This window comes from Erwinia aeris, assembly GCF_041224955.1.
GTDB classification, from domain to species: Bacteria; Pseudomonadota; Gammaproteobacteria; order Enterobacterales; family Enterobacteriaceae; genus Erwinia; species Erwinia aeris.
On record NZ_JBGFFX010000004.1, the window covers coordinates 57,672 to 288,357 of the forward strand.

The following is a 230,686-nucleotide window of genomic DNA, read 5'->3' on the forward strand; positions in this document are numbered from 1 at the left end:
TACAGGCGTTTTCTATGTTGCCCTTATTCTAAGGTAATCGCTTTTTTGATGTTATTGACCTGAAACTGCAAATCTGTGCCGGGGATTTTAGACCCGACAGCAAACGGATTAACATAGTTTCTCAACGCCGAATAGGGCGCTGTTGACATAGCGGTTCTGACAATTTTAAAGGGAACGGAAAGTTCAACCTCCGTATAGGTACCCACTGTGCCGCCGCTGGTATAGGCATAGGTAGAAACTTTTTTCCCCGTAGGGATATTAACGGGGGCTGCTCCCGGCTCGGTATCGCCGTAGCCAACATAAATGGTCAGCCCATACCCCAACTCGCCTGCAGCATTACGTTTGAAGTAGACTTCCGCGTCTTGCCCATACTGCTTAAGCTGATCTAACGCACAATTAAATTTTACGCCCATTTTTCCGCTATAGATTACGGTGTCGACAGGCGTATCTGCCGATAATTTCAAGCCTAATGTTTTTAAATTAAGCGCTGTTATCGTACTCGAATTTTTACAATTTAGCGTCGTGTCATCAGCTGCACAGGCCGTCATAGTAACAGAGCAAAAAAATAGTGCGGCCAGGCCATTAATGAAAGTTTTTTTCATGAGGATTGTCCTTAATATATCATATGGAAAATTTATCTTTATTTGTAAGGTGTTTTTAACTTATTCTTCCCTATAAAATACAGCCTCCTTTCTTTATAAGTATTCTATGTAATTCATTGTTTTTATTGTATAAATACAATAAAAATATTAATTTCTTTCTTTATGTTAATAAATTATCCCGGCGGTATCTCACCGCTTTGTCTGGCCTGAATGCATAAGTGAAGCTGATGCAATAATAATTACTTTAACGCTAAAAAATTGCGACATTCGTCTGAGTAATGGTAAAAAATTATTCTGTCTTAATGAGTGAAAGTAAAAAGATATAAGTTCATGTGGGAGTGAAATATAAATAAAAACGGTGCCCACAGCAGGAGCACCATTTTAAATGATTATTTACCAATACAAAAACTGGAGAAAATCCGTCCCAGCAGATCGTCGGAGGTGAACTCGCCGGTGATCTCGCTTAACGCCTGCTGCGCGACGCGCAGCTCTTCCGCCAGCAGCTCGCCCGCTTTGGCGCCCAGCAGCTGCTCTTTGCCCTGAAGTAAGTGAACGGCCGCTAACTCCAGCGCCTGAAGATGGCGACGGCGCGCCAGGAAGCCGCCTTCGGTATTGCCTGCAAAGCCCATCGTTTCCTTCAGATGCTCGCGTAGCACCTCAACGCCTTCACCCGTACGCGCGGAGAGACGAATAAGTGAGTGATCGTTTACTTGCGTCAGCCCCAGCGTTTCGCCTGTAACATCCGCTTTGTTGCGCACCACGGTAATTGGCAGGCTGGCGGGCAGACGGGCGATAAAGTCCGGCCAGATTTCCGCCGGTTCGGTCGCGCCGGTGGTGGTGCCGTCAACCATAAACAGCACGCGGTCGGCCTGCTCAATTTCATGCCAGGCGCGCTCAATACCGATCCTTTCTACCTCGTCACTGGCTTCGCGCAGCCCGGCGGTATCGATAATATGCAGCGGCATCCCGTCGATATGGATATGCTCACGCAGCACGTCACGCGTGGTACCGGCAATGTCGGTAACGATGGCCGCTTCACGGCCCGCCAGCGCGTTGAGCAGACTGGATTTCCCGGCGTTGGGGCGGCCTGCAATCACCACCTTCATGCCTTCGCGCAGCAGGCTGCCCTGACGCGCTTCGGCACGCACGCTGTCCAGATCGGCTATCACCTGATTCAGCTGGGCTTCGATTTTGCCGTCCGAGAGGAAATCAATCTCCTCGTCGGGAAAATCAATCGCCGCTTCCACGTAGATGCGCAGGTGAGTAAGTGCTTCCACCAGCGTATTGACGCGTAGCGAAAAAGCGCCCTGAAGCGAGTTCAGCGCCGAGCGTGCCGCCTGCTCCGAACTGGCGTCAATCAGATCGGCAATAGCCTCCGCCTGCGCCAGATCGAGCTTGTCGTTAAGGAAGGCGCGCTCGGAGAACTCGCCGGGACGAGCGATACGCACGCCGGGAATAGCCACAATGCGCTTCAGCAGCAGATCCAGAATTACCGGCCCGCCGTGGCCCTGCAGCTCCAGCACGTCTTCGCCGGTAAAGGAATTCGGGCCGGGGAACCAGAGCGCAATTCCCTGATCCAGCGTGGTGCTATCGGCGTCGCGGAAGGGCAGATAGTCGGCGTAGCGGGGCTTCGGCAGCTTGCCCAGCAGCGCCTGGGCCACCTCGGCGGCTTTGGGGCCGGAAACGCGCAGAATACCCACGCCACCGCGGCCTGGCGGCGTCGCCTGGGCGACGATAGTCTCGCTATGACTCATGTTCGACTCTCTTTTTAAGGCAAAAAAATAAGGCGGTCAGTTGACCGCCTTATGATAACCCTTGTCCGCGCCGTTGGCGACGGGATGTCGGTTAAGCTTTTTTCTTGTCGCGGCTGTGCAGACCGCGTTTTTCCAGCCCGCGGTAGATCAGCTGCTGCTGCAGAATGGTCACCAGGTTGCTGACGATGTAGTACAGCACCAGACCAGACGGGAACCACAGGAAGAACACGGTGAAGATAACCGGCATAAAGGTCATGATCTTCTGCTGCATCGGGTCGGTCACGGTGGTCGGCGACATCTTCTGAATGAAGAACATCGTCACGCCCATCAGGATCGGCAGGATGTAGTACGGGTCCTGAGCAGAAAGGTCATGGATCCACAGCGCGAACGGCGCATGACGCAGCTCGATAGAGCCCATCAGCATGTAGTACAGCGCAAGGAAGATCGGCATCTGGATAACCAGCGGCAGACAGCCGCCCAGCGGATTCACCTTCTCTGCTTTATACAGCGCCATCATTTCCTGGCTCATGCGCTGCTTGTCGTCGCCTAAGCGCTCGCGCATCGCCTGAATCTTCGGCTGCAGCATACGCATCTTAGCCATCGAGGTGTACTGCGCTTTGGTCAGCGGGTACATGATGCCGCGCACGATAAAGGTGATGACGATAATGGAGAAGCCCCAGTTACCGATAAAGCTGTGCAGGAACTTCAGCAGCTTAAACAGCGGCTGAGAGATAAACCACAGCCAGCCGTAGTCCACGGTCAGATCCAGGTGTGGGGCGATAGCCGCCATTTTATCCTGAATTTCCGGGCCAACCCACAGCGTGGCGTTGAGGTTCTGCTGCGCGCCTGCCGCAACGGAAACCGGCGTAGACTTGTAGCCTACCGCAGCGATGCCGTTACCCAGATTGCTGGTGTACAGCGTGTTGGCGCCGTTGGTGCGCGGCACCCAGGCGGTAGCGAAGTACTGCTGCAGCATCGCCACCCAACCGTTGTTGGTATTGACGCTCAGGTTTTCGTTATCGCTGATTTTATCGAACTTGTACTTCTCGTAGTTGGTCTCACTGCTGGAGTAAGCCGCGCCACGGAAGGTGTGCAACGCAAAGTTATTGCTGCCGGTATCGCGATGCTTAGGCAGATCGATAGTCTGCTTCAGCTGGCCGAACATCGCCACTTCCAGCGGCTGCTGGGTAGTGTTGTTGATCTGGTAATCGACGTCGATGGCAAACTCGCCGCGCTTCAGCACGAAGGTTTTGGTATAGGTCGCGCCGTTTTCCGCCGTAAAGGTCATTGGAATACGCAGCTCGCTCGCGCCGTCAGCCAGCTCAAAGCTGTCCTGGGTCGTGGTGTAAAGCGGGCGGGCGCCGTTGGCCGGGTTATCCGGGCCGTTGCGTCCGGTCAGGCCGCTTTGTGCCTGATAGAGAAAGCCTGGCGAGGTTTCCAGCAGCTGGAAAGGCTGTGAAGAACCCAGTTTGTCCGGGTAAGTCAGCAGCTGCGCCTGCTCAATATCGCCACCGCGAGTATTGATCTGTAAAGACAGGACGTCAGTCTTAACGGTGATCGTTTTGCCCTGGCCGCTGGCGGGTACACCCTGGTTTGCGGCATCACCGGCTGCTGTCGTGTTTTGCGTGGTCTGGGTTTGCTGCGGCTGCGGAGCATGGTCCGTCTGCCAGGTCTGCCAGATCATAAAAGACACGAACAGAAAAGCGATGAGAAAAAGATTGCGTTGCGAATCCATCGTTAATGTTCTCAGTTATCGTCGGTTTTTGGCGGCACCGGATCGTCACCACCCGGGTTCAAAGGGTGGCATTTTAATACGCGTTTCATCGTCAACCAACTGCCTTTTACCACACCAAACCTGCGCAATGCCTCAATACCGTATTGCGAACAGGTTGGGTGGAAACGACAGTGGGGTCCTAAAAGCGGGCTGATCGCGCGTTGATAAACGCGGATCAGCGCAATCAGGAGCCGCGAGCCAGGCGACAGTGACGACGCCACATCTTCTCCAACGCTTCCATCAGCGCACGGTTATCCAGATCGGCCACGCCTTTTTTCGCCACCACTACAAAATCCATAGCGGGCAGGTCGTGCTGACGCAGACGAAAGCTTTCGCGGGTCAATCGCTTGATCCGGTTGCGTTCATGTGCGCGCTTAACATGTTTTTTGGCGACGGTAAGACCGATGCGGGGATGCCCCAGCGAGTTAAGGCGGCCGAGGATGGTGATTTGCGGCGTACCGGCTCTTTGTGGCTGCTGGAAGACGAAAGTGAAATGAGTGGGAGTTAACAAACGTAACTCCCTGGGAAATGCGAGCTTAACCACTCAGCGGTTAGCTTTTATTACTTAGAAACGGTCAGACGTGAACGGCCTTTAGCACGACGACGTGCCAGAACCTGACGACCATTTTTTGTTGCCATACGAGCACGGAAACCATGTGAACGGTTGCGCTTCAGTACGGACGGTTGAAAAGTGCGTTTCATGGCGATTTCTACCTAAACTTGGAAAATTTCACTTAGTGACGCGCTTGAAAGGTCCGAAAACCAACCGACGCCTCAGTGTATCTTTAATAAAGAGGCGGGATTGTAATAATTGTACAGTCCGGAGTCAATTTACTTCGCTTTTAAAGGCGCGTCTGGATATCCCGTTCGACCGCAAAACCAGCCGGTACGGGCCAGAGCGCAACACGCCGGGGCACGAATTATACGGCCTCTGTCGTAAAGCGCAAGGATCGTTCAGGATCTTCCGCCGATCTTATTGCAAGCGCGTTGCGTAAATAACGTGACGGCGCCTTAAATTTTCATCTTATGCGCAGGATCCTGAATGTCTTTTGAGCGCGAACGAGTAAACTTGTCCCTGCGCGCTTTGCCCTGTGGATAAATTGGAACAAAACTGTGTAGAAAGTGAAGATCTCTGCTGCGCTTTGCGCTATGATCCGCCCTTCCGTTAGCGATCCTTCGGGTCAGTCAGCGGCGGAGAAACCGCGGACAGCGGTTCGTATGTGCGTCATCTGCATGCGTCAACAATGATGAATTTATCGCTTCAGCGCCTTTTTTCTTATCGAATATTTTCGAGTGGAGTCCGCCGTGTCACTTACGCTTTGGCAACAGTGTCTTGCCCGTTTGCAGGATGAACTACCTGCCACCGAATTCAGCATGTGGATACGTCCGCTCCAGGCTGAATTGAACGACAACACCCTGGCCCTGTATGCACCAAACCGCTTTGTGCTCGACTGGGTTCGTGACAAATACCTTAACAATATCAATGCGCTGCTTAATGACTTTTGCGGCGCCGATGTGCCGCTGCTGCGCTTTGAAGTCGGCAGCAAGCCGGTAACGCGTCCGGTCAGCCAGCCGGTGATGAGCAGCGCCAGCGCGCCGCCGCCGATGAACCGACCGGCACCGGTACGTCCAAGCTGGGACAGCATGCCTGCGCCTGCGGAACTGTCGTATCGTTCAAACGTGAACACCAAGCATAACTTCGATAACTTCGTTGAAGGTAAATCGAACCAGCTGGCGCGTGCGGCCGCTCGTCAGGTCGCCGACAACCCCGGCGGCGCCTATAACCCTCTGTTCCTCTATGGCGGCACTGGCCTGGGGAAAACTCACCTGCTGCATGCTGTGGGTAACGGCATTATGGCGCGCAAGCCCAACGCCAAAGTGGTCTATATGCACTCGGAACGTTTTGTGCAGGACATGGTGAAGGCGCTGCAAAACAACGCCATTGAAGAATTTAAGCGCTACTACCGTTCGGTAGACGCGCTGCTGATCGATGATATTCAGTTTTTCGCCAACAAGGAGCGCTCGCAGGAGGAGTTTTTCCACACCTTCAACGCGCTGCTGGAAGGCAATCAGCAGATCATCCTGACGTCGGATCGCTATCCTAAAGAGATCAACGGCGTCGAAGATCGTCTGAAATCCCGCTTTGGCTGGGGCCTGACGGTGGCGATCGAGCCGCCAGAGCTGGAAACCCGCGTGGCTATCCTGATGAAAAAGGCGGATGAAAACGATATTCGCCTGCCGGGCGAGGTCGCCTTCTTTATTGCCAAGCGCCTGCGGTCCAACGTGCGTGAGCTGGAAGGCGCGCTGAACCGCGTGATCGCCAACGCCAACTTTACCGGCCGCGCCATCACCATCGACTTTGTGCGTGAAGCGCTGCGCGATCTGCTGGCGCTGCAGGAAAAGCTGGTCACCATCGATAATATCCAGAAGACGGTGGCGGAATATTACAAGATTAAGGTAGCCGACCTGCTTTCCAAGCGGCGTTCGCGCTCCGTCGCGCGTCCTCGCCAGATGGCGATGGCGATGGCGAAAGAGCTGACCAACCACAGCTTGCCGGAAATCGGCGACGCTTTCGGGGGTCGTGACCATACTACGGTGCTGCACGCCTGTCGCAAGATCGAGCAGCTGCGTGAAGAGAGTCACGATATTAAAGAAGATTTCTCAAATCTAATCAGAACATTATCTTCCTGACGCTATGAAATTTATTGTTGAACGTGAGCAGTTACTTAAACCTTTACAGCAGGTCAGCAGCCCGCTGGGCGGCCGGCCGACGCTGCCGATCCTCGGCAACCTGCTTTTACAGGTTAACGACGGCAGCCTGCTGCTGACGGGAACGGACTTAGAGATGGAAATGGTGGCCCGCGTCGCGCTGACGCAGGATCACGAGCCGGGCGCGACCACCGTGCCCGCGCGTAAATTTTTCGATATCTGCCGCGGTCTGCCTGAAGGCGCAGAGATCACGGTGATCCTGGATGGCGAAAGAATGCTGGTGCGCTCCGGCCGCAGCCGCTTCTCGCTTTCCACGCTGCCGGCCAGCGACTTCCCGAACCTGGACGACTGGCAAAGCGAGGTGGAATTCACGCTGCCGCAGGCCACGATGAAGCGCCTGATCGAAGCCACCCAGTTTTCTATGGCCCATCAGGACGTACGCTACTACCTGAACGGGATGCTGTTTGAAACGGAAGGCGAAGAGCTGCGCACCGTCGCCACCGACGGCCACCGTCTGGCGGTTTGCTCGATGCCGGTAGGCCAGTCGCTGCCCAATCATTCGGTGATCGTGCCGCGTAAGGGCGTGATTGAGCTGGTGCGCCTGCTGGACGGCGGCGAGACGCCGTTACAGGTGCAGATCGGCAGCAACAATATTCGCGCGCACGTCGGCGACTTTATCTTCACCTCCAAGCTGGTGGATGGCCGCTTCCCGGACTATCGTCGCGTGCTGCCGAAAAACCCGGACAAAACGCTGGATGCCGGCTGCGATCTGCTGAAGCAGGCTTTTTCGCGCGCGGCAATCCTCTCTAACGAGAAGTTCCGTGGCGTTCGCCTGTATATCAGCGAAAATCAGCTGAAAATTACCGCCAACAACCCGGAACAGGAAGAAGCGGAAGAGATCCTGGACGTCACTTATGGCGGCACCGATCTCGAAATCGGCTTTAACGTCAGCTACGTGCTGGACGTGCTTAACGCGCTGAAGTGCGAAAACGTACGTCTGCTGCTGACCGACTCCGTTTCCAGCGTGCAGATTGAAGACGCGGCCAGCCAGTCGGCGGCCTATGTCGTCATGCCAATGCGTTTGTAGTAAAATTATCGGGCTGACTTGGTCCGGCGCCCGCCGCCCTCGCGTGCTTTCACGCGGCGGCGGCTCGCCCGCACCGTAACGCTCTGGCCTTGTATAACAGCACGTGCCGTTTTATCCGATCTACTGCCCGCGGAATGACTCCACTTATGGCTTTAACCCGCCTGCTTATCAAAGATTTTCGCAACATTGAAAATGCCGATCTGGCGCTGGCGCCCGGCTTCAACTTTCTGGTCGGCGCTAACGGCAGCGGCAAAACCAGCGTGCTGGAAGCTATCTATACGCTGGGCCACGGCCGCGCTTTCCGCAGTTTGCAGGCAGGCAGAGTGATCCGCCACGAGCAGGACGCTTTTATTCTGCACGGCCGCATTGAAGGGGCCGAGCGTGAAACCACCGTCGGCCTGACCAAAAATCGTGCGGGCGACAGCAAGGTGCGGGTTGACGGCACCGATGGTCATAAAGTGGCCGAGCTGGCGCAGATGCTGCCGATGCAGCTGATTACGCCGGAAGGCTTTACGCTGCTTAACGGCGGCCCGAAGTACCGGCGCGCCTATATCGACTGGGGTTGTTTTCATAACGAACCGGGCTTTTTCACCGCCTGGAGCAACCTGCGGCGGCTGCTGAAGCAGCGCAACGCGGCGCTGCGCCAGGTCACGCGCTACCAGCAGATCCGCGCCTGGGATCAGGAGCTGGCGCCGCTGGCGGAGCAGATAAGCCAGTGGCGCGCCGCCTACAGCGAAGCCATTGCTGAGGATATCACCGCCACCTGCGCGCAGTTTCTGCCTGAGTTTGCGCTGAATTTCTCTTTCCAGCGTGGCTGGGATAAAGAAACGGACTATCGCGATCTGCTGGAGCGTCAGTTTGAGCGCGATCGCGCCTTAACCTACACGGCCAGCGGCCCGCACAAAGCGGACTTCCGCATTCGCGCCGACGGCACGCCGGTGGAGGATCTGCTGTCGCGCGGCCAGTTAAAGCTGTTGATGTGCGCCCTGAGGCTGGCGCAGGGTGAGTTTCTCACCCGACAGAACGGGCGACGCTGCCTGTATCTGATAGATGATTTTGCCTCCGAGCTGGATGAGACGCGGCGCCACCTGTTGGCATCGCGCTTAAAGGCCACTCGGGCCCAGGTTTTTGTCAGCGCTATTAGTGCCGATCATGTGTTCGATATGGCTGACGAAAAGGGCAAGATGTTCCACGTGGAACAGGGTAAAATAGCGGTTCAACCTGAAGATTAAACGAGCGAGAAACGTTGATGTCGAATTCTTATGACTCCTCAAGTATCAAAGTTCTGAAAGGGCTGGATGCGGTACGCAAGCGCCCGGGTATGTATATCGGCGATACGGATGACGGCACCGGTCTGCACCATATGGTATTCGAGGTTGTGGACAACGCCATCGACGAAGCCCTCGCAGGTCACTGTAAAGACATTCTGGTCACCATCCATGCCGATAACTCCGTTTCCGTGCAGGATGACGGTCGTGGTATTCCAACCGGCATTCACGAAGAAGAAGGCGTTTCCGCTGCGGAAGTGATCATGACCGTGCTGCACGCAGGCGGTAAATTTGATGATAACTCCTATAAAGTGTCCGGCGGCCTGCATGGCGTAGGCGTGTCGGTGGTTAACGCCCTGTCTGAAAAGCTGGAGCTGACCATCCGTCGCGAAGGCAAAGTTCACCAGCAGATCTACGTTCACGGCGTGCCTCAGGCCCCACTGCAGGTAACCGGCGAAACCGACCTGACCGGGACGCGCGTGCGTTTCTGGCCAAGCCACGAAACCTTTACCAACGTCACCGATTTCGAGTACGAGATCCTGGCGAAGCGTCTGCGCGAGCTGTCGTTCCTTAACTCCGGCGTCTCTATCAAGCTGGAAGACAAGCGCGACGGCAAGAACGATCACTACCACTATGAAGGCGGCATCAAGGCGTTTGTGGAGTACCTGAACCGCAACAAAACGCCTATCCACCCTAACGCGTTCTATTTCTCTACCGAGAAAGACGGCATCGGCGTGGAAGTGGCGCTGCAGTGGAACGACGGCTTCCAGGAAAACATCTACTGCTTTACCAACAACATCCCACAGCGCGACGGCGGCACGCACCTGGCCGGCTTCCGCGCGGCGATGACGCGTACCCTGAACGCCTACATGGATAAAGAAGGCTACAGCAAAAAAGCCAAGGTCAGCGCCACCGGCGACGACGCGCGCGAAGGCCTGATTGCCGTGGTTTCCGTTAAGGTACCGGATCCGAAGTTCTCTTCGCAGACCAAGGACAAGCTGGTCTCTTCCGAGGTGAAATCAGCCGTTGAGCAGCAGATGAACGAGCTGCTGGCAGAGTACCTGCTGGAAAATCCGGGCGATGCCAAAATCGTCGTGGGTAAAATCATCGATGCAGCCCGCGCGCGTGAAGCAGCGCGTCGCGCTCGCGAAATGACCCGTCGTAAAGGCGCGCTGGATCTGGCCGGCCTGCCGGGCAAGCTGGCAGACTGCCAGGAGCGCGATCCGGCGCTGTCAGAAATCTATCTGGTGGAAGGGGACTCTGCGGGCGGCTCCGCCAAGCAGGGCCGTAACCGTAAAAACCAGGCTATCCTGCCGCTGAAGGGAAAAATCCTGAACGTGGAAAAAGCGCGCTTCGATAAGATGCTCGCTTCGCAGGAAGTGGCGACGCTGATCACCGCGCTGGGCTGCGGCATTGGCCGTGACGAATATAACCCGGACAAGCTGCGCTACCACAGCATCATCATCATGACCGATGCGGACGTGGATGGCTCGCACATCCGTACGCTGCTGCTGACCTTCTTCTATCGTCAGATGCCGGAAATTATCGAGCGCGGCCACGTGTATATCGCGCAGCCGCCGCTGTACAAGGTGAAAAAAGGCAAGCAGGAGCAGTACATCAAGGATGACGAGGCGATGGATCAGTATCAGATCGCCATCGCGCTGGACGGCGCGACGCTGCACACCAACGCCGATGCGCCTGCGCTGGGCGGCGAGCCGCTGGAAAACCTGGTGGCCGAGTTCAACAGCACCCGCAAGATGATCAAGCGTATGGAGCGCCGCTATCCGCTGGCGTTGCTGAACGCGCTGATCTATCACCCGACGCTGAGCGATATCTCCGCAGAGGCGCCGGTTCAGCAGTGGATCGACGAGCTGGTGACGCGCCTGAACGAGAACGAGCAGCACGGCAGCACCTATGCCAGCCATGTGCGCCAGAACCGCGAGCAGCATATCTTTGAACCGGTAGTGCGTATCCGTACGCACGGCGTTGATACTGATTATCCGCTGGACAGCGAATTTATCTCGGGCGGCGAATACCGCAAGATCTGTACGCTGGGCGAGAAGCTGCGCGGCCTGATTGAGGAAGATGCCTTTATCGAACGCGGCGAGCGTCGTCAGCCGATCGCTAACTTCGAGCAGGCGATGGACTGGCTGGTGAAAGAGTCGCGTCGCGGCCTGTCGGTACAGCGTTATAAAGGACTGGGCGAGATGAACCCGGAGCAGCTGTGGGAAACCACGATGGATCCGGACAGCCGCCGTATGCTGCGCGTTACGGTGAAGGATGCGATTGCCGCTGACCAGCTGTTCACCACGCTGATGGGCGATGCGGTGGAGCCGCGCCGCGCCTTTATCGAAGAGAACGCGCTGAAAGCCGCCAATATCGATATCTGATAAAGCAGGACGCAGGCCCTCCGGCCATGCAACAGCGTTTGAAAGGCAGATCGTTCGATCTGCCTTTTTTTTCAGCTTTTCTGCTGTGCCGGATCGCCAAACGCGCGCTGATAAAACTGACCATTATTTTCATTTCCGGCCTGCGCGCTTATGGGCAGGAGGGTTTTACTGCTACTTTTCAGGGCTTAGCTGACAAGCCCGTTTCCCGCTTTTTTCACCCAAAGGCCGTAAGCGCGAGCACATTTACCGGAAGATTTACCAAATCGAACTTAAAATTACCGGGCGTGATTCGTCTGGTCATGGCTGGCTGAATCGCGTTAGCATGAAAGAAACCGTGAAGCTCAAGAGGAAGTTATGGCGATAAAACTGATTGCGATTGATATAGACGGCACGCTGCTTAATCCTCAGCATGAGGTGACGCCTGGCGTTAAGCGGGCCATTCAGGCAGCCCGTGATAAAGGAATAGCGATTGTACTGGCGAGCGGCCGGCCGTTTATCGGCGTGGAGCGTTATCTGATGGAGCTGGATTTACAACGGGAAGGGCAGTATTGCATTACCAATAACGGCGCGCTGGTGCAGAAAGCGGAATCGGGCGAGTGCGTGGCGGAAGTTACGCTGAACTTTGACGACTACCTGTATGTGGAAAAGCTGGCGCGCGAGCTGGGCGTACATTTTCAGGCGCTGACGAAATCGCTGCTGTTTACGCCCAACAAGGACATCAGCGAATACACCGTCCACGAAGCTTCGCTGACCGGGATGCCGCTGCGCTACCGCGCGGTGGAAGAGATGGATAAAACCGCCACTTTCCCTAAAGTCATGATGATCGATACGCCAGAAACGCTGGATGAGGCCATTACCCGCATTCCGCAGGAAGCTTACGATCGCTATACCATTATGAAAAGCTCGCCTTATTTCCTGGAAATCCTTAATAAGAAAGTCGATAAGGGCGCGGGCGTCAAAGCGCTGGCCGAGCGTTTAGGGCTTTCCCGCGATGAAGTGATGGCTATCGGCGATCAGGAAAACGATCTGGCGATGTTGACCTTCGCCGGCACGGGCGTGGCGATGGGCAACGGTATCGACAAGGTAAAAAACATTGCGCAGTTCGTTACCAAAACCAATATGGAAGACGGCGTGGCGCACGCTATCGAAAAATTCGCGCTCTGACAGGGCGGCGGTATCACGCTTTAAGCGCCAGTACCGCAAAAGCGCGTAATGCATTACCCTTAGCAGCAAACCTCGCTAAGGGTAAGCATGATGACGGAAAAACAGCTCACTTTTGCTCAGCGCAATCACCAGCTCACCAATATCAACGTCTGGACGGCCGACAGCCACTGGCTGGTCTACGACGTTCGCAGCAATGCCTCCACCTTCAACAGCTTAACCGTCGAGCGCGTTAACCTCAGCGGCCAGACGGAAATCCTTTACCAGGCGCAGGCGGGCGCGCACGTTGGCGTGATCACCGTCAGCCCGGATTTGCCGCCGCGCTACGTTTGCATTCACGGCCCGGAACATCCTGACAGCCAGTGGCGCTATGACTTTCATCATCGTCGTGGCGTTATTATTCAGAACGGCCTGGTGGAAAATATGGACGCCTGCGATATTACGCCGCCCTTTACGCCCGGCGCGCTGCGCGGCGGCTCGCACGTACACGTGTTCAGCCCCGACGGCACCAGGCTGAGTTTTACCTATAACGATCATGTGATGCACGAGCTGGACGTGAAACAAGATTTGCGCAACGTCGGCGTGGCCGTGCCGCTACATGCGGTTTGTCCGCCGTTGCAGCATCCCCGAGAGTATGCAGGCAGCCATTTCTGCGTGCTGGTCAGCGCCACCACCGCCACGCCGACGCCCGGCAGCGATGAGATCAATCGAGCCTATGAAGAGGGTTGGATCGGCGAAGAGGGCTACCTGAAAAGCGACGGCCACCGGCAGCGTTGGGCGCTGGCGTTTATCGGCGATACGCTCAGCGAAAAAGGCGAGAAGGTACCGGAAGTGTTTATTGTCGATCTGCCGGAAAAGATGGCCGACTATGCGCTGGAAGGCGACGCTCCGCTGGCTGGCACCGCCGCCACGCTGCCCGCTCCGCCGCTGGGCGTCAGGCAGCGTCGGCTGACTTTTACGCACGATCGCCCCTTTCCGGGCCTGGCGACCTCGCCGCGTCACTGGCTGCGTAGCTCACCCGACGGTCGCGCCATCGCCTTTTTAATGAAGGACGACGAAGGCGTGGTGCAGCTGTGGACCATCGCGCCCGGCGGCGGCAAGCCTCGTCAGATCACCCACGCCGCCAGCGATATTCAGTCCGCCTTCAGCTGGCATCCCGACGGCAAGTCGGTGGCTTTTATTAACGATAACAGCGTGGTGTTATGCGATACGGGCAGCGGTAAAATGCGGAGGCTGACGGCCCGCACCGCCGAAGCGCCTTCGCCGGAAGCGGTCGTCTGCTCGCCGGACGGGCTTTATGTGGCCTATTTGCGTAACGTGGCGGGCTTTCAGCAGATTTTTATTGCTGATGTCGAGGCGACGTATTGATCACCAGCGGCGCGGCCTGCGAAAGGCTGTCGCTGGTATGATTCTGCTGCTCGCTGCGCAACACGCGTTCACGCGGTGAATCGCCGGTTTTATCGCGGCCTGAGCGGTAGTAGTCAAACGGCAGCAGCAGCGTATCCAGCACGGCGGAGAAAGGCAGGTCGATAGCCGCCAGCGGGCGCATGACCCAGCCGCTGTCGCTGTCGCTAACAATTTTTGCGCTGGCGCGCGTACCGGGATAATAGCCCTGATCGGGGCCGGAATGGGACATAAAGCTGGAGCAGCCACCCGTGCCGGCCAGTGACAGACAGGCCAGCAGGCCAGCGAAACGACTTTTTTTTAGTACCATCATATTCTTTATCCCTTCAGCAGCGGCAAAACCGCTCTGCTTATCATGATCAGCATGTGCCCGCTGCTTTAACGCTCCGATTAATCTCTTTCTGAGTGTATGACATTCGCACCGGATTGGCCGAAAAATTTCCTGAACGGGCCCTTGAAAGCGATCTTAATGTCACCATTTTATGTTCAGGGTCACAAAACGTATGCCGACAGGATACCGCTTGTAGCCCGACGATCTGTCCATAGTGGAAGGTCGCATTACACCCTCGCTGATAATCAGGAGCTATACCATGCGTAATTTCGATCTCGCCCCGCTGTACCGTTCTTCTATTGGTTTCGACCGTCTGATCAACCTGCTGGAATCCAACCAGGGTCAGAGCAACGGCGGCTACCCTCCTTATAACGTGGAGCTGGTGGCGGAAAACCAGTACCGAATCACCATTGCCGTGGCAGGGTTCGCGCAGAGCGAACTGGAGATCACCTCTCACGACAATATGCTGACCGTGCGCGGCGCCCATCCTGAAGAGCAGCAGGAAAAAACCTATCTCTATCAGGGTATTGCGGAACGCAACTTCGAGCGTAAATTCCAGCTGGCCGAGCACGTTAACGTGCGTGATGCACGCCTGGAAAACGGCCTGCTCTATATCGATCTGGAGCGCATCGTGCCGGAAGTCAACAAACCGCGCCGCATTGAAATTCTGAAATAAGACCGCGCGTAAAATTAAGGCCGCACTTTGTGCGGCCTTTTTCGTTTGCATCAGCAGAGGGCTCTGCCGCCCGATTCGCTGTGCGCCCGCTCAATCTCTTCCGCCAGAATGGCGATCCCTTTCTCAATTTTGTCGCTGTCCGGCACATAGTTCATGCGCATGCACTGGTGCGTGTGCGGCCATTCATGCTCCAGTCCCGGAAAGAAAAAGTGGCCCGGCACCATCAATACGCCGCGCGCTTTTAAACGCTGATAGAGGATTTCCGTAGAGATGGGCAGATCTTTAAACCAGAGCCAGAGGAAAATAGCGCCTTCCGGCTTGTGGATAAGGCAGCGTTCTTCGGGTAAATAGCGCCGGATAACGGCGATAGTCTGCTTAACCCTTTCCTGATAAAACGGCCTGATCACCTCTTCCGACAGGCGCAGCAAATCACCACGCTGGATCATCTCATGCGCGATGGCCGGGCCGATACTGCCCGGCGCCAGGCTGATAATGCCGTTCATATTGCCGATGGCGGTAATCACTTTTTCATCAGCAACAATGATGCCGCAGCGTGAGCCGGGCAGGCCCAGCTTGGAAAGGCTCATGCACAGAATAATATTCGGGTTCCACAGCGGGCGAACGTCGCTAAAGATGATGCCGGGAAAAGGCACGCCGTAGGCGTTATCAATCAGCAGCGGTACCTCATGCTGCTGCGCCAGCGCATCCAGCTTCATCAGCTCTTCGTCGGTAATCACGTTGCCGGTTGGATTGGTCGGCCGGGAAACGCAAATCAGCCCGGTATCTTCGGTAATATGCAGCTGCTCAAAATTAACGTGATATTTGAACTGGCCTTCAGGCAGCATTTCGATATCGGGACGGGCGGAAACAAACAGCTCTTCGTCCAGCCCGGCGTCAGCGTAACCCAGATATTCGGGAGCCAGTGGAAACAATACGCGCTTTTTGCGCCCGTCTGCGCGGCGGCCCGCGTAAAGATTAAACAAATAGAAAAAGGCGCTCTGGCTGCCGTTGGTCAGGGCGATATTCTGCGGCCCTACCTGCCAGCCCAGCTCGTCGCGCAGCAGCGTGGAAAGCGATTCCAGCAGCGTGCTTTTTCCTCTTGGGCCGTCGTAGTTGCAAAGCGCATCGGCCAGCTTGCCCTCGTCATGCATCTGCTGCAGCAGCTGCTGAAAATAGTCGTTCATCGCCGGGATCTGGGCCGGATTACCGCCGCCCAGCATCACCGAACCGGGCGTGCGCAGCCCTTCGCCCATATCTTCCATCAGGCGGGTGATCCCTGAGGCGCGTGTGAATTTGTTACCGAAAGCGGAAAAGCTCATAACGTATTAACTGCTTATCGTAGGCAAGTGAAAGCTAACCTTAACGCCACGCCAGGCGTGATGCAACGTCAGCGGGCAGCCGTGTCGGCCAGCAACAGCAGGCGGTGGTCAGGCAGGCAGCGAAGGTTAAAGGTGAATCGTTTCAACTGATTAGCTTTTTTTCGCCGTTAGCCCCGCCGCTTTTTTCCGTCAGCCGGCTATTTCAGTTAATAATTTGTGATGAACTGCACGACTTATTGATAAAAATTTCTTAAAAATCCGTGCGGTGACGCCAGTCACAGTCCTGATACCGCATGCTTTGTAGGCTGGCTGCTCTTCAGCTTAATCATTTCAGCAAGGACAACAAAATGCATAAGACTCTTCTGGCGGGCGCGGTGATAGCAATGTTCAGCGGGCAGGCGGCGGCGCAAAGCTGGGTGTTAACCGATACGCAGGGCACGGAAAAAGGCGACTGGCGGATCGACAGCAGACAGCTCAAGCTGAGCGGCGAACCCTTTACGCTGGAACAGCAGGTGCTGCACGGCGGCAAGCAGGAAGGCTCGAAGGTGCTGACGTTGACCAGCAAAAACGGCCTGACTATCGCGCTCAGCCCGACGCGCGGTATGGATCTGCTGCACGTTAACGGTCACGGCGTGCGGCTGGGCTGGGATTCGCCGGTTGATGAGGTGGTGAACCCGGCCTATATCAATCTGGAAAGCCGTAACGGCCTGGGCTGGCTGGAAGGATTTAACGAGATGATGGTGCGCTGCGGCTTTGAGTGGACCGGCCATCCGGTCACCAAAGACGGGCGTATTTACACGCTGCACGGTAAAGCGGGCAATACACCAGCGTCGAAAGTGGAAGTGATCGTGGATGACCAGGCGCCGCATGAAATCCGTATTCGCGGCCTGCTGAAAGAAAACACCTTTAAAAAAGCGCGTCTGGAAACCTGGACCGAGCTGCGCTACGTGCCGGGCGCGGACTCCTTTACCCTCCACGACGTGCTGACCAACCAGGCTGACTACCCGCACGACTATGAAATTATCTATCACAGCAACTTCAGCACGCCGATCCTGGAAGAAAACGCCCGTTTCCTGGCGCCGGTAAAATCCGTTTCGCCATTTAATGACTATGCGAAAAAAGGGCTGGAAAACTGGCAGACCTATGGCGCGCCAACCAAAGATTTCGATGAAATGGTGTTTAACCTGCAGCCCATTGCCGACAGCAATGGCAAAACCGTGGCGGCCGTGGTTAACAGCAAAGGCGACAAGGGCGCGGCTATCGAATTCGATACGCGGCAGCTGCCGGTGCTGACGATGTGGAAAAACACCGATACGCTGAAGCAGGGCTACGTGACGGGGATCGAGCCCGGCACCAACTATGCCTATCCGGTAACGATTGAAAAAGAGCAGGGCAGGGTTAAACAGCTGCAGCCGGGCCAGAGCGCGGAGTTTACGCTGACCTATTCGCTGCTGAAGGATGCCAGCGCGGTACAAAAAGTCGAAGAGCGTATCAAAACGCTTCAGGGCGAGACCAAAATCAACGTGGAGCAAACGCCGATAGCCGTAGAATAAGCCAGCCAGGGCGGACGCCGTTTCGCCCTTTAAAATGAAACATTGTTTTATTTTTTATAAATAGCGATTTCATTATCCCCCTTTTCCTGATTTCGATCACGGCGTGCGTGCTTTTCCCTCCGCTATAGTGTGCGCTCGAAAACCGGGCAGGGCTGCCCTGTCTCGGATAACAGGCCACTTTCCCGGCTTCTGACACGCAGTCCGCCCTCTGGCTTACAGGAGCAGTTATGATTTTGAATGCATTTGATTTAAAAGGCCGCGTGGCGATGGTCACGGGATGCGATACGGGACTGGGTCAGGGCATGGCGCTGGGGCTGGCGGAAGCGGGATGCGATATCGTTGGCGTGAATATTGTCGAGCCGAAAGAAACCATTGAGCGCGTCACCGCGCTGGGCCGCCGTTTTTTCAGCCTGACCGCCGATCTGGGCAAAACCGAATGTATTGAAGGCGTTGTGGCAAAAGCCGTGGCGGAATACGGCAAAATCGATATCCTGGTCAACAACGCCGGTATCATTCGTCGTGAAGATGCGATCGACTTCTCAGAAAAAGACTGGGACGACGTGATGAACCTGAATATTAAATCCGTGTTCTTTATGTCGCAGGCGGTAGCGCGTCAGTTTATCAAACAGGGCAAGGGCGGGAAAATCATCAATATTGCCTCCATGCTCTCTTTCCAGGGCGGCATTCGCGTGCCTTCTTATACGGCATCAAAAAGCGCCGTGATGGGCGTGACGCGTCTGTTGGCCAATGAATGGGCGAAGCACGGTATTAACGTTAATGCCATCGCGCCGGGCTATATGGCGACCAACAATACCGCACAGCTGCGTGCCGATGAAAAGCGCAACGCCGATATTCTGGAGCGTATCCCGGCAGGCCGTTGGGGACTGCCGGCCGATCTGATGGGGCCAGCGGTATTCCTGGCCTCTCCGGCTGCCGACTATATTAACGGCTACACCATTGCCGTAGACGGCGGCTGGCTGGCTCGTTAAAAGTGAAAACCGCCCCGGGTAGCTGTCAGGGACGGTTTTATTGGTCTGCGGCGCTACCCGCGCCAGCCGGTCAGTTGAAAGGCCCCGTTTTTGGCGTACGCGCTCAAAATGGGGCCTTTCCGATCTTACCCTGGCAACATTACCGGGCCGGAGGCGTAAAAGTTACGTTAATCGGCATCACGCCACGGCGAAGCATCAAATTAACCGCAATCTTTCCGCTCATCGCTTTAGTTGAGGTCAGCTGAGCGGTATAGACGTTACCACTGACCTTAACCGCGCTGATATGGCAGCCAGGCAGGCCGCTGGTATCAAAGTTAATTAAGTTCGGCAGCGTTTTCACCGCGTTATTGCGCATATCCCGGGCGACGAGGGTAAGCGTGATGGCGCTGACGCCGTCAGCCGGCACGCTCGTGGCGCTTACGGTGAAAGAAGAGTTATTGACGGTTGGATAGCCCGCGTAAAAATAGACAATCACCGAGCCTTTGAGGCCATCAATAGTTCCTTCTACTTTCCAGCCGCCATCGTGATTGCTGGAGGTCGGGAAACGCGCCGCGCCATATTTATCTAAAGTAACTTCAGAAGGAATGTTGACGCGGTCGTCAGTGGCCGTAATGGCGACTTTTCTGTTGGTGACGGGATTGCCGTTGCTATCTTTTACAAAGATCTCAACCACGCTGGTATCTGTACCATCCGCAACGGCGCGGCCCGTGACCCGATGCATGTAAACCGATGCCGCCTTGCCTGCCACAAAATTCACTTCGGCTTCTTTACGGGCGGAGCCCATCTGCGCGACAACCTTACTCTGACCGGTTTTGGTATCGCTAACGGGAACGGACGCTTCGCCGCGTGCGTCAGTCATCGCGCTTTGTGTAATGACGGCGCTATTATCAGCGCTGAAGGTCACGGTTTGTCCGGCCAGCGGATTGCCCTGTGCATCCGTTACCAGCGCTGTAACCCGATCGGCTGCTTTACCGTCGGCTACCGCATCGTTGCTGACCACGGTCAGGCTTGCCAGCCGTGCGCTTGCGTTATCCGCCGCGATAGTTACCGTTGCACCAGGAAAAGTCATATTGCGGGCAACAGGCGTAATGGTCAGCGTTTCCGGATGCGTGCCCGCCGTCACCACGGCGGTATAACGGCCCGCGCTCTGACGAGTAAAGGCAGACACTTTGGTATCGTCGGCGGCCTGCGCGCTTTTGGTCACGCTAATCTCTTTTTCATTGATATCAACCGGATTGCCCAGGCTGTCTTTTACCGTCAGGGTCAGCGTCTGCTGAGCGTGGCCGTCTGATACCAGCGTGCTGCTGACCGGCAGCAGTGAACTGCTGTTAACGTTAATAGCGGCTTCGGTGACGGTAATTTGCGTTTCCGTACGCTTTGAGGCGTTACCTTTTTTATCGATCGCCACGCCGCTGAGGGTGTAGCTGTTGGTACCGGTGGCGTCGGCATGATAGGCCGGCAGCACCACGCTGAAATCGGTAGGGCCGTTAGCGATAATTTTCCCGCCGTTAGCCAGCAGCGACGACGCGGACCAGTTGATGCGATCCAGGCCGTATTTGCTGTTGACCGAAACGTTCAGCGTTTTTTGCTCGCCGGCCGTGCCGCTGATGAGCTTCGCAGTGCTCAGCCTGATCGTCTCTTCTTTACGGTACTCAAGCACGATGTTGTTATTACGGTTCACCAGATCGTAGCGGTTGCCGGCCAGGCTACGCATCGCCGCTACCGCATCGCTGTCCAGCTGTTTGCGCCACGGCATCCCGAGCTGATAATTGAGCGTCAGGCCCAGCCGCGTATCGTGTTCTCCGGCTTTGCCCTGGCGCTGTTCCGCTTCCAGCGACAGCAGCGGGAAGGGCGTAAAGGTGACGCCTGCGGTAATGGCGTGCGGATTTTTCTGGCGGTTGTCCTTATCAAACAGCGCCACGTCGTTACCGTAATATTGTTCGTAGTTAAACTTCGCGCCCAGCTGAGGCAGGGCAGGCAGGAAGGCTTCCGTACGGATATCCCAGCCGTTGGCCGGACGCTCTTCGTAGCCGGAAAAATCTTTAGAGTCTTTCCAGCTGGTGAGCCGCACATAGCCGTTTGCCGCCACTTTGATAAAGTTGCGCCAGTACTCGACGCCCATGCCGGAACGGGCATGTTGACGGGAAAGATCGTAATCAAAGAAGGCATTAGCGCCGGTCATAAAGTCATGGCCGAAATGACGCATCCCGAGACCAAGATTCGCCTGGTTGCGATCGTCGGTGCGGTGGAAGCTTCCCTGAGTGAAGATCAGGCGGTCGCTACGATCGCTTAAAGGCAGCAGCAGGTCGAACTGCGAGTTTTTCAGCGAGAAGTTTTTATCCGCGTCCAGCTGCACGCGCGCGGTACCGAAACGGCCCAGCCACTGCTGCGCCTGCGCGCCCGCTTCGCCTGCGGCCATGCTGGCGGCGGCAGAGGCGGCGCCGTTGCCGTTGCGGCTGTCGAGCGAGGAACCCGCCTGCGTAGCAAGACCGGCGGCTTTCATCTCCAGGCCGTTGTCGGCGTTGTGCCAGTGCACTTTTGGCAAAGGAGAAAGCGGCACGTCCAGCTCGTCGCCCGGCTGTAGCCGATCAAAGCCGTGAGCGAAAGTGCGCAGCTGGTTCAGCTTGCGCAGCGCTTCCACGCTCATATTGTATTTTTGCGCCACGCCCGCTGCCGTTTCCGCCTGGCCCAGGGTATAAACCTGCGTTCGGATAGCGACGGCATCCGCCGACTGCGTCAAAAAATGCTGGCGGGCAACGGCCAGCGCGGGCGTAAACGCACAGGCAATCGGGAAAGCGCCCTGAATCGCTACGGTCAGCCAGGTTAAACGGTGCCGCCACGGCGACTTATTTTCTTTATTAAGGTCAGGTTTATTTTTCATGGTTTCTTTATATTAAATAAAAGATAATTTCAGCCAGCGTGAGCGTGCTGTATTAATTCAGGGGAGCCCATGAATAATAAACCTGTCACTCGTGATTGCTGGCGCTACGGATAATTAAACATCTTTAAGTCGTTGAAGATTCTTCCCTTATTAATGTGGTGCTTATTACGGGCAAAATAATACCCTCGGCATAATTTATGCCGATAAGCGAGTTTCCGAATGAGCGTAGTTATATCACAATATTAAGTTGGCACAATGCCCGCCCCTAAGGGGGAAGAAAGGCCAGGTAACAAAAAGGGATCTTTACATTTCTATTGCTTTCTTTATGTTGAGCATTTAATTAACAATATGACCGCTTTTTTTTAATTAAAAAGCCGCAGGATCTCATTTTATATCATCTTAATTAAATAATGATTTAGCTTATGGTTACCTGAGTGGATCAACTAAATAACAACAGGGCACTGACGCGTTCAGGAACGAACAGGCTATTTGTTTAGCGCCTGTTTAGGCTAAGAAGGGAATTTTTGCGGGATAAAGAGGTCGGCAGGGCGCTGAAAAACGTGCCGACACGCAAAGCGCATCGGCACAGAAAATTATTTTGCTACTTCAGGATTAACGCAGTTCTTGTCCACTTTACCGTTCAGGGCGGCAATCAGATTTTCCACCGCGTCTTTTGCCATGCCGTAACGGGTTTCATGCGTCGCAGAGCCAATATGCGGCAGCGCCACCACGTTAGGCAGCGTCAGCAAAGGCGAATCCTTTGGCAGCGGCTCTTTCTCAAACACGTCCAGACCGGCGGCGTGGATAGTGCCCTCTTGCAGCGCGGCGATCAGCGCTTCTTCATCGATAACCGGGCCGCGTCCGGCATTGATCAGCACGGCGGAAGGCTTCATTTTCGCCAGCTCCTCGCGGCCGATCAGGTGGTGCGTCTGTTCAGTCAGCGGCAGGCTGATGCACAGGAAATCGGACTCTTTCAGCAGCGTATCCAGATCGCAGTATTGCGCGTCGAAACGCTGCTCCGCCTCTTCGTGGTGCTTACGAGCGTTGTAAAGGATCGGCATGCTGAAGCCCAGGTGCGCGCGCTGCGCCAGCGCCAGTCCGATACGACCCATGCCCAGGATGCCCATTTTTTTATGGTGCACGTCAATGCCGAACCAGTCCGCGCCGATGCTGCCCTGCCACTCACCTTTTTTCACGCGCTCGGCGGATTCCACCACGCGACGCGCGCTGGTCAGCACCAGCGCCATCATGGTATCGGCGACGGTTTCCGTCAGTACGGTCGGGGTGTGCATCAACAGCACGCCGCGTTCGCTCAGCGCGGGAATATCAAAGTTGTCCACGCCCACGGAAACGGAAGAGGCGACGCGCAGCTTCGGCGCTTTTTTCAGGAACTCAGCGTCCACTTTGCCGCCGGAGCCTAAAATACCTTCGGCCTGCTGAAAGACCTCCGCGTGTTGGCTAAGGGTTTCCGGGGTCAGGCCGTTGATTTCGGTAACGTTAAAATGCTCGTCGAGCTGCGAACGCAGATCCTGCGGCAGCTTCTTATACAGCACCACGGATGGTTTCATGCTTGTCTCCCTGTTTCTTTAAGGCACGGGCCAGGCGGCCCGCACCGTTAAGCGTGTTTAGCGCCATGCGGCATCGGGGGTTGCTTATTGGCTGCTGGCTTTACGATCAGCGTCAGCCAGACCGAGATAAGCAGCGATACCCCCATAAAGATATACGAAGCGGAAGGGCTGCCCGTCGCGCCGTTCAAATAACCCACGACCCAGGAGCCCAGGAAAGAGCCTAGCGCGCCCATCGCGTTAATCAGCGCCATTGCGCCGCCCGCCACGTTACGCGGCAGCATTTCCGGGATAATGGCGAAGAACGGGCCATAAGGCGCGTACATCGCGGCACCGGCCACCACCAGCAGGCTGAACGACAGCCAGAAATTATTCGCCCCTACAAGATATGAACCTAAAAACGCCAGCGCGCCAATTAACAGCAGCGGCCAGACAAAGAGTTTACGGTTTTGCAGCTTGTCGGAAGCCCAGGAAGCCAGGATCATCGCCACGGTGGCGGCCAGGTAAGGCACCGCAGAGAGCCAGCCCGCTTCCACCATGCCCATCTGCATCCCGTTGCGCAGGATAGAAGGCAGCCACAGCACAAAGCCATAGACGCCGATGCTCCAGGTAAAATACTGAATGCAAAGGATAATGACATTGCGCGAGCGGAACGCCTCGCTGTAATTGCGCACCGCCTTGATGTTTTCCTGCTCTTTTTGCAGCTGTGCCGCCAGCGCCGCTTTTTCCTCTTCGCTCAGCCATTTCGCCTGAGCGGGCTTATCCTGCACCATAAACCACCAGGCCACGGCCCAGATCACCGCCGGAATGCCCTCAAAAATAAACATTTCGCGCCAGCCGAAGGCATTGATCAGATAGCCGGAAACCACGGACATCCACAGCACCGTGACCGGGTTGCCCAGGATCAGGAAGGTATTGGCGCGGGAGCGCTCCGATTTGGTAAACCAGTTGCTGATATAGATCAGCATGGCCGGCATCACGGCCGCTTCCACCACGCCCAGCACAAAGCGGATAGCCGCCAGCATCGGGATATTACTGACCATGCCGGTCAGCGAGGCGCAAATGCCCCACAGCACCAGGCAGACGAAAACCAGTTTTTTTACGCTGCGGCGTTCGGCGTACACCGCGCCGGGGATCTGGAAAAAGAAATAGCCAAGAAAGAACAGGGCGCCCAGCAGCGACGACATGCCGTGCGTGATGCCCAGATCTTCATTGATGCCGGCGGCCGAGGCAAAGCTGAAATTGGCCCTGTCGAGATACGCCAGGCTGTAGGTGATAAACACGATGGGCATGATGTACCACCAGCGTTTAGGCGCGATTGTCTGCTTATTCATCGTCTGCTTCCTCTGTTGGAGGTGGCCGCACTCTGCATTGTAGGGTGGGTGCGGCTCATTATGGTTCGGTTAGAAGCCTGGTCCGGTTCGTGTCGCCCGCTGTTTAAAAATCGCCGAGCGTTTCGCGCGTGGGCAAGCCTTCGCTGTCGCCGCTGACCTGGATAGCCAGCGAGCCGATGCGGTTGCCGCGCTTAATCGCCTGCGGCAGGGTTTTCCCTTCCAGCAGCGCGCTGATGACGCCAACGGCAAAGCCGTCGCCCGCGCCAACGGTATCCACCACGTTAGCGGTTCTGATCGCGTCGACCTGGCCTTTTTCGCCCTCGGCGGTTTTATACCAGGCGCCTTCGCAGCCCGTTTTAATGATGACCGCTTTGACGCCCATCGCCAGATAAAAATCGGCGATCGCTTCCGGCTGGTCGTAGCCGGTCAGGATTTTGCCTTCGCTGATGCCCGGTAAAACCCAGTCGGCAAAGCCCGCCAGCGCGTTGAGCTGGGTAGCCATTTCGCGCTCGCTTGACCACAGCACGGGACGCAGGTTCGGATCGAAGGAGATGGTTTTGCCCATCCGCTTCATCTCCTGCGCCGCATGCTTTGACAGCGCCAGCGAACTGTCGGAGATGGCCGCCGCCACGCCGCTCAGATGCAGGTGGCGCGCTGCGCCAAAATAGTCGCGGTTGAAATCCTCAACCGACAGATGGCTGGCCGCAGAGCCTTTACGGAAATATTCCACCAGCGGATCGGAGCCGTCTTCCACGCGGGATTTCAGCTGGAAACCAGTAGGATAGCGAGCATCGGTGGTCACCTGACGGCTGTCGACGCCCTCTTTTTCCAGCTGCTGGCGCGTAAAGCGGCCAAAGGAATCATCGCCGACGCGGCTGACCCAGCCTACCTTCAGGCCCAGGCGAGCCAGGCCGATAGCGACGTTCAGCTCGGCCCCGGCGATACGTTTGGTAAAATGCTCCGCCGCCGCCAGATCGCCGGTGTCGCTGGCGATAAACATCGCCATCGCTTCGCCGATGGTCACCGCATCCAGCGTGCCGTTTTCATGAAGGGTCATGATTTATACCTCTCGCAGCAAATCTACATAGTGACGGGTGACGGCCACCAGGTCGCCGCCTTCCAGCGGGAACTCAATACCGCGCGGCACGTCGGAGGGCAGCAGCGCCAGCGTTTCCCGCCACAGATTATCAGCCTCGTCCAGCGCGATGGCGCGCCAGCCGTCAGCGGTCGGCGCAGCGGCTTTGACGTGCACGTAGCTGACGAAAGACGCCAGCTTTCCCGCTGCCCGGATGGGGTCGTCGCCCACCCATAGCCAGTTGCCCATATCAAACGTCATCCCAACAGGCGCGTTGTCAGAAAAATAGCCGTTGAGGGCGGCAAGCGTGCCGCAGTCGGTCTGATCGTTTTCCACCACCAGCGTTAACGGCAGCCCGTCGCGCAGCGGCGAGTCGTCCGAACCGGGCTGATAATGGCCTAATGAATATTTTATCAGGCGGGCGTTTAACTGCTGCGCCTCGTTGAGGTGGCTTGCCAGCCGAGGATTCAGCGCACCCTCTTCAGTATAAAGCGCTTCCGGGACCGAGTAGAACGCCGTCAGCCCGGCATCACTGATTGCCTTGCCCAACGCGGGCAGCTGCTGGATTTCCGCTTCGCTGCACAGCTCGCGGCGGATCTCAATGCCGTCTGCGCCGGCGGCGGCGACAATCGGCACCACGGCCTGCTGACCGCCGAGTTCGCCGATCCGATCGCGGCCATAGGCGGCGGTCACTACAATAATTTCAGGTTTCATCTTTTCCTCCGGGCGGTGGCCCTGACGTTACAAAAACGTTAACTGGAACCGGTTCCAACCGAAAGGGGCGGAGCGCGGTTTTATGATCGCGCTCACGATGTGGACAATTATTTGGAAATTTACTGGAAAAGCGTCAGAACGACGCGGGTCAGGCCGACCGCTGCGTTAATACGGTGAAAAGAAGAGAAATCAGGCGAACTTCGTGGAACTGCGGATAATCAACTCACCGGAGTAGAGCTGCTCGCACGGCGGCGCTTCGTCACCTTCAATACGGCGGATAACCTGCTCCAGCGCCGCGTAGCCAATCTGCCACGTAGGCTGTTTCAGCGTAGTGATGCCGCCGCCCGCCAGTTCCGACCAGACCAGCTCGTCAAAGCCCAGCAGCCCTAAATCTTCGCCCCAGCGCAGATCCAGGCGTTTGAAGCTGCGCGCGATTTGCAGCGTCAGCGCGCCATTAACGGCCAATACGGCGCAGCGCTGGTGGCGATGGCGCTGATAAAAATCTTGCAGGATGCCATCCAGTCGCGCGCTGTCGTTTAAGGCGACCTCAGCCTGTTCGGCCTCGCGCTGCGGATGCTGCGCCATCGTTTCCCGGAACGCCTTGAGGCGCTCGTGGCGGGTATTGACGGTGCCCAATGGCTCGGTAACAAACAGAATGGCGTCAAAGGCTTCTTCAAGCAGATGCGTTGTGACCTGCGCGGCGGCCTCGTGGTTATTCAGCCCTACCACGTCGCAGGCGAAATCAGGGATCTTACGGTCAATCAGCACCATCGGCAGCAGCGACTGCTGGAGATGGCTCAGCGCTTCCTCGCGCATCCCCACGGCGTTAACCACGATCCCTTCCACCTGATAGCTGCTGAGCAGATTCAGATAGTGCTGCTCCTGGTCCACCTCGTTATTGGTGTTGCACATCAGCAGCGTAAAGCCCTGCGCGCGGCAGGCCGCCTCAATGCCGCACATCACATCAACGGAGTAAGGATTGGTAATATCCGCGATAATCAGGCCGATTAAGCGGGTGCGCCCGCGCTTCAGGCCACGCGCCATCTGGCTGGGTCGATAGTTAAGTTCGGCAATGGCGGTTTCAATCCGCTGCTTTAAATCGGCGGACAGAAGGTGCTGCTCGCCGTTGAGATAGCGAGAAACGCTGGTTTTGCCCGTATGGGCTTTTCTGGCAACGTCGCTGATTGTCGCGCGTGCGGCCTTGCGGTTCATAGCGATCCTTGAACGAGTAAAAATGAAAGCAGCCATCACGGGCTTAAATCTTAAGATAGCGGGTAATGGCGGAAAGCGGATCCGGCCATCATAAAGCATAAGGGCGGTCTCGCCCACAGTCAGGCGGTTGGGCAGGGAAACAGCCGGACAAAGATTGTCCGGCTGGCGGGATTACTGCAGCGGGCTGAGGGTGATTTCCACGCGACGGTTCTGCGCTTTACCTGCGGCCGTGCTGTTGGTCGCGACCGGGTTGTCCGGCCCCATGCCGCCGGTGCGAATGCGATTGGTCGCCACGCCCTGGGTAATCAGCGAGCTGGCTACGCTGTCGGCACGCTGCTGCGACAGGTTCATGTTCAGCTGGCGGCTGCCGGTGCTGTCGGTATAGCCGACGATGTTAACGGCGGTTTTTGGATACTCTTTCAGCACCATTGCCACGCCGGTCAGCGTGTTGGCACCCGCAGGCTTCAGCGAGCTGCTGCTGCTGTCGAAGGTGACGCTGTTCGGCATGTTCAGCACGATATTATTGCCTTCACGCGTCACGCTGACGCCGGTGCCGCGCATTTTTTCACGCAGCTTGGTTTCCTGCACGTCCATATAGTAGCCCGCGCCGCCGCCCAGCGCCGCGCCTGCCGCTGCGCCAATCAGCGCGCCTTTGCCGCGATCTTTTTTGGAAGAGGAGAGCACGCCGACGCCTGCGCCCAGCGCGGCGCCCAGGCCCGCGCCGATACCGGCTTTACCCGCCTGGCGTTCGCCGGTGTAAGGATTCGTGGTGCAGCCCGACAGGGCGATGGTACCGCTCAAAACAAGAGCAAGAGTAACAAAACGTTTTTTCATGGATAGCGTTTCCTGAACAGCGACTGGCGAAAATAGCCTGAAAAGAAGCGATTATGCCGACCCCGCGCCGAAAAAAAACCGTGTTGTCTTCCTAAATTTGTAAAGAGACGCTACCTGAGGTTATCCGGATGACAGAAACAGCTGGTCGTGTGGTCGCTAATCAGCCCGCAGGCCTGCATAAACGAATAACAGGTAGTGGTGCCGACAAATTTAAAGCCGCGCTTTTTTAGCGCTTTAGAAAGGGCATCGGAAACGGTGCTGAAGGTTGGCGCAGCGCGATAGTCGCTGTAGCGGTGGATTTGCGGCTGGCGATCAACAAACTGCCAGATAAACTCAGCAAAGGCCTCGCCCTGCGCCGCCATCGCCAGCAGCGCGCGCGCGTTGGCGACAATAGCGGAAAGCTTGCCGCGATGGCGGATCAGCCCGCTGTCCAGCATCAGCCAATCGAGGTCGCTTTCCGTCATCAACGCCACCTGCTCAGGATCGAAACCGCAGAACGCCCGCCGGTAGTTTTCCCGCTTTTTTAAGACGGTCAGCCAGGAAAGGCCGGCCATCTGACCTTCCAGGCACAGCATTTCAAACAGCGCCTGCGCGTCGGTAATCGGCACGCCCCATTCCGTATCATGATAGGCCAGATAGATCGGATCCTGAGTCACCCAACCGCAACGCTGCATAAGTAAAGTTCCTTATCTGAATCGGTTAAAAAATACACTTAAAAGGCTTGACGCAATGCCCGGAAAGGCAATAGTTATCTGACAGGTTGACGATGATAGCAACAAAATAACCGGCGTCATGCCGCCGCTTTCAGGCTCTTTCTGGAGTCACGCCATGCTAAAAAAATATTCGCGCCTGCGCGCTGCCGGAAGCGCGTGGCTCTTTTATGCCGTCTCGACTTTTCCGGCGCTGGCCTGGGATAGCTACACCGTCTTTGGCGACAGCCTGAGCGATGGCGGTAATAACGGCCGCTATACCTGGGACAGCAGCCGACATCCGCTCTATGACGAAATTCTGGCCGCAAAAATCGACCAGTCGCTCCAGCCTTCCAATAACGGCGGCAGCAACTATGCCGCGGGCGAAGCGGTGGCGCTGCCGCTGCTGAATGCCGACAACAATACGTCTAACCAGCTCGCCGCTTATCTGGCGGCCAGGGGCGGCCAGGCGGATGCCGACGGCCTCTATATTCACTGGATCGGCGGCAACGATCTGGCGGCGGCCGCGCTGAATCCGCAGCAGGCGGCAGGGCTGGTCAGCAACAGTGCTTTTGCCGCCGCAGGCCAGGTACAGCAGCTGCTGGCTGCCGGAGCCGGAACGGTTATCGTGCCGACCGTGCCCAATATCGGTGCGGCGCCGGTGCTGCTGGAGGCGGTCATCCAGACCGGCCTGGCGCCCGTTGCCGGTACGGCGCTGGCTGCGGCCTTCGCTTCCCTGAACGGCCAGACGACGCCGGATCTGAACAGCCGCAATCAGGCGATTTACCAGGCGCTGTACGCCGCCGCCGGTGAGGCCAGCAGCGTGACCGCCGTGCGGCAGGCTATCGCCGATCGGCTGTTTGCCGCCTGGCAAAGCCTTAGCGAGCAGGGCAGCGCGCTAACCAACCGCTATAACCAGCTGGAAGACGATCGGCTGGCGCAGCTGGGCGGCAACATTGTGCGCGTGGATATCAACGGTCTTTTCAGCGAGATCCTCAGTGACCCGGCGCGCTATGGCTTAAGCAATACGGCCGGCATGGCCTGCCCGCCCGGCGTTTCAGCGGCGGTCTGCACTTCGGCTACGCCCGGTTTTTCCGACGAGCAGGCTTTGCTGTTTGCCGATCGTCTGCATCCCGGCCCCGCTACGCACCAGCTGATCGCCGATTATATTGAGGCCGTGCTGAACGCGCCCGCGCAGGTGGTGGCGCTGGATCAGGCGATGCTGGCGCTCTCTCGCGATGCGCGCGCCACGCTCGACAGCCGCTTGCAGCAGCAGCGCCACAGCGACAATCCGCAGGGATCGCTTAACGTGTTCGGCGGCTACGCCGGTCAACATTACGACTATGCCGCCAATCTGGCGGCGGGCGACGGCAACGCCACCACCCATAACCTGACGCTGGGCGTGGACTATAAGCTGACCGATTCACTGCTGGTGGGCGCGCTGGTTTCCGGCTCGGACGACACGCAGCATCCTTCATCTCGCTTCGATTACAAGCTGCGCGGCTGGCTATTTTCGGCCTGGAGCGAGCTCGCTTTTCTGGACAACGGCTGGATAAATACGGATGTGTACTACGCTTTTGCCCGCTATGACGATATCCAGCGGCATTTTGCCATCGGCCCGGCGACGCGGACGGAAAAGGGCGATACCGACGGTAAACAGCTCGGCGCGCGTATTACCACCGGCTGGGATTTTCCGTTGGGCGCTTCGCTTACCACCGGCCCGACGGCACAGTACGCGCTGGATTACAGTTCGGTAGAGGGCTACAGCGAGCGGGGCGAGAGCAGCACCGCCATGCGCTTCGCCGATCAGAACTACCATTCGCAGATTGGCGCGCTGGGCTGGCGGCTGGATGCCACGCTGGGCGGGATCAATCCCTGGGCGGCGGTCAGCTATAACCACCAGTTTGGCGATAACGTCTGGCGCGCCGGCGGCGGGCTGAAGTCAACGCAGACCCGCTTCACGCGCGATACCGCCCGCCAGGACAGCAACTGGGCGGACGTGACCGTCGGCGCAAACTTGCCGCTGGGCGACAGCGCGGCGGCCTTCGCCTCGGTGTCGCAAACCGGCGGCCTCAGCACCGGCGAGCAGTTTATCTATAACCTGGGCGTCAGCGCGCGTTTCTGATCGGCTGGCGTGCGCTTTCCGGCACGGCATGAGCGGTATTGGGCGGCGGCGCGCCCGTAAATTTCTCCACCTCCAGCTGCGCCATCTGCCCGCAGTTGCCCTGCGCCAGCCGTGAGGTGCCGATATCGAAGGTCAGGCAGTTTACGTTGCCGTTCCTGCACAGCGTTTTCGGTTCGGCAGGCTCGGCGGGATCGTACCAGGCGCCTTCGCTGATGCGCACTACGCCGGGACGGATCGCTTCCGTTACCAGCGCGCCGACCAGGATCTGACCCCGATCGTTAAACGCCCTGACCAGATCGCCGGACTGGATCCCTCGGGTGACGGCATCCTGCGGATGGATCAGGATCGCTTCGCGATCGCTGACGGCATATTTTTGCCGCAGCGGCGTGTTGTCCAGCTGGGAATGCAGACGATGGGCAGGATGCGCGGTATTCAGCGACAGGGGATAGCGCAGCGCCTGCGCACTGCCGTGCCACTCCTGCGGCGGCTGCCAGCCCGGCAGGCCCGCGCAGTCGTCGTAGTGCATCGCCGCGATAGTTTTAGAGAAGATTTCAATTTTCCCGCTGGGCGTGCCGAGCGGATTCAACAGCGGATCGGCGCGATAGTCAGCAAAGCGCACCCACTTTTTATTCTCTTCCGGTACCGGAAAGCGAATGTAGTTATTGGACTGCCAGAACAGATCGAACGGCGGCAGCGGGACGCCGGCGTTTCTGGCCTGCTGCTTCATATCGTCATACAGCTTTTTCAGCCACAGCATTTCATCGCGGCCTTCGGTAAAAGCCTGTTCGACGCCGAGCCTGGTCGCAATGGCCTGAAAAATGGCGAAATCGCTGCGCGCCTGGTGCTGCGGCGGCACGCACTGGCGCATCGGGAACAGATAGCGCTGCGAATAGTCGCCGCCCATATCCATATCGTTGCGCTCATAGCTGGTGGTGCAGGGCAGCACGATATCGGCGTGTCTGGCGGTGGCCGTCCAGTAAGGATCCTGCACCACAATGGTTTCCGGGCGTTGCCAGGCCAGCAGCAAATTGTTGGTGTCCTGATGGTGGTGGAAAGGATTGCCCCCCGCGACGTAGACCATTTTGACGTCGGGATAAGTCACCTCTTTGCCATTAAAAGCGATAGTTTTGCCGGGATTGGCAAGGCAGTCGGCAATGCGCGCTACCGGGATCGGCGGCGGCGAACCGGCAGGCGCGACGCCCGCGCTGATGCCCGACAGGATCCCGCCTCGCGCCGTTGGGCTGCCGCCGGAAGAGTAGTGGTAGCTGAAGCCGAAACCGCCGCCCGGCAGGCCGATTTGCCCGAGCATGGCGGCCAGCGTTACCAGCAGCCAGTGCGGCTGCTCGCCGCGGTGCTGGCGCTGAATGCCCCAGCCGGCCATGAGCATGGTGCGCTGACCCGCCATCCTTCTTGCCAGCTGGCGCAGCTGCTCCGGCGCGATGCCGCAGATCTCGCTGGCCCATTCCGCGCTTTTGACAAGGCCGTCGCTTTCGCCCAGCAGGTAGGCGCGAAACTTTTCAAAACCCGTGGTATAGCGGGCAAGAAAAGCCTCGTCATGGTGCTTTTCTGCCAGCAGCGTATGCGCCAGGCCCAAAATCATCGCGGCGTCGGTATAGGCTTTCGGCGCGATCCATTCCGCATTCAGCGCTTTGGCGCTGTCGCTAAATACGGGATCGATGCAGATAACCGGCGTGCCTTTGGCGGCCAGCGCCGCAAATCCTTCCAGCCCGACGTGATCCGGCACGTTCCAGCTGTTTTTCAGCGTTACCAGCGGATTGCAGCCCCACAGCACCACCAGCTCGCTGCTTTCCACCACCACCGGCCAGCTGGTTTGCTGCTCGTAAACCTCCATGGAACCGACCACGTGCGACATAATCACCTGCGCCGCGCCGGTAGAGTAATCGCCGCTGTAGCCCAGAAAGCCACCCGCCAGGTTCATCAGGCGGTGCAGCAGCGCGCGGGAGTTGTGCAGCATCCCGGTGCTTTTCCAGCCGTAGGATCCGGCGTAAATAGCGGACGGGCCGTGCTCGCGCTGTAGCCTGCGGATGTCGTTGGCGACCAGCTCGGTGGCCTTTTCCCAGCTGACGCTGACCCACTTATCGCGGCCGCGCAGCGCCGTATTGCTGCCCGGCCCGTGCTCCAGCCAGCTTTGCCGCACCATCGGCGCGGTGATGCGGTTGGCAGCGTGAACCTGATAAGGCGCCATGGTGATCAGCTCGTTGGGCGCGGGATCGTCCTCCACGGGCTGTACGCCGACCATTTTTCCGTTCTCTACCAGCGCTTCAAAAGCGCCCCAGTGGGCGGCGGTCAGGATGCCTTTTCTGGCGGGCCTGAGCGCAGTAAACAGCGGCATTGCCTGGCTGATGGCCTGAGCCAGCGCGGAGCGGGCGTATAGCAGATCCAGCGAGCCGGCGGCCAGCAGCGTGCCGCCTGCGGCGAGAAACTGGCGGCGGCTGAGGCCGAAACGATTATTTTTCATGGGGTTCTCCCTGTGCGGTCGACTTCATGTCGCTGGCGTACTGCTGTGCGTAGCGCGTCAGCAGGCGCAGCTGCTCCGTATCCAGCGAAGTGCGCGAGGCCATGCCTTTTATCACCCCCGTCCACTGGTTCGCCGTGTAGTGGTCGGGCGCGGTGAGTCCGTGGCAGCCCGTGCAGTTGGCGGTCATCAGGCTGGCGGCCTGCTGCCAGAGCTTGTCCCGATCGGCGATCAGCGCGTCGCTGGCGACCGCTATATCGAGCGAAACGCGGTGCCAGCTTGTTTCCGTCTGGCTGTCTTCCTCCGTGGCGAGGATTTTTATCTGCGGCGCGGCTTCCAGCGCGACGATGGCGCTGATAATGCGTTTGCCTTTGGCCGCGTAGATCGCGCCGGTCGAGCCATCCTGCTGCCAGCCTTTCAGCTGTGCTTCAGTACGGCCATTTTTATGCCGGTACGGCAGCAGCTCCGCCGCCGGAAACAGCGTGCCTGCGGCAGGCCCGTCATGGGATGCCAGGGTGAAAGGCTGCGTGCTGATGGGATACAGAGGACGGTTATCGGTTTTGGCTGCGGCGGCCAGCGCGGTTAGCTGAGCGGCGCCGGAAGCGTTGCTGGCGCGCATATCGGGCAGGATATGCGCCACGCCACGATGGCAGTCGATGCAGGTTTCGCCGCTTTTCAGCGCGACAGGGTGCGCTTTCCTGGCTTCCGGCCGCTGGCCCAGCATATCCATCGCGGCAAAACTGTGGCAGCTGCGGCAGGTCGCAGAATCGCTGGCCTTCATCTTTTGCCATACCGACTCCGCCATCGCCAGCTTGTGGGCATTGTACTGCTCTTCGCTGTCCAGCTTGCCGGTCAGTTCGCCCAGCAGATCCTTGCTCGCGCCCAGCTTGGTCGCCATCCAGGCCAGCGGCTCGTTGGGAACGTGGCAGTCGGCGCATTCCGCGCGGATGCCGGCATGGTTCTGGAAGTGAATGCTGCCCTGATATTCCGCCAGCGGCCTCGACATGCTGTGGCAGGAAACGCAAAAAGCGGTGTCGCTGGTTTTGTGCAGCACTACCGCGCTGCCGGCGACGACCAGCAGCGTGGCGATAGCAATCAGCGCGATAAACGGCCAGCGGCGCTTACTGAAAATTTTCATATAAGCTCAAATCCCTTTGTTTAAAAAACAGGCTTATTTATCCCACAAAATCAGCGGGCTAAATTTGTGTCGCATCAATAAGGGAAGCGTTAGGGAAAAAGGAGGATTAGGGGAACATGCTGTCGTCGCGCAGCAGATGATCGCTGCCCTGACGATGGGTAAAGCCGCTGTGGTCGAAAAATTCCAGGATCTGCACCGCCAGCTTGCGGCCCATAGCGAAAAGGCGGCGAAAGTCCGCCGCGCGGGTGGCAAGCCCCTGCTGATGCCGCTGGCGAATGGTGTCGGCAAACCGTTCAATCAGCGCGCGGGAGTAGTAGCGATCGTGAACAATCGCCGCAATTTCGCCACTGCTGGCGGCTTTTTGCAGCGTCAGACGCATCAGCGCCTCGTCGGCGTTCAGGCAGGCTGCCATATCGCGCACCCACCCGCTATCCTGCGCCAGCAGCGGTTTGGCCTGCTGCCACAGCGCCTGCTCTTCTGGCGTAAAGCTGACGGAGAAAGCAGGCAGACGCAGCCAGCCATAGCGAAACGCCAGCGCGCCGTCGGCCAGCAATAAGTCGATAACCGCCAGCCCGATTGCTTCCGGCAGGCCGGGCAGCGCCATCCTTCTGAGGCGGCTTCGCCCCAGCCCCGGCCTGTCTTCGTGCTTGCGATGGTAGCCCGCCAGCGTATCCAGCACCTGCCGCCGCCATCCTGCGGTAACCTCTGCCAGCAGCAGATAGTCGCCCGCTTCAACCGGCGCAATGGCGCTGAGCGCAGCGGAAAAGCCTTCGGCGGTCAGCTGGCGTGCCCAGGCCAGCTGCGTTTTGCGCCAGGGGCGGGCCTGAAGCAAAAGCCGCAGCGTTGCCTCATCGTCCTGCGCATTGGCCAGCTGCTGTAGCCAGCGCGTCGCGTCGGGCTGTGGCGTACAGCCTTTTTTCTGCATCAACAGCACCACGCGAGCGCCCGCCAGCGTTTGCCGGGCCGTGATATCGCGCAGGATCAGCCGATCGTTATCCGCCAGCCACAGCGGTTTATCCAGCGTCAGCTCGGCCAGGTTATCCTGCATCGGCGTCACGCTGCCGGTGATATGGCTGGCGGCATGATGAATATGCAGCCGCTGCGCCTGTTTTAACGGCTGAAGCGGCTGGAGCGCCACCACCACCCGGCTGGAAAGCACGGCGGGCGGCTCTTGCAGCAGCCAGTCGCCGCGGGACAGCTCGCTTTTTTCGACGCCGCCAACAAGGTTAAGCGCCAGCCGCTGGCCGCCGCAGGCGACGCTGGCAGGCTGGTTTTGCGCCCGCAGACCCTGCACGCGGACGCTTTTATTCATGCCGGTCAGCCAGAGCCTGTCACCGACGCGAACCTCGCCGCCCAGCGCGGTGCCCGTGACCACAGTGCCCGTACCCGGCACGCTGAAGGCGCGATCGATAGCCAGGCGAAAGCGTTTACAGGGCGCGATCGCGCGCGGTGGCAGCTGGCTGATATGGTCGGCAAGGGCGCTGATGCCGGTGGCGTTCAGCGCGCTGGTGACAAACAGCGTGACGTCCGGCCAGCCCATCAGCGCGGCCAGCGTACGGATTTCCCGCTCGGTGTCGCTGATGCGTGCGGCGTTGGCCAGGTCGGCTTTGGTAATTGCGATGGTCAGCGGCGGCTGCCCGCTCAGTTGCAGGATCGCCAGATGTTCGCGGGTTTGCGGCATGATGCCGTCATCGGCCGCCACGGCGAGCAGCGCGTGATCCGGGCCGGTGACGCCGCTGAGCATATTAGCGAGGTGCTTTTGATGGCCCGGCACGTCGATAAAACTGAAGATCCGTCCATCCGGCCTCGGCCACCAGGCGTAGTTGAGATCGACCGTGCTGTCCTGAGGCTTTTCACCCGGCAGCCGATCGAGCGCCGCGCCGGTCAGCGCCTGCAGCAGCGTAGTTTTACCGTGTGCGGCATGACCTGCGCTGACGATGACCATCAGCTTGCCCCGGCGCTAAGGCGCCGCGGCGGAGGCGCCGTTATCCGGGCGGCGGTAAACGGGTTCACCATCAGGCCGATGGCGGCACCGTGCGGGCGAAGCTTTCCCGCTGGAACATTTTTTCCGCCAGTTTGACCAGCGCAGGCCGTTCCACGCACCAGTTAGGGATCACGCGGCGAAAATTCAGGAAGCCTATCAGGCAGGCGACGGCTATATCCGCCACGTTGATGGCCTCGCCGTTGATCGTGGTGCCTTTGGCCGCCTCTTGTTCCAGCGCGTCGAGACCGCGCGCGATTTTTTCGCGCTGGCGCAGCAGCTGGCTCTCCATCTGTAGCTCCGGCGGCCTCATCTGTTCGCGCAGCAGGATCACCGCCGCATCGCCGATCCCATCCGCCAGCGCTTCCAGCTGCTGTACCTTCAGCGCCGCCAGCCGATCATGCGGCATCAGCGCCGGGGCGATATCCAGCTGCTCCAGGTAAGCGGCGATGATAGGCGAGTCGTACCAGGTATCTTCCCCAGCCACCAGCGCCGGGACTTTACCCAGCGGATTGTAGTGCGGAACGTGGCTCTCGTCGGTCCAGGGCGATTCGTTGATAAATTCAAAGGTGATGCCTTTTTCCAACAGAATGACCGAAATTTTCCGTACAAAAGGACTGGTATAGCTGCCGATTAATTTCATTACGCGAATTCCCCTTCAAAACCGAATGGCCTGTTTATCATGTTATTCTCCCGGAAACAGGAATGGATTCAGGCTGCTGCGTGAAAAGCCCTCCTGTTCCATTCGCGCATCCAGCACCAGCGAGGCGAGATCGTCGGCAACCGCTTCTACGGCCGGATCTTTTGCCTGATAGAGCAGTTTCATATAGGTGCCGCAGTCGCCGCAGCTTTCGGCCTTAATGGACGCGAGATTGCCTTCCAGCGACCAGGCGTGCAGGTCCTGCGTTTGCTCACAGTTGCTGCATCGCGCGCGCGCCACGTGCCATTCGCTTTCGCACAGATTGCAGTGCAGATAGCGCAGGCCGTCCTCCTGCTGGTCCATATGCACTACGCCGGAAACCGGCACGCTGCCGCACACCGGACAAAACTGCCGCTGTTCGCCATATTCGGCGCGCGCGCGGCCGGGGATCAGCGCCGCCATCTGCGCCCAGTACAGCGAGAGCGCCGCCCAGACAAAAGGCGATTTGTCGCTGGCTATTTGTGAAAAGTCATTGGCGAACAGCGCGTTAGCCATGGCTTCCAGCTCCGGCGCAGAGGCTTTTTCCAGATTCTCCAGTACCGCCAGCGCCTGACCGGACATTTCCGGCTTCATTTCAGCGATCAGCGAATGGAGCAGACGCTGCCAGTGCGGATCGCGGGGCAGCGTGTTGATATCCAGCGGCGGTTTGCCGATGCGTGCGGCTTCCGCCAGGCGCGCCTGCAAATCCAGCCGCAGCGGATGATCGTAAAGCACTATCTCCTGCGCGCTGGCGATAACGGCCGCAAAGCGCAAATAGTCGCCCAACGGATTTTTCTCTGCCAGCTGACGCAGTCTCGCGGCGCGGCGGGCATACAAATTTTTCAGCCTGGGGAAAAGTAACGGCGGGATCGTCTCCGCCATTTTTGTTTCGCTTTTCTCCAGCGGATCCTGCGGGATTATGCGAATAGTCATCAGGAATTCCTGTTATCTGGCGCGCTAATATCGTCGGCGGAACGCGCATTAGCCGCACTTTTTGCCCGGTAGTCGGGCACCCGGTCTTCAAATAGTCTGTTTCGCCTCTAAAGCGGCGTAAACCCGCATGGCGCGCGGTGGTCAATCTCCTGTCACGCTCAACTTACCGGTAAAGCAGGGCCGCCGCATCGCGTATTGCGCGCCTGCGGCGGCCTGAAAAATGCGCTTATGGCTAAAATTATAGCGTCCGCTCTCGTCAACTTCCTTGTTAAGCGTAATTTAAGGGATGTTTTTTAACCACGGCGGTTTGCTGCACGCAGCAAAAAAGCCTCTACGGCATGTCCGTGTTCCGGTCTGCGACCGTCGCTGTCCACCAGGCCGGTTGCAACCCGAGGCCCTGGCAGCGATTGGTTATCCGTTTCTTTTTGTGCTTTTTGCCGCCGGAAAACACCGTTGCGCGGATTATTGTTTTGCGGTCGTTCTCTTGCGGGTTCAAAATTACAGGCGAAAAAATTAGCGGCGCGGCTTGAGTGACGGGAAAGACAGGTGAGTGAAATGAGCAAGGCGGGTGAACAGAGCATGGCCGGCGTCAGTCAGATTGAGGTCTGGCAGCGCGGTACGCTGGAGACGGCACAGGAGGACTGGCTGGCCGATGAGGTGCCGGTGGCGCTGGTGTATAACGGCATTTCGCATGTGGTGATGATGGCAACGCCGAAAGATCTCGAGGCATTCGCCATCGGTTTTTCCCTCTCCGAAGGGATTATCAGCTCGCCCGGCGATATTTACGGCATTGATATTCAGCCTTCCTGCGGCGGGCTTGAGGTGCAGATAGAGCTGTCCAGCCGCCGTTTTATGGGGCTGAAAGCGCAGCGCCGGGCAATGGCGGGCCGCACGGGCTGCGGCGTCTGCGGCGTGGAGCAGCTGGCGGAAATCGGCAAGCCCGTGCAGCCGCTGCCTTTCAGCCAAACCTTTTCGCTGGATCGGCTGGACGGCGCGCTGTCGCAGCTGAAAAGCTACCAGCCCGTCGGGCAGCTGACCGGCTGCACGCACGCGGCGGCCTGGATAGCGCCAGACGGCAATCTGGCGGGCGGCTGTGAAGACGTAGGTCGCCACGTGGCGCTGGATAAGCTGCTCGGCCTGCGCAGTCAGCAGGCCAGCTGGCAGCAGGGCGCGGTGCTGGTTTCCAGCCGCGCCAGCTACGAGATGGTGCAGAAATCCGCCATGTGCGGCGTGGAAATTCTCTTTGCGGTTTCCGCCGCGACCAAACTGGCGGTTGAGGTGGCGCAGCGCAGCAATCTGACGCTGGTCGGCTTCAGCAAGCCGGGCCGCGCCACGGTTTATACCCATCCGCAGCGGCTGATTTGACCGCCTGATCTCTCAGCGCAGGCGACCGTTACGCCATCACCACCTGCGGCAGTGCCGTTTCCAGCGAGGCGAAAGCCTGAACGCCCGCCGCGCCGCTGTCGGTGACCAGCAACGCGATCTGTTCAGGCCGGGCATACTGCATCCGGCTGCTCACGCCCAGCTTGCTGTGATCGGCCAGCAGGATCGATCGCGCCGCCTGATGCACCATCGCGCGCGCGATGGCCGCTTCGTAAGGATGAAAGCTGCTGGCACCGTTTTTGCTGTCGACGCCGGTCGGCGACAGCATCGCCACGTCGGCGCGGTAGCGATAAATTTCCGCCACCGTCAGCTCGCCGCGCGTTTCCTGCGCACCGGCCAGCATCGCACCACCCAGCAGAATAATGCTGTTGTTCAGCTGCTCGCCCTCTTCGGCAGCGGAAAGTTTTAGCGCCGCCTGCAGGCTGTTGGTGATGATGGTCAGACCGGACATGGTGCGCAGCTCTTCCGCCAGCATGGTGGTGGTGCTGCCAGCGTCGATAAACAGCGTCTGGCCCGGCGTTAACAGCCGCGCGGCGGCACGCGCAATAGCGCGTTTTTCTCTGGCGCGGACTTCGCTGCGCACCATCAGCGGCGGTTCCGGCTCCGCCGTCAGCGACATCAGCCCGCCGTGTACGCGACGGGCCGCGCCCAGCGCCTCCAGCTCGATAATGTCTCTTCTGGCGGTTTCGCGTGAAACGCCTAACTCTTTGATAATGCGCTCGGTGCTGACATGACCCAGCGTAGCCAGCAGCGCGCGAATGCGATGCAGACGCGATTCCTGAAGCATGATTGCGTTCCTTAACCGGACAAGGGCACCAGCCTAACCGACAAACGATCGCCGTGCATGTGTATTTTATTGCATATGTGTATTTTGTTGCATTAAAACAAAAAAGAGTCATTATAAAAAGACGGCTGCACGCCTTCATCCTTTCGCAACGGGAGTTATCATGGCTACACGTTCGACCATCATGGATACCAACAGTTTTCGCGCAGAGCACGCCGCCGGTCTGGACGACGACGTGCGGAAACTTACCGATAAACGCAGCCGGGTGCTGGGCGAATCCTACCGGCTGTTTTACCGCAAGCCGGTGCATCTGGTGCGGGGCGAAGGGCAATATCTATGGGATGCCGCCGGAGAAAAATATCTGGATGCCTATAACAACGTGGCGAGCATCGGCCACTGCCATCCTGCGGTCATTGATGCGGTATATCAGCAAATGCAGCAGCTTAATACCCATACTCGCTATCTGCATGAGCGCATTCTCGACTATTCGGAAGCGCTGCTGTCGACGCTGCCCGGCGAAATCGATCGGGCGATGTATATGTGCACCGGTTCGGAGGCGAACGACCTGGCTATCCGCGTGGCGCGGGCCTTCAGCGGCGGCACGGGCATTATCGTCAGCCAGGAGGCCTATCACGGCACCAGCGATCTGACCTCCGGCGTTTCGCCTGCTTTAGGCTCCGGCCAGCCGCTGGCCACCACCACCCGCCTGGTTTCGCCGCCCGATCGCTATCGCGTCACCTCGCCGGATTTGGGCGACTGGTTCGCCAACGAAATCCAGCGGCAGATCGACGATATGGCCGCACACGGTATTAAATTCGCCGGCTTCCTTGCCGACTCGATTTTCTCCTCCGATGGCGTGCTGCCCGGCCCGAAAGGCTTTTTGCAAAAGGCAATTGAAGTGGTGCACAACAACGGCGGCATCTTTATCGCCGACGAAGTGCAGCCCGGCTTTGCCCGTACCGGTGAGGCATTCTGGGGCTTTGCGCGGCACGGCGTCGTGCCGGATATCGTTACCACCGGCAAGCCGATGGGCAACGGCATTCCGGTATCCGGACTGCTGGCGAAAAGCGACGTATTGGCCGCTTTCAGCGACGATATTCCCTATTTCAATACGTTTGGCGGCAATCCGGTGGCGATGGCGGCGGCGCAGGCGGTGTTACAGGTGATTAAAGAAGAACAGCTGCAGGAACACAGCCGCGTCGTGGGCGAAAAACTGCTGAAAGAGTTGCTGACGCTGAAAGAGAAGTACGAATGCGTAGGCGACGTGCGCGGCGCGGGGCTGTTTATCGGCTTTGAGCTGGTCAAAGACAAGAGCAGCAAAACGCCGGACAAACAGCTGGCGCTGGATGTCACCGAAAAGCTGCGTGAAAACCGCGTGCTGACCTCGGTGGCCGGGCCTTACGGCAACGTGTTGAAGCTGCGTCCGCCTTTGGCTTTTCAGGAAAGCGATATCGACTGGCTGGTTGGCGCGCTGGATAACTCCCTGCGGGCCGTGCTGCGCTAACCACAGCGGCGGCCCGCGCGCCGTCTGCTGGCCAGAAAGCTTACTCATGGACTGAACAGCTCACTCAGGCGGCAGTCAAGCTCCTTCAGGCAGCCGGAAAGCTTGCTCAGGCAGCGGCGATCTGCTGAGAAAAGTTAGCTTCCATCCGCGCCCAGGCGTCGTTCATATCGTCCGCCAGGCTGAACAGTCCGGAGGTGCCGACGATAAACACCTCGACGCCGGAAGCTGCAATCTGCCCGAAGGTGGCCGCATTGCAGGAGCCGTCGATTTCCGTGAGGTAGCGCCAGCCATGCTGTTCGCGAAGCCGGATCAGCTGACGAATTTTATCCAGCGTTTGCGGAATAAATTGCTGCCCGGCAAAGCCCGGATCCACTGACATTACCGTAACTTTATCCAGCAGATGCGCATATTCCATAATGGCTGCCGCGGGCGTGGCCGGATTAAGCACCACGCCGCAGCGTTTACCCGCTTCTTTAATCTGCATCAGCAGGCGGAATATTTTGTTATTCGCCGTTTCGGGATGAAAACTGATAATGTCCGCGCCCGCCTCCAGGCACATTGGAATAATATCTTCCGGATGATTAACCATCAGATGCACATCAATCGGCACATCGGTTATTTTGCGCAGGTTCTCGATAAAGAACGGCGACAGCGTAATATTTTTTACGTAACTGCCGTCCATAATATCGACATGATAAAAAGCGGCTTTATCATTCATTGCCTCTATTTGCTCACGGAACCGGGTTAAATCCATACACATTAAAGAAGGTGAAAATTTCGCGTTCATGGAAGTTGTCCTGTTATGCGGCCTTAATGGAACAGAGCGATAAGCTTGCCGAGGATAATGCCGATTACGCCGAAATCCGCATCGCCAAAGGTGGTGGAAGCGAAGCCAAGCTCGCCCATCAGCGGCAGCAGGATGGCCGGCAGGAAAGAGATCAGCAGGCCCTGCACGAAAGCGCCAATCATCGCGCCACGGCGACCGCCGGTAATGTTGCCATAGACGCCGGCCGTTGCGCCGCAGAAGAAATGCGGCACCAGGCCCGGTACGATCACGCTCAGGCCGAACAGCGGGCAGAGGAACATGCTGATCAAACCGGCGGCGAAACTACACAGAAAACCGATAATTACCGCATTGGGCGCGAAGGGGAACACCGTCGGGCAGTCCAGCGCCGGTTTAGCGTCCTTCACCAGCTTGTCGGCGATGCCTTTAAAAGCCGGCACGATTTCCGCTATGACCATCCGCACGCCCGCCAGGATGATATAAACGCCTGCGGCAAAGGTAATGGACTGGATAACGGCAAAAACCAGGAAGTTCTGACCGCCGCTGACCTGGCTTTCGGTAAAGGTTTTGCCGGCCACCAGCACCAGCGCCACAAACAGGATCATCATGGTAAGCGAAATCGCCACCGATGAGTCGCGCAGGAAATTCAGCGTTTTCGGCACCTTCAGCTCTTCTGTGGAAGGACTGCCTTTGCCCACCACCTTGCCGACCAGCGCCGCCAGCAGGTAGCCGGTCGAGCCAAAGTGGCCCAGCGCCAAATCATCGGAACGCGTAATCTTGCGGGTAAAGGGCTGCAGGATAGCCGGACTGATCACCATCATCGCGCCTAAAATCAGCGAGCCGGTTGCCACCAGCCAGAAACCGCTGAAGCCGCCGACCGACAGGATCACCGCCAGCATCGCAGACATATAAAGCGTATGGTGGCCGGTTAAAAAGATATATTTCAGCGGCGTAATGCGTGCCAGCAGAATATTAATCAGCATCCCAAACACCATAATCATCGCCGTAGCCGTGCCGTAGCTTTTCTGCGCCAGCGCGGCCATTGCATCGGTGTTGGGCACCACGCCCTGAATATTAAAAGAGTGCTCAAACAGCTGGCTGAATATCGTCAGCGTTGTCGCAATCAGGTTAGCGCCGGCAATCAGAATTAAAAATCCCATGATGGTTTTCAGCGTGCCGGAAATGACTTCTGAAAAAGCTTTCTTTTGCAGCAATAAGCCGATCAGGGAAAAAAGGCCGACCAAAATCGCTGGCGTTCCGAGAACGTCATTAATAATAAACTGAAGCATAAACGACTCCGTACGTTTGAGTTGCCGCGTTTTTATAAGTGCTCGGCCAGGATCTCTTTAATTCTGGCGTTATCGAGCAGGTTGCTCAGGCCAAATACCTGCGCCTCGTGATCGGCAAGCCGATCGGCGATATCCTGGGCGCTTAAAATTAAATCTGCCGGTTCCGAGCGCGCGGTCGTTAAATCCGTATGGCTGACCTCCGCCGTCTTTCCCAGTTCCGCCAGGATTTTTTTCACGTTCATTTCGACAATAAAGCTGCTGCCCAAACCATTGCCACACACAATCAGCACTTTTTTCATGAGGTTTTCTCCAGAGAGGGATCGCTAACGGCGGCCGTAAGGGCCGACAGCGTGGTCGCCGACAGCAGCTGCTGTAGACGGAAGTCGTCGCTGAACAAACCGGCCAGTTCGCCGATCATTCTGATGTGCTCTTCGCCGGAGACGGCGCTCAGCAGGATCACCACGTATACGGGATCGTTTTCAGCACTGTCGAAGCTGACTCCCTGATTAATACGCAGCAGAGAAAGCCCGTTTTTCAGCGCACCTTCTTCGGGGCGCGCATGAGGCATGGCGAGGCCGGGCGCCAGCACGTAGTAAGGGCCAAGCTGAGCATGAGAGCGGAAAATCGCCTCCAGGTAGTCCGGTGTAATAGCCTGCTGCGCCAGCAGCGGCGCGGCAGCCTGGCGGATTGCTTCCTGCCAGTGGCCGACGCTTTCGGTCAGCTGAATATTTTCAGGTTGAAGCCAGTTCGACAGCATGTTCGCTCTCCGGTAAGGGTCTGCCTGCACTTTAGGCGGTTTTCTGTACGCTTTTCCGTGATTGTTGTCGCAAAAGTTAGCGCTAACATCAGCAATGTTAAAATATGTGTTATCGCTAACATTTCTGCTGCACACGAAGCATGATCAACGGCGCTTTATGCCGCCTGGCCCGGAGGGAAATAAGGATGAGCGCCGCCTGCAACCTTTCTGCGCCGCCTCGCATAACAAGGTGAAGGATCGCTTTTAACGTGGCGCGACCGGGCTTTTGGTTTTAAGCTGCGTCCAGTTGAAACAGCTGGCTGCAGGAGAATGCATGGCAGAAAAACGGCGGCGCAGTACCGGGAAAAGTACGCTGGCCGATGTCGCCCGTCTGGTTGGCGTCAGTACGATGACCGCATCACGCGCGCTGCGGATGCCGGAAAAAGTCTCTTCCGATATTCGTGAAAGGATTGAGGCGGCGATAGCCGAACTGGGCTACGTACCTAACGTGCAGGCGCGCAATCTGGCGTCGGCTTCCTCAAAGCTAATCACGATGGTGGTGCCTTCTTTCGTTACGCCAGGCTGCGCGGCGGTGTCGGAAGCGTTACAGGCGATACTGCGGCCTGAGGGATACAACGTCATGCTGGCAGAGGCCAACCATTCTGCGGCGGGCGAGAACGAGCTGATAGAAATGTTGCTCTCTTACAATCCTGCGGCGATGGTGCATTTTAACTTTGATAACGTGGAGGCGGCGCATCGGCTGCTGAGCAACTCCGGCCTGCCGGTTATCGACATAGGCGGCGTGCATCATGATTCGGCGGGCATCAGCGTGGGCGTCGACTATGCCAAAGCGGTACGGCTGCTGGTACAGGCGCTGGTGGAGAAGGGGTTTCGTCATCCCGGTCTGCTCTGCACGCAAACCAGCAACACGCTGTTCAGCCAGCTGCTGAACGGCTGGCACAGCGGGATGCTGGCGCATAATTTGTCGCCGCATCGCGTCGTAACTTCGCCTTTGCCGCCCGGCTTTGCCGCTGGCCACGCGCTGCTGGCGGATATTCAGCTTACCTGGCCCGAAATCGACGTGCTGATCTGCACGGCGGAAGAGGTAGCCTGTGGTGCGATGATGGCCTGCCACGCGGCGGGGATTGCGGTGCCCAGCCAGCTGGCGATAGCCAGTATCGGCGGCGGACAGCTTTCCGCCGTCTGCTCGCCACCGCTAACCACGGTGACGCTGCCCTACGGCGAAATGGGCAAGCTGGCCGGTAAACGCCTGCTGGCTGCGCTACAGGGAGAAGATCCGCCGGTCTGGAACGAGCTGCCGGTAACGCTACAGTTTCGTGCCAGCACGGAGAAAATATAAAGCCCGGCTTGGGGTGCGGTGGAAAAGCGAAACGAACATTTTTCCTGCTCAAAATCAGGTAAAAATGCCGTGGGCGAGGCTGAAGATTAACAGCGCCAGCAGCAGCCCGCCTGACATCAGTAACGCAAACTGGAAAGCGACAACGCTTATCCCAAAGAGTATTGCGGCGCCTGCGGCGTGCCTGTTTTCTCTTAACCAAATTTGACCAACGCATCAAATCTGGTTAATCTTTATGCGTAGTACTTTGGTACTGCAAAGGATGCAGCAGACTGGTTAGCCCAGACATCCCGCTACCCCAATAAGGATGGTTCCGAACCATTTTTAACAGGGTCAGGCCAGGTCCGGTAAAGGCGATTCTGAATACCAGAAGAAATTCTGGCGAAACCCACCTTAAGGTGGGTTTTGTTATTTCAGGGGTGGGGTAAAGGTTTGTTGAGAAAAGAGAGATCCCACACTGTTCCTTCAGAATCAACGAAGGGATGCCATTTTGATACCTCACCGATCTTCACTTTTGCAAAACTCCCTGTCCTGAAAAAAGTTATGTGGAAAGTTATCCTGTCTTATCAATGCCACAGACGATAGCCGCAGCAGTCGGCTCTGTTTTGTCAGGCGTAAACGGCTTAGACCATTTTGCTCTGTAGGTCATCAATAAGGTTCTGATGCCCTTCACCGGCGTGCTGTCTATAATAACCTTATAAAGACCGGGGCATTGATAACCCTTTTCCAGATCATTAATTTAACTATAATGATCCGACTGCTTACGCGGCACTCCATCGGGACGTGCTGCCAAAAAAACCAATGGAGATGATGAACATGAGTTATTCACTGCCATCCCTGCCTTACGCATACGACGCACTGGAACCGCATTTCGACAAGCAGACGATGGAGATCCATCATACTAAACATCACCAGACTTACGTGAACAACGCGAACGCCGCGCTGGAAGGCACCGAGTTCGCTGACCTGCCGGTAGAAGAGCTGATCACCAAACTGGATCAGGTGCCTGCCGATAAGAAAACCGTACTGCGTAACAACGCGGGCGGCCACGCTAACCACAGCTTTTTCTGGAAAGGTCTGAAAACCGGCACCACGCTGGGCGGCGAGCTGAAAGCGGCTATCGAAAAAGATTTCGGCAGCGTTGATGCCTTCAAAGAAGCGTTTGAAAAAGCGGCCGCTACCCGTTTCGGCTCCGGCTGGGCGTGGCTGGTTAAGAAAGACGGCAAGCTGGCTGTAGTCTCTACCGCTAACCAGGACAACCCGCTGATGGGCGAAGCGATCGCTGGCGCTTCCGGTACCCCAATCGTGGGCCTGGACGTGTGGGAACACGCTTACTACCTGAAATATCAGAACAAACGTCCTGACTACATCAAAGCGTTTTGGGAAGTGGTTAACTGGGACGTGGCGGCAGAGAATTTCGCTGCGGCTAAATAAGCCCGTTCCGGACGAAAACGACAGGCGTTTGTAGGCTAAGCGTCTGATAAATACCCTGCTGGCGCTAAGTTAGCGGGGTATTTTTTTGCCGTAAAAATCCCCCGCCAGCCTTTCTTGCCTGACTGCTTTCTAATTTTTTATTAAGAGCGGCGTTAATTTGATCCTGAAGCGCCATTATTAATCGTCCTTTTTTTGTGACAGGAACTTTTTTTAAGGAGGTTTTAATCTGCTGTTGTTAAGACGATATTAAAAATTAAGCTTTTGTAACTGGCATTCGTCCCTTATCTCGTTAAAAAAGGGACGGCTGTATGAAAATGGCTGATGCGTTGCAATATCATAATTTTTATCGGCATAAAAGCTATGCATTTACCAGATGGTACGTAAGATTAACGCCTGTTAAAATAAATGGTTGTTAAGGAATTTAATCTGTTAACACAGAAATTAGCCTATACGGAGCGTACATTCAACTGCTACAAACAATAGCTTCCTGCACCATCTCGATTTTTCATTTTTTACAGTAAGTCCGCCACTTTATAAGAACATTGTTCGGTGCCCTTTTGACAGATATAAAATAATAATATAAGTAAGGCGCTGTTATTAAAGAAGAATAAAGGTGATCTGGATTTTATCAACCGAGCATAAAGCCCTTCGCCTCATTGTGGTATCAGGCAAGTGTTTAGACACTGTTCATACTTATTATGCTAATAATTTTATTGATTTTAGGTACTTTAAACTCTGGAGGAAATATGAAATTAGTAAAATTATTGTTACTCGGTGCATGTCTGTCTTTTGGGGTATCAACCTTGTCATATGCCACGGTGTCTTCATCTCAAACGCAATATAAAGCTGGTCAGTGTGGTACTGATGGTATTTATGTCCCCGGATATGGTTGCGTTTATCCTGGCGATTCCGGATCTCGCCCCTGATAACTTAAGACACCACAAGTCCTGAAGCTATAGAGAGGCCGCGGTTATCCAAAGTTATGTAAATAATCCTGGATAACTGCGGCCATATTCAAGGCGGAATTAATACGCCTTGTTAAGTAACCAGTGGATATAGCCTGGCTGCTATTTGCCCGAAATTACTCGCCGTTTTCTGAAAAACGAACGCGCGGCTATATGAAAACCATCATTAAAATTCTTTTACTGTTAACGGTGCGTCCATACTGCGGTTGCCACAATGACTGGCGAATGTACGCCAGCGACGGCTGATGGGGCGACCTGCGTCTGTTTCCCCGATCCTGTTGGATGCTGGCGGTCTTTTGTTTTCACCTTTTTCTTTTCTGTACTTTTCCTCGCCGTCCTGACCGAGCGAAACCCTGCTTAATCTTCTGATTACCTCTGTTCATGCTGCGTAACGGGATGCCGCTGGTTTTAACCGCTTAAATGGCTGGGCGTCTGGATGGCTAATAACATTTCGTGTTAGCTTATCTCCTTTCGTTCGTTGCCTGTCGTGATAATCCATTAAAAAATAAGGCAGCTTACCCTTCAGAGAGCGCTCGCTATGACCGCAGTGAACCATCTTGAAATGCGGCAGATCGCCATCGCTTTTGGCGGTTTTGCCGCGCTGACCGACGTCGACTTTCGCCTTGACGGCCACAGTGTTCATGCGCTGACCGGCGCTAACGGCGCAGGAAAATCAACGCTGATGGCCGTGCTGTCGGGTGCCCATGAGCATTACAGCGGCGATATCCTGCTGGATGGCGAGCCGGTATCGATTCGTTCTCCGCGTGATGCAAAGAAGCTGGGCATTCATCTGGTGCAGCAGGAAGTTGATGTGGCGCTGGTTTCCACGCTCAGCGTGGCGGAAAACATCATGCTGGATCGCCTGGCCGAAGGCGGACAAATTTATCGCTGGCGTGCTATCCGTCGCCAGGCTCGCGCGCTGCTGGCACAGCTGGAGGTGGATATTGACGTCAATCGCCGCGTCGATCGCTGCACGCTGGCGGAGAAACAGCAAATCCTGCTGGCCCGTGCGCTCTCCCATCACTGCCGCTTTTTGATCCTGGATGAACCCACTGCGCCGCTGGATCGGCATGAAAGCGAACGCCTGTTTGCGGTGGTTCGCCGCCTGCAAAAAAGCGGTATCGGCGTAGTGTTTATCTCCCACCGTATCCACGAACTGCGCGCGATTTGCGATCGGCTTACGGTGCTGCGCGACGGGCGCCTGATTGAAACCGTGCCGATGAGCGCGCTGAGCGGCGAACAAATCGTGGAAAAGATGCTGGGTCACCAGCTGGCGGATATCTATCCGCCGCGTCGTCCGGCCAGCAACGGCGCAACGCTGCTGCATGTCGAGGCGCTGCACGACGACGCGCTGCTGCACAATATCTCTTTAACGCTGCGCAAGGGAGAGATCCTGGGTATCGCCGGCCTGGCGGGCGCGGGAAAAACGGAGCTGTGCAAAGCGCTGTTCGGCGCCAGCAAAAGCCGCATCGGCCGGGGCGAGCTGCATGGCAAACCGTGGCGGCCCACTTCGCCTTCCGCTGCGGTAGCGAACGGCATGGCGCTGATCCCGGAGGAGCGCCGCAAAGAGGGCATTTTTATCGACGAGTCGGTGGCAATGAACCTTAGCATCAGCGCGGACACCAGCTTTTCCCGCTGGGGGCTTTTCGGTCACCGGCAGGCCTGGCGCTGGGCCGAAGAGATTATTCAACAGCTGGGCGTGCGCACTCTCGGCCCGGAACAATCCCTGCGCCGTCTTTCCGGCGGTAATCAGCAGAAAGTGGCCATCGGCAAATGGCTGCGCAACGACGCTGACGTCCTGATTTTTGATGAGCCAACCAAGGGCGTTGATATCAAGGCCAAAACCGATCTCTTCACGCTAATCGACGCGCTGGCCCGCCAGGGAAAAGGGGTTATTTACGCCTCGGGCGAGTTTGCCGAACTGGTAGGGCTATGCGACCGCATCTGCGTGCTGTGGGACGGTAAAATCGTGGCGGAGATGGATGCGCGTCAGGCTGATGAAGAAACGCTTTTACTTTATTCCACCGGAGGAACCCCTGCGTGAGCAGCAAAGAACTTTCCCTGAAGGCGACGCCTGGGCTGCGTCACCAGCTGTTTGAATTCCTTTATAAATGGGGAATGTTGTTAACGGTGGTGGCGCTGATCGCCGCCTTCGGCCTGGCTTCGGACAGCTTTCTGGAGCCAGCCAATATCATCAATATTCTGCGCGCCATCGCCATTGTGACGGTGATTGCCGTAGGCGTCTCGATCTCGTTGACCATCGGCGGCTTCGATCTCTCCGTGGGATCTACTGCATCGTTGGCAAACTCGCTGGTGATCTCGCTGTTTGTCTGGTACGGCTTTGGCCCGACAGCCGCGATAACGCTGACGCTGCTGCTCTGCACGCTGGTCGGGCTGTTTAACGCCTTTCTGATCGTAGTGCTGAAAATTCCCGATATGCTGGCCACGCTGGCAAGCCTGTTTATCGTGCAGGGCGTGGCGATGACCTGGAGCTTCGGCGGCTCTGTCACGGAGAATATGGTGATGCCAAGCGGCGAGATGGCCGAAGGGATCGTGCCGCCGGACTTTTCGCTACTGGGCCAGGTGCCAACCATCGTTATCATTATGCTGGTGGTTACCGTGGTGGCGCAGCTTGGCCTGTCGCTGACAAAGCATGGCCGCCGCATGTATGCCATCGGCGGCAACCCGGAAGCGGCGCGGTTTTCCGGCATTCGCACGAATCGCTATCGCGTACTGGCTTACGTGCTCGCCTCGCTGCTGGCGGGACTAGGCGGCATTCTGCTGGCTTCGCGCATTGGTTCGTCGCAGGTGAATGCCGGCGGCGGCTATCTGATGGATGCCGTTGCGGCGGCGTGGATCGGCCTGTCGCTGGCCGGCTCCGGCAAGCCGAATGCGCTGGGCACGCTGCTGGGCGCGGTGATCCTCGGCGTGCTGCAAAACGGTCTGGTCATGCTTTCCGTGCCTTATTACGCCATGGATATTATCAAAGGTCTGGTGCTGGCCGCTGCGCTGGCAATCACTTACATTCAGCGCCGCCAGGCGTAGGGATAACGATGAAAAAATTAACGCTTTCACTGCTGGCCGTCAGCCTGCTGGCCAGCACTACCGCCTTTGCCGATACGGCTGCGGTGCCTGCCGCTATCGCCAGCCATAACGGCCCCGTTCGCGTGGCGGTGATCCGCAATCTGGGATCTGACGACAACACCACCCAGTTTGTCGCGGGCGCTATCCAGCAGGGCCGCCAGCTGGGCTTTAAGGTCAGCGCCTTTCTGAGCAACGGCGACGACGCCCGCTTTCAGGATTTTGTGGAGCAGGCCATCAGCCAGAAGTATGACGGCATCATTCTGTCGCACGGCAAAGATCCCTACGCAACGGCGCTGGTAAAGCGTATTGCCGATGCGGGCATTAAAGTGTCGGTGTTCGACACGCCGGTTAATCAGCCGATAGCGGGCGTAACCGTGACCGCGCAGGATGACGCGTCGCTGGCGCAGCTTTCGCTCGATCGCCTGGTGAAAGACAGCGGCGGTAAAGCCAATATCGTCAAGCTGTGGGTCGCGGGCTTTCCGGCCATGGAGCGCCGTCAGGTGGTCTATGAAAAAGTGCTGCAGGCCAATCCGGGCATCCATCAGCTGGAATCTATCGGCGCGGTCTCTTCTGACGTGCAGGGCGATACCGCGAACAAGGTGGGCGCGATCCTGGCTAAATACCCTAAAGGCAAAATTGACGCGATTTGGGGGGCCTGGGACGCTTTTGCCCAGGGCGCTTATAAAGCGCTCCAGGAAAACGGCCGGACCGAGATCAAACTCTACAGCATCGATGCCTCTAACCAGGATCTCCAGCTGATGCGAGAGAAAAACAGCCCCTGGAAGCAGACGGTCGCGGTGGACAGCAAACTGATTGGCGCGGTCAATATGCGGCTGATAGCGAACAAGCTGGCAGGCGAAGCAACGCCCGCGACTTATCAGTTCAAGGCATCGGCTATCACGCAGGAGCAGCTGGCCGGACAGGCGGTGAATGTCGCCACGCTGAATAAGCTTATTCCTGGCTGGGGTGAATCAACCGATTTCGTCGCACCGTGGTTTACCACGCTGGCGGCACAGCAGGCGAAAAAATAAAGACGATAAAAGCCCGCCCGTGCGGGTTTTTTTACGATAAAAATTGCCAGGAGTTTTCCTGGTAATGACGTTAATCTCCTTTCTTTTTCTTATCTTATCTTTTTTCTCCGAAAATAAACGCCGTAAAAGCGCGCTTTTCTTTCCGCCCTGTTTTGGTATAAAGATACTCTGTTAAAATAAAGTTTCCTCTGTGATAGGCGGATGTCTTTAATTTGTTTTGTTTCAGGGTGATTATATCGCGCATATCAGGAAATTATCTTTCTTTTATATAAGGATAAGAGTGGGGGTTTATGAATAGTATTTACGCTTAATTTGTAGCGTTAAAACAATCGAATGAAACATTCTGGCCGGTAGCAAGCGGGTGGGAAGCGGTATGTGCGTCAACACATACCGCGCGTCGTTTCATTCATTTTATTTTCTGATGGAAAATGAGCAATCATGAAAACGACAAAATCGATATTATCAGGTGTCGCGGCTTCGTTCATCCTTTTGCTGCTTCCTGAGGTATCCGTGGCGTTTACGGAAAACGTCGCCGCTGGCGTGCTGGTGGAGGGCGAAATCATCGGCAGTGCCGATGGGGAAAGCACGCAGCAGGTATACGGGACCACTATGCATACCACTATCGATGCCGGAGGCGTGCAGATAATCAACGCTGGCGGCGTTACTGACAGTACCGTGGTGAACAACGGTGGGAAGTTACAAAACAACGGCGGTAAGGATAGCGCGACGACGGTAAAATCGGGCGGCGCCTTTTTGCTGGCAGGCCAGGCGAACAGCTACGCCCTGTCGAATAACGCGCTGATTGAAAGCGCTGCGCTTGTTGTTATTAATAATTATGTGCAGACGGAGGGCTGGACGATTAATGCCGGTAAGCTGGACCATATTTATATGGAAGGTTCCAGTTCGGTAATGAAAAACACCACTGTTAATGCCGGACGTTTCTGGATGGAGACCGGGAAAACGCTAAATACAACGCTAAACAGCGGCTATTTCGTCAATGTTGAAGGCAGCGATATCGATACCGTTATCAATGGCGGGACGTACTTTCTGGGCGGCACCCGGCAGGCCTACTCGGAAAATTTAACCATAAACAGCAATGGATATGGAAATCTGAACTCCGGGACTATTAATAATGCCACCATAAATGGCTCGCTGATTGTTACGCCTAATAATATCAATCCTGAAGTTTTGTCCTCATTACAGGGGAATATTACGGTAAATGACGCAGGGCGCCTTATTATCGTTACCGGCGCCGATACGGATAAGGCGAGCTATCACGTGTCCGGCTCGGTCTACCTTTCCAGCAACGCTTCCTTTAGCGGCGAGTATTATTTTGCCCTGGGCGATGTCGCCCTGGCAGGCGGCACGGTTATTTACGATCCCAAAGGCTATTCCACGCTGACCCTGAAAACGCTGTCCGGCAGCGGCACGTTTCTGATGGATACGAAAATTTCCGCCTTGCAGGGCGATTTTTTGACGGTGACGGGCCGCGCGACCGGTGATTTCGCGCTTTATGTGATCGACAACGGCGTCAGCCCAACCCATAGCGACAGCCTTCAGGTTATCCAGATTGGCGATGGCGACGCGACGTTTGCGCTGGCGAACAGCGGTGAGGTCGTGGATCTGGGTACTTATCAATATTATCTGATTGCTGACGGCCAGGGCGGCTGGTCGCTGACGCCGCATAAAGCGGAGGCCGAAGACGATCCAGATCCAGATTCGGATGAGGAGGCGGAAAAACCTTCCCCGGCTGACGACGCGCAAACGGACGCGCCGACAGAGGATGAAGACGCGCCGGATAATCAGGCGGACGTTTTACCTGATAACCAGCCGGATGTGACGCCAGACGAGCAGGACGGGACGTCCGGAGAGGAGGCGGCCGTAGAGCCGTCGCCGCCCGCTGACTATGTCATTACGCCTGCCGCAGCGGCGGTGCTGTCGGTAGCGACCGTCGATCCGCTGATATTCCGTCAGGAGCTGGAAACGCTCAGCGAGCGCCTTGCCAATAGCGACTTCCCTGAACATGACCATAACGTCTGGGGCACGGTGCGCAACGGTCGACTGAACGTCAGCAACGAGGCGGGCGCGGATTATCGGCTCAGCCTCAACTCGTTGACTATCGGCATCGATCGGGCGCAGCAGGGAGCGGAAAGCGCGGCGTGGCAGGGTGTATTCTTCAGCTATGGTCACAGCGATATGCGTTTTCGCGGCAAAGGGATTGGCAAGGCGGATATCGACAGCTGGTCCGGCGGGTTTTACGGCAGCTGGCAGCATGATGCCGGTTACTGGCTGTATGGCGTTCTCAAGCTCAACCGCTTTACGCACGAGGTGCGCGCGCGCATGACCAGCGGCGGCGCGGCCAACGGCAGCTTTAACACCACGGGCATCGGCACCGGCATCAAGGCGGGCAAACACTTTCTGGTCGGGGCGGCGAAAGTGACGCCGTGGATCGGCGTAACCGGTTTTACGAGCAACAGCAGCACGCTGTCGTTGAATAACGGCATGAAGGCGCGCATCGGGCCGCAGCGGTCGCTGACGGGCGCTGTCGGCGTCAGCACGGAGTATGCGATACAGGTCAGGGAAACGCTGCTGCATCCCTGGGCCAGCATCGGCCTGGAAAGGGAAACGGTGACTAAAAATCGCGTCAGGATAAACGGCGAGTCTTTCAAAAACGAGTTGAGCGGCAGCCGGGGCGTTTATCAGGCAGGGGTCAGAGCGGCGCTGTCATCAACGCTTTCGCTGCACGTTAGCGCAGGTTATATGCAGGGACGTCATATTGAATCGCCGTGGAGCGCGACGGCTGGCGTTAACTGGCGGTTTTAAGAAAGCGGGCGCGGCTGGCGCCCGCCTGAGGATTAAAAAGCGGCTTTCGCGAAGCCGGTTACCTCGGTCAGTCCCATTTCGCGGCCCAGCGCGGTCATCGGGTGCACCACGATCAGGCCGCGTACGCTTTTCTTCAGCGCGCCCATATTGGCCTGCTCTTTTTTGGTGATGGCACGGTTAAAAGGCAGCTGTTTCAGCTTCTGCGCCTCTTTGCTCAGCTTCTCTTCGCGTGCGCCGCGCAGGCGTTCCAGCTCGATAACCAGCTTCTCTTTTTCTTTCAGCAGCTCGCCGAGTTTTTCCGCATCGCCGGATTCCAGCAGCAGCGGCTCCTTACGCGTCAGGGCATCCAGCTTGTCGCTGAGCATTTTAATTTCTGCCTGGATTTGTTCTTTCATTATCATTAACCGTAGAGTGGATCATGGGGCAAGGATACACGAAAGCGCAGGGAAGAGCAGGAAGCGCGGGTTACTTTTTGAAAGCCTGACGGGTGCCGATAGGGGAAATCAGCGCCGTCAGCGACAGCACCAGCGTCGAGCGTACCATCTGCTGGTAGCGCTGTTGCAGCATGGCGCGCAGTTCGGCATCGGCGCTGCTGAAATCGGGGCGGGGCGGCAGCGCGTCAACGCAGTGCAGCTCGCCAACCGGGCCAAGCAGCTCGTCGTCGGTAAAGCGGTAGTCGGTGCCGTCGTCGTTCAGCGCCTCACGCAGCGCCAGCAGCAGCTCGGCATCTTCGTACTCATGTCGGCCGATTACGCCCAGACCATATACCAGCTTCAGCCGAACCGACAGCTCGCCCAGCGGGCCGTTGCCCAACAGCAGCGGCTCTACCGCGTACTTTACGGCATAGTCATCCTTGCGGAACACCTGTACCACCAACAGATCGATCGCTTCGCCCAACAGCTCGACGGCCGCCGCGAAAAAGCTTTTGACCGTGCGGCCGGCGTTCAGGCGTTCCAGCACCCGATTTTCAAAAGCCTGGGGTTTTTCCATCAGAGCCTGCATCATTTTATCCGTAAAACCGTACTCAACGTGGCGGGAAAAGCCGGGCCGCCTACTGGCCCGGCCTGCCGTTACGCCATCTCGTTCCAGGCCGCGACCGCCGCCTTCACCACTTCGCTTTCGGCCTCCAGGCCGGAAACCTGCGCCAGCGTGGCCTGCACGCCCTGACGGTTAATCAGCTCGGCCAGCTCCTGCGCCTGCGGATCCTGATCGCTGCGGTAGTGCAGGGCGGCGGCGATCCCTTTCACCAGATTGTCGTGCGGCAGCTGATACTCCAGCGTGCCCAGCGTCGGCTTGATCAGGCGATCGCCCGCGCTCAGCTTGCGCAGCGGCTGACGTCCCACTCGCTCCACATCATCCTGCAAATAAGGATTCTCGAAACGGCCTAAAATTTTCTGGATATAGGCGGCATGTTTTGCCGCTTCAAAGCCATAGCGCTTAATCAGTACCGCGCCGCTCTCTTCCATCGCGCCCTGAACGATGGCGCGCACCTTCTTGTCCAGAATGGCATCGCGAATGGTTGCGTGGCCTGCCAGCTGGCCCAGATAGGCGGTAATCGCATGGCCGGTATTCAGCGTGAAAAGCTTACGCTCGACAAATGCCATCAGGTTATCGGTCAGCTCCATGCCTGCAATGGTAGGCGGTTCGCCTTTAAACTGGGTTTTATCGACGATCCATTCGCTGAAGGTTTCTACCGTGACTTCCAGCGGATCGGTGGTGCCGGCGGCGGACGGCGGGACGATACGATCCACGGCCGAGTCGACAAAGCCGACGTTCGCTTCCACCCAGGCGTGATGCTGTTCCGGCAGCGCTTTCAGCACGTGGTCTTTCAGCTGGCTGGTGCCGCGCACCATATTTTCACAGGCGATAATATTCAGCGGGCGCGCGTTGCCGCTTTCATGACGCTGCACCAGCCCTTTGGCGACGCCGCCCGCGATGCGTTCCAGAATTTGCGGGCCGACCGCCGTGGTCAGCAGATCCACTTCCGCAATCAGTGGAATAATCTCGTCGCTGGCGCTGTTGACCGCGTTGACGCCCTTAACGATTTCTACCTGCGCCTGCTCGCCTACCACGTGCACCGGGTATTCGTGACGGGCGTTCAGCGCATCCAGCACCACCTGGTTAACGTCGGCAAAAGTGAGCTGTACGCCCGCGTCTGCCAGCAGCTTGCCGATAAAACCACGACCGATATTACCGGCGCCAAAATGAAGAGCTTTCATAATTTTTCCCATATTAATGAAAGGCCGGACAGGCCCGACCCGAAAAAGAGCCGGGCATGCCCGGCCCTGGGGTAATATCCGGTGCGCTTACGCTGACGGCTTGCCTGACAGCAGATCCAGCACTTCCTGCACGTCATTGGTGGTCGCCAGGCGGGCGATGACGCTGTCGTCATCCAGCGCGTTGGTCAGGCTGGTAATCACCTGAATATGCTCATTATTACGGGCCGCGATGCCGATAACCAGCTTAGCGATATCCTCTTCGTCCTCGCCGAAGCGCACGCCCTGCGGATACTGGCAGAACACGATGCCCGTTTTCAGCACGCGATCTTTCGCTTCGATGGTGCCGTGCGGCACGGCGATGGACTCGCCCAGATAGGTTGGCGTGAGCTTCTCGCGATCCAGCATCGCATTAACATATTCCGGCTCCACGTAGCCGCCCTTCACCAGCTGCTCGCCCGCAAAGCGGATCGCCTGCTCTTTATCGGTAGCGTGATTGCCGAGGAAGATGTTGCCTGCGCCCAATTTGAAAAGATGCTGCTCGCCGTCGTCGTAGCTGTCGCTCAGCGCGGCGGTCACTTTTTCACGGTGGCCCTCGCTGCGGTTTGCCTGCACCAGACGCGAAGTCAGGTCGGTATACAGGCCGCTGTCCAGGAAGTTGGTCAGCGAGATATGCTGCGCGTGCGGCGCCTGGCGTATCGCGCGCTCGGTCAGATCGCGGTGGGTAATCACCAGATCCACATCGCCCGGCAGGTTGTTGATAGCGGTATTGGTCACGGAAATATTGCTCAGTCCGGCATCGTTAACCTTTTTACGCAGCACGCCTGCGCCCATGGCGCTGGAGCCCATACCGGCATCGCAGGCAACAATGATTTTACGCACGTGGCTCAGGTCGCCGTTCATGGCATCGGTGGCCGTGGCGGTGGACACGGTCTGGCCTTTGGACTGCGCCTTCATTTCAGTGACGCGACGTGCTGCCGCTTCAATATCATCCTCTTCCTTCACCTTGCTGGTTTTCAGCAGGATAGCGGAAACCACGAAAGAGACGGCAAAAGCCGCTACGATCGCAGCAATGTTCGCAAAGTACGCGCCTTTTGGCGTCATCGCCAGCACCGCCAGGATAGAACCCGGAGAGGCCGGAGAAACCAGGCCGCCGTTCAGCAGCGTCAGCGTAAAGACGCCGGTCATGCCGCCCAGGATTACGGCGATAATCAGGCGCGGGTTCATCAGCACATAAGGGAAGTAGATTTCGTGGATACCGCCCAGGAAGTGGATGATAGCCGCGCCGCCAGCGGACTGTTTAGCATTGCCGCGACCGAAGAACATATAGGCCATCAGCACGCCCATGCCGGGGCCTGGGTTAGCTTCAATCAGGAAGAAGATAGATTTGCCGGCTTCGCTGGCCTGCTGAATGCCCAGCGGCGAGAAGATGCCGTGGTTGATAGCATTGTTCAGGAACAGGATTTTCGCTGGTTCAACAAAGATGGAAGTCAGCGGCAGCAGGTTATTCTGCACCATCAGATTCACGCCAGCGGCGAGAATATGCGACAGGCCTTGCACCAGCGGGCCGATAGCCAGGAAGGCCAGGATCGCCAGCAGCATCCCGATAATACCGGCAGAGAAGTTGTTGACCAGCATCTCGAAGCCGCTTTTGATTTTGCCGTCAACGATGCGGTCGAACTTCTTGATCGCCCAGCCGCCCAGCGGCCCGGCAATCATGGAGCCGAGGAACATCGGCATATCCGCGCCGACGATCACGCCCATGGTGGTGATGGCACCTACTACGCCGCCGCGATCGCCGCCGACCAGGCGTCCGCCCGTGTAGCCAATCAGCAGCGGCAGCAGATAAGTGATCATTGGGCCAACCAGCTTGGCCATAGTTTCGTTTGGCAGCCAGCCGGTTGGAATAAACAGCGCCGTGATAATACCCCAGGCGATAAAGGCGCCGATGTTTGGCATTACCATATTGCTCAGAAAGCGACCAAAGTTCTGCACTTTAATCTTGATATCTGATGAGGACATACAAGCACACCCCTTATTGGTACGCGCCGACAAGAGAGCGCGCTGATTTTTGTTTAAAACGTTGCCCTGTGCAGGCGGACTCTAGCACGCGTCCGCAGCGCTGCGTAGCCACCGGGTAAAGTGTGATCTCTATCACCACATAGCGCGGTGAACAGGGGGTTTTTACGTGAAGCCGATCACATAAAGGACAAAAAACAGGCTGGTGCTGTTTATTAAATGGGCTTGCCTGGGAGTGTTATGTGATTGATATCACACTTTGTTTTCGGGACTTTATGCCTGATACGTGATGTGGTTCACAATTTATTTACAGCGGCTGGGCAACCGCTAATATTGTCTGTGGCTGAGAAGGTTTGATGAGCCGAAATGGTCTGTGGCTGATACGGGCTGTTGAGCCGAAATGGTCTGTGGCTGAGAAGGGCTGTTGAGCGGAAATGGTCTGTGGCTGTGAAGGGCTGATGAGCCGAAATGGTCTGTGGCTGAAAAGGGCTGTTGAGCGAAACTTGTCTGTGACTGATAAGGGCTGTTGAGCGGAAGAAGAGGCGGGCCGTTTAAAGCGAGCGGCCCGCAGCAAAATGTTACTGGCCCTGCAGCGCGATTTGCGCCTGACCAAGCGCATGCGCATTGGCAGAAATATTGCTCATCAGCGTGTTGTACTGGGTCGCCTGTTGCTGGGTCGGGAACTGTATGGTCTGACCGTTAAAGGTCACCTGCGAACCCTGCTGCTGCAGGAAATCGCCCGTCTGCACCGCGTCCTGGCTTAGCTTCTGTAATGCAGGCAGCAGCGGCAGCAGCGTATCGGCTGGCTGCGTGACGACCTTGTTATAAAGGTTGTCATACACCGTTTTCAGCTCCGCTGGCTGTTTCAGCCCGGCTTTGCTGCTGTCGGCCTGCGTTTTCGCCGTCTGGATCTGTTGTGCCAGCACCTCCAGCGAACCGCTGGCCTGACGCAGAGAATCGCGACGGGTCAGGTAGTCCTGCGGCGCACGGATAGCAGACAATTCATCCACTACCGGCTTCAGACCGTTATCCACCGCGCGGTTAACCTGCTGGGAGAAGCCATAAACAATAGCGTAGTCGCTGGCGTAATTACCGACACGCTGTTTCTGATCTTCACTAAGGGCGGGCAGATGTTCGCCGCTGCGCATCGCCGTATTTTGCAGAAAATCGATAAAGGCTTTGCGCTGATCCGCTTCTTTATCGCCACAACCCGTTAGCTGAAACACCAGCATCAGCGCCATAAAAGGCGCCAGCAGACGCGTCCAGCCGCGAATGGTTCCTGTCGTCATCGGAAGTAACTCCTGTAATAGAAATGCTACAAGCAAAAGGCGACCTGTGTCGCCTCTGAAGAATAGTTCAACTCGACTGACGAGGATACGGAAATCGGTTGCTTATACGTGAAGAAAATTTAATTTTCGGTTGGAAAGCACTCAGATTTCTGCCTGTGCGGTCGCTTTTCCACAGGTTGTGTAGCCTTGTCGCTTATGTCTTCTTACATGCGGGAAGGCCAGCCTGATTTTGCCTGACTTCATGAAGAGGACGGGCTGCCTTTTTCACAAATTTTGTGGGGTTCGCGCCAGCAATGTTGGGCCTGGATTACGGCATCCGAATAAATCCATAGCCTGTGTATCTCTCTTTTCTCTGCTCGAGCTGCCGGGCGTTTCTGGGCCCCGAAAAAATAATCCTGTGATTCTGTATAGCCTTTCATATGCCAAATATAACGCTCCCAGCCAGCGTTATTCCTCCTATACCGGTTTGTTGATCTTTCCTGTAATCGCTAATTTGTAAACGGCATAGGCACAGAAATCCTACCTGCCAGCGGGAATAGACCCGTTTTATGCAGAAGCAAATTTTCAGCTTCTGGTTAAGCGCCGTAGCTTTGTGCCTGGCATTACCGCTGTGGTATACATTGCTGGCACTGATAACAAGGAATCGTTATGGATAACTATCTGGATAAGAATCGCTTTAAAAAAGTTTACCGCATACAGGCAATGGGTAAGGCGGATGCGCTCAGAGACATGGCCAGACAGGCTGGAATACGGCATATCAAAAGCCTGATATTACGCGAAAATTTTAATCGTGAAATGGGCAGTTTTATAGAAGAACAGCTGAAATCGATTAACAGAGCCAGTAGTGAACGAGAATGCAAGTTCTTCCTGGATAATCTACATCAGGAAAAAGCGTTTATTAGTGAACAGAGCCTTTCTCTTAATATTAAAAATGCCAGGGTTGTGGTGTCAGCAGAGCTGACCAATAGTCTCGGAACATGGGGGTATTTTATTAACGGTGTGGGTGTGATTATAGGGACCGGACAAATAGTGGCCGGAGCAGGTATAGTGGTGACTTCTATACTCACCGGTAATGTAATAGGTGTTATTGCAGGAGCAACTATAGTTTTGCATGGAGCAAATAATGTATACGAAAGTTTTCAAAATATAAAAATTAATCAGAATGATACACAAGGATTCTTGCGTAGTGGTTATGTGAAAACTGCCAAATTCCTCGGTTTCAGCGCGACTACAGGCCGTGTAGCATATAGTGTGGCTGACATATCTCTTTCAGGATATGGTTTAGCAAGAATGATTCTTAAACCAGATTCCTGGCGACTTTACCGTTATCTGCCATCAGATTTTATCAGAAATGTAAAAGTTGTTGGAGCGCCTTCATTAGCTTTGGAGGCGCTGGGAGATAGCATTACTCTTAAAAGCATTTACGACCAACGCTAAGAATTATATTAACTTATAATAAATTATCTTGGCTCCCAATTTTACGGGGGCCATAAAATAAAAAACCACAAGGACAATAAAGTAAACAAAAAGGTAAGAGTAAAAGCTACCATTATCAGACCTGATAAACTCAACAACACCAATAGCTGTAATAATAAAGACCATGAGTAAGACAACTTTAAAAACTCTGAGCAGGCGCCTTAAGGTTTCATGTATTGTCCAGCCCTCACCTTCTGACATACGTTCAACGTAAATCCTTTCCTTTTCGCTAAGTTTGCTTAAATCCACATTATCCATCGCACCTTTCCTTTATTTGCAAATCCATTATGAGCAATTTTAACCCGAATCTATTATGCAATATAGTATTTTGTGGGTTGGAAAACCTTCGGGAGGCATATTATAGCCGCCCGAAAGATTTTAAGAGAAAAGCAGAATTATGAACGGGCCACTTTCTGAAAAGGTGATCTACATGGCCTTTGCTGTTTCGCATTTAGCTACCAGCTTTTCGAAAAAGGGCGGCCAGTTCCGGCACCAGGATGACTGGATCATTTCTGGCACTGATATAGCCCGCCTGTACGCCGATCCGCCGCTTGCCCATCTGCCGGCCATGCCCGTTGCAGTACGGGCAATCCGAAACTGTGGCTGCTCAAAGGCAGAGCATAAGCCTCAAAATACCAGTGCCTGGCCGTCCTTGCGGCTTTCGGTGGCGGCTATCCAGAATCCCTGCGGATCGCGAACTATCGCCTGCGCGCCGCCGAAGCTGTAGGTCTGCAGCGGATCTTCCACCACGATGTGATGGCCCATCGCTCGTAAGGCGGCAATGACGTTGCGATCTAACGCCGGTTCGACAATCACTTCCCGGCCCGCCACCACGCGCCAGCGCGGCGCGTCAATGGCCGCCTGAGGATTCTGCTTATGCAGCATAATGCGCAGCGCCATTTGTAAATGCCCCTGCGCCTGCATCGGGCCGCCCATTACGCCAAACGACATCAGCGGCTGGCCGTCGCCGTCGAGTGCGAAAGCGGGGATAATGGTATGGAAAGCGCGCTTGCCGGCCGCCACCACGTTGGGATGCGTTTCCTCCAGCACAAAGCCTGCGCCGCGATTTTGCAGGCTGATGCCGGTATCGGGCACCACGACACCGGAGCCGAAGCCCATATAATTTGACTGAATAAACGACACCATCATGCCGTTAGCATCGGCGGTAGAAAGGTAAACCGTTCCGCTCTGCTTCGGCGCGCCAAAGGTAAAATCGCCGGCCTGATGGGGATCGATCAGCGCGGCGCGTTCCCGCAGATAGTCGTCGCTCAGCAGCAGTTCAGCAGGAAACTCCATATGCTCTTCGTCGGCGATATAACGTTCCAGATCCACCAGCGCCAGCTTCATCGCTTCAATAGAGAGATGCAGCCACTGCGCCGAATCCGGCTCGTAACGCTCAATATCCCACTGTTCCAGAATGCCCAACGCCATCAGCGTGGCGATGCCCTGACCGTTCGGTGGCAGCTCCTGCACCGAACCGCCGGCAAAAGGGCGGGAAAGCATCGTCACCCAGTCGGCGCGGTGGTTGTGCAAATCCTCCAGCGTCAGCGCCGCGCCGTGCTCTTTGGCGAAAGCGGCGATTTTTTCCGCCAGCTCGCCGCGGTAGAAAGCTTCGCCGTTGGTGGCGGCGATTTTCTCCAGGGTTTCCGCCTGGCGAGGATTGCGGAACAGCTCGCCGACGCGCGGCGGACGGCCTTCGGGCGCAAAGCAGGCGCTAAAGCCTGGCTGATCGCGCAGCTTCTGGTAGCCGCGTTCCCACAGGTGCCCTATCAGCGGCGACACCGGAAAGCCGTTACGCGCATAGTCGATGGCCGGCTGGGCCAGCGTGGTTAACGGCAGCGTACCGAAACGCTCCGCCAGCTCAACCCAGGCGGACACCGCGCCCGGCACGGTTACCGAATCCCAGCCAATCTCCGGCATCGCCTGCAAATGGGCGAAGGTTTCGCGTGACCAGGCGGCGGGTGCGCGGCCTGAAGCATTCAGCGCATGAAGTTCGTTGCCGTCCCAGACGATAGCGAAGGCATCGCTGCCAATGCCGTTGCCGGTCGGCTCCACCACGGTCAGGGCGATAGCTGTCGCAATCGCCGCGTCCACCGCATTACCGCCAAGCTGGAGCATTTTGATCCCGGCCTGTGCCGCCAGCGGCTGCGAGGCGGCGACGGCGTTGCGGCCCATCATCGGCACGCGATAAGACGGATAGCCCACGTTAAAATCACTGATTCCACTCATAGCGGTTCCTTAAAGTTAATCGTTGCGCGGATCGAGCGCGTCGCGCAGTCCGTCGCCCAGCAAATTAAAGCCCTGCACAATCAAAAAAATGGCAAGGCCGGGAAAAATGGACATCCACGGTGCCTGTTCAAGAAAGCCTTTGGCGGTGTTGAGCATCGCGCCCCAGGAAGGATTGGGCGGCTGCTGGCCCAGGCCCAGAAACGACAGGCTCGCCTCGGTAATAATGGCGGAAGCGACGGCCAGCGTGGCCTGCACCAGGATCGGCGACAGCACGTTGGGCAGCACATAGCGCAGCACGATCCAGCGATCGGGCAGGCCGATAGCGCGCGCGCCGTCGATATACTCTTCGTTACGGATAGCAATCACCTGGCCACGCGTCAGGCGGGCGAAGATGGGCATGGCCGACAGGCCGATAGCGATCATCGCATTACCCAGGCTGGGGCCAAGAAAAGCGCCCAGCGCAATCGCCAGGATCAAAAAAGGACAGGCCAGCAGCGCTTCGATAAAGCGTGAAATCACGCCGTCCCACAGGCCCTGTCGGTAACCGGCAATCAGCCCCAGCGGGACGCCAATCAGAATGGCGATCGCCACGGAAATACAGCCTGCCAGCAGCGAAGTGCGCGCTCCCCAAATCATCCGCGACAGAATATCGCGCCCCAGTTCATCGGTGCCGAGCCAGTGCATAGCGGAAGGCGCTTTGCGCACGGCCAGGAAATCGGCTTTGATCGGATCGAAAGGGGCCAGCCAGGGCGCGAGAAGCGCCATCGCCACAAACAGCGCCACAATCACCGCGCCGATCATCGCGCTTTTATTGCCGAGAAATTTTTTCAGCACCCGGTTAGTGGGCTTGCGCAGGGCCACCGCGCCGCCAGCCGTCAGAACTTCACTCATGGTCAGCCTCGCATTTTCGGGTTAATCAGCACGTAAAGCACATCGGCCAGCAGGTTCAGCAGCAGAAAGCCGATAGCCACCACCAGTACCACGCCCTGCACCACGGCATAATCGCGGTTAAACACCGCATCGACGATCATCTTGCCGAAGCCGGGCAGGGTAAAAACCTGCTCGGTCAACACCGCGCCGCCCAGCAGTTCGCCAAACAACAGGGTGGTCAGCGTGATCACCGGCACCAGCGCGTTGCGGAAAGCGTGCTTCAGGATCACCTTTTTCGGCAGCAGCCCTTTGGCTCTGGCGGTGCGGATATAATCCGCCTTCAGCACGGCAATCATCGAAGCGCGCGTATGGCGCATCAGCGTCGCGGCCAGGCCCGTTCCCAGCACCAGCGCGGGCAGCAGCAGCGTTTTCACATTTTGCGACACGCTCTCGCTCAGGCTGACGTAGCCGGAAGCGGGCAGCCACTGAAGATGCACGGAAAAGAGCAGGATCAGCAGAATGCCCAGCCAGAAATGCGGCACGGAGATACCGGAAAGCGCCACGAAATTGGTGGCGTGATCGACCCAGCTGTTTTTCCGCACCGCCGCGACGATGCCCATGCTGATGCCAACCAGCAGCGCCACTAGCATCGCCAGCAGCGACAGTTCCAGCGTCACCGGCAGCTTGCTGCTAATCAGCGCGGTCACCGGTTCCTGAGTACGAATAGAAGTGCCGAGATCGCCCTTCAGCGCGTTGCCCAGCCAGTAAAAGTACTGCGAAGGCAGCGGATCGTTCAGGTGATAATGCTCTCTTAGCTGCGCAATTACCGCCGGGTCGCGCTCTTCGCCCGCCATCGCGAGGATCGGATCGCCCGGCAGCAGCTTTTGCAGCGAGAAGACCATTATGCTCACCAGAAACAGCGTCGGGATCGCCAGCAGCACGCGTTTACAGATCAGTTCCAGCATGGTCGCTCCTGCGCCTTACGGCGTCATCGTTACGCCAGCCAGGCGCACCAGCCCGTCCGGCCAGGCCTTAAAGCCCTGGAGTTTTTTGGTCATGCCAAAAATACGCGGTTCAAAATAGAGGTAAGCGATCGGCATATCGCTTTGTAGCTGCTGCACCACCTTGTTATACAACGCCTGACGGGCGGCTATATCGTTGGTCTGGCGGGCTTCGGTCAGCCAGCTATCCACCTGTGGATTGCCGTAGCGGCCATCGTTCAGGGTGCCTTTGCTGTTGATAAACGCGAAGATGCTGCCGTCAGGATCGGGACGGCCTGACCAGCCGGAAAGGCTGAGCTGAAAGTCGCCGCGCTGCTGGCGATCCAGCAAGGTAGCAAACTCGCTCATTTGCAGGTTCACGTTAAAGCCCGCCTCGCTGATCATCGCCTGGATCACCTGGCCTACCTGCTGCGAGGTGGGATTGTTGGTGACCAGCAGCGTTACGTTGAGCGGCGTTTTCACGCCGGCGGCGGCAAGCAGCGCTTTGGCTTTTTCCACGTCGCGCGCGGGAACGGGCAGCTTAACGTGGTAAGGGCTGACGGGGGAGAAAGCCTGATTAGCCGGCGTGTACTGGCCTTCAAACGCCACCTGATTCAGCGCGTCGCGATCGATAGCCAGCGAAAAAGCCTCACGCACGCGGGCATCTTTTGCAAACGGGCTGTCCGGCGCGGTTTTGCCATTAGCGATATTAAACGTGATGCCCTGATAGCCCAGTCCGGTGACTTTGACCAGGCTCAGGCGGCTGTCGGCGGTAACGGTTTTGACATCGCTGGCGGCAATGCCTTCGGTCAGATCGAGATCGCCGGAACGCAGATTAGCCAGGCGCACCGAGGCATCGGGAATGGGCAAAAAAACCACCTTATCAAAATGATAGGCCGACTTATTCCAGTAGTGGTCAAAGCGTTTCAGGACGATGCGATCCTGCTGCACCCGGCTGGCAAACTGATAAGGGCCGGAACAGACCGGATGCATGGCAAAATCAGGCTTTACGGCGGCTTTCGGCGCCAGCATTGTGCCAGCGCGATCGGTCAGCTGGCTGAGCAGCGCCGCGTCGGCATTTTTCAGATGCAGAATAACCTGAGAAGGCGAAGCCACCTCCACCGACTCAACGGAAGAAAGCTCGCTTTTACGCAGCGAGCCGGGCAGCGTCATGGCACGATCGAGATTGAATTTTACCGCAGCAGCATCAAACTTTTCGCCGTCCTGAAAAGTCACGCCCTGGCGCAGGTTCATGGTTAACGTTTTGCCGTCCTCGCTCCATTTCCAGTCGGTCGCGAGGCCCGGTACCACCTGTAGCTTTTCATCAATATCCACCAGACGATCGCAGAGCGCGGCAAAGACAAAGCGGCCATAGTAGGTGCGGGCAAGGTGCGGGTCGAGCATATCCGGATCGGCGCCCAGGCCGATCCGCAGCGTGCTTTCCGCCTGCGCCGGTAAACTGCCCAGCAGCAGCAGGCCACTAAGGGCGGCGAGTGAAGTATGGCGTAGATTCATGGCGTTATCTCTCCCAAAGAGGTTAAAGCGCGGTGTTTTACCGCCCGATCGAATAGCGCGCGACGGCGCAGAAAAGCGTCTGAAGGCGGCGTAACGGTAATCACGCTGCGGTCACGGTTGATCTCCTGCCAGCGGTGGCAGGCCACCTGGCGGCCACCGGCAATCACCTGTTGAATAGGTTCCAGCACGCGGCATTCGTCGCTGACGTAAGGGCAGCGGGTATGAAAACGACAGCCCTTTGGCGGCGCGGCGGGATTGGGCAAGTCGCCCTGCAAAACGGGAATTTGGCGAGCGGCGCCCGGCTGCAACCGGGGAGCCGAAGCGATCAGCGCCTGGGTATAGGGATGCAGCGGCGCATCGAAAATTTCCTCTACCGTCGCCAGCTCTACAATCTGTCCCAGATACATCACCGCGACGCGATCGCTCATATGGCGGATCACGCCCAGCCCGTGCGCCACCACGATCATGGTCAGGCCAAACTGTTGCTTCAGGCTTTCCAGCAGATTCACTACCTGTGCCTGTACCGACACGTCCAGCGCGGAAACCGGCTCATCGCCCAGCAGCAGCTTCGGGCCGGAAGCCAGCGCGCGGGCAATACCGATACGCTGGCGCTGGCCGCCGGAAAACTCATGCGGATAGCGCCGTGCCCAGACGGCGGGAAGGCCAACCGTTTGCAGCAGTTCGGCGACTTTTTCCTGCCGTTGGCTGCCGGATAGCGACTCGTGCAGCCATAAGGGTTCGCCGACGATATGTTCCACGGTCATGCGCGGGTTAAGCGAGGCGAAGGGATCCTGAAAAATAATCTGTAGTTCACGACGCAGCTGATTCAGACGTGCGCCGCTGGCTTTGGTGATCTCTTCGCCCTGATAAAAAACCTGCCCCTGAGAAGGGGCCAGCAGCCGCAGCAGCAGCCGACCCAGCGTCGATTTGCCACTGCCGGATTCCCCGACAATGGCCAGCGTTTCGCCCGGCATCACCTGCAGCGAAATGCGATCAACCGCCGTGACGTGAGGGTTGCGCTTAAATAGCCGCGTCGGGCCAGGAAAGGTTTTTGTTAAATCGCTACATTCAAGGATGGGTAAGGTCATGCGCATTCTCCAGACGTCACGTGCTCTTCCAGCGGGGCGCGAAAACAGGCGACCTGATGGCGGACGCCGATAGCTTGCAGGGCGGGTTTATGCTGGTGGCAGCGTTTTTCGGCAAACGGACAGCGGGTGGCGAAGCGGCAGCCCTGGGGCATCTGTTCCGGCAGCGGCACGGCGCCAGGAATGGTGGCCAGCGTAGTGGTGCGGGTAGCGGCGCCGGGAATGGAACCCATCAGGCCAATCGTGTAGGGATGCTGCGGATCGCGGAAAATTTCCGCGACGTCGCCGGTTTCGACCACCTGTCCGGCATACATCACCGCCACGCGCTGCGCCACTTCGGCAACCACGCCCAGGTCATGCGTAATCATCAGCACCGCCGTGCCGGTTTCCTTCTGCAAGCTGTTAAGCAGCGCCAGGATCTGCGCCTGGATGGTAACGTCCAGCGCGGTGGTAGGCTCGTCGGCAATCAACAGCTTTGGCCGGTTGATGAGCGCCATCGCGATCATCACGCGCTGGCGCATCCCGCCGGAAAGCTGGTGTGGATAGGCTTTCAGCCGCATTTCCGCCGCCGGGATCTGCACCTTTTCTAATATTGCCAGCGCTACGGCCATCGCTTCACGGCGGTTTACCGCATGATGACGCATCACGGCTTCGCTCAGCTGATCGCCCAGCGTGAAAGCGGGATTGAGCGAGGTCATCGGCTCCTGAAAAATCATCGCCAGCTCGTTGCCGCGCAGATCGGCATAGTCGCGTGCGTTCAGGGTTTGTAGCGGCCGATTGAGAAAAGTGATTTCGCCCTGAACGATCTCCGCGCTGTCGGGCAGCAGGCCCATCAGCGCCAGCGAGGTGATGCTTTTACCGCAGCCGGATTCGCCGACCAGCGCCAGCGTTTCGCCAGCTTCGACCTGAAGCGAAATATCGTCCAGCATGCTGACGGGACTGCCTTTAAAACGAACGTTGAGCTGGCGCAGAGCCAGCACCGGCGTTGTGGCCTTCATGGCAGCTCCTCTTTATCACCGCTGAGCGCTTCGATGAGCGCCTGTTGCAGCGCCAGTAAATGTTCACGCATGGCCGCGGCGGCCTCCTGCGGCTGCCGCTCCGCGATATGTTGCACCAGCCGCTGGTGATGGTCGTCGTAGCTGTGCAGCCGATCCGTCGTTCGCGCCAGCACGCGCAGGTGCTGCCAGCCCGGATCCCGGCGAACCGCGTCGACCGCGTCGAACAACCCCAGCATCAGACGGTTGCCTGCAGCTTCGGCGATAGCCCGGTGAAACGCGCTGTCCCACAGTTCGTGCCGATCGCTGTCGTCCGGGGCGATGCTCTGCATCCTCTCCATCAGCCGCTGCATCAGCGCAACCTGCTCGCCGCTGGCCCGCAGGGCGGCCAGACGAGCCAGCCCCGGCTCCAGCTGAATACGGGCCTCCATCACTTCCAGCAGATTTGAGCGCTGCGGCAAATCGTGCAGCGCCAGCGGCTGAACCGGCGCGGCCGGGCCGACAAACGTGCCTTTACCCTGCTTGCGCCAGATGCGGCCTTCTTCTTCCAGCACGTCCAGCGCCCGGCGGATCTCACGACGGCCCACGCAAAACCGTTCGGCCAGCTCCCGTTCAGTAGGCAGCGGGTTAGCCGGTTGGGCTTCCTGCTGCTGGATCAGCTGGCGCAGCTTTTCCAGCGCGGAATGGGAACTGGTGGAATTTGTTGTATCAGTCATGATTGGTTCGCTTCTTCAGCCCCTGAAATAGTGCGACGGCAGCGGTAATCGAACGGCCAGCCACGGAGATAACAGAGGCAAAAAGCGAACCAATATTGAATTGGTACGGCAGAGCGGCGCGGTTATTTACGTAAGCGTTTGAATTTAAATATTATAAATTTTACCTGTTCAGCCGGGTGGGAAACGGCAGGCAGTAAGATGCCGCTTTTTGGTGCAGATGTGGGCAGACATAAAGCGCCACTGGCGTGCAGATTAATGGCGGGGCATAGCAAATTGACCAGATAGCTTTTTCCGTAGCAGTAAAGGAGAGGCGCCAAATAATCAATCTGCCGGATTGTTAGTAATGGCATTTTTAATAATTAATCGGCCAGATTGTTATTAACAGGATTTTTAGCGCCGCCGAATAATCCATCTGTCGGATTGTTATTAATAGAATTTTTAGCGGCGCGGAATACTCACCCTGCCAGATTGTGAATAATCAAACGCTTAACCGGGCCGAATGTGGCGCAGGAACGCTCTGTTCTACGCCAGCGGCAAAGAGCAAAACCGCCACGCTGACGACTACGCTTAATCTGCCCTAATGCGCCGCTTTATTTTTTCTGTCAGCAGCAAAGTTATCCATGTGTTAGGAATTTTCTGATAACTACCGTTCTGCTTACTCTCTGTCCAGTTTCCTGTAATCGTTACCACCTCAGGCCCCGTATGGCGTAGCCTGAAGCCGTCTGTCGGGATGTAAAGATTTTTGGCGTTCAGGTTTAAAAAATAGTCAAAAATTTGAGCGCAAAAGTTTGAGTTTGCGCCCATACTAAAAATCCTGGCGTTAACCTGCGCTGTCTCGATGAGCTCCTCAGGCTGTTGTTCGCCAGCATTCGGGATCTGGGCCTCAGATCCTCCCTCTGGTTGTTCACATTCGTGATTTTTATGAGGAGTGCTCTATGGAAGTTAAAGACCCAATGGGTGAGTTGTTGTCCAGCCTTGAGCACATTGTGCTTACGCGTGAAGTTATCCAGGCCGCTCCCGCATTAAAGGGTGAAGTGTTAATGCCCGAACCAAAACGCATACGGGAAATTACCGGCATGGAAGTTGATGAGTTTGCCCTGGCAATGGGCGTTAGTGTTTCCTCGGTTAAGAGCTGGGAAGCGAAGCGCAGTAAACCTTCGCGCAGTGCTCAAAAATTAATGCTGTTGATCCAATCAAATCCTTGTCTCAGCCGTGAGCTGCTGGGATAGTAAAAAACGGTCTTTTGCTGTGCCAGTAATTGAAAAACCCGCCCGATGGCGGGTTTTGTGTTTTAAGATTTTGTCTTAGCTGCCGCAGCTGGCATGAGTGAAATCAATCAATATCACCTTATCTTTTCTGTACATCATATAATCCTGATTCTGCGCAACAGGTTTTCCGTGACAAAGGTATTGGGCGGTATCCGTCGTGACGCCACTGTCTGGCGCAGGCCACAGCGCTGAAAACCCATTATTTTTCATATAAGGGAAAGGCCAGTACCAGTTAGCGAAATAATCAGGAACCATTACTGAAAGCATCGGATAGTTTTTCAATGAGTTAGTATAAACAGGCGATCGCGGCGCCTGTCCGTTAAAGAACAAATAAAAACTTTCAGACGGTAGCTCCCGCATATCCCATTTTATTTCCTGAACCAGGCTCTGATTAAATTTATCCTGCTGGCGCAGCGCGTTGCCGTAAGCGTAATAAGCCGTCATGCCGTATACAACAGGGATCAGCAGCAGCCAGTTAGCCTGTTGTAGGCGGGGCGTCAGGGCATAATTAATGACTAAAGCGGCAAGAAGCATGAAGCCACTGACAGCGATCAACGAGCGAGCGGAGAGCAATGGATTTTGCAACAGCAGCAGGCTGCCAGGGATCATTAACAGGGCAATAAAAGGCGTAATCAATGCGATAACGGCAACGGCAGCGGCCATGACGTCGCGCTGACGGCGTAAAAAAAGCAGGCTTAACGCCAGAGCCGATAGCCACATAGCGATCGTTATGCCAAGCAGGTAGTGCATTCCGCCATGATTTTTAACCAGCGTATCGGCAATAAACTGGCTGTAGGCTTCACTATTCTCTGTCCATGTTTTCCACAGGTTGCCAACCGCCAGCGCCGGGTGATTGGCCTCGTTTTTTCCGGAGAAAGTGACCGTCAGAATAAGCTTCAGATAGATTACCGTAGCAAGCAGCACTTCAACGACGCGATGCAAGAGCGTGGTGAGGATTGCCTTCGCCGTATCCTGTCTGGCCATTTGCTGATAAAGCCCTGCCATTACCAGCAGAACCGCAATATTGATCGCCGTCTGGTACAGACAATAAATAGCAATCAACATCATCGTGCCTGTCACAAACCTTAGCCAGCGATTGTGTGAAGGAAGGCAAAAGTAAAGCAGGCTGAGACTGATGGCTGCCGTAAGCGTAAGAACATCAAATCGGTAGGAAAAGACTTCTGCCAGATAGGGGTTGGCAAAAAAAGTCAGCGGGATTAATACAAGGCCCGGTAACTGCCAGCCTGTAAGCGCTTTTTTCGTGACTTGATGCAGACTGAATGCCAGCATAAAAATGCTCAGCAGCAAAGGCAGGGGAAATATATCGGTCATATGCGAGCTGAGAAAAAGCAGCTTCATCACTATATCAGCAAGAGGACGTCCATCTGCCCCCCAGTTGGTATAGCCCAGGGTCGAGCGGCCAATATCGTCAATATAATAGTTGTTAGCGATAAGCAGCGGAAAAGCGAAGAGTGCAGTGCAACACAAAAGGTAACGAAAAGCGGGTTTCATACCATTGTACCTAAAGCGTTGATTGTATATTAATTAACTAAAGCCTTTCCACTCTCATTTACAATTCCGGCTTGCCCCGGCCCGCGCATTTCTCTACTCTACGCGGCTTTGCCCAACAGGGGACAGCCACATGCAGGTTAAAGGTCTGGCAGCAAAATCTGCCACTACTTCTCTTGAACCATTCGAATTTCAGCGCCGCGAACTGCAAGCCGGCGATGTGCATATTGATATCCACTACTGCGGCGTTTGCCACTCCGATCTGCATATGGCGCGCAACGAATGGGGCGTCAGCACGTTTCCGCTGGTGCCCGGCCATGAAATTGTAGGCCGCGTGATTGCTACCGGCAGCGACGTTAGCACCTTCAAAGCGGGCGACCTGGTCGGTGTCGGCGTGATGGTCGACTCCTGCGGCCACTGCTCGCAGTGCAGTCAGGGCGAAGAGCAATATTGCGAAGCGGGCTTTACCGCTACCTATAACGGCGAAGAGAAAACGATCGGTGGTAAAACCTTCGGCGGCTATTCCGACAGCATCGTCGTAGACAGCAAGTTCGTGGTTAACGTGCCGGAAAACCTGACGCTGAGCGCGGTCGCGCCGCTGCTGTGCGCGGGCGTAACCACCTGGTCGCCGCTTAAACACTGGAATATTCAGCCCGGCCAGCGCGTGGGCGTTATTGGCCTGGGCGGTTTAGGGCATATGGCCGTCAAGCTGGCCAGCGCGCTGGGCGCGGAAGTGGTGCTGTTTACCACTTCGCCGGCCAAAGGCGAAGATGCGCTGCGCCTGGGTGCCAGCAGCGTGGTGGTGTCTAAAGATGCAGAGCAGATTGCGGCGCAGGCCAACAGCCTCGACTTTATTCTGGACTGCGTGGCCGCACCGCACGATCTCGATCCTTATCTCAACGCGCTGAAAACCAACGGTCATCTGGTGCTGGTCGGCATCCCGGATGCGCCGCACAAGTCGCCAAACGTGACGCCGGTCGTCTTTAAGCGTCTGAGCATTTCCGGCACCTCTATCGGCAGCATTGCGGAAACGCAGCAGATGCTGGATTTCTGTGGCGAGCACAACATTGTGTCAGACGTGGAAGTTATCCGTCTGGAAGACGTAGAAATGGCGTTTGAGCGGATGCTGAAAGGCGACGTGAAGTACCGCTTTGTGATTGATATGAAAGCGAAAGGCTAAAAAAAACCCGCCGTTATGGCGGGTTTGTTACCGTCAGCTTTAAACCCCTTCCCTCAGGTGGGAGGAGGATTTACTGCAGCAGAGAAATATCCGCAACTTCCAGGAACAGCTGGCGGAGTTTGGTCAGCAGGGTTAAACGGTTGATGCGCACTTCACGATCTTCCGCGTTCACCATGACTTTCTCAAAGAAGTTATCCACGGCGGCGCGCAGCTGCGCCAGCTCGATCAGCGCATCCTGATAGCGGCCTTCCGCGAAGTAAGGCGCCAGCTTGCTGCTTAAGGCAGACACGTAGGTCGCCAGCTGGATCTCTTCGTTCTCTTTCAGCAGCGAGGCCTGCACGCTGTCGTTCAGCGTTTCGCTGGATTTCGCCAGAATGTTGGAGACACGCTTGTTAGCCGCCGCCAGCGCAGCCGCCTCTTCCAGGGTGCGGAAGTGGGACACGGCTTTCATACGCGCGTTGAAATCCGCCGGACGAGTAGGGCGACGAGCCAGCACGGCCTGGATGGTGTCGATGCTGTGGCCTTCTTCCTGATACCAGGTGCGGAAGCGACCCAGCATAAAGTCGATCACGTCATCGACCACTTTCGCGTTGCTCAGCTTGCTGCCATACAGGCGCACCGCTTCTTCGGTCAGCGTTTGCAGATCCAGCGGCAGATTCTTCTCGACGATAATACGCAGCACGCCCAGCGCGGCACGACGCAGCGCGAACGGATCTTTATCGCCTTTTGGATGCTGGCCGATGCCGAAAATACCCGCCAGCGTGTCCATCTTGTCGGCAATCGCCAGCGCGCAGGCGACCGGGTTGGACGGCAGTTCATCACCGGCAAAGCGCGGCTGATACTGCTCGTTCAGCGCCACGGCAACGTCTTCCGCTTCGCCATCATGACGGGCGTAGTGCATGCCCATCACGCCCTGCGTGTCGGTGAACTCGAACACCATATTGGTCATCAGGTCGCATTTGGACAGCAGACCGGCGCGGGTCGCATGATTGACGTCAGCGCCAGTCTGTGCGGCAATCCAGCCAGCCAGCGCCTGAATGCGGTCGGTTTTATCGCGCAGCGTGCCCAGCTCTTTCTGGAACAGAACGGTTTCCAGACGCGGCAGATTGTCTTCCAGACGCTGTTTGCGATCGGTATTAAAGAAGAATTCCGCATCGGCCAGACGAGGACGCACCACTTTTTCATTACCGGCGATAATCTGCGACGGATCTTTCGACTCGATGTTGGTCACAAAGATAAAGTGCGGCAGCAGCTTGCCCGCATCGTCGTAAACCGGGAAATACTTCTGGTCGCCTTTCATGGTGTAAACCAGCGCTTCGGCCGGCACCGCGAGGAACTTCTCTTCGAATTTTGCCGTCAGCACTACCGGCCACTCTACCAGCGAGGCGACCTCTTCCAGCAGGCTGTCGCTCAGATCGGCATGGCCGCCAATCTCTTTCGCTGCGGCTTCGGCATCGGCTTTGATCTGCGCTTTACGCGCCTCGAAGTCGGCCTGCACCTTGCCGCGCTCCAGCAGGATCTGCGGGTATTGATCGGCATTATCGAGAGTGAATTCCGGCTCGCCCATAAAGCGGTGGCCGCGAATAGTGCGGGCGGAGTCGATACCCAGAATGGTGGCCGGAATGCTCTCTTCGCCCAGCAGCAGCGTCACGGTGTGTACCGGACGCACAAACTGCACGTCGGAATCGCCCCAGCGCATCAGTTTAGGAATAGGCAGCTTCGCCAGCGAGGTGGCAACCATCGCAGGCAGCAGCGACTGCGCGCTTTCGCCTTTCATATGGGCGCGATACAGCAGCCATTCGCCTTTGTCGGTGCTCAGACGCTCGGCCTGATCGACGGTGATACCGCAGCCGCGCGCCCAGCCTTCCGCCGCTTTGGTGGCGACGCCGTTGGCATCAAAAGCCGCGGCGATGGCCGGGCCGCGCTTTTCCACTTCGCGATCGGGCTGCGCAGCGCTTAAGTCTGCGACCTTCAGCGCCAGACGACGAGGCGCGGCATACCAGTTTACTTCGCCGTGCGTCAGGCCGGCGGCATCCAGTTCGGCGGTAAAATTCGCGGCAAAGGCTTCGGCAAGATTGCGCAGCGCCTTCGGTGGCAGCTCTTCGGTGCCGATCTCCACCAGAAATGTTTTTTCAGTCATGGCTGCCTCTTATTTTTTATTGCACATCGGGAAGCCCAGCGCCTCGCGAGACGCATAGTAAGCTTCAGCCACGGCTTTGGTCAGGGTGCGGATGCGCAGAATATAGCGCTGGCGCTCGGTCACGGAGATAGCTTTACGCGCGTCCAGCAGGTTAAAGGTATGACCTGCCTTCAGGATGCGTTCGTAGGCCGGCAGCGGCAGCGGTTTTTCCAGCTCCAGCAGGCTTTTTGCTTCTTTTTCGTACTGCTCGAAGCAGGTAAAGAGGAAGTCGACGTCGGCATACTCAAAGTTATAGGTAGACTGCTCCACCTCGTTCTGATGGAACACGTCGCCGTAGGTGGTTTTCCCCAGCGGGCCGTCGCTCCAGACCAGATCGTAAACGCTGTCCACGCCCTGGATATACATCGCCAGACGCTCCAGGCCATAGGTGATTTCGCCGGTCACCGGCTTGCACTCCAGGCCGCCGACCTGCTGGAAGTAGGTGAACTGCGTCACTTCCATGCCGTTCAGCCAGACTTCCCAGCCCAGGCCCCACGCGCCCAGCGTTGGGTTTTCCCAGTTATCTTCCACGAAGCGGATATCGTGGACAGTCGGATCCATACCCAGCTCTTTCAGCGAGCCGAGGTAGAGTTCCTGAATATTGTCCGGTGACGGCTTGATGATCACCTGGAACTGATAATAGTGCTGTAAGCGGTTCGGGTTTTCGCCGTAGCGGCCGTCGGTAGGACGGCGGGAAGGCTGCACGTAGGCCGCGGCAATCGGCTCCGGCCCCAGCGCGCGCAGACAGGTCATCGGGTGAGAGGTGCCCGCGCCGACTTCCATATCCAGCGGCTGCACGATGGTGCAGCCCTGGCGTGCCCAGTAATCCTGTAAGGTCAGGATCAGACCCTGAAATGTCTTGGTATCAAACTTTTGCATGTTGTTTTCGCACGCGAGACGGTTTTAAAAGTGGGCGTCAGTATACCCTTTGACCGTCGGTTAGTCAGCCCGATGTTGGCCGAAGAGGCGCGGATGCCGCCGCAAAGCCTCTTTGGCTGTTCTCTGTTCCGTCTGCGTGCCTGCCTGAAAACACTTATAGCGGGTAAGCAACTCGCTTACCCGACGGGAGTTTGACATCAATAGAAAGTTCTCCGCCCAGCGCGGCCACGTAGCGTTTAAGCGTGGACAGGCGCGGATCGTTATCAACACGCTCCATACGGGCGACGGCGGGTTGTTTAACGCCAAGCGTTGCGGCGAGTTCAGTTTGTGAAATTTGCAGCTCTTCACGCATCTGCGCCAGCGTGATTTCGCGCACCATTTCTTCGGCCCGCTCCTCGATTTTAGCGCGGCGTGCGGGGCTTACTTCGTTCATCAGTTCGTCTAACGTTGCCATTACCGGGCCTCCAGTTTCGCCAGATGAGCTTTGTACTCAGCCTCAGCGAGAGTGATATATTTTTTATAGAACCTACGGTCGCCTGTTTTGTCGCCAGCACAAAGGAAAATAGCCTGACGAACAGGATCAAAAGCAAATAACGCCCTTATCGGCCTGGCTTTGAATGACAGACGTAGCTCCTTCATATTCGGATAGATTGAGTCATTCAGGGTATCGACCAATGGCCGTCCAGTATGGGGGCCTTCTTTTCTCAACACGAGAAACGCCGCTAAGATTTCGTCCTGCAAATCTTCGGGTTGCGCAAAAAACCAGGCATCAAACCGTTTTGTTGTTATGATTTTCCACATGATCGTCCCTGATCTGTAATTATAACGTTTAAGTTATAATCAAATTTATAATGAATTCATTATAATTTCAAGAGAGGTAAAGGTTGCAGGACGACGGGCTGGTGTTAAAAAAGCTAACCAATTAAAAAAACATCATGGCGTGGAAAGATGCAGGCCTGCTCCTGTCTGATATTCCCCTGGCGCAGGTTGTTGAAAACTTGCCGCCTGGCTACCCTCTGATACGCATTGGTGCCAGCAGAGGAAAACATGAAGGACAAGATAGCCTGGATAGATAACCTGCGGGCGGTGGCCTGCCTGATGGTGATTATGATCCACACCACCACCTGGTACGTGACCAACGCGCCAAAAGTAGGCGAACATACGTGGGATCTCTCCAATCTGCTGAACTCCGCTTCCAGAGTCTGCGTGCCGCTCTTTTTTATGATTTCCGGCTTTCTGTTCTTTGGCGAGCGCAGCGCGCAGGGCCGTCATTTTCTGCGCATCGTGCTCTGCCTGGCGTTTTACAGCGCGGTGGCGCTGGCCTATATCACGTGGCTGACGCCTATCAGCCAGGGGATTTCCATCCGGCTGCTTTTGCAGAAGCCGGTGTTCTATCACCTGTGGTTTTTCTTCGCGATTATCGCTATCTACCTGCTTTCGCCCCTTATTCAGGTCAAAAACGTGCGGGCGGGCTATCTGGCGGCGGTGACGCTGGTGCTGGCGGTGCTGGCGAATCCCAACACGGTGGATCAGTCGGTCGGGCATTTTCACTGGCTGCCGCTTAATCTTTATATCAACGGCGACAGCTTCTACTACGTGCTCTACGCGCTGTTTGGCCGCGCTATCGGCACGATGAATACCGGCGGACGCGCCGTCAGCTGGCTGGCCGGCACGGTTTTTATCGCCTGCGTGGCGGCTATCGCGCTGGGCACTAAAAAGCAGATGGCGATTAACGGCGCCTTTGCCGATACCTGGTATCTCTACTGCGGCCCGGCGGTCTTTATCGCGGCGGTCAGCCTGCTGGTGCTGTTTAAAAACGTGCTGAACGCGCGAATTTTACCGATCTTAGGCGTTATTTCCCGTAATTCCCTGCCAATTTATGGTTTCCACGCGCTGTTTATCCACTTTATGCGGACGCATCATCTTGATCATACCGATCGGCCGCTGCTGGATATCCCGCTGGTGTTTACGCTGACGCTGCTGGGCAGTTTGCTGTTGGCGCTGGCGCTGAGAAAACTGGATAAGCGGCATTTTGTCAGTTAAGGCTGACAGGTCACCGCCGTATCCGGGGTGCCGTAGCCCATCACTTCCAGCAGCTGTCGGGCGTGCTGTACCGCATCCTGACGGTGCGCAATGCCCATCTTCTGATAAAGATTACGGATATGGGTTTTGATAGTCGTCGCCGCGACGTCCAGCTCTCCCGCGATCTGCTCGTTGCTGTAGCCCGAATAGATCAGCCCCAGCACCTGCCATTCCCGCTGGGTTAACGGGCTGGTGCGGATCAGCTCCGGCACCTGCGGATGGCTCAGCAGTTTACTGACAAAGCTTTCGTCAAAATGGGCAAACTTATGCCGATGGTGCTGATTAAGTTCACGCAGGATCTGCTGCGCCCTGCGTTGTTCCAGCTCCGGCAGCAGGTTCAGCTGCAGCAGCTGCCGGAGCTGCTGCGCCATCATTTCGCCTTCAATCACGAAATGGCTGATAAAACCGGTGCGGTTTGCCAGGCTCAGCGCTTCGATCAGCACGCGCTGCGCGTCGCTTTTTCTGCCCGTTCGCCAGTATAAGAGGTTGCTTAACAGTAGGTTACGGTTTAAATCGCTGGTGAGGCGCAGCTGGCGCGCGTTGCTGTTCAGCTCGTCCAGCACCACCTCCGCCTCGCTGAACTGCTCCAGCAGGATCTGTACGCGCGCAATCGAGCGCCACTGGCCCTGCTGAAAATGATTATCCGCGCCGCCCGGTTTACCGGCCTGCTGGAGCCAGCGCTGCGCGGCGGTTTTATTGCCGGTCAGCTGCCAGTAAATCACCCGGCTTTTATCGGTATTGGTCACCCAGTCGCTATGATACTGACCGGTTTTGATCAGGTTCTCGCAGCGCTGCAAATAGTGCTGCGCGTTATCAAGCTGACCACGAGCCAGCGCGCATTTCGCCAGCATCGCCAGACACTGAAGCTGCTGCTGCGGCTGGAAATTGCTTAATACTTCCAGCCCCTGGCGAGCAGCCTGTTCGGCGTCGTCCAGCCTTGACCATGACCACAGCACCTGAGAGCGCAGGCGCAGCAGGAATTCGTGCATCGGCAGCTGTTCAAGGTGCTGTTCATGCACCAGCTCAAAGGCGCGATCCTGCATCTCGAAGGCGGCCTGTAAAAATCCCTGCGCAATTAAAATTTCACTTTGCTGGAGCAAGGCCCAAAGCGCGTAATGGTACACCTGAAAGCGTCTGGCTATCTGTTCGGTCTGCTGCATCAGCGGCAGCGCGCGCGCCAGATCGCCTTTGCAGTGCTGGATTTCGCCGGTGACCGAGGTCGCCACTATGCGGCTGTAATAGCTGTTATGCGGCAAAAAGCGCAGCGCTTCCGTCGCCAGCCGGGCGGCTTCTTCCTCACGACCATCGTTGATCGCCACCTGAGCGCGCAGGGCGTTAAATTCAGCGGCAAGTTCCTGCGTCATGGAGATATTCCTGCGCTGCATCTCGCTTTCCGCACGGGAAAGCAGCGCGTCGACTTCAACATAGCGGTGCTGGCTTTGGATCAGCCAGGCCTGGAGCAGCACCAGCTTAGGATTGACGATCAGCTGGTCATAGCGCAGGGCGTTCAGGCACTCTTCCAGCAGGGCCAGCTCGCTTTGGTTAAACAGCGCCCACGCGTGCTGTAGCAGGATATCGCGCAGCAGCCCGGTATCTTCCGCGCTCAGCGCGTGATGGATAGCTTCGGCCGGAAAACCCTGCGCCAGCCAGCCTTGTGCAGCGGCGCGATGGATTTCCGGCAGCTCTGCGGCCAGCTCCCACTGGCAGCGCTGCCGCAAAAAAGAGGCGAACAGCGGATGGAAGTTAAACCACTCGCCGGTGCCGTCCATGCGGTGAAGAAACAGACCCTGGCTTTCCAGATTTTCCAGCCGCTGCTGCCCGTTATCGCTGCCGGTCAGACGGACGATCAGCGCGTCGTTCATCGAGCGCAACAAAGAGCAGCGCAGCAGAAAATCGCGGGTGGGCGTATCGACCCGATCCAGCACTTCCTCGACCAGATATTGCGATAAATGGCTGGCGTTCAGGCCGGTCAGCTTGCGCGCGGAATGCTGGGTAGACTGTAAAGCCGGCGTAGAGGACTGGCTGGCCGACAGCGCAATCAGCTGTAGCGCCGTGGCCCAACCGGCAACGTTGTCGCAAAAGCGATTGCTGTCCGCCTGTTCAATGGGCTCTTTCAGGCGGCAGTCAAAAAACTGCTGGGTTTCGCTGTGGGTAAAGGCCAGTTCGGAGACGATAAGCTCCAGCAGCTGGCCGCGCACGCGTAAATTGGCGATGCCCAGCGGCGGCAAGGTGCGCGACAGGATCACCAGTGAGAAATTATCGGGCTGATGGCGCAGAAAAAAGCGCATCCCTTCATGAATATCCGCATTGGTAATCAGATGATAGTCATCGATTACCAGCATCACCGGCTGCTGCCAGTCGGCAAGCTCGACGAACAGCTGGGCGAACAGCGCGTTCAGGCTGGCGTACTGGTGCTTTTGACTTAAGGCTTCGCTCTTCACGCAGTGGCCGCCGGTGGCCTGCTGCACCGCCGCAATCAAATAACTGGCAAAACGTTCCGGCTTATTGTCGCTTTCATCCAGCGAATACCAGCCCAGCGCGTTTTTTCCTGCCGCCCAGTGCGCCATCAGCGTTGTTTTGCCGTAGCCGGCCGGGCTGGTAACCAGCGTCAGACGATAGTCCGGGACGACCGCCAGCCGGGCCAGTAAACGTTCGCGTACCACCGTATCTTGCAGCCGCATCGGGCGGCTCAGTTTTGAAGGGATAAGCATAATTTTGGATTCTTATAGGAAGCGTCAGCGGGGCGGCTAATTATTTCAAAGCCCGTAATTAATCATTTTTTCTAAAGTCCGCCTCCAATCCGTTGATTGCAAGCAGGATAAGCTTTTATGTTGCATTTAGTCGTACTTCGTCACATTTTTTTAATCACGCTTTTCGCTGTGCTATTCGCCTTAGTCGCGCCTTCCCCTACGCCCTGCTGCTCCTCCCTTTCTAATCGCCGTTGGGAGGATGATCCGCACGCTGCAAATCGGCAGCATGAGGGAAATTCAGGGATTATGAGGACAGGTCATGCAGGCAATATTCAGTAAAACCACGTTTATGGCGGCGCTGACGCGCCAGTGCGCGCCGTATCAGCCGCAGGCGATGACGCAGCACCAGTGGTGGCAGGCGGTCAGCGCCGCACTGGCCGAACAGCTGCTCGCCAGCCCGCCAACGCCGCCGTCAGGGCAGCAGCGGCACGTTAACTATATTTCGATGGAATTTTTGATCGGCCGCCTGACCGCCAATAATCTGATCAATCTTGGCTGGCTGGATGATGTCAGCGAAGTGCTGAAAAAACAGGGCGTTAACCTGACCGACGTGCTGGAGCAGGAAGTCGATCCGGCGCTGGGCAACGGCGGACTGGGGCGCCTGGCGGCCTGCTTTCTGGACTCGATGGCAACCGTGGGCCAGCCTGCGGTGGGTTATGGTCTTAATTATCAGTACGGGCTGTTTCGGCAGTCCTTTTACGACGGCGCACAGCAGGAAGCGCCGGACAGCTGGCATCGCGAAACCTACCCCTGGTTTCGGCGCAACGGCTCGCTTGCCGTGAGCGTCGGCTTCGGCGGCAAGCTCAGCAAAGACGCGCAGGGCCGGGAGCAGTGGCAGCCCGCTTTTTCGTTGATGGGCGAGGCGAGCGATCTGCCGGTGGTCGGCTATCAAAACGGCATCACCCAGCCGCTGCGCCTGTGGCAGGCCGTCGCGATGCAGCCTTTCGATCTGGGCCTGTTTAACGACGGCAAATATCTGGAGGCGGAGCGGCAGGGCGTAGAGGCGGAAAAGCTGACGAAAGTCCTCTACCCGAACGATAATCACCAGGCGGGCAAGCGGCTGCGCCTGATGCAGCAATATTTTCAGTGCGCCTGTTCGGTAGCGGATATCCTGCGTCGTCATCACGCGGCGGGTCGAAAAATCGCAGATCTGCCGCAGTACGAGGTGATCCAGCTGAACGATACCCATCCGACCATCGCCATCCCGGAGCTGCTGCGCATTTTGCTGGATGAGCACCAGCTCGACTGGGATGCGGCCTGGTCCATCGTCAGCCGTACCTTTGCCTATACCAACCACACGCTGATGCCGGAAGCGCTGGAATGCTGGAATGAAAGGCTGGTGCGCAGCCTGCTGCCGCGTCATTTTTCGCTGATTAAGCAGATCAATGCGCGCTTTAAAGTGCTGGTGCAGCAGCGCTGGCCGGACGATGCCGACGTTTGGGAGCGGGTGGCTATCCACCATAACCGCCAGGTGCGGATGGCGAATCTTTGCGTGGTCAGCGGCTTTGCGGTCAACGGCGTCGCCGCGCTGCATTCCGAGCTGGTGGTCAAAGATCTGTTTCCGCATTATCACCAGCTGTGGCCGGAGAAATTTCATAACGTCACCAACGGCATCACGCCGCGTCGCTGGCTCAGGCAGTGTAATCCTGCGCTCTCCGCGCTGATCGACAGCAAGCTGAACGCCGAATGGGTGACGGATCTGGATGCGTTAAAAGGGCTGGAGGCTTTTGCCGACGACCAAAACTTCCACCAGCGCTATCGGCAAATCAAGCAGGAAAACAAACACAGGCTGGCGGCCTGGGTGCAGCATACGATGGGGATTACGCTCAACCCGGCGGCGATCTTCGATGTGCAGATCAAGCGCCTGCACGAGTACAAGCGCCAGCACCTGAATTTGCTGCATATCCTCTCGCTTTACCGCCAGCTGCGTGATAATCCGCAGCTGGACATGGTGCCGCGCGTGTTCCTGTTCGGTGCCAAGGCCGCGCCGGGCTACTATCTGGCCAAAAATATTATCTACGCCATCAACAAGGTAGCGGAAAAAATCAACAACGATCCGCTGGTCGGCGATCGCCTGAAAGTCGTGTTTATTCCTGACTATAAAGTGTCGGTGGCGGAGCTGATGATCCCGGCGGCCGATGTGTCAGAGCAAATCTCCACCGCCGGCAAAGAGGCCTCCGGCACCGGCAATATGAAGCTGGCGCTGAACGGCGCTATCACCGTCGGCACGCTTGATGGTGCCAATGTGGAAATTGCTGAACAGGTCGGCAGCGAGCATATCTTTATTTTCGGTCATACCGTCGATGAGGTAAAAGCGCTGCTGCGCAAAGGCTATAACCCGCTGAGCGTGCGTAAAAAGGATAAGCATCTTAATAAGCTGCTGACCGAACTGGAAAACGGCTTCTTCAGCGACGGTGACAAAGAGGCGTTCAGGCCAATGCTGGATAGCCTGCTTGCAGGCGGCGATCCTTATTTAGTGCTGGCGGATTTCGCGGAATACTGCGCCGCACAGCGGCAGGTTGAAGCGCTGTACCGCGACACGCAGCAGTGGACGCGCAGCACCATCCTGAACACCGCCAGAGTCGGCATGTTCAGTTCGGATCGCGCCATCCGTGACTATCAGCAGCGCATTTGGCAGGCGAAACGCTAAGGAGCGCAGATGGAAAAGAAGATGCTGGAGCAGGCGGCGACGGAGGCGGGTATCGCTTCCGGTTTTATTAACGCTCACGGGAAAACCCAGACCATCTCGGCAGCAACCCGGCGCGAGCTGCTGCAGGCGATGGGCTGGCGCGCGGGACGGCAGCTGCCGCTAAGACCGGTGCCAACGGTAAAGGTTTTTACCAGCGGCGAACGCTTTGCGCTTTCCGTAGAGGGCGAAGGCGAATACCACTGGCACTTTTGCCCGGAAGAGGGCGCGAGCCTGACGGGCAGAGTCCACGGCAGCATGACGCTGGCCCTGCCGGAAAACCTTGCCACGGGCTATCACCTGCTGACGCTGAGCCGTCCCGGCCAGCGCTGGGAATGCCGGATCATCGTGGCGCCCAGGCGCTGCCACGAGCCGGAGGCGCTGCTGGCCGGTAAAAAGCTGTGGGGCGCCTGCGTGCAGCTTTACACCTTGCGTTCTGAGCGCAACTGGGGCATCGGCGATTTTGGCGATCTGACCGTAATGATCGACAACATTGCTGCGCGGGGCGGCGCCTTTGTGGGTCTGAACCCTATCCACGCGCTTTTTCCCGGCAACCCGGAAGCGGCCAGCCCTTACAGCCCTTCGTCCCGCCGCTGGCTGAACGTTATCTATATCGACGTCAGCGCGGTGGCTGACTTTCGCCTGAGCGAAGCCGCACAGCGCTGGTGGCATTCTGCGGCTACGCAGCAGGCGTTACAGGCGGCGCGGGCTGCGGAGTGGGTGGATTACGCGCAGGTTATGGCGCTGAAGCTGGCGGGACTGCGGCTGGCCTGGCAGCATTTTCTCGGCCGTGACCCGCAGGAAGCTGAACGGCAGGCCTTTACCCGCTTTACCGAACAGGGCGGAGAAAGCCTCTGGTTTCAGGCCGCCTTTGATGCGTTATATCAACACTTTCAGGCGGAAAGCGGCGAGGCGCGGGGCTGGGATCGCTGGCCGGAAGCGTACCGCAACGCGCGGGGGCCAGAGGTCAGAGCCTTTTGCCAACAGCATGCGCAGGAGGTGGCGTTTTACCTCTGGCTGCAATGGCTGGCCGAAACGCAGCTGGCGCGGTGCTATCAAACCAGCCGGAAAATGCCGACGGGGTTATATCGCGATCTGGCAGTCGGCGTGGTGGCCGACGGCGCGGAAACCTGGAGCGATGGCGATCTCTACTGCCTGAAGGCTTCCGTAGGCGCGCCGCCGGATATTCTGGGGCCAAAAGGACAGAACTGGGATTTACGACCGATGGATCCCCGCACGATGATCGACCGTGCCTACCAGCCTTTTATCGACCTGCTGCGATCGAACATGATCCACTGCGGCGCTTTGCGGATCGATCATGTCATGGCGCTGCTGCGCCTGTGGTGGATCCCGGCAGGCGAAACGGCGGATAAAGGCGCCTATGTCCACTATCCGGTTGACGATTTGCTGGCGGTGCTGGCGCTGGAAAGCCAGCGGCATCGCTGCATGGTGATCGGCGAGGATTTGGGAACGGTGCCGGTAGAAATCGTCACTAAGCTGCGGGAAAGAGGCGTTTATTCCTACAAGGTGCTGTGGTTTGAGCGGGATGCGCAGAACGGCTTTCGCGCGCCGCAGTCCTGGCCGCTCCAGGCGATGGCTACCCTGACGACGCACGATTTACCGACGCTGCGCGGCTACTGGCAAAGCGACGATCTGACGCTGGGCGAAAAGCTGGGCCTCTACCCGGATAAAATGGTGCTACAGGGGCTTTGTGCCGATCGGCAAAGGGCGCGCCAGAGCCTGCTCGCCAGCCTGGAGCATTATGGCTGTCTTCCGCAGGGAAGCGTCAGCGCGGGCGCCACGCTGACGCCTGCCATCCGCCGGGGCCTGCAACGCTATGTGGCCGACAGCGCCAGCGCGCTGCTGGGTCTGCAGCCGGAAGACTGGCTGGATATGGCGACGCCGGTCAATATTCCCGGCACCAGCAGCGAATATCCCAACTGGCGGCGCAAGCTCAGCCATACGCTGGAGGCGATGTTTGCCGACCCGGAGGTGAATGCGTTAATCAGGGATGTCGATCGGCGGCGGCGTAAGGTGTCGGTGGATTAAAAAAGCGGCCTGAGGGCCGCTTTGCCGTGTCATCATGGCCGCAGAAACTGTTTTACTGTCGGATTTATTCATTAAAAGCTTCAAACGGTAATTTAAACCGCGCCGCCAGACGCGCCTTGTGCTTATCGGTGAGCGCGCGCTCACCGCGCAGAATACGACTCACGTAAGAGCGTTGGCCGATTTCTTCCACAAAGGAGGATTGCGTCAGCTTGTGCTGATCCATCAACACCCGCAGTAAGGCAACGCCGCGAGGCAGCCTTGCAATGCGTGCATTGAACTCAGCGAATTCAGGCGCGTTATCTTCATAGCGGGCGACTTTATCAGCCAGCATATCCACTAATGGGCTATCAGGATCGTGTTCGATAAGATACTCCACCAGTTCAAGCGCCTGCTCGTAATCTTTTTTGCTGGTGCTGCCGCCTAAAAAAGGGACAATTTTAACCAGGTCATTGGTTGCCTGAATGGCTTCGGTAATCATTCTTTACTCTCCCGATACTTCTTAACCAGCTTGTCGTAGTCAGCATGGGTAACGATATGCTTGATAAAAATCTTGCCCCGCTCAAAGTCTGCAAAAAACAGCATCCTCAGGTTATTGCCGCCGACATCAATCACCCACCATTTGTTCCTGTATTTCATTCGGTCGAGGCTGGGAAACTGTGCCTTTAACGCATCCGGATTGGCAAAAACACCGCTTTTTAAAACCAGCCAGGTCGCATCCAATGCGGCTGCATCGTTTGGGAATTTTTCTGCCGCTTCCCTGAACGGCTCCCTTGAAATAACGTGCATGCTTCCCTCAGCCACGTTCCAACGTGGAAACATGATAGCGCAACCTTGTGATGTTTCCAACATGGAAACATCACAAGGTTGTGGTGGATAAAGCAGGTCCTTACACAACGGCAGAAGGCGCAGCGGTAATAAACATCGGCAAAAATGAGGAAAAGTATATTGAGCAATAACGGTACAGGTACCGCTATTTTCAGTGCTAATCCTGTAGCAGCGTGCAATAACGCATAACTTCCGGGCAGCCTGGCGCTACCCGGAACTGCCTTATCCTTTCACCCCGCCAGCGGTCAGGCCGCCCACCAGCCAGCGCTGAGCAATCAGGAACACGGCGGTGATAGGGATAGCGGAAAGAATGGCCGCCGCCGCAAAATCGCCCCACAGATAGTTTTGCGGGTTCAGATATTGCTGCATTCCCACCGCCAGCGTATAGCTGTTGACGTCACGCAGCAGCAGGGAAGCCACCGGCACCTCGGTAATAGCGGCAATAAACGACAGGATAAACACCACCGCCAGGATCGGCACCGAAAGCGGCAGCAGCACCAGCCGGAACGCCTGCCACGGCGTGGCGCCATCCAGCGCCGCCGCCTCTTCCAGAGAGTTATCGATAGACTCGAAATAGCCTTTGATCGTCCAGACATGCAGCGCAATGCCGCCCATATAGGCGAAGATCACCCCGCCGTGCGTATTCAGCCCCAGAAAAGGAATATAGAGGCCCAGACGATCGAACAGGGCGTAGAGCGCCACCAGCGACAGCACGGCCGGAAACATCTGGAAAATCAGCATCCCTTTCAGCAGCGGGCTTTTGCCGCGAAACTTCATGCGGGCAAAGGCGTAGGCGCAGGTTGTGGAGAGCGCCACGATGCCGACGGCGGTAATCAGGGCGATTTTCACAGAGTTCCACAGCCACAGCATCACCGGAAACGGCGGCGGCGTCACCGTGCCGTTCTCGTTGGTGACCGCTATCCCCAGCGCCAGCTTCCAGTGGTCCCACGAAATGGTGTCGGGGATCAGGCTGCCGGTCGCAAAATTGCCGGGCCGCAGCGAAATGGCGAACACCATCAGCAGCGGGAACAGGATCAGGGCGATAAAGCCCAGCAGGAAAAGGTGCGTCGCCAGCAGCCTGAGGCGCTGCGACTTCGGTTTTACCATCGCCATAATGCTTCCTTAATCAAATTTCATGCGGGAGGCTTTCAGGTTGATCACCGCCAGCACGCCCACCAGCAGGAAAATCAGCGTGGCGATAGCGGCGGCCAGGCCAAAATCCTGTCCGCCGCCGCCCTCAAAGGCGATACGCCAGGTGTAGCTGACCAGCAAATCGGTGTGCCCGGCCGGCGTGGTGGTGCCAATCCGGTCGGGGCCGCCGTTGGTCAGCAGCTGAACCAGCACAAAGTTATTAAAATTAAAGGCAAAGCTGGCGATCATCAGTGGCGTCAGCGGCTTGATCAGCAGGGGCAGCGTAATCAGGAAAAAGTTCTGGATCGGCGAAGCGCCATCCATTGCCGAGGCCTCGTAAAGATCGTCAGGAATGGCTTTCAGCAGCCCCATGCACAAAATCATCATATAGGGATAGCCGAGCCAGGTATTAACGATAATCAGCATGGTTTTGGCGGTCAGGGGATCGCTGAACCACGCGGGCTTGATGCCGAACAGATTGCCCAGCAGCAGGTTGATTTCGCCAAAGCTTTGATTGAATAACCCTTTGAAAATCAAAATAGAAATAAAAGCGGGTACCGCGTAAGGCAGGATCAGCAGCATGCGATAAACCGCCTTGCCTTTCAGCTGATCCCACTGCACCACGCACGCCAGCACCATGCCGACCGCCGTGGTCAGCAGCACCGTCAGCAGCGAGAACAGCACCGTCCAGAGAAAGATCGACAGAAAGGGCTTCTGGATACCGGCATCCTGAAACACGCGCAGGAAGTTTTTCCAGCCGATGCCGACGGTAAAGCCCGGACTGAGGACGTCCGCATCCGCCGACTGGTAAAAGCCCGTGCTCATATCAGGAGAGTAAACTTTCCCGTTCTGGATATTGGTCAGCTGTTTGCCGTCCTCTCCCAGCTGATAAAGCGGCCGGGTGCCGGAAAACTGCCGTAGCGAACTCATCCGCAGCAGCGTGCCGTCGGGCAGTCTGGCGGCCAGCTGGCCCAGCGCCTGACGATTTTGCGTAATGACCCGCAGCCCGGCTTTGTTGCCGGTCGGTGCGGCCTGCGGGGTCATCGTCAGCGTTTGCGGCGCGGAAGGCGTAAAGGCAAAGGGCGCAGAAACCAGCACGTCGCCGTTATCGGGCGAGGTCAGCGTCAGCCGCCATTTGTCGTCCACCGGCCAGAGAGCGAAATCCCAGGCTTTATCGGCGCGGAACTGCTGTTGCAGCAGCACGCCCTGCGCGCGCTCAAAGGTAAGCTGATGCAGGCTGCTGTAGTTGGTAAAAGCGATGGTAATGGTGCATGCCAGTGGGAACAGCACGAACAGCGCCATTCCGGCCAGGCCGGGATAAATATAACGCCAGCTGTAAGCGCGGCGGTTGCCGTAGATAAACAGCCCCAGGCCGGAAAGCACCAGCGTCAGCATGGCAAAAAGGTATTCTCCCCGTGCGTACATCAGCACGATCAAATAGCCTGCCAGCAGGGCAAAGAAGATAAGGGTAAACCAGCCGGGCACGCGGCTTAGCGGCGATCTTCTGTCAGAGCGGCGAATGTGAGCCAGAGACATGGAGCTATCCTTTTCGACGCGGGGCCGCCAGCGGCCGCCCCTTGTTCAGCAGTGGCTATCGGGTGATGCGGGTTTCAACGTCTTTCAGCGCCTGCGGCACGGTCTGACGGCCGTTGACGGCGTTAATAATCGCGCTGCGTTCGGCGTACCAGAAGCCGCTCATTTGCGGGATGTTCGGCATGATTTCGCCGTTTTTCGCGTTAGCCATGGTGGCGGCGATACGCGGATCCTGCTCCAGCTTCGCCTGGTAGGATTTCAGCGCGACGGCGCCCAGCGGCTTATCTTTGTTGACCATCGCCAGGCCGTCATCGGTGATCAGGTAGTTTTCCAGAAACTCTTTCGCCAGCTCTTTGTTCGGGCTGGCGGCGTTGATGCCGGCGGTCAGCACGCCGACAAACGGTCGGGAAGGCTTGCCGTGGAAGGTCGGTAGCGGGGCGACGCCGTAGTTGATTTTGCTTTTATCCAGGTTGGCCCAGGCCCAGGGGCCGTCGATGGTCAGCGCCGTCTGGCCCTTGTTAAAGGCCGCTTCGGCAATCGAATAGTCGGTATCCGGGCTGATATGCTTGTTTTTGACTAAATCGACGATGAACTGCAGGCCGGCCTGCGAGCCGGTATTGTTCACGCCGGTGTTTTTGATGTCGTATTTGCCGTCGACATATTTATAGGCGTAGCCGCCGTCGGCCGCGATAACCGGCCAGGTGAAATAGGGTTCCTGAAGGTTCCACATAATGGCGCTTTTGCCTTTGGCGCGCAGGGTCTTATCCAGCGCCGGGATCTCTTCCCAGGTTTTGGGCGCTTCCTTCACCAAATCTTTGTTATAAATCAGCGATAGCGACTCTACCGCGATAGGGTAGCCGATCTGCTTGCCGTTAAAGGTCACGGCATCCCAGGTAAACGGAAACAGCTTATCCTTAAAAGCCTGGTCCGGGCTGACTTCCGCCACCAGACCGGACTGCGCGTAGCCGCCGAAACGGTCGTGCGCCCAAAAAATAATGTCGGGGCCGTCGCCCGTCGCGGCCACCTGCGGATACTTCTCTTCCAGCTTGTCAGGATGCTCAACCGTCACCTTGATGCCCGTATCCTGTTCAAACTTTTTCCCCACTTCCGCCAGGCCGTTGTAGCCCTTGTCGCCGTTGATCCAGATCACCAGCTTTCCCTCTTCGATTTTGGCGAAGGCGGCGGAAGAGAGCGCCAGCGTAGCCAGCGCTGACAGGGCGGCGGTGTGCTTAACAATGTTCTTGATACTGAGCATGATCGAGTCCTTATAGCGGTAAGCCCCAGGTTTCTTCACGTTGCAGACAGCGAAGAGCGTACCGGTCAGTGTGCAATCAAGCGGTAGCGGCTTCATCCTCCCCCGCTCTACGCCCCCACCGCCCAAACTGTGACTCCGCCTGCACGGCTGTCGTTAATGAGGCCTTATGCAGCCCATCAGAGGTTGTTTTTTGCAATGCAGATCACGTATTTCCCCTTTCGCCACCGGCGCTGAGCGTGGGTCTTCGCTTTTTATCCTCCTGGCCTCTCCGCCAGCAAAAACCGCGCGACGGCTGATTACTCCTGGCAGGCGGCGCGTCATGCTGCGGCGTAATCGGTTTACTGACGGATGAAGAGGAAGAGAGGATGGCGAACGTTTCCCTTAGCGGCGTATATAAAGTCTTTGGCGAAACCGCAATTTCCAGCGATATCAATCTGGAGATTGAACAGGGCGAGTTTGTGGTGTTCGTCGGGCCATCCGGCTGCGGGAAATCGACTCTGCTGCGTATGATTGCCGGGCTGGAGGAAATTACGTCCGGCGAGCTAAAAATCGGTGGGAAGCGGATGAACGAGGTGCCGCCCGCCGAGCGCGGCATCGGCATGGTGTTTCAGTCCTACGCCCTCTATCCGCATCTGACGGTGGCCGAAAATATGTCGTTTGGCCTGAAGCTGGCACGAACGAAAAAAGAGGAAACCGAGCGGCGGGTTAATCAGGTGTCGGAAATCCTCCAGCTCGCGCCGTTGCTGGATCGTCGTCCCAAAGCGCTCTCCGGCGGGCAGCGGCAGCGCGTCGCGATTGGCCGCACGCTGGTGGCGGAACCCACGGTGTTCCTGCTGGATGAACCGCTTTCCAATCTGGACGCCGCGCTGCGCGTGCAGATGCGCATTGAAATCTCCCGCCTGCACAAGCGGCTGAAGCGCACGATGATTTACGTCACTCACGATCAGGTTGAAGCGATGACGCTGGCCGACAAAATCGTGGTGCTGAACGCCGGACGCATTGTGCAGGTCGGCCGTCCGCTGGCGCTCTATCACTATCCCGCCAACCGTTTCGTCGCCGGTTTTATCGGCTCGCCCAGGATGAACTTTCTGCCGGTGAAAATCCTTGCCGCCGAGCCGGAACGCGTGCAGGTCGAACTGCCCAACGGGCAGGCGGTCTGGCTGGAAGTCGAAGGCAACGGCGTCGTGCCGGGCAGCAACCTGTCGCTGGGCATCCGGCCCGAGCATCTTCTGCCGGGTGAGAACGCAGAGGTAAAGCTCACGGGCGAAGTGCAGGTCGTCGAGCAGCTGGGCAATGAAACGCAGATCCATATTCAGATCCCGGCCATCCGTCAGAACCTGGTCTCCCGCCAGAATGACGTAGTGCTGGTAGAAGAAGGTACCACTTTCGCCATTGGTTTGCCGCCGCACCGCTGTCATCTGTTCCGTGAAGACGGGACGGCCTGCCGTCGGTTACATCCCGAGCCTGGCGTTTAAGCAACAGTCCCCTACAGGAGAAGATGATGATAACAATACGTAATTCCTCTCTGGCGCTGGCCGTGGCCGGCGCGCTTTCCACCCAGGCGATGGCGGTAGATTTTACCGGCTATGCCCGTTCCGGCATTGGCTGGTCCGGCAGCGGCGGCGAGCAGCAGTGTTTTAAGGCCACCGGCGCGGAAAGCAAATATCGCCTCGGCAACGAATGCGAAACTTATGCGGAGCTGAAACTGGGTCAGGAAGTGTGGAAAGAAGGGGATAAAAGTTTCTATTTTGATACTAACGTCGCCTATTCCGTATCGCAGCAGAACGACTGGGAATCGACCGATCCGGCCTTCCGCGAAGCCAACGTTAAGGGCAAAAACCTGATTGAATGGCTGCCTGGCGCCACGATGTGGGCCGGTAAGCGCTTCTACCAGCGCCACGACGTGCATATGATCGACTTCTACTACTGGGATATCTCCGGGCCGGGTGCCGGTCTGGAAGATATCGACGTCGGCTTCGGCAAGCTCTCTTTTGCCGCCACGCGCAACACCGAAAGCGGCGGCTCCTTTGGCTATATCGCCGATCAACGCGACGAGCTGCCTACCTCGAATGACGTCTTCGACGTGCGCCTGGCCGGGCTGCAAACCAACCCCGGCGGCGTGTTAGAGCTGGGCGTGGATTACGGCCGCGCCAACGCGCGCGACGGCTATTCGCTGGCCGATGACGCCACCAAAGACGGCTGGCTGCTGACGGCGGAACATACGCAGAGCATCTATAACGGCTACAACAAGCTGGTGCTGCAATACGCCGCCGACGCCATGACGGCGGAAAGTACCGGCACGGCTAACGGCCATTCGACCGGCGCCGCCATCAACAATAACGGCAGCATGGTGCGCGTACTCGACCACGGCGCGCTGGATTTCAACGACAAATGGGGTCTGATGTACGTAGCGATGTATCAGGATACCGATCGCGATAACAATAACGGCACGACCTGGTATACCGTGGGCGTGCGGCCAATGTATAAATGGACGCCGATCATGAGCACGCTGCTGGAAGCGGGCTATGACAACGTGAAATCCCAGCGTACCGGCGACCGCAACGGCCAGTACAAAGTGACGCTGGCGCAGCAGTGGCAGGCTGGCGACAGCATCTGGTCACGTCCGGCCATCCGCGTCTTTGCCACCTACGCCAACTGGGATGAAAAATGGGGCTACGACACCGACAGCGGCGTCGATAACGGCCTGGCGATGAACGACACCACCGCGCGCACCTTCAGCCGTGGCAACGACGACGAAGTGACTTTCGGTGCGCAGATGGAAGTCTGGTGGTAATGCAAACAAGGAAACTCTGATGAAAAAGACGCTGCTCTCTCTTTGTCTGTCGCTCAGCCTGATCGCTGGCGCGCAGGCGGCTCAGCAGGATGCCTCCGCCGCCCCGAAAATTTCTGCCCAAACCTTGCGTAGCCTCGCCTGGACGCCGCTGGTGCCGCCCGTCACGCAGGATGTGACGCTCGGCAGCACTGCAACGAAGATTAATCAGGGCGAAATTCAGGGCGCCGCTGCGGCCTTCTCACTGCCTGCCGATCGCGGCTCGCTGGAGATCGTTTTGACCAGCCTGGTGACGGGCAAAACGGTATATGCGCCAAACGTGCTGGTGCTTGACGAACAGATGCGGCCAGCAGCGTTTTATCCTGCCAGCTATTTTCCTTATCAAAAGCCGGGCCTGGTCTCCAGCGACAGGCTGGAGGGCACGCTGAAGCTGACCCCGGCGCTGGGCCAGAAGCAGATTTACCTGCTGGTTTACACCACGCAACAAAACCTTCAGTCGACCACGCAAATGGTCAATCCTGCCAAAGCCTATGCGGCGGGCGTGGGCAATGCGGTGCCGGATATTCCCGATCCCATCGCCACGCACACGCCAACGGGCAAGATCAGCCTGAAGGTCACCGCCGAGCAGAAAGCCGGTAACGTTATGATCGGCCAGCTGTTCCCATCTTCCGAGCCTGCGCCTGCCGCGCCGGCGGTTATCGGTCATTCTGCACGGGCGGAGCCTGCTCCGGCAGCGAAACCGGCGGAACCGATGCTGGCCGAGTCGGATCGCTACTTTAACGAGGCGATTAAAAAGGCCGTGAAGGCCGGAGACGTGGATAAAGCGTTGAAACTGTTGAACGAGGCCGAACGGCTGGGTTCCACAACGGCCCGCCAGACCTTTATCGACAGCGTAAAGCATTAAAAACAGCGCGTCGGCACAGGATTATCGCCGACGCTCTTTTTTATTCCTGCCAGCGCTGAAGCGCCCGCCTGAGCTGCCGTGAAGAAGAAAATCCTGCCGCCAGCGCCGCTTTTTCCGTGCCTTCGCCCTGCTGTAATCGCTGTCGGGCCAGCGCCAGCCTCAGCTGTTCATGATAATCCCGTACGCTAATCCCCAAATGCTGCCTGAACAGGCGCGTCAGATGACGGGCGCTGACGTGCACGCGCCCGGCGATCTCCTCCAGCGACCAGTCCCGCTCCGGCCGGGCAATCAGCAAATCCTGCGTACGATGAATGGCCGGATTGAGATGGTTGCGATAGCGCAGCCAGGGTGAAAGCTGCGGATCGTCACCCGAACGGCGGAACCAAATCACCATTTCCCGCGCCACCGCCAGCGCCGTCTGCGGGCCGCACAGGCGATGGATAAGATGCAGCGCCAGATCGATACCTGCGGTGATGCCTGCGCTGGTGCAAATGCCGCGATCTTCCACAAAAATGCGGTTTTCTTTGATGATAGCGGTAGGTTCAGCGCTTTTCAGCCGATGGATGACTTCGTGATGGGTCGTGCAATGTATGCCGCGCAACAGGCCGCTGCGCGCCGCCAGAATGGCGCCGGAACAGATACAAACCAGCGTAATTTGCCTGGCATAAATGGCTGGTTGCAGGCGCATCAGCCAGTGCTGCGCGGCAATAGCCTGCGGCGTATCGAAAGCGACGCTGGAATCCGCCACGCCCGGCACCACCAGTAGGCTGCCGTCAGGCAGGTTTTCCGGCAGCGGTGCCAGCTGGCCTATGGTCATGCCGGTCGAGGTCGGCACGCTCTCCTGCGGGCCGATATAGCGCAGGCTAAAGGCATCGCCGGCCAGCTGCAGCGTCTCCGCCGGGCCGGTGATATCCAGCGTCATCACGCCGGGCAGCGTTAAAAACCAGACCGGGACCGCCATACTTTTTCTCCAGTGCAGCTGACGCGTTACGCCAGCGCCAGCAAACATTCTTCCACGGTAGCGACAGCGGCAAAACGGTTGATCAGCACGCTTTCGGTGCGGTGCCGCAGATCCGCGATGCTGAGCGTAATGCCCTGATGCGTAATCGGGAAAGTCAGGGTCGCCTCGGTAACGAAGGTAACTTTATAGCCCAAATCGGATGCGACGCGGGCAGTGGTTTCGCAGCACTGCTCGGTACGCAGGCCGCTGATAATTAAATGTTTAACCTGATGTTGACGCAGCCAGTCTGCCAGCCCGGAATCGGTCAGCGCGTTATGCACTGTTTTCTGCACGGTAGCGACGGCGTGATGCTGCAAAAAAGGCAGGCGCTTCACCAGGCCGGACGCCAGCGAAAACGGGCCGTCCGCCTCGACGTGGAACACATCCACCACCGGGATTTCCCTGGCCTGGCAGCCGGCAATCAGCTCGCTGAGCTTTTGCTCAAAAGCGGGCGTTTCTGACGTTTCGCGGTAGCCACGATGATAGAAAGATTCCTGCGCGTCAATCACTAACAGTACGGTAGCGGTCATTTTGGGACTCCGTTGAGTAGGGCTGAGACGTCAATAATGACGAGGAATGACGCCGCGCAGAAGACCATAAACGGACAGGATCGCGTGTGGGAAGGACAACAGTATGTCGGCTCAACGCAAAACGAAAAAAGTTTGCCTGAGACTGCCTCCTGCCAGCGCAACATAATGATAAAAAGACTTGTTAACAGGTCTTGAGCCGCTCTACAATAAGACTGCTTAACAGGTCTTTCAGGAAGGTAATATGGCTAGCATTATTCTCAGTGATACAAGCGCAAGCGTCAGCGAACTGAAAAAGAACCCTATGGCTACGGTAGAAGCCGGTGCCGGCCTTCCGGTAGCCATTCTTAACCGTAATCAGCCGGCGTTCTATTGTATTCCGGCGCAGCTTTACGAACAGATGCTTGAAATTATTGACGATCGGGAACTGGCCGCCCTGGTTAAGGCAAGGGAAAGCCAACCTTTACTCGATCTGGATTTGGACTGACCGCCATGAGCTATACGGTAAAAATCAGGGAAGAGGCGCTGAAGGAATGGAATGGGCTGGACAGCAGCGTGCGTGAGCAATTTAAAAACAAGCTCAAAAAGCTGCGCGAAAACCCACACATACCTTCAGCAAAATTATCCGGAATGCCAGACTGCTATAAAATTCAACTCAGGGGCTCCGGTTTTCGCCTTGTTTACCAGGTGCTGGATAATGTACTCATTATTGCCGTGGTAGCAGTAGGTAAACGAGAACGCAGCCAGGCCTATAAACTGGCGAGCGAAAGATTGCGTTAATCAACGGAGAATGGCTTAGCCTGCTCCTTAACGGCGGGAAGCCCGCAGGGCAGGAAAATCGCCGAAAAGAAAAGGCTTACGGTGCCCCGCAAGCCTTGACCGTTAGCGCCCGACGCGCGCCTGTAGCGCAGCCGGATAACGTTCGCCGACGATTTTTATCGTCTCCAGCGCCTGATTGATTTTATGCAGATCGCTTTGATCGAGCTGGATCGCGACCGAGGCCAGGTTTTCCTCCAGACGATGTAGCTTAGTGGTGCCGGGAATCGGTGCTATCCACGGTTTTTGCGCCAGGAGCCAGGCCAGAGCAATTTGCGCGGAAGTGGCATTTTTCTCTGCGGCCAGCTGCGCCAGTAAAGTAACCAGCTTTTCATTGGCTTCCAGCGCCTCGGCGGCAAAACGCGGCACCTTGCTGCGGAAGTCATCTTCGCCGAAAGCGGTGCCCGCTTTGATCGCGCCCGTAAGGAACCCTTTGCCTAACGGGCTGAAGGGCACAAAGCCGATGCCCAGCTCTTCCAGCACCGGTAGAATTTCCTGCTCCGGCTCGCGCCACCACATCGAATATTCACTTTGCAGCGCGGCTACCGGCTGGATCGCATGTGCACGACGAACGGTTTTTGCGCCCGCTTCAGACAGGCCAAAGTGTTTTACTTTGCCTTCGGCAATCAGATCCTTCACCGTTCCCGCCACATCTTCAATCGGCACCTCAGGATCGACGCGGTGCTGATAAAGCAGATCGATCACGTCGGTTTTCAGGCGGCGCAGCGATCCTTCAACCGCCTCGCGAATATGCTCCGGGCGGCTGTTTAAGATCTGCTGCTTATTGTCTTCACCAAAGGTAAAACCGAACTTAGTGGCAATGACCACGCGATCGCGGAAAGGCTTCAGCGCTTCTCCCACCACTTCTTCATTTAAATAAGGCCCGTAGACTTCGGCCGTATCAAAAAAAGTCACGCCGCGCTCGACGGCGGCGCGGATTAATTCCACGGCCTGTTTCGTCCCGGTTGCCGGGCCATAACCGAAGCTTAACCCCATACAGCCCAGTCCCAGCGCCGACACTTCCAGCCCGGATTGACCAAGAATACGTTTTTGCATTGTTGAACCCCTTGCGATTGAACAGAGAGCCTGATTAGCGAACGGCATCAGACGTCGAGTTTGCGTTTAGTGAGCCACTCCACCATGGCCGGATCGCGATGCGAGAAGAAGGCGCTGGTGGCCGTATCCAGCGCGGCGATTTGCATCATTTCCGCGTCGGTCAGCGTAAAGTCGAGAATATTGATGTTTTCTGCCATCCGCTCTTTACGGACGGATTTCGCCAGCGACACGATGCCGCGTTGGAAAAGCCAGCGTAAAACCACCTGGCCCACGCTTTTGCCCTGTTTTTCACCGATAGCGCTCAGAACCGGATGCTGGAACAGGCCGTTCCTGCCTTCGGCAAAAGGCGCCCAGGCTTCCGGCTGGATGCCACGGCTCTGCATCCACGGTGCCGCGTGCAGCTGTTGGTTAAACGGATTCACCTCCACCTGATTCACGGCAGGCGGCACAGTGTTGAAAGCCATCAGATCGGCCAGCCGATCCGGCTGGAAATTACTGACGCCAATCGCGCGGATTTTGCCAGACTGATGCAGCTCTTCCATCGCGCGCCACGCGCCGTGTACGTCGCCATAGGGCTGGTGGATCAGGTAGAGATCGACATAGTCCAGCTGTAGGCGGTTCAGCGAGCGCTCGAACTGCGCTTTTGCCCCCTCGTAGCTGGCGTCCTGTAACCATAATTTAGTGGTGATAAACAGCTCGTCGCGCGCAATGCCGCTCTGCTTCAGCGCGTTACCGACCTGGGTTTCATTCTGATAAGACGCGGCGGTGTCTATTAAGCGGTAGCCGGTTGCCAGAGCATCGATAACCGCGCGTTCGCATTCTGCCGCATCCGTCATCTGAAAAACGCCAAAGCCCAGCAGGGGCATGGCAATTCCGTTGTTTAGCGTGACTGTTTGCATGACGTTGCCTTTTGTTTACGAGTCCAAAAAGCATACGGCAGAAAGATTTATTCGATTAGAGGGGATAATGCGCAAGAGCTTATTAGCCATGCTCATAACTGAAGCCAGCGGCGGCAGGCTTGTAGCGAGTGCTGACCTATCCTGTCGGCAGCTGACCGGCTAATTCCCCGGCCGCGTGGTCAGCGCTATCATCGCGCTGGCGACCGTAAAGAGCGCGATAATCCAGGCCATGGTCCAGGGCGTGCCGTCACTGAACCCTGCCAGCAACAGGGAAGAGACGATGCCGCTGCTGTACTGTAGCGAACCAACCAATGCCGAGGCGGAACCGGCCATATGCGGCACGCTATCCAGCGCGGCGGCCGTCGACGTGGCGGCGACAATGCCGTTCATGGCGAAAAAAATAAAAATCGGCAGCGCAATCAGTACGGCACCGCCGATAGCCAGTTTTGCAGCCAGCGCCAGCACCAGGGTGGCGACGGCCGCAACGACCACGGCGAATTTCAGCAGGGTTTCAAGCGGATAGCGATGCACCAGGCGCCGGTTAACCAGGCTGACGCTCATCACGCCAACAATATTCAGCGCAAACAGCCAGCCGTAATACTGCGGGTCGATGCCGAAATAAGTAATGTAGACAAAAGGCGAGCCGGTAATAAACGCGTAGGCGGCCACGTAATAGAAGGTTACGCAGAGCGTATAGCGCATAAACTGGCTGTTTTTCAGCAGCAGAGCATAGTTATGAAAGGCGCTGGTTAAAGACGCCCTGACGCGTTTCTCTGCGGGCAGCGTTTCCGGCAGCCAGGCTAACAGTATCAGCATTAGCACGCCAATCACGGCCAGCAGCCAGAAAATAGCATGCCAGGAGGCGACCTTAATCATTTGTCCGCCCAGCAGCGGGCCGATAATCGGCGCAATCGCCATAATAACCATCAGCGTAGAGAGCATCTGTGCTGCGCGGGTACGGCTGTACAGATCGCGGATCATCGCGCGCGCCAGCATCGGGCCGGTACAGGCACCCAAAGCCTGAAATACGCGCCAGAAAACAATCTGCGTCAGGGTCGTGGAAAGCGCGCAGCCCGCCGAGCCGATAATAAACAGCGCCATGCCGATAAACAGCGGTAGCCGACGGCCAAAATGGTCGCTCAACGGCCCCCAAATCAGCTGGGCCAGGCAAAAGCCAATCAAAAAACCGGTAATGGTTAATTCCACATTGCCCTGTAATTCTTTTGCCATTATGGGCATGGCGGGCAGATAGATATCGGTGGATAACGAGGTAAAGGCCATTAATGCGCTAAGAATAGCGACAAAAAGAAAGCCGGAGGTTTTGCGAGTCGCCATCAGCGCGCCAGCCTGAGAAGGAGTCATAAATGATTATCTGAAGGAAAGGTCTTCCTATCTTACTGAAATAACCGCGACTGATAATGGCTTATCGAAAAACGACAATATGAGCGGTGCTCATTAATGTTTATCTTCTAAAAACAAAGCGCTACCGGTTTGTCTGATAAAGGAGGAGAAAGCCGCCATGAGAGCCGCATATCCAGGCCGGCAGATTGACGGAAGTCCTGACCGATTACGCCACCGTCACTAAACCCGTATCCATTCTGTACCCCGATCGGCGTTACCTTTCACCTAAAGTCCGGGTATTTATAGACTGGTTCGCCGAAGTCTTTGCAAAGCAATACCCGCTTTAAAAAGAATATAAGTTATTAATAATTAATACGATTTTAAATGGATGTAGGGGGAGGGAACCTGTCATACCGGTTCCGCGCCCGACACACTGGCTGGACAACAGGCTGACGCCCGGACAATCGTGACGGTCAGCAAGGATTTACAGCAGTATTTATCCTCCTTATTGTTGTTTATTGACCTACAGACAGCAAAATCTTTACGCACCAGGATAAACCCAATTTTATAGGTAACCCTTTGATTTAATTTATATAAAAATAACTCAGGTTCGTTCCTGATTGTTTTTATCAGAATTAAATTCTGAATTTGTCAGGAAGTTAAAATAATCCGTTAAGTAAAAAACGACGTCACGACAGGGAGAATTCTGGGATGTTGTTATACGGATGTTATTATTAACAGCTTGTGAATAAACTGATTAGGATTTTATGCTGCTTTTATTTTATTGTATAGATGTATCTGTTTATCTTTACCATTCTTAACAAAGCGCTTAAATTATTAATTTAAACATGTAATATTAATGCAATAAGATTTCCGTAAGCGTCTTATATCGGAGGCACCGTTGGGGAGAATTATTGCAGGCTATTACATTGGACAATACGTCCAGTTTGATCTGAGCCATCGTAGAATTTCCAATTTCGATAAGAGAAACCACAGCGCTATCAAAGAATATCGGCTGCGGGAGACCATGCTGCGTCTGCTTCTTTTCCTGTTACAGAACGCCAACGACAATGCCGTACTGTTCAAAGATATTCTCTATCACGTTTGGGATCGTCATGGACTGCAATCTTCTAATCAACGGCTGTGGCAGGTGATGCAGCTGTTGCAGTTTCGTCTGCTTTCGCTGCATGTACCTCATGATTTTATTACCTTTTGCCAGATGACGGGCGGAAAAGGGGTTTACCTTAAAGGCGATATGATCAGGCCTTATTATTTCCAGAAAAAAACAAGCGCAGCCGACGCTGTTTAATGCACGGTCGTGATAATAAAAAAATGAGTAAATACGACAGAATATTATTGACTCTGCTTTAATTTTTTAAGCTATTTTTTTGGCGCTTATCCTTTCAATAAAAAGATGCCCGTTTCTGAACAGGCCGTAATGATTTGTTTTTTCAAACCGGGGTAGTGATTTTCTGAAAGCTATTCATATATTTTAAATATATTATCGGTGAAAAAATGAACCTACAATTAATCATCAAAGATGTCAGCGGTAAAGTTATTGCCAGACACGACTTAATTCCACAACAGCCTCTTTCTCTGACGCCGCCTGCAAACGCCTCTACCTTTGAAGTGCACAGTAATGATGGTAACCTTCCCGCGCAAATCAAAGCCACCAAAAGCAATAGCGGCCTCAGGCTGACATGGGCAGACGAAGCCACCGGCGAAAATTATGAGGTATTGCTGGATAATTACGCACCTGACGTGCCGCCAGCCGTGACCGCCTCCGATCCGGACGGCGTCGTGTATGCCTTTGACTATGATCCGGCTTCTGCCGTGTATGAGCTCACCGATACTTCCGCTGAACTTCTGACCGTGGGGGACAATAGCGTCATGCTGGCTGCGGGAGGGGGGATTGGCGCAGCCGCGCTGCTGATCGGCATCGGCGTCTCGAATCATTCCAGCGGCGGCGGCTCTTCATCCGACGATAACGCCGCGTCCACGGTCAGCCCATCCATAGTTTTAACCGACGCCAGCGGCAATATCCTCAACAGCGGCGATACCATCAGCGACAGCACGCTTACGTTAAGCGGAGAAGGCATGGCGCCGGGATCCACCGTAGTAATCAGCGATGGAGGAGCCGTCATTGGCGAAACCACCGTGGATGAAAACGGGCGCTGGAGCTTTACGCCGAACGAGGCGCTGGCGGATGGCGGTCACACTATCGTTGTGGATGGCACAGATATAAACGGCAACGGCGTCAGCGACAGCGTGGACGTAGTGGTGGACGCTCAGAGCAATACCGAAACCGAAAACGGTGGCGAAGATGGCGTAATCGATCCAGAAAATATTCTGGACGAGGATATCCCCGCGCCTGAAGGCATAGTGCCTGTCGTAGTGATTGCTGATGACAGCGGCAACATTATCAACAGCGGCGAGGCGACCCGCGACAGCACGCCGATGTTCAGCGGCAGCAATTATCAGCCGGGCGGCACGGTGACGATCGCTAACGGTGATGCGCTGCTGGGCGAAACGGTAGTCGAGGCAAACGGCAGCTGGACGTTTACGCCGGAAGCATTACCGGAAGGTGCCCACACTATCACGGTTATTGGCCCCGATATAAACGGCGTCAGCAGTAGCAACAGTGTTGATTTGGTGATTGATGTCACTGCGCCGGAAGGGGTGGATACTGCCGGCGTAGTGATTACGGATGAAGCGGGCAACGCCATCGATCCGGGCAGCGCGTCCTCTGATCCTACGCCGACCTTCAGCGGCGACGGCGCGGAGCCGGGCGCGACCGTGGTGGTCAGCGACGGTGGCGAGGTCGTTGGCGAAACCACGGTAAACGAAGACGGCAGCTGGTCGTACACGCCGGACGAGCCGCTGGAGGAGGGCGACCACGATATCTCCTTCGAAATAATCGACGAGGCGGGCAACGGCAGCGGCCCTTCAGACTCCATTGATTACACCGTTGATACCACCGCGCCGGATGTGCCGGACGCCTCAGCTGTTGTTATCACCGATCCCGACGGCACCGCCATCGATCCGTCTGGCGCCACCAGCGCCACCACGCCGACCTTCAGCGGCGGCGGCGCGGAGCCGGGCAGCACGGTGGTGGTCAGCGACGGTGAAACGGCCATCGGCGAAGCGACCGTGGCGGAGGACGGCAGCTGGTCGTTCACGCCGGACGAGCCGCTGGCGGAGGGCGATCACGATATCTCCTTCGAAATAATCGACGAGGCGGGCAACGGCAGCGGGCCGTCTGACTCTGTCGACTACACCGTTGATACCACCGCGCCGGACATGCCGGACGCCTCAGCCGTTGTTATCACCGATCCCGACGGCACCGCCATCGATCCGTCCGGCGCCACATCCGCCACTACGCCAACCTTCAGCGGCGACGGCGCGGAGCCGGGCGCGACCGTCATCATCAGCGACGGTGATGTGGCGCTCGGTGAAACCACGGTAAACGAAGACGGCAGCTGGTCGTACACGCCGGACGAGCCGCTGGCGGAGGGCGATCACGATATTTCCTTCGAAATAATCGACGAGGCGGGCAACGGCAGCGGCCCTTCTGACTCTGTCGACTATACCGTTGATACCACCGCGCCGGACGTGCCGGACGCCTCAGCCGTTGTTATCACCGATCCCGACGGCACCGCCATCGATCCGTCCGGCGCCACATCCGCCACCACGCCGACCTTCAGCGGCGACGGCGCGGAGCCGGGTGCGACCGTGGTGGTCAGCGATGGCGACGAGATCATTGGCGAGACGGTTGTGGAGGAAGACGGCAGCTGGTCGTACACGCCGGACGAGCCGCTGGCGGAGGGCGATCACGATATCTCCTTTGCAGTGGTGGATGAAGCAGGCAACAGCAGCGGCCCTTCAGACTCCATTGATTACACCGTTGATACCACCGCGCCGGACGTGCCGGACGCCTCGGCCGTTGTTATCACCGATCCCGACGGCAACGCCATCGTTCCGCCCGGCGCCACATCCGCCACCACGCCGACCTTCAGCGGCGACGGCGCGGAGCCGGGTGCGACCGTGGTGGTCAGCGACGGTGATGTGGCGCTCGGCGAAACCACGGTAAACGAAGACGGCAGCTGGTCGTACACGCCGGACGAGCCGCTGGCGGAGGGCGAACACAGCTTCTCGTTTGAAGCGGTGGACGAGGCGGGCAATACCAGCGGCGCGTCAGCGGCGATTGACTACACCGTCGACACCATCGCGCCGGAAGGCATCGATCCCGCCTCCATCGTGATTACGGATGAAGCCGGTATCGTCGTAGACCGCACAGAGACGCTGACCGACAGCAAAGCCACCTTCAGCGGCAGCGCGGAGCCGGGCGCAACCGTCACGCTTTACGACAAAGGTGAAAAAGTGGGAGAGGCCACCGTAGCCGAAGACGGCAGCTGGCAGTTTACCGATGAAGACGGATTATACGATGGCAGCCACGAGCTGACGTTTACGGTGACGGATGGGGCGGGCAACAGCAGCGCGCCGTCCGCCACGCTCAACCTGGATGTGCAGGCCGTTATCCTGACGGCAATGGACAATATCAGCGCGGAGGCCGCAGTCGGCTTTACCTATCCGGTCAGCGTAGAGGACGATCTGGGCACCTTGATCAGCGACAGCGGCCTGATTGCGATTAATAACACCATCGTCAGCGATGCGATCGTGGTGGCGGACGGCACCTTTATCGATCTTAACGTAACGGCTACCTCGTCCGCCTTCCTGAACGTTGCCAGCAACTCCACGCTGATCCTGCAAAAGTACCACTCTGCCACCGGCGAATGGGTAGATGTTTCGCAGGGAGGCAGCAGCAATCTGTTCGGCCTGTTTGGTTCAGGAGCCAATACTGCCACGCTGACGCTGTCCGGTCTGACCGCCGGAACCTATCAGCTGGTTTATACCACGGCGGGCATTAACATCGGCGCCAGCTTCGATCTCGAAGCGCGGGAGACGGTTTATACCCTGGCCGAAGAGGCCACCACCACCAATTACACCACGGCGGCAGGCAACGTAATGAGCGATGCGGACGGGATCTACGGCCCGGACACAATCCCGCACGGCGCCTCGACCCTGGTTTCTTCCGTCAGCGTTACCAATAGCGATGGCAACGTGACTAAAGTGACGCTGGGCGCCATCACCAAAACCACGCTGGTCGGCCAGTACGGCATGCTGATGATCGGCGGCGACGGCAGCTATGAATATATCCCTGCCGTCTCGATGAACAGTATCGGCAAGGTCGAAGTCTTTACCTATACCCTGACCGATTCCGCCACCGGCAAGACGTCTTCAGCGCAGCTCTATATCCAGATCGGCAGCACCAACGATGCGCTGACGCTCAGCTGGGATGCTACCGATCCCGGCGCCGACGCCGTCACGGATATTGCTTCCGCCAATGCTGCCGACGCCAGCGTAGCCGTAAGCTGGCGCACCACCGAAGCCAGCGATACGGATGTGGTGCTGACAACGGGCGGCACGGTGAACTATACCAGCGCCTTTACGCTGGTCTCCGCCGACGATCGGGTGTCCGGCACGCTGACGCTGAAAACCGAGCAGGGGCTGTTCGGCAACGATTTTGCCACCGAGAAAAACATCGCTTATGAACTTCAGCAGCTGGGCAGCGACGGCAGCTGGACAACGGTAACGACCGATAATCTTGTGGTGCCGGCGGGCGATCACAACGGCGAGGTGCTGCTGACGCTGGATATATCGACGCTGGTTGAGGAGGCCGGTACCTGGCGCCTCGCCATCGTCACCACGGGCGCGGACAACGACGTGATACTGGATATGGCTGTCTCCGTAACCAGCACCACGGACTATGAGATCACCGCCAGCCAGGCCGCTTCAGGCAACCTGCTGACCGACGAGGGCATCGACGGCGCCATCGACAAGCTCAGCTCCATTTATACCCGGCTTTACGCCAAAGCGGGCGACGGCAGTGCCGATACCGACGTCGACAGCAGCTACGTTGCCGTAACCGAAAGCGGCATCACCCTGGTCGGCGAATATGGCACGCTGCTGCTCTATAGCGACGGCACCTATCTCTATACGCCGGATGCCACCACGCTGCCGTCAGGCTCTCAGGATATCTTTACCTACGCGCTGCAAGGGGTGAACGGCAAGGTGGTTACGGCCACGCTTACCGTCAACCTGGGCGTGGAGGTTGACGGCAGCAATGGCGGCGCGCTGGTATTCCAGGGCACGGAGGCGAATGACGTTTTCGCGGTTTACGATACGGATTTTGCGCAGATGGACGGCGCGGACGGCAGCGATACCCTGGCCTGGTACGGCAAGGCCGAACTGGTGCTGAGCGATGTCGCCGCCAGAGTCAGCAATATCGAAACCCTGGCGCTCGCGGCAGAAAGCAGCGGCAGCGTGGTGGTCACTGCTCAGGACGTGGTCGATATCACCAACGACGTGAATACGCTCACCGTTACCGGCGCAGCGGGCGACACCGTTACGCTGGTGGGAAGCTGGATCAACAGCGGCACCACGGTGATAAACAGCATTTTGTACACGCATTACACAGGCACGACCGGGGCGGGCGTCGCTGTCGATCTCAACGTGCAGCAGTCGGTTGCGCTTTCGGCGGCGAGCTACCAGGACAGCTCGTCAGGCAGTGAATATGACGTGGTCGCCGCAGAAGCGATTACGGGCACGGACGGCAACGATCTTTTTAACGTTGACGGCAGCGACTTCGCCAGTATCGATGGCGGCGCCGGGCTGGATACGCTGGTCTGGCGCGCCAGCACGCTGACGGTCAGTGAGATCGCGGACAAAGTCAGCAATATTGAAGAGATCGAGCTGGCCGCCGACGCGGGCAATTTGCTGATTTCCGCGCAAAACGTGGCGGATATTACCGATGACGACAACACGCTTTATGTGAAAGGCGAGGCTGGCGATACGCTGACGCTGGGCGGCAGCTGGCAGTGGATCGGCAGCGAGGTGCTTAACAACGCCAGCTACGACCGCTACGTCAGCACCGCGGCCGACGGGCAAAGCGTTACCCTGCTGGTCGACAGCGAAATAGCCTTCAGCGCCACGGAAACCGCAGCGGAAAACAATGCCGCCGACGTCACCGGCCAGGTGACACTGCTCAGCGACAGCGTGGCGCAGACGGTTACCGTGGAGGAGGAAAGCAACAGTTTTATCAGCGACAGCTTCGTCATCGCCAGCAGTAGCGACCAACAGGCGATCGGCTTCAGCGTCTCCGGCGCCTCGATCGATGCCGATAACAGCGTGTCGGCCACGTGGTCATTGCAGCGCTACAACGGGCAGACCTTCGCCTGGGAAACCGTCACCGGCGGCTCACAGGCGCTGACCAGCAGCAGCGCGCTGAACGTGACGCTTTCTGACCAGCCGGTCGGCACTTATCGTCTGACCATCGACACCACGCAGAGCGGCCACACCAGCCTGCTGTTGCTCACGGTTTATGACGAACAGGCGATCGAGGTGGCGGTCAATATCGTCAGCACCACCGACTATCAGGTTACCGCCGATGCCAGCAGCGCCGGATCCGTCTTTACCAGCGATAACGGCCTGATAGTGAAATCTATTGCGGCAGGCATCGTCACCGGCGCGGCCAGCTACACGCTGGTAGCGGCGGCGGGTACGACGATCGTTGGCGAATATGGCTCGCTGACCATTCACAGCGACGGCAGCTACACCTATACGCTGGCCAGCGGCTCGACGATCCCGCTTGCCAGCAGCGAAGATGCCTTTACGTATCTGCTGAGCGACGGCACCACGCAAACGCTGACGGTGACGCCGGGCGTGGCGGTGGATGGCCTGGGCGGCGGCGCGCTGACCTTCGCGGGCACGGTCGGCGACGACAGCTTTGCGATTTACGACACGCAGCTGACCGTGCTGGACGGCAAGGCCGGTCACGATACGCTGGTCTGGCGCGGCGAGGGCGAGCTGCGGCTGAGCGATCTTGCCGGTAAGGTCAGCAATATCGAGGCGATAGATCTTCAGGATAACGGTGCGGCGGCGGTGCTGACGCTGAACGTTGATGATATCGCCAGCGTCACCGGCGACGGCAACGCGCTTTACGTACGCGGCGGCAGCGAGGATTCGCTTTCTCTGGCGGGCGAGTGGCTGGTCAGCGGCGTGGAAACGCTGAATAACATCGTTTATACGCTTTACACCAGCGCCACGCTCAATGGCACGGCTATTAAGCTTTACGTACAGGAAGGCATAACCTTTAACGAAGTAACCGCCGGGATTGAAGGCTCGTTGAGCGCCGAAGAAATGCAGGATCTGACGCTCGTCTCCGTCAGCCAGAATGGCGAAACCGCCGTGGTCGACGGCGAGGCCGCGAGTCTGCAAGGCTACTGGGGTACGCTGGCTATCGACGGCGCGGGCCACTACCGCTACGTGCCGGATGAGGCGGCCGCGCAAAGCGGCCATACCGATACCTTCACCTACACCTTATCGGACGGCAGCAGCGCGTCGCTGAGCGTCAGCTTAGGGGTGACGGTGGACGGCAGCGCGGGCGGCGCGCTCACCTTTAGCGGCTCCGGCGGCAGCGATATATTCCAGCTTTACGATACCGACTTCACCTCGATAAACGGCGCGGACGGCAGTGATACCCTGGCCTGGCACGGCAGCGGCTCGCTGGATCTGAGCGCTATCTCCGCCCGAGTCAGCAATATCGAAGCCGTAGATATGCTGGACGACAGCGTTAACGACAGCCTGACCGTCAGCGCGGAAAGCCTGTTCAATATCACCGACGACAATAACACGCTCTACGTCAGGGGCGCGGAAGGCGATACGGTGACGCTAAACGGCAGCTGGACGCAATCGACGGCCCTGCTGGCGGACGGCATCAGCTACGAGCACTACACCAGCACGGCCGCCGACGGCTCGCTGGTGCAGCTCTATATCGAAGACGATATCGTTATTGGCTGAGCAAGCGCCGGGCGACGCGCCTGCCGCCCGGCCTGGCCAGGGATTTTCAGGATGAAGCTATGGAAAGACGTTTTACCGCCTTTTGCTGCCTGCTGGCGCTGCCTTGTGTCAGCCTTGCGCAGCCGTCGCCGCCGAAAGAAGCGCCTGATGGATTCTGGGGGCTTTTTTCCGGCGCGCCGGACACCCTGCCTGAGGCCGCCGCAGACCAGACCGATATGCTGCCGACGGGCGACGGCAAAACGCTGCCCGTCGACTGGCACGCCGCGATCCTGCTGGCGGTGCAGCACCATCCGGCCATCAGCAGCAGCATCGCCTCGCTGGAGTCGGCGGGCTTTAGCATCGATAACGCCAGCGCGGGCTATCTTCCCGCGATTAAAGCGGGGGTTACCTCGGGCAGACAGCAGGACGAAGGCAGCGGGCAAATCGCCACGCTGGGGCTGTCGCAAATGCTTTATGACTTTGGCAAAACCGGCGGCGCGGTGGATCGGGCAACGGCCGGCTATCTGCGGCAGGAGGCCGCTTTGCTGGCGCAGGTCGATACCGTGATTGAACAAACGGCGCTGGCGCTGAACGAGGTCTGTCGCTATACGCAGCAGCTCGATAACGCTCGCAAACAGGTCAGGGCGCTGCGGGATATTTTACGGCTTACGCAGCTGCGCGCGACGGCGGGTGCCAGCACGCGCGTCGATCCCGTACAGGCGCAGGCGCGCGTCGAAGCGGCCGAGGCGCAGCAGCAGGAGAGCGAGATCAAACTTCGCCAGGCGAAGTACCACCTTCAGGCGCTGCTGGGTCAGCCGATGGCGGACAGGCCGATCGCCACGCCGCTGGATCTACAACCGCTGATCCGCAAACTGGGCACCACGCTCGATCTGAACAGAAACCCCACCATCCTTATCGCACAGGCCGACGTCGCCATCGCCAGCGCCGATCTGCGCAGCAGCAAAGCGCAGCGTTATCCCACGCTGTCGCTGGAGGCCAGCAGCAACAAATATATCGGCGATATCGCCCGCTATCAGAGCCGTAGCCAGTATCAAAACGTCTATCTCTCCCTGAACAGCACGCTCTATCAGGGCGGCGCGCTGGCGGCGCAGGAAAACGCCAGCGCCCGCGCGCTGGTCGCGGCCAGAGAAACCATCAGCAGCCAGAAGCTGGAGCTGACCGACCGGCAGCGCAGCGCGTTTCAGAGCATGACTGGTCTGCAAAACAACATCAGCATCCTCGCCCGGCGGCTGCGCACCATTACCGAGACGCGCTCGCTTTACCGCGAGCAATATCTGGCGCTGGGCAACAGGAACGTGCTTGATTTGCTCAACGCCGAACAGGAAATCAGCCGTGCGGAGCTGGATCTGATCAACGCCCGCCGCGACCTTTGGGCCGCCGAAGTAACTTATCTTGCGCTGGCCGGTGTGGCCAGAGACGCCTTCAGCATCGATATTTCGGGCGTCCAGGCGCAGCGGCAAACAGTGAAAAATGAGCCTTATGAACAACCCTTTCTCAGATAACAACGCCACCGATCTTCCTGAAAAAAGCCGCTACCTGCCGTGGCTGGAAGCCCTGCTGCTGATCGCCAGGCATTATCGCCTTGAGGCTTCGCCAGAGCGGGTAAAAGGCGAGGCGGAGTGGCAGCTGCGACAGCTGCCGCAGGACAAGCTGATTGAAAACATGGCGCGCCAGCTCGGTCTGCTGGTGCTGTTTGACGACTTCCATCCCGACTGGCTGGACGCCTGGCGGCTGCCGCTGGTGGTGGATTTCGGCGCGCGCGGCGTCGGCGTGGTCACGTCGCTGAGCGCCGAAGGCCAGGCGAGCGTGATGCTGACCGGCGAAAAACAGCTGCAAAGCGTGCTCAGCGTGGACGAGCTGGGCCGCTATGCGCAGCGCGTGCTGCTTGCCCGCCCTGAAACCGCCGTGCCCGACGCCAGAGTCGACGACTATATTCAGCCTTACCGCGCCAGCTGGCTGTGGCAGACGCTGCTGCGGGAGTGGCCGAGCTGGATCAACATCATGTTCGCCTCGCTGATGATCAACGTGCTGGGCCTGGCGGCGATGCTGTTTACCATGCAGGTGTACGACCGCATTATTCCTTCGCAGTCCGTGCCGTCACTGTGGGTACTGTTTGGCGGCGTTATGATTGCGCTGACTTTTATCTTTATCCTGCGCATGGCCCGCACTTATATTTCCGACTGGGCGGGCAAGCGCGCCGATTTGCGTATTTCCGACAAGGTCTTCGGCCACGCCTTGCGCATCCGTAGCGACGCGCGGCCAAAATCAACCGGATCTTTTATCGCGCAGATCCGCGAGCTGGAGCAGCTGCGCGAGCTGATCGCCTCCACCACTATCTCCGCCGTGGCCGATCTGCCGTTTCTGATCCTCTTTCTGATCGTGCTCTGGCTGCTGGGCGGCTGGCTGGTGCTGGTGCCGCTGGTGGCGATCCCGCTGATTGTGCTGCCGGGACTGCTGGCGCAGCGGCCGCTGGCGAAGCTTTCCAGAGCCACCATGCGCGAGTCGGCCCTGCGTAACGCCATGCTGGTGGAGTCGGTGCAGGGCGCGGACGATATCAAGCTGCTGCGCGGCGAGCCTTACTTTCAGAACCAGTGGAACCACCTGAACGAAACGATCGGTAAGGCGACGGTCAGGCAGCGTTTTATCAGCGGGCTGCTGGCCAGCTGGACCAGCGAGGTACAGACGCTGGCCTATGTCAGCGTGGTGCTGGTGGGGGCGTTGCTGGCGATGGACGGCGATATCTCCACCGGCGTGCTGATTGGCTGCTCGATGCTGGCCTCGCGCATGATGGCGCCGCTGGGCCAGCTGGCGATGATTTTTAGCCGCTGGCAGCAGGCGAAAGTCGCCAGAGAAGGGCTGGCAAGCCTGCTAAACAGCGAGGTAGACCAGCCCGAGCGCGGGGCGCAGGTGCATCGCGCAAAACTGTACGGCGACTACAGCCTGGACGGTATTGTCTATCGCTACAGCCCTGAAGCCGCCCAGGCGGCGCTGGCGCTCGATAAGCTGACCATCAAGCCCGGCGAAAAAATCGCTCTGCTGGGCCGCAACGGATCTGGCAAATCCACGCTGCTGCAAATGCTGGCCGGGCTGCTGCGGCCTACGCAGGGCGCGCTGCTGCTGGATGGCGTCCGGCTCGACACGCTCGATCCGCTGGATGTCCGGCGCGACGTCAGCCTGGTCAGCCAGTCCTCGTCGCTGTTTTTCGGCACCATCCGCCAGAATTTGCGCCTGGGAATGCCGCTGGCTACGGAGGAGGAGATGCAGGAAGCGCTGGCTATCGCTGGCGCTATGACCTTTATCCGCCAGCTGCCGGAAGGCCTGGACTATCTGCTTCACGAGGGCGGCAAAGGCTTGTCCGGCGGGCAGCGCCAGCTGCTGCTGCTGGCCCGCGCACTGTTGCGCCAGCCCGCCGTGCTGCTGCTGGATGAGCCGACGGCCTGGCTGGACGACGCCGCCGAAAGCCGCCTGATCGAAAAGCTTAAGGCCTGGTCGGGCGAGAAAACGCTGATTATCGCCACGCACCGACCGGCAGTGATGCAGCTGGTGGATCGTATTTTACTGTTGGATAACGGCAAAATCGTGCGTGACGGGACGAAGGAGCAGCTGCTGGTTAAACCGGCCGCGCCGCGCCGCAAAACGGAGGCGTCATCATGAGCGGACGCTTCAGAGGCCGCAAAAAAACGGCCGGGCGCGGCAGCGCGCTGATCGTCTGGTCGCTGCTGACGATGCTGCTGCTGTTTTTTCTCTGGGCCAGCCTGTTTGAACTGGATGAGGTCACGGTCGGCGTCGGCAAAGTCATCCCCAGCAGCCACGCGCAGATCGTGCAGTCGCTGGAGGGCGGCATTCTGCAAACGCTGAAAGTGCGTGAAGGCGACGTGGTGGAGGCGGGTCAGGTGCTGGCGTTGCTGGATCCCACGCAGCTGGATTCCGGGCTACAGGAGAGCACGGCAAGAATGCGGGCGGCGCTGGCGACGGCGGCCCGTTTGCAGGCGGAAACGGCGGGCAGCGAGCTGCATTTTCCGCCCGAGGTGCTGGAGGACGGCGATCTGGTGGCGGCCGAGACGGCGCTGTATCGCTCGCGCAGGGAGAACCTGGACAAAACGCTGAGCGGCCTGCGTGAAGCGCTGACGTTGATCAATCGCGAGCTTAAGCTGACCGCTTCGCTGGTGGCGCAGGGCGCGGCCAGCGACGTGGAAGTGCTGCGGCTGAAAAGACAGGCTAACGATCTGCAAAGCAAGCTGAACGACGCGCAAAATCAGTACATTGTGCACGCGCGGGAGGACCTGGCGAAAGCCAATGCCGAGGCCGCTTCGCAGCGGTCGGTCATCATCGGACGCGCCGATGCGCTGAAGCGCACGACGATAGTCGCGCCGGTCAGGGGTATCGTCAAAGCGATCGAGGTCAACACGGTGGGCGGCGTGATCCCGCAGCGCGGTAACCTGATGGAGCTGGTGCCGCTGGATGAACAGCTGCTGATTGAAGCGCAGATTTCGCCGCGCGACGTGGCTTTTATCACGCCGGGCCAGCGCGCCGTGGTCAAGCTGACCGCCTATGATTTTAATATCTATGGCGGCCTTGAGGGCAAAGTGGCTTCCATATCGCCGGATACCCTCCAGGACGAGGTGCATCGGGACAACTACTACTATCGCGTCTATGTGCGTACCGAAAAAGATTATCTGCTTAATAAAAAAGGGAAAAAATTCCCGGTGCATCCGGGGATGATCGCGATGGCGGAAATCCATACCGGCAGCAAAACCATTATGGCTTACCTGTTGAAACCGCTGAACCGGGCGAAAGAGGCGCTACGCGAAAGATAACGCTGGGCGAAAAGGGCAGACCACGCTTTTTCCTGCTTCCCTTGCCTGAAAAGAAACGATAATGTGCGCGTGACGAAGTGGCGCTTCCTCGCTGACCGGTGCCACCTGATAATTTCATTTTCAGCGGAGAAACTCATGAGTAAGTCGACGTCCATTCTCTTTTCTGCTTTTTTACTGGCTGCCACGCCGTTAGTGTCTACGGCTTTTGCAGAAGATGTTCAGACGCAGCAGGATCCTGCCGCCGCCGCGCCAGCCACGGATGCCCCAGCTGCGAATACGCCAGCCACGGATGCGCCAGCTACGGATGCGCCAGCTACGGATGCCCCATCCGCCGCGCCGATCGCGCCGGAAGCACAAACGCCTTCTCAGGCGCAGACGCCTTCAGGCGAAACGGCCGCGCCGCAGCGCGATCCGGCCCATCCTTATGAAATTCAGTACTTTTTTGCCGATTTCCAGCGTTTCACTATCGGCAGCGTGGTGCCTGACCGCTACCGCACTAAAAAATATGAAATTGTGGACTGGAAAACCCGCAACCTGCCTGCGCCTGAGCAGGGCACCAGCTGGACCTATATGGGCGGCAACTACGTGCAGATTTCTAAAGAAGATGGCCGCATCCTGAAAGTGGAATCCGGCGACATTTTTTACAAGCAATAAGCTATAAAAAAGCCCGGCGTTAAACGTCGGGCTTTACGAGTATTGGCAAGGCGGCGTTTTTTATTCCGCCTTTGCCCGATCGCCATACAGATACCCCAGCGAAGCCAGCAGGCACAGGCTATAGCCCAGCAGTTCGCAGCCTTCCTCCGCCATGTTTTTCACCGTATGGTTATAGCCATCCAGCATCAGGTGCTGCCACAGGTCGCGCATACCGAACAGGCGAGCAAACACCAGAATGGTCAGCAAACCCGCGCACAACATGCCCCAGGCAGGATGACGCAGCAGATCGGCCAGGCCTTTCACGGCGCGCTTTGGCTGAAGCACGGCAATAACGACGCACGCGGCGGCAGTGGCCAGCGCGAACCACACCCAGCTGCCGTGTGACAGCTCGTCGAACAGGAAATCCAGCTCGCGGATCAGCATACAGGTGAAGAAGCCGCCGATTAATATCAGCGTCGGCCTGATGGCAGGCTGTCGATATGCGCCATGAAAATAGAGCAGCGCGATAGCCAGCAGCATCAGTTCCTGAGCGATTTCAGTAAATGAGGTTTCGTGTACGCCATCGTTCATCCAGCGAACATCGATAAAAACCATTCCCATCATGGCGGCCAGAAACAGCGCGCAGCCAATAAAAGCCAACGCCTTGCGGCGGATAAAAAGTAAATCAGATTGCATAACGCCCCTTATTTTTTCGAGGCGATTATAGGCACTGAGTTGACGCAGGCTTACCAATTAATGCCGCCGGCCTGCGGCAGCGGCGCCGATTTGAGTTAATTAATGCAGAAAAGCGCCGAAAATCCCGGTTAAGGATTAATTCGGCAGCTGATATCTTTGCTGCTGGCGGGTGAACCAGGCAAGCGGCACGTAATAGGGCGCCTGCGTCAGCTGCTCAATGCCGCTTTCGATAATAGTGGAAGCCTGCCGCCACAGCGCTTCATTTCCGTCTTTCAGCAAGGCGATCTGCACGCGTTTTTCTGTCAGATAAACGCGGGCAAAATGCGGATCGTAATGAATAATCGAGCGGGTGTTATCAATGATATCGGCCAGCTTGATGGTCTGGGCGTCGCCCGAGGCCTGTGCCGTATGGCGAAAATGGGCCACTTTACGCGCTGCGCGATTTTTTGCGTCGGGCTGCTTGCTGTCGGTCAGCATCGCCACCAGCGAGGCGACCTCCGCGCCAAAATGGCTCTTGATATCCGCCAGCGTGTTGGACGTATCCTCGACCGTATCGTGCAGCCATGCGGCGGCCAGCATGATTTCGTTATCGGTTACGCTGCGCACCAGCTCCACTACCGCAGCCGGATGTACGATATAAGGCTCATCGGTATATTTGCGACGCTGACCCGTGTCAGCATGAGCCTTGCTGGCGTAGCGTCGGGCCTTTTCTTCCAGTGAATACATCGGTTTTCTCCCCTGAACATTAAGATTCGCTTGCAATTATATAGCGCACTATTTATATTTTTTGCCATGATCACAGATAAAGATGACAAAAAAGCGGAAGCCTCGCCACTGTTGCTTGATCAACAGCTTTGCTTCGCGCTCTATTCCACCAACCTGGCGCTGCACAAGCTTTACCGCCAGCTGCTGGCACCGCTCGATATCACCTATCCGCAATATCTGGTGATGCTGGTGCTGTGGGAGCGCGATGACGTGACGGTTTCCGAAATCGGCGAACGGCTGTTTCTGGACTCCGCCACGCTGACGCCGCTGCTGAAAAGGCTGGAGGCGGCGGGTCTGTTGGATCGTCAGCGCTCGCGCAAAGACGAGCGCCAGGTCGTGGTAACGCTGACCGAACAGGGTCGCGAGCTGCGCCATAAAGCGGTCGATTTACCTCAGGCCGTCAGCTGCGCCGCCGCCTGTGATGCGGAAAAAATGCGCGTGCTGAAAGCCGAACTGGAAAGCCTGCGCGACAGCCTCAACGGCTAGACCGTAGTCTCGCTCCGGAAAGTCTATACTGATTACAGACGCCTCATTAAGTCGCTCGCGATTTAATAGCGCATATAAAACCCAATGAAAGGAGTTGCCTGATGTCTTTAGAAAAAGTCGTTTACCGTGCCAAAGCAAAAGCCACCGGTGGTCGTGACGGTCGTGCTACCTCTTCAGACGGCGTGCTGGACGTAAAGCTGGGCGTACCGAAAGAAATGGGCGGCGCGGGCGGCGAAGCCACCAACCCTGAACAGCTGTTTGCCGCTGGCTACTCGGCCTGCTTCCTGGGCGCGATGAAGTTTGTCGCCAACCGCGACAAAATCACTATGCCAAAAGAAGCCTTTATCGAAGGGGAAGTGGGCATCGGGCCGCTGCCGACCGGTTTTGGTATCGAAGCTAAATTGAATATCCATCTGGAAGGAATGGACGCGGCGGAAGCGAAAAAGCTGGTGGACGCGGCCCATATCGTCTGCCCTTACTCTAACGCAACCCGCGACAATATCGACGTAACGCTGAATATCATCAACTGATAACGGCGCTGGCCGGAGTCGCTATGGCGCTCCGGCTGTCTGTAACCCTGCGACCCGCCGCGTTTCTCTGCTTATTCCCGCGATTGAACTGATAAATCCCCGATAATGTGGTTAACTACGCCGCTTGCGCGTGGAGGTGAATTTTTTCCCTTCAGAATCGTCCGGGGAAAGTTTCTCAGGGTGATAATCGACCCTATAACCGAACTCTGGCGAAACGGTATGGTCTGATTAGCGTTTACTCTAAAGCTACGCCGGGATAAAGGTTGCATGAATTACATTAAAACACTGACGCAGCAAAAGCTCTCGTTTTTGCTAGCGTTTTACATCGGTATCTTTCTGAATATTCCCGTTTTTTATCGTCGTTTCGATCCCTTTCTGGCCCACTTCAGCGTGGCGGAATGGCTTTCCGCCGTGGCGGAAGTCGTCGCCATCGTTCTGCTGACCTTTTTCCTGATGCGGCTGCTGTCGCTGGGCGGCAAAATTTTCTGGCGCGTGACCGCTACCGCGCTGGTGCTGATTTCGGTAGCCGCCAGCTACTACATGAGTTTCTTTAACGTGGTGATCGGCTACGGCATCGTCGCGTCGGTGATGACCACGGATACCGATTTGTCGAAAGAGGTGATTGGCTACCATTTTGTGCTGTGGATGGTGCTGGTCAGCGCGCTGCCGCTGCTGCTGATCTGGCGCAACTCGCTGCGCCTGACGCTGATTGAGCAGCTGAAAACGCCGGGACAGCGCCTGAAGCCGCTGGGCGTGCTGCTGCTGGCCGTGGCGCTGGTCTGGCTGCCTATCCGCTATTTCGACAAGCAGCAGAACATCAACGAGAAGCTGACCAATGTCGATCTGCCGAGCTATGGCGGCGTGGTGGCGCACTCTTATCTGCCTTCCAACTGGCTGTCGGCGCTGGGGCTGTTTGCCTACACCAGCTACGACGAGACGATGGACGGTAAAGACCTGTTCGATCCGGCAAAGCAGTTTACCTATAACGCACCGGCCGGGCTGGACGACACCTATGTGGTATTCGTGATTGGCGAAACCACCCGCTGGGATCATATGGGCCTGCTGGGCTATAACCGCGATACCACGCCAAAGCTTTCCCACGAGAAAAACCTGGTGGCGTTCCGGGGGGAATCCTGCGACACCGCAACCAAGCTTTCGCTGCGCTGTATGTTCGTGCGTGAAGGCGGCACCGATGAAGGGCCAGGCCGCACGCTGAAAGAACAGAACGTTTTTGCGGTGATGAAGTCGCTGGGCTTTAGCTCGGAGCTTTTCGCTATGCAAAGTGAAGTCTGGTTCTATAACAATACCGATGCGGATAACTTCGCGTTCCGCGAGCAGATTGGTTCGGAAAAGCAGAACCAGGGCAAGTCGGTGGACGATATGCTGCTGGTGCCGGAGTTGAAAAAGTCGCTCGATCGCCATCCTGAAGGCAAGCATCTGGTGGTGCTGCATACCAAAGGCTCGCACTACCTTTACTCGCAGCGCTATCCGCGCGAGTTTGCCCGTTATCAGCCTGAATGTATGGGCGTGGACGATAAATGCAGCAAAGCGATGCTGATCAACGCCTTTGATAACTCGGTGCTTTATACGGATACGGTGCTGGAAAGCGTGTTCGATCAGCTGCGCGATAAGAAAGCGATTGTCTTCTACGCGGCCGACCACGGCGAATCGATCAGCGATAACATGCACCTGCACGGCACGCCGCGTCATATGGCGCCGCCGGAGCAGTTCCGCGTGCCGATGATCGTGTGGGCTTCCGATAAGTATCTGGCAGACCCGGCTAACCAGAGCCGCTTTGAACGCCTGCAGGCGCAGCAGCGCGTGGGCGCGACGCATCGTCACGTTGAGCTGTTCGACTCGGTGCTGGGCTGCCTGGGCTACACCTCTCCGGATGGCGGCATCAAAGAGACGAACGACTGGTGTGCGGATCCGACAAAGCGTAAAGCTTCTGGCGGCAAAATCTGACGCGCCGCGTCACACCCCAGCCCCCGGAGCCGTAGCGGCCGGGGGTTTTTTATTGCCTGCCGTTAAGGCCGTATTAAGGTTGGCGCAGAGAGTCATGCGTGGGATCAAAAAAACCGGGGCAGATTCTTGCAAGATAAGCCGCGGAAGCGCTGTGCGCTTCTTCCTCTAACTGAACGGATAACCCAGGAGAACGGTCATAATGATGTATCTCATTTTATTTATCGCCATTGTGGCGGAAGTGATTGGTACCACCTTGCTGAAAACGTCGGAAGGTTTTACGCGGCTGTGGCCAACTCTGGGTACCGTATTTTGCTACGGCATCGCTTTTTACTGTCTGTCCCTGACGCTGCAGCATCTGCCGACCGGCATCGCCTATGCCATTTGGTCGGGCGTGGGTATCGTGTTGATCTCGCTGGTCGCCTGGCTGTGGCACGGCCAGCGGCTGGATCTGCCCGCGCTAATCGGCATGGCATTTATCATCGTCGGCGTGGTTATTATCAACACGCTTTCCCGCGCCGTTTCGCACTGATTATCCGTTATCGGCGGCCCTTAAGCGCCGCCGACACCGGCAGCCGATCGTGCTGTGGTGTAAAAATACCCGTCTCGCTTTATGCCCTTACTATCCGTAAAAAAGCCTTTCTCGCCCGCTGCCGCCGCGTTAATTCGCGCTGCGCTGTACCTGACCAAAAAAACGCGTTATTGGCCGTTTTTTATCCTGCCGTTGCAGAATTTTTGCCTGGAATGGCAGGTATAAGCAAAGCGTATTGTTAAAAAAATGGGATACAGGCGACTATTTTCAAGGGTTTTTTTGCAACGCGTTTCACTGGCTGCTGATTTTCTGGCGCTATTTTAAGCGGCATTAAAAGTTAACGGCGCATTATATGCGCTGGAAAAGGTCGCTTTTGGTTATTTTTTATATTTGTCTGTCGCCTCTCATCCTCTGTGTAAATAGCCAACGGCCGTATTGACGTTTTCTGCAACTGTTGACAAATTGATCGCTCAGAAGAGAAAGGATAAGGATTTGTCTGATGGCATCAGCCTCGCCGCGTCTTCTACCCAAACCTTCTGATACGTACGGGCCACTATAAAAAAATACAGGCCTGACGAACTGCCTAATACAACATCACAACTGGAGCAGAAGCATGCGTAATTCCCTGGCTAAAAACAGGATGCTGAAGGTCGGTTTGAGCCTGGTCGCCCTGACCGTGGCCGCCAGCGTCCAGGCCAAAACCCTCGTTTATTGTTCCGAAGGATCGCCTGAAGGCTTTAACCCACAGCTTTTCACTTCCGGCACCACTTACGATGCCAGCTCCGTACCGATCTATAACCGCCTGGTGGAGTTCAAAGTCGGCACCACCGAGCTACAGCCCGGCCTGGCGGAAAAGTGGGACGTGAGCGAAGACGGCAAAACCTATACTTTCCACCTGCGTAAAGGCGTGAAGTGGCAAACCACTAAAGATTTCAAACCTACGCGTGACTTTAATGCCGACGACGTGGTGTTCTCCTTCGAGCGTCAGCTGGATAAAAACAACAAGTATCATGGCGTTTCCGGCGGCAGCTACGAATACTTTGAAGGCATGGACATGCCGAAGCTCATCAGCAAAATTGAGAAGGTGGACGACCACACGGTACGCTTTGTGCTGACCCGTGCGGAAGCGCCGTTCATGGCCGATCTGGGGATGGATTTCGCGTCTATTCTCTCTGCGGAATATGCCGACAAGATGCTGCAAGCGGGCACGCCGGAAAAAGTCGATCTGAATCCGGTCGGCACCGGCCCGTTCCAGCTGCTGCAATATCAGAAAGATTCCCGCATTCTCTATAAAGCCTTTGACCAGTTCTGGGGCACCAAACCGAAAATCGATCGCCTGGTCTTCTCCATCACGCCGGATGCCTCGGTGCGCTACGCCAAGTTGCAGAAGGGCGAGTGCCAGATCATGCCTTATCCGAATCCGGCCGATCTCGCGCGGATGAAGGAAGACAAGAATATCAACCTGATGCAGATGCCGGGCCTGAACGTCGGCTATCTCTCCTATAACACCGAGAAAAAGCCGCTGGATAACGTCAAGGTTCGCCAGGCGCTGACCATGGCGGTGAACAAGAAAGCGATTATCGACGCGGTTTACCAGGGCGCGGGCCAGGCGGCGAAAAACCTGATCCCGCCGACCATGTGGAGCTACAACGACGCGGTGCAGGATGACGCCTACGATCCGGCCAAAGCCAAAGCGCTGCTGAAGGAAGCGGGCATGGCGGACGGCTTCGTTATCGATCTGTGGGCGATGCCGGTACAGCGTCCTTATAACCCGAACGCTCGCCGTATGGCAGAGATGATCCAGGCCGACTGGGCGAAAATTGGCGTGAAGGCCAAAATCGTCACCTACGAGTGGGGCGAATACCTGAAACGCGCGAAAGCTGGCGAGCACCAGACCGTGATGATGGGCTGGACGGGCGACAATGGCGACCCGGATAACTTCTTCGCCACGCTGTTCAGCTGCACCGCGGCGAAGGATGGCTCTAACTACTCTCGCTGGTGCTACAAGCCATTCGAGGATCTGATCCAGCCTGCGCGCGGTGAAGCCGACCACAACAAGCGTATCGAGTACTACAAGCAGGCTCAGGTCATGATGCACGACCAGGCGCCTGCGCTGATTATCGCTCACTCCACCGTGTTTGAGCCGGTCAGCAAAAAAGTCTCCGGCTACGTGGTCGATCCGTTAGGTAAGCATCACTTCGAAAACGTCGATATCCAGGAGTAAAGAGAGCGGCCGGTTCGCCGGCTGCTTTACCCATCCCTGTGGGTCGTGTTCGACGGCCCGTCGCAAGGCTTAAGTCAATCTGGTCAAGGCGCCGTTAACGGCGTCGCGGACGGGCTGCCCGACCGTAAGATGTGAGCAATTATAATCCCCCAGGCTACGGTCTGCGGGAACTTAAAGAGAATCCGGATTATGCTGCAGTTCATACTCCGACGTCTGGGGCTTGTTATCCCGACGTTTATTGGTATCACCCTGTTAACCTTTGCTTTTGTCCATATGATCCCAGGCGATCCGGTACTGATTATGGCGGGCGAGCGCGGCATGTCCGCCGAACGTCACGCCCAGCTGCTGGCGCAGATGGGGCTGGATAAGCCGCTGTGGCAACAGTATGCCTCCTACGTCTGGGGCGTGCTGCACGGCGATCTGGGCATCTCCCTGAAAAGCCGTATTCCTGTCTGGCAGGAGTTCGTGCCGCGCTTTAAGGCGACGCTGGAGCTGGGCATCTGCGCGATGATTTTTGCCGTCGCGGTAGGTATCCCGGTCGGCGTGCTGGCTGCGGTAAAGCGCGGTTCCATTTTCGATCACACCGCCGTCGGCATCTCGCTGACCGGCTACTCCATGCCGATTTTCTGGTGGGGCATGATGCTGATCATGCTGGTTTCAGTGCAGCTCAACCTGACGCCCGTCGCTGGACGTATCGGCGACACGGTGTTTCTGGACGACAGCCAGCCGCTGACCGGTTTTATGCTGATCGATACCCTGTTCTGGGGCGAAGAGGGCGACTTTAAAGACGCCGTGATGCATATGATCCTGCCCGCTATCGTGCTCGGTACTATCCCACTGGCGGTGATTGTGCGTATGACGCGCTCGGCCATGCTGGAAGTGTTGGGTGAGGACTATATCCGCACCGCGCGCGCTAAAGGGCTGACGCGGATGCGCGTGATCGTGGTGCACGCGCTGCGTAACGCGATGCTGCCGGTGGTCACGGTTATCGGTCTCCAGGTTGGCACCATGCTGGCCGGCGCGATCCTGACCGAAACGATTTTCTCCTGGCCCGGCCTGGGCCGCTGGCTGATCGATGCCCTCCAGCGTCGCGACTACCCGGTAGTGCAGGGCGGCGTGCTGATGGTGGCCATCCTGATCATTCTGGTCAACCTGCTGGTTGACGTGCTTTACGGCGTGGTTAACCCGCGCATTCGCCACAAGAAATAGGGGGCTTCGTATGTCTTTAGTCGATCCGGGCAGCGTGCCCGCCGCACCCAAGCCGATGACCCCTTTACAGGAGTTCTGGCACTACTTTAAGCGTAACAAAGGCGCCGTTGTCGGTCTGGCTTACGTGGTCATCGTGTTTTTTATCGCTATTTTCGCCAATTTTATCGCGCCGCATGCGCCGGCCGAGCAGTTCCGCGACGCGCTGCTGCATCCGCCGGTCTGGCAGGAAGGCGGCAGCTGGCACTATATCCTTGGTACCGACGATGTCGGTCGCGACGTGTTGTCGCGTCTGATGTACGGCGCGCGCCTGTCGCTGCTGGTCGGCTGCCTGGTGGTGGTGCTGTCGCTGATCCTGGGCGTGATTTTCGGGCTGATCGCCGGCTACGTCGGCGGCACCACCGACGCCGTCATTATGCGGCTGGTCGATATCATGCTGGCGCTGCCGAGCCTGCTGCTGGCGCTGGTGCTGGTGGCGATTTTCGGGCCGTCGATCGTCAACGCCTCTATCGCGCTGACCTTTGTGGCGCTGCCGCACTATATCCGCCTGACGCGCGCGGCGGTGCTGGTCGAGGTCAGCCGCGACTACGTCACCGCTTCCAACGTGGCGGGCGCGGGCGCTATTCGGCAGATGTTCGTCAATATCCTGCCCAACTGTCTGGCGCCGCTGATCGTGCAGGCTTCGCTGGGCTTCTCCAACGCCATCCTTGATATGGCCGCGCTGGGTTTTCTGGGAATGGGGGCGCAACCGCCGACGCCGGAGTGGGGCACCATGCTCTCCGACGTGTTGCAGTATGCGCAGAGCGCCTGGTGGGTCGTGACCTTCCCGGGGTTGGCGATCCTGCTGACCGTGCTGGCGTTTAACCTGATGGGCGATGGCTTACGCGATGCCCTTGACCCGAAACTCAAGCAGTAAGAGGCAGCGATGGCGTTATTAACTGTAGACAAACTGTCGGTGCATTTCGGCGACGAAAAAGCGCCGTTCCGTGCGGTAGACCGCATCAGCTATCAGGTTGAGCAGGGCCAGGTGGTCGGCATCGTCGGCGAATCCGGCTCCGGCAAATCGGTAAGTTCGCTGGCGATTATGGGGCTGATCGATTTCCCCGGCAAAGTAATGGCCGACAACCTGCTTTTTAACCAGCGCGATCTGAGGCGCATTTCTGAAAAAGAGCGCCGTCAGCTGGTGGGATCGGAAGTGGCGATGATTTTCCAGGATCCGATGACCAGCCTGAACCCCTGCTACACCGTGGGCTACCAGATTATGGAAGCGATCAAGGTGCATCAGGGCGGCAACAAAAGCACGCGTCGTCAGCGGGCTATCGATCTGCTGAACCAGGTCGGCATTCCCGATCCGGCCTCGCGGCTGGACGTGTATCCGCATCAGCTTTCCGGCGGGATGAGCCAGCGCGTGATGATCGCCATGGCTATCGCCTGTCGGCCAAAGCTGCTGATTGCCGATGAGCCGACCACGGCGCTGGACGTGACTATCCAGGCGCAGATCATCGAGCTGCTGCTGGATCTTCAGCGGCAGGAAAACATGGCGCTGATCCTGATCACGCACGATCTGGCGCTGGTAGCCGAAGCGGCCCAGCACATCATCGTGATGTATGCGGGCCAGGTGGTGGAAACCGGTAAGGCGGTCGATATCTTTAAGGCGCCGCGCCATCCGTACACCCAGGCGCTGCTGCGCGCGCTGCCGGAGTTTGCGGCCGACAAGGCGCGGCTGGCCTCGCTGCCGGGCGTGGTGCCGGGCAAGTACGATCGGCCAAACGGCTGTCTGCTGAACCCGCGCTGCCCGTACGCCACCGATCGCTGTCGGATTGAAGAACCTGAACTCCGTGATATTCCGGGACGCCAGTCCAAATGTCATTACCCTCTGGATGATGCCGGGAGACCAACCTATGAAGCCATCTGATTCCACCCTGCTGATGCAGGCGATCGACCTGAAAAAGCACTACCCGGTGAAGAAAGGACTGTTTGGTCAGGAGCGCCTGGTGAAGGCGCTGGACGGCGTCTCGTTTAACCTGGAGCGCGGCAAAACGCTGGCGGTGGTAGGCGAGTCGGGCTGCGGCAAATCGACGCTGGGCCGCCTGCTGACCATGATCGAAACGCCAACGGAAGGGCAGCTGTTTTATCAGGGCCAGGATCTGTTAAAGCATGACCCGGCGGCGCAAAAGCTGCGCCGGCAAAAGATCCAGATTGTGTTTCAGAACCCCTACGGCTCGCTGAACCCGCGCAAAAAGGTCAGTCAGATCCTGGAAGAACCGTTGCTGATTAACACCAGCCTGAACAAGGCAGAGCGCCGCGAAAAAACGCTGGCGATGATGGCGAAAGTGGGGCTGAAAACGGAGCATTACGATCGCTATCCGCATATGTTTTCCGGCGGTCAGCGTCAGCGTATCGCCATCGCGCGCGGGCTGATGCTCGATCCCGACGTGCTGATCGCCGACGAGCCGGTTTCCGCGCTCGACGTGTCGGTACGCGCGCAGGTGCTGAACCTGATGATGGATTTGCAGCAGGAGCTGGGCCTCTCGTACGTTTTTATTTCGCACGATCTGTCGGTGGTCGAACATATCGCGGACGAGGTGATGGTGATGTATCTGGGACGCTGCGTGGAGCGGGGCAGCAAAGAGGCGATTTTTGCCAATCCGCGCCATCCGTACACCCAGGCGCTGCTTTCAGCCACGCCGCGCCTGAACCCGGACGAGCGCCGCGAGCGTATCAAGCTGACCGGCGAGCTGCCAAGCCCGCTGAATCCGCCGCCGGGCTGCGCGTTTAACGCACGCTGCCGCCGTCGCTTTGCGCCCTGTCCGCAGATCCAGCCGCAGCTGAAACAGTATGGCGAGCAGCAGATCGCCTGCTTCGCTGTCGATCAGGATGAGGGACAGCCGGTGCCGGGCGGCCAGCAGGCGGTGGCGCAGCCTTAAGCTTACCGACCAAAGGCCGCCAGGGTAAAACTGGCGGCCTTTTATGTTACAGCGGCGCGGCTTTTCGGTGCCGTCTGCTTCCGGACGTTGTCTCAGAAAACGGCTGCGTTTTCTGCCACTGGCTTTCATTTTTATGGGCTACTTCTCAATAAATTAAAAGAAAGAAGGTATATTTTTGACACCAAATATCCTGAAGTTGAAAAGTACGGACATATAGCACTTGTCGGGCTGCGTTATAATTATAAAGGCAAAGAAATTAAGCACGCCGATAGTTGGAAAGACCGGAAAAAAGCATCAGGAAATCACAATGGCCAAATGAATTTATAAACAAATTACCGGTGAATTGTATCTCGATGGAAAATTAATCGAAAGAGGTTATTCCGGCATACTGACAAACAAAAATAACCCTGATCGGGAGCAGGTTCGCGGTATGGGGCCAATCCCGCGAGGAACGTGGAAAATCGGCAGTGCCGGAACGAGCAAAGCCCCGCTAATCATTACCCTGTATACCCGGCAGCAAATGTGCCGCACGTGGTCATTATGCTGAAGAGATGCTCTTATCTGCTATAACTAAAGAAGGCGTTAAAGGTATTGAACGGGATAAAAAAACGGTCGAAGTGCTTAACATCTCTCCCGTTTTCGAGGCTCTGGCACGTCAGTTTTCTCGAAAAGACGCGAAAAATGGTAATAGTCTCTCGCTCAAAGATTACTACGGTATTTACCACGAAAATGGTGTCATGAATTTAACGGTGAAATACACCTCGTCAATGCTAAAGGTGCAAAAAATGCCTATATTTCCTCCAGCTTGTTAAATAATGACGGATGTTACGTCCGATTTAATGGGTATTTAATATTCTCCCGTGGATTTTTAATGTCATTGTATCTGACAAGGTGTCTACAGGCCGCTGTTGAGCTGCGGCCATAGCTTTACGGTAAATAGCTTCTGTTAGTGAATAAGCTACAATTAGAACGTTTCTTACATCAGCATAGGATTGGACTAAAATATTGGAAAACGTCTGGTGATATGTCGATATTTATAATTTATCAACAGCGGATTTACCAGAAGAAATAATATATCAGGGTTATGCAAAAGCGGGCTTTTTTCTTAAAAGATAAAATCAGTGGCGGGATTAGCTTTCTCACTGTTGCTCAGAGCCTTACTATTTGCTCTGCAAATTATCGGACAAGGAAACGTTATGGAAAACGGTTTCAGTATTGCGATGACGCCGGTTCAGCTTGCCGCAGTAATGGAAGATGAAACGGCAACGGGTGACTCAATCAGTAACCGCATCTGGGGCGGAGTGGGCTTTCTCGGAAGTATTCTTGAACTGGCGAGCGCGACAGCCCTCTGTTTGGTGCCAGAGCCAACCGGTTTAACTAAAGCAGGCTGCATCATTGTTGGCGCACATAGCCTCGATGGTATTAGTTCATCAGCCTACCAGATCTATACCGGCAAACAGACCGCATCAATGACCGCTCGCGTTACGGCGGGTATTGCCAGTGAACTCGGAGCTTCAAATGAAACGGCTAAGCAGATTGGTATAGCTGTTGATATGGTGATACCGTTTGCTGTGGCAGGATCTGCGCGCGTAGCCTCGGTCAAAATGGGGCAGATCCGGTTGATGGAATACGAAGCGCAAAAGGGACTAAAAGGAGGTGGACACACTATTAAGAAACATGTTGGCAAAACAGAGTCGGATATGAGGGATAAAATTCAGCGCGGTCTGCAATCAGGCACGCTTTCCCCTGTTACTGGCAGTGTGAGTTCGTTTTATGATTTGAAAACGGCTGAAAAGGCATTAAGTAAAGCGATTAAAGCTAACCGGGGAAGGATCAGAGCGTGGGCCAGAAGTACTCCTGCTGACCGAAAGGATTTATACCTCGAACTGCGATATGCGCACAGTAGCTCGGTTGGTACTGTTATTAAAGTACAAACGGGAAAGTTAGCTGAAACAAATAAATTCGAATTGGTCATTTATAAAGAGCAATATAATAATCGCCCTTACTATATTCTGACTGCTTACCCAATCCTGGATTAATTTATGAAAAGATACGAATCGATTCGTCTCTTCTTCCGGATTTTTTTTAATCCGGATTGGGGGGACACCAGCCAAGAAATCGTGAACTCCTATGTTGATCATCTGGATGGGGCTGATGATAATCTCGCTGAGGAAATTGACGATTTTTTAGAGCGCTATCCGGACAATAAATCAGCCAACCCGGCTCTGGAAGAAATATGTGGGACAAGTATGGCTTTTTTGCGCCCTTCGCCCGTAGAATTTTTGAGATGGCTTTCAGCCTCCCTGAAGCAAAAACGTGACGGGTAGAGATGCGGCCCGCCGTCTGGCGGGCACTATCATGACCAGACTCCTCACAGACACCGCGCATTAGCGTGGCTTGCTTCACAGCCACCATCATCTTACGCAAAACGGTTTCCGGTTCTGCTGATTGAGTTAACTCCAGCTCATCGTGCCGCAGCGTGCAGACTCCTTACAACGGCGTTGGATTGCGTCTGTCCCTTACTCTACCGTTGCTGCGGCCTGGCAAACTTCTGACATAGTAGCCCCGTATGAATCAATCAGGTTTTTTCCACTTGCCGTTCGCCTGGTGCCCTGTGCAAACGATTAGCAAAAACGAGCGATGGTGGCAGATTTGACTTAGCGTAAGTATTTTATCGCCACTGACAGATAAAGGCCTGTGAGCACGTAATAACGTCAAACGTCAGAGGCAATAAAGTGCTTTATGTCAAATTAACCGCCGTCTGACGAATGTTTGGCTTACGCGCCGCGTAAAAAGCGGCGCGCTTTATGCCGTCTCTGTCCGCGATTAAAGCAGCATGCCATTGACTTAATGTAAGACAATTATTTAATTAAGCCAAATAATAACTGACCTGATTGATAGCCTGCGTAATTATTATTGTGCCGCAAGCGGTTAATATAATTACAGGCCAACAGCTTTTTTTATCAGCGGTAAGAATAATCTGATGTAGTTAAAAATTGTATGATATATTGCCGCCAGTTTTCTTATTATCCCGCGATCGTTCCCATGAAAAGCTATGACGACCTGCAGCGTTTTAAAGAAAAAACGCTAACAAACCATATCGAATTCAAAGATATGTCTGAACAGACACGGAATGCCGATCAGACCAACTGGGCCATCATCAGGCAGCTGATGAACGAGGGCGCAGAGCCAGCGCTGGGGAACGGTCAGCGTACGGATGTTGCCGCACCGCAGCCTGCCGCCGCCGATCTCTTTAGCCAGCCCGCGCCGGTGAAAATCCCGGCGCAAGCTTCAGCGCCGCTTTCCTCCCGCGTGGCCGCGTTTGTGGCGGCTAAACCGGCGGCGCAGAGTGGATCGCTGCTGGAGAGCATTTCCGCCTCGCTGAAGCCTGCGGCCCAGCCTGGGTTGGCTTCGCTGCCGGAAGCCGCTCGCGTGCAGGAAACGGTTTCGCTGTCGGCAGGCGCTTATCCGCAGGGATCTGCTTCGCCGTCGGAAACTGTCGGCACGCAAATAACAGCTTCCCCGCTGGAAACCGCTCGCGTGCAGGAAACGGTTTCGCTGGCGGAAGCGGTTCGTCTGCAGGGATCCGCTTTGCCGTCGGAAACTATCCGCGCACGGATGCCGGAAACCGCTCGCGCATCGTCGCCGATAGCCCCATGTCTGCCAGGCGCTTCGCTGCTGGATGCGGTGCGCGCCCAGCCTGTGCCGTCAGACATCGCCCGCCCGGCGTCCTCGTCCGTCCCGCCAGAAGCCGGTCAGGCAGCGCGTTTTAAGCCGCTGTTCAGCGTTTCCGGCGTCCGCGCGGCGGAAGAAAAAGCCTTACCGAAAGAGACTCTGCTACAACCCCTGCTGGAGAAAATCGCCCTATGCCGTTAGTTTGTGTTTGTTCTCCAAAGGGCGGCGTAGGGAAAACCACCCTGGCCGCCAACCTGGCCTATACGCTGGCACGCGGCGGCAGCAAGGTGCTGGCGATCGATTTCGACGTGCAGAACGCCCTGCGCCTGCACTTTGGCGTGCCGCTCTCCGACGGGCGCGGTTTCGTGGCCAGGTCGGCGGAATCGCCGGACTGGAGCCAGGCGATCCTGACCACCGGTGGCAATATTTTCGTGCTGCCGTACGGCGACGTGTCGGAAGCGCAGCGCATTGAATTTGAAAGCAATCTGGCCAACGATGCCCACTTTCTCGCCCGTGGACTGCAAACGGTGCTCAACTATCCCGGCCTGATTATCGTGGCGGATTTTCCGCCCGGCCCCGGCCCAGCCCTGAAGGCGATGACCGATCTGGCCGATTTACACCTGGTGGTGATGCTGGCGGATACCGCTTCGCTGTCGCTGCTGCCGCAAATCGAAAACGAAAAGATGATCGGCGGCGCGCTCAATCACAAAGCCGGCCATTTCTTCGTGCTTAACCAGAGCGACAGCCGCCGCAATATCAGCCGCGACGTGACGGCCTTTATGCAGCAGCGGCTGGGCGACAGGCTGCTTGGCGTGGTTAACCGCGACGAAAGCGTGGCGGAAGCGAACGCGTCACAGCAGTCGATATTCGATTTCAGCCAGGTTTCCGCAGCCGCTTTCGATATTGAGCTGGTCGGCAAAAGGGTTGCCGCGCTGCTGGATATTAAAGTCGGCGACGGCGAGCTGCAGGCGCCGCTGACCTCGCGCTAAACCGCCCGTAAAGATAGCTTCCATGCCGGGGCGCTGCTGCGCTCCGCAAGTTCTCGTTTTGTTTTCAGGATGACTTATGAAAAAAGTCCTGTATTACCTGCAGCTGCTGATATTATTTCCGCTGGCCGCAGTGATTGTTATCACGCCGATGGACAGCCAGAAACAATATATTTTCGGCCTGATCGCCATCGCCCTTCTTTTCGTGCTGGGCCTTAGCAAAAGCCGTAAAATTACCATGGTAATGGTGTTTCTTTCGGTCTTGATGTCAACGCGATATATATACTGGCGCGCGACGGAGACCCTGGCTTTTAATTCCGAAATCGAAGCTATATTGGGCGTCGGCTTATTTATTGCCGAGGTATATGTCTGGGTAATTTTGCTTTTAGGCTATCTGCAAACGTCATGGCCGTTAAAAAGAACCATTGAGCCGATGCCGGATGATATCAGCCTGTGGCCGACCGTCGATATTTACGTGCCGAGCTATAACGAAAGCCTGGACGTGGTGCGTGATACCGTGCTGGCCGCGCAGTGCATCGATTACCCTCGCGACAAGCTCAAAATTTATCTGCTGGACGACGGCAAGCGCAGCGAGTTCGCGGTTTTCGCCGCCGATGTCGGCGTGGGCTACATCACGCGCGATGACAACCGCCACGCCAAGGCGGGCAATCTGAATCACGCGATGACCATCACCAAAGGCGAGCTGATTACCGTTTTTGACTGCGACCACGTGGCGACCCGAACGTTCCTGCAGGCCACCGTCGCGCCTTTCCTGAAAGATCCCCAGCTGGCGCTGCTGCAAACGCCGCACTATTTCTATTCGCCGGATCCCTTCGAGCGTAACCTGAAGGCCGCGCGTGAAATCCCGAACGAAGGCGCGCTGTTCTATGGCCCGGTTCAGCAGGGCAACGATAACTGGAACGCGACCTTCTTTTGCGGCTCCTGTGCGGTTATCCGCCGCAGCGCGCTGGAAGAGATCGGCGGCTTCGCCACCGAAACCGTGACCGAAGATGCGCATACCGCCCTGAAAATGCAGCGTCGCGGCTGGAAATCCGCTTTCCTGGCGCTGCCGCTGGCCGCCGGTCTGGCGACCGAACGTCTGGGCCTGCATATTATTCAGCGTACCCGCTGGGCGCGCGGCATGACGCAGATTTTCCGCGTCGATAATCCGCTGCTGGGGCGCGGTCTGAAGTGGCAGCAGCGTCTGTGCTACCTGAACGCCATGCTGCACTTCCAGTTTGGCCTGCCGCGCGTGATCTTTCTGACCGCGCCGCTGGCTTACCTGCTGTTTGACCTGAATATTATTCACTCTTCCGCCAGCCTGATTTTCGCCTACGTGCTGCCGCATCTGGTGATGTCGCTGTACGTCAACTCCAGGATGAACGGGCGTTTCCGCGCCACCTTCTGGGGCGAGATCTACGAAACGGTGATGGCTTTCCATCTGGTTATCCCCACGCTGCTGACCATGATTTCGCCGAAGCACGGCAAATTCAACGTCACCGACAAAGGCGGCCTGCTGAATACCGGCTTTTTCGACTTTAACATCGTGCGTCCGCACGTAATCTGCGCCGCCCTGCTGCTGGCGGGCGTGGTCAGCGGCGTCGTGCGCGCCGCAGCGCATAACTATTTTGGCGTCGATCCTTACGTTATCGCGCTTAACGTCGGCTGGGCGCTGTTCAGCCTGATTATTCTGATGGCCGCGATTGCCGTGGCGCGTGAAACCAAACAGACGCGCAAAACCATTCGTATCGACGTCGATATTCCGGTGATCATGCATTACGCCAGCGGCATTTCGTCGCGCTCCACCACGGTGAACCTTTCTATGGGCGGCGTGCAGGTCACGGCGCCGGACAGCCGTCATGAAACGGACGATATCGAGGCGATCGATTTGATGCTGCACTCCGGCGCGATCTCGCTTCCTGTCAGCACGATTGGCGCAGATGACGGCGTGATCCGTCTGCAATTTGCCGAAATTCCGCTGTCGCGCCGTCGTGAACTGGTGCGCGTGGTGCTCGCCCGCGCCGATGCGTGGATCAAGCCGGAAGGGCCGAAGGACAAGCCGCTGCGCTCGCTGTTGACCATCGTCCGCACCGTCTTCGAACTGTTTTGGCTCACCTGGAAAGACCGACGCGCCAAACGTCAGGCACTCAAGGCCAATGAGGATAGCGCGGCATGAAAAAGCTTTTAGCCATCCTTTGTCTTGGCGCCATGACGCTGGGACAGGTGTATGCCGCCGACAGCGTGACGCAGGACAGCAGCGCGCTGTCGCAGATCCCGCCGCCGGCTGGAACCGGAGCGGCAGAAGACCTGCCGCCGCTGCCGCCCATCGCCGATAACGCCGCGCCGGTGGCATTACTGAACCAGCCGCTGACCAGCACCATCTCCGTGGCGCAGATGGGCCAGGCCAACGGCATTCTGCTGACCGGCAGCCAGCTGCAGTCCGGCATTGTCTTTACGCTGCCCGCTGATGAGGTGATCACTAATGCGCGGCTGAATCTGTCGCTCAGGGTCTCCAAAGCGCTGGCGGCGCGCAACGCTTCCATGCAGCTGATGCTGAACGGTCAGCCGCTGGGCACGCTGCCGCTGAGCGCTTCCGACAGCGCCAGCGAAGAGTATCAGCTGGATATTCCGGCCGCGATGGTGGTGTCCAGCAACAACCTGAGCTTTAAGATCAACGACGCGGATCGGCTGCTGTGCGAGCGCGATAACGATCGCTATCAGGTGACTATTCTGCCTGCCACCACGCTGGCGCTTGAAGGACAGCAGCTGAATATCGGCAATAAACTGCGTAATTTCCCGCGCCCGTTTATTGATGCGCAGCGCATGACGCCCGCCAGCATAGCGATGGTGTTTGGCGCGGCCGTCACGCCGGGCAAAGTCAGCGCGGCGGCGACCGTCTCCTCCTGGCTGGGGATCCAGACCGACTATCGCGGTGTCAACTTCCCGGTATTGCGTAACGATATGCCGGAGAAAAACGGCATTGTCTTCGCGAAGCCAGGCGAAACCATCGCAGGCTTAACCGTGCCGCAGGTGAACGGGCCGACGTTGCAGATGGTCGATAACCCGATTAACCCGGTTTACAAGCTGATGCTGGTGATCGGCAATAATGATGACGATCTGCGTCAGGCCGCGTGGCGACTGACCCAGCCGCTGAGCGTTGACAGCGACTCGCTGGCGGTCGGTCGCCAGGCAATTCCCGCGAGCAAGGCCTATGATGCGCCGCGCTGGATCAACACCGATCGGCCGGTGCGCCTGAGCGAGCTGTTGCGCAAGGATCAAAGCCTGACCACTACCGGCATCTGGCACGATGCCCTGAAGGTAAACTTCCGCGCCGCGCCTGATTTATTTCTGTGGGATGGCGAAACGGTGCCGGTGCAGCTGAACTATCGTTTCCCGTCGGAAAGCTGGATTGATGAAGATAACTCCTTCCTCAACGTCAGTCTGAACGGCACCTTCCTGCGCAATCTGACCGTAAATAAAGTCGGGCTGCTGGAAAACATCTGGCACCGGCTGGGCGGCGACGCGCGTCAGGAGAAATACACCCTGAAGTTCGACCCTTATCTGATTTACGGCGACAACCAGCTCCAGCTCTATTTCAACATCAAGCCGAAGGCCAGCGCGCCGTGCAGCGTACTGACCAATAACAACATCAAAAGCCGCATCGAGGATGACGCCTGGATCGATTTGAGCCATACGCGCCACTTCACTCTGCTGCCGAATCTTTCCTATTTTGTCGGCGCCGCTTTTCCGTTTACGCGCTTTGCTGACTATTCGCAAACCGTGCTGCTGCTGCCTGCCTCGCCCAGCGATGCGGAGATCGGCGCGCTGCTGGATATGGCAGGACGTGCCGGTAGCGCTACCGGCGTGGCGCTGAGCGGCAACCGCGTGCTGTTCGGCGTGCCCGCCGGCAAGCCTGACTGGCTGCGCAACAGCGACGTGCTGGCGTTCTCCACGCTGGCGCAAAGCGACTTCAACCAGGCGCTGCTGCGGCATTCGCCGTTTGAAGTCAATGGCCACACCCTGGGCGTGAAAGAGCCGACGCTGCTGGATAACCTGCGCGGCTGGCTGGCCGGCGACTGGAGTCGCCAGGCGGTGGATGCGGATCGCTATTTCTCTTCTAACGAAGACTGGCGCGGTTTTATCAGCTATCGCTCGCCGTGGAGCCCTTCACACGTGGTGGTGGCGACCGTAGCGACCGACGATGCGCAGCTGGCGAGCCTGCATAATGACCTGAAATTGCAGCGCATTAACGCCGGGATCCGGGGCGATACCGCGATAATCACCGGCGAAAACGGCATCCGCAGTTTCCGCGTCGGCGCGCAGTTCCCGAGCGGGGAAATGCCGTGGTACATGATGGTGGTGTGGTATGCCAGCCAGCACGCGGTCGTGCTGGCGCTGATAGCGCTGCTGCTCTCCACCATAGTGGGATTGAGCACCTTTATTTTGCTGAAGCGGCACGCCTGGAAACGGCTGAATCCGCAGCACGAGCGGCAGACGCCGGGCGAGAAAAAATGACTATGACGATCAAAACGCTTATCGCGCTGGGCCTGCCGTGCATTACGCTGGCGGCGGGCGCGGCTTCCACCGGCGCTAATCCGGCCCTGCAGGCGCTGTTCGACCAGGCTAACTACTGGCATCAGAAGGCGCATGACGAGCTGGCGCGTGACGCGCTGAATAAGGTGCTGATGGTGGACGGCAATAACGTCCAGGCTCTGTATCTGATGGCGCTGTGGGCACAGCAGAGCGGCGATAAAACAACGGCGTCCGCCTTCCGCGAGCGGCTCAGCAAAGCGTCGCCAGAGGATACACGGCTGAGCGAGCTGGATAACGCCCGTCAGCTTCAGTCCATCCCTGCGGCGCAGCTGGCGCTGGCGCGTCAGCAGGCCCGCAGCGGCAATATCGCCGCCTCGCTGCAAACCTGGCGCAACACCTTCAGCGGCAACGAGCCGCCGGCCAGCGTGGCCGCCGAATACTATCTGACGATGGCGGGCGACCGCACGCTGCTGCCGCAGGCGGTTGACGCGCTGCGCCAGTTCGCCGCTGCCCATCCGCAGGATACCGGTGCCAGGCTGGCGCTGGGCAAGGCGCTGACCTACGACGCCGCCACCCGACGCGAAGGCATGGAGACGTTAAGCGGCATGGCAGAGGGCAATGACGATGCCGATCGCTCGCTGCGCCAGGCGATGCTGTGGCTGGCCGCGAAGCCGGAAGACGCGCCGCTCTACCAGGCGTGGCAGCAGCGCCATCCGCAGGACAGCGCGGTAATGGACTATTTCCGTAAAAACGCGGGCGGTGCGGAAAAAGGCGAAGGCTTTACCGCGCTGAACAGCGGCGACGTGTCCGGTGCACAGAACGCCTTCGATCATGTCTTGCAGGCCAATCCCGAAGACGCCGACGCGCTGGCGGGGCTGGGCTATGTGGCGCAGCGCAGCGGCAACTATGCGGCGGCCGCCGACTACCTTGAGCGCGCGGCGAAGCAGGGCGGCGATAACGGCCAGCAGCGCCAGCAGCAGGCTGCCGATGCCCGTTTCTACGGCCAGCTGGCCGCCGCGCAGCAGGCGCTGAAGACAGGCGACGTCGCGCAGGCGCTGAGCCTGAGCGAGCCGCTGAGCCAGGCGGAAGGCGAAAAAGGCATGGCGGCGAAGCTGTTCCGCGCGGACGTGCAGCGCCGCAACAATCAGTTGGACGCCGCCGAACAAACCTATCGCGCCATTCTGCAAAGCGATGCGGATAACCGTCCGGCGAAGGAAGGCCTGTTTTACGTGCTGCGCCAGCAGAACCGGGGCAGCGAGGCCAACGCGCTGCTCGCCGCGCTGCCGGAAAGCGTGCGGGCCAGCGTCGCGCCGCGTCCCGGTGTTACCAGCGATCCGCTGCGCCGCGAAGCCAAACAGGCGGCGCAGTCCGGCCATCCTCAGCGGGCTATTGCGCTGCTGTCCGCCGGGATGCAGCGTTTTCCGAACGATGCCTGGCTGCGGCTTGACCTGGCTCGCCTTTATCAGCAGCAGGGCGATACCGCGCAGGCGGCTGGCGTGATGCAGCCCGCTTTCCGCGCCAGCGCCGGCAGCAGCGAAATCTATGCCGCCGCGCTGTTCGCCAGCGAAAGCGGCGCCTGGCAGCAGGCGCAGTCGCTGCTGGCGCGCGTTCATCAGCAGAACGGCGACATGCGTGAACTTTCTCGCCGCGTGAACTTCAATCTGCAAATGGCGGTCGCGCAGCAGTATCTGGCGCAGGGATCGACGGCCGCCGCGGCCAACACGCTGCGGGCGCTGACGCTGAATCCGCCAACCAACCCGGCGGACGCGGGCAGCCTGGCGAAAGGGCTGGCCGACGCGGGCGATCTCAATGCGGCCGTCGCCGTGGTGCGCGGCAATATGCAGCGCGGCGTACAGGGCAACGCGGGCGATTATGCGCTTCAGGTCGCGGTGCTGAACCAGGCCGGACTGAGCGGCGAAGCGCAAAGCTTCCTGAGCAGCCCGACGCTTCAGGCTAACAGTACGCCAGACCAGCTGGCCGGTATCCAGAACGGCTATCTGATCAACGAAGCCGAACGTCTGCGCACTCAGGGCAAATATGCGGCGGCCTACGACAAGCTGATCGGCGCGCTGCAGCGCGATCCGCAGAACAGCGATCTGATGTTTGCGATGGGCCGCCTTTATCAGTCCGGCAAAATGAACAAAGAAGCGGGCGTGGTTTATGACTACCTGATGACCCGCGACACGCCAACGCAGGATGCGCGCGTAGGCGCTATCGACGTGGCGCTGGCGACGCACGACCTGGCGAAAGCCAAAGCGCTGATGGCGGGATTACAGGGCGAACAGACGCCGGAGCGCCTGCTGTTGATGGCGCGCGTGGCCGAAGCCGACGGTGACCATCAGCAGGCGCTGGCTTATCTGCGCAGCGCGCGCGGCGGGATGATTGGTTTGCAGGGCGGCCCGACGCCGGTGATTGGCGGCATGGCGCTGGCGGATAACCCGTTTGTGGATCGCACCACGCTGATAGCGCGCAAATCGCCTTCCGCCTACGGCGGCGTAATGCCGTGGCAGCAGGCGCCGACGGGTAATGGCGCCGACACCGAAGCAGCCTCGCAGCAGGCGCGAACGCTGCACCAGATCGATACCATGATAGACGGCTTACAGGAACGTACCGGCAGCTGGGCGCAGGGCGGTGTGCAGGTCAGAGGACGCGACGGCGAAACGGGCCTGAGCAAGCTGACCGAGGCTAAAGCGCCGCTGAGCTGGTCAAGCGTGCCTTACGGCGATACGCGCTTCAACTTTACGCTGACGCCGGTGACGCTCAACGCGGGCAGCGCGTCGGGCACGTCGCTCGCGCGCGTTGGCACCCAGGCGCTGGAGCAGGGCCGCATCGCCCAGGCGAATAACAGCGCGCCTTCGGCCGTGCTGCTCAACTCGCCAGGATCGCAGACCGCCTCCGGTGTAGAGGTCAACCTGGGCCTGACCAACGACAACTTTAAGATCGACCTGGGATCGACGCCGCTGGGTCAGGATCTCAGCACGCTGGTGGGCGGCATCCAGTGGTCGCCGAAGCTCACCGACTATCTGACGCTGATCCTGACCGGCGAACGGCGCGCCGTCACCGACAGCCTGCTCTCTTATGTCGGCACCGAAGACAAGCTGAGCGGTAAAAAATGGGGCGCCGTCACCAAAAACGGCGGCAACGCGCTGCTGAGCTATGACAACGGCGACGCCGGTTTTTATGTTGGCGCAGGCGGCTACAGCTATATCGGTGAGAACGTTGCCAGCAACCAGAGCCTGAACGGCACGGCCGGCGCCTACGTGCGTCCTTATCACGACGGTAACAGCGAGCTGAAAACCGGCATCAGCATGAGCTGGATGGATTTCTCAAAGAACCTCAGCTACTACAGCTACGGCCAGGGCGGCTACTTCAGCCCGCAGGATTTCGTGGCCGTGTCGTTCCCGGTGGACTGGAGCAAAAACTACGACGATCTGAAGGTGAAAATGGGCGGTTCCGTGGGCTATCAGTCTTACTCCCAGGATCGCAGCGCCTACTTCCCGACCGATCCGGGCAAACAGGCAGAGCTGCAAAGCTACTATGACGCCGGTTACGCCACCGAGGCTTACTACGCGGGCGGCAGTAAAAACGGCATTGGCTATAATCTTCATGCGGGCGCGGCTTATAAAGTCAGCAAGGACGTCACCGTTGGCGGTCAGCTGGGTTACGACACCTTTGGCGACTACAACGAGAGCACGGCTCAACTTTACTTCCGTTACAGGCTCGGAGACAAATAATGAGTGAATTTCAGGAACGTACCCTGAACTACTACCGCCAGCAGCAGTATCAGCCCGGCTGGTTCGATCTGCTGAGCCTGATGATTAACGGCATGCTCAACAACGCGGGCGAGCAGGAAAGCCACGCGTTTTTACGGCAGATGGGCGACAGCCTGGCCGGTCGTTATCCGCTGGGCGCGGCGCGCACCGTTGGCGAGCTGGAACAGCAGATCAATCTGGCGCTGGCGCGCTTTAACTGGGGTTTTGTCGACGTGCAGCCGCATGAAACCGCGATGCTGATCCACCATATGGCCCTGCCGTCGGCAGGCGGTCAGATGGATGACCGACAGTGGCGGCAGGCGCTGGGCGCGGTGCTGAGCGGCCTCTACGCCCGCTGGCTGGGCGAGCAGGGCGGCAGCCCGACCGTTTCGCTGACCTGCCTCGATACCGGCAGCACGACTGCTACTTTTCGCTATCAGCTGTAAGGAATCTATCCATGACTCTGCTCAGGGCGAGCGTATTGATGATTGTAATGGTGCTGGGCTGTATGCAGGCCAGCGCCGCCGACGGCTGGAGCACCTTTAAAAGCCGCTTTTTAACCAGTGAAGGCCGTATTCAGGATACCGGCAACAAAAATATCAGCCACACCGAAGGCCAGGGCTACGGCATGCTGCTGGCGGTCGCCAATAACGATCGCGAAAGCTTCGCTAACCTGTGGAACTGGACGCAAAAGCACCTGAAAAACCCGCAAAATGGGCTGTTCTACTGGAAATACGTGCCTGACGCGACCGATCCCGTAGCGGATAAGAACAGCGCCTCCGACGGCGATGTGCTGATCGCCTGGGCGTTGCTGCAAGCGGGCCAGAAATGGCAGAACAACGCCTGGCTGCAGGCGTCCGATGCTATTCAGCGCGCCATTGTCGCCAAAGAAGTGATTACCTACGCGGGCCACACCGTGATGCTGCCGGGCGATCGGGGGTTTAATAAAACCAGCTACGTGGTGCTGAATCCTTCTTATTTCCTGTTCCCGGCCTGGCGGGATTTTGCCGCGCGCAGCCATCTTAAGGTGTGGACGAACCTGATCGACAGCGGGATGGATCTGCTGCCGAAAATGCGTTTCGGCGACGCCGCGCTGCCAACCGACTGGGTAGCGCTGAACGCTGACGGCAGCGTCGCGCCCGGCATTGGCTGGCCGCCGCGCTTCTCTTACGATGCTATCCGCGTGCCGCTTTATCTCTACTGGTACGATGCGCAGAGCCTGCAGCTGGTGCCTTTCCAGCATTTCTGGACGGGCTTCGCGCGTGATAAAACGCCCGCGTGGATCGACGTCAGCAACGGTAATAAGGCGCCTTACAATATGGCTGGCGGCCTGCTGGCGGTGCGTGATTTAACCCTGAATCAGACCGGCTACCTCAGCGACCAGCTGACGGAGGATCAGGATTATTACTCTGCCAGCCTGCAGCTGCTGGCCTGGCTGGCTTATAAGAGCCAGTAATATCCTTTCCGTGACGATTGACCTTCCGCAACGGCCCGTCTGTTGCGGAAGGTTTCCCGTCTGCCGTCGTGCGCGTTCTCTTCGGCGATACAAGACCACCTCCTTCCCCGCCTGAAATAATTAACAATTTGAATACCCTACTAATTTTTACCGCGTGCCCGGCAAAATTGGCGACGGTAAATCCCTTGTATTGATCCGGCTATAGCGGCTTACTGGCCGCCCCTGAAACTGACCGGATACCCAGATGAGCCTGCTACTGCGCGCCTCTGCGGACGACCAGAGCGCACAGCAGCAAGCCGTCGTCACTCTTACCCTCGGCATCTTTTTTGACGGCACGGGCAATAACGCGCTGAACGCCCGCAGCAGTCTGGAGACGGGCGGCCCTGCGCCGGAGGACAGCGAAGCGCTGGCGGCCTGGCGGCAGGCCGCAAAGCAGACGCTGGGCTTTCGCGATAGCGCCCTCGGCAGCCATATTGGTCACTACACCAACATCCATCGGCTGCATTCGCTGTACGCTACCGATCTTGCTGGCGGGCAGATCCAGCAGCGTCTTTATATCGACGGCATCGGCACGGAAGCGGGCGCGGCGGACAGGGCGCTGAATATGGCGTTCGGCACGGGCAGCCGGGGCATCGTGGCGAAAACCAACAACGCCGTTGCCGCGCTGGTTGAGGCGCTGCGCGATTACGCTATCCGCCAGCCGAACCTGGTTATCAACGAGCTGCAATTCGATCTTTTCGGCTTCAGCCGGGGCGCCGCCGCCGCGCGCCATTTTGCCAACCGCGTGTTTAATGGCGACAGCGCCCTTATTGAAGCGATCGAAAGAGGGCTGGAGGGCGTGGAATATCGCGGTTCGCCAGCCGGGAAAACCCGTTTTCTGGGCCTCTTTGATACGGTAGCCGCCGTGGCGACGCTGGCGAACGGTCTGAACCCTAACAGCGCGGACAGCGGCGACGTCAATCTGGCGCTGCGGCCCGGCGTGGCGGAGAAAGTCTTTCATCTTACCGCGCAGCACGAATGCCGCTTTAACTTCGCGCTGAACAGCGTGCGGCCTGCCTGGCCTGAGGTGGCGCTGCCGGGCGCCCATTCGGATATCGGCGGCGGCTATCACGCTGTCGAACAGGAAAGCTGTTTTCTGACCCGCCCGCAGTTTGAAACCGTGCCGCTCTCTACCCCGGACGAAGAGACCAGGGTCTACCGCGCCGCCAGCAAAGCGCTGGAGGCCCTGCGCGGCTATCCGGCGATTGCGCCTTACGTTGATAACGGCGAGGTAGAAATACGCAGCTGGTTTGACGACAGGATGCCCGCCGATCGCTACGGAATGCTGCAAAAACGCAGCGGCGCGGCGGCGGTACTGCGGCGCACCGTGCGCAACGACTGGGCGAAAGTGGCGCTGAGGGTGATGATGGAGGCGGCCCGGGCGGCGGGCGTGGTATTTACCGCTATTGATGAAGCCGACCAGGCGCTGGCGCTACCGGATAAGCTGCTGCCGCTGTGTGACAAAGCGCTGGCGCTGAGCCATGCCGCTCGCCACGGGCGGGAAGCGGTCGGCTTCAGCGAGGAGGAAATCGCTTTACTGGCGGCAGACTATCTGCACTGTTCGGCCAACTGGAACGAGGTGCAAACCGATGCTGACGGCAACATTATTCATGCCGTCAGGCCGGTTGAGCAGGGGGCTTTCGTTAATCGTCCCGATAACCGCTGGCGGCGCACGGTGTACGATCTTAACGGCAAAAAAATGACCTGAGCAAAAAGGGGCATCTGCCGATGCCCCTTCCGCTATTGCGGATAGGCCACCCAGTCGCCGCCGTTCAGCCGGATCCACGGCTTGCCCTGATACATCATCACCACCGCGTTGTCGTTTTCCGACACCACCTGCGTTTGCGGCAGGTTTTCGGTCAGCACCGACATATTGACGTTGGCGGCGTTGAACACCTGGCCGTCCACCACGCGGGAAACCAGATCGGAGAGCGCCAGCAGGCTGGTGGGCGCCTCCACGGTCATCGGCTGCGCCTGGTGCGGCGCTTTCATCCCGGCAAACTTAATGCCGACGGGCACGTGCGTGATGTGCGGGCTGGGGATATCGCGCAGGCCGGACATCTGCATTTTATCGCCCTCCAGCGCCGCGCCGTGCTCCGGCACGATCATCACCATCACCCGACGCCCCGATTTATCCAGATTGGTCAGGAAGGTATCAAGCTGATCGAACAGCAGCTTAGCGCGCGGCTGCCAGGCGGCGGTTTTGGTGCTGCCCAGCTCGCGGGTGCCGTCGTGCAGCGGGATCAGGTTATAGAAGGTGGCGGTACGGGCGTCCGCGCTCTTCTGCCGCTCATCCAGCCAACGCTGCATCAGTTCGCCGTCGTTAAAGACCGGCGTGCTGTCGAACGAGGTCCAGGACGCGCTGATACCGGCCTGCGACATCAGCGGCGCCTGCAGGTCGCCATCGTTGCGCAGCTCCTGCAAATAGTTACCGAACACGCCGGTATGATCCATCATCAGCTGCTCTTTAAAGCCCAGCTTTGCCAGGTTATCGAACAGATAGCAGCGGCGATCGGTCGGCTTATAAAGATCGCTGTGCGAGGTTTGGCCGCAGCTGGCGCGCAGCAGACGGATCCCCGCCGGGCCGCTGTAGCCGGTGGCGGAGTTATAGTTGTTCAGCACGATATCGAAATGCTTCCACAGCGGATGATCGCGTAGCTGAGCCACTTCCGCATCGGACCACGAGAGCGAGCAGATGTTGACGATCAGAATATCGAACGGCGCTGAATCGGCAGGCAACGTGTCGGGAAAAGTCGTTACGCGCTGTTTTTCGCTGGCGTAAAACTTATTCAGATAGGCGGTCAGGTTGGCGCTGGTCGGCGGCGCCGACTGATCCATCGCGTTGGCGTTGGCCGCGGCTTTGTTCGGCTGCGCCGCGGTATTCAGCGCCACCGGCGGCGTCGCCTCTTTGGTCGGCAACAGCGCGAAGGAAGGCCCGGCCATATTGACCACGTTGATCCACAGCAGCATCAGCGACACCAGCACCGACACGCGCACCCACTGGGAGACAAACAGATAGATCACCAGCATCACGAACCCGGCGCCAATCATCTGCCAGTTAACGAAACGGTTAACCAGATCCAGCAGATAGGCGCCGGAGAAACCGGCCAGCTGGCTGCCTTCGCTGAGAATACTTTGCGGGCCGGGCAGCCAGGTATCGTGCCAGAACAGGCCCAGGCCGATGGGAACGGAGATCCAGTTGCGCCAGCGGTGCAGCCGCTCGTTGGGCAGCGGCAGCAGCAGCCATGCCAGAAATACCAGGTTGGTCAGGGCGTGGAAATTCAGATAACCAAACCACAGCAGCGCGAATTTGATCAGGAAATAGAAATTCCAGCCGCCGAGACCGCGCCAGTGCAGCAGGAGCGTCGGCTTTCGGGTCTTTGGTTGACTCATGTCTTATCCGATTTTGAAGAGTTACGCCGCCAGAGGCCTTCGTACTTCAGCGCGCGAGGCGGCGTGACCCGCAGCACCAGTCCCCGCCACTGCCTGGGCAGCCAGCGGGCGTAAAAGGGTTTCAGTAACAGCAGCAGCAGCACCGCCAGGATCAGGATTTGCACTCCATCCATTAATGTCATGTCGTGGTGTCCTGGCCAAGGGTGATATTGTGCGGCTGACGGCGCGCCTGCGGAGCGGTCACGGCCGACGCGGACGGCGCGGCGACAGGCGCGGGCGCATCCCGCCAGGCGGTCGGCACCTTGCTGGTCAGCTGGCGGACTTCCGACAGGATCTGCAAGTCTTCATGCCAGACCAGCCGGTTGGTAAAAATCTCGTCGTGCGGCAGATGAAAAATAAATTTCAGTGCGGTATTCAAATCGCTGAAGCGGCAGGAGGAGAGAAACAGATAGAGCCGGTCGTCCAGCAGGGTAACCAGATCGCCGTAGCGACGCGGCTTACACAGCGTCAGCGCCTGCTCCGGCTTCAGCTCCGGCACGGGACGCAGCGCCACCAGCAGCCCTTTGCCGTTTTCCGGCAGCAGCGTATTGTTCACCAGCAGCGTCACCGACTGGCAAAAGTCCGCCAGCGGCAGATAGCCACGCGCCTGCAAAGGCTGCATCGACTTCATCAGCGCGCTGAGATCGCCCGGCACGTGGCGGTTATAGGATTGTCCCTGAATGCCTTCCAGCATGGTCAGAAAGCGCGACATGGTGGCGTTGATCGGCACGATGCTGTTGACGCCGCAGGCCAGCAGCAGCCGCTCGTCGCTGTAGCGCAGCGACGCCCGCATTTCCCGCACCACGATTTTCAACCCGCTGCCGCGCGTGCGGCGCAGGCTATGGATCTGTTCCGCCAGCGCCGGGATCTGGTCGTTGTGCTGTAGGCTGAAAATCACCGTTGCCGCGCTGGCCTGCTGCGCGCGGTTGTGCAGTTCCGCATTGCTGTCAAACAGCGTCCACTGGCTCGACAGCGGCGGCGCGCCTTCCAGTACTGTTTTCTCCGCCAGATAGAGCGCTTCGTCGTTCAGCGTCAGCGGCGTGCTTTGCTCTGCCTCCAACAGCCTGAAGTGGTCCATATTCAGATCCAGACGTAATGCGCGATCGGCCAGCATTCCGCCGCTGTTAGCCCACCAGTTGATGCGGTAATCCCAGCAGTCCTGCTGCCAGTCCAGCTGCGCCAGGCCATCGACATGACGATAAAGACTTTGCAGCCGGGTGCGCAGCGCGTTGATTACTGAACCAAAGCTAATGATTAGCAGCGTGATGGGTTTAGCATTAAGAAAGTGTTGTATCTTTTTTGTCCACAGCCGCAGCTCGTCCTGACTTAACTTTTCCCACAGGGAAGCGGGGGCAAAAAACAGGACCAGACGAGGTTTTTCTGACAACACGCGAGCCAGATCGTCGGTAAAAGCGTGCAGCGCCCGACGGGTCTCCGGCAGAGAGAAAAGCGGGATGGCCGCAGGCCCGCCGACGGGCGCGGGCGAAAGCAGCGTATCCGGTGCCAGGCCTGACGCTATCAGCGTAACGGTATGCTGCGCGGCGATACACTGACGGGCCAGACAACGGGCGTCTTCCTGACGGTTGGCCGTCAGCCAGTAACATCCCGACGGCTGCATCAGCATCAACTCATCTCTGACCTGTTCAAATCCTAACGTAAATGGAGGTGTCATAAGATATTTCGCAACCCGGCTTGTTCTACGGCTAGAGTGTAGTCCAGTTAAAAAATGAAGTAGCATCATTGTATTCTGGCTAATATACATTACAACTTATAGCAAACCGACCTGCACCCGACCTAAGAATTTTCTTGCTCGGGGGGAATTTTTTGCTGCCTTCTGGGGCTATCTCTATGAGTCAACAGTCTGACAAAACGCGGCCGCTGGCGCGTGGAACCCAGGACGATATTGCGCAACTGGAACGCGCTTTTTCGCTACAGAACTGGCGCTATATCGATATCGATCGCCAGGAAAGGCTGGCCGGGATCCTGGACCGCTGGCCGCTGCTGGCCGAGCTGGCCGATCCTACGTCGTCCGGAGAGCAGTAATGGCGGTGATTGCGCTACAGAGCGTCAGAGGCGGCGCCGGGGCGACCTCGTTGACCGCTGCTTTTGCCTGGGCGCTCAATCAGCTGGGCGAACAGGTCATTACCGTCGATTTATCGGCCGATAATCTGCTGCGGATGCACTTTAATATGCCGGTGGGGCAGTCGCGCGGCTGGCTGCGGGCGGCCATGGACGGGCAGCCGTGGCAGCAGAGCGCGCTGCGCTACGCGCCGGGGCTGGATTTTGTGCCTGCGGGGCGGCTTAACGACGATGAACGGATGGATTTTATTCGCCATCCGGAAAAATACGCCCACGCCTGGCTGACGCAAATCGACGCGTTAAGAAAGCTCTACCCCTGGATCCTGCTCGACGTGCCCTCTGGCGATACGCCCTGGACGCGAGCCATGGTGGCGCTGGCCGACCATATCCTTAGCGTGGTGACGCCGGACGCTAACTGTCATATTCGTTTGTTTCAGCAAACTTTCCCCACCAACACGCTGTTTCTGCTCAATCAGTTTTCCCCGGTCAGCAAGGCGCAGCAGGATCTGCATCAGCTTTGGGTCAACAGCCTGAACAACTTTATTCCTTTAACCCTGCATCGTGATGAAGCGGTGGCGGAAGCGCTGATGAGCAAGCAGCCGCTGGGCGAATACCGGCCACACAGCCTGGCAGCGGAAGGCATGATGACCTTCGCCAGCTGGGCGCTGATTAATCTGCAGGCGCGCGCATGAGGTCGCTGCACTGGCTATTGATGCCCGCCGCAACGGCGGCGCTGCACGAATGCTATGCGGGCTATCGCCAATACGGCGCGTCGGCGGCAACCGCCGCGCTCCAGTGCTTCTGGGTCACGCTCGGCTGGGCCTTCCTCCGTTTTGAAACGCCAGCCTGGCAGCGGGTTCAGGCGCAGCGTCGCCGCCTTTATCCGCATATTTCGCCGGAAAGGCCGCATCCTGCGGATATTTTACGCTATCTGCTGCAAACGCTGTGGCTGCTGCTGGTGGTTCCTTTTAACGGCGTCTCGCTCAGCGAGCGTGCAGGCCGCTATACCCTGAGAACGCCGCGCCAGCGCTTCTATAACTGGCTGGACAAGCTGCTGGAAAAAGCGGCCGCGCGCGACATGGAAAAGCGGGTTGAACGCCAGCTGCGTCGCGTGCCGCCAACGCTGCGTAAAGCGCTGTTCGGCGTGGCGATTGCGATCGCTACGGCGCTGGCGCTGCTTTGCATCTCGCAGCCGTTCGATCTCTTTACGCAGTTTATCTTTGTCGCGCTGCTGTGGGGCGTGGCGATGGTGGTACGGCGCATCCCTGGCCGCCTGTCGACCATGATGCTGATCGTGCTGTCGCTGACGATTTCCTGCCGCTATCTGTGGTGGCGCTACACCTCGACGCTGAACTGGGACGATCCGCTGAGCCTGACTTTCGGCGTGCTGCTGATCGCGGCGGAAACCTATGCCTGGGTGGTGCTGATCCTCGGCTATTTTCAGACCCTGTGGCCGCTTAATCGTCCGCCGGTGTCCATGCCGGAAGATATCAGCAGCTGGCCGACGGTGGATCTGCTGGTGCCGACCTATAACGAGCCGCTGAGCGTGGTGAAGCCCACGCTGTACGCCGCGCTGGGTATCGACTGGCCTAAAGACAAGCTCAATATTTACGTGCTGGATGACGGCAATCGAGAGGAGTTCCGCGCCTTTGCGGAGAAAATCGGCGTGCACTACGTGGCGCGTCCAACGCATGAACATGCCAAAGCGGGCAATATCAACCACGCACTGCGTACCCATTGCCGCAGCGAGTTCGTGTCGATTTTTGATTGCGACCACGTGCCAACGCGCTCGTTCCTGCAAATGACGCTGGGCTGGTTTGTGAAAGACCCCAAACTGGCGATGCTGCAAACACCGCACCACTTTTTCTCGCCCGATCCTTTTGAACGCAATCTGGGCCGCTTCCGCCGGACGCCGAACGAAGGCACGCTGTTCTACGGGCTGGTGCAGGACGGCAACGACGTGTGGGACGCTGCGTTTTTCTGCGGTTCCTGCGCGGTGATCCGACGTACCGCGCTGGATGAAATCGGCGGTATCGCGGTGGATACCGTGACCGAGGATGCGCATACCTCGCTGCGCCTGCACCGCAAAGGCTACACCTCCGCCTATATTCGTATTCCGCAGGCGGCCGGGCTGGCGACAGAAAGCCTGTCTGCCCATATCGGGCAGCGCATCCGCTGGGCGCGCGGCATGGTGCAGATTTTCCGGCTGGATAATCCGCTGACGGGCAAAGGGCTGAAGCTGGTGCAGCGGCTCTGCTACGCCAACGCCATGCTGCACTTCCTTTCCGGCATTCCCCGGCTGATCTTCCTGCTCGCGCCGCTGGCTTTTCTGCTTTTTCACGCCTACATCATTTTTGCCCCCGCGCTGGCTATCGCCATTTTCGTGCTGCCGCATATGCTGCACACCAGCCTGACCAACTCGCGTATTCAGGGCCGCTGGCGACACTCGTTCTGGAGCGAGGTCTACGAAACGGTGCTGGCCTGGTATATCGCGCGGCCGACCACGGTGGCGCTGTTCAATCCGCATAAGGGCAAATTCAACGTGACGGCCAAGGGCGGCCTGGTGGAAGAGCAGCATCTCGACTGGGTGATCACCCGGCCCTATATGCTGCTGGTGCTGATTAACGTCGCCGGTCTGATAGCTGCCGTCTGGCGGCTGAACTATGGCCCGCCCACGGAAATCCTGACGGTGCTCGTCAGCGTGGTCTGGGTGATTTACAACATGATTATCCTGGGCGGCGCGGTGGCGGTTTCCGTCGAGGCGCGCCAGCTGCGTGAAGCGCACAGGGTAGAGATCGCCATGCCGGCGGCGCTGGCTCGTGAAGATGGCCATATGCTGCCGTGCACGCTGCGCGACTACTCCGACGGCGGCGTCGGCCTGGAGCTGCGCGAGGAAAACCAGCTGAAGGAACATGAAAAGGTCTGGCTGCTGCTGCGGCGAGGCCAGCAGGAATTCAGTTTTCCCTGTGTGGTGCAGCGTACCTTTGGCCGCCGTGCCGGGATCCGCCTGCATGAGCTGACTACCGGACAGCACGTGGAATTTATCCAGTGCACCTTCGCCCGCGCCGATACCTGGGCGCTGTGGCAGGACAGTTTTCCTGAAGACAAACCGATGCAGAGCTTCGCTGACATTATGGTGCTGGGCTTTAAAGGCTATCTGCGCCTGGCGGAGTACGGCCCGCAGCCGCTGCGCGGGCTGTTTGCCGGGCTGACGCGTCTGACCAGCTGGCTGGCTTCCTTTTTCCCGAGGGGCCCAGGGCGACCCGATCCCACGATCCACTGACGCAAAGTTGATGATGAAACGATGACGAGAAAACTACGCTGGTTCACTGCTGTTCTGATGGGCGTTATGCCGCTGACCTGGGCGGCGCCCGACTCTGCGCCGCTGCCGATGACCGCTACGGACGCGCCTGCCGCGGCCGATCCTGCCGCGCCGGTCGCTGTCGATCCCGCCGCGCCGGTACGCGACGTGACGCGCACTTTTGCCCAGATCGCGCCGCCGCCGGGCGTTTTCACGCTGACCGGCACCCGAACCCAGGGGCAGATTGAATTCGGCGTGCGCAGCGACGAGCTGGTGACCAAAGCGCTGCTGACGCTCAGCTATCGCCCTTCGCCTGCGCTGCTGCCTGTGGTTTCGCATCTTAAGGTCTATCTGAACGATGAAATGGTCGGACTGGTGCCGATCGCGCAGGATCAGGCAGGCAAAACCAGCCAGATCCAGCTGCCGCTGGATCCGCGTTTTATCAGCGACTTTAACCGCGTCCGGCTGGAGCTGGTCGGCCACTACGCCAATATGTGCGAAAACCCCGCTAACAGCGCCGTCTGGCTGGATATCGGCAAGGAAAGCTCGCTGGCGCTGACGCTGCAAAAGCTGCCGCTGCAGGACGATCTCTCGCATTTCCCGGAGCCGTTTTTTGATTCGCGCGATAACCGTCCGCTGATCCTGCCGATGGTCTTTGCCGGCGCGCCGGGCCTGGGGCAGCAAAAAGCCGCCGCCGTGCTGGCTTCCTGGTTCGGCACCAAAGCGGACTGGCGCGGGCAGTCGTTTCCGGTGCTCTATAACCAGCTGCCGGAGCAGCAGCACGCGGTGGTGTTTGCCACCAACGACCAGCGGCCGGACTTTTTAAAAACGCTGCCGCCGGTGGATAAGCCGACCATCGCCATCGTCAATCAGCCGCAAAATCCCTGGGAGAAAATGCTGCTGGTGATGGGACGCGACGATAACGATCTGCTGAAGGCGGTGCAGGGGATTGCGCAGGGCGAGGTGCTGCTGCGCGGGCAAAGCGCAACGGTGGACGAGGTGAAAGAGCTGATGCCCCGCAAGCCGTATGACGCGCCGAACTGGGTGCGCACCGACAGGCCGACCACCTTTGGCGAGCTGCAACAGTATGCCAACCAGCTACAAAGCGACGGCCTACAGCCGAACCCCATTGCGCTGACGCTGAAACTGCCGCCGGATCTCTTCCTGGTGCGCGCGCGCGGCATCGATATGAATATCACCTATCGCTACACCACGCCGATGCAGGAAGACGGCTCCCGGCTGGCGGTTAACCTGAACAACCAGTTCGTGCAGGATTATCCGCTGTCGGGCAAGCACGACCACGGCAGACAGCTGCTGCGCATTCCGCTGGTGCAGGGTCTGACCGACAGCAGCACCCAGTTGACCATTCCGGCGCTGCGCCTGGGCGTGGTAAACCAGCTGCGCTTCGACTTCGATTACGCCAGCCTCTTTTACGGCGGCACCTATAACAGCGCCACGAAAGAGAGCCGCTGCGCCACCGTTACCCCGGTGTCCAATCACGTGGTGATTGATGATAACTCCACTATCGATTTCTCCGGCTACCGCCACTATATACAGATGCCGTCGCTGCGCGCCTTCGCCAACGCGGGTTTCCCTTTCAGCCGCAATGCCGACCTGGCACAAACGCTGGTGCTGGTTAACGCGCGGCCAGAGGCGGACAAGGTCAGCGCGCTGCTGAACGCGCTGGGCAATATTTCTGCGCAGACCGGCTATCCGGCGCTGAAAGTGAAAATGACCGACGACTGGAGCAAGGCGCAAGAGCAGGATGACGATCTGCTGATGATTGGCGAAATCCCGCAGACGTTGAAGGATGACAGCAAAATCAACCTGCTGGTGGATGCGGCGAAAAGCTGGGTCAACAAGCCTAATCGCCAGAACGACTTTTCCACGCGGCCTCTGTCGACTGACGACATGTACGCGGAAAGCCAGACCACCATCAGCTCCAGCGGGCCGATGGCGGCGATCGTCAGCTTTAAATCGCCTTTCCACGACCAGCGAAGCGTGGTGGCGCTGCTGGCGGACAGTCCTCGCGCCTGGCAGCTGCTGAACGGCGCGCTGATCGACAGCGGTAAACGCGCGGCGATTTTCGGTTCGGCCTCGGTGATCCGGGAATCCGGCGTGAACAGCCTGCGCGTGGGCGACACCTGGTATATCGGCCATCTGCCGTGGTGGGAGCGCATCTGGAACGCGCTGGCCACGCATCCGATTATGCTGGCCGCGTTTGCCGCCGTGGTGGTGATCCTGTTCGCGCTGCTGCTGTGGCGTTTAATGCGCAGCATCAGCCGCCGTCGCTTAGGCGATGAGGACGATCTGTAATGAACCCGCACTGGCTGGCACCCGCGCTGCTGCTGCCGCTGAGCGGCATGGCGGCCGAGACGGCGCAAGTTTCGCCCGTTGACTGGCTGCTACAGCAGGTGCGCGTCGGCGAAGCGACCAACAAGTTCGATCTGGTCAGCCAGTCGCTTTATCGGCTGGAAAAGATTGCGCCGGACAATCCGCAGGTGCTGGCGGCGCAGATCCGTCAGGATTTGCGCTCGGGCCAGCAGGATCGGGCGCGGGAAAGGCTGACGCGACTGAAAACAATCGCCCCCGACGCGGTAGCCACTCGCCAGGCCGAAGCGAGCCTGTTGCTGGTTGCCGAAGAAGGACGGCAGCAGCTGCAGCAGGCCAGACTGCTGGCGGCTTCCGGCCATCTTCCCGAGGCGCGAGCGGCCTGGGACAAGCTGTTCCACGGCGTGTTTCCTTCCAGCGATCTCGCGCTGGAATACTGGCGGCTGGTGGCTCGCCTGCCCGAGCAGCAGCCGCTGGCCTTAACGCAGCTGGAGGCGCTGGATCGGGACGCGCCGGGCAACGTCAATGTCAAAATGGCGATTGCGCAGATGCAGCTTGGCGACAACCGCGCGGCCGCGATTAAGCAGCTACAGGAGGTCGCCAACGAACCGGCGGGAAGGACGCAGGCCGCCGAGCTGTGGCTGAACGATATCAGGTCGCAGCCGGTTACCTCGCAGACCGTGGCGCAGCTGCAAACCTATCTGCGCACCTTTACCAGCGATAAACCGCAGGCGGACGGCCAGCTTGAGCTGGCGCGGCAGGAGCAAATGCTGGCGGATCCCGCCTATCAACAGCGGCTGCGCGGACTGGCCCTGATCGATAAAGGCGAGAGCACGGCGGCGATCCCGGCGCTGCGGGCGGCGCTACAGGCCAGCCCCAACGATCCCGATCTGCTGGGCGCGATGGGTCAGGCGCTGTCGCGCGCTAACAAACGTGAAGAAGCGGACGGCTATTTTCAGCGCGCCGTGGCGGCAGATGCGCAGGGCACGGACATCGGTAAGTGGCAAAGCCTGCTGCAATCCAACCGCTACTGGCTGGCGATTGCCGCAGGCGACAAAGCGCTGGCGGCAGGCGACGTTCGCGGCGCGACGCGGAGCTATCAGCAGGCGCAAGCTCTGGACAACACCGACGGCTACGCGCTGATTGGCCTGGGCGATGTGGCGGTGGCGCAGAAAAATGCCGACGCCGCCGAGGCGCTTTTCCGCCGCGCGCGCCAGCTTGATCCGGACAACGCCACGGCGACGCAGCGGCTGGTCACGCTCTATCAACAGCAGTCGCCGGAAAAGGCGCTGGCCTTTATCAACGGCCTGCCTGCGGCGCAGAAGCGCTCGCTTGGCGCGACGCTCGCCAGCCTGCGCAGCAGCACGCTGAGTGCGGAAGGCGATAAACAGGCGGCGGCCGGGCGCTGGGCAGAGGCGGCGGAACAGTATCGCCAGGCGCAGCAGGGCGCACCGGATGATATCTGGCTGAACTATCGGCTGGCGGGCGCGCTGCGTCAGGCGGGCCAGCCTCAGGCGGCGGATCGGCAGATGGCGGCAATGGCGCAGCGCCAGCCCGGCGTGCCGACGCAGGCCTATGCTTACGCGCTCTATCTTTCCGGCAGCGATCGCGCAGAGGAGGCGATGCGGCAGCTTCAGGCTTTGCCCGCCGCAAAATGGGACGCGAACATTAAGGCGCTGAACGATCGGCTGGAAACGGACAGGGTTATCGCCCGCGCCGAAGAGCTGCGCGCCAACGGCCAGGAAAGCCAGGCCGTTGCCCTGCTGGGCCAGCTGCCGCCTTCCAGCCGCATTGCGCTGACCGAGGCGGACTGGGCGCTGGCGCGCGGCGATGCGCAGCAGGCGCTGACGCGCTATCGCGACGTTGGCGAGAAAGAGCCGCAGAATAACGACGCGCGGCTGGGCGAAATCGAAGCGCTGGTGGCGTTAGGGGATCTGCCCGCCGCCAAACAGCAGTTGCAGGCTTTACCGTCGGCCGTAGCGGAAGCCAGCGTCAATACCGGACGGCGGGTGGCGAACGCGGCGCAAAGCGTCGGCGATACCGCCCGCGCCGCCACGCTGTATGGCCTGCTCAAGCCAAAGGCGGCGCAGGAGATGCCTTCGCAAAGCAGCGCGCTGGTGTTTCGCGATGCGGCAAGGCTGGAAGCGGCGCAGAACGATCCTGCCGCCGCGCAGTATGATTATCGTCAGGCGATGGTCGCCAGCGGCATCGCTACGACGGCGCCGCAAAGCACCGAAGACTATACGCGGCTGACGCGCAATAACGAGCAGGATGACTGGCTGAAGCGCGGCATCCGCAGCGAAGCGGCCGATCTGGCGCGCCAGCAGGACACCACGCTGACGCTGGCGGAGGATTACGCCAGAAATAAAGGCACCGGCGGTGTTTCCGATTTCACCGCGCACACTACTATGGCGCAGGCGGAAACGCCGTTCGGCCAGGGCAAAGGCTGGCTGCGGCTGGATAACGTGGATATTTCAGCGGGCACCTTCTCGCCCAACAGCCTCGGCAATATTGATGAAAATTTCGGCACCTGCGCCAATGCTGACGCAACCTGCAACCGGGATTTCCGCCAGCATCAGAACGGCACCAGCGTTGGCGTCGGCTACAACAGCGACAAATGGTCGGCGGATATCGGCACCACGCCGCTGGGCTTTGAGGTAACCAACTGGGTTGGCGGCTTCACCTGGAACACCAGCCTGAGCGATCTTGGCGTGTCGCTCACCGCCTCCCGCCGTCCCATTTCCAGCTCGCTGCTGGCCTACGCGGGCGCGCGCGATCCCAATACCGCCAGCGGCAAAACCTGGGGCGGCGTGGTCGCCACCGGCGGCGCGGTGGGCCTGAGCTACGACAAAGGCGGCGCGCACGGCGTCTGGGCCGATATCAGCGCCCATCAGATCACCGGTGAAAACGTCAAGGACAACGCCCGTGAACGGCTGATGGTCGGCTACTACTATAAGCTGCTCAACGAAGACAACCGACGGGCAACTATTGGCCTGAACGGCATGTTATGGCACTACACCCGCGACTTAAGCGACTATTCGCTCGGCCAGGGCGGCTACTACAGCCCGCAAACCTATAACTCGCTGTCGGTGCCGCTCAATTACCGTCAGCGCACGGAAAACTGGTCGTTCGACGTGGGCGGTTCGGTTTCCTGGTCCCACTCCCGCACCCACGCGCAGTCGCGCTATCCGTTAAGTTTCGGCGCGCTGACCAGCGATAATCCGCAGGGCACCAGCAGTAGCAGCAGCGGCTTTGGCTATACGCTGCAGGCGGCGGTAGAGCGTCGGTTAAGCGCGCACTGGACGCTGGGCCTGGGAATGGATATTCAGCAGGCGGAGGACTATACGCCCAGCCACGGCATGATTTATCTGCGCTATTCCATGGCGGGTTGGGAAGGCGATCTCGATATGCCGTCGCAGCCGCTGACGCCTTATGCGGACTTTAAATAGCGATCTGTGTTGTCCGAGCGCCGATTTCCTGTCGGAAAACACCTAATCGACCCCTGGCTGCAAGGGATAACTTAACAAGCGCCTGTCATAGGATATACTCAGGGCTGTTTTTGCCGCCCGCTTTGGCGGCAGTCAGCTTTGCGGAGAACAGGCTTGCGCGTTAGTCGTTCGTTAACGATAAAACAGATGGCGACGGTATCCGGCGTCGCGGTGGTTACCATCCTGATTTTTATCGTCATTCAACTTTTCCATTTTGTGCAGCAGCGCAGGATTGACTATGCCCAGCAGATGGAAAACGTCGCGCATACCGTGCGCCAGCCGCTGTCGCAGTCGGTGCTGAAGGCGGATATCGGCCAGGCTGAACGTATTCTTAATTCCCTTAAGCCCGCCGGTATTCTGGCGCGCGCCGAGGTCGTGTTGCCCAACGGGCTACAGACGCTGCACACCGATTTTGAACCGACGAAGCCGGTGCCGAAGCTTATCGCCACCATTTTTGAACTGCCGGTGCAAATCACGGTGCCGCTCTATTCGGTGGGGCCTTCCAACCCCAAGCCGCTGGCGCTGCTGGTGTTGCAGGCGGACTCCTGGCGCGTTTATCAGTTTATCCTCAGCGCGCTCTCCACCATGGTGACGACCTACCTGCTGCTGGCGCTGATCCTGTCGGTCGCTATCAGCTGGTGCATTAATAAACTGATCGTCAGGCCGCTGCGCAGGATCGCCGCCGAGCTCCACGATCTGCCGCCGCAGGAGGCGATCGGCCATCAGCTGGCGCTGCCCGCCCGCCATCGCGACGACGAGCTGGGCATGCTGATCCGCAGTTATAACCACAATCAGCAAGTTATCGAGACGGTGCACGATGAGATGCGTCGTTTGACTACGCGCGTTGCGCTGACCAATCTGCCCAATCAGACGCTGTTCCTGGCGCTGCTTGAGCAGCACATCAACGCAATAGCGGATAAAGACGGCTTCACGCTGATGGTGCTGCGCATCGAGACGCTACAGGAAGCGAACGGCGTGGTGGCGGACGAGCAGCGCGACGCGCTGACGCTGACGCTGCTGGATAAAATTCGCAACTGCATCGACGGGCAGACGCTGACCGGCCAGCTGTCGGACAGCGATTTTGTGCTGCTGATGAAACGCGCTACGCCTGTCCGCGCCATGCGCATGGCCCGGCTGCTGCTGCTGCGCCTGACCCAGCCTGTTATGCTGCATGAGATGCAGATCCGGCCCAGCCTCAGCATCGGTATGGCGACGCGGGAAGACGCTCATCTGAGCGCGACGGAGCTGCTGAGCCGGGCGGCGTCGGCCATGATGTCGGCGCGCCTTGAAGGGAAAAATCAGATCCTCTTTTTCGATGCCACCATGACCGAACGGGCGCATAAGCGGCTGACGCAGGAGCACGATATTTTGCAGGGGCTGAGCGACGGGCAGTTCGCGCTGTTCCTGCAGCCGCAGATTGATATGCGCAGCGGCCAGCCGGTCGGCGCAGAGGTGCTGCTGCGTATGCGTCAGCCGGACGGCAGCTGGAGCCTGCCGGAAGACCTGATCGTCAGCGCGGAAGAATCCGGCGTGATCCACGCGCTGGGCCGCTGGGTATTTGAAGAGGCTTGTCGCGTGCTGGCTGGCTGGCAAAAACGCGGTATCACGCTGCCGCTCAGCGTGAATATTTCCGCCGTGCAGCTGCGCGAACCGGACAGGGTGGCGCATCTGCAAACGCTGATCCAACAGTATCAGATTGCGCCAGGCAGCCTGATGCTGGAGCTTACCGAAACGGCACAGGTCGGTGAACCAGCGTTGGCGCTGCGGTTGCTGAACGATTTGCAGCAGGCGGGCGTCGCTGTCGCGCTGGACGATTTTGGCATGGGCTACGCCAATTTAAACTGGCTGAGCCAGTTTAAGTCGCTGCCGGTCAGCAAGCTGAAGATGGATCGCAGCTTCGTCAGCCCGCTGCCGGAAGAGAACGCCATGGTGCGTATCGTGGCGGCTATCGCAGAGATCATGCAGCTGGAAGTGATTGCCGAAGGCGTGGAAACCGTTGAGCAGCGCGACTGGCTGCTGGCGCGCGGCATTCATATCGGGCAGGGCTATCTCTACGCTGGCGCGTTACCCATCGCGGAGTTCGAGCGCCTTTATTTTTAAGGGCGGGCTTTTGTGACTGAAAGAAACAACCGGCACGCCTTTGATCCCGGCCTGGCGGAAGCAAAAGTCGATGGTTGAAATATTGCACGTCAGGCGTAAAATGTAGTTACGTTTCTACATCATCCGCCGATGGGAGGCAATATGTCTGTCACCACAATGTCCAGCCGGGCGTTCAATCAGGCCGTTTCGGCCGCCAGACGGGCCGCAGAAGCCGGGCCGGTTTACATTACGGATCGCGGTAAGCCTGCCCACGTACTGCTGACTTTTGAAGACTATAAAAGATTGACCGGCTCAAGCCGTAATATTCAGGATGCGCTTGCCATGCCAGAGGCGGCGGAGATGGACTTCGAGCCAGAACGTGAAAATATCGTATTCAGGGACGTGGATTTCTCATGAGATATTTGCTTGATACCAATGTGGTTTCTGAGCTTCGTAAGGCACGGACGCCAAAAATAGATCCTGCGGTGGCGTGTTGGACTGACACTGTCGATGCAGGAGATATGTTTATCTCGGCTATTACCGTGATGGAAATTGAAAAGGGCATTCTTAATCTTGCCCGTAAAGATCCTCGCCAGGAAAAGATATTGCGCGGCTGGTTTACACGCCTGGTGATGCCGGAATTTAAAGATCGTATTTTGCCTTTTGACACGGCAGCCGCCGTTTATTGCGCGGGGCTACATATACCCGACCGACGTCCTGCCAATGATGCCATGATTGCCGCTATCGCTTACTGCCACAATATGACGCTCGTCACCCGTAACGTTAAAGACTTTGCCGGGCTGGGCGTGATGCTGCTTAACCCCTGGTGCTGGCAAAAATAGTCACTCAGGTTTTAACAAAGCCCTCACGTACTTTTATGCCGGTATTCACTGCTGAATGATCTCGGCATAGGCTGAGTCAGTTTAAATCGTTACCGATCGCGGAGTTCGAGCGCCTCTATTTTTAAGGGCCGCAGGTTGCTCAATCTGTTGCGGGACTAGCTGAGCCTGACGCCCGCAGCGCGGGTGATTGCTGTCAGCGTGGTCAGGGTCGGGTTTCCGGTTGCCGACAGCGTTTTGTAAAGCTGCTGGCGAGAAAGCCCTGATCTTTTCGCGATCTCGCTAATCCCTCCGCGAGCTTCTACCACGCGGCGTAACGCCGTTAAAAAGGCAGCGATACCGCCATCCTCATAAATATTTTCCAGCGCAATTTGTAGGTAGGTTTCGGCGTAAGTCGGATCGGCTTTCAGCTCTGCAATCGTTGCGGCATCATGATCGACCGTAGGCGGAAAGTTTTTAGCTGTTTTATGAATGGTTGTCACAATCTTTCCTCGCATTGTAATCGTGTAAATAAGAAATGGCTTTAGCGATATCAGCAGGTTGGCTGTTTTTATCGCCACCGTAAAAAAGAAGAATGACGGTTTTTCCTTCTATAGCGTAATAAACACGATAACCCGGCCCGTGGTTAATGCGCATTTCCCAAACCCCATCGCGCACGAATTTATGGTCACCAAAATTCCCGGCAGCGGTGCGATCGATCTGATTATCGATCCTGGCGGCCGCTTCCCGCTGTTTTTTACGTAGCGTCGTCATCCATGTTGCAAAAGGAACATTGCCTTTCCTGTCCTGATAACGACTAATCTTATATGCCATCTCCTGGCATCCTCCACGCTTTCCCTTGTGTGTTAATTGTCTTTTATATAAGACAGGTGAGCAAGGTGTTTAATAAAATTTCTTGCCCTGAATGGCGTATCTGCAGGGTTCACTATCTTCGTTGCAGCAGCGTTAAGGAACGACTGAATGGATACATTATTATTTCATGTACAGTGCTTTTTTTGAGAAAACCAGCCTGGCTGAAACCCCATTTCACCGCTGCTGAAGTGATTCAGCTCTTAAAATCACGTCTCCGTTCGCGCAATGTTTATCAGATTATATCAATCCAGTTAACGCAGTGTTATTTTTGGCCTGTTGTCAAAATAACCATAGCCACGTCACCCGCCATCCAGGCCGTTAACGGATATTTTATGAAAACTTCCCTGTTTAAAAGCCTTTATTTTCAAGTGCTAACCGCCATCGCCGTCGGCGTACTGCTGGGGCATTTTTATCCGGAGCTGGGCGCGCAGATGAAGCCGCTGGGCGACGCTTTCGTTAAGCTGATCAAGATGATTATCGCGCCGGTGATTTTCTGTACCGTGGTGACAGGGATCGCCGGGATGGAAAGCATGAAAGCCGTCGGCCGTACGGGTGCGGTCGCGCTGCTTTATTTTGAAGTGGTCAGCACCATCGCGCTGATTATCGGCCTGATCGTGGTGAACGTGCTGCAACCGGGCGCAGGGATGAACGTCGATCCCGCTACGCTGGACGCCAAAGCCGTCGCCGTTTATGCGCAGCAGGCGGAACAGCAGGGCATCGTGGCCTTTTTACTGGATATTATCCCCGGCAGCGTTATCGGCGCTTTCGCCAGCGGCAATATTCTGCAGGTGCTGCTGTTCGCCATTCTGTTTGGTTTTGCGCTGCACCGCATGGGCGACAAAGGCACGCTGGTCTTTAACTTTATCGACAGCTTCTCGAAGGTCATTTTCGGCATTATCAATATGATTATGCGCCTTGCGCCGATCGGTGCCTTCGGGGCAATGGCCTTTACTATCGGTAAATATGGCGTGGGATCGCTGGTGCAGCTCGGCCAGCTGATTATCTGTTTCTATATTACCTGCGTGCTGTTTGTGGTGATCGTGCTGGGCCTGATCGCACGGGTTACCGGCTTCAACATCTTTAAGTTTATCGCCTATATCAAAGAAGAACTGCTGATCGTGCTGGGTACCTCCTCTTCCGAATCTGCGCTGCCGCGGATGCTGGATAAGATGGAAAAGCTGGGCTGCAAAAAATCGGTGGTGGGCCTGGTGATCCCAACGGGCTACTCCTTTAACCTGGACGGCACCTCAATTTACCTGACGATGGCCGCCGTGTTTATCGCTCAGGCGACCAACGCGCATATGGATATTGTCCACCAAATCACGCTGCTGGTGGTGCTGCTGCTCTCTTCAAAAGGCGCGGCTGGCGTGACGGGCAGCGGCTTTATCGTGCTGGCCGCCACGCTTTCCGCCGTCGGTCATCTGCCGGTCGCGGGCCTGGCGCTGATTCTGGGCATCGACCGCTTTATGTCTGAAGCGCGCGCGCTGACCAACCTTATCGGCAACGGCGTGGCAACGGTGGTGGTCGCGAAGTGGGTTGACCAGCTGGATGAAAAACAGCTGAAAGCGACGCTTAACGCACCGAAAAAGTCGAAAAAACTGTCGGAAACCCGCCTGTAAGCAGTTAATAACATAAATATCCCGCCGAAATGCCCGACGTGACTTGCCCTCACGTCGGGCATTTGCATAATAACCCCCATTGTTTGACTATTTTTCACTTTGCGGTGGGACATCCCCGCCGTCGCGTGGTCTAAGAAGCTATTCGTCGGCTTCCCTGAGTTATCCTTTCCACCGATAGCCGTAGGCCACCAGCGATTTTATTGGTTTGTGATTGAGTAGGGGTTCACATGCAGGGCACCACAATTCGTCTTTTAGTGGGTGGGATAGCGCTGGCCTTCGCCAGCAGTTCGGTGCAGGCTGAAACTCTTCAACCCGATCCCGCCTGGCAGCAGGGAAAACTGGAGAACGGTTTTCGTTGGCAGGTGCTGACCACGCCGCAGCGTCCCAGCGACCGCGTGGAAGTCCGCCTGATGGTTGATGCCGGGTCGCTGGTGGAAAGCACCCAGCAGGCAGGCTACAGCCATCTGCTGCCGCGCCTGGCGCTGGTGCATAACGCCAGGCTGGACACCGCGCAGCAGCGCTCGCTGTGGCAGCAAAGCATGAATCCGGATCGCCCTCAGCCGCCCGCAGTGACCTCGTATGACTTCACGCTTTATTCGCTTAGCCTGCCTAACAACCGCCCTGAAGTGCTGAAAGAAGCGATGAACTGGCTGGCGGCTACGGTCAGCGATATGACGGTCAACGAGCAGACCGTTAATACCGCGCTGAACGCCGACGATCCTATCGCTACCTGGCCTGCCGACCCGCAGGATCCCTGGTGGCGCTACCGGCTGAAAGGCTCCGCGCTGTTAGGCCACGATCCCGCTTCGCCGGTCAGCACGCCGGTGGATATGGCAAAGCTGAACGCTTTCTACAAACAATGGTATACGCCGGACGCCATGACGCTGTTCGTGGTCGGCAACGTGGAAAGCCGTGGCCTGGTGGAACAGATTAACCGCACTTTTGCGCCGCTACAGGGCAAACGTGAGACGCCCGCGCCGGTGCCGACGCTCTCTTCCCTGCCGCAGGAGCCTGTCAATCTGGTCAACGCTAAACTGAACCAGGATCGCCTGTCGCTGGTGTGGGATAACCCGTGGCAGCCGATCCGCGATTCGCAAAATCTACAGCGTTACTGGCAGAGCGATCTGGCGCGCGAGGCGCTTTTCTGGCACGTACAGCGCGTACTGAGCGACAATAAAGCGCAGAAAGTGCAGGTCGGCTTTGACTGTCGGGTACTTTATCAGCGCGCTCAGTGCGGGATTAATCTGGACGCGGACAACAACACGCTGGCCCCTAATCTGAACCTGATCGCGCATGAGATGGCGAATATTCGCGATAACGGTCTGCCGCAGGAAGAGTTCGACGCGCTGATGGCGCAGAAAACCGTCGAGCTGAACAAGCTGTTTGCGACCTACGCGCGCACCAATACGGACGTGCTGATGAGCCAGCGCCTGCGCTCGCAGCAGAATGCGGTGGTGGATATCGCCCCTGAGCAGTACCAGAAGCTGCGGCAGAAGTTCCTGTCAGAGCTGACGCTGCAGATGATGAACCAGGAGCTGCGCCAACAGCTTTCGCAGCCGCTGACCATGCTGCTGATGCAGCCGCAGGGCGAGGCGGAAACCAACGTGCAGGCGCTTTACGACGGCTGGCAGAAAATTATGCAGCCTGCGCCTGCCGCTGAAGCCGCTCCGTCAGCGGTGGACGAGACCCGGCCTGAAGTGTCGGATATCCCCGCCACGCAGAATTAATCGACCCGGGGCGGCGTTCTTTTTTCGTCCTGCGGCTCAGCTCAATCGGCCGCAGGCGATTTCAGTCAGGCTGCGGCCAGATTAGAACTTGTCGCAGGCGCTTTCATCCAGGCTGCGGCCAGATTAGCACTCGTCGCAGGCGCTTTCAGTCAGGCTGCATAAGCCTGATTGGCAATCCCGGCGCAGTCGCTTAATTAAGGCTGCGTAGCGTAGACCAGATTCGCTCTTATCCGCGGTCGCGCGCTACCACTTGCGCGCGCGCAGCCACTCATTCACCAGCATCGGCCAGCTGGCAAGCGGCAGATCCGCCACGTTGCGGATGCCGAAGCCGTGACCGCCTTTCTCATAGAAATGCAGTTCGCTGGGCACGCCGTGCTCACGCAGCGCGCTGAACATCACCATACTGTTATTAATCGGCACCGATTCGTCATTAACGGCATGGATCAGCAGCGTTTGCGGCGTTTGCGCCGTTACGCGGGTTTCCAGAGAGTAGGCTTCGATTTCGCGCTGGGTCGGGCAGTCGCCCAGCAATTGCTGCCGTGAACCGGCGTGCGCCAGTCCTTCACGCATACTGATCACCGGATAGAGCAGCACCAGCGCATCGGGCCTGGCGGCCAGTGAATCGGCGATATCCTGCACAGGATAAAGCTTTTCGTCAAAGCGCGTGCCGACGCTGGCCGCGACATAGCCTCCGGCTGAAAAACCCATCATCACTATCCGTTTGCCGTTCAGGCCGCGCGCTGCGCGATGGCGCAAGACGCGCACGGCGCGCTGGGCGTCTGCTAACGGCGCTTCGGCCGCTTCATGGTGGCCGTCCTGCGGAAAACGGTAGGTCATCACCGCCAGCGTATAGCCCATAGAGGTAAAGAACATCGCCAGCGCGCTGCCCTCTCTGTCGATCATAATGCGCTCGAAACCACCGCCTGGCGCAACCAGCAGCGTTACGCCGTTGGAGGTTTCGGGATACCAGAACGCCAGCTCCGGGCAACGCACGCCCGAAGCAGCACGATCGAAAGGCTCATATTCTTTAGCCATATCCACAATCTGTGGGCTAACGCGTGAATCGCTGGCGCCTGGCGCATCGCCGTGGGGCCAGATAGTGATAATGTCGGCTTTCATAAACGCTCCCGCTCCGCCTTATTGGTCATACAGGCGAAGCTAAAAATTCAAATACCTTATGGTAATAAATTCAGCATCACCGATTTTGGGCTAAGCCGTCCACTATTCAGCGCTTAATTTCATCTATTTCAGAATTTATCCAGGAAGTTTAGCAGGTATTTTAGCCGCGATAAGACAGCAGAAATGAGTAGTATTAAATGCTGGAAGTTTGTTTTTTATTGAGAGGAAATAATTGACGTTAAATTTTTAAAAGCTACCTGGCATCGCTTTCTGGATAATCCACTTTTTATTTGGCTTAGGTAAGATGGAAAATTTAGGGTAAATATCATTAAATTTGCCCGCCCGGCGCAAACCGCTGCTGTGTAATCTGTTGATTTGGTGCTTACTGCCTGTTACCTGTTACCTGTTACCTGTTGCTGTTGCTGTTGCTGTTGCCTGTTACCCGTTTGCTTCTTTGCTGCCTGTTGCCTCAGCGCGTTAAAGGGAGCTACAGCACCCGATTCCCAGAGGTTAATTTCGTTCTTATGCAGGCGTGAATATAACGCTAAAGTTTAGCGAGCGAAATTGAAATAATAGGGTGTAGCTTTTTCCCCGGCGGATGCTGGCTGTGATCGGTTAAAACTCACGTTTTACTATAATATAGCCGTTAAACTTCACGGAGCATTCGTCGTCATCGATCAGAAGTGACGCTAAAGTGATGTTGTGTTTATTGTTATGATTAATATAATCATACTGGACAATAATATTCTGAGCATTGCTCTACAGAAAAATTTCCTTGTATTTTTCAATCGGGGTAAAGTGCTCGCTTTCTGAATTATAGCTTTTCCTGGCCAGAAGCTCTGCCAGCTCAGGCGTCACTTTATTCGCACTGACGAGGGTCAGTTTAGTTTGCTGCAAAAGAATATCGCTCTCCTTGATACCTGAATCTTCAATCAGGGCATCGGTCATACTGATCCCAATGCTCCTGTTTATATCAAGGCAGGCTGGCGCCCGCAAACCCATGTGTACAGATAAATAACGCTGTTAGAGACTATTTCTCATTGTACGATTAGCTCCTGATCCCTGCTGTCCGCAATTTTTTGCCGATTATAAGTGAGACAATACAGCCTGTGGATGCAGTTCCTTTGCCATTATCATCCTGAATAAGAAACCCATCCCTGTTACACATGCTGTTCCCCGGCAAGGGGGGGAGGCGTAAAACATATTTTCCTGCAGAACGATGTACGGCTTCAGGACGTTCAATGTGATATCTGCCGCGTGGCAGCGGCCCTTTATAATTAAGGCATTCAAACGCGATATCGTTCCTGCATCCTGCCTGTTCCCCCGCGCCGCGTTTTGCGGCGCGGGGGAACAGGCGTCAGGCAAGTACATCAGGCATGGCGGAGAGCGGGATAATCGCGCCGCGATGCTGGATCACCGTGCTGGCCGTCAAATGACCTCTTCTTGCTGCCTCTGCCGCGTCGCCGCCGTTCAGGCGTACCGCCAGATAGCCGGCGCTAAACGAGTCACCGGCCGCGGTGGTGTCCACAATACGGCTGGCGGGAAGCGCCTGCGCAGGCACTTCCACAATCGGTTCGCCGGCTACGGAAACCAGACAGGCTTCTGCCCCGCGCTTGATAACGACCTCTGACACCCCGGCTTCATGCGTTCTGGCAATGACGCCTTCCACGCCGGTTTCGCCCCACAGCAAATGCTCGTCGTCCAGCGTCAGGAAGGCGATGTCGGTCACGGCCAGCATTGACCGGTAAGCGGCCTGCGCCTCTGCAACGGAAGCCCACAGCCGGGGACGATAATTGTTGTCGAAAATAACCTTGCCGCCGTTGCTGCGGCAGCGCGCCAGCAGCGTTATCAGCTTTTCGCGACCCGCTGGCGTCAGGATGGCCAGGCTGATGCCGCTCAGATAGAGATAGTCGAACTGCGCCAGCTGCTGACAAATTTCCTCGGCGCGCGGGCCTTCCAGCCAGAAGCGCGCGGCCGCATCATTGCGCCAGTAATAGAAAGTCCGCTCGCCGTGGGCGTCGGTTTCTATCACGTAAAGGCCGGGCAGTTTGTTCTCCATGCGCTGGACAAGCCCGGTCTGCACTTTTTCCTGTTGCCAGGCCGCCAGCATATCGCTACTGAACGTATCCGTGCCCAGCGCGGTGACGTAATGGACGGCCAGCTGGCTGGTCTGACGGGCAAGATAGACCGCCGTATTCAGCGTATCGCCGCCAAAACCGCGGCTCAGGCCCTGTTCTTTTTGGGACAGCTCAATCATACATTCGCCGATAACGGCGATATTTTTCCTGGTCATGATATTCCGCTCGCTACGTTTTTTTGCCCCAGTTTCGCCGTGCTGACCGCCGCAGTCAATATTTTAAAACGCTGTTTTATTTTTTTAGCGCAGGCCTCACGAGCCCCTTTAGCCGCAAAGAACGCGATAAAGTTATCCAGGCGAATGCCGATACTGATTGCAGAAGCCCCACCCATTACGGCCTCAAAAATAACAAGGATCTTAATATGGTGCTGAAGAACATCAGACACCGGCTTCCTCCCTCAACTGTCGTGAAACAGCAGCAGCAGGAGCGTCTTTACTGGCGAGAATGCCAGCGCACCTACACGTTTCAGCCGATCTACCGGGTAACCGGCAGCCTGATGGCAATTGAGCTGCTCACTGCGGTGTTTCATCCTTCCGCGCCGGGCCAGAGAGTATCGCCGGAGTCCTATTTTGCCGCGCTTGACGCTACGGAGCGGATGCTGATTGTTCGCGAGCAGCTGGAACTGCTGGAGAAGTGGAAAACAAAATTTATCGAAGGCGGCATGGTGGCCTCGGTCAATATTGACGGCCCGACGCTACAGGCCGTCCAGCACAATCCGCTGGTTCGCCAGCTTATCGCGCGCTGTCCGTGGGTGCGTTTTGAACTGGTGGAACATCAGGTGCTGCCGCAGGAAGCGCTGGTCGCACAGATCCCGGAGCTGGGGCCGCTGTGGCTGGACGATTTCGGCTCGGGCATGGCGAATTTTTCTGCGCTATCGGAGCTGAAATATGACTATATCAAGCTGGCACGCGAGCTGTTTATCCTGCTGAGAAAATCGGAAGAGGGCCGCAGCCTGTTCAATATGCTGCTGGCGCTGATCAACCGCTACTGCAAAGGCGTGATTGTAGAAGGCGTCGAGACGCTGGAGGAGTGGCATCAGGTAAAGAACTCGTTCGCCTGCGCGGCGCAGGGCTATTATTTCGCGCACCCTATGCCATTTGATCGGCTGGAAACGCTGCCGCTAAAGCTGGCGTAATACCGTTTTCTCTCTGCTCGTCTATCTTTACAGGAGACGAAGCGAACAAGGAGATAAACAGTGTCGCGCACAGGAAAAGTAATTAGCTGGATTGTCGGGATTTTTTTGTTGCTGGTTGTGGTGGTAGTGGTAGTTATCGCGACATTTAACTGGAACCGCCTGAAGCCAACTATCAACCAGAAAGTCTCCACAGAGCTGAATCGTCCTTTCGCCATCCGCGGCGATCTGGGCGTCGCCTGGGAGCGTAATCGCGACGAGCCGGGCTGGCGCAGCTGGGTGCCGTGGCCGCACGTGCACGCGCAGGATATCCTGCTGGGCAACCCGCCTGCTATTGACGATATTACGATGGTGCATTTGCAGCGCGTGGACGCAACGCTCTCTCCGCTGGCGCTGCTGCATAAAGAAATCTTTATCCCGTGGATCAAGCTGGAGCAGCCCGATACGCGTCTGATCCAGACGGCGAAGGGCAAAAATAACTGGACGTTTGACCTGGCCGCCAGCGACAGCGCCTCGTCCGATGCGCAGCCTTCCGCGTGGACTTTCCGCATGGACAACATCCTGTTCGATCAGGCAAAAATCGCTTACCGTGACGCCATCAACAAGGCGGACGTGCAGGTGACGGTCAATCCGTTGGGCAAGCCCGTTCCCTACGCGCAGATTGCAGGCGGCAAGGATGAAGCGGGTCAGAAGGGCGCATCAGACTTTGTTTTCGGCTGGAAAGCGGCCGGGACCTATAACGATGAGAAGCTGACCGGCGATGGTAAACTCGGCGGCATGCTCTCGCTGCGCAGCAAAACCAATCCGTTCCCCATTCAGGCCGATGTGCGTAACGGCACCACGCGCGTGCAGGTGGCGGGCAACCTGCAGGATCCAATGAACCTGGGCGGGCTGAATATCCGCCTGCGCTTCTCCGGCGATACGCTGGCGAACCTGTATGGCCTGACCGGCGTGCTGCTGCCGGATACGCCGCCTTATGAAACCGACGGCCATCTGATTGCCCGTTTTCAACAGAAAGGCGGCCCGGTCTTTCATTACAACGATTTTAACGGCCATATCGGCGACAGCGATATTCACGGCTCGCTGACCTACAGCCAGGTGAAGCCGCGCCCTAAACTGGAAGGCTCGCTGGAATCACGCCAGCTGCGCATGGCCGATCTGGGGCCGCTGATCGGCGTTAAATCCGGTAAGGGCAGTGATAAAACCGAGCAGGCGAAGGCGAAAAGAGGCGAGGCACCTAATCAGCCTGCGGATCGGGTGCTGCCGCACGACAGATTCGATACCAAAAACTGGGACGTAATGGACGCCGACGTGAAGTTTAGCGGCAAGCGTATCGAACACAGCGATTCCCTGCCCATCAGCGATCTCTATACGCATCTGGTGCTGAAAAACGGCAATCTGCTGCTGGATCCGCTGCGTTTCGGCGTGGCGGGCGGCAGCCTTAATTCAACCATCCGCATGGAAGGCGACCGTTCGCCGATGCGGGCGCGCGCCGATCTTCACGCGCGTAATCTGAAGCTGAAGCAGCTGTTTTCCAGCGTAGAGTCGATGCAAAGCAGCATGGGACAGATCAACGGTGACGCCACGCTGAGCGGTACGGGCAACTCCGTTGCCGATATTCTGGCGACCAGCGACGGCAGCGTAAAACTGTTGATGAATGACGGCGTGATCAGCCGTGGCCTGATGGAAATCGTCGGTCTTAACGTAGGTAACTATGTGGTTGGCAAGCTGTTCGGCGATGACGAAGTGCGTATCAATTGCGCGGCGGCCGATCTGAACGTGGCGAACGGGGTGGCCTCGACCAAACTCTTTGTCTTCGATACGGAGAACGCGGTGATCAACATCACCGGTACCACGAACTTTGCTAACGAACGGCTGGATCTCTCGATTAATCCAGAGAGTAAAGGAATGCGTATCGTCACGCTGCGTTCGCCGCTTTACGTCAAGGGCACCTTTAAAAATCCCGACGCGGGCGTAAAAGCCGGGCCGCTGATTGCCCGTGGCGCTGCGGCCGTAGCTTTGGGGGCGGTAGTAGCGCCTGCCGCCGCGCTGCTGGCGCTGATTTCGCCCAGCGATAATGAGCAGAACCAGTGCGTTAACGTCCTGCAGCAGATGAAAAAGAAATAAAAAAAGCCCGGCGATTGCGCCGGGCTTTTTTTTGCCAAACTGCCGAGGGCCGGTTCAGCATCACGAGCCGGATTAGTCGAACAGCGACTCGTGGCGGGTTTCCCGGCTGGCGAGCAGCGCGAACAGCGTCAGACAGGCCATCGCCGCCAGGTAGAGTCCCACGTAGAACAGGCCGTAGTTGTGTGCCAGCCAGGTCGCGATATAAGGCGCGACCGAAGCGCCCAGAATCGACGACAGGTTGTAAGAGAACGACGCGCCCGTGTAACGCACCTCGGTCGGAAACAGCTCCGGCAGCAGCGCGCCCATCGGGCCGAAGGTCAGCCCCATCACGCTTAAGCCGCACAGCAGAAAAGCCATCACCATCCACTGGCTGCCGGAACCCAGCATCGAAGGGAAAATCAGCGCAAAGGCGATAATCATCAGCGTAATCACAATCATCGTCTTGCGGCGACCAAAACGGTCGGCCAGCAGGCCCGCAATCGGCACCATTACGCCAAAGCCGATCACCGCCAGCATCAGCATCCACAGCATGGTATTACGCGGGAAGCCTAAGCCGTTTGGCGCCGGCGTGGTGCCATAGGTCATGGAATAGACGGTCATGATATAGAACAGCGTATAGGTCGCCAGCATGATAAAGGTGCCCAGAATGGTCGCCTTCATATGCTTCGACAGCAGCGTGCCGATAGGGATTTTGACCTGCTTTTTCTCTTTTTTAACTTTAGCGAAAACCGGCGACTCATTGAGCGAAACGCGCACGTACAGCCCGATCAGCACCAGCACCGCAGAGAGAATAAAAGGCACGCGCCAGCCCCACTGCATAAACTGCTCATCGGTTAACAGCCACGAGAGCAGCAGGAAAGTGCCGTTAGCGAAAAAGAAACCGATGGGTGCGCCAAGCTGCGGAAAGGAGCCGTACAGCGCACGTTTTTTCGCCGGGGCGTTTTCGGTCGCCAGCAGCGCCGCGCCGCCCCATTCGCCGCCCAGCCCCAGGCCCTGTCCAAAACGCGCCAGCGCCAGCAGCAGCGGCGCAAAGACGCCGATAGTTTCGTAGCCCGGCAGCAGGCCGATAACTACGGTGGAAATGCCCATCGTCAGCAGCGACGCGACCAGCGTGACTTTACGGCCCGCGCGGTCGCCGAAGTGACCAAAAAGCGCGGAGCCGATGGGGCGCGCAATAAAGGCGATGGCGAACGTTGCCAGCGACTGTAGCGTTGCGACGGTGGCATCGCCCTGCGGGAAGAAAATATGCGGGAAAACGATTACCGCCGCAGTGGCGTAAATATAGAAATCGAAAAATTCGATAGCGGTGCCGACCAGCGAAGCGATCACCACTTTGCCGCGTGAATTGACGGGCTGGGTGTCCTGTTCGGCGTCGAGCGATGGTGCGATGGAGGCTTGCATAATTGTTTCTTATTTTTAATACGTGAAAAGGAATCTTACGCACTGGATCCCGTTCGTTCAATGGTGGCCAGCCGGGGTGCAGGCGCGGAAAAGAGGATCGTGCGTAAGATAGCGTCGGCGCTGGCTGATAGCCGGGCGAAACGCCCTTTTCATGGCAAGATCCACCAGCAAAGATGCGATAAAAAGTATCTCTTCAGGTAAAAATGCCTGCGCCAGCCTGCTTTTTGCGCACCCGGCGGCATTTTCGGCTGAGGGCGGCATTCAGGGTACGCGCCGTCGGGCGGTTACAAAGCATGTCGGCGCCGGTTAAATCAACCTTAAATCAACCCCGCTTTTCTGCCGTCATTCGGCTTTTTCCTGATCGAAAACAGCTCGTCAGACGGCCTGGTCAATAAACTTCCTGACACTTTTCCCCGCTGAATTTCTGGAAGGTTTTGCCCGGATGCCACTGACTCCCACCCGCGCGCTGACGCGCCTTTTACCGCTGCTGCTGTTTACCTTTACGGTTACCGCTGCGCCGCCGCCTGCCGTGACTGTGACCACGCTTACCCGCGAAAAAATTGCCCATCCTCGCCGCTACCTGGGGCGCGTTGAGGCGCTCCGGCAGGTTGACGTGATGGCGAGAACCGAAGGCGTTATCGTCAAACGCTATTTCAAAAACGGTGAAAATATCCGCGAAGGGCAGCCGCTGTTTGATCTCGATCCGGCAGAGCATCACGCCGCGCTGGCGCGCAGCCAGGCACAGGTCAATCAGGCGGCGGCGCAGGCCCGGCAAGCACAGCTACACCTTGCGCGCCTGCAGCGGCTGGGCGTGGGGACGGCGGTCAGTCAGTCCGAGCTGGATAACGCCCTGGCCGAGCGCGACAGGGCGCGCGCCGCGCGGAAAGAGGCCGAAGCGCTTTTACAGACCCAGCGGCTGAACGTGGCTTTCACCCGCATCGCCGCGCCGATTAGCGGACGCGCAGGCCACAGCGCTATTCACGAAGGCGCATTGGTTAATCCTGCCCGCGGCGCGCTGGTCAGGCTGAAGCAGCTCGATCCCGTGCACGTGGTGATAGCCATCAACGAGCGCGACTATCTGGCCGACTGGCAGAAAACGCTGAAGGGCGATATGCAGCAGGCGAATGAGGCGATAACGGCCCGCATTCAGCTGGCCAATGGCGCTGCTTACCCTTACAGCGGCCGTTTCTTTGCGCTGGATAATCATATTGATAACCAAACCGGCACCGTGGCCGTAAGCCTGGCCTTCGCCAATCCGCAGCACCTGCTGCTGCCGGGCGGCATGGTGGAGGTGCAGCTTCAGCCGCCGGCGCAGGAACGGCTGTTGCTGCCCGCGCCGGCGCTACAGCAGGACAGCGGCGGCTACTTCGTGTTTCGGGTGGATCGGCAGCAGCACGTAGAGCAAGTCCCTGTTGAAGTCGGCGCGCAGATTGGACAGCGCTATATCATCACCGCCGGCCTTGCCGCAGGCGATCGGGTTATCGTTGCGGGCACGCAGCGCGTCAGGCCGGGTATGCAGGTCGCCGCCAGCGAAGCGTTATAAGGAAGCCTATGCTGAACTTTTTTATCAGGCGGCCTAAATTCGCCATGGTGATTGCGCTGATTATCACGCTGACCGGCGCGATGGCATTGCAAGCGATCCCGGTTGAACAGTTTCCGCAGATCACGCCGCCCGTGATTAGCGTGTCGGCGATCTATCCCGGCGCCAGCGCCCGCGACGTGGCCGAAGCGGTGGGCGGGCCGGTCGAGGCGCAGCTCAACGGCGTCAGCAATATGCTTTACATGGAGTCCACCAGCAGCAATAACGGCAGCTATCAGCTGAGCATTACCTTCGCCAGCGGCACCGACCCCGATATGGCGGCGGTGGAAGTGCAGAATCGGCTGTCGCAAATCAGCACCCGCCTGCCCGCTGAGGTCAATCAAAACGGCATCGCCGTGCGGAAACGGGCCAGCAATATTCTGATGAGCATCAGCGTGCTGTCGCCGGGCAACAGGCTTGATGCGCTCTCTCTCAGCAACTACGCCTCGGTGCGTCTGCGCGACGCGCTGGCGCGTATCCATGGCGTAGGCGACGTGCAGGTCTTTGGCGCGCGCGATTACAGTATGCGTATCTGGCTCGATCCGCACCGCATGGAGGCGTTAAACATCACGACCGATGACGTGATGCAGGCACTAAGGCAGCAAAACGTGCAGGCCGCCGCCGGGCAAATTGGCGCCGCGCCAACGCCTGCGACCCAGCAAACCGTACTAACCGTCAGCGGCCAGGGCAGGCTGCTGACGCCGGAAGCCTTTGCGCAGATTGTTCTGCGCAGCAACGCACGCGGCGGCATGGTACGTATTGGCGATATCGCCAGCACCGAGCTGGGCGCGCAGAATTATCAGATTAACGCCGCGCTGAACAATACGCCGGGCGTTTTTCTGATGGTCTATCCCGCTCCGGCCGCCAATGCGCTTAGCGTGGCGAAAGCGGTGCGGGCCGAAATGGCGGAGCAGGCGCGGGTTTTCCCACAGGATATGGCGTATCAGATCAAGTTTGACGCCACTACGCCCGTGACCGCCACGCTGCATGAGATCGCGTTTTCGCTGCTTGTCACGCTGGTGGTGGTGCTGGCGGTGGTCTGGCTGTTTTTACAAAGCCTGCGCGCGACATTTATCGTGGCGTTGACCATTCCCGTTTCGCTGCTGGGCACCTTTGCCGTGCTGCTGGCAGCAGGCTACTCGGCCAACACGCTGAGCCTGTTCGCCATTATCCTGGCGCTGACTATCGTGGTGGACGACGCCATCGTCGTGGTGGAAAACGTCGAGCGCCTGATGATGGAGGAGCCGCTGCTGTCGCCCGCTGAGGCGACGCGCAAGGCGCTTGGGCAGATTGCCGGGCCGGTTATCGCCACTACGCTGGTGCTGCTGGCGGTGTTTGTGCCGACTGCCGTGCTGCCCGGCATCGTGGGCGAACTTTATCGGCAGTTCGCCGTCACGCTGTCGGCGTCGATGGTGCTGTCCAGCGTTTGCGCGCTGACGCTGACGCCCGCGCTTTGCGCCTGTCTGCTGCGGCGGCGCGTCGTGCCGACGACAGGGCCGCTGGCGAGCTTCAACCGTTTTATCAACCGGACGCGTGACGGCTATGTCGCGCTGACGCAAAAAATTAATCGCTACGCCATCACCACGGCTGCGGTGATCCTGGCGGCAGGCGTCGTGACCTGGATGAGCTATCAGCAGCTGCCCGATGGCTTTCTGCCGCAGGAAGATGAGGGTTACCTGTTTATCAACGTTCAGCTGCCGGAAGGCGCGGCGCTGCCCAGAACGCAGCAGGTGATGGAGCAGATGTACCAGGTCGTGAAAAAAAATCCGGCGGTGGCGGACGTGATCAAAATCACCGGTTTCAGCCTGTTGGGCGGCGGTAACTCGCCTGACAGCGGCTTCGGCATCGTGCTGCTGAAAGCGTGGCACGAGCGTCCACCCATCGCGCAGCTTTTGCCGCCGCTTCAGCAGCAGCTGGCCGCCATTCCTGCCGCCACCATTATGGCTTTCGTGCCGCCGCCGGTCAGCGGTCTGGGCAACGCTGCCGGTTTCGATCTGCGTATTCAGGCGCTGGAAGGACAGTCGCCGCAGGCGCTGGCGCAGGCTGCCCACGCCGTGATTACGGCGGCGAACCAGCATCCTCAGCTTAGCCGGGTATTTACCACGTTCAGCGCGACGGTGCCGGAAATGAGCCTGACCATCGACCGCGAGCGGGCCGCGCTGATGCAGGTGCCGGTCAGTCGAATTGTTGCCGTATTGCAAACCGCGTTCGGCGGCAGCGAGGCGGGCGACTTTACCCGGAACGGCCGCCAGTTTCGGGTACAGGTGCAAAATGAGATGCGCTTTCGTCAGCACAGCGAGCAGCTGCTGGCGCTGACCGTGCGTAGCGACACGGGCGCGCAGGTCAGGCTGAACCAGCTGGTTACGCTGAAGCCGTCGCTCGGCGCGCCTTACATCATGCAGTACAACCAGTTTCCGTCGCTGGCGATCGGCGGCGGCGGCGCGCAGGGCGTCAGCTCAGGGCAGGCGATGCAGGCGATGACCGAAGTGCTGGCGCAGCATCTGCCGGAAGGCTACGAATACAGCTGGAGCGGCATGTCGTATCAGGAGCAGCAAACCGGCAATCAGGCCGTGCTGATCTATCTGGCGGCGGTGCTGTTCGCCTGGCTGTTTATGGTGGCGCAGTATGAAAGCTGGAGCGTGCCGCTGGCGGTAATGCTGTCGGTGGTTTTCGCCGCCGCAGGCGCCGTAGCCGGCCTGCATCTGATGGGCTTTACCAACGATGTCTATGCGCAGATTGGGCTGGTGTTGCTGATGGGCCTGGCCGCCAAAAACGCCATTCTGCTGGTCGAGTTTGCCCGCGATCGCCGCGCCAGCGGCGTGCCGATCGGCCAGGCCGCGAAGCAGGCCGCCAGCCAGCGTTTTCGTGCGGTCATGATGACCGCCATTTCCTTTATCGTCGGCGTGCTGCCGCTGGTGATGGCCAGCGGCGCCGGCGCGGCCAGCCGCCGGATTATCGGCATCACGGTCTTTAGCGGCATGCTGGCGGCCACGCTGTTTGGCATTTTATTTATTCCCGCGCTCTGGCTGCATATTCAGCGCCTGCGGGAGTGGCGCAAACGGCCCCGGGGAACGCGTTAATGGCCCACCATGACAGGGCATTGAAAGCCGTTGTGATGCTGGGCATGTTGGTCATTATTTTTGCGGGCATCCGGGCGGGGGCCGATATCGTGGTGCCCTTTATTCTGGCGCTGTTTGTGGCGGTCATCCTCAATCCGCTGGTGATGTTGTTGCAGCGGATTGGCCTGCCGAGGCTGCTGGCCGTTGCGCTGATTATCGGCATTATCGTGCTGGCAAGCGTTCTGCTGCTGACCACGCTGGCGGCAATGCTCAACGACTTTGCCCGCACGCTGCCGCAATACCGGCTGGTGATGCTTGCCTGGCTGGAAGAGACGCGGCAGCTGATGGCGCGTTTTGGCGTGCCGTTCTCTTTTGGCGAAGCGATGGCGCTGGCCGATCCTAACGCGGCCATCAACCTGGTCAGTCGCCTGGTATCGCAGCTTTCCGGCGCCATCAGCGGCATCTTTCTGCTGCTGATGACGGTGGTGTTTATGCTGTTCGAAGCGCCGCTGCTGCCGGGAAAGCTACGGCGGATCCTCAGCCGACCCGGCGATGGCATGGCGGCTATCCAGCAGGCGCTCGACAGCGTAAGCCGCTACCTGATCCTGAAAACCGCTATCAGCCTGCTGACCGGCGTGGTGGTCTGGCTGCTGCTGTGGCTGATGGGCGTGCGCTTTGCGCTGCTGTGGAGCGTGCTGGCCTTTGCGCTGAACTACATCCCCAATATCGGGTCGGTTATCGCCGCCGTTCCGCCTGTGATCCAGGCCTTAATCTTTAATGGCAGTTGGGAAAGTGTGGTGGTGGCCGTCGGCTATCTGCTGATTAATCTGGTGATTGGCAATATGCTGGAGCCGCGCTGGATGGGGCGCGGGCTGGGCCTGTCCACGCTGGTGGTTTTTCTGTCGCTGATTTTTTGGGGCTGGCTGCTGGGGCTGGTCGGGATGCTGCTCTCCGTGCCGCTGACCATCGTGGTGAAGATAGCGCTGGAGCAGACGCCGGGCGGCGAACGGCTGGCGCTGCTGCTCAGCGACGGCAGGCCTCCTGGCGACGGCAGGCCTCACAGCGTCTGATTAACGCGCTGCTGCATCCAGAACCAGAACGGATTGGAGGCCTGGCGCATCAGCATATCCAGGCTGACCATCAGCACGCTGCGCTCGCCGCGCGGCGTCAGGACGCCAAAGCTGACGCCAAACTCGTTCGGCCGGTCGGGCTGACGGCCATACAGCGAATCGCTGAACGGAAAGGGCAGCGCCACGTGCGAGAGGGAATAGACGTCCGCCGGATAGCGGACGCCCAGCGGCACGCTGGTGGTCACCTTGCTGCCCGCGGGCGTGGTGCGGGCAACGGCATCGTTGCTGGTCGGCGCCGCGTTGGTCACCAGCGTAACGGCGTAATTGCGCGGCGTCGCCGGCAGCAGATTATCCGCCGCGTGCAGCGCCGTGGGACGCATCAGCGGAGAAAGCGCCACCGAACGATTAACGTCGAAAAGCACCAGCTCGCTGCCGTTAGCGGGCAACAGATTATAGAGGCCGCGCACCACGGCGGGCGTGCTGACCGTCGCATCGGCCACCGACTGGAAGGTCAGCACCGGCGGCAGCTTGTCCAGCAAACGGCTGGCGCGATCGCGGTGCAGCTGACTTTGCAGCGCGCTGGTCAGCAGCCACGACTGCCGTGCCGCTTTTACCGGAAAGGAGTTGTATTTAAAGGGATTGAACTCCGGCAGGATGCTCAGCCAGGCCGAACGGGCAAACGCGGGCAGCAGAGAAGGCAACCCGGCCAGGCCCGCGTAGCGCGCATAGCTGCTGACGCCAATCATCGGCGAAATCAAAATTAGCCGGTTCGGCACGGGCAGCGAGGGATCTTCCAGCGCGTCCAGCGTATATTTCATCGCCAGCGCGCCGCCGTTGGAAAAGCCCATTATTTGCAGCGGCGCGCCCGCCGGAATGCGCCGATGGGCTTCCCGCACCGCCAGCCTGGTGGCCGCCAGCCAGTCTTCCCATTCGGTTTGGGTCAGCGCCGCCGGGACGGTGCCGTGACCCGGCAGCCGGATGGCGACCACCACATAACCATGCTGCTGATAATCTGCGGCGAAATGTCGCAGGCTATAGGGCGAATCCGTCAGCCCGTGCAAAAGCACCACCGCACCGCGAGGCTTTCCCTGCGGCAATAACTGATAAGAACGGTTCCAGTCCGTGGCGAAACGCGCCGGATAAACCGGGCTTTTCTCCGCATAACGGTTATAGCTATCCGCGCTGTCTTCCGACGGTCTGACGTCGATTTTCATCCGGGCAAAGATCTGCTGCTCATTGCGCAAATAGGCGGACCAGTCGCTGCGGTCCATCTGACGGTCGCTCATTTCGGCAGGCAGCCAGGTATGCCACGGCTCCAGGGCTGGCCCGCGCTCGGTAACGGCAACACGCAGCGCCAGCAGCAGGAAGGCCAGCAGGACAACCAGTAACACCAGGCGTCTTATCCAGAATCGTGTGCGTTGTAGCATGGCTGTTCCCGTTGGCAAATTTGCGCAGGAAGTATAGAGGAAATCAGGACGATAGCGTTGATCGTCATCATTCGCGCTGGTGTGCCGTACCCACCAAGTGACCCATTAAATCGCACTCGTTGAGTCAGGGTTTAGATTAACTCAGCGGTTAGTTACGGTTATAAATTAGTTTAATCTATTGATTATAAATGAAAAATAATTGTTTACGCTGAAAAATTCGCTCGCCGCCGTCTGGGTTTACTTCCCCGGTAAGCGGGATTATAGTGGCGGCGATTTCCTTAACGGAGCCAATAATTGGACAGTCATCCTTTACGTTTTAACTCATAAGGCAGGCTACGCCGTTTGCTTGCCGATAACCGGTGGGCACTGTTTTTCTCTCTCCTGAGCATTACGTCCCCGTCATAACTTTTTTCTCCCGCGCAGCCGCCGGGCAAGGATTAACGATGAAAGAACCTCCGACCAGCGACGGGCGATGGCAAACAGGCAGAGTTAAGCGTACACGCTTCCCGTAACGTCCTCTTTTCCTCTTCCCCGCCTCGCCCAATCCTGACCCCAAAAATCAAATCCTCATGCGCAGGGTCGCTTCTCTGCGCCTGAATAAAAATAAAGGATTAGGCACATGAAAAAATCCCGCTCCCGCGATCTGGCTATCGCACAAGAAATAAAACTGAGCCTGGACAGCACGCTGGCTCGTCTGCACACCCAACGCAATGGTTTGACCGCCGCTGATGCCAGCGAGCGCCTGTTGGAATATGGCAAAAATGAGGTCGCCACGGCTCAGGCGCCGCACGCGCTGATCCAGCTGATCCAGGCCTTTAATAACCCCTTTATCTGGATCCTGATCGTGCTGGCCGCCATCAGCTTTTTCACGGATTACCTGCTGCCGCTGCGGCAGGGCGAAGAGACCGATCTTACCGGCATTATCATCATGCTGACCATGGTGGCGCTCAGCGGCCTGCTGCGTTTCTGGCAGGAGTACCGCACCAATAAAGCGGCGGAAGCGCTGAAATCGCTGGTACGCACGACGGCAACCGCTATTCGCCGCAGTAGCGAAAACGCCGCGCCGGTCAGAATGGAAGTTGCGCTACAGGACGTGGTGCCCGGCGACGTGATCTTTCTGTCGGCTGGCGACATGGTGCCGGCAGATGTGCGCCTGCTGACCGCTAAAGATTTGTTTATCAGCCAGGCTTCGCTAAGCGGCGAAGCGGTGCCGGTAGAAAAACATGCCGCGTCAGATCGGTGCCAGCCAGATGACGATCTGCTGAACAGGCCCGATATCTGCCTGATGAGCACCAGCGTCGCCAGCGGTACGGCTACCGCCGTCGTGGTCGCGACAGGCAACCGTACCTGGTTTGGCTCGCTGGCAAAATCCGTGACCGGCAGTCGGCCGCAAACCGCTTTCGATCGCGGCGTAAACAGCGTCAGCTGGCTGCTGGTGCGCTTTATGCTGGTGATGGTGCCCGTGGTGTTGTTTATCAACGGCTTTACTAAAGGCGACTGGGCAGACGCCACGCTGTTCGCGCTGGCCGTGGCGGTTGGCCTGACGCCGGAGATGCTGCCGATGATTGTCAGCTCTAATCTGGCGAAAGGCGCCATTGCCCTGTCGCGGCGCAAAGTGGTGGTGAAGCGGCTTAACGCTATTCAGAATTTTGGCGCGATGGACGTGCTGTGTACCGATAAAACCGGCACGCTGACCCAGGATCGCATTATCCTGGCGCAGCATCTTGACGCGCACGGGCACAGCAGCGATCGGGTTTTGCAGCTGGCCTGGCTGAACAGCCGCCATCAGACCGGCGTAAAAAACCTGATGGACAGGGCGATCCTGAGCTTCAGCCAGGGAAAATGGGTGGTTAGCGGGCTGCATCGCTATCGCAAAATCGACGAGCTGCCGTTTGATTTTGAACGCCGCCGTTTGTCCATTGTGGTGGCGGACGAACACGATCGGCAGAAACTGATCTGCAAGGGCGCGGCGGGCGAAATGCTGTCTGTCGCCACGCACTGGCAGGACGGACGCGAACGGCGTCCGCTGGATGAGGCCGCGCGTCAGCAGTGGAGCCAACAGGCGGCGCGCTGGAATCAGCAGGGTTTTCGCGTACTGCTTATCGGCGAGCGCGATCTGAGCGATATGCCGCTAACGCTGCCGCTGCACAAGGATGATGAGCGGGATTTGACGCTTTGCGGCCTGCTGACCTTCCTTGATCCGCCCAAAGAGAGCGCCAGAGAAGCGATTGCCGCCCTGCACGAGCACGGCGTAACGGTAAAAGTGCTGACCGGCGATAACGCCATTATCACCAGTAAGATTTGCCGCGATGTCGGGCTGGAGCCAGGAGAGCCGCTGTGTGGCAGCGAAATCGAGCGGCTGGATGACCGCGAACTGGCGACGCTGGCGGACTCACGCACCATTTTTTGCCGCCTGACGCCGCTGCAAAAATCCCGCGTGCTGAATATGCTGCAACAAAACGGCCATACGGTCGGCTTCCTGGGCGACGGCATCAACGATGCGCCAGCGTTACGGGAGGCGGATGTCGGGATTTCCGTCGACAGCGCTACGGATATTGCGAAAGAGTCTGCCGATATTATTCTGCTGGAAAAAAACCTGATGGTGCTGGAGCAGGGCGTTATCAAAGGCCGTGAGACTTTCGGCAACATTATTAAGTACCTGAATATGACCGCCAGCTCCAACTTCGGCAACGTTTTTTCCGTGCTGATCGCCAGCGCATTCCTGCCTTTTTTGCCCATGCTGGCTATCCAATTGCTGATCCAGAACCTGATGTATGACCTTTCCCAGCTGGCGCTGCCCTGGGACAAAATGGATAAGGCGTTCCTGCGTAAGCCGCGTAAGTGGGACGCAAGGAATATCGGCCGCTTTATGCTGTGGATGGGCCCGACGTCTTCGCTGTTTGACGTCACCACCTTTCTGCTGATGTGGCACGTTTTTGCCGCCAACAGCGTGGAGCATCAGGCGCTGTTCCAGTCAGGCTGGTTTGTCGAAGGTCTGCTGTCGCAAACGCTGGGGGTGCATATGCTGCGCACGCAGAAGATCCCTTTTATCCAGAGCCGCGCGGCGCTGCCGGTGATGCTGATGACGGGGCTGGTGATGGCGCTGGGGATCGCCATCCCCTTTTCACCGCTGGGCGAAGCGGTTGGGCTGACGCCGCTGCCCTGGACTTACTTCCCGTGGCTGGTGGCGACGCTGCTGGGTTATTGCCTGGTGACGCAGGGAATGAAGCGCCTTTATATCCGCCGTTTCGGCCAGTGGTTCTGAGGAGGAAAGATGAAATATAACAACGCCATCACTGCTATCGTGCTGTTCTTTGTTGCGTTAGTTATCCTGTCCAGCGGCCTGCTGATGATCTTCGGCCACTGAAAAGGAGCAGGTATAGAGCCGGGCGCGGTTGGCAGAAGCTGTAAACGAAGCCTGCCGCGCCGTCGTCAACCTGATCCGGAACCCGCGTGGAGGGCCGGCAAAAGTTTGTTTATACCTTGATAAACCGCAGATAAATAAAGCGAATCACATAGTATTCCAGCGCGCCTAATAGTAAAAACCACAGGCAGAACACCAGCGTATAGAGCTGGCCGACATCGCTGAGATGAAACAGCGTGGTCAGGCGGCGCGTCAGCTCCACGCCAAACCAGGGCGCGGGCAGCAGCAGCGCGGAGAGAAAGCCCAGCATCAGCGTGCTCATCGGCATTAAAAAGGTCAGAAAAGGATTGTTCATAGCGGTTCCGTCTCGGTCAGTGACGGCCATTTTCCGGTAAACGGCTGGCGGGTTCAACCTTGCACGCGCAGGGAATTTTTTCGGCGCTTTTTGGCGATTTTTATCGCGCGTAATTCCCCACCGGCTGAAAGGTCGCTCATCATAACCCGGTAATTCCTTTAGTGTTTTTGCGCCTCTTTTTTGCGCGAAATTAGCATTCGTTAAAAAGTATAGCCAAGGCTATACTTAAACACCTGATTTTATTGTCTTTTTATACGCGCAATCGCGTGGTAGGATGCACGCACATTAAGCCTGAGGGGCTTGTTTCTTCAACAAGAACCGTTCTTTTGATGTCTGGGCGAGAAGATAACCGCCAGACCGGTATAACCACAATGAACCTATATGCAACCCTTATTCTGGCCTTCGGCATGTCGATGGATGCTTTTGCCGCCGCGATTGGCAAAGGCGCAAGCCTGCAGCGTCCGGGTCTGAGAGAAGCGCTGCGCATCGGCCTGATTTTCGGCGCGATTGAAGCGCTGACGCCACTGATTGGTTGGGGCGTAGGCATTGCAGCCAGCCGCTACGTAATGGCATGGGATCACTGGGTCGCTTTTACGCTGCTGCTGGTGCTTGGTGGCCGCATGATTCTGGAAGGTTTCCGTAAAAAGGATGAAGAGTGCGAAGCGCCCCAGCGTCACGGATTCTGGCTGCTGGCGATGACCGCCGTCGCGACCAGTCTGGATGCCATGGCCGTCGGCGTCGGCCTGGCTTTCCTGCAGGTGAATATTGTGACGACCGCGCTGGCGATTGGCGCTTCGACGCTGGTAATGGCTTCGGCGGGCATCCTGTTAGGCCGTTTTCTTGGCCCGGTGATGGGCAAGTGGGCGGAGATTTTCGGCGGCGTGGTGCTGATTGGCATTGGCACCAGTATCCTGGTTGAGCACCTGGGCATCCTGTAGAGGTGCAGACAAAAGACCGGGTTTACCCGTCTCGTTTAGCTTTTGTTTAGGTTTGCTTTCGCATAATCTTGCGAATTATGTGATCTGCTTCAAATTTATTTGCCTGGAAAGTGCGCTTCTTGTATACTTTTTTTGCGTTCTATCAATAAAAGTTGAATTTCAGGTGCAAAAAATGAAAAAAGTTATCAATTACGTGTTCCGTAGCTATGTTGAAACATTTAAACACGTACCGCCAGGCGCTATGTATTAATGGCTCCGGCCCGAAACCCTCGATAGCCGCGGTCAGGGAAAGACCGATGGTTATCACCTGTTACCCCGCTAAAATTTTCTTCGCTTATCCCGTTTTCGACTCGCTAAAACCTTCTTCGCTTATCCCGTTTTTGACTCGCTAAAAGCTTCTTCACTTATCCCGCTTTCGACTCGCTAAACCCGTCTTCGCTTATCCCACGTTTCAATCGTTTTCAGCTCGCTAACACGCTCTTCGCTTTTCAATCGCTTCCGGTCTGCTGATGACAATGACCGCTTTGGCTTGCTACGCCTGCGTTCTCTGCCGCCCGCCGGTTTTGATGACGCCACGCAGTCAAAAAGAAGCCGCCGCTGCTGACTGCGTCACAGCCAGCAGGGCGAAAAGCCATTAATCCTGGCTCTGGTACTCGTCCAGCGTAGCGCTCTGACAGGCTTCCATATTCTGGCTGGCCTGCTTCTTCTGGTCTTCGCTCAGATTCATCCAGGCAGCAACCACGGTTCGGGCTTCGTCTTCGTCAAAGTCCGGTTTTTCCTGCGCGGAAGGCGACTGGCCGCGCATGTGCAGCGCTTTCAGCTTGGTGATATAGCCATCCGCCGAGTCGGCTGCTTTATCCTGCGTCACCAGCGTACAAAGGTTAGCGATATAGCCCTGGGCCGGATCGTCTGAGTCTGCAGCCTGCGCTGCGCCAGTTACCGCCAGAGCGGCAAGCAGTAGCATTATTTTTTTCATATTTGCTCCTTAACAAGGATTTACGTTCGGCCGGTTCGGCATGGCCCGTTAAGGATAGCGCTTCCGTAGCGGGCCGGCACCGTACGCCTGAAGAGTAAATACTTTAATTCAGAGCCAGGTTCTGTACCAGTCGATCTGCTGCGCGATGAGGTGATCGCAGCGCGGGCCGCTGTAGCGAGCGTAACGTTTTGCCTCCGCTTCTACATGCAGCTTTTTCTCTGCTGCCGCCACGATATCAAACAGCGCAATGCCCTGCGGCGGCGGATGACGCGATCGTCGCCCGCTATCACCAGTACCGGGCTGGAAAGCTGGCTGGTAGTGCAGCGTCTTCTACACGGTCAGAAAGGCGATTTTAGTTACCATCACCGGGAACGGTGTTTTATGGCGCCTGAATAGTTTTAGCGGGAGGAATAAGAAGGAGGTGCAAAAGTCTCCACGATCTCAACCGTGGAGACGGCAATCTTAACCTTCGGGCATGGCGGAGGAGTGATGGCTTGAAATAAGCCATTTCTGTCCGTCCCATGCATAGGTAAAGGTATAACGCGCGGCGGCTTTAGAACCATCGCCAAAGGTAAAGGTATAGGTGCCGGTATCGATAGCTTTATTACAGCCGATGCGAACGGTACGGCTGTCGATATGGCCAACCGGCTTCTTCGCCAGGAATTTTTTAAAATAATCAACGCGCTCTTCGTCCGTCAGGCGAGCTTTGTTCGACAGCGTTGGCAGCAGAACGGCATCTGACAGATAGTTCTGCGAAACGGTGTTGGCATCGCCTGTTTTTAGCGAATCGTTCCAGCGATCGAACATAGAGGCAACTTCCTGCTCGGTCATTTTAACGCAGGAAGTACTCTCCTGAGCAAAAGCCGCCGAGCTGGTAAGCACGCCGGCAATCATCAAACCAATTAATCCAGCCTTCATTAATTATCTCCGTAGTATCTGTGTTTTTAATAAAGCTAAAATACCAGAAGCTAATAAACGCATATTAAACGTTCGCAGCGATGGGAAAAGGCTATGCCAGAGGGTTGATATAGATCACGTCAATAAGCATTCTTTATTGTAAGCACTGCGTTAATTATTTATTTATTATTAACGGCATTAATAAAGATGAATAACATGATTTATATTATCCGGGTGTTTTTTTAATAAGATGAGATAAAGGCAGGGTTTTTATAGCGAAAATGCGCCGTGTGGATAAGCAGAGCATTGCAAACGACAGGAGCCGGGCGGGTAAAAAAAGATGGTCAGCCGAAGCCGACCACCAACGTTTTTATTTCTGTAATAGCTGCTTAACCCAGGCAATGATTTCTGCATCTTTGCCCTGCTCAAACAGGCATTTCTGGAAGCGTTCGCCGCCGACGGCGGTTTTCACCAGTTCCGGGTCAATTGCGCGCAGCGTATCCAGATAGTTATCTTTGATTACCGCGCTTTTTACCTGATTGAGGATACCGGCGTTGCGTACCTGCGGCTCTTTACGCTCGACGGGATAGCCTTCGCCCCGGCGGCCGGTAAAGGCCTTTTCAAACATATAGCGCACATTCAGCTCGGCGCCCCAGCCAAAGCCTTTGGCAAAGGCCAGCGACAGCGCGTTGCCGTTATTGATTTGCGCAAACAGAAACGCATCCGCCGGATCGAGGCAGTAGCCGCAAACCACGCCAGGATGGATATTTAACGACATCAGCGCGCCCTGACCGGTGCCGCAGCCGGTGACCACGAAATCTACCGCCTTTGCGTTCAGCAGAATGCTGGCCATAATGCCTAAGTGGATATAGGTCAGATGATGATCGTTCTCGTCGCTCATGCCGACGTTAAACACCGCGTCTTTATTCTGCGCCGCTACGGCCTGTAACTGCTCCAGCACCACGGCGTTTTTCGCCGCCTGGCTGTTTTCCATCATCAGTGCAATATTCATCTTTGTTCTCCAGTATTCAGTCATTGAGAGGCCGATGGCGCATCAGCGCGCCAGCCAGCCGCCATCTACCGCAAGGGTATAGCCGTTGATGTAGTCAGCGGCTTTTGATGCCAGAAAAATCACCGGACCCATTAAATCCTGCGGCGTACCCCAGCGGCCAGCCGGGATACGCGCCAGAATTTCCGCACTGCGCTCTTCATCGCTGCGTAGCTGCTCCGTGTTGTTAGTGACCATATAACCCGGCGCCAGCGCGTTAACGTTGATGCCGTATTTCGCCCACTCGTTGGCCAGCTGACGCGTCAGCCCCATCACCGCGCTTTTCGACGCGGTATAGGAAGGCACGCGTACGCCACCCTGGAAAGAGAGCATCGAGGCAATATTGATAATCTTGCCGCCGCTCCCTTGCTTAATGAACTGACGGGCGGCCAGCTGCGATAAAAAGAACAGCGTCTTGATATTGACGTTCATCACGTCATCCCAATCCTGTTCGCTAAAGTTCAGCGCGTCTTCGCGGCGGATCAAACCCGCGTTGTTGACCAGGATATCGATATGCCCCATCTCTTCTACCGCACGTTCCAACAGTGATGACAGCCGATCCTGACGGCCGAGATCGGCTTGCAAGCTGAGAAAGCGTCTTCCCGTTGCGCCGACTTCCGCCGCGGTATCGGCGGGATCGCGGCGATTAATCGCCACGATGTCACAGCCCGCCTGTGCCAGAGCCACTGCCATACTTTTCCCTAAGCCGGTATTACAACCGGTGACCACAGCCACCTTTTCCTGTAGAGAAAAATCGTCAAGAATCATGCAGTTTCCTTATTTATAGATAGACGTGCAGGTATTCCACCAGACACAGGATCGCCATCGCCTGGCCATAAGGCATGGAGGTCAGCGGTATCTGGCGGTAGAAATCGAGGTCTTTACCCATGCCGGTGCCAAAGGAAACCTGTGTCAGCTCTCCGTCCTTATTGATGCGGGAGATCAATCCTTTAATCGCCTTTTCCGCCACCGCTATATAGCGGGGATCGGCACAGCGGCGACGCGCGGCTTTTAACATGCCGAAGGCGAAGCCAGCCGTTGCGGAGGCTTCAAGATAGGAGTTGGGATCGTCCAGCAACGTATGCCACAGGCCGCTTTCGTCCTGACATTTTTCCAGCGCCTCCAGCTGGCGGGAAAGCACCTGTTGCAGATAGCGCCGGGTCGCATCACCTTCCGGCAGCTCAAGCAGCTCAACGAATTCCGGAATAACGATGGTCAGCCAGCTGTTGCCGCGCGCCCAGCGAGCGTTAGCAAAATTATGGTGACCATCGAACGTCCAGCCGTGGAACCACAGCCCGGTTTCCTTATCCATCAGATGCTGGATATGCAACATAAACTGATACTTGGCTTCTTCGATATAGTCCGCGCGGTTCAGCAGCTTGCCGATTTTTGCCAGCGGCAGCACGGTCATCATCAGCGTGTCATCCCACAGCTGCTGATGGTTCTCTTCCGCCAGCGTGATGTGCTGCAAACCCCTCATATCGGTACGCGGCATATCATGCATAATCCAGTCTGCCCAGCTTTCCAGGTAGGGCAGCCAGCGTGGATCGCGGGTTTCCTCATAGCGGTATGCCAGCGTCAGAAACGGGCAAACCGTGTTCACGTTACGGGTGGTGGAACCTTCAGCAAAACGGTCGTTGAACCAGTTATCAATGATGGCTCGCAGCCGATCGTCCCCGGTTTGGCGGTAATACTGATGAATGCCGTACAGGCCGATGCCGTGCGTCCATTCCCATCCTGCCCAGCCTTTGGTATCAATCACCCGGCCATCGTCAAGCCTCAGTAAAAACTCGCCGGTTTCGTCGGTAATATTCACCAAATTGTCCACCAGTTTGTTGATCAGCTGATGCAGCTCCTGGCTGGAGATAAACCTTTCCGGCTGGCGCAGGAGTGGGCTGTGTTTTACTGGGTATACGACCATAATTGCTCTGTCCTCGTGGATCTTAAGTTGACTATGAATGCGTTAAATTGTCGCCGGGCGCCGCTTTTGTGGTCTGAGCGGGCAGAGTGCCGGCCGCTGGCTTATGCCGATTCAGGTAACCAATGTTGTTATTGCCCCACAGCGATTCGTAAGGCATTCCGGCCAGCATCTCGACGGTAGCGCGAGCCTGCGGCGTGATGCTGTCAGGGACGACGCCGCCCGCTATGCGCATTTTCTCGGTTTCGTCACGCAGGATTTTGTGCGTGGTCAAATTCAGCTTGAAGCGCAGGGAGATCAGGAAGCCCATGCACAGGACCAGGATCGTGCCGCCGCACATGATCATCAGGATCGCATGACTGACGTTTTCGGCCTGCTCGGTGCTGCCCGCCACAAAACCGGAAAGCTGCATCAGGATGCCGACCAGCATGACGGCACCAGCCTGCGAAGCCTTACGCGTCAGGGTCATGATCCCGGCGAAAATGCCTTCGCGACGCTGACCGGTAATCACCTCGTCCACGTCCGCAATGTAGGTATAGATATTCCACGGCACGTAGTTAATGCCGCCGCGGCCCAGGCCAGCGATAGCGGAGATCAGCAGCAGCAGCGAGAAGACATCGCTCATGCCGCTGTAATAAAGCACGCCGTAGGAAAGCGTACTGAGCGCAAACAGCGCCACCACGATGCGGTAGGCGGGCGCCGGCCCAATACGGATACAGAGCGGGATCATGCCGATCACGGCAACAAACTGGAGGATCGCCATCGTGCCCATCAGGTTGGAAGCCACGGTGGCCTGCTGCATCAGCACAAACACCACGTAGTAGGTAAACACGGCGTTAAAAACGTCCTGCGCGATATAGCCGCCCAGATACATGCCCAGATGCTGGCGGAAGATACGGATGCGCAGCGTAGATAACAGCTCGGTTTTCAGGCGGCCAAGGCTTTGCCCCAGCGTCAGCTTCTGCTGCTCGGCTGCCAGCGCGGCGGCGGATTTTTTCTCGGCCGGGCGCTCCCAGGTATAGCGATAAACCAGCGTCAGCACGATGGCGCACAGCACGGAAAAGACCAGGCTGGAATAGAAGAAAGAGAGCGGATTATCCTTGCCGAAATAAGCCAGCAGGATACCCGGCAGGAAAGCGGCCAGAATAGCGGAAAGCTGCGCCAGCGCGATGCGTGCGCCGGAGAATTTGGTTTTCTCTTTAAAGTCGTCGGTCATCTCCGGCACCAGGGTTTCATAAGGCACCAGAATCGAGGTGTAGACCACTTCAAAAAAGAGGTAGGTCAGCAGGTAGTAGACGTAGGTCATGTCGCCGACCCACATCAGGCTGTAGCTGAACACAAGGGGAATGCCCAGAAGGATAAAGAATTTACGGCGGCCGAAGCGTTTGCCGAGTCGGGTAGAGCCGAAGTGGTCGGTTAAGTAGCCCATTAGCGGGCTGACCACGCCATCCACAATGCGCGCCATGGCGAAAATAGAGGTGGCTTCAATAGGGCTGAGGCCGCAGAAGGTGGTGTAAAAGTAAAGCAGCCAGGCAGATGTTAATGCCATCGTACCGGCACCCAGAAAATCCCCTGATCCATAGGCGAGATAATTAAGCGTTCCTGGTTTACGTATTGTCATAATGTTCATCCTGAGTAACCAACATGCACAGCCCGGCTGTATGTCGGGAGAGGAAGTACGTTAGAGTTATGACGTCCAGAAAACCTTTGCGATTTTGCCAGCCGATATAAGGCGGTGGCGAAGAAAAGAAGATAGCGGCGGGCGGCTTCACTAATTTAATAAAATGGCGTTTCAATTTTATTGAATTAGCCATTCAGGCTTTGCCAGGCAAGATTTGTTGCGATCTGTGGTTGATTTTATGGCGTTAAATCAAAGTCAGCGGTGAAAATGTTTATATAGTTAAAAACCCAACCGAAGAGGAAAGCACAATGAAAGCTGCCGTGGTCAACAAGAATCATACTGTCGATATCGTTGAGAAAAAGCTGCGCGCGCTGGCGCATGGCGAAGCGCTGTTAAAAATGGAATGCTGCGGTGTCTGCCACACGGATCTGCACGTTAAAAATGGGGATTTTGGCGATCGTACCGGCGTGGTGCTCGGCCATGAAGGCGTCGGCGTCGTCAGCGAGGTCGGGCCTGGCGTGACCTCATTGAAGGTGGGCGACAGGGCCAGCGTGGCGTGGTTTTATAAAGGCTGCGGCCACTGCGAATACTGCACGACGGGCAATGAAACCCTGTGCCGCAACGTATTAAATGCCGGTTTTACCGCCGACGGCGGCATGGCGGAAGAGTGTATCGTGGTAGCGGACTACGCGGTGAAAGTGCCGGACGGGCTGGATCCGGCAGCGGCCAGCAGCGTAACCTGCGCGGGCGTCACCACCTATAAAGCAGTAAAGGTTTCTGGCATTCAGCCAGGCAAGTGGCTGGCAATTTATGGCCTGGGCGGACTGGGCAATCTGGCGCTGCAATATGCCAAAAATGTTTTTAATGCCAAAGTTATCGCCGTGGACGTAAACGATGCGCAGCTGGCTTTTGCCAAAGAAATGGGCGCCGACTTAGTTATCAACTCGCTGAAGGAGGATGCGGCGAAGATCATTCAGGAAAAAACGGGCGGCGCGCATGCGGCAGTGGTAACCGCAGTGGCCAAAGCGGCATTTAATTCGGCGGTAGACGCCATGCGTGCCGGTGGCCGTATCGTGGCCGTTGGCCTGCCGCCAGAATCGATGAGTCTGAATATCCCACGTCTCGTTCTGGACGGTATTCAGGTGGTCGGCTCGCTGGTGGGCACGCGTGAAGATCTGGCTGAGGCTTTTCAGTTCGCGGCAGAGGGAAAAGTAGTGCCGAAAGTCACCAAACGTTCTCTTGAGGAGATTAATGAAATTTTCGACGAAATGCTGGAAGGGAAAATTAAAGGCCGTATGGTGATTGATTTTACTGCTGACACCCACGCTGGCTAAAGCTGACTTGCCTGTGGAAACGGCTTAACCGCTTATTTCCACAGGCAAATATTTACAAAACCTGTCACGCGCTCATAAAGAAGCTCGACCGTGCTGGCGCTTCCGGCTCCAGTCGGCAACAGAGGCTTAGCCACAGCAGTGACACCAGCCAACCCGCATTGTTTAACATTTGTTTTCCCTTTGAACACATGGTAACAAATTAACTTTACTCACCCGTGGAGAATTCGCCACAGGCGTAGCTCTTTTTGCTAAGCGCTGTGGCGTTGTACAGCAAGGGCTGCACGCCTTATCGGGACGATTAACCGCTAAGCTCAGAAGTCATCGTTTCGCTTTGAACGTTAATGAGGAGAGTTAAGGTGTTAAAAAAGGCTAAAACAGGGCTGCTCGCAGCCGCGCTGCTGACCTTTAGCGCAGTGGCTGCCGACAATACGCCGCAGTATGGCGTAGAGCTACAGGGCTTCGATTTCCCTTATCCAATTGAAAAGTTTAATTTTTCATCACAACAGCAGCCGCTTTCTATGGGCTACATTGACGCGCGACCGGCAGGGAAAGCGAACGGGCGGACGGTAGTGCTGATGCACGGCAAAAACTTCTGCGGCGTGACCTGGCAGGATGCCATAGAGGCGCTGCGTCATGCGGGCTATCGGGTAATTGCGCCGGATCAGATCGGCTTTTGCACCTCAACCAAGCCTGCTTACTATCAATACAGTTTCCAGCAGCTGGCGTTAAACACGCATCAGCTGCTCGCCAGCCTGCATATTGATAAGATCACGCTGGTCGGCCATTCAACCGGCGGGATGCTGGCTACACGCTATGCGTTAATGTACCCACAGCAGGTAGAAAAGCTGGCGTTGGTCAACCCGATCGGGCTGGAAGACTGGAAGGCGAAGGGCGTGCCCTGGCGCAGCGTGGACGACTGGTATCAGCGAGAGCTGAAAACCAGCGCGGAAAGCATCAAGGCGTATGAGCAGAAAACCTATTACAGCGGCCAGTGGAAGCCGGAATACGATCGCTGGGTCACTATGCTGGCGGGGCTGAATAACGGGCCGGGCCACAAGCTGGTTGCCTGGAATTCCGCGCTGCTCTACGACATGATATTTACCCAGCCGGTTTATTATGAATTTGGCAACCTGACGGTGCCGACGACGCTGCTGATTGGCACGGCAGACACCACCGCTATCGGCAGCGATATCGCGCCGCCGGAGGTAAAAGCGAAAATAGGGCACTATAACGAGCTGGGCAAAGAGGCGGCGAAACTGATCCCCCATGCCGTGCTGATCGAATTCAAAGGAATGGGACATGCGCCGCAGATGGAAGATCCCGCTATGTTTAACCGTACGCTGATTGACGATCTGAACAAGCTATGACGGGCAGCGCAGGCTTCCAGCCTGCGCTGTGCACGCGTCCGCATGACGCCGGGTGCCTCCCGGTGAGTCAGAAAAGCCATAACCTGACCCGCTATTTGCCACAGGGTTAGCTGACTGGCTTAGCCCCGCCGCTCAGGGGGATCCGCCATACGGAAAAAAGCATAAATTTATCGGCATCAACCAAACCGAAACGATAGCGTGTTGCTTGCGAAATAAATAATAATTAACGGGAAGGTTTCAGGTGTTAATAGTGGATTAAATTAATAGCTATTCGCGTCATATTAATAATATTATTTCCTTCAAAGTTGTAAGTTTACTATTAATTTTTGGCTATTATTCGGCGCGTTATCATTACGTTGACGCTATCGTTTTTATTCTTTCTTCAGGCAATTTTCTCTGAAGATAATATGAAAAAATATAGCGTTCTGGTCTGTTTTTTACTGCTGTGTGGCTGCATGGGGAACCGTCATGCTCAGCAACATAATCCGGTTGCAGACTGTTCCAGCCACGACGATGAAATCGACTGTAGCTGGAACGTGCCCGACAGGCCGTAACGGCCGCGCTTATGCCGGCCCCTGCGCGTGCAATATGCGCTGCGCCTGGTCCACCGTTAGCGCGTAATCGAAAAAGCGGCGGTAAAAATCCTGCGTCGCCTTGACCATATCAAGCTGCGGGAAAAGCTCGGGATGCAGAAGCTTTGCCGCCCACTGAATTTGCAGCCCGGCTTCCGTGCCGTAGCGATCCCAGGGAAACACGCCCGCCGGATTTTGCCAGACCTGATGGCGTTTTACCGCCTGCAGATTGGCAAACAGCGCCGCATAGTCTGAATCGGCCAGCTTTCCGGCTCCCGCGCCGATAATGATGATATCCGGCTGCCAGAAAAGCACGTTTTCCGGCGAGGTTTCTTTCATATTGCCGTTTACTTCCGCCGCCACATTGCGGCCGCCAGCCAGGCGGATCCAGGTGTCGATCAACGTGTTGCGTCCGTCAACCTTCAGCGGATGCAGGGACTGAATATGTAAAACGCCAGGCCGCTGGCTATTGCTTAGCCCTGCGGTTTTCACCTGTATAGCGGCAATCCGGGCATCGAGCCAGGCGTTATAGGCTTGTGCTCGCCGTCGCGCCTGCGCCGTGCCGACCACCCCGGCCGTCGTCAGCAGCGAGCGCTGCATAGAGGGAAAATCGTCAAAGCGCATGACCAGCGTCGGCAGCCCGGCCCGCCGGTAAGCGTCAGCATCCGCATCTTCTGCCGCTACAAATACTGTATCGACCTTTGCGGCCAGCAGCGCCTCGCTGTTAAACGTGCGGCCATGAACCGACAGCGCCTGATGCAGCGACGGCGCTATTTTAAACATCCAGGGGCGATCGCTGGCGTGATTAACGGTCGCCACGATGCGGTCGCCCGCGCCCAGGGTCATCAACAGCGAATGATGCGCATACCAGCCGTCGGCGATCCGTCGGGCCTGCTGCGGTACCTCGACCTTGTTGCCGGCGTCGTCAATAACGCTCCGGGCAAAGCCAGGTGTAGCAAAAAGCAGGAAGAGAGCCGCCAGCAGCGGCGTAATCAGGGGTTTTATCATCAGAACCTCAGCTGTAGAGAAAGCTGCGCCATGCGCGGTTCGCCGAGCTGGGCGCTGGCATAGCCCGCGCCGCTGTAGCCGTTCAGGCCGCCGGGCACGATATTCGTCCAGTAATGGCGATTAGTCAGGTTGGTGACATCCAGGCGAAAAATGGTTTCCGTATTGAAGAGCCGCGTTGTGTAGCTGCTGCCGATATCGAAAGTCGTATAGCTTCCTGTCCAGCTGTCGTTGGCGTTATCGGTACTGCGGCGTCCTACGTAGTGCATGCCGCCATGAATATCCGTACCGCGTAAAAAAGGTAAATCGTAAGCGGCGAACAGGCTGGCCGTATAGCGAGCCAGGCCCACTATCTGCCTGCCGCTCGTGGCGGGACTGGCAGTATCGCGCAGGCGTGGATCGAGCCATGTCATGCCGCCATACAGATGCAGCCTGTCGGTAACGTCGCCGTCGGCCATCAGCTCCAGCCCCCGGTTGCGCTGGCTGCCGTCCACGGCATAGTCGCCGCTGGCGGTGGCATAAGCGAAAGGGCGGTCAATCCGGAACAGCGCGGCGGTCAGCAACAGCTTATCAATCGCCAGCTTGCTGCCCACTTCCAGCTGTTTGCTGCGATAAGGCGCCAGGATGCTGCCCGCGTTCGTGGAGCCGCTCGGCGCGGTATCGCCCTGTTGCAGGCTGTCTGCCCAGCTCATATAGAGCGTCAGCGGTTCGACAGGCTTGAACATCAGGCTGGCCGAACCGCTAAAGCCGCTGTTATCTGAATGGCTGCTGCGGCTGCCGGTTTTTGCATAGTTAGCGGAAGTCAGGAAGCTTTCGCTACCGGCCAGCAGCAGGCTCCACTGCGGTGAGAAGGTCAGCGTATCGCTAAGCAAAAAGGCCTGCTGCGTGGCGGTAGCCGAGTGGTAGCGATGGGTGAAATCCGGGTAGTCCGGTTCGGCAAAGGATTGCGGCTCGTCGAGCGAGGCGCTACCCAGCGTGCTGGTGGTGCCGTTCAGCGGATTATAATTTTTCCAGACAAAGCCGCGCAGGCCGGTGGAAAGCTGATGATGCAGCCAGCCCGTTTCCAGCTCGCCGTTCAGGTTCGCCATATAGCTGTTAATGGTAAAGCGGCTGGCTGTAGAAGAGGAGGTGGTGGTTGTATAATGACCGGCGCGGTCGGTAAAAGTATTCGTGACCGCCGTGGATTCACGATCGGCAATCTGCCGCAGCACGCCCAGTTCGCCCTGCCAGTTCCCGTCAAAATCGTGCTTCAGATGTACGCTGGCGGTCAGCGTATGGTTATCGCTACCGGCATAGTATTGTCCGAGATACGTCTTTTTGGGATCCGGCGCGGCGGGGAAAGAGAGGCCATTGCCCAGCGCAAATTTGCCCGGCAGCCCTTTTTCATAATAGTGGTAATAACTGAAATTGCTTTCTAACGTCGTGCGATCGGTTAGCGTTGCGTCCAGCCCCAGGCTGAACAGCTGACGGCGCTTTTTACTGCCGTGTGCAAAGCCGTCACCCTCATCATCCAGAAAATTAGCGCGATAGCGCAGGCGGTCATTGTCGTCCAGCGGGCCGCTGAAGTCGCCGGAAACCAGGCGGCTGAGGCCGGTGCCAGCGCCAAAAGTAAGGCTGTGCTGTGCGATATCGGTGGGGCGCTTCGCCACAAAGTTAAACAGCCCGGCCGGATTTGCCGGCCCGTAAAGCGATCCACCCAAACCGTTCAGCACTTCCAGATGGTCAAACTGCTCGGCAGCGTAATCGGTAGTCGAGACGACATTCAGGCCGTCAATCATAGAGTTCTGTACCACGCTGCCCTGCATTCCACGCGTTTGCGGGCGGGCGCCGTCACCCTGCACGGAAGGCATATAGCGATAGATATCCGTGATGCTTTTTAACTGCTGGTGCTTCATCAGCGTTGGGGAGACTTGCTGCACGGACCAGGGCGTATTGCGGATTTCCTGCTTGCCCAGGTTACCCAGCGTGACCTGCCTGTCGGGCGCAGCCGCTTCGCTATCCGGCGCGGCGGCTACAGTGAGGGTTTCTTCCTGGGTAGCGGCCTGAGCCTGAATACCTGTCAAAATCAGTACGTAAAGCGCGCGCTTCATCATGCGCGGCGGTGAGGCTATTGTCATTTTATACCTTGCCGATCGAAAAGCAGCCTTCGGGCTGCCTGAATGCAGATGCCTGTAAAGTTCACGCGAAAGATAGCATATCGTTATATGATAAATTATATAGCGAGTGCTATCCGCAGGAGCCTGGAATATGCTGCTGGATAACGGCCCATCAACAATAATTAATGATGCCTACAGATTTTCTGCATCATATTATTTTGCGTAAAGCGGGAACATTATCAGATGGGTAGAAAATTTTTGTGATAAGCGGCAGGCCTGTAAGGACGGTTTTTTCGCCTGTATTTGATGCCAATATGCCATCAGGTATTTTACCGCCAGGCAAATGCCGTCCGTATTTGTTGTGCCCGATCTGAATTTTGATAAAATAGCGACTTGTTGGTAACCTTCAGTAATACGGCATAAAAGGCACACAGAAAGGTTGAGCCTGTTCCTTGAGGAATATTTGTTATTCACGGTATCGGATTATTTTTGTATAAAATACTGCTATATCTGTTTATTATGGGATCAATAAGATAACGTAATCCATGCAGGTCTGTCGGAATAGAAAAGGATGTGTTTCGGCAAGTTATTTCTTCCCGGTTTTACCGCCGGAGTGGAAAGTATCAGGATCTTATAGGCTATTTTAGCCATTGCTATCGATTATTATTTTAGGGTTGTTCATATTTCACTCACTTTTTAAGGTGGAAAAAGCTTGCGTAAGGATGGGCGCACGGCATCGGCGGGTAAACCGTCTTTTACTTTTCCTGTGCCTTTAAAATCGATACCGGCGTTTATCTCCGCCGTCACAGCATATTAATGTTGTGAAAAACCTGCGCGACTGCATAAAACAGAAACTCATTGCGTAATTTATATTCAGGATGAAATATTATGCTAAAGATAATCGTTTCCAGCGATAACGTATATTACCGGAAAGGCGTTGAATCGCTGATTACAAGTGCAGGGAAAACCCTCAGGGATGGGTTATTTGAAGTGGTTTCAGAAACAAGTAGCCCGGTAACGAAAGAAGCCGATATTGTGTTCAGAGACATTATGATCAGCGTTTTTTTCTATAAGCGCGAAACGATTGCCGGCAAGGGCCAGGCGGAACCTCACCTGTCAGCGCTACACATTCCCTTTATCTGTCGTGGAGATAATATACCGCAAATTACCGGAAAGATTAGAAAAATCATGCTGATAGCCACTACTAACGCGGCCAGCTTTGCCAGCCGTGAAAATTATAAGTTAACCGGGCTAAAAGACTTTATGCAGCTCTCTTCTACAGAAAGCAAGGTTATGCTGATGGTTGGCCAGGGCTACGATACGGAAAATATATCCAGGATGTTAGGGCGTTCAAAAAAAACCGTCAGTACGCATTGCCGCAACGCCATCAGAAAAATGGGGATGCTTAACCGGGTCGAATTTTACAAATATGCCTCTTTTGTAGCGAAATATGGTAATAAAAAAGGTAATACGCTCTGCCTGTAACATTATCTTACGGCCCGCCTTTAAGCGGGCCATATAAAGCGGTAGCTTAACTGTCGACTATCGACACGGTTTCAGGATTAAAGCTGTTGATGATTTGCACATAATGCTTACGCTGGAAGTCGTTAAATTCCGCTGAGGAAGCCAGTGTAAATACAATCAGATTTAGCCTGGCAGGATTGATTACCGGATGCCAGGGAAGCTCGACGGTAGACTGCACCTGCTTAACCGGCTGTCCATTCTCCAGAAAAGAGTTGGCCGTCTGGATCACCGGCAACTTAGCCGGGCCGATTTCATTCTTCAGCATTTTGCCCTCGCTTTTATAGCCGGGCAGGCTGTTGGCCATAAAATTAGTTTGCGTTTCGCAAAATTCTTCCAGCGTTTGCCCCTCATTTTTAAATGATCGATTAATCAGGATGGTATATTCGTTCGCTTCCGGATCGCGAAAACGCAGGACGTTAATGCTCTGATCATAAAAGGGCGCCTCGGTCAGAAAAGTGCCTTCGTACATGATGTAGCTCTTTTTTTTACTCATGGTTCACCTGTTTTATTTGTTGCATCCGCCAATGGGATGATTTCCACACGCCTGTTTCTTTCCCGGCCTTCTCCGGTCTGATTACTGGCAACGGGCAGGCTGTCGCCCATCCCTTTAATCACAAGTTTGTCCGGCGGGACGTTGGCATGGCTGACCAGCCAGTCACGAACCGCCTTCGCCCTGCGTATCGAGAGCTGGTAGTTGGCTTCCGGGCTGCCGGTATTGTCGGAATGCCCAACGATGGCAAAAGTTGTTTGGGCATTGTTTTGCATTAACGGCAGCAGCCAGGCCAGATTTTTACTGCTGTCAGGCCCGAGCGTGGCGCTTCCTCTGGCAAACAGCGCGACGGAGCCTGACGCCATAAAAACCGGCGACGGATTGTAATTTTGCAGGGCGTCACTGACGCGCGCCGCCATTTCCCCACAGCGCGAAAATCGCCATAGCCGACTAAACCAGGCGTCGCGGCAGTACAGCAGCTGCTGTTTCTGGTCGCGCAGTCGTTGATAAACCGCTCTTTTTTTCTGCAGCTGTGTCTCTTCCGTTTGCCGGAAATCGGCCAGCGTACGGGTCGCCGCAGCGATATTTTTAGCCTCAAACCAGGTGGAGCCGATCAGCAGCATCGCCAGCAGCAGCGCAGCGCAAACCGGCAGCCAGCGCCATGAAAACCCCGAGCGTTGCCTGTCGGGCTGATAAGGCACGCCCGGGTCGATGACGTCAGGTAAGCTGGGCAGCATAACGCCCGGAGAAAGACCCGGACAGAGCCCGAATTTCTGCTGTAGCCACTGCGCCCAGGCGCCATGACGGGTAAAGCCGTTGCCATTATCGGCCAGCAGAACGGCGCTTAACCGTAGCGAAGAACCGGAGAACAGCGCCTGTAGCGCTTTGGCTATCCCCGAACTTTCCAACCACAGGCGCAGCGCGTCCGTCATGGCGTAACGGTAGATTGAGTGGCAGCTGAGCGGCTCAGAGACGGCGAGTAGTTTTGCCAGCTCGCGCGCGAGGGTGGTTTCACCGACCTTGCGGAGGTCAAACTTACCGGACCATTTTGCCTGTCCGGCCTGGCTTTCATGGCTCAGACGGGCATAGAGACCCAGCACGCACGGCAGCGCCTCCTGCTCATATAAGCGCCATGCTGCGATTTTCGCCAGCGCCTGAGCGTCGGTTTCCTCGCCGTCCGGGAAAAAGGGGAAAAAAGCATAGAGGCGATGCTTCTTCTTTCTCATCCGCTTTACTATTTCCGGCAGCGCTTCCGCTTCCGGTACCACGATCCAACTTATCGGCTCGTCTTCCTGTTCCGGCTGCCGTTCAGAAAACCATTTTGCGGCATAGGGGCCGATAATAAGGATGGCGGGCGCGGCGGCAGCGGGCTGATTTTTTAACAACGAAGCTGGCATGGTTAAAGCGCCTCCAGCCAGGCAGAACAAAACAGCCAGAGCACGATCAGCAGCAGGCTCAGCAGAATGAGTTGCAACGGCAGCATAAAATATGCCGGCCATCGTGGCGGCATGGTGTCCGGAGCCGCCTCCTCTGTTTCTGTCTGGCAGGCGGCGGCTGGCTGAGTGACAGACAGTGACAGCAGGGGAGCACTGTTCCTGCCGGTAAAGGCCGAAACAAGAAACAATTTCTGGGCGTAGGTGAAGATCTGGCCCTGGCCGTCGGCCAGCAGCGGTTCAAGCCTGTCGCCCAACGTCATTGGGCCGTCCGTATAGCCGTAAAAATAGTGCGTCAGCGCATAGCGGTCCCAGGCAATATTGTCGGCGCGAAGGCGTAACGCGACTCGCCGATCCAGATAGCAGCAGAGCGCGTGGCACAGCTCATCGCTAAGTTGTTCGCATTCACCTTCAGCAATCAGCGCTTTGCTGAACCGCTCAATAAGCGCGATCAGCATTAACTGCAATTCCGGCAGGGAAGGAATAATGCCGTCAAAAGAGAGCAGGGCATCAATGCAGATCAGGCGATGGTAGAGCGTTGTGCTTTTCACCAGGCTTTCTCCACAACCTTACTCCACCCGTCGCTATCGTCATAAGCGCTAAAACGTATCGCGGCGGGCGTGAACATGATCGGAAATGTCACGTCCAGATCGATTGCGATTTCTCCGCCGTCATGCCCGGCCAGGCATTCATTTATTTCCTCTCCCGACAGGATTTTTTTATAAAGCAGATCGTTGGCGTTGCTATAAACACCAATATGCAGGCAGGTGATATCAGCCAGCGGCGAGGTAAACTCTTCCTGCGTCAACCCAATAGTTTTTTGCTGATGGCTGCTTAATCTTTCCCGCCAGTTGCCATAGGGCGGTGGAAACCAGGCGACACGTTCCGTTCCCAGCACTTCTGGCAGCACGGCAAATTTGGTAAAGGAGATGCCCAGCGCGGCCTCGAACTCAGCCAGCGTGCGCCTGCTGCCCAGCCCATAGCGACCCATGTCGGCCGGTTCAGCCTGCTCCATACCCAGCAGGGTTCTGACTCTTTTTTTCGACAGGCTGTCTCTTTCGTGCCAGGCACGGTCTACGGAACCGGATTTTTTCGCCTCGTCATCATGATCGCCCCAAATTCGACTGGCCTCTTCCCTGCCGTAAAAATGCCACAGCACTATTTTATGCGGATGCCAGACGTCATAACCGTGGGTAAAGGCCCGGGCCGCCATCGCTATCTCTTCGCCCTCGAAGAAGATTTGCGGATCGTTCGGCACCTCCTTTACGAAACGGCCTTCGGCGAAAATAAAGCCGCCCGCCAGATAACTCCCTCTGACTGGCGCCGCTTGTTGAAAATCAACCGAAGTGAGCTGCACTATTTTTTCACTGGAAAAGCCTCTGAAAACCAGGCGAAATATCGCCTGGGTTTTTTCCTCTTCTTTGCCGGGTACATAGCCCGGCGGATAAGAGGAGAGCACCGGCTTTTCACTTTGCACCTTCAGCGCTTCCAGCATGGCAACCATTTCTCTGTCCCAGCCCTCTACAAAGCGGCAGTGGGAATCGATTTGCAACACATACTCTTCCTCGCGGTAAAGCGTTTCACACTGGTTTCTGGCCCAGCAGGCGCCTTTACTGAAGAAATAGTGCAGGGAAATCATCCGGATTTCCGTCTCCAGATAACGCCAGGTCAGGAGGTCATACTCTGCTGTTGATTCCGCCGCGCAGAGCGTCATGCCGGCCTGCTGAAAGCGCTGGCGGTCGCCCTCATCCTGCCAACAGACGGCCACGGCAAGCCTGTAGCATCCGGAGGCCTTCTCAATTAAATCCCGGAGCGTCGGGATCAGTTCCGGATCGCGATAGCTGGCGATGCTGATAAAAATGGCTGGTTTCCTTTCCATAGAGCCGCCTTGTGATTTGACGTTGATAAATCCCTTGATCGAACAGTGCTGCCAGAGTTGCCGGGCGCGGCTGGCTGCCGCAATCGGCAGGCTACGCTATTCTTTGTCGCTATCGAGCCTGTCGATAATTTCCGGCGGCAGCATTTTTACCAGCTGAGAAAAGCTTTTTCCCACCGTCTTCTCCGCATACTGAAGCAGCAGGATAGCCGGGCTGCCGGGTTCCATTCGGGTAAACCATAGCCGCAGCTCCTGTAGCCTGAGCAGCGCATCGGCGCGGCTGGCAATACCGGTCTGGCGGGGCGTAATCAGGGGGACGCTGACGGCTTCGTTTTCTGCCGCCGTTTCTGCCTGAACCGGCTGTTCTACCGTTTCTTCTGCGACAAAAGAAACGGCTGGCAACAGCGGCGAAACCGTAGCTTCCTGACTGATAAATAGCCGCAGAATGGCGCCTAACCGCGCAAAATCCGGCGCTTCATCGCCCAGCGAGGTTGTCAGGATGGCGCGGAGTTCCATCAGGCAGGCGTGCGCTTTTTGCAGTGAGAGGAGGGTTTGATCCTGACGGGCTTCCCATTCGAGTAGCAAAGCCGCCGCCGTCGCTTCGGGCAGCGCGCCCTCTTCACGCGGCGTAGCGTGCGCTTTTTCAAAATCTTTTATGGCAATTTGCAGACCTGCCGCTTTCGGCAGAGGCAGCTGACGAAAATCGGCAAGCAGCCCGTTGATATCATCCAGCTCGGACAGGGCGTTAGCCCGCATAACCGGATCGAACTCGCCTTCTTCCGTCAGCTGCGGATAAAGATCCGTGGGGAAAGTGGTCAGTAAGTCACGTAATATCAGTAGCCCTTCATGCAGCGCCGCCATGCCGATTTGCCTGATACGGCAGCGCATCAGCGCCACCACCAGCCGGATATCGCGGCTTCGTTGCAGCAGCGCCTGACAGTCGCGCTCAATCTCCGCCCAGTTCACCGGTTCGGCAGCCTCGACGAAGCTGCCGTACTCCGCGTCCAGCCTTGGCTGAAGCCTGGCCTGCAGCATAATAAAAGCGGCGTCATATTCCAGGTTTTCACCACAGGGCCGATCGCCGGGCACCGGCTGTAACAGATCCTGATAGTAATGATGCTTGTTGCTTTCCGTCACGATGTTGTCCTTTATATCGCGTCCAGGCGCTACGGGTGATAGCGCTCCGGCTCAAAGCTCATGCCGTAAACCGGCGTAACGTCCTCTTTTCTCTCCAGCCAGACGGCGTAGCCAAGCTGATGACTGCCGTCCAGCGTCGCCTGCGGCACCTCGCTGGCAGCCAGCACCAGCTGGACATCCCAGGCATATTCGAACCCCGTAAAATTGCGCACCCACTCCCGCAGTACGGGTAGATCCGATCCCCACGGGCTGAAGCGCATATAGTTATCCAGCGTTAAGGGGCCGAGCAGCAGCTTGAATTTGTGCTGCCTGTCCCGCACGGTATTGCCTAATATTGCGCCATCGCCCAGCAGCATGGCCGCATCGTTGCCCAGCACGGAGCAATCAGCGGGATCCAGAAAGATCCACTGGGTCACAAACTCTTCCAGCCGGGCTTTTATCTGGAAGTAATATTCGATGGCGCCCGCCAGTCCTTCCGGATTGCGCGCCTCGCGGATCAAATGGGCAGAAGAAGCCAGTCGGGCGTGGGTCGGCAGCGGTTTATCGTGTAGCTCGGCCAGATCCATGCCTGCCAGACTGGCAATATAAAAAGAGAACTGTTCCTCATTCGGTCTGTCCAGCGAGGCGGTATCCTGCGCGACAAACCAGGCGCGATAAAACAGCGACAGGGCGCGATGATGAAAAACATCGAGAAAGTCGGTCAGCGTATTGTCCTGGGCCTCCGTTCGCGAGTACGCCAGTTCGGAAAAATGCAGCGGCATCGCGCCCTGCGGGCCCCATACGCCGGGGCCAAAGAGTTTTATCCCGATGCGGCCATTCTCCAGGCCGAGAGAAGCGATTTCGCGCGGCGCAAAAATCAGAGAGGCTTTTTGGCCTATGCGGAACGTCTCCTGGCCAGGCAGCACCGCTGTACCGGGCACCGGCAGCGTCGGCGTTTTAGCCGTAATTGCGCGCATGATACTGATAAAACCGGCTTCCCAGGGCCGCTCGTTATTAAACCAGGCGGCCAGCATATCGACGGAGGAAGCGCGCATCAGAACGAGCCTCGTTTGCCGGGGCGGGCCTGCCAGCTGGCGATGACGCCCCTCTGCATCGAGTGCAGCTCCGTTTCGGTAAACACGTTGATAGCGGCGTGGCGAGAAAGGTAATTCTCCATCACCAGACCGAACAGGTAAGGACTGACGCCGGAAAAGCCTTCTTCATCTACCGTCAGCACGCAGCGCACGCCTCTGCCGTAAATCAACAGGCCGTCACCGGGAAGACGCCGGGTGACCGGAAACGTTTTACAGCCGATCAGGCTATCTACCTGAGTATTGGACTCGCGATCGGCATTGTGTAAAAACAGGCGCAGCATATTGCGCAGCGATTCCCCGCCCGGCCCGTGCTCCAGATCGGAGAGCGGCAGATAATTAAAGCTAAGCTGGCGGATCAAACGCCAGGCCGACTCCCCCAGCGCAAAAGGCTCGCGTGGCGCGCTGGGCTGGCAAACAAAGGCCGCGCCCAGAACAGGAACCGCGTCGGACAGGGTTAAATCAAAGCTGCCGCTTCTGGCAATCAGGCGTGGCAGATCCCGGTTGGTGACCATCGCTTCGACCGTAAGATAGCGAATATGGTCGGCATAGGGCGCTTCCTGCTGATCGACCAGCGAGACGAAGACCTCTGTTCCGGGATAAGGCGTGCGGGTGTCATATTTTCTCTTGCTCTCGCTTTTTACTCTGGCTTCGCGATTGAGCGAGAAGTAACGGCCAAAATTGCCATAGTCGCAGTGACGCGTTTGATAAAGCGGTTGAAACACCACTTCCTCGCTGCTTTCCGCCTGCTGGCCGCGCACCTTATGCACGGAAAAAACCTCGTAATCAAGGGGACGGCTGCGATCGGGAACCACATGGAAAGCGTTTAGCGCCCGGTTGACTTCGATCCTGTCCACCACTTTGGGAAACAGGTTAATCACCGGCGTACAAAACGGTAAAAACTTTGACGCGTTAACATGGCCAATCAGCTGCTGGGGAAGCCGATCCAGCAGCACTATCAGCTCGGCCTCGTTGCTGTGGTTGCGGGACAAACCGGCGGCCAGCTGGGTCAGCGTAAAAAAATAAAAGCGCTGACGACAGGCGAAATATTCATGGATCAGGTTATGTCCATGAAACATGTTCCAGGAGAGCGGCAGCAGCGTCTGATCGGGATGCAGCCCTTCAAAAGTCAGCGGGCGCTGGGCGATGACCACGTCTTCCGCTTTACTGTTGCCGGCCCGTACCAGCATAGCCACATTGCTGGTATGCAAAAGTTCAAAAAGATGGGAAACAATGCGCTCATCGCCGTCGATATAGAGCGGCAGCCGATCGAAGCCGGTCAGCTGCGAGAATACCCGTTCCCCCTGCGCACGCAATTTGATCCGCAGAGCGCCTTTCAGCCTGGCGTAAGGAATACGGTACTTTTCCAGATTGGGAATATCCGGCGGAACGGAAGTCAGGCGAGCCTCAACGATTTCTATTGGCCACAGCGTAACATCCTGACCGTTGCGAAACTCGCAGCGTGTATTTTCGCCAGGCAATATGCGGGTATAAAACGCACTGTTTTTGGGAACAAGATAGCCGTGGCCTAGCTCTCCTTCTTTCAGGTCAGGCGCAAGTTGAACCACGCCGATGGAGGGCGTGGGCGAATTATAATTAGGGTAGACGATGTCCAGAAGCCGCTGCGTAAACTTTGGGAACTCCGCATCCAGTTTTAAATGCGTACGTGCAGATAAAAAGCAAAATGCTTCAATCAGTCTTTCAACATAAGGATCGGCCGTTTCGATGCCTCTCATCCCCAGACGCCCGGCAATTTTGGGATGTTTTTCAGCAAACTCACGCGCTGACTCTTTCATAAAAGTGAGTTCCTGATTGTAATAATCGAGGAATTTATGATTCACAATTGCTCCCGTTATCCTTGTTTTTAAACGTAGGCTTTGTCTTTATTAATTTGGCCGTCTGAACAGGGTTTTTTAGTAAGCTAACTGTTATTTTTTGAAAAACAACAGGGTGTTATTAATTAATAAGCGCGTTAAATACACGCAGCGGTTTTTATGCTTTTTTCAGATTTTATAACATGTGAAAAAAACAGTCTCAATGCCATTGTGAGGAAATGCCAGGGATTTCACCGGGTCACCAGGTTATTTGACAGGAAAGATCTTTTTAAATAAGGGGTTATAATCGTAGCGGGTCTGTTATTCAGGAATAGCGTTCGGGCGGTATTCTTAATTTATTTTTACGGCGTGGACAAGGGTATTATATTTTGTTTTCCTTCCCCGGAAGACTCTGGTCTGTGTGATTTTATGCCTGTGAAAAATGTACCCGGAGGAATGATACGTGGCGATTACAAGGCAAAATTTATTCGGCAAGCTGGATGAGACATTATTCAGAACGATTGAAAGTGCAACCACGCTTTGTAAGCTGCGCGGCAACCCCTATGTTGAACTGGTGCATTGGCTAAATCAGATCTGGCAGCAGGAGCAAAATGATTTACGTCTGATAGCCCGCCATTTTGAGGTCGACGCGCAGGCGCTGGAACAGGGCTTCGCTCAGGCGCTGGCCCGATTGCCGGCAGGCGCCAGCACTATTTCGGACTTTTCATATCATATTGAACTCGCTATCGAACGCGCCTGGATTTATGCCAGCCTGGAATGTTTTGAAAGCCGTATTCGCAGCGGACATTTGCTGATCGCCATGTTGACCACCATGGAGCTGCGGCGCGCCCTGTTTGCTATCTCTTCCGCTTTTGAACGGATCTCTCTGGAACATTTGACCGCCGATTTCGGCTATATCACTCAGGCTTCCCCGGAAGTCAGCGAGGCGACGACGGAGGCCGGCGTCATGCCCGGCGAAATTAACGCGGCTATCGGCGGCCAGACAAAAAGCGGCGGGCTGGCGCAGTATGCCACCGATCTGACCGCGTTAGCGCGCGAAGGCAAAATCGACCCGGTAACGGGACGCGAGCATGAAATCAGCACCATGACCGATATCCTGCTGCGTCGCCGTCAGAACAACCCGCTGCTGACCGGCGAAGCTGGCGTCGGGAAAACGGCCGTCGTGGAGGGGCTGGCGCAGGCTATCGTGGCGGGTAATGTGCCGCCAGCGCTGGCAAAAGTCAGGCTGCTGGCGCTGGATGTCGTCGCCCTGGCCGCCGGCGCCAGCATGAAAGGCGAGTTTGAGGCGCGGCTTAAAGCCGTGCTGGATGAGGCTATCGCTTCGCCCCAGCCCGTTATCCTGTTTATCGATGAAGTTCATACGCTGATTGGCGCCGGGGGCAATGCCGGGACGGGCGACGCGGCTAACTTGTTGAAGCCTGCGCTGGCGCGGGGCCAGCTGCGCACTATTGGCGCCACGACCTGGAGCGAATTTAAACGCCATATTGAGAAGGATCCGGCGCTGACTCGGCGTTTTCAGGTACTGCAAATTGCAGAGCCGGATGAGGAAGCCGCCGTCGCTATGCTGCGGGGGCTGCTGCCGGTGCTGGAAAAGCATCACGGCGTCTGGATTATGGAAGAGGCTTTGCAGGCCGCCGTGCGGCTGTCGCACCGTTACATTCCGGCCCGGCAGCTGCCAGATAAGGCGATAGGCCTTCTTGATACGGCCTGCGCGCGCGTGGCCGTCGCGCAACATGCGGCGCCGGTCATGCTGCAACGTCTCCACTGTCGGACGGACGCCGCCCGCGCGGAGCTGGGCCTGGTTGAAAAGGCCAGCCGATTTGGCAAACTGCAGCCCAACAGCGGCGAACGCCTGAGACAGGAGATCGCCGAGCGGACCGAGGCCTCCCTTCAGCTGGAGCAGCGCTGGACGCGGGAAAAAGAGCTGGTCGCCGCCATCGTCGCGGTACGTGAAAAACTACAGGACGAGGCCTCTACGGCTGAGGAAGAGATGGTGCCGCTGCAAAATGAGCTGGCGGAGCTGGAAGCGCGCCTGCAGGCGGCCCGGAACGAGCAGCCGCTGGTGCAGGCGGAGGTCAATGCGGATGTCATCGGCGCGATAGTGGCCGACTGGACGGGGATCCCGGTCGGACAGATGTTAAAAGACGATCTTCGCGCCGTGCTGGAACTGCCGCAGCGGCTGGCCGGGCGCGTCATCGGCCAGGACTATGCGCTGCGTCAGGTCAGCGAAAGCATCCAGACGGCTCGCGCGGGGCTGGCGGATCCGCGTAAGCCGGTCGGCGTCTTTATGCTGGTTGGCCCGTCCGGCGTGGGGAAAACGGAAACCGCGCTGGCGATCGCCGGGCAGCTTTACGGCGGCGAGCAGAATCTGATCACCATCAATATGAGCGAGTATCAGGAGGCCCATACCGTTTCCTCGCTGAAGGGATCGCCACCGGGCTACGTGGGCTATGGCGAAGGCGGCGTGCTGACGGAAGCGGTACGTCGCAAGCCCTACAGCGTAGTGCTGCTGGATGAGATTGAGAAAGCGCATCCCGACGTGCATGAACTGTTTTTTCAGGTCTTCGACAAGGGCAGTATGGAAGATGGCGAAGGGCGGCAAATCGACTTTAAAAATACGGTGCTGCTGCTGACCAGCAACGTCGGCAGCGAAACGATCGCCAGCCTGTTTGCCGATGCAGAGACGGCACCCGATGCCGAAAGCGTCAGAAAAATGGTGCAGCCTGAACTACTGAAAGTTTTCCCGGCAGCCTTTTTAGGGCGCCTGGCCGTGGTGCCTTATCTGCCGCTTCAGGAAGCATCACTACAACGTATTGTCCGGCAGCAGCTTGACAGACTGGCTTTGCGTTTACGCGAACAGCATGGCGCTTCGCTGCATTATGGCGAAGATTTGGTGACGCATATTATCGGGCAGTGTCCCGTGGCTGAAACGGGCGCACGAATGCTGATCCGATTTATCGAGCAAAATATCGCGCCGGAAATAGCGCGCCAGATATTAAACAGCCAGGCATCACTAAGCGAACAATGTCTCTACATAACGGCAGGGGATAATATCGTTATCCGTTTTCAGCCGAAAGGGGAAGAAGAAAACGCGATAAATGATAAAACAGGCGAGAAGCGAGAAAATCCGGCAAGGCAGGACGGATTTTTAACGGGTAATAGCGCCGCATAACAGGCCGCTATTAATGTGAATAAAGGCTATTTTTAATAAAGCACGATGAAAGGGATATCATGATTTCAAGAAATGGCAGTGCTCAAAAATTTATCGCCAGAAACAGGGCGCCGCGCGTACAAATTGAATATGACGTGGAGATCTATGGCAGCGAGAAAAAAATAGAATTGCCCTTTGTTATGGGCGTATTAGCCGATCTGTCCGGGAAGGCGATTGAGCCTTTGCCGCCGGTTGCCGATCGCAAATTTCTCAGCATTGATATCGATAATTTCGACGAGCGAATGAAAGCCATGAAACCGCGCGTGGCTTTCGCCGTGCCCAATACCCTGACCGGGGAAGGGCAGCTGATGATCGATATGACGTTTGAAAGCATTCATGACTTTTCACCGGACGAAATCGCCAAAAAAGTGGATTCGCTTTCTCAGCTGCTGGATGCCCGCACCCAGCTGGCTAATCTGCAAACCTATATGGATGGCAAAGCCGGCGCGGAAAGTCTGCTGATGAAAGTGCTACAGGATAAATCGCTGCTGACCGCGCTGGCTTCCGCACCGAAACCAGTGAAAACAGACGGCAACCCATTAGGGAACGAATAAGGCGAGAGAGGGATATCATGTCGATGCAAGCTGAGAAAAAGAACCAGGCGACCAACGCAGGCTACAGCGATTTTAATACGCTGTTAAGCAAGGAGTTCAAACCGAAATCGGAGCAGGCGAAAACCGCCGTAGAGAGCGCGGTCAAAACGCTGGCCGAGCAGGCGCTGAGCAGCTCAGTCACCATGGCCGACGACGCCTATAAAAATATTGCCGCTTTTATTGCCGAGATCGATCGCAAGTTGTCCGAACAGATCAATTTGATCCTGCATCATCCACAGTTCCAGTCCCTGGAAAGCGCCTGGCGCGGACTGCATTATTTAGTCTACAACACCGAAACCGACGAAAAGCTGAAGCTGCGGTTTATGGATATTTCCAAAGATGAGCTGAGGCGCAATATGCGGCGCTTTAAAGGGATCGCCTGGGATCAAAGCCCGCTCTTTAAGCAGGTATATGAAGAGGAATATGGCCAGCTGGGGGGAGAACCTTACGGCTGCCTGGTCGCCGACTATTATTTCGATCACACCGCGCCAGACGTGGATCTGCTGGCCTCCATTGGCAAAATCGCCGCGTCTGCGCACGTGCCGTTTATTACCGGTGCGGCACCGTCCGTGCTGCAGATGGACTCCTGGCAGGAGCTGGCTAATCCGCGCGATCTGACCAAGATCTTTACCCAGAATCTGGAATATGCGGCGTGGAACTCGCTGCGGCAGTCGGAAGATTCACGCTATATCGGCCTGGCAATGCCGCGTTTTCTGTCGCGTTTGCCGTATGGCATTCATACCAATCCCGTCGACGACTTCAATTTTGAAGAAACCACCGACGGCGCCGATCACAGCAAGTACGCCTGGTCCAACGCGGCCTATGCGATGGCGGTCAATATCAACCGCTCGTTCAAACACTATGGCTGGTGCACGCTGATCCGAGGCGTGGAAAGCGGCGGCGTGGTCGAAGGCCTGCCGTGCCATACCTTTCCGACCGACGATGGCGGCATTGATATGAAATGCCCAACGGAGATCGCTATCTCCGATCGTCGCGAAGCGGAACTGGCTAAAAACGGCTTTATCCCGCTTATTCATCGTAAAAACACCGATTATGCCGCCTTTATCGGCGCGCAGTCGTTACAAAAACCGGCGGAATATTACGATCCGGACGCCACGGCAAACGCCAACCTTTCCGCGCGGCTGCCTTACATGTTTGCCTGTTCTCGCTTTGCCCACTATCTGAAGTGCATCGTGCGCGACAAAATCGGTACATTTAAAGAACGCGATGAAATGCAGAAATGGCTGAACGACTGGATAATGAATTATGTCGACGGCGACCCGGTTAATTCCACTTTTGAAACCAAAGCGCGTCGTCCGCTGGCCGCAGCGGAAGTGGTGGTTGAGGATGTGGAAGGCAATCCAGGCTATTACCAGGCGAAATTTTTCCTGCGTCCGCATTTCCAGCTGGAAGGCCTGACCGTTTCGCTGCGTATGGTAGCGAAATTACCGTCGTTGAAAGGCGCAGCATAACGATCGCAGATTTTAATATTGTTAACAGCAGCATTGTTCGCAAGGCTGCTTTAACTACATACGCTGCGCGCAGGCGTAGCGATTTTAATAGTGCTGAATAAGGGAATGATCATGGCACAAGATATGTTTATTAAGATCGACGGCATTGAAGGTGAATCGCTGGATGCCGCACATACCAATGAAATTGAGGTACTGGAATGGCATTGGGATGTTTCACAGCATTCCAATATGCACAGCGGATCCGGCGGCGGCTCAGGCAAGGCAAGCGTGGCCGATTTCTGCTTTACCCATTACACCGATAAGGCCAGCCCTAATTTATTAAGCCACTGTCTGACGGGCAAGCATATTAAAAACATTGTCTTCGTGGTGCGTAAAGCGGGCGGCAATCCGCTGGAATATTTAACCATTAACTTTACCGACACCATTATTACCCGTGTCGATATGTCAGGATCTTCAGAGGATGAAACCCGTCCTCGTGAGCTGGTTAAATTCTCCTTCACTAAAGTGACGCAGGATTACGTCATGCAGAACTCTGAAGGCAGCAAGTCTGGCGTTATCTCCGCAAGCTATGACGTCAAAGCGAACCTGAGCAGCTAATACGTTAAGCGATACAAAAGCTTGTCATCCCTGGGTGACAAGCTTTTCGGCCTGGCTTCGGGATTTTAAGGTGATATTTACCATGCAGTTAATCAACATAGCCCGATTCATTAGTCGTTTGCTTATTATTCTGGCGGTTTTAACGTCAGCGGGCTGCCGTTCCCCTTTCAGCGACTCTCCCAGGCCGGAGTTAACTATCAGGCTGGAAGCGTCAAAAGAAATTAATCCCAATGAAAAGGGAGAGCCTGCGCCGCTGGATATTACTTTTTATCTTTTAAAATCGTTGGATAACTTTGAAAACAGCGATTTCTTTACGCTTACCGATGGCGCGGACCCGGCTTTACAGGCGGAGGCGAAAAAAGTCTATGAAGGCATATTACAACCTGGCGAAAACAGAATAATCAGCCTGACGCCGGAAAAGGATACCGTTGCATTAGGCATCGTCGCCGCCTATCGGGATATCGACCGCGCGGGATGGAGTGAAACGTGGGAGCTTTATAAAAAAAATAAAAAACGATCCTGGTGGCGAAAAGTGTTGCCCGGAGAAGCGGTCGTGCTGACGGTACATTTTGATGCCTTAGCCATCGCGCTTGATAAAAGGGAATAGCCAGTGAGAACAAATAAAGTTATCTGGAGCGAAGGACTGTTTTTACGTCCGCAGCTGTTTCAGCAGCAGGAACGCTATTTTGAATATTACGCCCACAAGCGAGCGGCAACGATATCGCCTTTTTTTTGGGGGTTTGCGCAATACGATATCGATCTGGAGGCGCTCTCTTACGGCAAACTGGTGCTGCGCGCCGGGCGCGGCGTGCTGCCGGACGGCACGCCTTTTGATATACCAGGCCATGCCGAACTGCCTGAACCGCTGACCATTACGCCGGATCATCTGGGGCAGCTGATTTTCCTGGCCGTGCCGCTGCGGCTGGATAACAGCGACGAAACCATCTTCGATCTCAGCGACAGCGGTTCGCTGGCGCGCTTCGCCGCTTTTGAAACGGAGCTGAGCGATACCAATGCGATCCGTCAGGGGCCAAAACCTGTCCAGCTGGCAAGGCTGCGCCTGAATCTGGTTTCTGAAAACGAAATGACGGAATCCTGGATTGGTCTGCCGCTGACCCGCATCAGGGCCATTCAGCCCGATGGCAGCGTGCTGCTGCATACCGAAGACTATATTCCGCCGGTCACCGGCTATGCGGCCAGCACACTGTTAGCCGAATGGCTGACGCATCTTAACGGTCTGGTCAGGATGCGCGCCGATATGTTGGCGGGCCGACTGGCTAATAGCGACGGCAAAGCCAGCGCCAGCGCCGAAGTGGTCGACTATCTGCTGCTGCAAATTTTCAATAAATATGAGCCGGTGTTGGATCATCTGCGGCACGTGCCCGAGCTGCCGCCAATTGTGCTTTATCAGGAGCTGGCGAAATTCTCGGGCGAGCTGTCGACCTTTATCCGTACGCAGACGCGACGGCCGGTGAGCGCGCCGGGCTACGATCACGCCAGGCTTTATCCTTCTGTTCGTCCGCTGGTTGAAGAGCTGCATTATTTGCTGAATCAGATTTTGATCCGTGCCGGTCAAATGATCGACCTCCATGCGAAAGGCAATGGCGTCTGGACGGCCGCCATGCTGCCGGGCGAGCTGCGCGAGTTTTCTAATCTGGTGCTGGCCGTACACGCTCAGCTGCCGATGGACGTACTGCAACAGCAGTTTTCGGCGCAGGCGAAAATCAGCGCGCCGCAGCAGCTGCATGAGCTGGTTCGTTCACACCTGCCGGGGCTGGTGTTACAGGCGCTGCCGGTGCCGCCGCGTCAGATCCCTTATCACGCCGGCTATGTCTATTTCGACCTGCTGCAAAGCGGGCCGTTCTGGGACAAAATTGCCGCAACCGGCGCGCTGGCGTTACATATTGCAGGTGATTTCCCTGACCTGAATATGGAGCTTTGGGGAGTCAGAAGCTGATGCGCGACGAGAGCCAATCTGCCGCGCCGGATGCCGCGCCCGAAGAAACGTTGACGCCGCAGGCGCTGGGCAAGTTTCTGCTGGATGACGATCCGGGAAACCCAGGAACGCCGGAACGAGGCGATCCTGATGCGTTTATCCAGGGCTGGTCCAGCCAGAAAAGTGAGGTTTTGCTGCAAAGCGAAGGCGTACAGCTGCGGGTGCAAAAGGTAAGGGCGGCTGAAAATCCGCTGCTCGAAGCCGCCCAGCCACTGCTGCGCGCGCTTAGCGAGATGCCGGAAACCATCCCGTATCCCGAACATGTCGAGCTGCTGAAACAAAGCCTGAAACACGACATCAATCTGTTTAGCGTGGTATGTGACGAGGTCAATATCGCCTGGAAAAAGATGGCTATCGTTCGCTATTGCCTTTGTACCGCGCTGGATGAAGCGGCACATACCACAACGTGGGGAATGCAGACCGGCTGGTCGCAAAGCAACATCCTTAACCATTTCGAAGGCGACAACGACGGCGGCAACAAATTTTTCCTGCTGGTTGGCCGTCTTTCTATAGATCCCCACGAGTACGGAGACGTGCTTGAAGTGCTGCTGCGTATCCTCGGGCTGGGTTTTGAGGGCCGCTACAGCATTCTGGAAGATGGCGACCGACAGCTGATGAAAATCCGTCAGCGGCTTCTGACCCTTATTCAAAGCACGCGCGACTCGCTCTCGCCAGCGCTGTCGCCGCATGGCGCGGCCATACGCGGCCAGAAAAAATCTAAAAGGCGCATTGTGCCCGTGCGCGTCACGCTGCTGCTGAGCTGTCTGCTGGTCGGTAGCCTGTGGATTTGGTGCAAATACTGGCTGGGTACGCATCAGATAGCGCTTCAGCAGCGGATCCACGCAATGCAGCAGCTGAAGATAAGCCGCCCCGTAGCGGCAATGAAGCTACGGCTGGCTATTTTGCTGAAAGAAGAGATCAGGCAGGGGCTGGTCAGCGTTGACGAAACGCAAAGTCAGAGCAAGGTCGTTTTTCGTGGCGATTCCGTGTTCCTTTCAGGATCGGACAAAGTCATCGCCGATATGGAGCCTATTATCAAACGCGTCGCGAAGGAAGTTCATCGCGTGAATGGCAGGGTAGTGATCGTAGGGCATACGGACGCCACGCCCATCAGGACAAAAGCTTTTCCCAATAATCAGGTGCTGTCGGAAAAACGCGCGACGGACGTGGCGCGCTATTTTCTTACCGAAGGGATAGCGCCTGACAAAATCCGCATTCAGGGCGCCGGAGAGAGTCAGCCCGTCAGCAGTAATAACCATGCACAAGGACGTGCGCAGAACCGGCGCGTGGAATTTTTTGTGACCTATTAATGAGTTAGCCATGTTTAATCTGAACAGGATGTTCTCGCTTCGCGTTTTTAAAGTAGTGATGGTCATAGCCTTTTTTATGCTGATTATCGCTGCGGTTTGGTTTCTCGGCCCTTTACTGGGCTTTGGCGACACGCGTCCGCTGGCAGGCGTTGAGGCGCGCGTGATTTATGTTGTTCTGGCGCTGCTTTGTCTGATTGGGCTGTGGTTTAACGTACCGTCGTTTCTTCTGCTGGCCGCAACGGCCTGCGTTGTCGTCTGGACGATTGGGCCTTACCTGCTGATCGGTGAAAGCTATCCGCTAAGCGGTATCGCCACCAGGGCCAGCCTGATTGGCGCTATCCTGCTGGTCACGCTGCTGTATGGCGGCTGGAAGCTGCTGCTGGCGCTGAAAAACAATCCTAAGCTGCTTGACGCTTTTTTCGGCAGCAAAGAGGTTAAAAGCGATGGCGACGTCAGCGAGGTTAATGCGGCTATCCGTGATGCAGCGGCATATATAAGACAGCTGCGTAAAAACGGTACCTGGCTTAAGCGGTTTTTTTCATTTGGAAAAATGCACGGCGAGCTTCCCTGGTACATGACTATCGGGACGCAGGGCGCGGGAAAAACCACGGCGATCTTATCGTCGGGCCAGCATTTCCCGCTGCCGGAACAGCTGAGCAGGGTCTGCAAAGAGAGCGCGCCTACCCGTAACTGTGAGTGCTGGTTTGCGAATGACGCGCTGTTTATCGACACGGCCGGAAAATATCTTGATTCGTCGGACGAGCAGCCGGAGTGGGACGGTATTATCAAGGCCATTAAAAAATATCGTCCGATAGAGGCGATTAACGGCGTGATTGTGGCGATCGGCGTGACCGACGTAATGGGTAAAAATAAAACGGAGCTCTACGATCTGGCCGCGAAAGTTCGCGCCAGGCTGGAGGCGATGCGCAGCAGACTGGGGGTACGCTTTCCGGTTTATATGCTGATTACCAAACTGGATCGGCTGATGGGGTTCGCCGAATATTTCCGCAGCCTGACCGAGCAGGAGCGCGAGCAGGTATGGGGCGTGACTTTCCCCTGGGGGGAAGAGGTGAAAACCGGCATTGGCGATCTGCGCGAACGGGTCGGAGCGGAATTTGCGCTGCTGGAAAATCGTCTGGAAAAGGCAATGACGGTGCGCCAACAGGAGGAATACAGCAATACGGACAGAAAGCGCATGTACGTGCTGCCGCAGGATTTCCGCATGCTGCTGGACAGCGTAACGGAAGTGGCGCAGACGATTTTCTTCGCCTCACGCTATGATGAAAATCAGGGCTATACCTCGCTGCGCGGTATCTACTTTGTCAGCAGCCACCAGCCTGAGGATACCGTTATGGTCAATAACGGGACGCTGATGCAGAAGTGGCGCAACTATATTGCTAACCGACAGACGGTGCCGTTGGCTGATCCAGCTTCGCTGACTGGTGAGAGCGAGGCTCTGGTCAGGGATGTTGCCTGGGGCAGGCACTATTTTCTGAAATCCCTGTTTTCCGACATCATCCTGAAAGATGGCGATCTGGTGCGGCGCAATTTACGGGTAGAGTCAAAATATCGCTTCCAGAACTTCTTTGGTCATATGCTTTGCATCGCGGCCTGCTGCTGGTTACTGAGCGGGATCTACCACAGCTATCATCATAACGGCGGCTACCTTGTCGCGGCCGGGGAAAAAGCGACCAGGCTGGAAGCAGAGGTCAAAAGCTATCAACAGGCGGCGGATCCCGGCAAGCTGCCGCTGCTGCTGAATCTGGCGCACTATCTGCCTGAATTTAACGGCCTTGACGTGTTGCATCCCGATCTTCCTTTCCGCTATGGCCTTTATGTCGGCAAGCGTTTAACCCACGATGCCGACGGCCTTTACCACTATTTTCTGCAGCGGCTGCTGTTTCCGCAAATCGAACAACAGGCGCATGAGGCTTTGCAGAGCGCCGTTTATGAACGCGATCCTGCGACAATTTACAACGCGCTTAAACGTTATCTGATGCTGGCAGGACAGGGCCAGTTCGAACGGGCATGGCTGGTCAGCGAGATTGCCCGGCAGTGGGACAATGCTGGAAAGCTCCAGCCTTATGAAGAAAGGAGCCTGTTTATCGCCCATCTTGAGGCGTTATTCAGCCGCCCGGACTGGCGGCAGTATGGCCAGCAACCGGATAAAAACCTGGTGGCGGAAGCGCGCGAAATACTTAATCGCAACACGCCGGTTAATCGACTTTATTCACGCGTGATAGCGCAGATGCAGGCGGAAGCGCCGGAGAATCTGACCTTAAGCAAAATGACCGATGAGGACGCCGGTCAGATTTTTACCCTTACCGATGAGGCGCTGGCGGAAAAAGGGATGCCTGGACTGTTTACCTGGGAAGGCTATCACCACGTATTTAAAAAAAAGCTGGGCGACAGCGTGCGGGCGTTACAGGCTGAAGATAGCTGGGTAATGGGCAATAGCGAGGCGCAAAGCGCCCTGAAAGCGCTGAAGGTGGACAGAGGATCGGGCATTGTCGATCCGACGCGCGAAGCCCTGATGACGCTTTATCTGAAGGAGTATACGCGGCGATGGCAGGCTTTTTTGCAAAGCATCCGGCTGAAAAGCGAGGTTGCAGGCCAGAACAATACCGGGCTTTCTTTTGATATCTACATGCTGCGCACGCTGGTTTCTACCCACTCGCCGCTGGTAAATCTGGCGAGGCGCGCCGTCAGGGAAACCACGCTTGCCGTGGATCAGCAGGATAACCTGCTAAAAAACCAGCGTGTCAGCAGCTCAGGATTATCCAACAGTCGACTGGTGGATGCCGCCTCAAAGCTTAATCTGGCGCTGGCCGCTCAGGAGAAAAAAGCGCTGCGTCAGGGAGTGGATAACTATTTTGTGCCGCTGCGTGAATTCGTGGGCGGCGGCGAAAAAGGCATGGGCGCGGCTTCCGGCACTAAGCTGCACCAGATTATGGGCGTGCTGAACGATCAGTACACGCTGCTGGTCATCTCCGACAGCGCGATCAAAAACGGCAATCTGCCGTCGGTGTCCGACGCAGGACAGCGGCTGAGCGCGGAGTCCGCCGTCTGGCCCGACCCTTTTAAATATATTATCGCGCCGCTGCTGAACGGCGCTTACCGGCGGGTCAATCATCAGATCGTCTACAGCAGCAATAAAACCATCGCCTCAGGGCCGGGCGAAGTGTGCCGCAACACTTTGCAGGGCCGCTATCCTTTTGCGGATAACAGTGAGGAAGTCAGCCTGCGTGACTTTGAGCGCTTTTTCGCCACGGGCGGCGTGCTGGATGACTATTTTCAAAAAAAACTGGCCGACAAAGTTGATACGGCAGCAAGGCCCTGGCGCTATCGCGGCGATATTAATAGCCAGGATTCAGACGCGCTGGATGTTTTTGAGCAGGCCGCTGCGATCCGCAGTGCCTTCTTCCAGAACGGCGGCCGCACGCCGGGTATCGATTTCTCCGTTTCCATTCCCTACCTGGATCCTTCGGTTACCCAGCTTAACCTCAACTTTGACGGCAGCGTAATGGGGTATTCGCACGGCCCGGTTACGCCAAAACTTTTTCACTGGCCGGGCGCGCGTGCGGAATCCGTCGTCAATATGAGCACCAAGCCGCGCATTCTGGGGCAGGAAAACGGCCTGACCTTCACCGGTCCCTGGGCGCTGATGCGCTGGCTGGATACCGTCAACGATATTGGGACTTCGCCTGGCGGCCAGCCGGTGCTGCTGTTTAATCTGCATCAGCGGCCCGTCAAAATCGAGGTCACCGGCCTGACCTGGAACGATGAGCTTATCGTGGATTTACTGAAAAATTTTAACTGTCCCGGCGCATTTTAAGCCGTGGGGCACGGAGCGGCATATGGCCATTCGTACCGGTATTATTGGCAAAGAGGCGCGAACGTTATTGCCAGGCAGAGAGCGGAAAAAAGTCGGCGCCGTACTGACCGAAAAAGTGGTGCCGGCGATGCAGTCGACGCTGCCCGGACAGCTTTTACCGGCGCATTACCCGTGGTGCTTTATTCTGCCGCCGTTGCGGAAAAAAGGCCGCTTTTACGTGGGGGCATTGGTCAACAGCCGCGCGGCGGGGCTTTCGGCCATTTACGCCGCCGTCAGCGTGCAATGGCTGCAAAAGGAACTGGCGTCTGATTTTCATATCGCCTTCTGGCTGGCGAGAATTATGATGGCGCAGCAAAATCAGGATGGCGTGGTTAATCAAGATATCTATTTGAAAAACTGGGTTAATTTATTACGGTCTCGCTACTCCCCGTTTCGCGAACGGCTGCTTAATGAGCGCTATCGCTTCAGTTATCATGCGGATTTGCTGTTGGCGGAGCTGAGCGAGTACGACAGAAGCATCACGGAGGAAAAAGGCGTCGGCAGCATGCCCTGGCCGGACTGGCCGGAAATTATCCAGACGGATCGCAAAGCGTGGCTCTGGCGGCAAAGCCGCTACGGCAAAATTATCGATTCGCAGCACATTATCTGCTGAAAAGGAGAGGGAGAGGCGCTCCCTTAGGGTGCAATACAAACCAAGGATTAGGTGTTGATATGGCAAGAACCATAACGTTAAGCAGCTCAGCAATGCCGCTTTTGCTGGGTGAAACCGCGCTGGTATTAACGAAGCTGGAAGGCAAGGAGTCGTTCTCTTCTTTATATACCTACAAGCTAACTGCCAAAACGCCAGCCAGCGATCTTATTCCCTGGCAGTCAGCGGCGAACGTGGATATTAAAGCACTGATCGGTAAAGAGATGACCGTGTCGATAGAGCTGGACGGCAACGGGCTGGATGAATTGATGGGCATCGGCGCGGGCAGCCGGGAAATCTCCGGCCTGGTGCAGCGTGCCAGGTTTCTGGGGCGGGATGCGAATCAGGCCATCTTTGAAATTATCCTTCGCCCCTGGCTTTACCTGACGGAGCTGACCTCCGACTTCAAGATCTTCCAGCAAAAAACGGTGGTGGAGATTATTGACGAGGTGCTGGAGGAATATAACTTTCCGCTGGAAAAACGGCTAACCGGTTCTTATCCCCAGCTGGATTTTCAGGTGCAATACGGTGAAACGGATTTTAATTTTATCGAGCGCCTGATGGAGGAGTGGGGGATTTACTGGTTTTTTGAGCATGAAGACCAGAAGCATAAGCTGGTGCTGGTGGATCACGTTGGCGCGCACAAGCGTTTTTCCAGCGAGGCCTGGCATGTGCTGCAATATATGCCGAGCGAACCTAAAGCCGGCCAGGAATATATTACCCGTTTTGAATTTCAGGAAACCATTACCTCCGGCCGGTGGTATACCAACGATTACGATTTTACCAAATCCCGAGCGGATATATCGGCTGCCGACAGCAAGCCTCGTCAAACCACCTTTAACGACATGGAGCTTTACCACTGGCCCGGCGATTACGATCGGCCAGATATCGGCGAACAGCTGGCGAAAGTCCGTATGGAAGAGCGGGGCGCGATCGGATCAAGAGCATCCGGCTCCGGCGAACTGCGGGGCGTGGTATGCGGCACCAACTTCGAGTTGCAAAATTACCCGCTGGAGAAAGCGAACCGGGAATATATGGTCATCTCCAGCGAGCTGATCGTTAGCGATGTCAGCCAGGTGACGGGGATGGGGGATTTCAGTTATCAAAGCCATTTCACCGTTCAGCCTACCACCAAGATTTATCGCCATCCTCAGCTGGCGCTACGCCCAAAAACCAGCGGGCCGCAGACGGCTGTAGTGGTAGGGCCGCCAGGCGAAGATATCTGGACGGATACCTGGGGCCGCATAAAAGTGCGCTTTTTATGGGATCGCTACGGGCACAACCGCGAAACGGATTCCTGCTGGATCCGCGTCAGCCAGGCGTGGGCCGGAAACAATTTTGGCGGGATCTATATCCCACGCGTCGGTCATGAAGTGATCGTGGACTTCATTAATGGCGATCCGGATCGTCCGCTGGTGATCGGCAGCCTCTATAACAACGTCACCATGCCGCCGTGGGATCTGCCTGCCAACGCCACGCAAAGCGGATTAGTGAGCCGCACGGTAGGCGGCGGACGCACCAACTTTAACGGCATCCAGTTTGAGGATAAACCAGGGCTGGAGCAGTACTGGGAACAGGCCGAGCGCGATATGTCCCGCCTGACCAAGCGTAATGAAACGCAAACCATCGGGCTGAATTCCGATCTTGCCGTCGGGGCGACGCGCTCTGTCAGCATCGGTATCAACAGCAATCGAGTGGTTGGCGTTAACGAATCCACCACAGTGAATGGCAGCAGTTCGTTAATGGTGGGGGGCGCGCTGGGCTTTACGGTTGGGGGCGCGCAGTCGGAGTCGATAGGTGGTGCGAAAGGGATTAACGTCGGCGGCGCTTTTATGAATAACGTGGGCGGGTATTACTCGCTTGCCGTCGGCGGCTACATCGGTATGGTTGCGGGCGGCGCTATGTCAGCGACGGCAGGCGGCGCGATGTCGTTGACGGCAGGCGGCGTGCTTTCGCTCTGCGCGGGCAAAATTATCCTGTGCGCTAACCATATCGTGCTTCAGGGAGGACAAGTCGATTTAAATCCTGGCGACTGCTGTAGCTGCTGTAGCTGTGGCGGCGGTGGCGGTGGCGGCGGCTTTGTCGCGGGCGTGCCGAGCCTGAGCGTTTTTGGGTTTGTCGCTCTTCCCTTCCCGCTGCCCCCACTGCCTGTACCAACGCCGACTTCCCCGGCACCGTCGCCGACTATACCCACGCCGGCCCCGACTATACCCACGCCGGCGCCTACCGTTCCCCCGGGCGGCAGGACCACGCCTGTGCCGACCGTGTCCTGAGCCAGTGGTTTAACCGCGCATGGGATAGCAGCCGGCGGCATTATAGCCAGCCCGTCGTTGTTCCAGGCGTTTTATCAGTAACCGGGCTGGCATCAGCCCAACAGCAAGATGAGGTGAAAAATGGGAAGCTGCGCAGCCAGACTTGGCGATGCAATCGCACATGGCGGAGCAATAGTAAGCGGATCGGGAAATGTACACACTAACGGCTGTTGCGCTGCAGCAGCAGGCATCAGCGCCGCAGTGTGCGCTTTTCATGGCGGCGCGCCCGTCGCGTCAGGATCGGGCAGCGTATTTATCAACAACTGCAATGCAGCACGGCTGGGTGACGTCACCGGCTGCGGCGCAGCCGTTGTCTCCGGTTCCGGCAACGTGACTATCGGTGGTTAACTCGTGCAGCTGCTAATGACCTGGCCCGATAATCAGCCCGCTTTCCCGCTTGGCGAAAGTTATACCGTCGAACGCCCGGTCTGCTTCAATCCGCAAAACGGGCAATTTAGCCAGGCCGGTTCGTCGGATGCCCTGTGGTTTTACCGCTCGCCTGGCGGGCCAGTCATCTTCAATACCTGTAAGGATCTGCTTTGTCTGGTTGATAACGGCAGAGTGGCAGAGGGCGAGCGCCGCGTGCTCCGCCTTAATGCGGCGATCCAGCTGGGTCACTATGGCTTTACCGTAGTGGATGATGAAGACGTGCCGGGAGAGGCGCTGTGCCATATGCTGCTTGACGGCGATCCCCTGCAGAAAAGGCCGCTACCCGAAGTGGACGATATTTTGCCCAGCGGCGGGCACTATATGGGCGATTATCGCTACCTTAACGAGGCCGCGGCGGCGGAGACAGAAGCCGCCGCGGACATTCTTGAAGCGCTGGAGGAAGAATACAAAAAGTTTCTTATCTGGGGCGAGCAGCACCGCCACGTAGCCCAGGAACGCCCTACGCTGACCCGGCTTCCCGACTGCGATGATTACTTTGAGGCCGTCCGGGAGGAGATGAAGGCGAAAACGTTGACGGAATGCCTGATCCAGACGCCTTCGCTGATTGATAAGGTCTGGACGGAGCTGAACGTTGAAGGGACAACCGGCCCGCTGATTTTCGATGATGAAAAAACGGATATTTTAAAACTGCTGGCTCCGGAGAATATCGCTTCAAAAGAGAAGCAGACCATACCGGAACTGGTTTTTCACGATCTTTATAAGCCCGGGCTGGACAGCCCTTATTAACCCAGGATGGACCCATTATGCATGATGCAAAATCTTTAACCGCACTGCTGAAAACCACCTCGTTAAGCGATCTGATTGCGGAGGCGGCCGCGAACGTCAAAGCGCGTCCTGACGATAGCGCGTGCCGCAACGCGCTGTTCGGCCTGTACTGCCTTGATGGACGATGGGAAAAAGCGCTGATGCAGCTGCAAACGCTGGCCCTGCTGGATGACGTCGAGCCAAAGCAGTGCGAGCTGGGCAAGAACCTGATCCTCAGCGAGCTGATGCGGGAAGACGTGCTGGCGGGTAAACGCAGCCCTGGCCTGTTTACCGCCGCCGCACCGGAATGGATGACGCTGCTGCATCAGGCGAACAAAGCCCAGGCGGAAAACGAGCCGGAACGGGCCGAGACGCTTCGTCAGCAGGCATTTTCTCTGGCCCCGGAAAGCGCCGGCAGCGGTGAGATAACGGGAAGGTTCGCCTGGATAGCGGACAGCGACGGGCGTATCGGGCCAGCCTGCGAATTTATCAGCGCTGGCGGCTATCGTCAGGTGCCTTTTTCCTCGCTGCAGCTGCTGCACGTTCGTCGACCTGAAGATCTGCTCGATCTGATTTGGACGCCCGCCCATATCAAAACAGACGGCGAGTTTCACTATGGGTACGTGCCTGCCCGCTATCCCCTTACCGCTGAAGCGGAACAGAGCGAGAAGCTGGGGCTGCTTAGCGAATGGCAGCAGGTTTCCGCTATGCTGGCGACGGGCGCTGGCAGAAAGGTGCTGATTACCGATAGTGGGGAATTTTCCCTGCTGGAAGTGGCCGAAATCCGCTTTGGCCAGGTGTAGGCAATGGAAAGAAAACAGAGTTTTTCGCCTACGCTGCTGGAAAGGCTGCTGGACGACGAGCCGAAAAAACAGCGTGAAAGCTACGATGCCTGCTATGTGAGCGCTAAAGAGTTGCGCGCCATCGTGCAAAAAGATATCGCCTGCCTGCTTAACAGCACGAACCTTGAAGAACAGCTGGATGAAGCCCGGCACGGCGCGTTAATGGTCTCCGTGTTTAACTATGGCGTAGCGCCGCTGACGGGCAAATATGCCAGCCACCATAGCTGGCACATTATTGAGAAAAACATCCGCAACGCGCTGCTGCGCTTCGAGCCAAGAATTATTCCGGAAACGCTGCTGGTACGGCCGGTGACAGAGAGGGCGCCGGGACAAAACGGTCAGGTGCTGTTTGAGATAGGCGGCTTGATTAACTGGCAGCCGCAGCCTGTCGATCTCAGCCTGAAAGGCGCTTATGATGCGGAAACGGCGAAGGTAGCGTTAAAATCTTTTTAAGGGCGGGCCGCCGCCCCTTTTCATCCTTACCTGCCGATGGTTAAATCCCCTGACGATAAAAATTCAGGAGGCCCTATGCTGCCATCGCAAACCATCAGTCTGACCATCCCCCGTAACTGGGTTGATCTTTACGAGACCATCTGGAAACCCGACTATTTTCCGAAATGGATCGGCGCCCTTAGCGAAACGACGCTGGAGCAGGACGGCACCTGGTGGAAAATCGTCGGGGCGGAAAGCGCGAAAAAAATCCGTTTCACCGATCACAACCCTTATGGCGTAATGGATCGCTACGTGGATACCGGTTTCGGCAAGGAGACAGTGGTGCCGATGCGGGTGGTTGGCAACGAAGAGGGATCGGAAGTGCTGATGACGATCTTCCGGCAGCCCTTTACCTCCGAGGAAAAATTTGCCGAAGAGATCGCGACGGTCCAGCAAGATTTACAGAGGCTGCATACGCTGCTGACCACCTGAGCCGCCGCGCCGATCTGTTTTGCCCGAAGCGGCCCATCTGCCGCCGTTGTTTATGCGCATCGCCACTCATTAAGGACGTCAGCCAGCAATGAAGATCGTTACCTGCACCGAAGACCGCCACAGCGCCGCTATTCTGGCCATTTTCAACGACGCTATTGTTAATTCTACCGCGCTCTATGACTACGAGCCGCGCCAGCCGGAAAGTATGCAGAGCTGGTTCGCCGTTAAAAGGCAGCATGATTTCCCGGTTATCGGCGTTGAGGATGAGGCGGGCAGGCTAATGGGCTTTGCCAGCTACGGCACTTTTCGCGTGCACGCCGCCTGCCAGTTTACCGTTGAGCATTCAATTTATATCCACCCCGATTTTCGCGGGCAGGGACTGGGTAAAACGCTGCTGGACGCGATCGTTGAGCAGGGACGGGAAAAAGGAATGCATCTGATGATCGGCAGTATTGACGCGGATAACCGCGCCAGCATTGTTCTGCATGAGAAAAAAGGCTTTACGCTGGCCGGAACGCTGAACGAGGTCGCCTGGAAGTTCGACCGCTGGCTGAATCTGGCGTTTTACCAGAAACGGCTGAACGACGGCGCGGCTACGCCAGGCACGTCGCGATAAATTCGCTGGCGCTGCGTGCGCCCTGGGCGGAAATAGTATGGCCAACCGACGCGTCAAATTGGGTGCTGACGACCGCGCCCAGCTCGCGTAGCTGCCTGGCTGCCGCTTCGCTTTCCGCACAGGGAATAACGCTGTCTGCCATGCCGTGGATCAGCATGACCGGCGTTTTCGCCGGCATTTCATAAGGCAGCGGCGACGCCAGCCTGCCGGAAAACGCCACCACGCCCGCGACCGGCCAGCGCCCGGAAACTACGGCGTCCAGCGCCATAATGCTGCCCTGGGAAAAGCCGACCAGCACCACGTTCTCCAGACGATCCTGCATCTGGTGGATTGCCAGAATAGCGCTAAGTTGGCGATCGAAAGCCTCCCGCGCGTGATAAACCCGCTCCGCCCGATTAGCAGACGTGACGCCGCTCAGGCTAAACCACTGATAGCCGGCGCCGTGTTCAAAAGGAAAGGGCGCATTGGGACTGGTGAAAGCCACCCGAGGCAAACCTTCTGCCCAATGCGCGCCCAGTCCGGCCAGATCCTTACCGTTGCTGCCGACGCCGTGCAGTAAAATAATCAATCCTTTCGTCACGGGACTTCTCCTGTTGAGCCGCTCTCCACTGTGGAAACGGTTTCACTCAAGGCTACACGGATCCCATGAGGATGATAATCCCTTGCTCAGCGCGGATATTCCTTCCGAAATGGAAAGAATTACCAGCCGCGATCCCACTCGGCCTCGCCTGCGTAATGCGCTTCAAGGAATTCCGTTAATGCACGCACCTTGTGCGCCAGATGGCGCGCTGGTGGATAGACAGCGTAAAGGCCGAGCGGCGGCATCTCATACTGGCGAAACAGCGGCACGATCGCGCCGCTGCGCAGCTGGTTTCCGGCGATAAACGTCGGCATCCGCGCAATGCCCAGCCCCGCGGCGGCGGCGCTCAGGCAGGCTTCAGCATTGGAAAAGCGCAGCCTGCCTTTTACCGCCACCGACAGAATACGTTCGCTGCCGTCGCGAAACTGCCAGTTCAGCGGCTCGCGAAAATTGGTATCGATGATGCAGTCATGCTGCGCCAGCTGACGCAAATCCTCTGGCGTGCCGTGCGCGCGCAGGTAGCTTTCGCTTGCCGCCACGATAATACGGATATCGCTCAGCCTTCGTGCAATCAGGCTGCTGTCGCTGAGCCTGCCAATACGCAGCGCAAGGTCGAAACCCTCATCCACGATATTGACCATGCGGTCGGCGAAGCTGACGTCCAGCTCAATTTCCGGGTACTCTTTGGCAAAGGCTATCAGCACCGGCGCCAGGCTGCTGGTGCCGAAAGTCAGCGGCGCGGTCAGCTTCAGGCGGCCTGAAGGTTTGCCGGAAGCGTGACGTACCGAGGCGTCCAGCGCGTCGAAGTCGTCCAGAATGCTTTTGATGCGGTCAAAATAGGCCTGGCCTATCTCTGTCGGAAAAAGCGCACGGGTGCTGCGTTTCAGCAGCTGGACGCCCAGCTCGCTCTCCAGGCGGGAAACCAGTTTCGACGCCTGCCCGCTGCTGGTGCCCATGCGTTCCGCGGCAGCGGCGAAGCTTCCCAGCTCCATTACCGCCACCAGCATACGATCACAATCAAGCCGTTCCATCTCCGCCCCTCTGCCTCGGTCGTTATTGTCCTTATGCGCGCGTCGCCTGCCGCTTCCTGTGCAGGCCTGCTACCGACCGTCTGTCGGGCTACCAGAGGGTATAAAAAAATCGGCCAGCAGGCCAGCCAGCGTTGCGGGCGCCTCTTCCGGAATGTAATGACCCACGCCGGCGATAACGCCGCCTTTTACCTCAACCGCCAGCTGTTGCAGCGTCTTCAGCAGGGTATCGCCCACGCTGCCTTCCGCCCCAACGGCCAAAACCGGCATCAATAATTTTTTCTCCGCCCGCTGCCGTGCGGCCGCCAGCGAGGCCGGTGAAAAGCCGGTGCGGTAGTAGCTCAGCGCCGAACGCAGCGCGCCGGGAAGCTGGTTAACGCGGACATACTCTTCCAGATCGGCTGGCGTGATACTCCAGCTCTTCAGGGATTTGGCCGCAAACAGCCAGCTAATCAGCTCGCGTTCGCGGCCCGTAAACAGGATTTCCGGCAAATCGTTCAGTCGATTGAAAGCAAAGTGCCAGCTCTTCACATTGGCTTCGTCAGTGGGAATGCCGGACGGCGGCGGCGGCGAGATGCCCGGCAGCGCGGCGTCGAACAGCGCCAGCCGTTTCACATCTTCCGGCCAGTCGGCCGCCAGCGCATAGCCTATCCAGCTGCCGATATCGTGGCAGACTACATCTATCGGGCCAGACTCGTTCAGCTTCAGCGTGGCGATCAGCTGATGAATATCGTTAGCGGTGGTGGTCATATCATAGCCGTCGGCGGGATGGGCCGAGTCGCCCAGACCACGCGGATCGACCGCAATCACGCGGCGGCCCGCAGCGACCAGCAGCGGCATCACGTAGCGCCAGGCGTACCAGCTTTGCGGCCAGCCGGGCAGCAGCAGCACGGGTTCGCCGCTGCCGCCCGTGACGTAATGAAGACGAATACCGTTGACCTCAACGTACTCCTGGCGGAACTGTTGCCAGAAAGTTGCGGTTTGAAAGGCGGCAATGGCCTGACGGTCGGCCTCAGTGTTGGTAGAGATAAGCATGGTTGCCTCTGCGGTTTGGGTATGATCGTTTCCAAATTGAATGCAATTTGGCCTGTTGGGCGCGCGGCGTCAGGCCGCGCGCAAAAGCGAAATATCAGCCGAGCAGCGTCAGGGCGTTATCAACCAGCTGCGCCATCTCTTCTGTGGTACGGCCGGTTTTTCCCAGCACGCGCATTCCCTGCGTCAGGCACAGCAGCATGGCTGCCGTAGCCGGTACGTTAAGATCGGGAGAAACAGAGCCATCCTGCTGACCCTGGCGCAGAAACTCTTCAAAGCGCGCCTCGTTGGCCCCCAGCGATTGCGTGATACGGCGCGCCAGCTCGTCGTTGCGCGTCGCCAGCTCGACGGCGCAGCTCACCACCAGACAGCCGCGCCGCCCGGTTTCGCCCACGCTGCTTTCGCTGTAGTGGTGCAACAGCGCCTCCACCCTGGCCCGCCCGTTGGGCGCGTGCGCAAGGCGACGGTTCAGCGCCTCGCCGCGCAGCTGCTGGTAGCGGGTCAGCGCGGCCAGGAAAATCGCCTGCTTGTCGGCGAAAGCTTTATACAGGCTGCCGGGCGTGACCTGCATCGCACGGGCCAGCTCGCTGATGGAAGTCCCGGCGTAGCCCTGCTCGCTGAACAGCGCTATAGCGCCGTCCAGAGCAAGATCGGCATCGAATTCGCGCGGGCGTCCCGGCTGACGTAAAGAAGAGGTTTTCATCACTCCATAATAGAGAACGATCGTTTCCTAATCAAGCCGCAACCTGCGCCGCGTTGGTCATAACAGCAGAAAATGCACTACTATCAATTTTTTGGCTGTAAAAGTGAGCTAGCTATGCTGTATCGCCGCTTTGAGAAACTGATCGATATCTTTCAGGACGCCCCCAGCGACACGCCGCCCAATCGCGTCTGGGCTTTTTACGTCTACTATCTGCGCCAGGTGTGGCAGAGCTTTGCCTTACTGCTGGCGATCGGGCTGATCGCTTCGCTGATTGAGGTCGCGCTGTTCCGCTTTTTGAGCACCATTATTGATATGGTGAACACGACGCCCGCCGCCAGCTTCTTTAGCGAACATGCCAGCGAGCTGATCTGGATGGCGGCGGTGGCGCTGGTTTTCAGACCGATCTTTATCGGCCTGCACGATTTGCTGGTGCACCAGACGATCAACCCCGGCATGACCAGCATGATCCGCTGGCAAAACCACAACTACGTGCTGCGCCAGAGCCTGAATTTTTTCCAGAGCGACTTTTCCGGGCGCATCGCCCAGCGCATTATGCAAACCGGCAACGCGCTGCGCGATTCGGCAGTCCAGGCCGTGGATGCGCTCTGGCACGTGCTGATTTACGCCATTACCTCGCTGGTGCTGTTCGCCGAGGCGGACTGGCGGCTGATGATCCCGCTGCTGGTGTGGATTGTGGGCTATGTCGTCAGCATGAGGTATTTCGTGCCGCGCGTGAAATCCCGCTCCGTTGCCTCATCCGACGCGCGTTCGAAGCTGATGGGCACCATTGTGGACGGCTACACCAATATCACCACGCTGAAGCTCTTTGCGCACAGCGATTTGGAAAGAGCCTACGCGCGTGAGGCTATCGGCGATCAAACGGCTAAAACGCGTCAGCAGGGCCGGATGGTCACTAATATGGACGTGGTGGTGACCACGCTCAATGGCCTGCTGATAGTCAGTACCACGGGCCTGGCGCTGTGGCTGTGGACCCAGTCGCTGATTAGCGTGGGCGCTATCGCGCTGGCTACCGGGCTGGTGATCCGTATCGTCAATATGTCCGGCTGGATCATGTGGGTAGTCAACGGCATTTTTGAAAACATCGGTATGGTGCAGGATGGCCTGCAAACTATTGCGCAGCCGGTCAGCGTGGCCGACAAGCCGCAGGCGCCGAGGCTGAAGGTCGATCGGGGTGAAATCCGCTATGAGAACGTCGATTTCAACTATGGCAGCGCGCGCCGGGTGATCGACAAGCTACAGCTGACTATTCGTCCGGGCGAAAAGATTGGCCTGATCGGCCCGTCGGGCGCGGGGAAATCGACGCTGGTGAACCTGCTGCTGCGTCTGTATGACCTGGACGGCGGCCGCATTGTGATTGACGGCCAGGATATCGCGCACGTCAGCCAGGAAAGCCTGCGGGCGCAGATCGGCATGATTACGCAGGATACCTCGCTGCTGCACCGTTCAATTCGCGATAACTTGCTGTACGGCCGACCCGATGCGACAGAAGAACAGTTGCAGCAGGCGATCCATCGTGCGAAGGCCGACGAGTTTATCCCGCTGCTCTCCGATCCGCAGGGCCGCGTCGGACTGGATGCGCAGGTCGGCGAGCGCGGCGTGAAGCTTTCCGGCGGCCAGCGCCAGCGTATCGCTATCGCCAGGGTCTTGCTGAAGGACGCGCCGATCCTGATTATGGATGAGGCGACCTCCGCGCTGGATTCCGAAGTGGAAGCGGCGATCCAGGAGAGTCTGGAGACGCTGATGGGCGGCAAAACGGTGATTGCAATCGCGCACCGTCTTTCCACTATCGCCAAAATGGACAGGCTGGTGGTATTGCAGGAAGGGCGCATCGCCGAGATGGGCAGCCATAGCGAGCTGCTGGCGCTGGATGGGCTGTATGCCCGCCTGTGGCGACATCAGACGGGCGGCTTCGTCGGCGAGGATTAATCAATCAGCGGGCAGCGTCCAGGCTGCCCGTTATTCTCCGTCGCGGCGATAAGGCAGCGATGCGCGGGCTTCCAACGCCCACGCCTGCACGCCGGGCCTTTCCTGATTCAGGTAGTCCGCTACCGCCTCGAATAAG

The 230,686-nt window shown here is 57.3% G+C and carries 186 protein-coding genes and 1 pseudogene (1 of these 187 running past the window's edge); 96 read left to right on the forward strand and 91 right to left on the reverse strand.

Annotation, left to right across the window (positions count from 1 at the left end; all coding sequences use genetic code 11):
- Nucleotides 1–23: 23 nt before the first annotated feature.
- From AB6T85_RS08865 to rpmH, 6 genes are all read right to left on the reverse strand, one after another.
- Nucleotides 24–602, reverse strand: a complete 579-nt coding sequence (locus tag AB6T85_RS08865; RefSeq protein ID WP_369895327.1) for a hypothetical protein — start codon at nucleotides 600–602, stop codon at nucleotides 24–26.
- Nucleotides 603–991: 389 nt separating this feature from the next.
- Nucleotides 992–2,356, reverse strand: a complete 1,365-nt coding sequence (mnmE, locus tag AB6T85_RS08870) for a tRNA uridine-5-carboxymethylaminomethyl(34) synthesis GTPase MnmE (protein WP_253456788.1) — start codon at nucleotides 2,354–2,356, stop codon at nucleotides 992–994.
- 91 nt (nucleotides 2,357–2,447) lie between these two features.
- Complete coding sequence (gene yidC / locus AB6T85_RS08875) at nucleotides 2,448–4,091, reverse strand: membrane protein insertase YidC (protein WP_125289196.1); 1,644 nt, start codon at nucleotides 4,089–4,091, stop codon at nucleotides 2,448–2,450.
- An 11-nt stretch (nucleotides 4,092–4,102) separates the two neighbouring features.
- Nucleotides 4,103–4,351: a membrane protein insertion efficiency factor YidD gene (yidD, locus tag AB6T85_RS08880; RefSeq protein ID WP_125289197.1), complete on the reverse strand. Its 249-nt coding sequence runs from the start codon at nucleotides 4,349–4,351 to the stop codon at nucleotides 4,103–4,105.
- Nucleotides 4,315–4,674 (reverse strand): ribonuclease P protein component, encoded by a 360-nt coding sequence (rnpA, locus tag AB6T85_RS08885; protein WP_125289198.1) that lies wholly within the window; start codon nucleotides 4,672–4,674, stop codon nucleotides 4,315–4,317. The genes yidD and rnpA overlap by 37 nt, the downstream gene beginning before the upstream one ends.
- A 17-nt stretch (nucleotides 4,675–4,691) precedes the next feature.
- Nucleotides 4,692–4,832 (reverse strand): 50S ribosomal protein L34, encoded by a 141-nt coding sequence (gene rpmH / locus AB6T85_RS08890; protein ID WP_003849659.1) that lies wholly within the window; start codon nucleotides 4,830–4,832, stop codon nucleotides 4,692–4,694.
- A 603-nt stretch (nucleotides 4,833–5,435) separates the two neighbouring features.
- Here rpmH and dnaA point away from each other — a divergent pair.
- The 7 genes from dnaA to AB6T85_RS08925 all read left to right on the forward strand — a co-directional run bounded on the left by dnaA (nucleotide 5,436) and on the right by AB6T85_RS08925 (nucleotide 14,113).
- Nucleotides 5,436–6,821: a chromosomal replication initiator protein DnaA gene (gene dnaA, locus AB6T85_RS08895; protein ID WP_253456786.1), complete on the forward strand. Its 1,386-nt coding sequence runs from the start codon at nucleotides 5,436–5,438 to the stop codon at nucleotides 6,819–6,821.
- 4 nt (nucleotides 6,822–6,825) lie between these two features.
- On the forward strand, nucleotides 6,826–7,926 hold the full coding sequence (gene dnaN, locus AB6T85_RS08900; RefSeq protein WP_253456783.1) for a DNA polymerase III subunit beta: 1,101 nt from the start codon (nucleotides 6,826–6,828) through the stop codon (nucleotides 7,924–7,926).
- Between the two features lie 146 nt (nucleotides 7,927–8,072).
- The gene (gene recF / locus AB6T85_RS08905) at nucleotides 8,073–9,158 is read left to right on the forward strand and encodes a DNA replication/repair protein RecF (protein ID WP_253456780.1); all 1,086 of its coding nucleotides are present in this window, start codon (nucleotides 8,073–8,075) and stop codon (nucleotides 9,156–9,158) included.
- Between the two features lie 17 nt (nucleotides 9,159–9,175).
- Nucleotides 9,176–11,584 (forward strand): DNA topoisomerase (ATP-hydrolyzing) subunit B, encoded by a 2,409-nt coding sequence (gyrB, locus tag AB6T85_RS08910; RefSeq protein ID WP_253456777.1) that lies wholly within the window; start codon nucleotides 9,176–9,178, stop codon nucleotides 11,582–11,584.
- A gap of 26 nt (nucleotides 11,585–11,610) precedes the next feature.
- Nucleotides 11,611–11,895 carry a hypothetical protein gene (locus AB6T85_RS08915; RefSeq protein ID WP_301251581.1) on the forward strand — a complete coding sequence of 95 codons (285 nt, stop codon included), beginning with the start codon at nucleotides 11,611–11,613 and terminating at the stop codon, nucleotides 11,893–11,895.
- A gap of 43 nt (nucleotides 11,896–11,938) precedes the next feature.
- On the forward strand, nucleotides 11,939–12,748 hold the full coding sequence (gene yidA / locus AB6T85_RS08920; protein ID WP_253456775.1) for a sugar-phosphatase: 810 nt from the start codon (nucleotides 11,939–11,941) through the stop codon (nucleotides 12,746–12,748).
- Nucleotides 12,749–12,838: 90 nt separating this feature from the next.
- Nucleotides 12,839–14,113 carry a YidR family protein gene (locus tag AB6T85_RS08925; protein WP_301251614.1) on the forward strand — a complete coding sequence of 425 codons (1,275 nt, stop codon included), beginning with the start codon at nucleotides 12,839–12,841 and terminating at the stop codon, nucleotides 14,111–14,113.
- Here AB6T85_RS08925 and AB6T85_RS08930 read toward each other — a convergent pair.
- Entirely contained in the window at nucleotides 14,085–14,462 is a 378-nt protein-coding gene (locus AB6T85_RS08930; RefSeq protein WP_301251579.1) for a YceK/YidQ family lipoprotein, read from the reverse strand. The genes AB6T85_RS08925 and AB6T85_RS08930 overlap by 29 nt on opposite strands.
- 277 nt (nucleotides 14,463–14,739) lie before the next feature.
- Between AB6T85_RS08930 and ibpA the strand changes: the two genes are divergently transcribed.
- Nucleotides 14,740–15,156 carry a small heat shock chaperone IbpA gene (gene ibpA, locus AB6T85_RS08935; RefSeq protein ID WP_369895329.1) on the forward strand — a complete coding sequence of 139 codons (417 nt, stop codon included), beginning with the start codon at nucleotides 14,740–14,742 and terminating at the stop codon, nucleotides 15,154–15,156.
- Between the two features lie 50 nt (nucleotides 15,157–15,206).
- Here the strand turns inward: ibpA and AB6T85_RS08940 are convergent, their stop codons facing one another.
- On the reverse strand, nucleotides 15,207–16,475 hold the full coding sequence (locus AB6T85_RS08940) for a valine--pyruvate transaminase (RefSeq protein ID WP_253456769.1): 1,269 nt from the start codon (nucleotides 16,473–16,475) through the stop codon (nucleotides 15,207–15,209).
- A 347-nt stretch (nucleotides 16,476–16,822) separates the two neighbouring features.
- Between AB6T85_RS08940 and AB6T85_RS08945 the strand changes: the two genes are divergently transcribed.
- Both AB6T85_RS08945 and kduD (AB6T85_RS08950) read left to right on the forward strand, forming a co-directional pair.
- A complete protein-coding gene (locus AB6T85_RS08945) occupies nucleotides 16,823–18,028 on the forward strand; it encodes an aldose 1-epimerase family protein (RefSeq protein WP_301251576.1) in 1,206 nt (401 codons plus the stop codon).
- A 227-nt stretch (nucleotides 18,029–18,255) separates the two neighbouring features.
- Nucleotides 18,256–19,017: a 2-dehydro-3-deoxy-D-gluconate 5-dehydrogenase KduD gene (gene kduD, locus AB6T85_RS08950; RefSeq protein WP_253456763.1), complete on the forward strand. Its 762-nt coding sequence runs from the start codon at nucleotides 18,256–18,258 to the stop codon at nucleotides 19,015–19,017.
- Nucleotides 19,018–19,156: 139 nt separating this feature from the next.
- Here kduD (AB6T85_RS08950) and AB6T85_RS08955 read toward each other — a convergent pair whose 3' ends face one another.
- The 8 genes from AB6T85_RS08955 to AB6T85_RS08990 all read right to left on the reverse strand — a co-directional run bounded on the left by AB6T85_RS08955 (nucleotide 19,157) and on the right by AB6T85_RS08990 (nucleotide 29,306).
- Entirely contained in the window at nucleotides 19,157–21,898 is a 2,742-nt protein-coding gene (locus AB6T85_RS08955) for an inverse autotransporter beta domain-containing protein (RefSeq protein WP_369895330.1), read from the reverse strand.
- Nucleotides 21,899–22,491: 593 nt separating this feature from the next.
- The gene (ghrB, locus tag AB6T85_RS08960; protein WP_301730567.1) at nucleotides 22,492–23,466 is read right to left on the reverse strand and encodes a glyoxylate/hydroxypyruvate reductase GhrB; all 975 of its coding nucleotides are present in this window, start codon (nucleotides 23,464–23,466) and stop codon (nucleotides 22,492–22,494) included.
- Between the two features lie 47 nt (nucleotides 23,467–23,513).
- Nucleotides 23,514–24,797 carry an MFS transporter gene (locus AB6T85_RS08965; protein WP_301251569.1) on the reverse strand — a complete coding sequence of 428 codons (1,284 nt, stop codon included), beginning with the start codon at nucleotides 24,795–24,797 and terminating at the stop codon, nucleotides 23,514–23,516.
- A 103-nt stretch (nucleotides 24,798–24,900) separates the two neighbouring features.
- On the reverse strand, nucleotides 24,901–25,854 hold the full coding sequence (locus AB6T85_RS08970; RefSeq protein ID WP_301251568.1) for a sugar kinase: 954 nt from the start codon (nucleotides 25,852–25,854) through the stop codon (nucleotides 24,901–24,903).
- A gap of 3 nt (nucleotides 25,855–25,857) precedes the next feature.
- Complete coding sequence (locus AB6T85_RS08975; RefSeq protein ID WP_369895332.1) at nucleotides 25,858–26,586, reverse strand: sugar phosphate isomerase/epimerase family protein; 729 nt, start codon at nucleotides 26,584–26,586, stop codon at nucleotides 25,858–25,860.
- A gap of 189 nt (nucleotides 26,587–26,775) precedes the next feature.
- Complete coding sequence (locus tag AB6T85_RS08980; RefSeq protein WP_253456743.1) at nucleotides 26,776–27,798, reverse strand: LacI family DNA-binding transcriptional regulator; 1,023 nt, start codon at nucleotides 27,796–27,798, stop codon at nucleotides 26,776–26,778.
- A 171-nt stretch (nucleotides 27,799–27,969) separates the two neighbouring features.
- Complete coding sequence (locus tag AB6T85_RS08985) at nucleotides 27,970–28,632, reverse strand: OmpA family lipoprotein (protein ID WP_253456740.1); 663 nt, start codon at nucleotides 28,630–28,632, stop codon at nucleotides 27,970–27,972.
- A gap of 110 nt (nucleotides 28,633–28,742) precedes the next feature.
- Complete coding sequence (locus AB6T85_RS08990; protein ID WP_253456737.1) at nucleotides 28,743–29,306, reverse strand: DNA-3-methyladenine glycosylase I; 564 nt, start codon at nucleotides 29,304–29,306, stop codon at nucleotides 28,743–28,745.
- 154 nt (nucleotides 29,307–29,460) lie between these two features.
- On the opposite strand from AB6T85_RS08990, the gene AB6T85_RS08995 reads away from it, so the two are divergent.
- Nucleotides 29,461–31,446 carry an autotransporter outer membrane beta-barrel domain-containing protein gene (locus tag AB6T85_RS08995; RefSeq protein WP_369895334.1) on the forward strand — a complete coding sequence of 662 codons (1,986 nt, stop codon included), beginning with the start codon at nucleotides 29,461–29,463 and terminating at the stop codon, nucleotides 31,444–31,446.
- Here the strand turns inward: AB6T85_RS08995 and torA are convergent.
- The 5 genes from torA to fdhE all read right to left on the reverse strand — a co-directional run bounded on the left by torA (nucleotide 31,430) and on the right by fdhE (nucleotide 38,653).
- Nucleotides 31,430–33,925 (reverse strand): trimethylamine-N-oxide reductase TorA, encoded by a 2,496-nt coding sequence (gene torA / locus AB6T85_RS09000; RefSeq protein WP_369895335.1) that lies wholly within the window; start codon nucleotides 33,923–33,925, stop codon nucleotides 31,430–31,432. The two genes, AB6T85_RS08995 and torA, sit on opposite strands and share 17 nt — an antisense overlap.
- Complete coding sequence (locus AB6T85_RS09005; RefSeq protein WP_369895336.1) at nucleotides 33,915–35,060, reverse strand: NapC/NirT family cytochrome c; 1,146 nt, start codon at nucleotides 35,058–35,060, stop codon at nucleotides 33,915–33,917. The genes torA and AB6T85_RS09005 overlap by 11 nt, the downstream gene beginning before the upstream one ends.
- Before the next feature lie 106 nt (nucleotides 35,061–35,166).
- Nucleotides 35,167–37,005, reverse strand: a complete 1,839-nt coding sequence (selB, locus tag AB6T85_RS09010) for a selenocysteine-specific translation elongation factor (RefSeq protein ID WP_301730572.1) — start codon at nucleotides 37,003–37,005, stop codon at nucleotides 35,167–35,169.
- A 70-nt stretch (nucleotides 37,006–37,075) separates the two neighbouring features.
- Entirely contained in the window at nucleotides 37,076–37,684 is a 609-nt protein-coding gene (locus AB6T85_RS09015; protein WP_301251558.1) for a glutathione S-transferase, read from the reverse strand.
- A 42-nt stretch (nucleotides 37,685–37,726) separates the two neighbouring features.
- Nucleotides 37,727–38,653 carry a formate dehydrogenase accessory protein FdhE gene (fdhE, locus tag AB6T85_RS09020; protein ID WP_253456717.1) on the reverse strand — a complete coding sequence of 309 codons (927 nt, stop codon included), beginning with the start codon at nucleotides 38,651–38,653 and terminating at the stop codon, nucleotides 37,727–37,729.
- A 555-nt stretch (nucleotides 38,654–39,208) separates the two neighbouring features.
- Here fdhE and fdhD point away from each other — a divergent pair.
- Nucleotides 39,209–40,018: a formate dehydrogenase accessory sulfurtransferase FdhD gene (fdhD, locus tag AB6T85_RS09025; RefSeq protein WP_301251555.1), complete on the forward strand. Its 810-nt coding sequence runs from the start codon at nucleotides 39,209–39,211 to the stop codon at nucleotides 40,016–40,018.
- Between the two features lie 28 nt (nucleotides 40,019–40,046).
- On the opposite strand, the gene AB6T85_RS09030 is transcribed toward fdhD, so the two are convergent.
- The gene (locus tag AB6T85_RS09030; protein WP_369895337.1) at nucleotides 40,047–40,823 is read right to left on the reverse strand and encodes a DeoR/GlpR family DNA-binding transcription regulator; all 777 of its coding nucleotides are present in this window, start codon (nucleotides 40,821–40,823) and stop codon (nucleotides 40,047–40,049) included.
- Between the two features lie 160 nt (nucleotides 40,824–40,983).
- On the opposite strand from AB6T85_RS09030, the gene AB6T85_RS09035 reads away from it, so the two are divergent.
- On the forward strand, nucleotides 40,984–42,324 hold the full coding sequence (locus tag AB6T85_RS09035; RefSeq protein ID WP_369895338.1) for an aspartate aminotransferase family protein: 1,341 nt from the start codon (nucleotides 40,984–40,986) through the stop codon (nucleotides 42,322–42,324).
- Between the two features lie 106 nt (nucleotides 42,325–42,430).
- Here the strand turns inward: AB6T85_RS09035 and alsE are convergent, their stop codons facing one another.
- From alsE to AB6T85_RS09055, 4 genes are read right to left on the reverse strand one after another with little or no spacing between them, the layout of a single operon-like run.
- Nucleotides 42,431–43,111 (reverse strand): D-allulose 6-phosphate 3-epimerase, encoded by a 681-nt coding sequence (alsE, locus tag AB6T85_RS09040; RefSeq protein ID WP_253456703.1) that lies wholly within the window; start codon nucleotides 43,109–43,111, stop codon nucleotides 42,431–42,433.
- A 23-nt stretch (nucleotides 43,112–43,134) separates the two neighbouring features.
- Nucleotides 43,135–44,397, reverse strand: coding sequence for a PTS ascorbate transporter subunit IIC (gene ulaA, locus AB6T85_RS09045; RefSeq protein WP_253456701.1), 1,263 nt, complete (start codon nucleotides 44,395–44,397; stop codon nucleotides 43,135–43,137).
- 32 nt (nucleotides 44,398–44,429) lie between these two features.
- The gene (locus AB6T85_RS09050; protein WP_253456698.1) at nucleotides 44,430–44,696 is read right to left on the reverse strand and encodes a PTS sugar transporter subunit IIB; all 267 of its coding nucleotides are present in this window, start codon (nucleotides 44,694–44,696) and stop codon (nucleotides 44,430–44,432) included.
- Nucleotides 44,693–45,154, reverse strand: a complete 462-nt coding sequence (locus AB6T85_RS09055; protein ID WP_369895339.1) for a PTS sugar transporter subunit IIA — start codon at nucleotides 45,152–45,154, stop codon at nucleotides 44,693–44,695. The genes AB6T85_RS09050 and AB6T85_RS09055 overlap by 4 nt, the downstream gene beginning before the upstream one ends.
- Nucleotides 45,155–45,467: 313 nt before the next feature.
- Between AB6T85_RS09055 and AB6T85_RS09060 the strand changes: the two genes are divergently transcribed.
- The 6 genes from AB6T85_RS09060 (at nucleotide 45,468) to AB6T85_RS09085 (ending at nucleotide 55,827) form a co-directional block, all read left to right on the forward strand.
- Nucleotides 45,468–46,493 carry a LacI family DNA-binding transcriptional regulator gene (locus AB6T85_RS09060; protein WP_369895341.1) on the forward strand — a complete coding sequence of 342 codons (1,026 nt, stop codon included), beginning with the start codon at nucleotides 45,468–45,470 and terminating at the stop codon, nucleotides 46,491–46,493.
- A gap of 813 nt (nucleotides 46,494–47,306) precedes the next feature.
- On the forward strand, nucleotides 47,307–47,924 hold the full coding sequence (gene sodA / locus AB6T85_RS09065; RefSeq protein ID WP_253456685.1) for a superoxide dismutase [Mn]: 618 nt from the start codon (nucleotides 47,307–47,309) through the stop codon (nucleotides 47,922–47,924).
- Nucleotides 47,925–49,427: 1,503 nt separating this feature from the next.
- Nucleotides 49,428–50,933, forward strand: a complete 1,506-nt coding sequence (locus tag AB6T85_RS09070; RefSeq protein ID WP_369895342.1) for a sugar ABC transporter ATP-binding protein — start codon at nucleotides 49,428–49,430, stop codon at nucleotides 50,931–50,933.
- A complete protein-coding gene (locus tag AB6T85_RS09075) occupies nucleotides 50,930–51,934 on the forward strand; it encodes an ABC transporter permease (protein WP_369895343.1) in 1,005 nt (334 codons plus the stop codon). Before AB6T85_RS09070 ends, AB6T85_RS09075 begins: the two co-directional genes overlap by 4 nt.
- A gap of 8 nt (nucleotides 51,935–51,942) precedes the next feature.
- Complete coding sequence (locus AB6T85_RS09080) at nucleotides 51,943–53,004, forward strand: sugar ABC transporter substrate-binding protein (protein WP_369895344.1); 1,062 nt, start codon at nucleotides 51,943–51,945, stop codon at nucleotides 53,002–53,004.
- A gap of 438 nt (nucleotides 53,005–53,442) precedes the next feature.
- The gene (locus AB6T85_RS09085; protein ID WP_369895345.1) at nucleotides 53,443–55,827 is read left to right on the forward strand and encodes an autotransporter outer membrane beta-barrel domain-containing protein; all 2,385 of its coding nucleotides are present in this window, start codon (nucleotides 53,443–53,445) and stop codon (nucleotides 55,825–55,827) included.
- A 32-nt stretch (nucleotides 55,828–55,859) separates the two neighbouring features.
- On the opposite strand, the gene AB6T85_RS09090 is transcribed toward AB6T85_RS09085, so the two are convergent.
- The 5 genes from AB6T85_RS09090 to AB6T85_RS09110 all read right to left on the reverse strand — a co-directional run bounded on the left by AB6T85_RS09090 (nucleotide 55,860) and on the right by AB6T85_RS09110 (nucleotide 61,351).
- Nucleotides 55,860–56,222: a YibL family ribosome-associated protein gene (locus AB6T85_RS09090; RefSeq protein ID WP_253456670.1), complete on the reverse strand. Its 363-nt coding sequence runs from the start codon at nucleotides 56,220–56,222 to the stop codon at nucleotides 55,860–55,862.
- Between the two features lie 70 nt (nucleotides 56,223–56,292).
- On the reverse strand, nucleotides 56,293–56,832 hold the full coding sequence (locus AB6T85_RS09095) for an MltR family transcriptional regulator (protein WP_253456667.1): 540 nt from the start codon (nucleotides 56,830–56,832) through the stop codon (nucleotides 56,293–56,295).
- Between the two features lie 65 nt (nucleotides 56,833–56,897).
- Nucleotides 56,898–58,046 (reverse strand): mannitol-1-phosphate 5-dehydrogenase, encoded by a 1,149-nt coding sequence (gene mtlD / locus AB6T85_RS09100; RefSeq protein ID WP_369895347.1) that lies wholly within the window; start codon nucleotides 58,044–58,046, stop codon nucleotides 56,898–56,900.
- Nucleotides 58,047–58,133: 87 nt separating this feature from the next.
- On the reverse strand, nucleotides 58,134–60,065 hold the full coding sequence (locus AB6T85_RS09105) for a PTS mannitol transporter subunit IICBA (protein WP_369895348.1): 1,932 nt from the start codon (nucleotides 60,063–60,065) through the stop codon (nucleotides 58,134–58,136).
- A 575-nt stretch (nucleotides 60,066–60,640) separates the two neighbouring features.
- Nucleotides 60,641–61,351 (reverse strand): DUF3053 domain-containing protein, encoded by a 711-nt coding sequence (locus AB6T85_RS09110; RefSeq protein WP_253456659.1) that lies wholly within the window; start codon nucleotides 61,349–61,351, stop codon nucleotides 60,641–60,643.
- 648 nt (nucleotides 61,352–61,999) lie between these two features.
- Here AB6T85_RS09110 and AB6T85_RS09115 point away from each other — a divergent pair.
- Entirely contained in the window at nucleotides 62,000–62,788 is a 789-nt protein-coding gene (locus AB6T85_RS09115) for a DUF4225 domain-containing protein (RefSeq protein ID WP_369895350.1), read from the forward strand.
- Between the two features lie 3 nt (nucleotides 62,789–62,791).
- Here the strand turns inward: AB6T85_RS09115 and AB6T85_RS09120 are convergent, their stop codons facing one another.
- The 9 genes from AB6T85_RS09120 to AB6T85_RS09160 form a co-directional block, all read right to left on the reverse strand.
- Complete coding sequence (locus AB6T85_RS09120) at nucleotides 62,792–63,085, reverse strand: hypothetical protein (RefSeq protein WP_253456654.1); 294 nt, start codon at nucleotides 63,083–63,085, stop codon at nucleotides 62,792–62,794.
- A gap of 369 nt (nucleotides 63,086–63,454) precedes the next feature.
- Nucleotides 63,455–65,056, reverse strand: coding sequence for a gamma-glutamyltransferase family protein (locus AB6T85_RS09125; RefSeq protein WP_253456651.1), 1,602 nt, complete (start codon nucleotides 65,054–65,056; stop codon nucleotides 63,455–63,457).
- Between the two features lie 15 nt (nucleotides 65,057–65,071).
- Nucleotides 65,072–65,947: an ABC transporter permease gene (locus AB6T85_RS09130; RefSeq protein ID WP_253456648.1), complete on the reverse strand. Its 876-nt coding sequence runs from the start codon at nucleotides 65,945–65,947 to the stop codon at nucleotides 65,072–65,074.
- Nucleotides 65,948–65,949: 2 nt separating this feature from the next.
- The gene (locus tag AB6T85_RS09135) at nucleotides 65,950–66,891 is read right to left on the reverse strand and encodes an ABC transporter permease (protein ID WP_301730585.1); all 942 of its coding nucleotides are present in this window, start codon (nucleotides 66,889–66,891) and stop codon (nucleotides 65,950–65,952) included.
- A 15-nt stretch (nucleotides 66,892–66,906) separates the two neighbouring features.
- Nucleotides 66,907–68,421 (reverse strand): ABC transporter substrate-binding protein, encoded by a 1,515-nt coding sequence (locus tag AB6T85_RS09140; protein ID WP_369895353.1) that lies wholly within the window; start codon nucleotides 68,419–68,421, stop codon nucleotides 66,907–66,909.
- The gene (locus tag AB6T85_RS09145; RefSeq protein WP_253456639.1) at nucleotides 68,418–69,509 is read right to left on the reverse strand and encodes an ABC transporter ATP-binding protein; all 1,092 of its coding nucleotides are present in this window, start codon (nucleotides 69,507–69,509) and stop codon (nucleotides 68,418–68,420) included. Before AB6T85_RS09145 ends, AB6T85_RS09140 begins: the two co-directional genes overlap by 4 nt.
- The gene (locus AB6T85_RS09150; RefSeq protein WP_369895355.1) at nucleotides 69,506–70,504 is read right to left on the reverse strand and encodes an ABC transporter ATP-binding protein; all 999 of its coding nucleotides are present in this window, start codon (nucleotides 70,502–70,504) and stop codon (nucleotides 69,506–69,508) included. The genes AB6T85_RS09145 and AB6T85_RS09150 overlap by 4 nt, the downstream gene beginning before the upstream one ends.
- Entirely contained in the window at nucleotides 70,501–71,217 is a 717-nt protein-coding gene (locus AB6T85_RS09155; protein WP_253456634.1) for a FadR/GntR family transcriptional regulator, read from the reverse strand. Before AB6T85_RS09155 ends, AB6T85_RS09150 begins: the two co-directional genes overlap by 4 nt.
- Before the next feature lie 567 nt (nucleotides 71,218–71,784).
- The gene (locus AB6T85_RS09160; protein WP_301251539.1) at nucleotides 71,785–72,021 is read right to left on the reverse strand and encodes a hypothetical protein; all 237 of its coding nucleotides are present in this window, start codon (nucleotides 72,019–72,021) and stop codon (nucleotides 71,785–71,787) included.
- Between the two features lie 131 nt (nucleotides 72,022–72,152).
- Here AB6T85_RS09160 and AB6T85_RS09165 point away from each other — a divergent pair, with 131 nt between their 5' ends.
- Complete coding sequence (locus AB6T85_RS09165) at nucleotides 72,153–72,446, forward strand: HTH-type transcriptional regulator (RefSeq protein ID WP_125289253.1); 294 nt, start codon at nucleotides 72,153–72,155, stop codon at nucleotides 72,444–72,446.
- Nucleotides 72,447–72,521: 75 nt separating this feature from the next.
- Here the strand turns inward: AB6T85_RS09165 and AB6T85_RS09170 are convergent, their stop codons facing one another.
- Nucleotides 72,522–73,997 carry a glucosyltransferase domain-containing protein gene (locus AB6T85_RS09170; RefSeq protein WP_253456628.1) on the reverse strand — a complete coding sequence of 492 codons (1,476 nt, stop codon included), beginning with the start codon at nucleotides 73,995–73,997 and terminating at the stop codon, nucleotides 72,522–72,524.
- 130 nt (nucleotides 73,998–74,127) lie between these two features.
- On the opposite strand from AB6T85_RS09170, the gene AB6T85_RS09175 reads away from it, so the two are divergent.
- On the forward strand, nucleotides 74,128–75,174 hold the full coding sequence (locus tag AB6T85_RS09175) for an NAD(P)-dependent alcohol dehydrogenase (protein WP_369895357.1): 1,047 nt from the start codon (nucleotides 74,128–74,130) through the stop codon (nucleotides 75,172–75,174).
- 70 nt (nucleotides 75,175–75,244) lie between these two features.
- On the opposite strand, the gene glyS is transcribed toward AB6T85_RS09175, so the two are convergent.
- The 4 genes from glyS to AB6T85_RS09195 form a co-directional block, all read right to left on the reverse strand.
- Entirely contained in the window at nucleotides 75,245–77,314 is a 2,070-nt protein-coding gene (glyS, locus tag AB6T85_RS09180) for a glycine--tRNA ligase subunit beta (protein ID WP_253456621.1), read from the reverse strand.
- Between the two features lie 9 nt (nucleotides 77,315–77,323).
- Nucleotides 77,324–78,232 carry a glycine--tRNA ligase subunit alpha gene (glyQ, locus tag AB6T85_RS09185; RefSeq protein ID WP_253456618.1) on the reverse strand — a complete coding sequence of 303 codons (909 nt, stop codon included), beginning with the start codon at nucleotides 78,230–78,232 and terminating at the stop codon, nucleotides 77,324–77,326.
- A 154-nt stretch (nucleotides 78,233–78,386) separates the two neighbouring features.
- The gene (locus tag AB6T85_RS09190; protein ID WP_253456616.1) at nucleotides 78,387–78,686 is read right to left on the reverse strand and encodes a helix-turn-helix domain-containing protein; all 300 of its coding nucleotides are present in this window, start codon (nucleotides 78,684–78,686) and stop codon (nucleotides 78,387–78,389) included.
- Nucleotides 78,686–79,033 carry a type II toxin-antitoxin system RelE/ParE family toxin gene (locus AB6T85_RS09195; protein ID WP_253456614.1) on the reverse strand — a complete coding sequence of 116 codons (348 nt, stop codon included), beginning with the start codon at nucleotides 79,031–79,033 and terminating at the stop codon, nucleotides 78,686–78,688. The genes AB6T85_RS09190 and AB6T85_RS09195 overlap by 1 nt, the downstream gene beginning before the upstream one ends.
- Before the next feature lie 246 nt (nucleotides 79,034–79,279).
- Here AB6T85_RS09195 and AB6T85_RS09200 point away from each other — a divergent pair, with 246 nt between their 5' ends.
- Complete coding sequence (locus AB6T85_RS09200; RefSeq protein ID WP_369895360.1) at nucleotides 79,280–80,275, forward strand: acyltransferase; 996 nt, start codon at nucleotides 79,280–79,282, stop codon at nucleotides 80,273–80,275.
- Here AB6T85_RS09200 and malT read toward each other — a convergent pair.
- Nucleotides 80,272–83,025, reverse strand: coding sequence for an HTH-type transcriptional regulator MalT (malT, locus tag AB6T85_RS09205; RefSeq protein ID WP_253456610.1), 2,754 nt, complete (start codon nucleotides 83,023–83,025; stop codon nucleotides 80,272–80,274). The two genes, AB6T85_RS09200 and malT, sit on opposite strands and share 4 nt — an antisense overlap.
- Before the next feature lie 298 nt (nucleotides 83,026–83,323).
- Between malT and malP the strand changes: the two genes are divergently transcribed.
- Both malP and malQ read left to right on the forward strand, forming a co-directional pair.
- Nucleotides 83,324–85,714, forward strand: coding sequence for a maltodextrin phosphorylase (gene malP / locus AB6T85_RS09210; RefSeq protein ID WP_369895362.1), 2,391 nt, complete (start codon nucleotides 83,324–83,326; stop codon nucleotides 85,712–85,714).
- A 9-nt stretch (nucleotides 85,715–85,723) separates the two neighbouring features.
- Entirely contained in the window at nucleotides 85,724–87,799 is a 2,076-nt protein-coding gene (gene malQ, locus AB6T85_RS09215; RefSeq protein ID WP_369895364.1) for a 4-alpha-glucanotransferase, read from the forward strand.
- Nucleotides 87,800–87,863: 64 nt separating this feature from the next.
- On the opposite strand, the gene AB6T85_RS09220 is transcribed toward malQ, so the two are convergent.
- The 5 genes from AB6T85_RS09220 to malE all read right to left on the reverse strand — a co-directional run bounded on the left by AB6T85_RS09220 (nucleotide 87,864) and on the right by malE (nucleotide 92,543).
- The gene (locus AB6T85_RS09220) at nucleotides 87,864–88,277 is read right to left on the reverse strand and encodes a helix-turn-helix domain-containing protein (protein ID WP_253456603.1); all 414 of its coding nucleotides are present in this window, start codon (nucleotides 88,275–88,277) and stop codon (nucleotides 87,864–87,866) included.
- A complete protein-coding gene (locus AB6T85_RS09225; protein ID WP_301251611.1) occupies nucleotides 88,274–88,585 on the reverse strand; it encodes a type II toxin-antitoxin system HigB family toxin in 312 nt (103 codons plus the stop codon). Before AB6T85_RS09225 ends, AB6T85_RS09220 begins: the two co-directional genes overlap by 4 nt.
- Nucleotides 88,586–88,846: 261 nt before the next feature.
- On the reverse strand, nucleotides 88,847–89,737 hold the full coding sequence (malG, locus tag AB6T85_RS09230; RefSeq protein ID WP_253456600.1) for a maltose ABC transporter permease MalG: 891 nt from the start codon (nucleotides 89,735–89,737) through the stop codon (nucleotides 88,847–88,849).
- Nucleotides 89,738–89,746: 9 nt separating this feature from the next.
- The gene (malF, locus tag AB6T85_RS09235; protein ID WP_253456598.1) at nucleotides 89,747–91,291 is read right to left on the reverse strand and encodes a maltose ABC transporter permease MalF; all 1,545 of its coding nucleotides are present in this window, start codon (nucleotides 91,289–91,291) and stop codon (nucleotides 89,747–89,749) included.
- Nucleotides 91,292–91,346: 55 nt separating this feature from the next.
- On the reverse strand, nucleotides 91,347–92,543 hold the full coding sequence (gene malE, locus AB6T85_RS09240) for a maltose/maltodextrin ABC transporter substrate-binding protein MalE (protein ID WP_253456596.1): 1,197 nt from the start codon (nucleotides 92,541–92,543) through the stop codon (nucleotides 91,347–91,349).
- Between the two features lie 365 nt (nucleotides 92,544–92,908).
- Here malE and malK point away from each other — a divergent pair, with 365 nt between their 5' ends.
- The 3 genes from malK to malM are packed head-to-tail and all read left to right on the forward strand — an operon-like array spanning nucleotide 92,909 to nucleotide 96,238.
- Entirely contained in the window at nucleotides 92,909–94,018 is a 1,110-nt protein-coding gene (gene malK / locus AB6T85_RS09245; protein ID WP_253456594.1) for a maltose/maltodextrin ABC transporter ATP-binding protein MalK, read from the forward strand.
- A gap of 23 nt (nucleotides 94,019–94,041) precedes the next feature.
- Nucleotides 94,042–95,337, forward strand: coding sequence for a maltoporin (locus AB6T85_RS09250; protein WP_199746425.1), 1,296 nt, complete (start codon nucleotides 94,042–94,044; stop codon nucleotides 95,335–95,337).
- A gap of 19 nt (nucleotides 95,338–95,356) precedes the next feature.
- Nucleotides 95,357–96,238, forward strand: a complete 882-nt coding sequence (gene malM, locus AB6T85_RS09255) for a maltose operon protein MalM (RefSeq protein ID WP_253456592.1) — start codon at nucleotides 95,357–95,359, stop codon at nucleotides 96,236–96,238.
- Nucleotides 96,239–96,278: 40 nt separating this feature from the next.
- Here the strand turns inward: malM and AB6T85_RS09260 are convergent, their stop codons facing one another.
- Nucleotides 96,279–97,199 (reverse strand): GlxA family transcriptional regulator, encoded by a 921-nt coding sequence (locus tag AB6T85_RS09260; RefSeq protein WP_301251531.1) that lies wholly within the window; start codon nucleotides 97,197–97,199, stop codon nucleotides 96,279–96,281.
- Nucleotides 97,200–97,225: 26 nt separating this feature from the next.
- The gene (locus AB6T85_RS09265) at nucleotides 97,226–97,768 is read right to left on the reverse strand and encodes an isochorismatase family protein (RefSeq protein ID WP_253456588.1); all 543 of its coding nucleotides are present in this window, start codon (nucleotides 97,766–97,768) and stop codon (nucleotides 97,226–97,228) included.
- Nucleotides 97,769–98,009: 241 nt separating this feature from the next.
- Between AB6T85_RS09265 and AB6T85_RS09270 the strand changes: the two genes are divergently transcribed.
- Together AB6T85_RS09270 and AB6T85_RS09275 are read left to right on the forward strand one after the other, a co-directional pair.
- Entirely contained in the window at nucleotides 98,010–98,252 is a 243-nt protein-coding gene (locus tag AB6T85_RS09270) for a type II toxin-antitoxin system Phd/YefM family antitoxin (protein WP_253456587.1), read from the forward strand.
- 5 nt (nucleotides 98,253–98,257) lie between these two features.
- Nucleotides 98,258–98,545, forward strand: coding sequence for a type II toxin-antitoxin system RelE family toxin (locus AB6T85_RS09275; protein ID WP_369895367.1), 288 nt, complete (start codon nucleotides 98,258–98,260; stop codon nucleotides 98,543–98,545).
- A 102-nt stretch (nucleotides 98,546–98,647) separates the two neighbouring features.
- Here AB6T85_RS09275 and AB6T85_RS09280 read toward each other — a convergent pair whose 3' ends face one another.
- The 3 genes from AB6T85_RS09280 to AB6T85_RS09290 all read right to left on the reverse strand — a co-directional run bounded on the left by AB6T85_RS09280 (nucleotide 98,648) and on the right by AB6T85_RS09290 (nucleotide 101,898).
- On the reverse strand, nucleotides 98,648–99,637 hold the full coding sequence (locus AB6T85_RS09280; RefSeq protein ID WP_253456583.1) for an aldo/keto reductase: 990 nt from the start codon (nucleotides 99,635–99,637) through the stop codon (nucleotides 98,648–98,650).
- A gap of 47 nt (nucleotides 99,638–99,684) precedes the next feature.
- Nucleotides 99,685–100,536, reverse strand: coding sequence for an aldo/keto reductase (locus AB6T85_RS09285; RefSeq protein ID WP_301730592.1), 852 nt, complete (start codon nucleotides 100,534–100,536; stop codon nucleotides 99,685–99,687).
- A gap of 159 nt (nucleotides 100,537–100,695) precedes the next feature.
- Nucleotides 100,696–101,898, reverse strand: a complete 1,203-nt coding sequence (locus tag AB6T85_RS09290) for a multidrug effflux MFS transporter (protein WP_369895368.1) — start codon at nucleotides 101,896–101,898, stop codon at nucleotides 100,696–100,698.
- Between the two features lie 164 nt (nucleotides 101,899–102,062).
- Here AB6T85_RS09290 and AB6T85_RS09295 point away from each other — a divergent pair.
- From AB6T85_RS09295 to AB6T85_RS09325, 7 genes and pseudogenes are all read left to right on the forward strand, one after another.
- Nucleotides 102,063–102,224, forward strand: a pseudogene (locus AB6T85_RS09295) (LysR family transcriptional regulator); the annotation flags it as partial.
- Nucleotides 102,225–102,904: 680 nt separating this feature from the next.
- The gene (locus AB6T85_RS09300; protein ID WP_253456568.1) at nucleotides 102,905–103,186 is read left to right on the forward strand and encodes a hypothetical protein; all 282 of its coding nucleotides are present in this window, start codon (nucleotides 102,905–102,907) and stop codon (nucleotides 103,184–103,186) included.
- A 206-nt stretch (nucleotides 103,187–103,392) separates the two neighbouring features.
- Nucleotides 103,393–110,796 carry a BapA/Bap/LapF family large adhesin gene (locus AB6T85_RS09305; RefSeq protein ID WP_369895370.1) on the forward strand — a complete coding sequence of 2,468 codons (7,404 nt, stop codon included), beginning with the start codon at nucleotides 103,393–103,395 and terminating at the stop codon, nucleotides 110,794–110,796.
- Between the two features lie 59 nt (nucleotides 110,797–110,855).
- Nucleotides 110,856–112,298 carry a TolC family outer membrane protein gene (locus tag AB6T85_RS09310; RefSeq protein WP_369895371.1) on the forward strand — a complete coding sequence of 481 codons (1,443 nt, stop codon included), beginning with the start codon at nucleotides 110,856–110,858 and terminating at the stop codon, nucleotides 112,296–112,298.
- Nucleotides 112,276–114,450 (forward strand): type I secretion system permease/ATPase, encoded by a 2,175-nt coding sequence (locus AB6T85_RS09315; protein ID WP_369895372.1) that lies wholly within the window; start codon nucleotides 112,276–112,278, stop codon nucleotides 114,448–114,450. The genes AB6T85_RS09310 and AB6T85_RS09315 overlap by 23 nt, the downstream gene beginning before the upstream one ends.
- Nucleotides 114,447–115,613 carry a beta-barrel domain-containing protein gene (locus tag AB6T85_RS09320; RefSeq protein WP_301251518.1) on the forward strand — a complete coding sequence of 389 codons (1,167 nt, stop codon included), beginning with the start codon at nucleotides 114,447–114,449 and terminating at the stop codon, nucleotides 115,611–115,613. The genes AB6T85_RS09315 and AB6T85_RS09320 overlap by 4 nt, the downstream gene beginning before the upstream one ends.
- 135 nt (nucleotides 115,614–115,748) lie before the next feature.
- Nucleotides 115,749–116,267, forward strand: coding sequence for an RcnB family protein (locus tag AB6T85_RS09325; RefSeq protein WP_369895374.1), 519 nt, complete (start codon nucleotides 115,749–115,751; stop codon nucleotides 116,265–116,267).
- Nucleotides 116,268–116,327: 60 nt separating this feature from the next.
- Here the strand turns inward: AB6T85_RS09325 and AB6T85_RS09330 are convergent, their stop codons facing one another.
- Both AB6T85_RS09330 and AB6T85_RS09335 read right to left on the reverse strand, forming a co-directional pair.
- Nucleotides 116,328–116,942 (reverse strand): hypothetical protein, encoded by a 615-nt coding sequence (locus AB6T85_RS09330; protein WP_253456554.1) that lies wholly within the window; start codon nucleotides 116,940–116,942, stop codon nucleotides 116,328–116,330.
- A gap of 135 nt (nucleotides 116,943–117,077) precedes the next feature.
- Nucleotides 117,078–117,668 (reverse strand): HD domain-containing protein, encoded by a 591-nt coding sequence (locus AB6T85_RS09335; RefSeq protein ID WP_369895375.1) that lies wholly within the window; start codon nucleotides 117,666–117,668, stop codon nucleotides 117,078–117,080.
- A 66-nt stretch (nucleotides 117,669–117,734) separates the two neighbouring features.
- Between AB6T85_RS09335 and AB6T85_RS09340 the strand changes: the two genes are divergently transcribed.
- From AB6T85_RS09340 to AB6T85_RS09435, 20 genes are all read left to right on the forward strand, one after another.
- A complete protein-coding gene (locus tag AB6T85_RS09340; protein WP_301251517.1) occupies nucleotides 117,735–118,193 on the forward strand; it encodes a MarR family winged helix-turn-helix transcriptional regulator in 459 nt (152 codons plus the stop codon).
- A gap of 101 nt (nucleotides 118,194–118,294) precedes the next feature.
- Nucleotides 118,295–118,723: an organic hydroperoxide resistance protein gene (locus AB6T85_RS09345; RefSeq protein WP_125289275.1), complete on the forward strand. Its 429-nt coding sequence runs from the start codon at nucleotides 118,295–118,297 to the stop codon at nucleotides 118,721–118,723.
- A 267-nt stretch (nucleotides 118,724–118,990) separates the two neighbouring features.
- Nucleotides 118,991–120,688 carry a kdo(2)-lipid A phosphoethanolamine 7''-transferase gene (gene eptB, locus AB6T85_RS09350; protein ID WP_369895377.1) on the forward strand — a complete coding sequence of 566 codons (1,698 nt, stop codon included), beginning with the start codon at nucleotides 118,991–118,993 and terminating at the stop codon, nucleotides 120,686–120,688.
- Between the two features lie 199 nt (nucleotides 120,689–120,887).
- On the forward strand, nucleotides 120,888–121,217 hold the full coding sequence (locus tag AB6T85_RS09355) for an SMR family transporter (RefSeq protein WP_301251515.1): 330 nt from the start codon (nucleotides 120,888–120,890) through the stop codon (nucleotides 121,215–121,217).
- 613 nt (nucleotides 121,218–121,830) lie between these two features.
- Nucleotides 121,831–123,441: a dipeptide ABC transporter periplasmic-binding protein DppA gene (gene dppA / locus AB6T85_RS09360; RefSeq protein WP_301251514.1), complete on the forward strand. Its 1,611-nt coding sequence runs from the start codon at nucleotides 121,831–121,833 to the stop codon at nucleotides 123,439–123,441.
- A 189-nt stretch (nucleotides 123,442–123,630) separates the two neighbouring features.
- Entirely contained in the window at nucleotides 123,631–124,650 is a 1,020-nt protein-coding gene (gene dppB / locus AB6T85_RS09365; protein ID WP_253456545.1) for a dipeptide ABC transporter permease DppB, read from the forward strand.
- Nucleotides 124,651–124,660: 10 nt separating this feature from the next.
- Nucleotides 124,661–125,563: a dipeptide ABC transporter permease DppC gene (gene dppC / locus AB6T85_RS09370; RefSeq protein WP_253456542.1), complete on the forward strand. Its 903-nt coding sequence runs from the start codon at nucleotides 124,661–124,663 to the stop codon at nucleotides 125,561–125,563.
- A gap of 9 nt (nucleotides 125,564–125,572) precedes the next feature.
- Complete coding sequence (gene dppD, locus AB6T85_RS09375; protein ID WP_125289282.1) at nucleotides 125,573–126,562, forward strand: dipeptide ABC transporter ATP-binding protein; 990 nt, start codon at nucleotides 125,573–125,575, stop codon at nucleotides 126,560–126,562.
- Nucleotides 126,549–127,574, forward strand: a complete 1,026-nt coding sequence (gene dppF / locus AB6T85_RS09380) for a dipeptide ABC transporter ATP-binding subunit DppF (protein WP_369895378.1) — start codon at nucleotides 126,549–126,551, stop codon at nucleotides 127,572–127,574. Before dppD ends, dppF begins: the two co-directional genes overlap by 14 nt.
- Nucleotides 127,575–128,125: 551 nt before the next feature.
- Nucleotides 128,126–128,386, forward strand: a complete 261-nt coding sequence (locus AB6T85_RS09385; protein WP_369895380.1) for a hypothetical protein — start codon at nucleotides 128,126–128,128, stop codon at nucleotides 128,384–128,386.
- A gap of 384 nt (nucleotides 128,387–128,770) precedes the next feature.
- Nucleotides 128,771–129,613, forward strand: coding sequence for an RNase A-like domain-containing protein (locus AB6T85_RS09390; protein ID WP_369895381.1), 843 nt, complete (start codon nucleotides 128,771–128,773; stop codon nucleotides 129,611–129,613).
- Between the two features lie 3 nt (nucleotides 129,614–129,616).
- A complete protein-coding gene (locus AB6T85_RS09395; protein WP_253456527.1) occupies nucleotides 129,617–129,901 on the forward strand; it encodes a contact-dependent growth inhibition system immunity protein in 285 nt (94 codons plus the stop codon).
- Nucleotides 129,902–130,619: 718 nt separating this feature from the next.
- On the forward strand, nucleotides 130,620–131,450 hold the full coding sequence (gene bcsO / locus AB6T85_RS09400; protein ID WP_369895382.1) for a cellulose biosynthesis protein BcsO: 831 nt from the start codon (nucleotides 130,620–130,622) through the stop codon (nucleotides 131,448–131,450).
- Nucleotides 131,441–132,238, forward strand: a complete 798-nt coding sequence (bcsQ, locus tag AB6T85_RS09405; protein ID WP_253456521.1) for a cellulose biosynthesis protein BcsQ — start codon at nucleotides 131,441–131,443, stop codon at nucleotides 132,236–132,238. The genes bcsO and bcsQ (AB6T85_RS09405) overlap by 10 nt, the downstream gene beginning before the upstream one ends.
- Before the next feature lie 76 nt (nucleotides 132,239–132,314).
- Nucleotides 132,315–134,411: a UDP-forming cellulose synthase catalytic subunit gene (gene bcsA / locus AB6T85_RS09410; RefSeq protein WP_369895383.1), complete on the forward strand. Its 2,097-nt coding sequence runs from the start codon at nucleotides 132,315–132,317 to the stop codon at nucleotides 134,409–134,411.
- Nucleotides 134,408–136,750, forward strand: a complete 2,343-nt coding sequence (gene bcsB / locus AB6T85_RS09415) for a cellulose biosynthesis cyclic di-GMP-binding regulatory protein BcsB (protein ID WP_369895384.1) — start codon at nucleotides 134,408–134,410, stop codon at nucleotides 136,748–136,750. The genes bcsA (AB6T85_RS09410) and bcsB (AB6T85_RS09415) overlap by 4 nt, the downstream gene beginning before the upstream one ends.
- Nucleotides 136,751–136,752: 2 nt before the next feature.
- Nucleotides 136,753–140,502, forward strand: coding sequence for a cellulose biosynthesis protein BcsC (locus AB6T85_RS09420; RefSeq protein ID WP_369895428.1), 3,750 nt, complete (start codon nucleotides 136,753–136,755; stop codon nucleotides 140,500–140,502).
- Nucleotides 140,502–140,966, forward strand: coding sequence for a cellulose biosynthesis protein BcsD (bcsD, locus tag AB6T85_RS09425; protein ID WP_253456512.1), 465 nt, complete (start codon nucleotides 140,502–140,504; stop codon nucleotides 140,964–140,966). The genes AB6T85_RS09420 and bcsD overlap by 1 nt, the downstream gene beginning before the upstream one ends.
- Before the next feature lie 11 nt (nucleotides 140,967–140,977).
- A complete protein-coding gene (locus AB6T85_RS09430; RefSeq protein ID WP_301251504.1) occupies nucleotides 140,978–141,976 on the forward strand; it encodes a family 8 glycosyl hydrolase in 999 nt (332 codons plus the stop codon).
- A 244-nt stretch (nucleotides 141,977–142,220) separates the two neighbouring features.
- On the forward strand, nucleotides 142,221–143,723 hold the full coding sequence (locus AB6T85_RS09435) for a T6SS phospholipase effector Tle1-like catalytic domain-containing protein (protein ID WP_369895385.1): 1,503 nt from the start codon (nucleotides 142,221–142,223) through the stop codon (nucleotides 143,721–143,723).
- Between the two features lie 32 nt (nucleotides 143,724–143,755).
- Here AB6T85_RS09435 and bcsG read toward each other — a convergent pair whose 3' ends face one another.
- The 3 genes from bcsG to bcsE are packed head-to-tail and all read right to left on the reverse strand — an operon-like array spanning nucleotide 143,756 to nucleotide 147,119.
- Nucleotides 143,756–145,408 carry a cellulose biosynthesis protein BcsG gene (gene bcsG / locus AB6T85_RS09440; protein WP_369895387.1) on the reverse strand — a complete coding sequence of 551 codons (1,653 nt, stop codon included), beginning with the start codon at nucleotides 145,406–145,408 and terminating at the stop codon, nucleotides 143,756–143,758.
- A complete protein-coding gene (bcsF, locus tag AB6T85_RS09445; protein ID WP_253456500.1) occupies nucleotides 145,405–145,590 on the reverse strand; it encodes a cellulose biosynthesis protein BcsF in 186 nt (61 codons plus the stop codon). Before bcsF ends, bcsG begins: the two co-directional genes overlap by 4 nt.
- Entirely contained in the window at nucleotides 145,587–147,119 is a 1,533-nt protein-coding gene (bcsE, locus tag AB6T85_RS09450; RefSeq protein ID WP_369895388.1) for a cellulose biosynthesis protein BcsE, read from the reverse strand. The genes bcsF and bcsE overlap by 4 nt, the downstream gene beginning before the upstream one ends.
- Before the next feature lie 176 nt (nucleotides 147,120–147,295).
- Here bcsE and bcsR point away from each other — a divergent pair, with 176 nt between their 5' ends.
- From bcsR to AB6T85_RS09490, 8 genes are all read left to right on the forward strand, one after another.
- Nucleotides 147,296–147,490 carry a cellulose biosynthesis protein BcsR gene (gene bcsR / locus AB6T85_RS09455; RefSeq protein ID WP_369895389.1) on the forward strand — a complete coding sequence of 65 codons (195 nt, stop codon included), beginning with the start codon at nucleotides 147,296–147,298 and terminating at the stop codon, nucleotides 147,488–147,490.
- A complete protein-coding gene (gene bcsQ / locus AB6T85_RS09460; protein WP_253456491.1) occupies nucleotides 147,490–148,218 on the forward strand; it encodes a cellulose biosynthesis protein BcsQ in 729 nt (242 codons plus the stop codon). The genes bcsR and bcsQ (AB6T85_RS09460) overlap by 1 nt, the downstream gene beginning before the upstream one ends.
- On the forward strand, nucleotides 148,215–150,809 hold the full coding sequence (gene bcsA / locus AB6T85_RS09465) for a UDP-forming cellulose synthase catalytic subunit (RefSeq protein ID WP_369895391.1): 2,595 nt from the start codon (nucleotides 148,215–148,217) through the stop codon (nucleotides 150,807–150,809). Before bcsQ (AB6T85_RS09460) ends, bcsA (AB6T85_RS09465) begins: the two co-directional genes overlap by 4 nt.
- Before the next feature lie 21 nt (nucleotides 150,810–150,830).
- On the forward strand, nucleotides 150,831–153,143 hold the full coding sequence (bcsB, locus tag AB6T85_RS09470) for a cellulose biosynthesis cyclic di-GMP-binding regulatory protein BcsB (RefSeq protein WP_369895392.1): 2,313 nt from the start codon (nucleotides 150,831–150,833) through the stop codon (nucleotides 153,141–153,143).
- Nucleotides 153,143–156,607 (forward strand): cellulose synthase complex outer membrane protein BcsC, encoded by a 3,465-nt coding sequence (gene bcsC / locus AB6T85_RS09475; protein ID WP_301251497.1) that lies wholly within the window; start codon nucleotides 153,143–153,145, stop codon nucleotides 156,605–156,607. The genes bcsB (AB6T85_RS09470) and bcsC overlap by 1 nt, the downstream gene beginning before the upstream one ends.
- Before the next feature lie 153 nt (nucleotides 156,608–156,760).
- Nucleotides 156,761–158,746, forward strand: coding sequence for a biofilm formation regulator HmsP (gene hmsP / locus AB6T85_RS09480; protein WP_253456478.1), 1,986 nt, complete (start codon nucleotides 156,761–156,763; stop codon nucleotides 158,744–158,746).
- 141 nt (nucleotides 158,747–158,887) lie between these two features.
- Nucleotides 158,888–159,142, forward strand: a complete 255-nt coding sequence (locus AB6T85_RS09485) for a type II toxin-antitoxin system prevent-host-death family antitoxin (protein WP_253456475.1) — start codon at nucleotides 158,888–158,890, stop codon at nucleotides 159,140–159,142.
- Nucleotides 159,139–159,567: a type II toxin-antitoxin system VapC family toxin gene (locus tag AB6T85_RS09490; RefSeq protein WP_301730610.1), complete on the forward strand. Its 429-nt coding sequence runs from the start codon at nucleotides 159,139–159,141 to the stop codon at nucleotides 159,565–159,567. The genes AB6T85_RS09485 and AB6T85_RS09490 overlap by 4 nt, the downstream gene beginning before the upstream one ends.
- Nucleotides 159,568–159,722: 155 nt before the next feature.
- Here AB6T85_RS09490 and AB6T85_RS09495 read toward each other — a convergent pair whose 3' ends face one another.
- Nucleotides 159,723–160,037 carry an addiction module antidote protein gene (locus AB6T85_RS09495; RefSeq protein ID WP_253461162.1) on the reverse strand — a complete coding sequence of 105 codons (315 nt, stop codon included), beginning with the start codon at nucleotides 160,035–160,037 and terminating at the stop codon, nucleotides 159,723–159,725.
- Nucleotides 160,030–160,377, reverse strand: a complete 348-nt coding sequence (locus AB6T85_RS09500) for a type II toxin-antitoxin system RelE/ParE family toxin (RefSeq protein ID WP_253456469.1) — start codon at nucleotides 160,375–160,377, stop codon at nucleotides 160,030–160,032. The genes AB6T85_RS09495 and AB6T85_RS09500 overlap by 8 nt, the downstream gene beginning before the upstream one ends.
- 371 nt (nucleotides 160,378–160,748) lie before the next feature.
- Here AB6T85_RS09500 and AB6T85_RS09505 point away from each other — a divergent pair, with 371 nt between their 5' ends.
- Together AB6T85_RS09505 and AB6T85_RS09510 are read left to right on the forward strand one after the other, a co-directional pair.
- Nucleotides 160,749–162,035, forward strand: coding sequence for a dicarboxylate/amino acid:cation symporter (locus tag AB6T85_RS09505; protein WP_253456466.1), 1,287 nt, complete (start codon nucleotides 160,749–160,751; stop codon nucleotides 162,033–162,035).
- A gap of 227 nt (nucleotides 162,036–162,262) precedes the next feature.
- A complete protein-coding gene (locus AB6T85_RS09510; protein ID WP_253456463.1) occupies nucleotides 162,263–163,762 on the forward strand; it encodes a M16 family metallopeptidase in 1,500 nt (499 codons plus the stop codon).
- 243 nt (nucleotides 163,763–164,005) lie between these two features.
- Here the strand turns inward: AB6T85_RS09510 and AB6T85_RS09515 are convergent, their stop codons facing one another.
- The 5 genes from AB6T85_RS09515 to AB6T85_RS09530 form a co-directional block, all read right to left on the reverse strand.
- Complete coding sequence (locus tag AB6T85_RS09515; RefSeq protein ID WP_253456460.1) at nucleotides 164,006–164,881, reverse strand: alpha/beta hydrolase; 876 nt, start codon at nucleotides 164,879–164,881, stop codon at nucleotides 164,006–164,008.
- Between the two features lie 759 nt (nucleotides 164,882–165,640).
- Nucleotides 165,641–165,829, reverse strand: a complete 189-nt coding sequence (locus tag AB6T85_RS09520) for a hypothetical protein (protein ID WP_369895393.1) — start codon at nucleotides 165,827–165,829, stop codon at nucleotides 165,641–165,643.
- 100 nt (nucleotides 165,830–165,929) lie between these two features.
- Nucleotides 165,930–166,235, reverse strand: coding sequence for a tlde1 domain-containing protein (locus AB6T85_RS23760; RefSeq protein WP_440135765.1), 306 nt, complete (start codon nucleotides 166,233–166,235; stop codon nucleotides 165,930–165,932).
- A 3-nt stretch (nucleotides 166,236–166,238) separates the two neighbouring features.
- Nucleotides 166,239–167,174, reverse strand: coding sequence for a 2-dehydro-3-deoxygluconokinase (kdgK, locus tag AB6T85_RS09525; protein WP_253456455.1), 936 nt, complete (start codon nucleotides 167,172–167,174; stop codon nucleotides 166,239–166,241).
- On the reverse strand, nucleotides 167,171–167,404 hold the full coding sequence (locus AB6T85_RS09530) for a hypothetical protein (RefSeq protein WP_301730614.1): 234 nt from the start codon (nucleotides 167,402–167,404) through the stop codon (nucleotides 167,171–167,173). Before AB6T85_RS09530 ends, kdgK begins: the two co-directional genes overlap by 4 nt.
- Here AB6T85_RS09530 and pdeH point away from each other — a divergent pair.
- On the forward strand, nucleotides 167,381–168,154 hold the full coding sequence (gene pdeH, locus AB6T85_RS09535; protein ID WP_125289307.1) for a cyclic-guanylate-specific phosphodiesterase: 774 nt from the start codon (nucleotides 167,381–167,383) through the stop codon (nucleotides 168,152–168,154). The genes AB6T85_RS09530 and pdeH overlap by 24 nt on opposite strands.
- A gap of 60 nt (nucleotides 168,155–168,214) precedes the next feature.
- Entirely contained in the window at nucleotides 168,215–170,278 is a 2,064-nt protein-coding gene (locus AB6T85_RS09540; RefSeq protein ID WP_369895395.1) for an AsmA family protein, read from the forward strand.
- Nucleotides 170,279–170,350: 72 nt separating this feature from the next.
- Here AB6T85_RS09540 and AB6T85_RS09545 read toward each other — a convergent pair whose 3' ends face one another.
- Nucleotides 170,351–171,679 carry an MFS transporter gene (locus tag AB6T85_RS09545; protein ID WP_253456447.1) on the reverse strand — a complete coding sequence of 443 codons (1,329 nt, stop codon included), beginning with the start codon at nucleotides 171,677–171,679 and terminating at the stop codon, nucleotides 170,351–170,353.
- 442 nt (nucleotides 171,680–172,121) lie between these two features.
- Here AB6T85_RS09545 and AB6T85_RS09550 point away from each other — a divergent pair, with 442 nt between their 5' ends.
- From AB6T85_RS09550 to AB6T85_RS09560, 3 genes are read left to right on the forward strand one after another with little or no spacing between them, the layout of a single operon-like run.
- Nucleotides 172,122–173,222 (forward strand): efflux RND transporter periplasmic adaptor subunit, encoded by a 1,101-nt coding sequence (locus tag AB6T85_RS09550; protein WP_253456444.1) that lies wholly within the window; start codon nucleotides 172,122–172,124, stop codon nucleotides 173,220–173,222.
- Between the two features lie 8 nt (nucleotides 173,223–173,230).
- Nucleotides 173,231–176,338 (forward strand): efflux RND transporter permease subunit, encoded by a 3,108-nt coding sequence (locus tag AB6T85_RS09555; RefSeq protein ID WP_369895396.1) that lies wholly within the window; start codon nucleotides 173,231–173,233, stop codon nucleotides 176,336–176,338.
- Complete coding sequence (locus AB6T85_RS09560; RefSeq protein WP_369895398.1) at nucleotides 176,338–177,387, forward strand: AI-2E family transporter; 1,050 nt, start codon at nucleotides 176,338–176,340, stop codon at nucleotides 177,385–177,387. Before AB6T85_RS09555 ends, AB6T85_RS09560 begins: the two co-directional genes overlap by 1 nt.
- Here the strand turns inward: AB6T85_RS09560 and AB6T85_RS09565 are convergent.
- Nucleotides 177,375–178,814, reverse strand: a complete 1,440-nt coding sequence (locus AB6T85_RS09565) for an alpha/beta hydrolase (protein WP_253456434.1) — start codon at nucleotides 178,812–178,814, stop codon at nucleotides 177,375–177,377. The genes AB6T85_RS09560 and AB6T85_RS09565 overlap by 13 nt on opposite strands.
- 619 nt (nucleotides 178,815–179,433) lie before the next feature.
- On the opposite strand from AB6T85_RS09565, the gene mgtA reads away from it, so the two are divergent.
- Entirely contained in the window at nucleotides 179,434–182,079 is a 2,646-nt protein-coding gene (mgtA, locus tag AB6T85_RS09570) for a magnesium-translocating P-type ATPase (RefSeq protein ID WP_369895399.1), read from the forward strand.
- Nucleotides 182,080–182,290: 211 nt separating this feature from the next.
- On the opposite strand, the gene AB6T85_RS09575 is transcribed toward mgtA, so the two are convergent.
- The gene (locus AB6T85_RS09575; RefSeq protein ID WP_125289315.1) at nucleotides 182,291–182,533 is read right to left on the reverse strand and encodes a DUF1158 family protein; all 243 of its coding nucleotides are present in this window, start codon (nucleotides 182,531–182,533) and stop codon (nucleotides 182,291–182,293) included.
- A gap of 371 nt (nucleotides 182,534–182,904) precedes the next feature.
- Here AB6T85_RS09575 and mntP point away from each other — a divergent pair, with 371 nt between their 5' ends.
- Together mntP and azuC are read left to right on the forward strand one after the other, a co-directional pair.
- Nucleotides 182,905–183,471 (forward strand): manganese efflux pump MntP, encoded by a 567-nt coding sequence (gene mntP, locus AB6T85_RS09580; RefSeq protein ID WP_253456428.1) that lies wholly within the window; start codon nucleotides 182,905–182,907, stop codon nucleotides 183,469–183,471.
- 172 nt (nucleotides 183,472–183,643) lie between these two features.
- A complete protein-coding gene (gene azuC / locus AB6T85_RS09585) occupies nucleotides 183,644–183,721 on the forward strand; it encodes a stress response protein AzuC (protein WP_367317866.1) in 78 nt (25 codons plus the stop codon).
- A gap of 384 nt (nucleotides 183,722–184,105) precedes the next feature.
- On the opposite strand, the gene AB6T85_RS09590 is transcribed toward azuC, so the two are convergent.
- The 6 genes from AB6T85_RS09590 to AB6T85_RS09615 form a co-directional block, all read right to left on the reverse strand.
- The gene (locus tag AB6T85_RS09590) at nucleotides 184,106–184,447 is read right to left on the reverse strand and encodes a hypothetical protein (RefSeq protein ID WP_253456425.1); all 342 of its coding nucleotides are present in this window, start codon (nucleotides 184,445–184,447) and stop codon (nucleotides 184,106–184,108) included.
- Between the two features lie 462 nt (nucleotides 184,448–184,909).
- Nucleotides 184,910–185,365 (reverse strand): SgcJ/EcaC family oxidoreductase, encoded by a 456-nt coding sequence (locus AB6T85_RS09595; protein WP_253456419.1) that lies wholly within the window; start codon nucleotides 185,363–185,365, stop codon nucleotides 184,910–184,912.
- 349 nt (nucleotides 185,366–185,714) lie between these two features.
- Nucleotides 185,715–186,356 carry an RpiB/LacA/LacB family sugar-phosphate isomerase gene (locus AB6T85_RS09600; RefSeq protein WP_301252843.1) on the reverse strand — a complete coding sequence of 214 codons (642 nt, stop codon included), beginning with the start codon at nucleotides 186,354–186,356 and terminating at the stop codon, nucleotides 185,715–185,717.
- A 42-nt stretch (nucleotides 186,357–186,398) separates the two neighbouring features.
- On the reverse strand, nucleotides 186,399–187,160 hold the full coding sequence (gene kduD, locus AB6T85_RS09605) for a 2-dehydro-3-deoxy-D-gluconate 5-dehydrogenase KduD (protein WP_369895402.1): 762 nt from the start codon (nucleotides 187,158–187,160) through the stop codon (nucleotides 186,399–186,401).
- Between the two features lie 13 nt (nucleotides 187,161–187,173).
- Nucleotides 187,174–188,313, reverse strand: coding sequence for a beta-galactosidase BglB (gene bglB / locus AB6T85_RS09610; RefSeq protein WP_253456411.1), 1,140 nt, complete (start codon nucleotides 188,311–188,313; stop codon nucleotides 187,174–187,176).
- Between the two features lie 31 nt (nucleotides 188,314–188,344).
- Nucleotides 188,345–189,931: an MFS transporter gene (locus AB6T85_RS09615; protein ID WP_301252841.1), complete on the reverse strand. Its 1,587-nt coding sequence runs from the start codon at nucleotides 189,929–189,931 to the stop codon at nucleotides 188,345–188,347.
- 308 nt (nucleotides 189,932–190,239) lie between these two features.
- On the opposite strand from AB6T85_RS09615, the gene adhP reads away from it, so the two are divergent.
- The 3 genes from adhP (at nucleotide 190,240) to AB6T85_RS09630 (ending at nucleotide 193,186) form a co-directional block, all read left to right on the forward strand.
- A complete protein-coding gene (gene adhP / locus AB6T85_RS09620) occupies nucleotides 190,240–191,265 on the forward strand; it encodes an alcohol dehydrogenase AdhP (protein ID WP_253456406.1) in 1,026 nt (341 codons plus the stop codon).
- A gap of 356 nt (nucleotides 191,266–191,621) precedes the next feature.
- Complete coding sequence (locus tag AB6T85_RS09625) at nucleotides 191,622–192,632, forward strand: alpha/beta fold hydrolase (RefSeq protein WP_369895405.1); 1,011 nt, start codon at nucleotides 191,622–191,624, stop codon at nucleotides 192,630–192,632.
- A 407-nt stretch (nucleotides 192,633–193,039) separates the two neighbouring features.
- Nucleotides 193,040–193,186 (forward strand): hypothetical protein, encoded by a 147-nt coding sequence (locus AB6T85_RS09630; protein WP_369895407.1) that lies wholly within the window; start codon nucleotides 193,040–193,042, stop codon nucleotides 193,184–193,186.
- 9 nt (nucleotides 193,187–193,195) lie between these two features.
- Here the strand turns inward: AB6T85_RS09630 and AB6T85_RS09635 are convergent, their stop codons facing one another.
- Both AB6T85_RS09635 and AB6T85_RS09640 read right to left on the reverse strand, forming a co-directional pair.
- Nucleotides 193,196–194,212 carry an ABC transporter substrate-binding protein gene (locus AB6T85_RS09635; protein ID WP_369895409.1) on the reverse strand — a complete coding sequence of 339 codons (1,017 nt, stop codon included), beginning with the start codon at nucleotides 194,210–194,212 and terminating at the stop codon, nucleotides 193,196–193,198.
- A complete protein-coding gene (locus tag AB6T85_RS09640; RefSeq protein ID WP_301730622.1) occupies nucleotides 194,212–196,326 on the reverse strand; it encodes a TonB-dependent receptor in 2,115 nt (704 codons plus the stop codon). Before AB6T85_RS09640 ends, AB6T85_RS09635 begins: the two co-directional genes overlap by 1 nt.
- An 867-nt stretch (nucleotides 196,327–197,193) precedes the next feature.
- Between AB6T85_RS09640 and AB6T85_RS09645 the strand changes: the two genes are divergently transcribed.
- Nucleotides 197,194–197,790 (forward strand): helix-turn-helix domain-containing protein, encoded by a 597-nt coding sequence (locus AB6T85_RS09645; RefSeq protein ID WP_301730623.1) that lies wholly within the window; start codon nucleotides 197,194–197,196, stop codon nucleotides 197,788–197,790.
- 46 nt (nucleotides 197,791–197,836) lie between these two features.
- Here AB6T85_RS09645 and AB6T85_RS09650 read toward each other — a convergent pair whose 3' ends face one another.
- The 7 genes from AB6T85_RS09650 to tssF all read right to left on the reverse strand — a co-directional run bounded on the left by AB6T85_RS09650 (nucleotide 197,837) and on the right by tssF (nucleotide 205,676).
- Entirely contained in the window at nucleotides 197,837–198,322 is a 486-nt protein-coding gene (locus AB6T85_RS09650; RefSeq protein ID WP_253456389.1) for a DcrB-related protein, read from the reverse strand.
- The gene (locus AB6T85_RS09655; RefSeq protein WP_301252833.1) at nucleotides 198,319–199,716 is read right to left on the reverse strand and encodes an OmpA family protein; all 1,398 of its coding nucleotides are present in this window, start codon (nucleotides 199,714–199,716) and stop codon (nucleotides 198,319–198,321) included. Before AB6T85_RS09655 ends, AB6T85_RS09650 begins: the two co-directional genes overlap by 4 nt.
- 2 nt (nucleotides 199,717–199,718) lie before the next feature.
- The gene (locus AB6T85_RS09660) at nucleotides 199,719–200,303 is read right to left on the reverse strand and encodes a DotU family type IV/VI secretion system protein (RefSeq protein WP_301730624.1); all 585 of its coding nucleotides are present in this window, start codon (nucleotides 200,301–200,303) and stop codon (nucleotides 199,719–199,721) included.
- Entirely contained in the window at nucleotides 200,300–201,631 is a 1,332-nt protein-coding gene (locus AB6T85_RS09665; protein WP_301730625.1) for a GlcNAc-transferase family protein, read from the reverse strand. The genes AB6T85_RS09660 and AB6T85_RS09665 overlap by 4 nt, the downstream gene beginning before the upstream one ends.
- Before the next feature lie 96 nt (nucleotides 201,632–201,727).
- Nucleotides 201,728–202,765: a type VI secretion system protein TssA gene (locus AB6T85_RS09670; protein WP_301730626.1), complete on the reverse strand. Its 1,038-nt coding sequence runs from the start codon at nucleotides 202,763–202,765 to the stop codon at nucleotides 201,728–201,730.
- A gap of 29 nt (nucleotides 202,766–202,794) precedes the next feature.
- On the reverse strand, nucleotides 202,795–203,799 hold the full coding sequence (gene tssG, locus AB6T85_RS09675; protein WP_253456375.1) for a type VI secretion system baseplate subunit TssG: 1,005 nt from the start codon (nucleotides 203,797–203,799) through the stop codon (nucleotides 202,795–202,797).
- Nucleotides 203,799–205,676, reverse strand: coding sequence for a type VI secretion system baseplate subunit TssF (gene tssF / locus AB6T85_RS09680; protein WP_301730628.1), 1,878 nt, complete (start codon nucleotides 205,674–205,676; stop codon nucleotides 203,799–203,801). Before tssF ends, tssG begins: the two co-directional genes overlap by 1 nt.
- A 436-nt stretch (nucleotides 205,677–206,112) precedes the next feature.
- Here tssF and tssH point away from each other — a divergent pair, with 436 nt between their 5' ends.
- The 16 genes from tssH (at nucleotide 206,113) to AB6T85_RS09760 (ending at nucleotide 225,260) form a co-directional block, all read left to right on the forward strand.
- Nucleotides 206,113–208,842 carry a type VI secretion system ATPase TssH gene (gene tssH / locus AB6T85_RS09685; RefSeq protein ID WP_502092353.1) on the forward strand — a complete coding sequence of 910 codons (2,730 nt, stop codon included), beginning with the start codon at nucleotides 206,113–206,115 and terminating at the stop codon, nucleotides 208,840–208,842.
- Nucleotides 208,843–208,901: 59 nt separating this feature from the next.
- The gene (gene tssB / locus AB6T85_RS09690) at nucleotides 208,902–209,435 is read left to right on the forward strand and encodes a type VI secretion system contractile sheath small subunit (protein ID WP_253456366.1); all 534 of its coding nucleotides are present in this window, start codon (nucleotides 208,902–208,904) and stop codon (nucleotides 209,433–209,435) included.
- A gap of 23 nt (nucleotides 209,436–209,458) precedes the next feature.
- The gene (tssC, locus tag AB6T85_RS09695; RefSeq protein ID WP_369895430.1) at nucleotides 209,459–210,946 is read left to right on the forward strand and encodes a type VI secretion system contractile sheath large subunit; all 1,488 of its coding nucleotides are present in this window, start codon (nucleotides 209,459–209,461) and stop codon (nucleotides 210,944–210,946) included.
- 111 nt (nucleotides 210,947–211,057) lie between these two features.
- Nucleotides 211,058–211,543, forward strand: a complete 486-nt coding sequence (locus AB6T85_RS09700) for an Hcp family type VI secretion system effector (RefSeq protein WP_253456364.1) — start codon at nucleotides 211,058–211,060, stop codon at nucleotides 211,541–211,543.
- Between the two features lie 82 nt (nucleotides 211,544–211,625).
- On the forward strand, nucleotides 211,626–212,150 hold the full coding sequence (tssJ, locus tag AB6T85_RS09705; protein WP_301730629.1) for a type VI secretion system lipoprotein TssJ: 525 nt from the start codon (nucleotides 211,626–211,628) through the stop codon (nucleotides 212,148–212,150).
- 3 nt (nucleotides 212,151–212,153) lie between these two features.
- Nucleotides 212,154–213,500 carry a type VI secretion system baseplate subunit TssK gene (gene tssK / locus AB6T85_RS09710; RefSeq protein WP_253456357.1) on the forward strand — a complete coding sequence of 449 codons (1,347 nt, stop codon included), beginning with the start codon at nucleotides 212,154–212,156 and terminating at the stop codon, nucleotides 213,498–213,500.
- A complete protein-coding gene (gene tssL, locus AB6T85_RS09715) occupies nucleotides 213,500–214,849 on the forward strand; it encodes a type VI secretion system protein TssL, long form (protein WP_301252822.1) in 1,350 nt (449 codons plus the stop codon). The genes tssK and tssL overlap by 1 nt, the downstream gene beginning before the upstream one ends.
- A gap of 10 nt (nucleotides 214,850–214,859) precedes the next feature.
- Nucleotides 214,860–218,684, forward strand: coding sequence for a type VI secretion system membrane subunit TssM (gene tssM / locus AB6T85_RS09720; protein WP_369895413.1), 3,825 nt, complete (start codon nucleotides 214,860–214,862; stop codon nucleotides 218,682–218,684).
- Between the two features lie 22 nt (nucleotides 218,685–218,706).
- Nucleotides 218,707–219,336: a hypothetical protein gene (locus tag AB6T85_RS09725; RefSeq protein ID WP_369895415.1), complete on the forward strand. Its 630-nt coding sequence runs from the start codon at nucleotides 218,707–218,709 to the stop codon at nucleotides 219,334–219,336.
- A 92-nt stretch (nucleotides 219,337–219,428) separates the two neighbouring features.
- On the forward strand, nucleotides 219,429–221,645 hold the full coding sequence (locus AB6T85_RS09730) for a type VI secretion system Vgr family protein (RefSeq protein WP_369895431.1): 2,217 nt from the start codon (nucleotides 219,429–219,431) through the stop codon (nucleotides 221,643–221,645).
- A gap of 120 nt (nucleotides 221,646–221,765) precedes the next feature.
- Nucleotides 221,766–222,032, forward strand: a complete 267-nt coding sequence (locus tag AB6T85_RS09735) for a PAAR domain-containing protein (RefSeq protein ID WP_253456345.1) — start codon at nucleotides 221,766–221,768, stop codon at nucleotides 222,030–222,032.
- A gap of 15 nt (nucleotides 222,033–222,047) precedes the next feature.
- Entirely contained in the window at nucleotides 222,048–222,860 is an 813-nt protein-coding gene (locus AB6T85_RS09740) for a TagK domain-containing protein (protein WP_369895416.1), read from the forward strand.
- 17 nt (nucleotides 222,861–222,877) lie between these two features.
- A complete protein-coding gene (locus AB6T85_RS09745; RefSeq protein WP_253456339.1) occupies nucleotides 222,878–223,681 on the forward strand; it encodes a type VI secretion system accessory protein TagJ in 804 nt (267 codons plus the stop codon).
- A 3-nt stretch (nucleotides 223,682–223,684) separates the two neighbouring features.
- Nucleotides 223,685–224,173: a type VI secretion system baseplate subunit TssE gene (tssE, locus tag AB6T85_RS09750; protein ID WP_369895418.1), complete on the forward strand. Its 489-nt coding sequence runs from the start codon at nucleotides 223,685–223,687 to the stop codon at nucleotides 224,171–224,173.
- A 75-nt stretch (nucleotides 224,174–224,248) separates the two neighbouring features.
- The gene (locus tag AB6T85_RS09755; RefSeq protein ID WP_253456333.1) at nucleotides 224,249–224,644 is read left to right on the forward strand and encodes a polyketide cyclase; all 396 of its coding nucleotides are present in this window, start codon (nucleotides 224,249–224,251) and stop codon (nucleotides 224,642–224,644) included.
- 88 nt (nucleotides 224,645–224,732) lie between these two features.
- On the forward strand, nucleotides 224,733–225,260 hold the full coding sequence (locus AB6T85_RS09760) for a GNAT family N-acetyltransferase (RefSeq protein WP_253456330.1): 528 nt from the start codon (nucleotides 224,733–224,735) through the stop codon (nucleotides 225,258–225,260).
- Here AB6T85_RS09760 and AB6T85_RS09765 read toward each other — a convergent pair.
- The 4 genes from AB6T85_RS09765 to AB6T85_RS09780 form a co-directional block, all read right to left on the reverse strand.
- Nucleotides 225,238–225,840 (reverse strand): alpha/beta hydrolase, encoded by a 603-nt coding sequence (locus AB6T85_RS09765; RefSeq protein ID WP_253456327.1) that lies wholly within the window; start codon nucleotides 225,838–225,840, stop codon nucleotides 225,238–225,240. The two genes, AB6T85_RS09760 and AB6T85_RS09765, sit on opposite strands and share 23 nt — an antisense overlap.
- A 119-nt stretch (nucleotides 225,841–225,959) precedes the next feature.
- A complete protein-coding gene (locus tag AB6T85_RS09770; protein WP_301252810.1) occupies nucleotides 225,960–226,871 on the reverse strand; it encodes a LysR family transcriptional regulator in 912 nt (303 codons plus the stop codon).
- A gap of 69 nt (nucleotides 226,872–226,940) precedes the next feature.
- Nucleotides 226,941–227,903, reverse strand: a complete 963-nt coding sequence (locus AB6T85_RS09775) for an alpha/beta fold hydrolase (protein ID WP_369895421.1) — start codon at nucleotides 227,901–227,903, stop codon at nucleotides 226,941–226,943.
- A 94-nt stretch (nucleotides 227,904–227,997) separates the two neighbouring features.
- Nucleotides 227,998–228,603 (reverse strand): TetR/AcrR family transcriptional regulator, encoded by a 606-nt coding sequence (locus AB6T85_RS09780; RefSeq protein WP_369895422.1) that lies wholly within the window; start codon nucleotides 228,601–228,603, stop codon nucleotides 227,998–228,000.
- A 114-nt stretch (nucleotides 228,604–228,717) separates the two neighbouring features.
- Here AB6T85_RS09780 and AB6T85_RS09785 point away from each other — a divergent pair, with 114 nt between their 5' ends.
- On the forward strand, nucleotides 228,718–230,550 hold the full coding sequence (locus AB6T85_RS09785; protein ID WP_253456315.1) for an ABC transporter ATP-binding protein: 1,833 nt from the start codon (nucleotides 228,718–228,720) through the stop codon (nucleotides 230,548–230,550).
- Nucleotides 230,551–230,580: 30 nt separating this feature from the next.
- Here the strand turns inward: AB6T85_RS09785 and AB6T85_RS09790 are convergent, their stop codons facing one another.
- On the reverse strand, nucleotides 230,581–230,686 hold the end of the coding sequence (locus AB6T85_RS09790) for a GNAT family N-acetyltransferase (RefSeq protein ID WP_369895424.1). Its footprint extends 1,022 nt past the window's final position; only the last 106 of its 1,128 coding nucleotides appear in the window; its start codon lies beyond the right edge, outside the window — the gene reads right to left on this strand; the stop codon is at nucleotides 230,581–230,583.

Bases quoted from the DNA above. Each gene is read 5' to 3' on its own strand.
- AB6T85_RS09655 (WP_301252833.1), bottom strand. From the start codon at position 199,716: ATGCCAGCTTCGTTGTTAAAAAATCAGCCCGCTGCCGCCGCGCCCGCC.
- AB6T85_RS09030 (WP_369895337.1), bottom strand. From the start codon at position 40,823: ATGCTTCAGGAATCGCGTCTGCATCGCATTCGCGCGCTGCTGGCTACG.
- kduD (WP_369895402.1), bottom strand. From the start codon at position 187,160: ATGATTCTTGACGATTTTTCTCTACAGGAAAAGGTGGCTGTGGTCACC.
- AB6T85_RS09330 (WP_253456554.1), bottom strand. From the start codon at position 116,942: ATGCAATCTGATTTACTTTTTATCCGCCGCAAGGCGTTGGCTTTTATT.
- AB6T85_RS08985 (WP_253456740.1), bottom strand. From the start codon at position 28,632: ATGAAAAAACGTTTTGTTACTCTTGCTCTTGTTTTGAGCGGTACCATC.
- AB6T85_RS09170 (WP_253456628.1), bottom strand. From the start codon at position 73,997: ATGAAACCCGCTTTTCGTTACCTTTTGTGTTGCACTGCACTCTTCGCT.
- ghrB (WP_301730567.1), bottom strand. From the start codon at position 23,466: ATGAAACCATCCGTGGTGCTGTATAAGAAGCTGCCGCAGGATCTGCGT.
- bcsD (WP_253456512.1), top strand. From the start codon at position 140,502: ATGAGTGAATTTCAGGAACGTACCCTGAACTACTACCGCCAGCAGCAG.
- dppC (WP_253456542.1), top strand. From the start codon at position 124,661: ATGTCTTTAGTCGATCCGGGCAGCGTGCCCGCCGCACCCAAGCCGATG.
- AB6T85_RS09435 (WP_369895385.1), top strand. From the start codon at position 142,221: ATGAGCCTGCTACTGCGCGCCTCTGCGGACGACCAGAGCGCACAGCAG.
- AB6T85_RS09265 (WP_253456588.1), bottom strand. From the start codon at position 97,768: ATGACCGCTACCGTACTGTTAGTGATTGACGCGCAGGAATCTTTCTAT.
- azuC (WP_367317866.1), top strand. From the start codon at position 183,644: ATGAAAAAAGTTATCAATTACGTGTTCCGTAGCTATGTTGAAACATTT.
- AB6T85_RS09165 (WP_125289253.1), top strand. From the start codon at position 72,153: ATGGAAGTTAAAGACCCAATGGGTGAGTTGTTGTCCAGCCTTGAGCAC.
- mnmE (WP_253456788.1), bottom strand. From the start codon at position 2,356: ATGAGTCATAGCGAGACTATCGTCGCCCAGGCGACGCCGCCAGGCCGC.
- AB6T85_RS09140 (WP_369895353.1), bottom strand. From the start codon at position 68,421: ATGAATCTACGCCATACTTCACTCGCCGCCCTTAGTGGCCTGCTGCTG.
- yidA (WP_253456775.1), top strand. From the start codon at position 11,939: ATGGCGATAAAACTGATTGCGATTGATATAGACGGCACGCTGCTTAAT.
- AB6T85_RS09340 (WP_301251517.1), top strand. From the start codon at position 117,735: ATGATCACAGATAAAGATGACAAAAAAGCGGAAGCCTCGCCACTGTTG.
- AB6T85_RS09310 (WP_369895371.1), top strand. From the start codon at position 110,856: ATGGAAAGACGTTTTACCGCCTTTTGCTGCCTGCTGGCGCTGCCTTGT.
- AB6T85_RS09055 (WP_369895339.1), bottom strand. From the start codon at position 45,154: ATGCTGTCGAACTGGCTTCAACCTGAAAATATTCAGCTGACCGAAAGC.
- malM (WP_253456592.1), top strand. From the start codon at position 95,357: ATGAAAAAGACGCTGCTCTCTCTTTGTCTGTCGCTCAGCCTGATCGCT.
- AB6T85_RS09600 (WP_301252843.1), bottom strand. From the start codon at position 186,356: ATGAATATTGCACTGATGATGGAAAACAGCCAGGCGGCGAAAAACGCC.
- AB6T85_RS09270 (WP_253456587.1), top strand. From the start codon at position 98,010: ATGGCTAGCATTATTCTCAGTGATACAAGCGCAAGCGTCAGCGAACTG.
- AB6T85_RS09735 (WP_253456345.1), top strand. From the start codon at position 221,766: ATGGGAAGCTGCGCAGCCAGACTTGGCGATGCAATCGCACATGGCGGA.
- fdhE (WP_253456717.1), bottom strand. From the start codon at position 38,653: ATGACTATTCGCATAATCCCGCAGGATCCGCTGGAGAAAAGCGAAACA.
- dppF (WP_369895378.1), top strand. From the start codon at position 126,549: ATGAAGCCATCTGATTCCACCCTGCTGATGCAGGCGATCGACCTGAAA.
- bcsC (WP_301251497.1), top strand. From the start codon at position 153,143: ATGAACCCGCACTGGCTGGCACCCGCGCTGCTGCTGCCGCTGAGCGGC.
- AB6T85_RS09150 (WP_369895355.1), bottom strand. From the start codon at position 70,504: ATGAAGGCCACAACGCCGGTGCTGGCTCTGCGCCAGCTCAACGTTCGT.
- AB6T85_RS09730 (WP_369895431.1), top strand. From the start codon at position 219,429: ATGCCGCTTTTGCTGGGTGAAACCGCGCTGGTATTAACGAAGCTGGAA.
- malG (WP_253456600.1), bottom strand. From the start codon at position 89,737: ATGGCGATGGTAAAACCGAAGTCGCAGCGCCTCAGGCTGCTGGCGACG.
- glyS (WP_253456621.1), bottom strand. From the start codon at position 77,314: ATGACTGAAAAAACATTTCTGGTGGAGATCGGCACCGAAGAGCTGCCA.
- AB6T85_RS09135 (WP_301730585.1), bottom strand. From the start codon at position 66,891: ATGCTGGAACTGATCTGTAAACGCGTGCTGCTGGCGATCCCGACGCTG.
- AB6T85_RS09115 (WP_369895350.1), top strand. From the start codon at position 62,000: ATGGATAACTATCTGGATAAGAATCGCTTTAAAAAAGTTTACCGCATA.
- AB6T85_RS08865 (WP_369895327.1), bottom strand. From the start codon at position 602: ATGAAAAAAACTTTCATTAATGGCCTGGCCGCACTATTTTTTTGCTCT.
- AB6T85_RS09490 (WP_301730610.1), top strand. From the start codon at position 159,139: ATGAGATATTTGCTTGATACCAATGTGGTTTCTGAGCTTCGTAAGGCA.
- AB6T85_RS09615 (WP_301252841.1), bottom strand. From the start codon at position 189,931: ATGACAATACGTAAACCAGGAACGCTTAATTATCTCGCCTATGGATCA.
- dppB (WP_253456545.1), top strand. From the start codon at position 123,631: ATGCTGCAGTTCATACTCCGACGTCTGGGGCTTGTTATCCCGACGTTT.
- dppD (WP_125289282.1), top strand. From the start codon at position 125,573: ATGGCGTTATTAACTGTAGACAAACTGTCGGTGCATTTCGGCGACGAA.
- kduD (WP_253456763.1), top strand. From the start codon at position 18,256: ATGATTTTGAATGCATTTGATTTAAAAGGCCGCGTGGCGATGGTCACG.
- AB6T85_RS09630 (WP_369895407.1), top strand. From the start codon at position 193,040: ATGAAAAAATATAGCGTTCTGGTCTGTTTTTTACTGCTGTGTGGCTGC.
- AB6T85_RS09385 (WP_369895380.1), top strand. From the start codon at position 128,126: ATGCTCTTATCTGCTATAACTAAAGAAGGCGTTAAAGGTATTGAACGG.
- bglB (WP_253456411.1), bottom strand. From the start codon at position 188,313: ATGGTCGTATACCCAGTAAAACACAGCCCACTCCTGCGCCAGCCGGAA.
- recF (WP_253456780.1), top strand. From the start codon at position 8,073: ATGGCTTTAACCCGCCTGCTTATCAAAGATTTTCGCAACATTGAAAAT.
- mtlD (WP_369895347.1), bottom strand. From the start codon at position 58,046: ATGAAAGCTCTTCATTTTGGCGCCGGTAATATCGGTCGTGGTTTTATC.
- selB (WP_301730572.1), bottom strand. From the start codon at position 37,005: ATGGTCATCGTCAGCGCAGGTCATGCCGCACACGGTAAAACTACGCTG.
- bcsE (WP_369895388.1), bottom strand. From the start codon at position 147,119: ATGACACCTCCATTTACGTTAGGATTTGAACAGGTCAGAGATGAGTTG.
- AB6T85_RS09105 (WP_369895348.1), bottom strand. From the start codon at position 60,065: ATGTCCTCATCAGATATCAAGATTAAAGTGCAGAACTTTGGTCGCTTT.
- adhP (WP_253456406.1), top strand. From the start codon at position 190,240: ATGAAAGCTGCCGTGGTCAACAAGAATCATACTGTCGATATCGTTGAG.
- tssC (WP_369895430.1), top strand. From the start codon at position 209,459: ATGCAAGCTGAGAAAAAGAACCAGGCGACCAACGCAGGCTACAGCGAT.
- AB6T85_RS09390 (WP_369895381.1), top strand. From the start codon at position 128,771: ATGGAAAACGGTTTCAGTATTGCGATGACGCCGGTTCAGCTTGCCGCA.
- AB6T85_RS09110 (WP_253456659.1), bottom strand. From the start codon at position 61,351: ATGACGACAGGAACCATTCGCGGCTGGACGCGTCTGCTGGCGCCTTTT.
- AB6T85_RS09335 (WP_369895375.1), bottom strand. From the start codon at position 117,668: ATGTATTCACTGGAAGAAAAGGCCCGACGCTACGCCAGCAAGGCTCAT.
- tssM (WP_369895413.1), top strand. From the start codon at position 214,860: ATGTTTAATCTGAACAGGATGTTCTCGCTTCGCGTTTTTAAAGTAGTG.
- AB6T85_RS09520 (WP_369895393.1), bottom strand. From the start codon at position 165,829: ATGACCGATGCCCTGATTGAAGATTCAGGTATCAAGGAGAGCGATATT.
- AB6T85_RS09320 (WP_301251518.1), top strand. From the start codon at position 114,447: ATGAGCGGACGCTTCAGAGGCCGCAAAAAAACGGCCGGGCGCGGCAGC.
- torA (WP_369895335.1), bottom strand. From the start codon at position 33,925: ATGAAAAATAATCGTTTCGGCCTCAGCCGCCGCCAGTTTCTCGCCGCA.
- AB6T85_RS09080 (WP_369895344.1), top strand. From the start codon at position 51,943: ATGAAAAAATTAACGCTTTCACTGCTGGCCGTCAGCCTGCTGGCCAGC.
- AB6T85_RS09060 (WP_369895341.1), top strand. From the start codon at position 45,468: ATGGCAGAAAAACGGCGGCGCAGTACCGGGAAAAGTACGCTGGCCGAT.
- AB6T85_RS08970 (WP_301251568.1), bottom strand. From the start codon at position 25,854: ATGACCCTTCATGAAAACGGCACGCTGGATGCGGTGACCATCGGCGAA.
- fdhD (WP_301251555.1), top strand. From the start codon at position 39,209: ATGAGCAAGGCGGGTGAACAGAGCATGGCCGGCGTCAGTCAGATTGAG.
- malK (WP_253456594.1), top strand. From the start codon at position 92,909: ATGGCGAACGTTTCCCTTAGCGGCGTATATAAAGTCTTTGGCGAAACC.
- AB6T85_RS09770 (WP_301252810.1), bottom strand. From the start codon at position 226,871: ATGGAACGGCTTGATTGTGATCGTATGCTGGTGGCGGTAATGGAGCTG.
- AB6T85_RS08925 (WP_301251614.1), top strand. From the start codon at position 12,839: ATGACGGAAAAACAGCTCACTTTTGCTCAGCGCAATCACCAGCTCACC.
- bcsA (WP_369895383.1), top strand. From the start codon at position 132,315: ATGAAAAAAGTCCTGTATTACCTGCAGCTGCTGATATTATTTCCGCTG.
- AB6T85_RS09250 (WP_199746425.1), top strand. From the start codon at position 94,042: ATGATGATAACAATACGTAATTCCTCTCTGGCGCTGGCCGTGGCCGGC.
- AB6T85_RS09220 (WP_253456603.1), bottom strand. From the start codon at position 88,277: ATGATTACCGAAGCCATTCAGGCAACCAATGACCTGGTTAAAATTGTC.
- ulaA (WP_253456701.1), bottom strand. From the start codon at position 44,397: ATGCTTCAGTTTATTATTAATGACGTTCTCGGAACGCCAGCGATTTTG.
- AB6T85_RS09200 (WP_369895360.1), top strand. From the start codon at position 79,280: ATGAAGGACAAGATAGCCTGGATAGATAACCTGCGGGCGGTGGCCTGC.
- tssL (WP_301252822.1), top strand. From the start codon at position 213,500: ATGCGCGACGAGAGCCAATCTGCCGCGCCGGATGCCGCGCCCGAAGAA.
- AB6T85_RS09575 (WP_125289315.1), bottom strand. From the start codon at position 182,533: ATGAACAATCCTTTTCTGACCTTTTTAATGCCGATGAGCACGCTGATG.
- AB6T85_RS09225 (WP_301251611.1), bottom strand. From the start codon at position 88,585: ATGCACGTTATTTCAAGGGAGCCGTTCAGGGAAGCGGCAGAAAAATTC.
- malT (WP_253456610.1), bottom strand. From the start codon at position 83,025: ATGCTTATCCCTTCAAAACTGAGCCGCCCGATGCGGCTGCAAGATACG.
- gyrB (WP_253456777.1), top strand. From the start codon at position 9,176: ATGTCGAATTCTTATGACTCCTCAAGTATCAAAGTTCTGAAAGGGCTG.
- AB6T85_RS09595 (WP_253456419.1), bottom strand. From the start codon at position 185,365: ATGAAGGCTGGATTAATTGGTTTGATGATTGCCGGCGTGCTTACCAGC.
- AB6T85_RS09345 (WP_125289275.1), top strand. From the start codon at position 118,295: ATGTCTTTAGAAAAAGTCGTTTACCGTGCCAAAGCAAAAGCCACCGGT.
- AB6T85_RS09650 (WP_253456389.1), bottom strand. From the start codon at position 198,322: ATGAGTAAAAAAAAGAGCTACATCATGTACGAAGGCACTTTTCTGACC.
- AB6T85_RS08930 (WP_301251579.1), bottom strand. From the start codon at position 14,462: ATGATGGTACTAAAAAAAAGTCGTTTCGCTGGCCTGCTGGCCTGTCTG.
- AB6T85_RS09775 (WP_369895421.1), bottom strand. From the start codon at position 227,903: ATGCTTATCTCTACCAACACTGAGGCCGACCGTCAGGCCATTGCCGCC.
- bcsF (WP_253456500.1), bottom strand. From the start codon at position 145,590: ATGACATTAATGGATGGAGTGCAAATCCTGATCCTGGCGGTGCTGCTG.
- bcsQ (WP_253456491.1), top strand. From the start codon at position 147,490: ATGGCGGTGATTGCGCTACAGAGCGTCAGAGGCGGCGCCGGGGCGACC.
- AB6T85_RS09640 (WP_301730622.1), bottom strand. From the start codon at position 196,326: ATGACAATAGCCTCACCGCCGCGCATGATGAAGCGCGCGCTTTACGTA.
- AB6T85_RS09290 (WP_369895368.1), bottom strand. From the start codon at position 101,898: ATGACTCCTTCTCAGGCTGGCGCGCTGATGGCGACTCGCAAAACCTCC.
- AB6T85_RS09005 (WP_369895336.1), bottom strand. From the start codon at position 35,060: ATGAAAATTTTCAGTAAGCGCCGCTGGCCGTTTATCGCGCTGATTGCT.
- AB6T85_RS09645 (WP_301730623.1), top strand. From the start codon at position 197,194: ATGCTAAAGATAATCGTTTCCAGCGATAACGTATATTACCGGAAAGGC.
- AB6T85_RS08990 (WP_253456737.1), bottom strand. From the start codon at position 29,306: ATGCAGCGTTGCGGTTGGGTGACTCAGGATCCGATCTATCTGGCCTAT.
- AB6T85_RS09300 (WP_253456568.1), top strand. From the start codon at position 102,905: ATGCTGCGTCTGCTTCTTTTCCTGTTACAGAACGCCAACGACAATGCC.
- AB6T85_RS09755 (WP_253456333.1), top strand. From the start codon at position 224,249: ATGCTGCCATCGCAAACCATCAGTCTGACCATCCCCCGTAACTGGGTT.
- malF (WP_253456598.1), bottom strand. From the start codon at position 91,291: ATGTCTCTGGCTCACATTCGCCGCTCTGACAGAAGATCGCCGCTAAGC.
- AB6T85_RS09515 (WP_253456460.1), bottom strand. From the start codon at position 164,881: ATGAAAGCCGACATTATCACTATCTGGCCCCACGGCGATGCGCCAGGC.
- bcsA (WP_369895391.1), top strand. From the start codon at position 148,215: ATGAGGTCGCTGCACTGGCTATTGATGCCCGCCGCAACGGCGGCGCTG.
- AB6T85_RS09500 (WP_253456469.1), bottom strand. From the start codon at position 160,377: ATGGCATATAAGATTAGTCGTTATCAGGACAGGAAAGGCAATGTTCCT.
- AB6T85_RS09545 (WP_253456447.1), bottom strand. From the start codon at position 171,679: ATGCAAGCCTCCATCGCACCATCGCTCGACGCCGAACAGGACACCCAG.
- tssB (WP_253456366.1), top strand. From the start codon at position 208,902: ATGATTTCAAGAAATGGCAGTGCTCAAAAATTTATCGCCAGAAACAGG.
- malP (WP_369895362.1), top strand. From the start codon at position 83,324: ATGCAGGCAATATTCAGTAAAACCACGTTTATGGCGGCGCTGACGCGC.
- AB6T85_RS09085 (WP_369895345.1), top strand. From the start codon at position 53,443: ATGAAAACGACAAAATCGATATTATCAGGTGTCGCGGCTTCGTTCATC.
- AB6T85_RS09635 (WP_369895409.1), bottom strand. From the start codon at position 194,212: ATGATAAAACCCCTGATTACGCCGCTGCTGGCGGCTCTCTTCCTGCTT.
- AB6T85_RS09305 (WP_369895370.1), top strand. From the start codon at position 103,393: ATGAACCTACAATTAATCATCAAAGATGTCAGCGGTAAAGTTATTGCC.
- AB6T85_RS09275 (WP_369895367.1), top strand. From the start codon at position 98,258: ATGAGCTATACGGTAAAAATCAGGGAAGAGGCGCTGAAGGAATGGAAT.
- AB6T85_RS09285 (WP_301730592.1), bottom strand. From the start codon at position 100,536: ATGCAAACAGTCACGCTAAACAACGGAATTGCCATGCCCCTGCTGGGC.
- mntP (WP_253456428.1), top strand. From the start codon at position 182,905: ATGAACCTATATGCAACCCTTATTCTGGCCTTCGGCATGTCGATGGAT.
- tssE (WP_369895418.1), top strand. From the start codon at position 223,685: ATGGAAAGAAAACAGAGTTTTTCGCCTACGCTGCTGGAAAGGCTGCTG.
- AB6T85_RS08915 (WP_301251581.1), top strand. From the start codon at position 11,611: ATGCAACAGCGTTTGAAAGGCAGATCGTTCGATCTGCCTTTTTTTTCA.
- rpmH (WP_003849659.1), bottom strand. From the start codon at position 4,832: ATGAAACGCACTTTTCAACCGTCCGTACTGAAGCGCAACCGTTCACAT.
- eptB (WP_369895377.1), top strand. From the start codon at position 118,991: ATGAATTACATTAAAACACTGACGCAGCAAAAGCTCTCGTTTTTGCTA.
- kdgK (WP_253456455.1), bottom strand. From the start codon at position 167,174: ATGACCAGGAAAAATATCGCCGTTATCGGCGAATGTATGATTGAGCTG.
- ibpA (WP_369895329.1), top strand. From the start codon at position 14,740: ATGCGTAATTTCGATCTCGCCCCGCTGTACCGTTCTTCTATTGGTTTC.
- malE (WP_253456596.1), bottom strand. From the start codon at position 92,543: ATGCTCAGTATCAAGAACATTGTTAAGCACACCGCCGCCCTGTCAGCG.
- AB6T85_RS09190 (WP_253456616.1), bottom strand. From the start codon at position 78,686: ATGGCAACGTTAGACGAACTGATGAACGAAGTAAGCCCCGCACGCCGC.
- AB6T85_RS08955 (WP_369895330.1), bottom strand. From the start codon at position 21,898: ATGAAAAATAAACCTGACCTTAATAAAGAAAATAAGTCGCCGTGGCGG.
- bcsR (WP_369895389.1), top strand. From the start codon at position 147,296: ATGAGTCAACAGTCTGACAAAACGCGGCCGCTGGCGCGTGGAACCCAG.
- AB6T85_RS08940 (WP_253456769.1), bottom strand. From the start codon at position 16,475: ATGAGCTTTTCCGCTTTCGGTAACAAATTCACACGCGCCTCAGGGATC.
- AB6T85_RS09430 (WP_301251504.1), top strand. From the start codon at position 140,978: ATGACTCTGCTCAGGGCGAGCGTATTGATGATTGTAATGGTGCTGGGC.
- AB6T85_RS09315 (WP_369895372.1), top strand. From the start codon at position 112,276: ATGAACAACCCTTTCTCAGATAACAACGCCACCGATCTTCCTGAAAAA.
- AB6T85_RS09175 (WP_369895357.1), top strand. From the start codon at position 74,128: ATGCAGGTTAAAGGTCTGGCAGCAAAATCTGCCACTACTTCTCTTGAA.
- AB6T85_RS09395 (WP_253456527.1), top strand. From the start codon at position 129,617: ATGAAAAGATACGAATCGATTCGTCTCTTCTTCCGGATTTTTTTTAAT.
- AB6T85_RS08945 (WP_301251576.1), top strand. From the start codon at position 16,823: ATGCATAAGACTCTTCTGGCGGGCGCGGTGATAGCAATGTTCAGCGGG.
- AB6T85_RS09145 (WP_253456639.1), bottom strand. From the start codon at position 69,509: ATGACCTTACCCATCCTTGAATGTAGCGATTTAACAAAAACCTTTCCT.
- mgtA (WP_369895399.1), top strand. From the start codon at position 179,434: ATGAAAAAATCCCGCTCCCGCGATCTGGCTATCGCACAAGAAATAAAA.
- AB6T85_RS09035 (WP_369895338.1), top strand. From the start codon at position 40,984: ATGGCTACACGTTCGACCATCATGGATACCAACAGTTTTCGCGCAGAG.
- AB6T85_RS09510 (WP_253456463.1), top strand. From the start codon at position 162,263: ATGCAGGGCACCACAATTCGTCTTTTAGTGGGTGGGATAGCGCTGGCC.
- tssJ (WP_301730629.1), top strand. From the start codon at position 211,626: ATGCAGTTAATCAACATAGCCCGATTCATTAGTCGTTTGCTTATTATT.
- AB6T85_RS09155 (WP_253456634.1), bottom strand. From the start codon at position 71,217: ATGACTGATACAACAAATTCCACCAGTTCCCATTCCGCGCTGGAAAAG.
- AB6T85_RS09550 (WP_253456444.1), top strand. From the start codon at position 172,122: ATGCCACTGACTCCCACCCGCGCGCTGACGCGCCTTTTACCGCTGCTG.
- AB6T85_RS08965 (WP_301251569.1), bottom strand. From the start codon at position 24,797: ATGAATAAGCAGACAATCGCGCCTAAACGCTGGTGGTACATCATGCCC.
- AB6T85_RS09160 (WP_301251539.1), bottom strand. From the start codon at position 72,021: ATGGGCGCAAACTCAAACTTTTGCGCTCAAATTTTTGACTATTTTTTA.
- AB6T85_RS08975 (WP_369895332.1), bottom strand. From the start codon at position 26,586: ATGAAACCTGAAATTATTGTAGTGACCGCCGCCTATGGCCGCGATCGG.
- dppA (WP_301251514.1), top strand. From the start codon at position 121,831: ATGCGTAATTCCCTGGCTAAAAACAGGATGCTGAAGGTCGGTTTGAGC.
- AB6T85_RS09555 (WP_369895396.1), top strand. From the start codon at position 173,231: ATGCTGAACTTTTTTATCAGGCGGCCTAAATTCGCCATGGTGATTGCG.
- AB6T85_RS09740 (WP_369895416.1), top strand. From the start codon at position 222,048: ATGACCTGGCCCGATAATCAGCCCGCTTTCCCGCTTGGCGAAAGTTAT.
- dnaN (WP_253456783.1), top strand. From the start codon at position 6,826: ATGAAATTTATTGTTGAACGTGAGCAGTTACTTAAACCTTTACAGCAG.
- AB6T85_RS09725 (WP_369895415.1), top strand. From the start codon at position 218,707: ATGGCCATTCGTACCGGTATTATTGGCAAAGAGGCGCGAACGTTATTG.
- AB6T85_RS09090 (WP_253456670.1), bottom strand. From the start codon at position 56,222: ATGAAAGAACAAATCCAGGCAGAAATTAAAATGCTCAGCGACAAGCTG.
- AB6T85_RS09590 (WP_253456425.1), bottom strand. From the start codon at position 184,447: ATGAAAAAAATAATGCTACTGCTTGCCGCTCTGGCGGTAACTGGCGCA.
- AB6T85_RS09745 (WP_253456339.1), top strand. From the start codon at position 222,878: ATGCATGATGCAAAATCTTTAACCGCACTGCTGAAAACCACCTCGTTA.
- AB6T85_RS09760 (WP_253456330.1), top strand. From the start codon at position 224,733: ATGAAGATCGTTACCTGCACCGAAGACCGCCACAGCGCCGCTATTCTG.
- bcsQ (WP_253456521.1), top strand. From the start codon at position 131,441: ATGCCGTTAGTTTGTGTTTGTTCTCCAAAGGGCGGCGTAGGGAAAACC.
- AB6T85_RS09260 (WP_301251531.1), bottom strand. From the start codon at position 97,199: ATGGCGGTCCCGGTCTGGTTTTTAACGCTGCCCGGCGTGATGACGCTG.
- bcsB (WP_369895384.1), top strand. From the start codon at position 134,408: ATGAAAAAGCTTTTAGCCATCCTTTGTCTTGGCGCCATGACGCTGGGA.
- AB6T85_RS09485 (WP_253456475.1), top strand. From the start codon at position 158,888: ATGTCTGTCACCACAATGTCCAGCCGGGCGTTCAATCAGGCCGTTTCG.
- AB6T85_RS09195 (WP_253456614.1), bottom strand. From the start codon at position 79,033: ATGTGGAAAATCATAACAACAAAACGGTTTGATGCCTGGTTTTTTGCG.
- AB6T85_RS09700 (WP_253456364.1), top strand. From the start codon at position 211,058: ATGGCACAAGATATGTTTATTAAGATCGACGGCATTGAAGGTGAATCG.
- AB6T85_RS09070 (WP_369895342.1), top strand. From the start codon at position 49,428: ATGACCGCAGTGAACCATCTTGAAATGCGGCAGATCGCCATCGCTTTT.
- AB6T85_RS09780 (WP_369895422.1), bottom strand. From the start codon at position 228,603: ATGAAAACCTCTTCTTTACGTCAGCCGGGACGCCCGCGCGAATTCGAT.
- tssG (WP_253456375.1), bottom strand. From the start codon at position 203,799: ATGCGCGCTTCCTCCGTCGATATGCTGGCCGCCTGGTTTAATAACGAG.
- AB6T85_RS09280 (WP_253456583.1), bottom strand. From the start codon at position 99,637: ATGCAAAAACGTATTCTTGGTCAATCCGGGCTGGAAGTGTCGGCGCTG.
- AB6T85_RS09095 (WP_253456667.1), bottom strand. From the start codon at position 56,832: ATGATGCAGGCTCTGATGGAAAAACCCCAGGCTTTTGAAAATCGGGTG.
- AB6T85_RS09560 (WP_369895398.1), top strand. From the start codon at position 176,338: ATGGCCCACCATGACAGGGCATTGAAAGCCGTTGTGATGCTGGGCATG.
- AB6T85_RS09355 (WP_301251515.1), top strand. From the start codon at position 120,888: ATGATGTATCTCATTTTATTTATCGCCATTGTGGCGGAAGTGATTGGT.
- malQ (WP_369895364.1), top strand. From the start codon at position 85,724: ATGGAAAAGAAGATGCTGGAGCAGGCGGCGACGGAGGCGGGTATCGCT.
- AB6T85_RS09130 (WP_253456648.1), bottom strand. From the start codon at position 65,947: ATGAGTGAAGTTCTGACGGCTGGCGGCGCGGTGGCCCTGCGCAAGCCC.
- bcsO (WP_369895382.1), top strand. From the start codon at position 130,620: ATGAAAAGCTATGACGACCTGCAGCGTTTTAAAGAAAAAACGCTAACA.
- AB6T85_RS09015 (WP_301251558.1), bottom strand. From the start codon at position 37,684: ATGAAATTAATCGGCAGCTATACCAGTCCTTTTGTACGGAAAATTTCG.
- bcsB (WP_369895392.1), top strand. From the start codon at position 150,831: ATGACGAGAAAACTACGCTGGTTCACTGCTGTTCTGATGGGCGTTATG.
- yidC (WP_125289196.1), bottom strand. From the start codon at position 4,091: ATGGATTCGCAACGCAATCTTTTTCTCATCGCTTTTCTGTTCGTGTCT.
- AB6T85_RS09050 (WP_253456698.1), bottom strand. From the start codon at position 44,696: ATGAAAAAAGTGCTGATTGTGTGTGGCAATGGTTTGGGCAGCAGCTTT.
- AB6T85_RS09565 (WP_253456434.1), bottom strand. From the start codon at position 178,814: ATGCTACAACGCACACGATTCTGGATAAGACGCCTGGTGTTACTGGTT.
- AB6T85_RS09785 (WP_253456315.1), top strand. From the start codon at position 228,718: ATGCTGTATCGCCGCTTTGAGAAACTGATCGATATCTTTCAGGACGCC.
- AB6T85_RS09125 (WP_253456651.1), bottom strand. From the start codon at position 65,056: ATGAGTGGAATCAGTGATTTTAACGTGGGCTATCCGTCTTATCGCGTG.
- AB6T85_RS08995 (WP_369895334.1), top strand. From the start codon at position 29,461: ATGCTAAAAAAATATTCGCGCCTGCGCGCTGCCGGAAGCGCGTGGCTC.
- pdeH (WP_125289307.1), top strand. From the start codon at position 167,381: ATGGTGCTGAAGAACATCAGACACCGGCTTCCTCCCTCAACTGTCGTG.
- alsE (WP_253456703.1), bottom strand. From the start codon at position 43,111: ATGAACGCGAAATTTTCACCTTCTTTAATGTGTATGGATTTAACCCGG.
- AB6T85_RS09325 (WP_369895374.1), top strand. From the start codon at position 115,749: ATGAGTAAGTCGACGTCCATTCTCTTTTCTGCTTTTTTACTGGCTGCC.
- AB6T85_RS09505 (WP_253456466.1), top strand. From the start codon at position 160,749: ATGAAAACTTCCCTGTTTAAAAGCCTTTATTTTCAAGTGCTAACCGCC.
- AB6T85_RS09420 (WP_369895428.1), top strand. From the start codon at position 136,753: ATGACGATCAAAACGCTTATCGCGCTGGGCCTGCCGTGCATTACGCTG.
- AB6T85_RS09665 (WP_301730625.1), bottom strand. From the start codon at position 201,631: ATGGAAAGGAAACCAGCCATTTTTATCAGCATCGCCAGCTATCGCGAT.
- glyQ (WP_253456618.1), bottom strand. From the start codon at position 78,232: ATGCAAAAGTTTGATACCAAGACATTTCAGGGTCTGATCCTGACCTTA.
- AB6T85_RS09120 (WP_253456654.1), bottom strand. From the start codon at position 63,085: ATGGATAATGTGGATTTAAGCAAACTTAGCGAAAAGGAAAGGATTTAC.
- sodA (WP_253456685.1), top strand. From the start codon at position 47,307: ATGAGTTATTCACTGCCATCCCTGCCTTACGCATACGACGCACTGGAA.
- bcsG (WP_369895387.1), bottom strand. From the start codon at position 145,408: ATGAGTCAACCAAAGACCCGAAAGCCGACGCTCCTGCTGCACTGGCGC.
- AB6T85_RS08980 (WP_253456743.1), bottom strand. From the start codon at position 27,798: ATGAACCGCAAGGCCGCACGCGCGACAATCAGCGACGTTGCCAGAAAA.